Below are 230,686 nucleotides of genomic sequence, written 5' to 3'. Positions count from 1 at the left end.
GGAATGGGATCACACCAGGAAGGCTAGAGCAGCTTCAAGCTGTATTATCCCATTCAGATGAAAATACAAAATCGTTTGGACTACGGAGCATTCATGAACGGCTTAAGCTGTTATACGGTGAACCTTATGGTCTGGAGCTTTACAGCGAGCTTGGTCTTGGAACAAAGGTGATTGTACGTTTTCCTGACCTTGGAGAGGAGCAGCCAATAGATGTATAAAGTATTTATTGTGGATGATGAACCTTTTATTATTGATGGATTATACGATATCGTGGATTGGGCACAAATAGGCTTAGAAATTGTAGGTCATGCGGGGGATGGGCAAGAAGCGCTAGAGATGCTGCAATCGCAACCTGTTCCTGTTGATCTATTAATTACGGACATTTCTATGCCTCGTATGAATGGTTTGGAATTAATTACAGCGATGCGAAAAAGTCATCCCCAAATGAAGGTTATTATTTTAAGTGGTTATGATGAATTTGATTATTTAAAGCAAGGCATGGCGTTAGGAATTGAAAATTATTTGCTTAAGCCTATTAATCTAGAAGAATTTAAATCCACATTAATAACGATCGTAGAGAAGCTAGACTCCTCGCAAGCGGAATACAAGTTAAACGAGTTTAGCTTAGCCATTTTACGCGACAATGTAATGAATCGTTGGCTTCGAGGTGGGATTGCCCAACCTGAATTCCAAGAGCGTATCAATATTTTAGGGATTACGATGGATAAACCCTTAATCCTTGTTGCCTTGCTTAGACCCCAGCATTCACGTGCCGAAATGTTCCAGGCTGTTCAGAAGCAGGTTGAAGCTTGTAAGTTTGTTATTCCTTTTCAGGATATAGACGGAGATATTGTACTTTTATATATGCTTAGTGAATATCAGCGGGGCAAGGAGCAGGTGGATGAAATTCATGGCAGTCTAAGGCAACTGTTAAACTCGTATCATCCGTTACGTTTATCCGTGGGAAGTGTAGAGGAGACTTTAGAGGCAACACAGAGCTATAATCATGCCAAAAGGGTCCAGGAATATTTTATGTTGTTCCCTGAACGTGAATGTATTTTGTTCGAAGAAGTGCAGAGCCATACGGAATTAGCCGTACAAGCCTTGCCCATCTCATGGGAGGACGATCTTAAGCTCGTTGTTGCTAGAGACAAAGAAGGGTTAATCCAACGTATTAACCAGACCTTTGAACAGCTACGCCATTTAGATGGAGTCACTCCTGAGTTATTGCAGGATATTGCGATGGAATGGATGATTCGTCTCAAGATGCAGTTAAAAGAAATTCGTCATGTGGAGGAGCCGATTTTGTTTCAAGAGGCGTTTGGGATTATTCGTTCGATTACTTCAATTAATGAATTAGTTGCTGTTATTCAGGAGGCTGCCGCGATGACGGTGGATGCGTTAACGAAGGATGTGAAAAGTCCTGTCGTACAGCAGGTATTAAGTTATGTTACAGAACATTATAGTAGTGATCTCTCTCTTAAAACGTTAGGGGCAAAATATAAAATTCATCCTGTCTATTTAGGGCAATTATTTCATAAAGAGGTGGGGGAGTCGTTTACGGAATATATTAATCGTTATCGGATCGAACGTGCCAAGGAGGAGCTGCGTACCTCTCCACTTAAGGTGTATGAAATTGCACGTAATGTTGGCTACTGGGAGACAGGTTATTTTTATAAGCAATTCAAAAAGTATGTGGGTGTGTCACCCACTGATTATAAAGGGCTAGTCTAGCGGTTTTATGTCTAGGAGTTAGCCCCCTGAACTAAGGTGTGTCCGAAAATTCGTCAATATCCACTCCTTTTGACTTTTCAGACACACCCTAGGTTTAGGTTTCTTTATTTTTTGCAGTATATATTTAGTTCCTCACCTTTTTGAAAACGCTATCATGAATTAAAGTTGAATTAGACCTTGAAGCACATTTGAGGAAACTATGGGGGAGGTTAGACAGATATGAGCAAAAAAAGAAGTCGTTTTTCTCTATTGTTAGCATCTATGATGGCGTTTGTTTTATTGCTTAGCGCTTGTGGGGGAGACAAAGCAGCACCAAATGGGGGCACAAAGGGAGAAAATAAAGCGTCCTCAAGCTCTGAAAAACCAGTTGAGCTAATTTGGTACACAATTGGGACGCCTCAAAAGGATTTAGACCGAGTTACAGAGGAAATAAACAAGTATACACTAGAAAAAATTAATGCGACCGTTAAAATCAACATGATTGATTTTGGGGATTACACGCAAAAGATGCAAGTAAAAGTAGTTTCTGGAGAGCCAATGGATATTCTCTTTACTAGCTCATGGGCACTAGATTATGTGCAAAATGCGCGTAAGGGCGCGTTTATGGAGCTAGACAGCTTGCTTGATAAACAGGGTAAAGGGATTAAAGAAATGATTGATCCTGCATTCCTTGAGGGCTCTAAGGTAGATGGTCATAATTATGCGATTCCTGCTAACAAGGAGCTTCCTGCTCAGGAGGTATGGCGCTTTAACAAGGAGTTTCTAGATAAATATAAGCTAGATATTAGTAACGTAAGATCATTAGAAAGCATTGAGCCTTTGTTAAAAACGATCAAAGAAAATGAACCAAATATTACGCCATATGCGATGGTAAAGGATTTCATGCCAGTATTACCATTTGACTATGTGATTGAAAAAATGCCGATGGCTGTTTATTTAGATACGAAAGACTATAAGGTTGTTAACATTCTTGAATCACCTGAATTGAAAGACACTTTGAAAACCATTCGCAAATACTACAAAGCAGGGTATGTTTCACCTGAAGTAGATACAACCACCTCTGTTGATGATTTGTTCAAATCAGGAAAATGGTTTATGGACCGTGCTGCAACTCAGCCGATGGCAGACAATTTATGGACAGCAAGTTATGGCTACCCTGTAGTGTCTACGCCTGCAAGTGATGCGTACATTTATAACTGGTCTGTTATGGGTTCGATGCAAGCAATTTCAGCTAACTCTGAATATCCAGAAAAGGCGATGGAATTTTTAAATCTACTCAATACGGATGCTTACCTTCGTAATCTTGTGGATTCTGGTATTGAAGGGGTTCACTATGAAAAAGTTGGCGATAACAAAATGAAAAACCTAGAAGCATCAAAAAGCTATGATATGCCAACCTTCTCCCTTGGTAACATTATGATTACTTACTTAAATGAAAGTGACCCAGATAACAAATGGGAAGAGTTCAAAAGCTTTAATGCTGCTGGGGTAAACGCACCGTTGTTAGGCTTTAACTTTGACACCTCAAAGATTACACAGGAAATTGCAGCGATTCAAAACGTTAGAGAAGAGTTCTGGTCTTCACTCATGACAGGAACCGTAGATCCGGAGCAATATTTACCTAAAGCAAATGAAAAGTTTAAGGCCGCGGGCTTAGACAAGGTAATTGCAGAAGCACAAGCCCAAATTGATGCTTGGAGAGCCGCAAATAATAAATAAGCAAATAATAAGTAACTCATAGCTAAAAAGAGAGAGTTTATGTAAAGGCTCGGGCAGGATGTAAAGTCCGTCCGAGCTTTTTAATAGCTAAGCTTTACGTTTAATTTGGATACAGATGAGACGCAGATGAATTATAGATGGTTTGCAGATGGGGAGGGATACAAGGTGAAAATGGTTTCTGGATTTTTAAAAAATGTTATGAAAAATAAAATCATGTTATTTATGGTGTTACCCGGCGCATTGTGGTTTTTATTTTTTTCCTATCTCCCAATGATTGGGACGGTCATTGCTTTTAAAGAATACCGATTTAGCCGTCATGGCTTTTGGGCAAGTGTAATCAACAGTAAATGGGTTGGCCTCGATAATTTTAAATTTTTATTTACGACAAATGATGCCTATATCATTACGCGCAACACCTTACTATACAATGGGGCATTTATTATCCTCGGACTAATCTTGTCTGTAGGGATGGCGATTGTTTTATCTGAAATAGTGAATAAGAAGCTCGCAAAAATTTATCAGACAGGCATGTTTTTGCCTTACTTTTTATCATGGGTTGTCGTTGGGTATTTTGCATTTAGCTTTCTTAGCTCAGAGCGCGGTATGCTGAACCAAATCCTTGGTTATTTTGGAGTCGATTCAATTCAATGGTATGGAGAAAAAGCATATTGGCCATTTATTCTGATCTTCGTGTATTTATGGAAAGCGGTTGGTTATAACAGTGTTGTTTATTTAGCGGCAATTATGGGGATCGACAAATCACTATATGAAGCTGCCATGATTGATGGCGCAAGTAAATTCCAACAAATTCGCAACATCACATTGCCACTACTCAATCCGATCATTACGATCATGACCTTGCTCGCAATAGGAAAAATTTTCTATGCGGACTTTGGACTGTTTTATCAAGTACCAAGAAACTCTGGAACGCTCTACAGTGTCACCAACGTGATTGATACTTACGTTTACCAAGGCCTGAAGTCAATGGGAGAAATCGGGATGAGTACGGCAGCAGGGCTATACCAGTCTGTCGTTGGTTTCGTACTCGTTATGACGTCCAACTATATTGTACGTAAATACAATAAGGACAGCGCCTTGTTCTAAGCATACGTGAAGGAGTGATTGGAATGGCAACACTTGCAGTTCCTCGTAAAAAACGAGATTTCCACAATTTATCTAAACCATGGAATGTAGTGTTTAATTTTATTGCAGGAATATTTTCCTTTTTATGTGTATTTCCGTTTTTATTTGTCGTTATTATTTCATTTACGGATGAAAATGCTCTAGCACGGGATGGGTATCGACTTATTCCAGCAAAATGGAGCTTGGGTGCTTATCGTTATGTGTTTGAGTCAGGAGACCTTCTCCTACGCTCGTATGGTGTTACTATTTTCGTAACAGTTATAGGTACATTAATAAGTTTATTGTTTATTGCACTTTATGCTTATGCGATTTCTCGAAAAAGCTTCCGCTACCGCAATTTCTTTGCATTCTTTGCCTTTTTTACAATGCTGTTTAATGGAGGCTTAGTGCCAACCTATATTATCGTTACTCAGCTTCTAGGGCTTAAAGATACGATCTGGGCATTAATTATGCCGCTTGCGATGAATGCTTTTTACGTCATGATTTTACGTACCTTTTATAGCACAAGTGTCCCTGATGCCATTATCGAATCAGGCAAAATAGATGGTGCTGGTGAGTTTCGGATATTTTTAAAGCTTGTCTTGCCACTTTCCTTGCCAGGCTTAGCAACTATTGCGTTGTTTAGTACACTTGGCTACTGGAATGACTGGTTTAACGCCTTGTTGTACATTGATACGCCTAGTCTTGTTCCACTCCAATCGATGCTGATGCGTATTGAAACTAGTATGCAGTTTATTTTGCAAAACTCTCAAAACAGCTCTTTAAGTTTAGAAGCACTTAGATCGATGCCACAGGATACATCACGTATGGCGATGGTCGTATTGGCAACAGGCCCAATCGTATTTGCTTATCCATTTTTCCAACGTTACTTTATTCAGGGACTTACAGTAGGTGCGGTGAAGGAATAGGCAGTGTAAGAAAAGTATAATCTTCACGGAGGGAGCGGATAGAGGACATGACTGAAATGTTGTATAAAGATGCAGGTAAACCTGCCACAGAACGAGCGGAGCATTTGCTTAGCTTAATGACCTTGGAAGAAAAGGTGGGTCAATTAATTCAGTTATTTGGTTGGCAAACCTATCAATATAAAGAGGGTACTTTTACGATCACCGAAGAATTTAAGGAAAAGGTGAAGCAAAGCGGAATCGGCTCCTTATATGGAATGCTACGAGCTGATCCATGGACAGGAGTGACATTAGAAAATGGACTATCTCCTGAGGCAGGTGCAGAAGCAGTTAACGCCATTCAGCGTTATGTGCTAGAGCACTCGCGTTTAGGAATTCCACTCTTGATTGGCGAAGAATGCTCACACGGTCATATGGCGATTGGTGCAACGGTATTTCCGGTTCCATTATCGCTGGGTAGCTCTTGGAATGTAGACCTGTACCGTGAAGTGTGTGAAGCGGTTGCCTTAGAAACACGAAGCCAAGGTGGGGCAGTGACGTATTCACCTGTGCTCGATGTAGTGCGTGACCCTCGGTGGGGGCGAACAGAGGAATGCTTTGGCGAGGACGCCTATTTAATTAGCCAATTTGCCGTTGCGGCAGTGGAAGGCTTGCAAGGCAATGATTTGAGCAATCAGCGCAGTGTTGGCGTTACCTTGAAGCATTTTGCAGGTTATGGTGCATCAGAGGGAGGGCGGAATGCTGCTCCTGTTCATATGGGGAAACGTGAACTGCTAGAGGTAGATTTATTGCCATTCCGCAAGGCCGTAGAGGCAGGTGCAGTGTCTATCATGCCTGCTTATCATGAAATCGATGGCATTCCTTGTACAGTTCATCATGAATTGCTAGAAGATATTTTACGTAAAGATTGGGGCTTTGACGGGCTTGTCATTACAGATTGTGGTGCAATCGAAATGGTAGCCAGTGGTCACGATGTTGCCGAGGATGGATTATCCGCAGCAGTTCAAGCTATAAATGCAGGGATTGATATGGAAATGTCAGGTGAAATGTTTGGCAAACATTTAGTGCAAGCCGTTCAGCATCATAAATTAGAGATGGCGGTACTGGATCAGGCTGTTTTGCGAGTGCTGAACTTAAAATTTAAACTAGGCCTATTTGAAAATCCTTTTGCTGATCCTGCTTTGGCTAAAGAAGTTATCGGCTCTAAGCCACATACTGAATTAGCTCAAAAAATCGCGGCGGAGAGCATTGTTTTGCTTAAAAATGAAAATCATATTTTACCTTTAGAACCGTCTAATTTTGGCAAAATTGCAGTGATTGGTCCCAACGCGGCTACAGGCTACAACCAGCTAGGTGACTATACCTCTCCTCAGCCTGTTGGTAAAGTTGTCACTGTGCTAGATGGCATCACGAACAAGCTTGGCGCAGAGCGGGTGTTATATGCACCAGGTTGTCGGATACGTGGAGATTCGCGTGAAGGCTTTAATACTGCCATTGAGTATGCTAGGGAAGCAGACATTATTGTAATGGCGGTCGGTGGCTCAAGTGCAAGAGATTTTGGTGAAGGTAGCATTGATTTAAAAACGGGCGCTTCGGTGGTAACGGGTCATGCATGGAGCGATATGGATTGTGGGGAAGGTATTGATCGTCTTTCCCTTCATTTGTCAGGTGTTCAGCTAGAATTGATGCAGGAGCTACACAAGCTTGGTAAGCCAATGGTCGTTGTTTATATTAATGGTCGTCCTGTGGCAGAGCCATGGGTGGATGAACATGCCCATGCTATTTTAGAGACATGGTATCCTGGGCAGGAAGGTGGCAATGCGATTGCTGATATTTTATTTGGTGAAGTGAACCCATCTGGCAAGCTAACCGTATCCATTCCGAAGCATGTTGGACAGTTGCCCGTCTATTACAATGGTAAGCGTTCACGAGGCAAACGTTATTTAGAGGATGATGTTCAGCCAAGATATCCTTTTGGTTTTGGGCTTAGCTATACTAGCTTTGAATATTCTCACTTACGACTAGAGCCTGCCGTGATTGAACCGCATGAAACAGCAACAGTGAGTGTTGAGGTACAAAATACAGGTGACGTAACTGGGGCAGAGGTTGTACAAATGTACATTTCAGATGTGGCGAGTTCAGTGACTAGGCCACTCAAAGAATTGAAAGGGTTTATAAAAATCAAGCTAGAGCCAGGTGAAAAAAGAACGGTTCAATTCGAAATAGGGCAAGAGGAGCTTCAGTACATTGGACCTCATTATAAATATGTGGTGGAGCCAGGGATTTTTAAAGTGATGGTAGGCACAAATGTCAACGATACGTTAAGTACCGAATTGACGGTTAAAAGTACAGAATCGAAAATTATGAAGATGGAATCAAAGCCTGATCGAAAAAAACTTACTGATTAGCTGGAACGGGAACGGGGAAACGGAAGGGGGAAATTAGATGGAACGATTAAAGCGATTCATTACTGAGCTTGAAGAGAAGCAGTGGCTAGCACGGCAGGAATTACGAGATTGGAATATTACCCATACCGTATACCATCTACCAGGGCAATATGACGATGAAGCTCCTTATATAGATGGGGATAACTATGATTTATTTCCTAGTGTGCAAGGCACGACCTATTTTTTCCGTAATACAGTTGAGCTGCCAAAGGCATGGGAAGGAGGGCATATCGGCTTAATTTTTAAGTCTGGTGGGGAAGGATTATTACGGATCAATGGACAATCGAAGCAAGGGCTTGATCGTAACCATACCTTTGCAACGTTGGCACAAGGAAAATCCAAAGCTTCTGAACAAGTCTTTGATCAACCGCTGGAATTAGAAATTGAATTATATGATCCCATCCCAGAGCCAGTTGATCCTCTTAATCATCAAGCTGTGATTCAGCCTCCTATTCGCCGTATTCATAGCGAGCTTGTATTGGTGAATAAGGCGGTGCAAAGCCTACTGTACACCGTCATTGTTGTTCGTGATTCTGCGGTGCTGTTAACTCAGCATGATATGCGTCGTACACGCATGCTTGAGGCGTTGTATCAGGCTATGGATAGCTGGATCGGCTTAAGTGATGCAGAGATTGAAGCAGGAAGCTCAGTTAGGCTCATAGAAGATCAGCTACGTAGCTTAATTCAAGCTATTGGAAGTAGTGCCGAGGGCTTCATTCATATGATTGGGCAGTCGCATATCGATATTGCTTGGTTATGGCCAATGAGAGAAACGGTGCGGAAAACAAGTCGTACGTTTTCGTCCATGCATACGTTGATGGAGGAATATCCAGATTTTAATTATGCGCAAAGCCAACCGTTATTGTTTGAATTTTTAAAAAATAATGATCCCGTTCTCTATGAAAAGGTGCGTTCACGCATAGCAGAAGGTCGTTGGGAATTAGTGGGTGGGATGTGGGTCGAACCCGATCTCAACATTCCAAGTGGGGAGTCATTAATGAGGCAAATGTTGTACGGACAACATTTTTATCGTGAGGAGTTCCAGCGTACCTCAGAGATTGAATGGCTACCAGATACATTTGGGTATTGTGCTTCCTTACCACAAATTTTAAAGCATGGTGGGATAAAGTACTTTATGACCACGAAGTTAGGGTGGAATGATACGAATCGTTTTCCATATGACTTGTTCCATTGGGTAGGCATCGATGGGACAGCGATGTTGTCTTATTTGAATCATGGAGTTAATGAGAATACAACGCCTGAAGACGTAGACACGCATTGGCAGTCCTATCGTGAAAAGAACGTCCACAATGAGCAAATGCTGTTATATGGACATGGAGATGGCGGAGGTGGAGTTACCCGCGAAATGCTGGAGTATATTGAACGCTCTGAGTTGATGGTTGGCCAACCTGCGAGTACTTATAGTACAGCGTCAGCCTTTTTCCATGGCATTACAGAAGCTAAGCCACAGCTTCCAATATGGCAAGGCGATTTATATTTAGAGCTTCATCGTGGGACGTATACGACCCATAGTCGCAATAAACGTAGCAATCGCCAAGCAGAGGTGCTGTATCGGGAGGCAGAAATGTGGCAGGTGATGGCATCGGTCCACATGGAGGAGGAGCTAGCTCGGCAACAACAGCAAAATCTCCAGCAAGGCTGGAAGCTGATTTTACAAAATCAGTTCCATGACATTATTCCAGGTTCAGCAATTACAGAGTCCTATGAAACCTCAACGCAGGAATATAAGCAGGTAATGGAAATTGGTGAATCTGTGTTGAATGCGGCAATGGAGCAGGTAGCAGTAGAGGTAGTCGAACAGGCTTCTAATTCGGTATTTTTAATGCAGTCAGGAGAAGAGCTACAATCTTATCTCATTTTTAATAGCTTAGGTTGGGGACGTGACTTGGTTGTAGATATCCCGCTATCACACTTAATTGAGCATAAAGAGCAACAACAAATAGTTGTTTATGACGAGCAAGGCAAGCTTTCAGACGGCTATATTCAGACTATAAGTACAAAAGGAAGTGCTGTAGCAAAAGTTTATGTTCAGAATGTTCCTGCATTTGGGTACAAGACGATTTGGATTGGAACGGCTGGACTTGATCGTATTCCGTCTAAACAAGACACTTTAACCTTAGGCGATTGTTGGGAAACGGAATACTATCACATTACCTTTAACAATCTTGGTGAGATTACAAGTTTATATGACAAAGTAGCTCAACGTGAAATTGTAGTACGTGGTGAACGTGCTAATCGTTTTTACTTTTTCCATGATCGACCTACGCTTTGGGACGCATGGGATATCGATGACCGTTACGAGAAGCAGCCTGCCGGAGAAGTTATTTTACTAGATAAACAAGTGATTACAACAGGTAGTATTCAAGACGTATTACGTTTTCATTGGCGCATTGGAGACTCTGAAATCATACAGGACATGATCCTATATCACCACGATTCAAAAATAGATTTTAAAACACATGTGAAATGGAATGAAGCCCACAAGCTACTTAAAGTAGGCTTTCCGATTGATGTAGTGACTACAAAAGCTACTTATGAAATTCCGTTTGGCGCGCTAGAGCGTCCAACTCATCGCAATACATCTTGGGAGCAAGCCCAATATGAGGTGTGTGGGCATCGTTTTGTGGATGTGTCTGAGCATGATTATGGTGTGAGTTTACTAAATGACTGTAAATATGGTTATGACGTTCAAGGTAGCACGATCCGTCTTTCCTTGCTTCGTGCGCCCAAATGGCCAGATGCTACCGCTGATTTAGGAGAGCATGAATTTACTTACTCCTTGTATCCTCATAAGGGAGACTGGCGAACTGCCCATACATTACGAAAAGCGATGGAGCTAAACCAGCAAAGCTTTGTAAGTGCGGCGTATAGAATTGGAAATGAAGAAGGAACTACTGTTAAAGCTAACGACGTATTTGGTAGTGGATCACTTATAGACTTTAATAGTAACTATGTCATCGTAGATACAATAAAGCCCACAGAGGATGGAAAAGGTTGTGTGATAAGACTTTATGAGTCTGCGGGTGGCAGGGAGAAGATAAGTCTTATGTGGAAGCAACAAACATATGCAAGTGCGTGGCTGTCTAACGCACTGGAGGATGAGCTTGAAGAGCTTGAATCAGATAATAATCGGACACTTCATTTACAGTTTGCACCTTATGAGATAAAAAGTATTCGACTGAACTGGGGAGGAGGAAAAAGCAGTGGAGAAATTTAGATTGCCTAAAATTACAATGCCTGTGTTGCCGTTGCCCCCTTCTGTCCAAAAGGTTTTAACAGAAGCAGAAAGCAAGCTGGCACACCGCCCGAAGCTATTGCAATTGTTCAAAAATTGCTTTCCGAACACGCTCGAGACGACAACAAAATGTCTAGATGATGGGACTACGTTTGTAATTACAGGGGATATTCCTGCTTTATGGCTACGTGATTCCGTGGAGCAGGTCATTCATTATGTCCCGCTAGCGAAATATGATCCAGAGCTACAGGCAATTATTAGTGGTCTTATCAAACGGCATATTTTTTATGTACTAATAGATCCGTATGCAAATGCATTTAATGAAACCGCAAATGATTGGCATTGGAACGCCAATGATGTGACATACATGTCCCCATGGGTATGGGAAAGGAAGTTTGAGCTTGATTCGCTTTGCTTTGTCATCCGATTAGCCCATATGTATTGGAAGGAAACAGGACTCACTGATTTCTTAGATGCGGGCTTCAAATCAGCGATACGTAGCATTGTGGATTTATTTAAAACAGAGCAACGTCACCAAGAGTTATCTCCTTATCGTTTCCAGCGTAATAGTGGGGTAGCAGGGGACTCTTTACGTAATGAAGGACTTGGTATGCCGGTCAATTATACGGGGATGATCTGGTCTGGCTTTCGTTCAAGTGATGATGCCTGTGATTTTCATTACAACGTGCCTGCCAATATGTTTGCGGTGGTTACGCTTAGACAGATGCAGGATTTTGCGGAGTGGGTATTCCGCGACTTGGATTTATTAGCCGAGTTAAAGGAGCTAGAGCAAGAAGTTCAGCGTGGAATTGAGTTATATGGGATTTATCGTCATCCGGAGTTTGGACCGATTTATGCTTATGAAACAGATGGATTTGGTAACTATTGCTTGATGGATGATGCAGGTACACCAGGGCTAATGTCAATTCCTTACCTTGGATATACATCGATAGATGATGAAATCTATCAAAATACACGCCGCTTTGCATTAAGTAAACAAAATCCATTTTATTATGAAGGTGCTGTGGCTAAAGGGATTGGCAGTCCCCATACACCGGAGCAATATATTTGGCACATGGCATTGTCAATGCAAGGACTAACTGCACAAAGTAAGGAAGAAAAGCTAGAAATGATCTCACTTTTAGAGCAAACTGATGGAGGAACAGGGTATATGCACGAAGGTTTTCATGCCGATGACCCTAAAATTTTTACTCGAAACTGGTTTGCTTGGTCTAATAGTTTATTTTCGCAGCTTGTGTATAAGGCAATGGAGGAAGAGATTTTATAGTGGAGTGCCCCTGTCCTACACTTATCGTATCCTTAATAAAATCGTTGATTTAAAAAAGAAGATGAGAAGAAGAAGAGGAGATAAAACTATGAGCAAAATTATTGGAGAAACGTTAGCACATATTCCTTGGCAGGAAAAACCAGAAGGCTTAAATGCCCCAGTATGGCGTTATGATCAGAACCCCATTATTCAAAGAGATGCGACTCCTAATTCTAATAGTATATTTAACTCTGCTGTTATTCCTTTTGGAGAAGGTTTTGCTGGTGTATTCCGTTGTGATTCTAGATCGGTAAGCATGGATATTTTTGCTGGTTTTAGTGAGGATGGGATAAACTGGTCTATTAATGAGGAACCAATCGTATTCCAAGGCGATGAGGAGATCATTAAGCGGGAATATCGCTATGACCCTCGTGTATGCAAGATTGATGATAAATATTATATTACATGGTGTAACGGCTATCATGGCCCAACGATCGGCATCGCATATACGTATGATTTTCAAACCTTTCATCAGCTAGAAAATGCCTTTTTACCATACAATCGTAATGGGGTGTTATTCCCAAGAAAAATTGGTAACCATTATGCGATGCTAAGCCGTCCAAGTGATACAGGACATACTCCTTTTGGCGACATTTTTTATAGTGAAAGTCCTGATCTTACGTTCTGGGGCAAACACCGTTATGTTATGGGAACCATTAATAGTGATGCCTCTGCATGGCAGTCTAAAAAAATCGGTCCTGGCCCAGTTCCCATTGAAACGGATCAAGGCTGGTTATTGATCTACCATGGTGTCATTAATACATGTAATGGCTTTGTATATCGGATTGGCTGTGCGCTTCTTGATTTAGAACAGCCTTGGAAGGTAAAGGCGCGCTCTAGAAACTACATTTTGGGTCCACAAACGTTATATGAATGTGTGGGCGATGTACCAAACGTGACCTTCCCTTGTGCAACATTAACTGACGCAGCAACAGGCAGAATCGCCATTTATTATGGCTGTGCAGACACAGTGACAGGACTCGCCTTCACGACAGTAGATGAGCTATTAAGTTATATGGAGAAATACCCGCTTGAGGTATAGGTAATAAAAAGAAACCGTTCTTTCATTAAGAAAGGGGACAGTCCCACTTTCTCATACGAGAACGGTTTCTTTATGTAGCCTACATCTATAGTGTTTTAATTGGCACGTTGTTGTACAGAAGCAACGGGTACAGTTGCTTCGATGCTTATTGTAGACAAGCTAGTTAGCTCTAGTAAATCAATCACATTTTCAACGCAATGCTGAGGTTTGTAGTCGATTTTGCTTTTATGTTTACTTAAACATTGCTTAAACGTAGTATCTTCCCTTGCAACCTGTTCAAACCATTTATCTAGCTCATCGGAGTTTAAATCTTTAGCTAGTCCATGTTTAATGAAATAATCTCTATTTTTCTCTTCCATTCCGGGAATGGATTCATAAAATAACATCGGGATGCCTTTGGCTAAACCTTCTGTACACGTCATGCCTCCTGGCTTCGTAATAAGCAGGTCTGAGGCGTCCATCCATTTACTAACTTCCTTTGTATAACCCATGACTACAATGTTCTCATGATTAAACAGTGGATGTTGACTTAGCTTTTCTGCCAGCTTTTCGTTACTACCTACACAGCAAACAAGTTGGATTTTATCCTTCCAAGCGCTTAGACGCTCAATAAAATCATCCTTAAACAACAATCCCCAGCCTCCACCCATCACTAAGGCGGTTGGCATATCTTTTAGACCTAATTCTGCACGCACTGCCTGTTTATTCCCTACGGTCCAAAAATCTGGATGAACAGGAATGCCAGTCGCTTGGACTTTACTTGATGGAATGTTGCGACCCACTAATATATCTTTGACCTCAGAGGTGGATACTAAATAACGATCGACCTCAGGAGTAATCCAAGCGCCATGTGCATCATAATCTGTGATTACAGTACACAAAGGAATCATCAACCCAGACTTTTTTAATCGTGAGATGATGGCATTAGGAATGGGATGCGTACAAATAATAAGATGAGGTGCAATTCTTTGGATCACTTCAGCTGCATGTGCATAAAATAGTTTATTTAAGGCAGAAACGGATAGTTTGCCTATCGGTTTTTCATATTTTTGGCGATATAACTTCCCAACAAAGTTAGGGCTCGAATTGACTGTTACTCGGTAAGTACGAAGTATCCAAGGAGCTACAGTAGGATTCAAAAACGAACCAAGCTCAAGCACTCTGCAATGAACTTGTGGGCAAATTCTCTTAAGCCCTGCTGCAATGGCATGTGCAGCCTGGGTATGTCCTGTTCCAAAACCTTCAGACAGGATGAGAATTCTCTTTTTTAACATAATTAACCAACTCCTAAGTCATTCCTAACTATATATACGTACTAGAAAGTAAATAGTTGAACACTTCAGAAAATCTTTAGATTTACAATGATTATACAGTCTATTACATATATGCAAGTAACAAGTTTTTAAATTCTATAAAATGATTATAGCAATTCAACGAACCGAACGGTTAACTATATTGTAGATCATATTTCCATCATGTGTAAGTGGCTTGGGGCGGGTCAAAAACTAGACCAAAGTCGGGTTAAATGTGAGGAATCCGCTTTCATGAAAAAAGTTGAAAATTTATGAAAAAAACTGCTTGCTAAACTGAAAAAGAAGTGCTAAAGTAGTGATTGACCAAATGACCGAAATAGTAAAACAGTCATTTTTGGTGTGAGAGGTACAATTTATAATGAAGGAGGTGCATAACAAATGGCTGTGTTAGATCGCCGTAAACAAGTGGTCGCAGCTGCGGAGAAATCATTTGCATTATTTGGCTACAAAGCAACAACGATGGATCAGGTAGCAAAAATTGCGAATGTAGCCAAAGGGACAATTTACACATTTTTTGAGAACAAGGAGCAATTGTTTGGTGAGATTCTTCGCTCTATTATTGCAGATATGAAAAATATTGCGGAGCAAAAGGTTCGTGAAGAGGACTCCTTCTTCGATAACTTATATCGCAGTATGGATGCCCTACTGGAGTACAGACAGGAACACGGATTACTTATCAAACTGTTCCAAGAAGTCAGCGATTTTGGAACGCCACAAGCTAAAGAAGGTTTACAACGAGTAGAGTCAGCTATTTTAGACTACTTGGAGCGGCAAATTGCACGTGCAATGGATTTAAAGGAAATTCGTTCCTTTAACCCCAAAGTGATTTCATTTGTCATGCTTAAGTTATACGTAGCACTAACTTCAGATTGGAACAAGCACAATGAACCATTGCGTGAGGCTGAGATTAAAGAGTTTGTTAGTTTATTCCTCAAAAATGGATTGTCCCCAATATAAAGAGGTGGGCCTACGGGACCTACTGGAGTAAAACTGGCGGATACAGAGTTTAAGTCATAACGAGGAGAGAAGATTATGAAATCATTAGCGGTTTTTCTTAAGGACATGAGGGATACCTTTAAAAAACCTAAAGTGTTTATTCCAATCATTGTCGTGTTATTTATTCCTGTGCTTTATAGCGGAATGTTTTTGGATGCATTCTGGGACCCTTACGGTAAAATGGATCAGCTTCCTGTAGCCGTAGTGAATGAGGATAAGGGAGCAACCTACAATGACAAAGCACTTACTGTAGGAGAAAACCTTGTTGATGAGCTGAAAAAGGGTAAAGACTTTGATTGGCAATTCGTCTCTCGGGACGAAGCCAAGAAGGGAATGGAAGATAATAAGTATTATATGACGATTATTATTCCAGAGGATTTCTCTTCCAAAGCAACAACACTGACGGATGATGTTCCTCAGCCTGCTCAAATTATTTATGAGCCAAATGAAGGCTACAACTTCCTTGCAGGTCAAATTGGTGGCACTGCAGTGAAGCAAATTAGAGCAAAGGTTTCCGCTAAAGTAACGGAATCTTACGCCGAAGCGATGCTCGATAAGGTTGGCGAAGTTTCTGATGGCTTAGTTAAAGCTGGAGACGGAGCAACAAAGCTTAACGATGGTGCCGTCAAAATTGATGATGGTGTACAGAAGCTTAAAGAAAATCTTGCGAAATTAGAAGATGGAACAAGCAAGCTGGCATCAGGAGTAGCACCTTTGAAGGAAGGCGTTAGCAAGTTAAATAAAGGCGCAGGCGACCTTTCCAATGGCGTAGGTACTTTATCAAATGGTCTAACCCAATTAGCAGGTGCGGGTCAAAAGCTTCAAGCTGGAGCTGTTCAAGCGCAAGATGGTGTGCAAAAGCTTCAAGCAGGATTGCAATCCGCTTCTGAAGGAGCAAGCAAGCTAAATGCAGGTTTAGCAGCTTCTCAGGAAGGTAGCGACAAATTAACATCAGGCTTAGAGGCTTCAGCAGCAGGCAGTGAAAAAGTAACTGCTGGTGCTAAATCCGTTGCCCAAGGACTAGAACAACTAACGAAAGCAAGTCCAGACCTTGCTAAAAACCCTGCGGTACAAAAATTGCTTGCAGCAAGTCAAGCGGTAGCAGCGGGTAGTGAGCAAGTGACACAAGGTCAACAGCAATTGTTGCAAGGAAGCAAAAATTTGCAAGCTGCCCAAGGTCAATTGCATCAAGGTAGTCAGCAGCTTGCTCAAGGTCAACAAGCCTTACTACAAGGGGCTACACAATTGTCTGACGGACAAGGGAAATTGGTTGCGGGTTTAACGCAATTTAATAGTAAATTGTCTGAAGCTGCTGCAGGTAGCAATAAACTTGCTTCTGGTGCAGGTACACTTAGTGGAGCCATTAACAAAATGTCTCAAGGTATGGGTACATTAACAAATGGTGTAACATCGATTGCAGATGGATCAAAACAACTTAATTCTGGAGCTGGAAAACTTAAAGATGCCACTGTGAAATTAACAGATGGAACTGATGAGCTTGCTACTAAATTAAATGATGCAGCAACCAAAACTTCTGAAGTGAAGAAATCAGATGCAATGGTTTCGATGTTTGCAGAACCTGTTAAAGTAGAGGAACAAAAATACAATGAAGTTCCAAACTACGGAACTGGATTTTCTCCTTATTTCTTGTCACTTGGTTTATTTGTCGGAGCGTTAATTGCAACCTTGGTAGTTCCAACACGTAGCTCCACAACCCAAGATGCAACAGCATGGAACCGTTTTGTGAGCAGAACACTGTCCTTCACATTAATGGGTGCCGTTCAAGCTGGTTTAGCTGCATTGTTTGTTGTTTCTATTTTAGGCTTACAAGTAAAAAGCGTACCGATGTTATATCTGTTTAGCTTCATAACGAGTATTACGTTTATGTTTATCATCCAAGCACTTGTTACTTGGCTTGAAAATCCAGGTCGTTTTATTGCGATTCTCATGTTGATTTTCCAATTAACAACAAGTGCTGGTACGTTCCCATTGGAGCTAATCCCAGATTGGTTAAAAGGCTTCAATAAGCTTTTACCAATGACGTACACTGTTACTGGATATAAATCCATTATTTCAAGTGGTCAATTCAGTGTTGCATGGCATCAAGTTGGCGTGTTGCTAATCTTTGCAGCAGTTGGTTTGGCATTAACACTCACTTACTTCATTACGCATCACAAAAATGAAGAAGAAGATATGAGTGGAGAAGTAGTATTAAACGTTTAATCATACAGGGATCAAACGTGCAAATAGGAAATAAGCTTTAAGCAAAAAAGTGAGTAACAAATCAAGTAACGATGGAATTTTAACTTTATAATCGGCTGTAGGGTCGTTTCGTAACAGGTTAGCTTGTTATGAAGCGACCCTTTTTATATATGTTTTTTATGAGGTTGCCAATAATAGAGAGGAGCGTCGCACACTATATGGAGGTGGATTTGTAATTTTCTTGTAAAATTTGCTTTGCAATATAAAATATTTGCCCCATATGCTCGGAATAATGTGCTGCACATTGATGCAGCATGTCCAGATTTGTTCTTTCTCGATTTCTAACTAATTGTGTCTGTTCTAACTTTTCATCGGAGATATTTTTTAACGTATCAACAACTAGCTCAAATCTATAATAAACGATCTTTTCTAGTTCATCCCTTTTGACGTATGTTTGTTTAAGCGCATTGTCACGATTAGTTTGAACATCTTCATGTAAGATGCCTTTCATAATTCTTTCTTGGATATTACCCTCAATATGCCTGATCAACGTGGATATGCTATGACTTATACCGTCAGGTCTCCAGTTCACTTGTTCATCATCTAGTTGCTCTAGTGCGTTAAGTATACGTCTTCTAATCTCCTCAAACTTCTTGATAAGCCAATCCCTGTTAAAATCATAATTCATTTATATTACCTCCAGTTTAAAAGCTTTCTTCTATTTGCTAACTAAGTCATTCCGTTATTTACCACTAACATCATTTATTTATGATAATATGTAATAAATTTATCCTGTTTAGCTAATTTAATCAATTTTAATCAAATAGATTGGAGTCATTTCATTGAAAACGTACATAAGAAATCAAAAGCAAGCAGTCATCCTATTACATGAAATTTATGGAATGAACTTTTTTATGGAGGAACAAGGTCAGCGGTGGCTTGAAGCAGGATATGATGTGTATTGCCCTAATTTACTTCATCGTACACCCTTCGCCTATGAGGAATCTGAGCTAGCTTACTCCTTTTTTGTTAATCAAGTTGGATTTGCAGTGTACCTTGATATAATCCAACTTTTGAAAAGCTTGAAGGAAAAATACGCTGATGTATTTATTGTAGGCTTTAGTGTAGGGGCAACCGTAGCTTGGCGATGTTCTGAAAATGAGCTGTGTAGTGGAGTCATTGCTTGTTATGGGTCACGCATTCGAGATTACATTCATCTAACTCCAGCTTGCCCAACGCTTTTGCTATTTGCAAAAGAGGATTCCTTTGACGTAAAGTCCACAATAAAGCAGCTTCAACATAAAGAGCAGGTAGATGTTTATGATTTTGACGCAAAACATGGCTTTTTAGATCCTTATAATCATCAATACGATGAGGAGCAAACAGAGAAAGTGCAAAATAAAATCGCTCAGTTTATGAGTCAATTTACCCACTTATGAAAAACTTGCCATCACTGTTACAAAAAATGATAGAAAGTTCATTTTAATTGTGCAAAAGAATGAGAAGATAGTGCAAAAACAGCGCAACCTTTTTCCGTTAGAATAAAAGAAAAGCTATAGCGGTCAATTTACGAAGAGAAAGGTTGCGCGAAAATGATGAAACATACTGCGATTCCACAACGACAGGGTTTATACGATCCTGCTTTTGAAAAAGATGCATGTGGCATGGGTTTTGTTGCCCATATTAAAGGTCGTGCATCACACGATATAGTGAGTCAGGCGTTACAGATGCTTAGCAATATGGAGCACCGCGGAGGACAAGGAAGTGAACCAAACTCTGGGGATGGAGCAGGTATTTTACTACAAATCCCACATGCTTTTTTTAGTGAGGTTGTGCAGGAGTATGGCTTCCAGTTGCCAGAGGCAGGGCAATACGGTGTAGGGATGTTATTTTTACCTCATGACGAAAAGCTTCGGGCTCAGCAAGAGGCACTACTATCTTCGATCATTACTGAAGAAGGGCAAGAGGTGCTTGGCTACCGTGATGTGCCTTATGAAGATGATATGCTTGGCAAAACGGCATCAGCTGCAAAACCATTTGTCCGCCAAGTGTTTATTGGACGTAGTCATGATATCAAAAATGATCTTGAATTTGAACGAAAATTGTATGTGATTCGTCGTCGTGCTGAGCTTGCTATTCGTTATGGTGGTGTAGCGGATATCGAGCAAGGTGATCAATTTTATGTGCCAAGTATGTCTAGCAAAAAGATCGTCTATAAAGGGATGCTCACAACGGAGCAGGTCGGTCAATTTTATGTGGATTTACAAGACGAACGTTTGGAATCGGCTATTGCTTTAGTGCATTCCCGTTTTAGTACAAACACTTTCCCAAGCTGGGAACGTGCGCATCCGTACCGTTTTATGATTCACAACGGAGAAATTAATACGCTACGTGGCAATGTGAACTGGATGAACGCCCGTCAATCGTTGTTTAAAAGTGAAGTGTTTGGTGATGATTTAGAAAAAGTAAAACCGATCATTAACCCAGATGGTTCAGATACAGGGATGTTTGATAATACGTTTGAATTTTTATATTTGAGTGGACGTTCACTGCCACATGTGGCAATGATGATGGTTCCTGAGCCTTGGATTAACTTAAACGATATGGATGATGATAAAAAGGCATTTTATGAATACCATAGTACATTGATGGAGCCATGGGATGGTCCTGCTGCAATGGGCTTTACTGACGGTGTGCAGATTGGGGCTACACTAGATCGGAACGGTTTACGCCCATCACGTTATTATGTGACAAAGGACGATATCATTGTATTGTCATCTGAGGTTGGCGTCCTCGATATTCCGGCGGAAAATGTATTGTATAAGGATCGCTTGCGTCCTGGGAAAATGCTACTCGTCGATACGGCGCAAGGACGAATTATTTCAGATGAAGAGGTCAAGGCATCGATTGCCAAGGAAAATCCTTATCGACAGTGGCTTGATGAGCATTTGATTACCCTTGAGGATCTACCTGAGACACCTGCACGTGTTGCTTTACATCACGAGGACATTACGCAAGAGCAGATGGCATTTGGTTATACGTATGAGGATTTACGTAAAGTACTTGAGCCGATGGCATTAACTGGTGGAGAGGGACTTGTATCGATGGGATATGATGCACCATTAGCTGTATTATCCGAACAAACCCAGCGCTTATACAATTACTTTAAGCAAATGTTCGCACAGGTAACCAACCCACCTATCGATGCTATCCGCGAGGAATTAGTCACCTCTACAATGACACTCATTGGCGCAGAACGAGATTTGCTTCATCCTGTCCCTGAGAGCTGTCGACAAATTATGCTGAATTCTCCGATCTTATCTAATGAGGATTTTGCAAAGCTTCGCCATATTCACCGCCCGGGCTTTAAGGCAATGAGTATGCCGATTTTGTTCAACGCTGCGGATGGAGCAAAAGGTTTACGTGATGCACTCGCTGCACTATGTGAATCTGCGGATCGTGTCATTGCCAAAGGTCATAACGTGCTTATTTTAAGTGATCGTGATGTTGATGCGGAAAATGCGGCGATTCCTGCCCTACTTGCAGTTTCGACCTTGCATCATCATTTGGTGAAGCAGGAGACGCGCACAAAGGTAAGTATTTTGCTAGAGTCTGGTGAGCCTAGAGAGGTTCATCACTTTGCCCTATTGTTAGGTTATGGCGTAGATGTAGTTAATCCTTATTTAGCTTTTGAAAGCTTGCATCATATGATTAAGCAAGGGATGCTGACCGGCATAACCCCTGAAAAAGCTATTTATAACTTTATTAAGGCGGCGACCAAAGGGGTAGTGAAGACATTATCGAAAATGGGCATTTCAACGATTCAATCGTATCGTGGTGCGCAAATTTTTGAAGCAGTGGGTTTAAATGAGGACTTTATAAATGAATATTTCGAGTTAACACCTACACGTATTGGTGGGATTGGATTAGACGAGGTAGCGAAGGAAACGTTACAGCATCATCATCGTGCTTATACTACGCAGGATGGTCGAGATAAGGTGCTTGACTCTAGTGGCGATTATCAATGGAGAAGTGGGGGAGAGGAGCATTTATTTAATCCTCAAACGGTGCACTTGCTTCAGCAGGCGGTACGCTCAGGGGATTATGCATTATATAAAAAATTCACATCGTTGGCACAAGGGGAAGATAAAAAACATTTAACTTTGCGCTCTATGCTACAGTTGAAGCCAGTAGGTCCAAAGGTTCCTTTAGAGGAAGTGGAACCGGCGGCATCAATTATGAGACGTTTTAAAACAGGGGCAATGTCCTTTGGCTCCATTAGTAAGGAAGCACATGAAACAATTGCAATTGCGATGAACCGAATCGGCGGAAAAAGTAACTCTGGTGAGGGTGGCGAAGATCCAGCACGTTTTATTCCTGATGCTAATGGGGATTCCCGGCGTAGTGCAATTAAGCAGGTGGCTTCGGGTCGCTTTGGCGTAACCTCAAACTACCTTGTCAATGCCGATGAAATTCAAATTAAAATGGCACAAGGGGCAAAACCAGGGGAAGGCGGACAGCTACCAGGTAAAAAGGTATATCCTTGGGTTGCTGAGGTTCGTGGCTCTACACCAGGGGTAGGCTTAATTTCGCCACCTCCACATCATGATATTTATTCGATTGAGGATTTGGCTGAGCTAATTTATGATCTAAAAAATGCAAACCGGCATGCTCGCATTAATGTGAAGCTTGTATCCGAAGCAGGAGTGGGGACGATTGCCGCTGGGGTAGCAAAAGGTCGTGCGGATGTCATTTTAGTCAGTGGTTATGATGGAGGAACAGGGGCATCTCCTCAAAGCTCCATTCGTCATGCTGGGTTACCATGGGAGCTGGGTCTAGCTGAAACACATCAGACTTTATTAATGAACCATCTTCGTAATCGGGTTGTATTAGAGACAGATGGGAAAATGTTAACAGGGCGTGACCTTGCGGTAGCTGCATTGCTTGGTGCAGAGGAATATGGCTTCTCGACGGCGCCACTTGTTGCTGTTGGATGTATCATGATGCGGGTATGTCAATTGGATACGTGCCCAGTTGGTGTAGCTACTCAAAACCCTGAACTACGTAAAAACTTTACAGGTGACCCACAGCATGTCGTTAATTTTATGAGCTTTGTTGCCGAGGATTTGCGTGAATGGATGTCAGAGCTTGGCTTCCATACAATAAATGAAATGATTGGGCGTACAGATTGTCTGGATTCACTTGAGGCTGTGGATCATTGGAAAAAGCGTGGTATTGATTTATCGCCATTACTTCATGTGCCAGATTTATCTAATGAGACGACGAATACAGCTAGATATTGCACACAGCAGCAAAATCATAACTTGGAAGAAACGTTGGATATGCGTAAGTTATTGTCGCTGGCAGCACCTGCTTTAGAGCGTGGTGAGGCGGTAAAAGTGGATAATATCGCAATCTGTAATGTCGACCGTGCAACGGGAACGTTGTTAGGCAGTGAAGTGACACGTAAATATGGCGCCGCTGGCTTGCCTGAGGATACGATTCAGTTTTCCTTTGAAGGTTCCGCAGGTCAAAGCTTTGGTGCATTTACACCTGCTGGCATGACGATGACAGTGATCGGGGATGCTAATGACTACACAGGAAAAGGCTTATCTGGGGGTAAGGTGATTGTGAAGCCCTCACCTGAAGCAACCTTTATTGCAGAGGAAAATATTATTTTAGGAAACACCTCCTTCTACGGGGCAACCTCTGGTGAAGCTTATATTCGAGGCATTGCGGGTGAACGGTTTGCGGTTCGTAACTCGGGTGCACAGATTGTTGTCGAAGGTGTTGGTGACCATGGCTGTGAATATATGACAGGTGGAGTTGTAGCAGTCCTTGGGGGTACAGGACGTAACTTTGGTGCAGGGATGTCAGGTGGCATAGCTTTTGTTCTGGATGAGCAAGGCGATTTGGAGCAACGCTGCAACAAGGAAATGATCTTACTAGAGGATGTTGTGGAGGAAGCTGATCGCCAGCTTCTACACAGCTTGATTACACGTCATACGCAGTATACAAGTAGTACTGTAGGTCAACGTATTTTGAATGATTGGAATGAATATGTAAGCAAATTTGTAAAAATCATTCCTAGTGATTACAAAGATATGCTAGCGCGAATTAAGCAAATTGAAAGCGAAGGCTTGCAGGGTAAGGATGCGGTGTTGGCTGCATTTGAGGCAAGTACGAAGGCGTTGGTGAAGGCTTAAGAAACGGAAATTCTAGAAAAGGAATACTTTCTGCCTTGGGCAGTGAAGTGTTCCTTTTCTTTGAATTTCAATTTTATGATGATGATGTATCATTTCTTCTTGTTCCCTTGCTTTTTTTCTGCTAAATCAATTAATTCTTTAATTTGACTGGAGATATAAACAAGACAACCTATAATAATGAATAAAACTAAGTATAAAGCAAAACACTCTCCTTCAAAGAACTGAAGACTAGTGATATACCCTAGAAATATTAAAACAAAATACACGATAACAGCGACAAACATATAAGCAAAAATCAAAGTACATCCCCCTTTCTATAAATACAGGGATAATATACCATTAAATACAGAAAGCAAAAGGTTAAAAAAGTAATTAATACAATATAAACCAATTAAGTTAAATTAAATAAGAGTTATCTTCAACCTTAATCGATTATCATCCTTTTTCATCCCCAAATCTTTCCGCCAACCTAACCAACCGCCCCACTCCCTCACGCAACACTGTCTCATTCGTAAACGAGTAACTGAGCCGCACCCATGATTCAAACTTCCCTAACGGATCAAATAGAGGGCCAGGCATAAACGAAATAGACTGTCCAATCGCTGCTTGAAGCAGGTCTTGAGTCTTTATCCCGTCAGGTAGCTTTGCCCACAGATTAAGCCCACCTTGCGGTGATGTCCATTGCCAACCTGCGGCGGCGAGTTGTTCTTCCGCAATCTCCTTGTGAATTTGCAAGGCAATGCGGAGCTTACCTAAATGCTGTTGTAGGCGAGGAGAGGTGTAATAATGAAGAAAGATTTTTTGGTTCAAAAGGGGTGTCCCGTTATCTACTAATGACTTGGCAGAGACCAGAGAATCTATTAACGGTTTGCGACAGGCCACAGCACAAATGCGCAGACCTGGGGCAACATATTTGCTAAAGCTTCTAATATAGACCACCTTACCAAACGTATCATAAGCAAATAACGGCAAAGGGGGTTCCTCAGCAAAATATATATCACGAAAAGCATCGTCCTCAATCAACAGACAGTTGTAACGTTCAGCTAGCTCTACCAGTTGCTTGCGTTGCCATGACGGAACGGTATACCCAGTTGGATTTTGATGTGTTGGATTCATATAAAACAAGCGGGGCTTGTATTTGTGCATGAGTGATTCCACTTGTTCAAGATCGTAACCCTCTTCGGTGATGTCAACGGGGAGTAAACGAGCACCACGGCTTCGAAAAACATCCATTGCAATGCTATAGGTAGGCCGTTCGATTAATACCGCGTCCATCGGTCCAACCAGCATTTCGGCAAGTAGATGTATGGCTTGCTGTGCACCAGATGTAATGAGCATTTCCTCTGCAGTTAACTGTATTCCCATTTGCTCGTGGAAATGTTGACTCAGCATTTCTCTTAATTCTTCATCCCCCTGTACGGTTGCATATGTCCCCATGAGCTTAGGGTAGAGATCAAACACTTTTTTCACGTAGTCTGATAGATACAGGTTAGGCAGTAAGCTAGGATCAATTAATGCTTGAGAAAATTGAAAATGCGCTGGAATGCGCTGTATATCAGCGAAGCTACTAGAGTTACTAGAGTTACTAGAGCTACTAGAGTTACTAGAGTTACTAGAGCTACTTGAGGTACTAGAAGATAAGTTAGTCACTGTAAGTTGTAGTTCATCCTTTAATGGGGAAACATAGTAACCCGATTTATCTTTGACATACACTTTACCTGTCTCGCACAGCATTTTATACGCCCGAAATACCGTTAAACGGTGAACTTCAAGCTCTAGAGCTAAGTGACGGATGGATGGAAGCTTGTCATGTGCCTGCCATTCTCCTTGCTCCAAACGTTTTAACATGTGTTCAAATATAAGTTGATACAAGGGTGGATTGTGCTCAGTTCGTGACGGTGGCTCCATGACATTTCAGCTCCTTATTAAAATAGAATATCTCGAGACTCGTCTGCTAATGTTTTTTAATGGATTCTTCTGATCATTCAAGCTTCAACTTAACTTCTAACGTATGTCCATTTAATGTATTTCCATAATGTATCAATTTCTAATACATTTACCTTAACGTATCTTTTTAAGTATTATACAGTAATATTAGCTAAACTGTTCTACCTCACTCCATCTGTTCTATTCATACTCCTTTATAATGGTTGAAATATAGATTTCACAGGGTTACATTATGGATTTCAAAGGGGAAATGAATATGATTATGCTGGCTTATAGTCTCGTCTGTCTCATCTTTGGTACGACCTTTTTAGCGATTAAAATTGGGGTAGATGCAGGCGCGCCGCCTTTCTTTTCAGCAGGATTACGTTTTTTTATAGCAGGGATGCTTTTGTTTTTGTGGATGGTTTGGAAGAGGAAAGCTGATTTTAAACTACTGCTACGAAAGGAAATGTTGCTCACAGGTGCGACGTTGACCTTCGGCACATTTGCTGCGCTTTATTGGGGGGAGCAATATGTTTCCTCAGGCTTAGCCGCTGTTTTGTCGGCAACTGGCCCGGTGATGATTTTGTTGCTTCAAACCTTTATCTTACGTCAAAAAGCATCTGCGATCTCGTTGTTTGGATGTATTTTGGGGCTTACTGGTGTGCTACTGCTTGTTTTGCCTAATTTAGCACTAAAGGTTTCATCCCTTTGGTTTATAGGCTGCATCGTTATTCTTATAGGAGAAATGAGTTACTCCGTAGGCGCAGTTCTTTCTAAAAAGGTAAGTAACGGGCTAGCAGAAGTGTCTCCGATTGCACTAAATGCGGCGCAAATGATGTACGGTGGTCTATTTCTTTTGATGTTATCTCTAGCAACGGAAAAGCTAGACTTGGCAACTCAATTTTCACTCCCATTTTCATTATCTTTATTATACTTAACTGTGATTGGTTCGATGGTGGGTCACAGCTTGTTTTATTGGCTTGTTGCCAAAACAGATCCTGTTTTTCCTTCAACATGGCTGTATGTCGCGCCACCAATTGCTGTTGCTGTAGGGGTGTTATTTTACAATGAGGCGGTAAATGGATTGACCTTAATCGGAATTATCACAATTCTTGTAGGGACGATGCTTGTTAACGCAGCGGCACTCAAGGGATTTCTATTAAAGCTAAGGAAAAACAATAATTTGCGAACAAAACCTATAAAGAGATCTATAGTGGAGAAAGTAGATTGAAAGTAAATTGAAAGTAGATTCACTGATTAATGAAGCCTATGGGAAAAATGATAATAAAAATAAAGGAAAATGCATTAGCGTATACAAATTGGTATAATTTTAATTGACTCTAAATAAAAATTAGTGGTTGTCAACAATGGAGATGGAGGGCTCGAAACAGAGGGTTCTTCCGATCGTTGTTAAAACCAGATTTCATAGTTATTGATCATTTGATTGTAAATAGCTAGTTTTAAGAGACGAACATTCTATTTCTCCAAAATCCCTTTGTCCCTTCGCTAGCTTGGGGTAGTTGTCAACCACAATTTAAATAAAGAGCCTTTTAATTATTGAAATTGTAATTGATGGGAGGAGCCATGACTTTTTTTATTCTTTCTACAGGAGGCAAAGGGACACGAACGTGTACTTGAGCTTGCTTGTGGCACAGGATTAACGACATTATATCTGGCTGAAAAAGGCGTAAATATAGATGGGACAGATATTTTGCCAAATATGATCCAATATGCCAAGCAAAAAAATAAGGTTGACAATGCACGCTTTTTTGTTGGTGATGCACTAACCTTTACCTCGCCCATCCTATACGATTTTGTATATTTGACAGGCAATGCTTTTCAAGCCTTTTTAAATGAAAAGGATCAAAACCTATTACTGCAAAATGTGAATAAGCTGCTTAGAGCAGGTGGGAAATTTGTTTTTGAGACTCGTAATCCTGATGGAAATGATTTGACAGATTGTGAATATGAGTATTGGCATACGTTTCAGGATGTGGAGGGCACCCCCGTTGAGGTTGGGGGAGAACAACGATTTGATCCACACAGTAATATTATGAAGTGGACAACGGTTCGAAAATTTAAAAACTATGAAACCTCTGCTAATATTTTATGTTTATTTACAAAGCCAGAACAAATCACTGAATTATTAGTTAATCATGGGTTTGAAATTCACGCTGAATATAGTCAGTGGAATCGCTCAGCATTTACAGATAAGGATGCTATGATTATATTTGTGGCGGTAAAAAAGGAATAAGGCTAACACCTAAGTACATTGTTTAATTAAAAATCAAAGTCTAGAACAGTAACTTTCTTGTGGGCTCATCATTAGGCTGGGATCAAGAGTGAAGAGGAGTTGAAATAGATTGAAGGTTGATTTCCATTTTCATCTAGAAGAAGGGCCATATTCATTACAATGGTTATCTCGTACTTTACAGGCATTAGCAACAACAGAACCTAAACCGCATGAAGAACTAGGACAACATTATGCGAAAGCGATGACACAACAGCTTTCTGAACGTATAGCGCAAGGCTGCTTTAGCGAGAAGTGGTTAGATCGTTATTTAATCAAAGGACGGGAGCGAGGAATTAAGCAATTTGGCATTGTTGATCATTTATATCGCTTTCGGGAATGTCGTCCCTATTATGAAAAGCACATGCTGCTTGATGATGGTCGTATAGGTAAGCTACAACAGCAATGGTTAGACCAAGTTTGTGTGGCCTCATTACCTGACTTTGTAAACTTTATTAAAAAGGCTCAGCGTACACGTCCAGACTTAGCGCTTGGCATCGAGGCTGACTTTTTCCAAGGTGGAGAGGCGGAATTAGGTGAGATATTATCAGCTTATGACTGGGATTATGTGATTGGCTCAGTCCATTTTATGGATGGATGGGGTTTTGATAATCGCAAAACACAAGATGAATTTATTGGCAGAGATGCTGTTCAGATGTATGGGGAGTATTATGAATTGCTTAGACAAGCGTGTGAATCAGGACTATTTCATATTATTGCCCACCCAGACAATCTCAAAGTGTTTGGCTTCCGTCCTGATGATGAGAGAGAGCTTTTGTTTTACTATCACAGCATTGCAGAAGTAATGAAACAATGTGATGTAATTACTGAGATTAATACAGGATTAGCTTACCGTTATCCTATTGCAGAGATCTGCCCAAGCCCACTTTTCTTATCTGTACTTGCAGAGCATAATGTTCCATTAACCTTGTCCTCTGATTCTCATTTTCCTGACGATATCGGGATGCTGCTTGATGAAGCTCTTACAGCTGCCATACAGGTGGGATATAAGGAACTTGCAATCTTTCGAGATGGTAAACGGAAAATGCTGCCGATTCATGATTAATATTTGTAAATGAAAATACATTCTAAATGACATGCATATATAGATTTAACATATCTAATACAGCTTATTTTTACTTCCCTAAGGATAAAAATTAAGCTGTATTTTTTGTGCAAATAATTATGTAGTTTTAGCAGGAATTATACGATTTTAAATGAATATAAACTTTACTTAATTACTGTTATTTTTATTGAATTATTCAAAATGAGGGAGGAGCAATGCCCATCATGTATGAACATACCAAAGAAGACATAATCAGAGGAAAAACCTCACTTGGTATTGAATTTGGCTCGACACGGATTAAGGCTGTACTCATCGATCAAAATTTTGAAACTATCGCTTCTAGTAGCTATCAGTGGGAAAATCAATTAATTGATGGTTATTGGACTTACAATCTAGATGAAGCCATTATCGGATTACAGACAACCTATCAACAACTAAAGCTAGAGGTTGAAAAAAATTATGGTCTGCCATTGCAAAAGATTGGCTCGATCGGATGCTCTGCCATGATGCAGGGTTATATTGCACTTGATCAAGCTGGTGAACTGCTGGTTCCATTCCGTACATGGCGCAATACGACCACATATACTGCTACATCACAATTAACGGAAAAATTTCAGTTTAAAATTCCTCAACGTTGGAGTATTGCTCATTTATATCAAGCGATTTTAAACGAGGAGGAGCATGTCGCCAACATCACATATATTACAACCTTATCGGGTTACATCCATTGGTTGTTGACTGACAATAAGGCTCTGGGTGTAGGAGATGCCTCAGGCATGTTCCCAATCGATCAATCTACTAAGCAATTTAATAAAAAGATGATAGCGCAATTTGAAGATTTGATTGCTGATAAAGGCTACCCATGGGAGCTTAAAAATATTTTGCCTAAAGTATATACTGCGGGTGAAAATGCCGGTTATCTCAGTGAAGCTGGTGCTTGCCTGTTAGATCCTTCAGGCACCCTACAAGCAGGAATTCCATTGTGCCCTCCAGAAGGTGATGCGGGAACAGGGATGGTGGCTACGAATAGTGTGGAGAAGCGTACAGGTAACATTTCTGTAGGTACTTCGATTTTTGCGATGTTTGTATTGGAGAAAGATTTGTCTACAGTGTACCCTGAGATTGATATTGTGACCACACCCGAAGGCAACCCTGTTAGCATGGTTCTAGCTAATAATTGCTCCAGTGATATTAATGCTTGGATAGGCTTGTTCCGAGATTTTTATGAAGCAATGGGACTCAAACCGGATATGGATCAGCTATTCAGTGTATTATTCAACAAAGCGTTAGAAGGGGACGCAGATGCAGGTGGGTTGCTTAGCTATGGCTATTATTCAGGCGAGAATATTACAGGGTTTTCACAGGGGCGTCCAATCTTTGTAAGGTCTCCACAAAGCCACTTCAATCTGGCTAACTTTATGAGAGTACATCTGTTTAGCGCATTTGCTGCACTAAGACTTGGTATGGATATTTTGACCCAGAAGGAGCAGGTAACCATTGATCGTATTTTGGCGCATGGCGGATTGTTCAAAACACCCCTAGTAGGTCAAAAAATATGTGCTGCTGCACTAAATGTTCCTGTATCGGTGATGGCTACGGCTAGTGAGGGTGGCGCATGGGGAATAGCAATTTTGGCCTCCTTTATGGTTGATAGGGAAAAGCATAAGGGCTTAGCGTATTACCTTACCAATAAGGTATTTAAGCATGGAGAAGGACAAGAGGTTTGTCCTAATCCGATTGATGTAGAAGGTTTTGCTTTATTTATGGAGCGTTATACGAAAGGACTACCTATTGAGCAGGCTGCGATAGCTAATTTTGTAGAGAATTGGAAGGAATAGTTTCCTCAATCTTAAAGCAAATTCCTGATTGTTCTATAAAAAACAAACCTGCTCAGCTAAAGCCAAGCAGGTTTAACTATTATTATTTTTTTACAACGGGAATCCAGACCTCACTATAATATTGCTTATTCTCCCCACGGCCGTAAATCTCAATGTCTGGTCCCTCTAGCTTCTCGTAGCCTGATGAGGGGAGCCATTCAGAATATACTCTTCTCCATAAGCTACTTGTCATGATGCCCATTTGATCTTCTCCGTGTAACTCTGATGTGAAAATGGCCCATTTTTGAGCTGGAATTGTTACGCTAGTATATCCTTGTGTCTGACTGTGACTAGAAGCAAATGCGAATAACATGTACGGGAATGTTTCTTTTCCAGTATTTCGATAATTTAGTGCAGCATGGATGGAGCACATGCCGGTATAGTCCTCTCCACGCTTACGAAAGTTTGCAGCATCAAAAAGCTTCTCATAAGCGCCTGTTGCATGACACGATTTCCAGAAGCCTGATACACTGTTATTGTCTTGATCAGTTACAGTAGAAAACACCTCTTCAATCCCAAAAATTTCAAAATCTTCCTTATCCACAATCGTATAACGCATGTCTTGATCCCCCTTAATTGATATGTGAAAAGAGATACGAGGGTAGGATCGGAGCATAACCCCTTGCTGTCTAGCTCGTGAAGGTGTGACGCCATGAATTTTTTGAAAGGCACGAGTGAAGGCATCATGGGATTCATATCCGTATTTCATCGCAAGGTCAATAATTTTGATGTCACTGTTTTGAAGCTCTAGTGCAGCTAGCGTTAATCGTCTTCGTCTTACGTATTCTGATGGCGAGATGTCCAAAATATAGGAGAACATTCTTTGAAAATTATAAATAGAGCAGCATGCTATTTTGGCAACCTCTTCGTAATCAATAGTGTCTGCAAGATGACTTTCTAAATATTCAATCGCATTGTTGAAGCGTTTTAAAAGATCCATTCCCTGACCTCCTTTCTAACTCAACAATACAATAACTACATAGAGGAAACTCGACAATTGATGCCGTCTTTTATCTAACTTTATTTTAACACAGTATATTGGGACAGCAGGGTCTGATCCATAACGAGAATAACACGAATTAAATTTAATTAATTAAAATGTTGAGAAAATGTTGTATGCTCTTCTGCTACGTTAGAACTAATATACTAATATTCACATCATGGAGGTTGTGACCGTTGCAGAAGAAGCTTGGTTTTAAAATGATAGTATTGTTTTTGAGTGTATTGATTGTATTACCTTTAAATGCTGGACTGGTAGGAGCAATAGAACCAGGCCCAGGACAAGAGTCATCTGGAAGTGGGGAAAATTACACTTGGAATCAACGTTTTCCTCAAAATTCTCCAGTTCAGCGAACAGCACCCTTAATGGCTTATGACCAAAAGGAAGGAAAAACGCTATTGTTTGGTGGCTATGTGGGTGGAAGTCAGGTTCGTTTAAATGATACCTGGATTTGGGATGGTAATAATTGGAGCGCTGTGGATACTCTTCATTTACCAGCTCCTCGTAGTGGTGGAGGAATGGCGTATGACCAAGCTACTCAGCGTATAGTTATGTTTGGTGGAGATGGTGTAAATTCTTCGCTTGGAGATACTTGGTTATGGAATTGGGATACGATGGATTGGGAGGAACAAGATCCAGTAGTTAGCCCAACACCACGTGGTGTACCCTTTATGTCTTATGATTATAACAATAATAATGTAGTTCTTTTTGGCGGTGGCGTATTTAATGACACATGGGTATGGGATGGAGCTAATCATACTTGGATTAAAAAAAATCCAGCGCATTCTCCTTCAGCACGTGCATTTGGTCAAATGTCCTATGATCCAATAAATCATAACGTCGTATTATTTGGTGGAAATGGCGGAAGCCAAATCTTAAGTGATACATGGACTTGGGATGGAACCGATTGGACACAACACGTGACTGCAAATACACCACCTGCTCGTTTTGGGTATGGTCTATCGTATGATGGAGCACACATTATTCTCTTTGGTGGAGATGGTGTAGGTAATGTGCAGCTCAGAGATACTTGGTTTTGGGATGGAAGTAATTGGACTCAGCAAAATATTGTAACGAATAATCGTGGACATATCGGAATGGTTTACGATGAGAGAAACGATCAGGTTGTATCATTTGGTGGTTATGGTGGCTCCTCAGGAAATCCAATCATTAATGAAACGTGGACACTACAATCGTCCCCGATTGTGACAACAGGATCTGTAGAATCTGTAGGTTCGACATATGCTCAACTTAATGGTGAGCTGGTTATAGCAGGTAAAAAACCAGTACTTGAGCAAGGGATTGAAGTTAAAAATCTTACTAACAATGAGACTGTAAAATATGCAAGTCAAAATAGTGGCATTGGCACATTTGCAATAAAAGCTAGCAACTTAATGCCAAACACCTCATATACGTACAGAGCGTATGCTACTGATTTCTACGGTGTGACCTATGCTCCAAATGAAGGCAGTTTTAATACTTTAGAGCACCCTCCAATTTATTTGGATAGTACAAACTATAGCCTAAGAGTAGGCGGAACACATCAAACAGTAGTAGAAGCTTTAAATGAGGAAGATAATTCTCGATATGTTGTGACAGAAGATTTAACTTTTAGTTCAGCAGATTCCGAAATTGCTTCAGTGGATGAGAATGGACTAGTGACCGCGCATAGTGAGGGAGAGACAGTGATCACTGTTTTATATAAAACGGTTCCTGTTCAAATCACGGTGAAGGTGAGCTATGTTGCACCTGTACTTGTTAATATAGCTTCAGAAAGCAATAAGTACACGCTTGAAAAAGGAAAGACACAACAAACAGTAATTAAAGCTGTATACGATGATGACACATATTTGCCATTAACTGACGACTTGGTATTTACTTCTTTAGATGAAAGTATAGCAACCGTTGATCATAATGGGCTTATTACAGCTAAATCAGCGGGAACAGTACAAATTAAAGTTAGCTATAGCGATATCACTATCGTAATTGAGGTTACTGTAAAAGATAATGCCAATTCTGGTGGTGGTAATGGAGAAAGTCCTGGAGGATCATCAGGTGGTAATAATGGTGGTAATGGTTTCGGTGGATCAGGTGGTGGTTCAGGTAGCAACCAAGGAACAAACCAAGGAACACCTCAGCCTGCGAATAAAGGTGATAACTTGAAGGACCCTGTTAGTGGTGAACCAATAGGGACGGTTGTGAAGCAAGAAAAAGACGGTAAGAAAGAAACAACGATCAAATTAGATGCAGATAAGGCGAAGGACACACTTAACAAATCAAATCGTACGTCGCTAGACATCGATTCTAATGAAGATGTTGATCACACTGTGACTGAAATCCCAGGTCCCCTTGCAAAATGGTTAGATGATAAAGAGGGATCAGTAGAACTTAAAACGAAGCTTGGACGTTATATTTTACCTGCAAAACAGCTTGGCGTTGACCAATTCACAACCGGAAATAATGATGAGCAAAGCTTAAAAGAGCTTCAATATAAGGTAACGGTATCCAAAGCTTCAGACAGTGTAATGCAAAATGTGAAGAGTATCGCTTCTAAAGAAGGTTATAGCGTAATTGGTTCAGCAGTAAACTTTGGGGTGTCTTCCAGTACGAATGGTGTAGAGAAGAAGGTCCCTAACTTTGATCAGTATGCAGTACGTTTAATTGCATTGCCTGAAGGATATGATCCAAACAAAATTACGACAGGGATTATTTATGATCAATCACAAAAATCCTTTATGCATGTTCCTACACAGGTTGTAAAATTGGATGGACAATACTTTGCGAAAATTAATAGCTTAGTTAGCGAGGGTACGTTTGCATTAATATGGAATGAAGAGACCTTTGCAGATACAACAAACCATTGGGGTAAAGACATTATAGATGAAATGGCTTCTCGATTAGTTGTAGAGGGTGTAACGGAGAATACCTTCGATCCAAACCGTGAGATTACGCGTGCGGAGTTTGCGGCGATCGCTGTTCGTGCATTTGGATTGCAGGATGAGACTGCAAAAGGACAAGGCTTTGAAGATGTAGCGAGTGATGCTTGGTATTCTGAATATGTAAATACGGCATCTGCTTACGGTTTGTTAAAGGGCTACAATGATGGCTCATTTAAACCATCTCAGCACATTAGCCGTCAGGAAGCAACTGCAATTTTAGCTCGTGCGATTAAATTGGCTAGGATTGATGCAACTGTAACAGATATCAATACACTAACTGCATATAAAGATGGTAATCAGGTTTCTGAATGGGCGCAAATCAATGTAAGTTATTTAGTGGAAAAAGGGATAATGGCTGGTGATACTACAGGTAGACTTCACGCGCGTAATGCGGTAACTCGTGCAGAAACAGCGGCACTTATGCAACGCATTCTGAAATTCGCTGAACTGATCTAATTATTCAGCCTCACTTTTGGCTTAAATCAAAAGTGAGGCTTTTAATTATTTTGCTACTACTATGGCTCAACATAGAAATTAGGGGTTGGGAGGAAGTTAGCAACCACTAATTTGTGTTTGAGCTAATATTAAAATTTTAAATGTTAAACTTTTAATATTGACGCTTAAAGATAAAACTGTTCTAATTGTATAGACCATTGTATAGCCGCTGGCATAGATAAAAAATGATGGTTTCTATAATTATCCAAAAGACAGAGACATAGAGAGTAACTATTTAGGAGGATGGGATTTTGGAGAAGACGAGGCAAGCTGGTTCTGCAACGAACCAGAAAGAAACAACGAAATATAAAGCAGTACCGATATTGTTTGCAATGCTGTTAAGTGGTTTTATCGGTTTATTTGGGGAAACAGCATTAAATGTAGCATTAACACCGTTAATGGAAATTCTTCAGGTAGGCGAAACAACAATACAGTGGTTAACCACAGGATATTTGCTTGTATTAGGCATTCTTGTTCCAGTGTCAGGATTTTTATTACAGTGGTTTACAACAAGACAGCTATTTACGACATCCTTGATTTTTTCGATCGCAGGTACAATTGTAGCGGCACTTGCCCCTACCTTTGAGTTTTTGCTTGTAGCACGTGTTTTACAGGCGGTAGGAACGGCATTGCTGCTACCACTGATGTTTAATACGATTCTTATTATTTTTCCAGTTGAAAAACGTGGTTCAGCGATGGGCTTAATTGGGCTTGTTATTATGTTTGCTCCAGCAAGTGGGCCTAGTATTTCCGGTTTAATTTTAGCGAATCTAAGCTGGCATTGGATTTTCTGGATTTCATTGCCGTTTTTTATTATTTCACTTGTATTTGGGTTATTGTTCCTTCCGAATATTTCAAAATTGACCAAGCCTAAGATCGATATTTTCTCGATCGTGTTATCCACGCTTGGCTTTGGAGGAATTGTATATGGCTTTAGTAGTGCAGGAGGACATGGTGAAGGAGCGGGAGGTTGGTCTAGTCCAACTGTGATGATTTCGCTAGCTGTTGGTATTGTCTCTTTGTTATTGTTCAGTATCAGACAGCTAAAAATGAAGCAACCGATGATGGATTTGCGTGTATTTAAATATCCGATGTTTACGATTGGTTTAATCCTTATTTTTATTTGTATGATGATGATGTTATCCTCCATGCTAATATTACCAATGTATCTCCAACGTGGTATGGCGGTTTCGGCATTAACGGCAGGCTTAGTGTTGTTGCCAGGAAGTTTACTTAATGGATTATTGTCTCCAATCATGGGACGACTCTTTGATAAGTTTGGACCCAAATGGCTAGTTAAAATCGGACTACTCGTTGTAGCCCTTGTTTTATATATGTACACAGGGATAACACCAACAACCTCATTAGGTACTATTATTACGATGCACCTTTTCATGATGGTTGGCATTTCGATGATCATGATGCCTGCTCAAACGAATGGACTAAATCAACTGCCACCTGAGTATTATCCACATGGAACGGCAATTATGAACACGTTACAACAGGTATCGGGGGCAATTGGGACGGCGGTTGCTGTAAGTATTCTTGCGGCAAGTCAACTTAGCTTCCTAAAAGATGTAAGTGATCCAGAAAGCTTAGCGAATAAACTGAGTAGCTTTACGTATGGCGTGCAAAATGCGTTTATTTTTGCGCTTGTGCTCTGTATCATTGGCCTTGTAATTTCGTTATTTATAAAACGTGTTGTAGTAGGAAATAAGCAAGCTCAGCAGGGGAATATGCATTAAGCTGTATTTAGGCAATTCATATAAAAGTTAATGGACCGTCCTGATTGTATAATCTGGACGGTTTTTGCTGTAGTAGATAGCAGAGAGAGGGAGGATTTTGATATAATAAAATAAAACGATGGGGCGATGAATACCACAATGTGTTTCATCTTCGAGAAGATCGAACTTTGATACCTTTAGTTGATGATATTGAAGTGCATTTTTTAGAACTAAGCAAGCTAGATGATGTAATTCCAACTCAAAGTGGTTTGAAAAATTGGCTTCTATTTCTTAAAAGTGTTGATACTACTTATTGGGAGGTGCTGAAGATGAATGAACCTGGACTTACTAAGGCAATGGATACACTACAGTATTTAAGTCAAGATACGGAGGCTAGACGTTTATATGAAGCACGTCAAAAGTATCTTCATGATGAAGCCTCGATGCTAGAGGGCGCAAAACAGGTTGGTATGCGTGAAGGCATGAAGGAAGGTATGAAGGAAGGTTTAAAGAAAGGGGTTATAGAAGTTGCCAAGAATATGCTTGAATTGAAAATGGATATAACCACTATAGCTAATGTAACTGGATTATCTGAGGATGAAATCTCGAAATTGAAAAATTAAAGAGATAAACCCATCAGTCATTTTGATATTATAAGATCCAAATCTAGCTACTTCATTTGTATCTTTGCAAATATTAAATCCGAACTATTACAGAATTCAATTTTTCTGTATAATAGTTCGGATTTTTATTTGGTTATTTACAGCACTCCTGCTTCGTAAACTGAATATAATAGCAGCAATGAGTAAATAAGGAGGAACCAGCATGAAGGCAATTGCAACGACATTACCTGGCTTGATCGTCACTGAGGGAAAGGTGTTCAAGGATGATCGAGGTTTTTTTATGGAAACGTATAATCAGGCACAATTTGAAGCATTAGGCTTAAATTATCAATTTGTACAGGATAATCATTCATATTCTCGTGAGACAGGCACGATTAGAGGGTTACATTATCAGCTTGCACCAAAGGCGCAAAGTAAGCTTGTACGTGTCTTAAAAGGAGCGATTTATGATGTTGCAGTAGATTTACGCCAGGATTCGCCCACGTTTAAGCAGTGGTACGGTATTATTTTGACCGATCATAACTCACGTCAGCTTCTGATTCCCAAAGGATTTGCCCATGGCTTTTGTACTTTAGTTCCAGATACAGAGGTTGCCTACAAGGTGGATAGCTTGTATTCGAGTAAGCACGATCGAGGAATTGCATGGGATGACCCTGAGCTTGATATTGATTGGCCTGAAAAGGAGGTCACATTATCCGATAAGGATCGAAGTCACCCTTACTTACGTGATGCGGAGTTCCGTTTTCGGTTATAGGGATAGGCTTTACTTCTATAGAAAGGATTTTTTAACCTGCCACTTTAGTATGGGGATTCGAGATATACTTTTGCAGGCTTTTAAATATTAAGGGGGGAAATCAGTGGAACATGGTTCTAAGCAACGAGTGATGGTAACGGGAGGCAAGGGGCAATTAGGCAAGGACGTAGTAGAGCTGCTTAAGCGTGCAGGGTATGAGGTTTTTCCCGTAGATCGGGAAGAAATGGATATTACAAATTTTGATCGGTGTCATGAGGTGATGCACTGTATAAAGCCACATATTGTTATTCATACTGCTGCGTATACCGAGGTAGATGCCGCAGAACGTGATCGTGAGGCCGCTTTTCTTATCAATGCGTATGGAACACGTAATGTAGCGGTGGTCGCAGAGCAGCTTCGCGCTAAGCTTATCTATATTAGTACTGATTATGTGTTTAGTGGGCAAGGGAAGCAACCGAGAAATGAGTTTCATACCGTGTCACCTATTAATGTGTATGGGGCCTCTAAGCTTGCAGGAGAATCCTTTGTAAAGGAACTTCATTCCCAATATTTTATTGTTCGGACATCATGGGTTTATGGACAACATGGCAAAAACTTTGTAAAAACGATGTTATCTTTAGCTGAAAAGCATGAAGAAGTTTCAGTCGTAGATGATCAGATTGGTTGTCCTACCTATACAATGGATCTAGCAGCAACCATAATTGATTTAATAAAAACTTCTAAATACGGAATTTATCATGTTTCTAATTCTGGATCTTGTTCATGGCATGAGTTTGCTTCCGCTATTTTTGAGTTAACAAAGAGTGGTACATTGGCAAATCCAGTGTCTACAGAGCAATTTCCACGCCCAGCTGCAAGGCCATCCTATTCGGTATTTGATCATATGTCATTACGTTTAAATGGGTTCAATACACCTCGACCATGGAAGGAAGCGTTAGCTGAGTTTTTATCACTTTTATCTTCTCGTTAAATTGACCACTGTATTAAACACGAGCAGGTAATGGTAATTATAATAGCGGTTATTTATGCTGTGTAAAAGGATTTAGTGCTTGATTAACTATGATTGAAATTATAAATATACGAAGAAATGTATGAATAATAATCAAGCACTATTATAATTTAATAAAAATTACATAAAAATACTGTAGCAATTCCGAGTAAACCAATGTATAATTACGGAAAGAAAAAAAGGAAGGTTGAGCAGCATGATTTCGTTATCAAATATTAATGTTACATTTCAGAGTAAAGCTCAGTCTGTTGTCGCGGTACGGAACGTTGACTTACAGGTTGAGGCCGGCGATATATTTGGTATTGTAGGCTATAGTGGGGCTGGGAAAAGCACGCTAGTCCGCATTATTAATTTGTTGCAACGACCTTCTTCGGGACAAGTGATTGTGAATGGGCAAGATTTGTTATCGTTAAATGCAAAGCAGCTTCGGACAGCTAGAAAAAAAATCGGAATGATTTTTCAGCATTTTAATTTGATGGCGTCACGCACGATTTATGATAACGTGGATTATCCGCTTAAAAGCTCAAAGCTTTCAAAGAAGGAAAGGGATGCTAAGGTTAGGGAGCTACTAGAGCTAGTAGGCTTGTCAGATAAACTGGCGGCATATCCTTCACAGCTATCTGGTGGACAAAAGCAACGTGTGGCGATCGCAAGAGCGTTAGCTAATGATCCTGAAATTTTACTGTGTGACGAGGCAACAAGTGCCCTTGACCCCAAAACAACACAATCAATTTTGGAGCTACTCAAAGCTTTAAATAAAAAGCTAGGTTTAACAATTGTCATCATTACCCATGAAATGCAGGTGGTTAAGGAGATTTGTAACCGAGTTGCGGTAATGGAGGCAGGAGAGGTTGTAGAGCAAGGCGATATCGTATCGATCTTTAGTAATCCACAAAACAGCTTAACGAAGGACTTTATTAATACTGCGACACATATTGATCAAATGATCGACAAAATTAAGGCGCATCCTTCACTTACGAAGCTAGGAACAGATGATATATTGTGCAAAATCTCATTTGTTGGTGATAACACAAGTCAACCTATCATTTCAGAAATTTCTGCAAAGTATGGCGTTTCTACAAATATTTTATTTGGAAATGTAGAGGTACTCCAGCAGACAGCAATTGGCCAGCTTATCGTTGTGTTTTCAGGTGACGGAGCTAAACTAGAGGAAGCCATTCACTATTTAAATGTAAACCAAGTATCCATTGAATATATTAATATTCCCGGTTTGCAGGAGCAAAGCAAGGTAGGTGCGTTAGTATGATAGAGTTTTTCCAGCAATACTTCCCAAATGTCATTGACTTAAAGGATGACATCATAAGCAGTACGTATGAAACATTGTATATGGTTGCTGCAACCTCATTGTTTTCTGCAATCTTTGGCATTTTGCTAGGTGTGATTATGGTCGTGATTGATGAAGGCGGGATACTTGAAAACAAATGGTTATACAGCATTTTAGGTAAAATTATTAATTTGTTTAGATCCATTCCTTTTATCATTTTAATTGCGGCAGTTGTTCCATTAACAAGGCTTATTACTGGAACCTCTATTGGAATGAACGCAGCCATTGTCCCACTAGTCATTGGGATCGTTCCCTTTTACGCCAGACAAATTCAAAATGCATTACTTGAGGTTGATCCTGGTATTATTGAGGCGGCACAATCGATGGGCTCAGGGCCAATAGAAATTATTTTTAGAGTGTACCTAAAAGAAGGACTAACGGGTATTATTCGCGCCTCCTCTGTCACTGTCATTAACTTAATTGGTTTAACAACTATGGCAGGTGCAATTGGTTCGGGTGGACTTGGTAGCCTAGCGATTAACAAAGGCTATAACCGATTCCAAAGCGATATTACAATCGTCGCTACGATCTTAATCCTAATTCTCGTGTTTATATGCCAATTTATTGGCGACTACTTCACCAAAAAATCTACGCATTAAGATTCTAGCTAAATTGGTAATAAGAAAGCTTTAATGAGTACAAAACGCACTCTATTAAAAGGCGTTTTGCATAAATCTATGCTTCACCTTACAATAAGCAGTATAATTAAGGGTCAAGCTTAAAATCAATAGTAGAACGGAAGAGTGGTAGTTAGCGTAAGGACAAAGGGATTGTGGAGAAATGGAATGTTCGCCTCATTAAAGTCTAATTTCTACCTAATAAAAGTTCAATCGGAAAATTAGACTTTAATAGCGATCGAAGCAACCCTTTGGAGTGAAGCGGCACCTCTGCCCAAACATCATTGATTTTCTTGAGCCCTAATCTATATCAAAAAAACTATTGAAAAGAGGACATCAATCATGGCAAAAGTAGAAAGCTTTCAATTAGATCACAATATCGTAAAGGCACCTTATGTAAGAGCAGCAGGTGTGGAGCATGATGAAAAAGGAAGCACCGTTCAAAAATACGATTTGAGATTTTTACAACCCAATAAAGATGCAATTCCAACAGCTGCACTTCATACCTTAGAACACTTACTAGCAACATATTTAAGAGATGAGCTTCAAGGCATTATTGATATTTCTCCAATGGGCTGTAGAACTGGCTTTTATATGATTTTGTGGAATGAGCATTCTCCAGAAGAGGTTGCGACAGCATTAGAGAAAACATTACGTAAAGTATTAGAAACTACTGATGTTCCAGCGGTTTCTGCACTTGAGTGTGGTAATTATAAAGATCATTCCTTATTTTCTGCAAAAGAATATGCAAAGCTTGTACTTGAAGCAGGAATTAGCAGAGATCCATTTGAGCGAGTGCTATAAGAGCTTATGATTACGATCGATTTATCGGGACAGACGGTTGTTGTTACTGGCGGAAAATCAGGGATTGGCGCAGGCATTGTTGAGTTGTTTCTTACGAGCGGGGCAACCGTGATTTCTGCTGATATAGCTTATCCAGACGTATATCATAGCGTTCATGCTCATTTGATTGAAGCACATTTAAACATCGCTAGCTCAGAGGATATCAATCGCTTTTTTGAAGCTGTACAGCAAAATGCCGGTATTCCTGATGTGATCGTGAACTGTGCTGGAATTTCCACGATGGATTATGTGATTGATAGTAAACTAGAGGATTGGAATAAGGTGTTTGCAATCAATTCTACAGGTCTATATTGGATTTCTAAGTTATTTGCAGAAGCGATGGTAAGGGGTAACAAAGCAGGGCGTATTATTCAAATTGCGTCCCAAGCAGGTAAAAATGGATACAGAGCAATGGGAGGTTATTGTGCCTCTAAGCATGCGGTGTTAGGACTCACCAAAGTAATGGGTGTAGAACTAGCTAAGCATAACGTATTGGTGAATGCAGTGTGTCCAGGCATCGTCGAGACACCAATGAAGCACCGTGAGCGTGTGGAGGGTGGCGTAATTCGCGGGATGACGGCACAAGAAATATATGAAGAGGATTGCTCACAAATTCCTCTTGGTCGAACTGCAGAAGTGAGTGATGTAGCCAATGTTGTTTTATTTTTAGCGAGTCCGTTAGCTTCTTATATGACTGGGCAAGCGATTAATGTAACAGGCGGCATGACGATGAATTAACATTTTAGGGGGCAAAAAGATGAAGAAGAAATTAATTGGAATTTTAGCGTTAAGTGTACTATTAATTGTAGCAGGATGCAGCAGCAAAGACGCTAGCAGCAACAAAACTTCATCTGGAGCCCAAAAAATCGTCATTGGCTCTATGGGGTCTGATGCACAGATTTGGAAGCACATCGCGGCGTCTCAAGGGGCAAAGGATGCGAACCTGCAAATCGAGGTTAAGGAAATTGAAGGCGGTGTAGAAACAAACAACGCAACAAAAGAAGGCGAAGTAGATGTAAATGCCTTTCAATCCTGGGCGTATCTTGTTAGCTACAACAAAGATAGTAAAGCGAATCTTACCGCTGTAGCTACAACTTATTTGGAGCCAATGGGAATTTACTCTCAAAAGGTGAAGGATATTAAAGATGTTCCTGATGGTGCATTAGTTGCACTGGCGGATAATCCTGCAAACACTGCAAGAGGACTTAATCTATTACAAGCATCAGGTCTTATTAAGCTAAAGTCTGACTTTAACGCTGCGACTGGAACTGTCAATGATATTACAGAAAATCCTAAAAATCTAAAATTTGAGCTTATCGATGATACAACTGGACCACGTGTCATTCAAGACGTTGATTTAGTATTAATCGGTAATACAATCGCGCTTGAGGGTGGGCTTAATGTATTAAAGGACTCCTTGTTTCATGAGCAAATTTCCGAGGATACGCGTAATAACATCAATGTATTAGTAACAACTGAGGATAAGAAAAATGATCCTGGTATTTTAAAGCTAGGGGAGCTTTACCACAGTGAGGATACGCAAAAATATATTGAAGCTGAGTTTGGTGGAACAAAGGTCGCTGTGAATAAACCCATCTCTTACTTAGAGCAATAGGAGGAAGGTTTCTTATGAGAATCGCCCTCATTTGTGCAATGGAAGAGGAAATCGCGTCTTTGCGTAAAAAAGCTACAATTTTGAAAAAAACGGTGATTGGGAAAACGATCATTGAGGAGGCACAACTGGAGGGGCTTGATCAGCATGAGCTCATCCTTGTTGAAAGTGGGATTGGCAAGGTAAATGCCGCGGTTGCCGCTACCATCGTCATTGAACGTTATCAGCCAGACTTGCTCATCAATAGTGGTTCAGCAGGGGCGTTTGATACACAGCTTCAGGTCGGAGATGTTGTCATTCCAACCTCCTATACGTATGGGGATGTGGATGCTACCTGCTTTGGTTATGAACGTGGGCAGGTTCCGCAAATGCCATCAGGATATGTGATTGATGCTGATAGACTAAAAGAGGTACGTTTCATTTATGAACAGTCTAAAGCGGAGATTAACTACGCTGTAGATTTTGGTCTTACATTAACGTTAGATTCCTTTATGAGTGATGATGAGAAGGTCGCTGATATTTATCGCAACTTCCCAGCTACGAAAGTATCTGACATGGAGGGGCTTGCGATTATTCAAGCGGCAGATCAATATGGCATACCGGTTATTGCAGTGAAGGCTGTGTCAGATATCGTTGGTCATGGTCAGGAGTCAGCGGATAGCTTTGACAACAATCTATGGTTTGCGGCAGAGCGCTCCATTCATTTTACAGAGCTACTGTTACACAAGCTTAGCTCATAGGCTTCATATTATTTAAATGAATATAATGAAATTACTAAAGATTCATCGTTAATCTCTCTTTCAGGGATTAGCGGTGAATTTTTTGTTGCTAGTGTAATATGGTAAACTGTAGGTATACATTTTACTCAAGTGAAGTGTAAAGCGTTAGTTAACTACACATGTTCAAAAAAGGGAGTGTATGCACTAATGACAGGGGAACCCGTCGTTCAACTTAAGGGCGTCACGAAGCAAATTGGCAAGAAAAAGATTATTGATAATTTAACCTTAGACATTCCAGCAGGACAAGTCTTTGGTTTCCTTGGACCTAATGGTTCAGGGAAAACGACAACGATTCGGATGATGGTTGGGCTGATGTCGTTAACCCAAGGGGATATTTTGATTCAAGGTCAAAGTATTAAAACGCATTATGAGCAAGCAATCGCTCATGTAGGGGCAATTGTTGAAAATCCAGAAATGTATAAATTTTTGACTGGATATCAAAATTTAATTCATTATGCACGGATGTCTTCTGGTGTTACTGAGGAACGCATTGAAGAAGCTATCGCACTAGTAGGCTTGGGAGCAAGAATTCACGATAAGGTTAAGACATATTCTCTGGGGATGAGACAACGGCTTGGTGTTGCACAAGCCATATTACACCGTCCACGCCTTTTAATTTTGGACGAGCCTACCAATGGATTAGATCCACAAGGGATTCGTGAATTAAGAGACTATTTACGACTGCTTGCTCGAGAAGAAGGGATTACAGTATTCGTATCTAGCCATTTGTTGTCTGAGATGGAATTGATGTGTGATTCCGTAGCGGTGATTCAGAGTGGGCGTTTAGTCGATGTGAGAACGTTAAAGGACAATGATTCTGGGCTTACTGCACATCAGGTTGTTTTTGAAGTTAATGATGCGAAGCGGGCGGTAGAGATCGTTGGCGAAGGTCGCGATGAGGGCAATATCTTCATAGTTTCTGCGGATCGAGAGCAAATTGCGGCTATTAATGCGAAGCTTGTAATGGCAGGTCTTTTGGTATATAGCATTTATACGAAGGTAACCTCACTTGAGGATCAATTCCTTGAGTTGACGGGAGGTGGGCATATTGAATAGCTTTGTAAGATTAGTTCAAAACGAAAATATGAAAATGTATCGTCGTCCACGTACGTGGATTATGATTGGCTTAACGATTGCTTTAGTTTTTATTTTTGGTATCGTAAGTAAGCTTGAGCCCTCAACCGCAGATATGACTGCTGTGGTAATGATGAATAACCTGCTTACCATGTTTTTCCTAGTTAATATTTTTTCGATTGTTATTATTGCAGAAATTGTAGCAAGTGAATTTACATGGGGAACGATCAAGCTGTTATTAATTCGTCCGTCCTCACGCTATAAAATATTAGCTTCCAAGCTAGTTGCAGCGTTATTATTTACAATAGGCTTTACGTTAGTTTTTCTTCTGGCAGCAGGATTGATCTCCTTTACCTTGTTTAAGACAACAGGTATGGCGCAGACAGATCTTATGTTTGCTAATATGACTAAGGAATTTGGTTATGGGTTGATTACATTATTTGTAATTTTAACTTTTGCTTTTATGTTGTCCACCGTATTCCGCTCGAGTGGGATTGCGATTGGCTTGGCAATGTTTCTGTATATGACGTCGAACATATGGATGTTGTTATTTAACCCTGAAAAGTATGCGTGGGCGAAATATTTAATTTTTGTGAATCTAAATTTAACGCAATATTTAGGTGGGGGTTCGAGGTTTGAAGGGATGTCACTTTCCTTCTCGTTAGCTGTCTTAGCTGTTCATGTTCTTTTGTTTTTGGGGATCTCCTTTTGGGTATTTAAGAAACGCGATGTTGCAGCTTAAAATTTAATAAAAAAAAGAAGCAGGGTGATTAGCTTACCCTGCTTCGGGTTGTTGTGCTAATTTTCTGTTTTTTTCCTTCACGGGTGCAGAGGAGGGACGTCCCATTTTACTAGTGCCATTTAGCATGCCACCTTCTACAATGATAAGTTGAGTCACATGGACATTCCCATCAATTTGTCCATTTTTTAAAATCGTTAATCGATCCTGAGCTTGAATATCACCCGTGACCTTGCCTGCAACGATAACCTCATTTGCGATAATATTCGAATTAATATCTCCTTGCTCCCCGATAATGACTGTAGCCCCGCAATGAATTTCACCATTAAAATGACCATCGATTCTCAGGTCTGTTTCACAATTTATTTTCCCTTCACTTTTACACCCCTCTCCTAAAATGGTTGGAATGGCTTTATTTTTTCGCATATAACATCCTCCCTAGCATAGTTTTGTATTCCCACATCTAGTTTTCTACATTGAGTTATATAAATAGTTACTGTTCGCTGGAAACATAATTTAAGGGATCTACAAGTTGATTATTTTTCATAATTTCAAAATGCAGGTGTGCACCTGTGCTACGTCCTGTATTGCCAAGTTTGCCGATGTTCTGACCTTTTGTCACTTGCTCTCCTTTAGCTACGACTGATTTTTGCAGATGTAAATACCAGCTTTGTATTCCATTGGGATGCTGAATCACTATATAATTGCCACGCGAAGAGCTAGCTTCGCTTGTAATGACTGTACCCGCTGCTGCTGCATACACAGGATCCCCAATTTTCCCACCGATATCGATACCAGCATGAAAGGCGGCTTTACCTGAAAAAGGGTCAGTACGATAACCAAAGTTGGAGGTCAGTCGTGTCGATAACGTAGGCCAACCTGAGGGTGTACCAGATAAGCTATATTGCGTCTGTCTAGCACGCTTCAATGTAATTGGTAAATTTTTTTCCATTTCATTTAACATTTTGTTAATCATCTCATAGTCTTGGTGTGTCTCAATAGCAAGCTGATCTATTTCATTGTCATGCACTGCGATAAACTCACCTCCTAATCCATTAAAGTCATCACTATCCTTAGACGCCGAAGCAGGAACCTTGCTGCCTGTGTGGTATTTATTAATAAAGCGTTGTAGCTCATCCTCAAGAGCAGAGACACGTTCTAATTTTCCTACCATATTTTTGGCTTCGGCTGACAGTTGAATCACTTCATTTTGGAGCCGTGTGATCGCCTGTTCTTTATTTGTGACGACGACATCAAATTGGTATTGCTGGGCGTAGACCTGCTGTTGTAGTTGTGCGATTTGTTGATTGGATTGCAGCTTCATATGAACAATTAAGCCTGAGATGGAAAGTAGGGCGACCATTGGAACGACGATGATGAGTGGCTTGGACAATTGAATTTGTCTAACAGGCTGATGAGCTTCTCTTACAACCAGTATGGTCATTTGTCGACTAAGATTAGTATTTTTCATCGCATCCCCTTCCTTTCTATAAAATATCACTTTACCATTATCTATTCGTCTAACTTTCGAAACATGTCTATTATTATTTTAATAAAGATGAATAAATAGGAACGTAGCTGGTTAATGCTGATTGAGGAAGAGGTGAGTATATGGAGTGGCTCTTATTACTATTAATTGCATTTATATTTCAAATTGCTACCATATTGATTGTAGAGTTTCGTAATCCGGGAAAGGCAATGGCTTGGATGTTCATCCTATTCCTCATCCCCATCATCGGTTTTGTTTTATACTATTTTATTGCTCAGGAATATAAGAAAAGAAGAACAATCCGTCTGAGAGGAACGAGTATTTTTCAAATGCTCAAATCAACGGTATTTCGTCAGTCGAAAATCATTCACCATATTTCTGAGATGAGATATCCCGCATTTAGCGATCAGACACGTTTATTTGGACTATTAACAAAAATTTCTGAAAATCCAATTACAGGCCATAACGAAGTGAAGGTCATGAGTGAATCTGAAAAAATATTTGCCGCCATGCTAAATGCGATGGAACAGGCAACATACCATATTCATATGGAATTTTATATTTTCCGTCATGATGGAATTGGAACTAGATTTCAAGAAGTGCTGATTCGTAAAGCGATGCAGGGCGTGGAGGTACGTGTTATTTATGATGGGTTAGGCAGTTATAAGCTGAAGACCTCCTTTATTGCAGAAATGCGTCGTGCTGGGATTGAGGTTAGAGCTTTTTTACCACCATGGATTGCTACGCTTGATCGAAGAGTGAATTATCGGAATCATCGAAAAATATTAATTGTGGACGGTAAGATTGGATTTATGGGTGGGATTAATGTTGGGGATGAATATTTAGGATTATCTCCAAAGCTTGGTTTTTGGCGAGATACACACCTTGAATTAAGGGGAGATGCCGTCTATTTTTTGCAAAATACGTTTTTGGATGATTGGTCACTTGTTTCGGAGCAAGTCGTAGTAAGTGAGGATTTGTATCCTGCGCATAACTGCAATGTGGATAAACAGGTGCAAATTTTAACTAGTGGGCCTGATCAGCATTGGGATACGGTGCAGGAGCTATATTTTGGTGCTATTTCCGCGGCAAAGGAACGAATCTGGATTACTTCGCCTTACTTTATTCCAGATGAAGCGTTAAGAACAGCCCTAAAAACGGCGGCGGTGAGTGGGGTAGAGGTGAAGGTGCTTATTCCTTATCAAGGGGATAGTCGTATTGTGCAGCTCGCTTCATTATCATATGTAGAGGAGCTTATGCTTGCAGGGGTCGAGTTTTATCAATATACAAAAGGCTTTGTCCACGCCAAAATTATTATTATTGATGTTCTGCTTGGATCGGTGGGTACAGCCAATATGGATATGCGTAGCTTTTTTTATAATTTTGAAATGATTGCTTTGTTGTTTGATGAAAATTCAGTTTCCGAGCTAATTACAGATTTCAAACAAGATTTGGAACATAGTAAAAGAATAGAGTTGCGGGAATTCCAGCTTCGCCCGAGGTTACAAAAAGGAGCGGAGCTATTAGCCCGTCTTGTTTCCCCTTTATTGTAGCAAAACTTTAGCCTTTGATTTTACCTAGCTGGGCAATAATTGATTTTAAATCTTGAGGTGCTACTGTGGCAATTAGATCGCCTTTTTGCTGTAATCGTTCCTCTATATTAAGTAGATGATAGTCTGAGGGACGTGGATTTTGTGCGACCTCCTCCCACGTTAATGGCGTAGATACACAAGCAGCTTCATTCGCTCTAGGCGTATAAGCAGAAGCTAACGTTTTGCCCTTGTAGTGCTGGAGGTAGTCAAAATAAATTAGATCACCGCGATGCTTTTTTAACCGCTCGATTGTAAATAGCTGTGGATACTTTTGAACCGTATATTGCGCGATAAAATGACCAAGTGATCTTAATTCATCAAAGGTGATGCCATATTGAATTGGGACAATGATTTGGACGCCAGTTGCCCCTGACGTTTTTGGAATCGACTGAATGCCTAATGAGTTTAATACCTGCCCAACATTCCATGCTGCTTCCATAATGCGTGGTTCCTCTGGCAGAGACGGATCAAGGTCAATAATCCATTCGCAAGGTAAATGCTCCCCTACAAAATGGAGCGACGGATGAAATTCAATGCAGGCTAAATTTCCTAACCATAACAGCGTAGCTAGCTGATCAAGCACGACATAATGTATACTTTCCTCCCAAGCGGTAGTGACAAAGGAGGGGAGTGGTTCTGGTGCATTTTTTTGATAAAAAAATTTGCTATGTACGCCGTGTGGATAACGGATCGTAGTTAGTAAACGGTTGTTACAGCGTGCCAATAAATAAGGGAAAAGTACCGTTAGCTTTTCTAAATACATCGATTTAGTGATGCCCATTTCTTGCCATAATAGCTTATTTGGATTTGTAATTTTGATGTCATGCTGATCTACTTTGATGATCAAATGAGATGAAACGGCCATGCTTTAACCCTCCCTTCTTCGACCTAGGATAGCATTCCCAAAGTGTGGGGAAACTATGAGCTAACGATTTCACTGAGAGGAAAGGAGAATTAACTATGCAGTTGCCTGTCATTGTCCCGTTCGAACCGATCTCTGCTAAGGATATTCCGAGTGGGGATGGATGGTTGTCCCAAATTAAATGGGACGGGGTTAGAATATTGACCTATTACGATGGGACAGAGGTAAAGCTCATTAATCGCAAAGGAAACGAACGCACACAGCAATATCCTGAATTTAGGGATATCCATTCCTATTGTAAGGCCAAGTCGGTTATTTTAGATGGCGAAATGATCGTGTTGGAGCAAGGTAAGCCTTCCTTTCATGGCATTATGAAGCGAGATAGCTTAAGGAAGGACATGCAAATCGCTTCAGCTATCCGAAGTATTCATCCTGTGTATATGGTATTTGACCTGGTGTATTTAAATGGCGAATGGATCAATGATTTGCCTCTAATCACTAGACAGCAAAAGCTAAAGGAAATTCTTATGCCGTCCGAGCGTGTTCAGTTAGTTCCCAGTGTATCCTCTGAGCAAAGCTTACCCTTATTAAACATAATGAAAGAAAAAGAGTGGGAGGGCATTGTTTGCAAGGAAATAAATAGTACATATGCTTGTGGGGGGAAAGATGGCAGATGGCGTAAAATTAAGCTTGGTTTTGATTTGTATGCAGTGATTGGCGGTTTGAGTATGAAGGATGGCAGATATAATGCTGTATTATTAGGTTTATTTAATGAGCAGGGACAATTTATTTATGTTGGACATGTTGGACCTGGAATGTTAAATCAGAGTGCATGGTCAGCGTTAGTGCAACAGCTTCAAAACCATAAGATAAGCAAGATGCCTTTTATCAATAAGCCTGACCGCACAAAGGAGGCTCTATGGGTGGAGCCTCTTGTGAGTGTAAAGGTAAATTATATGCAATGGACGCCACATTATACGTTAAGACATCCGGTGTTGCAGGGGATCGCACATAAGCCAGCTTATGAATGTATAACATCTCAATAATTGATGCAGTTTTTACTTTTCTGTCTTTTCTGCTCAAGCCTTTTTCTTCCCTTTTGGCGTGGCAGTAGTTTTACTTTTGGTTGTTTTTGCCTTACCTCGGGTGGATGCTTTTGTTGCCTCACCTGTATCTGTAATCATTGGCGCTGGTTTGGCCGCCTCGATGCTTGCTTGGAGCGCTGCCATTAAATCGATCACGTTATTTTCCTGCTTCGCTGGTGCAAGTGTAACCTCTTCGCCTGCGACCTTTTGCGAAATTAAGGTTTGCAGGTTTTCTCGGTAATCATCCTTATATTTTATTGGCTCAAATGGTGTTGAAAGCTGTTCAATCAATAGCTTCGCCATCGTTAGCTCTTTATCATTAACCACTGCAGCTTCTGGTAGGTTAGGCACCTGTGCAATTGGGCGGATTTCATCAGGGAAAAACATCGTTTCGATAGCCAGACACCCATCCATCACACGTATGGCCGCCAAGCTGCTTTTGGAACGAATCGCAACCTTTGCGATCCCAATTTTTCCAGACTGAAGCATGGCTTCCATTAACAATTTGTAGGCATTGGAGCCAGTTTGATCGGGAGATAAGTAATATGTTTTTTGAAAGTAAATTGGATCGATTTCATGTAGGTCAACAAAATCTAAAATAATAATGTTTCTCTCTGCTTGTGCGGAAAGCTGCTCCAGCTCTTGTTTTTCAAATAGCACATATTTTCCTTTTTCGTATTCGTAGCCCTTCGTAATATCCTCCCAAGCAACATCTTCTTCACATACAGGGCAACGCCGAACATAAGAAAGAGAACTGCCACATTTTTTATGAATATATTTCATGGAAATGTCTTTATCTTCTGTTGCAGAAAACATTTTAACGGGGACGTGAACTAAGCCAAAGCTTATTGCCCCTTTCCATACCGTATGCATGTAAAAGTGCTCCTTTCACTGTGATTGTTACTTTAGTTTACCCGAGGGATACGGCTTTAATCCTTGGTTGCTGTATATGGCTATTACACTTGCGGGTGTTGACTATGGTCGATATAATGGGAAAATACAGGTTGATAAAGTAGAGCATAAAGGTGGTTTCACGATTGGATATAAAAGCTTCGGCACAGTTTGTATATGAAGCAAAAGATTATAATGCAACCGCCACATTAGCGGCTTATTTAGCAAGGCAAGCCTTGCCAGGTACTGTCATTGGGTTAGATGGTGATTTAGGCGCAGGAAAAACAGCGTTTTCCAAGGCATTTGCGAAGGGGCTTGAAGTGCAGGAGTTAGTGAATAGTCCTACATTTACAATTATTAAGGAATATGAAGGAAGACTTCCTTTTTATCATATGGATGTTTATCGATTGTCGATAGATGAGGCTGATGAATTAGGGCTGGATGAATATTTTTATGGGACAGGCGTCACACTCGTGGAGTGGGCAAGTGTCATTGAAGAGCTACTTCCTACGGAGCTATTGCGCATTGAGATTGAGACGGTTTCGGAGTTTGAACGGCGCTTTTTTATTTATGGAACAGGCTTGATGTATGAAAAATGGGTTGCAACTATGCAGGAAAATGGGGTTTTATAGGTGGAAAATAATAAACAGACTAAAAAGGTATTAGCGATAGATACGTCTACAGCTACACTCGCCGTCGCAGTCCAAAATGCAGTGGGACAAGTCTTTGAAAGTAACACTCAAGCAGAGCGTAATCATTCCATTCATATGATGAAAGGAATTGAAGATACATTAAATCAAGCAGGCTTGAACATTAAAGATATGGATTTGATTGCAGTAGGTGTAGGACCGGGTTCTTATACAGGTATCCGTATCGCGGTTACAACAGCAAAAACATTGGCTTGGAGTCTAAATATTCCGATCGTTGGGGTATCTAGTCTTGCAGCAACAGCATTAGGTGGTTTGGCTACCGCTCTATCCTTAAAACAGGCGGAGTGTGAGGGAATTTCCGAATTAGTGGATAACAAGTCTTCCCATTGGGTAATTCCATTAGTAGATGCTCGGCGTGGGCAAGTATATACAGGATTGTATCAGCTAGAGCAAGGTGATTTCTCCGGAAAGATCCCTCTGAAATTAGAGTCTGATCGGATTACCCTTATGTCACTATGGTGTGAAAATCTAGCTAATAAATGGGATGCTTTAAAGGAAGAGGATAAACCTTCAGGGATCTGGTTTGTTGGTGAAACTACAGAAATGCATACAAAAACAATAATGGATACGCTTGGGGATAAGCTGGGTGACGCATTACATATTTTTGCCTATGAGTTAAGTGCAAAATGGATTGGACAATGTGGTGAACATGCATTTGAACAAGGTCAACATGATGAAGCACATACGTTAGTACCCAATTATACGCAACTTGCTGAAGCTGAAGCGGCTTTACTTGCTAGGAAGTAAAGGAGAGAGCATATGGCAGCATTAAACCTATTTAATTCTAATCAAGTTACATTTCGTGAGATGACCTTGGATGATATTGATGCCATTATGATCATTGAACACGAAGCTTTTACATTACCTTGGAGTGCGGAAGCGTTCCGCAATGAAATTATACAAAATCATTTTGCACATTATTTAATTATGGAGCTGAATGAAGAAGTGATCGGATATGCTGGCATGTGGACAGTCATGGATGAAGCTCATATTACAAATATTGCAGTGCGAACCTCATATCGAGGTGCTCATTTAGGAGAAACATTACTACGTAGACTAATGATGTGGGCACGTGAATTGGGAATGGAAAGAATGACACTGGAGGTACGTGTGTCTAATCATATTGCCCAAGCGTTGTATCGTAAATTAGGCTTTTATTCGCAAGGGGTAAGGCCAAAATATTATTCAGATAACAATGAAGATGCCATGATCATGTGGTGCGAGCTAGATCAAATTTCAGATATTGTTCACTAGATCACTAGGTAATTGCTATTGAACATTGGGATAAAGGGAAGGAAGCGACGTAATTTGTCAAATCAAGAGGATTGCTACATTTTGGCGATTGAAACTAGCTGTGATGAGACATCTGCGGCAGTCGTTAAAAATGGAAATGATGTATTATCTAATTTAATTGTAAGTCAGATTGAAATCCATAAAGCTTTTGGGGGAGTTGTACCTGAGGTCGCCTCTCGTAAGCATGTGGAAAGCATCACACTAATGATAGAACAGGCGCTTGAAGAAGCAAACGTAACGCCTGAGCGGTTATCTGCTATTGCAGTAACGGAGGGACCTGGGTTAGTAGGAGCGCTACTAGTAGGGATTATGGCAGCTAAAAGTGTAGCCTTTGCTTGGAATAAGCCCCTTATTGGGACTCATCATATTGCAGGGCATATTTATGCCAATCAACTCGTAGAGGAAATCGTGTATCCAGCTGTTGCTCTCGTTGTATCAGGTGGACATACTGAACTTGTTCTTATGGAGCAAGAAGGGAAGTTTAGCTGGTTAGGTCGAACACGTGATGATGCTGTGGGAGAAGCTTATGATAAGGTCGCACGAGCATTAAGTTTTCCGTACCCAGGTGGGCCTTATGTGGATGCATTGGCAAAGGAATCGAAGGAAGCAGAGAAATTGCCACGTGCATGGCTGGAGCCAGATAGCTATGATTTTAGCTTTAGTGGTTTAAAATCGGCTGTACTAAACCTAGTGAATCAGCATAAAATGCGTGGAGAAACTGGCTACGAAGCTGCGATTGCGCGTGGATTTCAGGAGTCGGTCGTTGAGGTTTTAGTTGAAAAAGCGATTAGAGCAGTCAAAGAGACAGGTGCGAAGCAATTGCTATTGTGTGGTGGCGTAGCTGCTAATCGTGGACTAAGAGAGGAACTTACAAAACGAACAGAAACAGAAGGCATTGCACTTGTGATTCCGCCATTTAAATATTGTACAGATAATGCCGCGATGATTGGTGCGGCTGCATATTTGAAATGGAAAAGGGGGCAATTCTCTTCCTTGGATCTTAAAGGAGAGCCTTCGTTTTCGTTAGAGGCTTGGTCGGTGTAAATCAGAAGTAGGAGGGCTCAGAATAAAATGAGTGATTGTGATTGTGATTGTCAACCACTCATTTATTCAGAGCCCTTTTTATTGAAGCAAACAAACAATCTTCAGAATCTCTCTCTTCGCTAGTTAATCATTTCCTTTAGGTGTAGACTTAGAAGAAGAGGCTTCGCTTGTTGATTTAGCGTTAGCATTCATATTGCTATTGCCATTGGACTCAGTGACGTTTTCCATCTTGCTTGTCCCTTCAAAAATACTACCCTCTTCAATACATAAAGTATGAGTTACAATATCCCCATATAGCTTCCCTTTGGCGTTAATGGACAATTTGTTTGTCGCATGAACGTTCCCATGCACAGTACCTGCAATAATAATATTACGTGCGCTAATATTGGAATGGACAAGCCCTTTTTCACCGATAGTCACATCACCTTGGCACTCAATGTCCCCTTTAATTTGTCCTTCTACCCTTAGACCAGCATCAGATTTAATATTTCCTTCAAAGCTGCTGCCTTCCCCGATAATTGTATCTGTCGTATTAGGATCTACCTTTGTTGCTTTTACTTTGCTTTTAAACATTTAGTTCGAAACTTCCTCTCTATTAGGGATTATGTAATCAGCAGGGTCAACGAGTACCCCATCCTTAACAATTTCAAAATGCAGATGTGGGCCTGTGCTCCGACCTGTGTTTCCAAGCTCTCCAATTACTTCACCTTGCTTTACAGTTGCGCCCGTTGTTGTTGAAACAGCATTTAAATGCATGTAGTGACTTTGCAAGCCAGAGGGGTGAGAGATAACAATATAGTTTCCTCTAGAAGTACTTACCCCAGCATCAGTCACCTTGCCATCTGCTGCGGCATAGATTGGGTCGCCCACTTCTCCACCAACATCCAAACCTCCATGATATTTAACTCTACCTGTAAACGGATCTTTACGACTCCCAAAATGGGAGGTGATCCGTGTTGATACTGTTGGCCAATATGTAGGTGTTGTTGCTAGCAACGTCTGATATTGCTTCACAGAATGTTTAGTTTTCTCTAAGCTAGATTGTAAGGCTGGTGCAGTTTGCAATGTATTTTCGATACTTTGCTTTGTTTGCTCAATGAGTGCAGCAATGTTTTGTGGTGTCATTTCAATATCTTCACCACCCACCCCATCTAAAGCTGAAGGAGGGGTTAAATCTTTTTGTTTAGTAGAGAAGCTAGTAATGGCTGCATCCTTGCCATCATTTTTATTCGTCATTTGTTTTAATTCTGCTTCTAGGATTTGAAGCTCGGCCATTTTAGACTCTACATTTTTAGATTGCTCTGATAGCTCTAGCAGCTGAGAAAGTAACTCATCCATTGCTTGATCTTTATTTACCATCGTTGTTTTAAGTTCATCTGAAGACGAGTCTAGCTTAGCTTGTAAAGTAGTTATTTTCTGAGAGTGAGCTTGATTCATATAAAAAAGAACCAACATCGTCAAAATCATGATGACTGCGGCCACACTACCAGCAATAACATAAAAAGAAGTAAGCTTAAAGCGCATAACAGGTTGGCTGCCCTCAGGAACGATCATAATGGAATATCGTTTGTTTTTAGGACGGCCTAATTTAAATTTAAAATTTATCATCACAAAACCTCATTACCTAATATTTTCCTTCGCCAAATGATACATTTCGACATACTACTCCAAAATCCTGTTTTGTTCAGCAAAAAAAGTAACGAATTTGACATTTTTGTGAAAGGAGTTTGTAGTAAATCGATTTTGTGCAACATTGAAATGAAAAAAGGTAGGACAAAAGAGGAGGTCAAGATGAAAAGGTGAGAAGCAAAAAAAGAGTGAAGTAAAAATTGAAGTAAAGAGGAGTGAAGTGGGAGAAGGATTTTGGAATCAGCGTTCAATCCCTTAACGAAGTACTGATCCCAAAGAAAAACCATGTCTGCTTAAAGATTAGGGTTTTAGACGTTCAAGACTTGTATGCTCATTTAGTCCTGTAATAACATGCTCTAGCCCTGACTTCGTCTCATACATCCAGCCAAGCATACCACCATCTAAATTATGAACATGCTGAAAGCCTAATTGCTGTAAATAGTTGGCAACTTCAAAGCTTCTTTGACCACTGCGACATACAAAGACATATTCTCGCTCTTTATCAAGCTGATCTGCATATTGTGGAAAATTGCCCATCGGAATTAAAGGAATGCCGGGAATATGAGCTTGCTCATATTCATGGGGCTCACGAACATCGATAATAAGATGTGAATTGGTAGTTTCTTGTAATAATTCATACAATTCCTCGCTATCGATATGGGAAATACCTTGGTAATCATAACTCATATTTAGATCTCCTTTGAATGAATGCTGATTATTTTATTTTATGGATTGTTATCTCAGTATTCATTTTATATTGTAGTCATTACATAACTAACTTTCAAGAATTTAAAAATTTATATAAAGGAAGTGTTGAGGTTTGCATAAAACATATAAGATTACTATCGGACGTAGGGGTGCTTTTGGATTTATATTGTTAGCTTTATTCATAATATCAGGTTGTACGTTTAACAGTACTAAGGTAGTTCAAGAGGAGGTTTACAATAACGATGATCGTTTAGTCCAGCAATCTAATACGTATACCTATACCAATACCGCAAAAAAAAGTATAACAGATAAAAAATTATCTGTAGAGTTTAGTACGTTCACAGGTGTTGATACGTTCTGGATTATAAGCTCCGATATAGAGCAGGAGCTGAAAATTAATATAGACCAACAAATTAAAGGCGGTAAATTTAAAACGATTATAGTTAGCGCTGATAATAAGACTACTGAAATCAATGTGCTGAGTGAAGGTAGTCAAGCAAAAACAACTTCAATTACTCTAAAGCCAACAACAGAATACCGAATAAAAATTGTAGGTAGTAAGGCAAAAGGAAATATAAAAATGGAATTAAGCTCCGAGCATGATATTCATTTGACAACTTTCGAGTAATGGAAGATCAGTAGATCATAGGTTTAGAAAGTTAGATGGTCAGAAGGTAGAATGTGGAGTGTAGAATGTGAATTGTAGGAGCTCTTGCTAGAGGTGAATGACTCCTTGTGAATAATTTTGTTCACAGATAGTGAGTAACATTTTCTGAAAAAGCTGAAAGCATTGATCCAACAGCTTGAATTAATTGTTTTGCAAATAAATCAAGTTATTTTCAATAAATTGTGGATAATGTGCATAACTAAGTGGATAAAGTGAACATTTTATGTCTAAAAAATTTTGAGTATAGAAAAAGCGGCTTTTTCAGCCGCTTAAGTGTTTGTTGTAAACCTTTGAATTTCTGTGGATAACACTGTATATAATTATTGAGACAATAAAGACTCCCATTCTTCATATACGTTGGTGAGTTCATTTTTATGGTTATCAATCGCAACCTGTCGTTCTTGAACAGCAACGTAGTCCTGATAAACCTCTGGTAAAGTTAATTCGGCTTCCAACGCTTCAATTTTACCCTCTAACTCTGCTATTTGTTCCTCAAGTTGTTCAATTCGTCTTGCTCTAGCTCGTTCCTCTCGTTTTGCCTGCTTATCTGCTTCAAAAGCAATCGCACCACTTTTAGGAGAGGTAGCATTGGTGGAGGAGGTAAGTTCTTCGACTTTTTTGTTTTTAACTGTTTCTTCGTTTGCTAATTCGGCAGCTAACTCCGCTAGTTCTTCTTTTTTCGCAATATAATCGTCATAATTACCCAGGAAATGCTCTGCGCCATTTGGATGTAATTCAACGATTCGTTCTGCCATTTTGTTAAGAAAATACCGGTCATGTGAAATGAATAGTAATGTACCATCATAATCAAGCAAAGCAGACTCTAATACTTCCTTACTAAATAAATCTAAATGGTTTGTAGGCTCATCCAAAATCAGAACATTAGCACGTAATAACATTAGCTTAGCCAAAGCGACACGTGCCTTTTCGCCACCACTTAACGCAGATACCTTCTTCAGTACATCGTCGCCACTAAACAAGAAGTTACCAAGTACACTGCGAATACGAACCTCCTCAAGATGAGGATAGGCGCTCCATACTTCCTCTAAAATCGTATTACTTGGATTTAAATGACTTTGCTCCTGATCATAATAGCCGATTTTAACTTTAGTTCCCCAATTGATATTACCTGATGAAGGTTTAAACTCATTGGTTAGCATTTTTAGTAAGGTAGATTTTCCAATCCCGTTTGGCCCAATTAGTGCAATCATTTCACCACGACGCATTTCAAAGGAAACATGTTTGAATAACGGGGTTTCTCCCGGCTTAAAAGCAAAGCTAATATCCTTTACCTGTAAAACATCCTTACCACTCATAATTTCAGCTTCAAATGAGAAGTTAGCCCGCTTTAAATCGCCAAGTGGACGATCCATCACATCCATCTTTTCAAGCGCTTTACGACGACTTTGTGCTCGTTTTGTAGTAGATGCACGAACAATATTTTTGCGAATAAAATCTTCCATTTTTTCGATTTCGTCTTGTTGCTTTTCGTACATTTTGAGTTGGCTTTCGTATTCAGCTGCCTTTAATTCAATATATTTGCTATAGTTGCCCGTATATTTACGTGACTGGTGCCGCTCAATTTCGACAATGGCTGTAACAAGTCGATCAAGAAAATAACGGTCATGAGAAACAACTAATAGTGCACCAGAGTAATTGCGAAGGTAGTCCTCTAACCACGTTAATGTCTCGATATCAAGATGGTTTGTAGGCTCATCCAGCATAAGTAAATCTGGAGCTAGCAGCAAAATACGTGCTAATGCAAGGCGCGTTTTTTGTCCACCACTTAAAGTAGAAATAAGTGTATCAGGTGGGAATTGTCCAAAACCCATCCCGTGAAGCACACTACGAATACGCGTTTCAATTTCGTAACCACCATGATCCTTAAACCAATCAGATTTAAGTGCGTAGCGTTCTAACAAGGCTTCATATGCCTTTTCATTTACAGCTTGAGATGGATTGGCAATTTCAACTTCCATCTGTCTTAATTCACGCTCTGCTTGAAGCACAGGCTCGAATACCGTCAGCATCTCATCCCAAATCGTCAGGTTGGACTGTAGACCACTATTTTGTGGGAGGTAACCAATCGTTGTTTCCTTTGATTTAAAAATTTGTCCCCCATCATGAGATAATTCACCAGCTAAAATTTGTAATAACGTAGATTTACCTGCACCATTGACTCCAACCAGTCCAATTCGATCTCGTTCAAGGACTTGCAGGTTAATCCCACTTAATATCGGTGTAATTCCAAATAATTTACTTATATTACTAGCTTGAAGCAGCATCTTTGTATTAATCCTCCTAATCAACAAAACACTATAGTATTAGTTTACATGAAATGAAGAAGGTTTGCATTGAGGAGTTATGGCAAGATGATTTATTTTCATAAAGCAGCAACGTTATTAAAATTTAAAAATTTAGCTATTTATATACCACATGTAGTTTTTTGGGATTAACATTAAACTAGATATGGCAATTTGAACAAAATGGGGTCATTTGTAAAATGATTTGCTTTGCTTTGTTTTCATTTTGGAGTAACAATGATACACTAAGATGAGAATGGACTAAGAATTGGAAGGACGTCAAAAGGGAAAATGGAGCTTACAGATAAGAAAAAACAGCTTCGACATAACATGAGGGAACTGCTTTCCAGTAAGTCTATACACACTCGCGTCACAGAGAGTGAGCTTGCGAACAGGCTTTTAATTGAGCGGGTTATGTTACCTTTGCGTTGTAATTTAGATCGACCGCTTACTGTATTTAGTTATCTCTCATTTGGACACGAGCTAGATACCTCTTATTTAATCCAGCATTGTTTGCAGGCTGGGGATACTCTTGTTGTCCCACGCGTAGCTTCTAAAACATTGCTTCAATTGCATGAGCTACATTCTAATCAAACGCTCGTTGTCAATAAAATGGGGATTTCTGAACCCGAACCCAATAGTCCAGTTTTGCCCCCAGCACGATATCATGAAATTGACCTCGTCATCGTCCCAGGCTTAGCTTATGATGTCTCAGGTGGACGTATTGGATATGGTGGTGGTTATTATGATAGATTTATCGCCCAGTTGAACAAGGATGCTAAGGGTGAAGATGCAGGTGTAGATGACAAACATCCGTTGTTAGTCTCCTTATTATTTAAGGAACAGCTTATCAACGAGGTACCTATAGCCCCACATGATTTTAAAGTAAATATGTTAATTACAAGTGAAAAAGTGTACAAGTGTTAACAAATACTAGCTAGGTTTAACCATAAATTTTTAATATATAAATGGAAATAATAACTAACTTTAAAATGTGATTTGTAGTTCTAAGTGGATGGGAGGAGTGGCTTCATGATTTGGAAGACAGCAATTCTGACGGCAAGTGATAAAGGATCAAGAGGTGAACGTGAAGATACGAGTGCTCAGGTTATCCGAGAGCTTGTCGAAGAGGAATTAGGGGGCGAAATAGTTGAATACCGTATCGTTCCTGACGAACCAGATGAAATTATTGCAGCATTAATTGAAATGACGGATTATTTCCATGCTGACCTAGTATTTACTACAGGGGGTACAGAGTTGGCGATTCGTGATGTCACCCCAGAGGCGACTCGTCGTGTAATTGAGCGAGAGGTGCCAGGAATGGCAGAAGCAATGCGTTATTCAGCAATGCAAAAAAATCCAGGTGCGATGCTTTTTCGTGGAATTGTAGGTATACGTGGACGTACCTTAATTGTGAACTTGCCAGGAACACCAAAAGGTGTGCATGAGAACCTAGCCGCGATTATGGAACAACTACCCGAAGCATTGCTTATGGTCACAGGGCAATTTAGATTATAGAGGTTAGTAATTAGAAGTTAAAAACCTTGTATTAGTATGGTTTTTTGTATAATTATACAAGATTACTAAGGCTTAGAATTCCCTTATTTTTCCCTATAAAATTGAATTGCAAGTGCTTTCAAAATATGATATATTCCTCTTACAGATAGGGATGTAACCTTACTTTGGGCATAACCTAGACTGATACAACAGCGTTTGTATTGGTTTGGGTTTTTTTGCGTCTATCTGTATTTTCTTTCAAAAATAAAGGGGGGGGACATGGGTACATTCATTTTGGATTCATGGCAACTTAAGAGAATACGTACAGGGAGGGTTTCAACATGAAGAAAAAGAATAAAATCATTGCATTGCTACTAAGTGCAGTCATGCTAACTTCAATGACTAGCTTCTACACTGCACCACAGCAAGTAAGTGCAAACCAGCAAATCAATACACAGGTTACTGCTGTTTATAAGCCAGGCATTGTACAGGAAACGAAATTTGGTAAGGTTAAAGGGGTTAAGGATGAACTAAACCAAGCTTTAGTGTGGAAAGGGGTCCCTTATGGTGGGGCAACCACAGGTGAACAGAGATGGAAAAAGCCTGTAGATCCTATTAAATGGTCTGGCGAATTAGATGCGACTAAACCAGGGGATGTTGCGATTCAACTTAGCGGTAAAAATATTATCGGTTCTGAAAGCGCTTTAAACTTAGATATTTATCGTCCCGACAATGCAAACAGCAAGCTTCCGGTATTTGTATATATTCATGGTGGAAATAACCAGACAGGAATCTCTGGCGAAATTACAGGGAATTCTTTTGTGAAGGATATGAATGCGATCTTTATTTCTGTTAATTATCGTCTTGGACCTTTAGGTTTTAACCCACTGCCAGCTCTAAATACAGGCGATAAGCTAGAGGATTCTGGCAACTATGCACTTTTGGATATTGCTAAATCTTTAGACTGGATCAAAGAAAATATTGCTCACTTTGGTGGAGATGCAAACAATATCACATTATCAGGTTTTTCGGCTGGTGGTCGTGATGTGATGGCAATTTTAGCGTCACCTGTGTTTAAAGGAAAGTTTCATAAAGCGATTTCCTTTAGTGGTGGCATGAGCATTGCGAATAAAGAAGATAGTGCTAAAGTATTTGCAAAAGCGATCGCACCTTTGGTTGTAGAAGATAAGGTTAAAGCTACAGAAGCTGAAGCTTATCAATGGTTACTTACGACGGGTAGTGATGTGAAGGACTACTTATATTCTGTTCCAGCAGAAAAGCTGGCTAAATTGATGGGGAACGCAGGAATTAGAATGAGTGTATTCCCACATCTGTATAACGATGGTTATGTATTGCCAAAAGAGGGCTTTAACACAACAACCTACAATTCTGTTCCATTACTAATGTTAACTGGTGCTAATGAATTTTCATTATTCGGAAGATTTGATGCTTATTTTGCAAAAGATGTGGCGAGCAACGAAATCAATACAAATCCAAGTAAAGTTGCAGAATATGATTTTGTGAACAAATACGGCGGAGAGCTCTATAGCTTATTTAATGTGAAGGAATCAGCTCAAAAAATGGCTCCATTTTATAAGTCTGATATTTATGGGCTAGAAATTAACTTTGGTAAGGACGCTTATGTTGCAGGGAAAGAGCTTGCTACATTTGGTGCGTATCATGGTGTCTTTGTCCCACTCCTACAGCCAGACAATCAGAACTATGCTACACTAGTTGGTGATGGCTACAAAACCGAAGGAGCTAAAGATTTAAGCCGCGTATTTAGAGGTTATATTTCTAATTTCTTGAAGACGGGAAATCCAAATGGACAAGGTTTAACAAACTGGAATCCATGGTCAAACAGTAATGAAATGGATGGCCAATCGTTAATGATTTTAGATGCAAACCGTTTTAAAGCATTAGCTTACATGTCAAACAAGCCATATACGTATGAGAGCGTATTAAATGCGATGGACCAAGATCATAGTATTTCTGCAGAAACTAAGCAGGATATTATTTCCAAGGTTTTAAATGGTAGATGGTTTAGTAAGCGTTTGGATCAGAAATATAACAATCCGTCCTTATGGGTAAAATAAAACTAAATGGAGAATGAAATTTTAATGCTTAGTGCCTAAAATAGTGCTTAAAATTTATTTTGGCTCAATATAGAAAATCGTGCTAGATGGATTAGCGATGGATACTCTCGAAGTGCCTTCGCTATACATTAATTGTGTTAGCACGAGGTTCCGTATTGAGTCTTTTTGTATGCTGTTTTAGTTAGTTTTGATCATCTTAGCAAAATTTCTTTTAAAAAATTAACAAAGAAACTTGAAATTTTGGCTCAAGTTGAGTATCATAAAAATTGGTTGTTAGCACTAAAGCATATCGAGTGCTAACAGAGTGTAAAATGCTTATAAAATTAACACAACATATTTAAAGGAGGACATTATTCATGATCAAACCTTTAGGTGAACGCGTTTTGGTGGAAGCGATCGAACAAGTACAAACAACTGCATCTGGACTAGTACTTCCTGATACAGCAAAGGAAAAGCCACAAGAAGGTAAAGTAATTGCTGTAGGTAGCGGTGTATTAAAAGATGGCGTTAGAGTTCCTCTTGAAGTTAAAGAAGGAGACCGTGTTTTGTTCTCTAAATATGCAGGAACTGAAGTGAAATACGAAGGTAAAGAATACTTAATCATGAAAGAAAGCGACATCCACGCAGTAATTGAATAATTACGCTAAGATGCTCTTCGTTTTTTAACTGTAGATACTGACTTACAATTTATTTAGGGAGGTAATTTTACAATGGCAAAAGATATTAAATTCAGTGAAGACGCTCGTCGTTCAATGCTTAATGGTGTAGATGCGTTGGCAAACGCAGTAAAAGTTACGTTAGGACCAAAAGGTCGCAACGTGGTTCTGGAGAAAAAATTCGGTAGCCCGTTAATTACTAACGATGGTGTAACGATTGCAAAAGAAATCGAGCTTGAAGATGCATTTGAAAACATGGGTGCACAATTAGTTAAAGAAGTTGCAACTAAAACCAACGATGTAGCTGGTGATGGTACAACGACTGCAACTGTACTTGCGCAAGCTTTGATTCGTGAAGGCTTGAAAAACGTAACTGCAGGCGCTAGCCCAATTGGTCTTCGTAAAGGGATCGACAAAGCGGTTAAAGCTGCTGTAGCTGAACTACAAAAGATATCCAAAACAATCGAAGATAAACAATCTATCGCACAAGTTGCAGCAATCTCTGCTGGGGATGATGAAGTTGGCGAATTGATTGCAGAAGCAATGGAAAAAGTAGGTAAAGACGGTGTAATCACTGTTGAAGAATCCCGTGGATTCGCTACTGAATTGGAAGTTGTAGAAGGTATGCAATTTGACCGTGGATACATTTCTCCATACATGATTACAGATACAGACAAAATGGAAGCTGTCCTAGACAACCCTTACATTTTGATCACAGATAAAAAAATCAGCAGTACACAAGAAATCTTGCCTCTACTTGAAAAAGTAGTACAACAAGGTCGTCCGCTTGTAATCATCGCTGAAGATATCGAAGGCGAAGCACTTGCGATGCTCGTTGTGAACAAATTGCGTGGTACATTTAACGCGGTTGCGGTTAAAGCTCCTGGCTTTGGTGACCGTCGTGAAGCAATGCTGCAAGATATCGCTGCATTAACTGGTGGTCAAGTGATTACTGAAAAATTAGGTCTTGACCTGAAGAGCACAGAAATCACTCAGCTTGGTACTACTCGTCAAGTGCGTGTAACTAAGGAAAACACAACAATTGTAGATGGTAACGGCGACAAAGCTGATATTACAGCTCGTGTAAACCAAATCCGTGCTCAATTAGAAGAAACAACTTCTGAATTTGACAAGGAAAAACTACAAGAACGTCTTGCTAAATTAGCAGGTGGCGTTGCGGTAGTTAAAGTTGGTGCGGCTACTGAAACTGAATTAAAAGAACGTAAATTGCGTATCGAAGATGCATTAAACGCAACTCGTGCTGCAGTTGAAGAAGGTATCGTATCTGGTGGTGGTGTTGCACTAGTTAACGTATATGGTGCAGTTGCTGGATTAAACGTAGAAGGCGACGAAAAAACAGGCGTAAACATCGTGCTTCGTGCACTTGAAGAACCAATCCGCACTATCGCAGCTAATGCTGGTGAAGAAGGTTCCGTCATCGTTGACCGCTTGAAGAAAGAACAACCAGGCATCGGCTTCAACGCTGCAACTGGCGAGTGGGTAAACATGATCGAAGCAGGTATCGTTGACCCTGCGAAAGTAACTCGTTCCGCATTGCAACATGCTGCATCCGTAGCAGGCTTGTTCCTAACTACAGAAGCAGTCATTGCTGACAAACCAGAACCAGAAAAGCCAGGAATGCCTGACATGGGCGGTATGGGTGGAATGGGCGGCATGATGTAATATAGCCAAAAACCCTTTTTACATCAAGGGTTTAGGCGTGTTATTAGTTCCGCTGTTAACATTTTGTTAACTTTAATCTGATTTTTTAGAGGCTTTCATTAGTTCGCTGAACTTTTGAGAAGCCTCTTTTCTTTGTGGTTTTGTCATGTGTAGGTATATTTTCTTGGTTACTTTATCATCTGAATATCCTAGACGTTGCATTATTTGCTCCAAGCTAACTCCAGCTTCTGCTAGAAGAGAAGTATGAGTGTGTCGAAGACTGTGAGGTGTTAAATCTGATTCAATCCTGATAATCTCAAGAGCCTCTTTATTCTAGTTCAACCATTTTTATGACTTCTGGAAAACCAGCAAACTCGCCAGTTTTTGCGAAGACAAATCCTTTATCGTGAAAAGTATCAGGACGTTTTTCTTTCTCGATTTTTTGTATAGTCAATAGGTTTTTTATGTGATCAAAATCTCTTCCTCAATTGCGATATCTCTTATTGAAGATGGTGAGAGCGTAAAATATTATGTGTAAATAGAAACCAATGAAAAAAGGAAGAACTTTTCTTGTAGAATTGAAGTTACCAGACTAACAATTCAAAGAGAGGTCTTCCCTATGAATCATTTTAAAATAGAATTGGTCGAAGCACTAGTCAGTAAACAGGATGTGACGGAGGTGTTCCGTTCACATCTGGAATCCGCCATGAGTCACTTGCTGGAAACAGAACTGACAGGCTTCTTTGACTATGAAAAATACGACCGAGCAGGCATAAACTCTGGCAATTCCAGAAATGGAGCCTATGTGCGTACACTTCACACGGAGTGTGGGGACTTAAAGCTAAACATGCCCCGAGACCGCAACGGAGAATTCAAGCAGCAGGCGGTGGTTCCTTACAAACGTTCCAATGACGCACTGGAATCCTTTGTGATCCACATGTTCCAAGTGGGTGTCACCATGACCGAGATTGCAGATTTAATTGAAAAAATGTACGGTCATCACTACACTCCACAAACCGTATCCAATATGACGCGTGTCATGACAGAGCATGTGGATGCCTTCATGAAAAGACCGCTGTCTCCCCGTTACGTTTGTGTATATATGGATGCCATCTATGTGCCTGTGAAACGAGAAACGGTAGCCAAAGAAGCCGTGTATGTTGCTGTGGGCATTCGTGAAGATGGTTCGAAGGAAGTCATTAACTATGGCATTACACCCAATGAATCCGCCTATGTGTGGAATGAAATTCTTCAAGATATGAAAGCTCGAGGAACCCAAGAGGTGCTGCTCTTTATTTCAGATGGTTTACAGGGGATGGCTTCTGCCATCCACAAAGTGTATCCAAATTAGAAATACCAAGCTTGTTTCGTACAAGTAGCACGTCATCTTGCACATAAAGTGAGGGTGAGTGACCGAGCTGACATTTGTGAAGATTTTAAGGCTGTCTAACGCGCAGAATACGAAGCACAAGGCAGAAAAGCGCTCGAAGAATAGTACCAAATGGAAAGCAAGCTATCCAAAAGTAGTGAAATCCTTACAAGAGAATCCCTATCTTTTTACCTTTTATGGTTTTCCTAAATTCGATCGGGCTCGAGCTGAACTTGCAGCTATGTTCACTACCACCACCTAGCAACATCTTCTACAAGTTAAGGTTATTTTCATTTACACATAATTCTTGACGCTGCCTCTAGACCGTTTTTTTTTGTTAAAACTAATATTTCATTAACTCTACTTTTAATAGAGTTATTAAAATTTGTTTTCCAAAAGTCTTCTAGATTCAAATGAACTTGTCATCTTAAATTAATCTTCCGAAAATAAATTTTCGTAACATTCATAAAAAATACTATAAAGGTATTTATTTCTATTAAAATTGTGTTATCCTATTAATAGGAATAAATACCTTTTTTTTAAAAGGTGGTGATATATAAATAAATATAAATATCAAAATGATTCGTATTCACTCTAAAAATTAAAAGGAGCTGTTAACTATGAAAAAATTCCAAAAATCTGTACTTGCTACACTTACTTCAATGGCACTGCTTTTAATGCCTACTCAAGCAATATTTGCGAAGGAAGTAATTAACAATACATCTGTAGTAAATGAAATACAAGAAATCAATAAAGATTTTTCACTACTAGGCGCACACTCTGAAAAAATTAACAACCAAACTGAGGATATATATTGTAATGGTAACGTTACAATTAAAGTGAATGCTGATGATGAGAACGCTAGTTTTGATATTAGTTATATAAAAGGTAAGGAACACACAAAAATAGGCACAGTAAAAGGTTCAAAAAGTAAATCAGTTAAATTATACGGTTATCATAAATTTGTAGTAGTATCTTCTACATCATCAGGAACATTTAGCGTTGAATATTAATATATGACTTATATCAAAAGAAGCATCCAACCTACAATTGTAGGCTAGATGCTTCTTCTAGTGCGCCCAGTATGGGCGCTATCTCCTAGGGTTCAGGTCCCGAATGGTGAAGGCAGTTGTAGCCATAGTCTAAGGCAAGGGTGTCCATCGCGAGGTGGAATCTGGGATCGATGCTGTTCCAATTGAGGATTTTATATACAAAAAGCCTTTATTAATTGATTGTCCACTTGGTCCAAACGGTTTTATTACTGTTTATAAACTGCTGGAATATACAGATCTACATGAAGCTGATTTGTTGATATTCAATACCGGTTATTGGAAATATCGAGAGAGTGATTTTGAAAAATATTCTAATCATTTTCCAGCTGTATCACCAGAGGCTGCAGAATTCATCCGTAAAAACTTCCAAAATGCAAAGCAGTAGCGATCGATACGTTATGCATTGAAAATTTGACTGAAGCCAAAAGCAACGGATATTTTGTCCATCATGCATTTTTGGATCATGAAAAATACGAAGAACCAACCATGCTAATATACGAGGATATCAATCCAGCTCCCTTGATTGGGAAAAAGCTTATATCTGCCTTCACTGCGCCACTTCGCATCAAAAATCACGATGCATCCATCGTTAATATCATCGTTGAAATAGATGAATAGGTCTTGAATTGGATATGGGTTGATATGAGTCTACATGCGCAAAAAACAGCAGCCACCTTCCGACATATTATCGGAGGACCGCTGCTGTTTACATTTATAGAAGTGCTTCGATACCTGACTGGATATCATCCATGGAAGCGATTGGCTCAAAGCGCTGGACAACGTGCCCTTCTGTATCAATAAGGAATTTGGTGAAGTTCCATTTAATCGCATTGCCATGCAGCCATTCTGGCGTGTTTTCGGAAATCATCAGCTTGAGCAGCTTGGCTTGTACATCGGATTCATCAAAACCGGAAAAGGGACCAGTCTGCTTCAGAAAATCAAATAACGGATGTGCTTCATTACCGTTTACATCGAGTTTGGCAAACATCGGGAATTTGACGCCGTAATTGAGTTGGCAAAAGGCTGCCGCTTCTTCACTGCTTCCAGGTTCCTGCTTTGCAAACTGGTTGCAAGGAAATCCGATAACTTGGAGCCCTTGATCTTTGTAACGATCATATAGCTTTTGTAGGTCGTCAAACTGATGGGTATATTTGCATTTGCTTGCCGTGTTGACGATGAGGACAGGTTTGCCTTCCAATTGAAAAAGTGGAAAACGCTCCCCGCTGGGTTTTGTCACTGTAAAATCGTAGATGGTTGCCATAATAATGTGTGCACCTCGCATGTGAAAGTTAGTTGGGCAAGCTTTGTATTATAGTATCTATTATATACGAACCAGGGTGTCTCTTAAAGCTTGGCAAGGAGTAAAATCCCTAAGACTTTGGATGGCTAGAACGTAATTTAAGGAGATATTTAGCGAGAGGATAAAATCTCTTGTTCTAATCTTTAAAATGACAGAAAAAAGTGGAATCAAAATGGGACTGACCCCATAACGTGAGACAAATCAAAACACCTTCAAAAGATTCCAAAACATCGTAAGATGTAGAGGACAACTTTCGAGGTGTTTTTGTAATGGCAACAAGAGTAAGCTACCCACTTGAAATTAAATTGAAAGCAGTTGAATTAAGATTGGCTGAAACGTTCTACCTTGAATCGTTGTACAAATGGTAAAAGAGTACATCTATTACTATAACGCAATCTGTATTAAGCGAAACTAAATAACCAGTCACCGATTGAATATCGACAACTGGCTTTTTAATTTAATAAGGTGTTTTAATCCCTGTATCAAAAACGGGGGTCAGTCCCGTAAATGTACATCGGTTTTTTTAAACAAAAAAATCACACCTTATGCAAAATAACTGCCCCTCTTCATTCTCTCCAAAGTTAAAATTCAGCAAATTACCAAAGAGAAGTTGTACTGTTTCATTTGCACTTTTTATCATACTCTCTGTAATGTGTATTATTATCACTTACCCCCTTAAAAGAGCATATTATACAATCGTATCTTAATATCGTTCCCAAAAATACGTTAAGGAGGTGCAATAAAGAAAATTGAATAATCATGATGAGAAAAAGTGTAGAAAAAGAAGGAGAAATAAGAAAAGAAGTTCAGGTCATTGTCTAAAGAAAAATAAAAAGCGTTGCTTAGTTATTCGTAAAATTATCCGTGTTAAGTATCGAACGCCTAAATATAATATTGGTCCACAAGGTGTAACAGGTGACACGGGACCGACAGTTTTTGCTAGAACGCTTGGAATAACGGGTACCACAGGGGTCACTGGGCCAGCTGGAAGTGCAGGAGCAGTTGGAGCCATAGGGGCGACGGGACCAACGGGACCAGCTGGAAATGCTGGAGCAGTCGGAGCCACAGGAGCGACAGGAGCAACGGGAGCAACAGGAAATGCAGGAGCAGTCGGAGCGACAGGAGCGACGGGGGCAACAGGAGCAACAGGAAATGCAGGAGCGGTCGGAGCCACAGGAGCAACGGGAGCAACTGTCGGAGCGACAGGAGCGACGGGGCCAACAGGAGATGCTGGAGCAATCGGAGCGACAGGAGCCACAGGGGCAACGGGAGATGCTGGAGCAGTCGGAGCCACGGGGCCAACAGGAGATGCTGGAGCAGTCGGAGCGACAGGAGCCACGGGGGCAACAGGGGATGCTGGAGCAGTCGGAGCGACAGGAGCGACGGGGGCAACAGGAGATGCTGAGCAGTCGGAGCGACAGGAGCGACGGGGGCAACAGGAGATGCTGGAGCAGTCGGAGCGACAGGAGTCACGGGGCCAACAGGAGATGCTGGGGCAGTCGGAGCGACAGGAGCGACGGGGGCAACGGGAGATGCTGGGGCAGTTGGAGCGACAGGAGCGACGGGGGCAACGGGAGATGCTGGGGCAGTCGGAGCGACAGGAGCCACGGGGGCAACTGGAGCAACGCCAACAACATCAACTAAAGTAATTTTGTTTGGTGGAACCAATGCGGGATTCCAACGTATTGCTGGTTCTCCTGGAGCAGTATCTAATGTTATACCCTATGTAGTGGCTGGAACAGTCGGGACAGTTGCAGGTTTATCAGGTTCTATTAATGTAAATAATTTGGTCGCAGGCACATATTTATATCAAATATGCAAAAATGTGTTTAATAATGCGGTTTCTCCAGCTGCTGGTGATGTTATTGCAACAATAACAATTGTAACAACAGCTTCGATAACGGGGACGATTGTGTTCTCAAGCAAACCTAGTGATGGAGAAGGAGTATTCACAACCAATGTGCTAGTTTCAAATAATGCTGCCTATACGTTGGCTCCCGCTACCATTGCATGGACCAGTAATATTCCTGGTCTTCCTTTAACCCGTGATGATGCACTTTCATTATTTGCGAATCCTAATATTACGCAAAGCGCAGTTTATTCAGTCTATGTAAATACTCAAATCTAAGCAGTTATCAGTCCCATCTTGAATAGAAAGATATTTTCCTTTCTATTCAAGATGGAATCCTGTAATTGAAAACAACGTATTTATTTAATGAACAATTAGTTACTAAGTTTAAAAACGTTTAAAAAGGCTCAATCTTGAAATTAGTTCTTGACCGCTAACCCAAGTTAGCGAAGAGACAGAGAGATTCTGAAGAGTGTCTCCCTCCTTATATTTCATTTTTCTTACGCTAGCTCGCTCATTCGCAGAATATCATTTGTTAGATTCGCAAATGAAGGAGAAACACCGACCCGAAAAGTTTAACATGGTCGGGGTGAAATAAAGGAAATAAGATATTTCCCAATCTATTCCTTTATTTGCATGCTCCAAGATCATCCTTGAGGTTTGCTCTCTCATGTCTCTACGGGTCTATGCCCTTACATTCCTTCGTCACACCTATCAAGGAGTTGGAGTTCGACTCTGCTCTTAAAATGGGTCTACGCCCTTTAGACGATCTTTGTCGTTTCTTCATGCTTCTTGTTATTCTGCAAATGAGCCAACTGGGAAGAAAAAAGCGTTTAAAAATTAAGCTATCATCCTTAGTTTATCGCTCAGGTATTCACACTCGTTCTTAGCCATACTTTAGAAACATAAGCTTAATTCCTATTTCGAAGGTTCCAGAAAGTCAACTAAAAGTAGTTCTAGAGGTTTCTGAACAATTACAATTAAGTATTGATAGTGATCTTTCTGAAAATACAAATGGTCAGTGGACATCCTCGAATTCAGAGGTTGCAGGTGTAGATGTAAATGGATTAGTGAATGCTATCACAAAGGCTGATGCAAGGATTAGTGTTACTTATGCAGATGGTACAACAGAATATATTGATGTGTTAGTTGTAGAGGATGCAAGTGACTATAGACTGGCAATCGATTGAGAATAGGTCAAACCAGCAGACTTACCATAGATAATTATACATTTACAAAAGTTGTAGAGTGGACATCATTGGATCAAAATGTAGCAACAATATCGAATAAGGGGAAAGTCAAAGCAATTAGTGAAGGATTAACAATTATAAACGCTAAAGATGAGCAAGGAAGTGTAGTGGGTCAAATATATGTAAGAGTGCGAGAATAGAGAAATGTACTGCAACATATAAAATAGTGTATTGGCTGTCGATGCTTATTCGACAGCCTCTTTAATTTTGTTAAGGCTAATTAGTTAATTCCACCCCAACTATTATGCCCCGACAAATATTTTTCAGTTAAAACAGATAGCAACTCAATCCCAACCTCATTATGCCCGCCTTCAGGAATAATGACATCAGCGAATTTTTTAGAAGGCTCAATAAAAGCTTCATGCATTGGCTTAACAGTGGATAAATATTGATTATAAACAGATTGAATTGTACGTTCTCGTTCTTCGATATCGCGCAAAACGCGGCGAAGAATTCGAACATCAGGGTCTGTGTCTACAAAAACCTTAATATCCAGTAAATTGCGAAGATTTTCATCTGCAAGAACAAGTAAACCTTCAAGGATGATAATATTGTTGGGCAATAATTCCTCGGTTTTTGTAGTAGAACGTGCATGGTGTGAGAAATCATAACAAGGCCCCTGAACAGCTTGTCCTTCTTTGAGCATAGTTAGGTGTTGAATGAGTAAGTCATTGTCGAAAGCAAATGGATGATCATAATTAATTAAGCCTCGTTCTTCAAAACTAAGATGACTGTGATCTTTATAGTAGTTATCTTGCGATATAAATGTAACTTTATCGGACCCAAGACGATCGATGACCGTTCGTGCTACGGTTGTTTTACCAGAGCCAGTGCCCCCAGCGATGCCAATAATGAGCATATTACGTTCTCCCCCTAAAACTTGTACAATTTTAGTATTGTAGCATAAAATGAGCTAAATTTCTTTATTATATATGGCTAAAAATCAAAATTTAATTTACAACGTAATAAATTATATTAAAAGTGCCATGAGAAAGCGCAAAAGCCCCCTACGGGAGCTTTTATTCAGTGGCATGTTACATTTAAAACAACAGCTCAAACGAGATGTTTGTTGTGTTCGTTAATTTCTGAAGGCTTTAAGTACAATAACTGCATTGTGGCCCCCAAACCCAAAGGAATTAGATAGTCCCACATTTAATGTGGCTTCACGTGCTTTATTTGGGACGTAGTCCAAATCGCATTCAGGGTCCGTGTGCTCCTGATTTATTGTAGGCGGAACAATATTTTGCTGAAGGGTTTTAACCAAAGCGATAGCTTCTACTGCACTAGATGCTCCTAATAAATGCCCAGTCATAGACTTATTTGCGGTAACTGGGATTTCATAGGCATATTTACCAAACAACCTTTTAATAGCTAAAGTTTCTGATTTATCCCCAATTTCTGTGCTAGTAGCGTGCGCACTAATAACATCGACTTCATGAAGACCTATGTTGGCTTCTTGAATTGCCAATTTCATCGCTGTGTATGCACCTTTCCCTTCAGGATGTGTTGCGACAATATGATAGGCATCTGAACTTGCCCCATAGCCAATAACTTCAGCGTAAATTTTAGCATTTCTGTGCAATGCATGTGTAAGTGATTCTAGAATTAAGATCCCCGCACCTTCAGCCATAACGAATCCATCTCTTATAGCATCAAACGGACGGCTAGCTTGGGTAGGATGATCGTTTCTGGTTGACAAAGCTGTTGCATTTCCAAAACTCGCTAAGGATATTTCAGTAATCGCAGCCTCAGTCCCTCCTGTAAAAATGATGTCATTCAGTCCTAAGGAGATGTTTCGAAAAGCTTCGCCTATCGATGTATTTCCGATTGAACATGCTGTTACAGGAGATAACGTTGGCCCTGTTACGCCATATTTGATACTAATGAGAGATGCTGCCATATTAGAAATCATCATAGGAACTAAAGTGGGGCTTACCCGCTGAGGACCACGCTCTCGAATAATTGTTGTCTGATCAACAAGCGTCTGAATCCCTCCAGTACCAGAACCTACATACACACCCATTCGTTCGTGATTAACCTTCTCCAGAGAAAGACCTGAGTCTTCCCAAGCCTGATCGGCAGCCGCCAAAGCGAATTGACAAAAGCGATCCATGCGTCTCGCTTCCTTACGCCCAAATAGCTCATCTGCATCAAAATCTCGAACCAAACCCGCTATTTTTGTTTTATGACCTGAAACATCAAATGTATCTATCTGGGAAATGCCTGATTCCCCTCGTATTAATGAATTCCAAAAGCTTGTGACGGTATTTCCAAGCGGGGAAATCACACCCATACCCGTAATAACAACTCTTTCCATTCCAATTCTCCTCCTTTATACGAAGTAAAGTTAAAGCAATTTTGTCCTATTTTTTATCCTATTACAAGTGAGAGTTTATCATAGTATAATTTGTACTATACTAATGTAATAAAAGGGTGAATAATAAGATGGATCATGATGACACTAGACTTCAGACGTTGTCTGCCTTTTTAAAGTCTAAAAGGGCAAAAATTTCTCCAGAATCTATTGGAATTACACCCGGCAGTCGTAGAAGGACGCCGGGCCTACGAAGAGAAGAGGTTGCTCAATTGGCGGGTGTAAGTACGACTTGGTACACATGGCTTGAACAAGGAAGAGATATTAGAATGTCTGCGTCCGTATTGGAGTGTATCTCAAATGCGCTACAGCTAACTGCCGATGAACGTAAATATGTATATGCATTAGCACTTGAATCAGGTTTAGGCGCCTTATCGTTAAAGGAAGAACAAAGTGAAATTAGCCCCTCTTTAAAAGTAATTATGGATGAGCTGCGATTTTGCCCAACGATCATCACAGATAGACGTTATTATATTGTTGGCTGGAATGAGGCAGCAGCACATGTATTTTTGGATTTTGAACAAGTTCCTATAGAGGAACGTAATATGATTTCTTTGTTATTTACACGCAAAGAGCTTCAACGGTTAGCGGTCAACTGGGATCATTTTATAAAAGGATTCCTTGCTATCTTTCGTGCTTATTATGGTCAATATATGGAGGATAAATGGTACGATCAATTTATTGCAGAAATGAAGCTAGCTCATCCTGATTTTGATCATCTTTGGCAGCAAAGTGAAGTAAAATCAGCACCAGAGGTGGTGATAGAATTTCGCCATGCAAAAGCAGGTAAGATGTTATTTAATTTAACCTCATTACAGGTTCAAGGAGATTCGGATTTACGTTGTAGTATTTATACTCCTGCCGCTGATTCAACTACCAAAAATAAGCTACAAAAATTGATGGGTTATAAATAATTGTTAAGAACAGCACAAATTCGAATTAAATTAAAAGGGGATCAGCTTGTCCCTAATCCCGTCAAAGTAACAGCTGTGTATCCAGGCATGATTAATACGGCACTGCAAGCAGAAATTCGTTCCACCAATAAAGACCAATTTGCTTATGTGGATCAATTTATTAAGCTGGAGCAGGATGGATTACTACAAACTCCTGAATATACTGCTACAAAACTGATAGAGTTACTACTTAGTGAACAGTTTGGCGAAGTTGCTTTAGTTGAACAAATTTAAACAAGTATAATACTCAATTCCCAACGTCCAACTCCCAAATCTCTTAAAATAGTTGTTTCCCTTCGATAATCTATCCATGACCTCTATGAATTAGTTTTCATATATTAATGGTATGGAACTAAAATTAATAGTTTCCTAGAAAATGTAACAAACCTAACTCCGATCAAAAACAGATTGGGTTATATTGGTATAGGAATTACTTTTTAAGAAGGAGTGTTCAATATGGATGAAAAGGCAGCGATGATTGCAGCCAATGAGACACCAGAGGGGACTCAGCTACTTTACGGTGACTTTCCTGAGGGAGGCGCTTATTATTCCTGTTCCTTTAGGCCAAACGTAGTTTATGCTAAATATGGTGATTTGGAAAGAAGACTACAAATTATAGTTCCACAGCGGTTTGGATATAAATTTCCTCTCGTTGTTTTTATTCAGGGCTCCGCTTGGAGAAAACAAGATCTGAATGCAAGCATCCCAAATCTTTGTCAGATTGCGGCAAAAGGTTATGTTGTGGCTAGCGTTGAAATTAGAGATACGGATATTGCGCGTTTCCCTGCTCCACTAGAGGATGTAAAATGTGCAATCCGTTATATGCGTAAACATGCGGCCCAATATGGAGTTGATCCAAATCGTGTTGCAGTTTGGGGTGATTCCTCAGGTGGACATCTCTCTCTGATGACAGGACTCACGATAGGGCAATACAATAACGGAATTCATGGCGAACAAAGTGATGAGGTTAGTGCAGTTATTGATTATTATGGGGTTACTGATTTGCTCACATTAGGCAAGTATAACAATATTCTTGATCATGACGCGCCTGATTCACCAGAAGGATTGTTGATTGGTGGGCGAGTAAAGGACAATATTGAATTAGCGAAGCAAGCTAGCCCAATTCATCAAAACTTAGATAAGCTGCTCCCGCCATTTCTCATTATTCATGGTGATAGCGATTCGATTGTTCATGTTAACCAAAGCATTGAGATGTATAAGGCACTGAAAGAACATGGTCAAAAGGCTTTATTTTACAAGGTAATTGGGGCAGATCATGGAACAGGGGTGTGGAACCCTCAGGTGCTTGAAATTACTGAGCGGTTTTTATCTGCACATCTACATCGTCCTAACTTTAATAGACCACCGTTTCAGCATGAACAAGCATAGTAGAAGTGTTAAAGAAGTATAAGAAGATTAGAAAACAAGTATAGATTTACGAATTTATCGTATTTGTATAATGACATGCTATCTGAAAAGTTAGTTAGATGGAATCTTTAACCCATGCTGCGAGTTGGGTTGAAGGTTCTTTTTTTATATTGAGTCTAATTAGCTCCCCGATATATCCCAAAATGTCTCGAAAATATGTCCCAGATTAATATTTGTAGCTAACGAAAAAACGCCTTGCATTTTTCGCTATAATGTCTTTTAATATAAATGTAATCATTAATTCAATCTTATAGAATTAACAATATTATTAATTCAGGGAGTTGGACATTATGGTAGCAAAAGCAAAAATGACTGTAGATAAACATTTTACAATTGGCGAAGTAGATAAACGTTTATATGGCTCCTTTATTGAGCATTTGGGACGTGCGGTGTATGGTGGTATTTATGAACCAGGACATCCTGAGGCAAATGAAGCCGGTTTTCGTAAGGATGTGTTGGAGCTTGTAAAAGAACTCCAAGTGCCAATTGTGCGTTATCCAGGGGGAAATTTTGTATCCGGTTACAATTGGGAGGATTCAGTAGGCCCAGTCGCTGAGCGTAAACGTCGGTTGGAATTAGCATGGCGTACCATTGAGACCAACGAATTTGGTTTTAATGAGTTCGTGGACTGGAGTAAGCAAGCGAATTCCGAAGTGATGATGGCAGTAAACTTAGGAACGCGTGGGGTTGATGCTGCTCGCAATATCGTGGAGTATAGCAATCATCCAAGTGGTTCTTATTATAGTGATTTACGTGTGAAGCATGGTTATAAAGAGCCACATAATATAAAAACATGGTGTCTTGGGAATGAAATGGATGGACCGTGGCAAATTGGACATAAAAATGCAGTAGAGTATGGAAGAGTTGCTTTAGAAGCCGCTAAAGTTATGAAGTGGACGGATCCAAGTATTGAGCTAGTTGCTTGCGGAAGCTCGAACATTGGTATGCCTTCTTTCCCTGAATGGGAAGCAACGGTCTTAGATCATACGTATGACCATGTGGATTACTTATCCTTACATCAATATTACGGCAATCATGATCAGGATACCCCTACTTTCTTAGCTCGCTCTATTGAAATGGATCGTTTTATTGATACTGTAAATGCGACTTGTGATTATATTAAAGCAAAAAAACGTAGCAAAAAGACGATGTTCCTTTCCTTTGATGAATGGAATGTATGGTTCCACTCTAACGAAAATGATCAAAAGCTAGATCCATGGCAAATCGCTCCACCACAACTAGAAGACGTATATAACCATGAGGATGCTTTAGTGGTAGGGTGTATGTTAATTAGCTTGTTGAAGCATGCGAACCGTGTGAAGGTGGCTTGCTTAGCACAGCTTGTCAATGTTATTGCTCCAATTATGACCGAAAATGGTGGTGCAGCTTGGCGACAAACTATTTTTTATCCGTTTATGCATGCCTCCATTTATGGACGTGGTACTGCACTAGTGCCGCTTATTCAATCACCAAAATACGATACAAAGGAAATTACAGACGTTCCTTATTTAGAAAGTATTGCTGTGCATAACGAGGAAAAAGGCGAAGTGACTGTATTTGCAGTAAACCGTCATTTGGAGGAAGCTTTACCACTAGAGGTTGATCTTCGTAGCTTTGAAGGCTTTACGTTGCTGGAGCATATTGTATTAGAAAGTGATGATTTAAAGGCTTATAATACCTCTGCTACACCAAACAGAGTAGCTCCACATCGCAACGGCAATGCGACAGTTTCCGATAGCATCGTGAATGCAAATCTTGCAAAAGCATCTTGGAACGTCATTCGTTTGAAACTAAAATAAGATAATGGGTTCAAAGGCTAGGTGTGGTCTAACACATCTAGCTTTTTTGTTGCTACTTGAATGCTGTAGAGATAACATTTTATTTCATTGCTTAACTAAAACGTAGGTGCTACGATATATCCAAATTAAAATAAATAGTCCCATTTAAAAAACGAGGAGACTCTTTTATGGAAAAAATCGGGTTAGTATTAGGGGGCGGAGCTGTTCGTGGCCTTGCTCACCTAGGTGTGCTTAAAACTTTTGATCAGCATCAAATTAAAATAGATTATATTGTAGGAACAAGTATGGGAGGCGCAATCGGCGGGCTTTATGCTGCAGGTATTCCAGCGGCGGAAATTGAATTTTTTTTGCAAAATACATCTAAGTTTCGTCTAGTCGATTTGGGAATTTGGCAACGAGGTTTATTTGCAGGCAATGGCATTTATAATACAGTAAATAAACTACTAAAGGAGCATGGAAAGGAATCATTACTAATTGAAGAATTTCCGATTCATTTTAAGACGGTAGCAGTGGATTTGCTAGAAGGGAAGCAAGTTATCTTGGATCAAGGAGATTTAGGCACTGTGCTACGGGCGACAACTGCATTTCCAGGTGTTTTTGCGCCAATGATGCTGGATGGAAAGATGTTAGTTGATGGTGGAGTGTTAAATAATTTACCCGTTCAGGAAATAATGGGTCATAATCTTGACTTAGTCATTGCTGTAGATGTGGCTAGAGAGCATGAGAAAAAACCGCCACGCAATATGATCGAGGTTGTTTATCGCTCTTATAGCCTGATGGCAGCGGAGAGAAAGCACACAAGCTTACATTTAGCTGATGTCGTTATTCGACCTGAGGTGGGACATATCGCTGCCTTTGATTTTACAAAAATACAGGAAAGCATTAAAGCGGGAGAGGAAGCTGCAAATTTGATAATCCCTGAGCTTCTTAGCCGACTTAAAAATAAACAATAAGCAGGAGGTATAACTCAATGATTACATATCCCATTTTACAACCCGGAGCAACAATTGGTGTTTAAGCTTATAGCTAATTTATCAAAGCTTCCTTTTCTGATTTCTATACTCCGATGGCGTAATTTGATTTTGCCGTTTGAATTGTCGCATAAAATGAATTTCATTACTATAGCCGCATTTCTCCGCAATTTTCTTTACTGAAATATCTGTTGTGGATAAAAGATATTTGGCATGCTCTAGCCTGCTAGTAATGACATCTGCCATCGGACTTACACCAAAAAAGTCCTTGTACATATGTTGAAATGATGATCTACTCATCGCAAGCTCATGGGATAACCAATCGATACTCCAATTTAAAAAAGGTTGGTTGTAAATTTTAGTACGAATGATGGACATTTTATTAAAATGAGAATTGTTCGTTTCATTATTTACAGAGTAAATTCGGTTGCTTAGCTTAATAAAAAATAGCTGTAAATATAAATTAATCGTTTCGTGTTTAAGCCGATTAGAGGAATAGGTTTCATAACACAAATTGTTAATAATGATCGATAATTCATTTAAGTCCCCAATATGAATGACCTTGTCTCTTGGAATGGCTAAACGTGTAAGCATGGCTTCATCATCTGGACTATCCATTTGGAAATGGAACCAATCATTTGCAAATTGAGCGCCATAAGCTCGATAAAGCTGTGGGGAATGCTTATTAAATAAAATAAAGGAGTCAGGCTGTGTAAATAGATCCAGCTGGTTGAAAGTAAAAATAGCAGGTGATTTCAGCAGTAACAGTAAATAATCACCAGAGCCATTAGGTCGATCAATCATAAAATCAGCATCATGGATATGGTTGTAGCCGATATTTGTGATATTCATATAAACCTCCCTAGTAAGGTCATAGTTTCTTTCATTAATGCCTCTATTTCAGTGATGCATCTATTTTAAATCTGATCCCTTTTTTTGTAAACGTATTCTTGCACAATGAGTAAGTATATGTGCAGAAAATATAACGGTAGACTATAGAAAATTTATTTTATTGCAATTGCACAATAGGTAAGTATATATGCACAATATGTAATTGATGACATAGATAAATCTATTTATGCTAAAAATAGGAAAGTTGAAAAGCTAGTTTTAGTTTCTTGTGAAAGCGCTTTGATTAATGAAGCAACCTTCATCGACTAAACATGAAAGGATAGTTAAAGGGGGATTGATATTTAAGTAAAGTATTGCTATTTTCCGATTAATATTATTATTAAAGGAGCGAGCCTGAATGAAGAAGCAATTAATGTGTTACAGTATAATTCTTTGTATGTTACTTGCTTGCATTCCAGCATCTGCGGCATCTGCTAATACTACAAATGACCCAGTCCTTCAAAATAATTTAACTGCAATAAGTGCGCAAAGCATGATTCAAAGAATGGGAAATGGCATTAATATGGGAAATACGCTAGAACCACCGTATGAGGGAGAATGGGCTACCGCAGCTAGGGAATATTATTTTGATGATTACAAAGCAGCGGGCTTCAAGCATGTGCGTATTCCAATTCGTTGGGACAACCATACGAGTAAGCAATATCCTTATACGATTGATCCTGCTTTTTTAAATCGTGTGGAGCAAGTGGTAGATTGGTCGCTTTCCCGTGGGCTAGTCACTGTAATTAATACCCATCATGATGAATGGGTAATGGATGACTATAGTGGGAATATTCAGCGCTTAGAAATGATTTGGAAGCAAGTTGCTGAACGTTTTAAAAATAAATCCGAAAATTTAGTGTTTGAAGTGTTAAATGAACCACATGGCAACATTTTAGATGAAGAAATTAATGATATGAATAAAAGAATTATTTCGATCATTCGTCCAACAAATCCAACGCGGCAAATCATTATCGGGGCAGGGCATTGGAATAGCTGGCGTGCTACAATTTACAATTTAGAAATTCCTAACGATCCTAATTTGATTGCAACATTCCATTATTATGATCCTTATGATTTTACGCATAATTCCATTGGTACTTGGGGTACGGAAGCAGATAAGACTACAATTTTCAGAGCCTTTGAAAAGGTGAAGAAGTGGTCTCAAAAAAACAATAATATTCCTGTTTATTTAGGTGAGTATGGTGCAAAGGTAGAAAATGACTATAATTCTCGTATAAAATGGTATGATTATGTTTCTGATGTAGCGATTCATAACGGTTTTGCATTAGCCGTATGGGATGATGAGGGTTGGTTTAAGCTATATGATCGCAACCAGCGAACATTTAATCATCAGGTTTTACAAGCAATAATGCAACAAAGCACTTATAATTGGCCTGCACCGTTACCAGACAATCCGAATCCTAACCCAGAAACACCTGTGTATTCAGTAGGAACAAAATTAGTAGATAATTTTGAAGGGGGCCTACTGTGGAGTAAATATGAAGGTGGTGGGGCGACAGTTTCACATTCGATTGTGAACGGAAGAAACGGTAAAGGGATGGAAGTTCAGTTTCAAGGTAAAGACGGCGGATATTGGGGTGTCGTGAAGGATATTAATGAAGATTGGTCATCATGGATTGGTTTATCTATTGATGTGAAGTCTGAGCAAAGAAGTATTTTTAATCTTGTTTTGACTGAAAAAGCAGCGAATTCAGAAGACGGGGAAAACTGGAAATATACAATTCGTCCAAACTCAAGTGAATGGACAACAATTGTAATTCCTTTTAACAAATTTACGAAGCGCGTAGATCACCAGCCTTCAACTGAAGATGGAAATGATATTTTAAACTTAAACAAGCTAAAAAATTTGCAAATCTTACAAAACGGCTCTAACGGTGGTAAAATCATCATTGATAATGTTAAATTGGTTGGTTTGCCTCAATAAGCTAGTAAGATAATGCGGATCTACAATCTATAAATTTACGAATCTAGTAACAAGAAGGCTCGCTTAAGTCCTATGTCTTAAGCGAGCTTTTTTAAGTTGTTTAGAAAAATTTATGACTCAAATTTAAAATCAGTGCTTGACAATAGGCAAACGAAGCGGAGGAGCAGAGAGATGGTGGAAAAGGAGTGAAATCATTGATTACAATTATCCACGTTAGTTTAAAAGTAAATGTAAGAATGATTCATAATTTATAATACATAGTATGAACTGGAGGAATAAAGATGGAGTGGCTACAGGAAGATATCGCGGAAAAGTGGCGAACAGAAGGAAAACGTTACGCCAGTGAGATTAATGTATATGTTAACAAAGGAATGACGGAAGGCTGGGATAGTGTAGGGGAAGAGCCTGCTGAGGATAATCGCTCACCTCTAGCCAATAAAATTTTTAAGATGATTAAAGGAGCTAATGAACAAAATGATATTGCAGCACTCCGTGCTTTAATTCCTGCGGCGACATGGCCGTTAGCCAAGCACTTCGAGAAGGACATGCAAGCCATTCGTAGTATTCATTTTTTAGGTCAAGATGAGGTTGTATTTAGTACAGGAACTTCTTGGGAAGAAAATAAAGTAATCACTGCAAAAAATGATGACATCTCCGTGTTTAATGAATATAGCTTTGTTGGGGCGTCACCTGATAAGCAATTTTATACACTTTTTAGTAAAAAAGGGATTAAGATTATAAAATCAATGGATTATCAGTTGCAGGGGGAACTTATAGCCCAGTTTTCATGGGCAGAGCTGAACACACAAATTCAAGCGTTAAGCTCTGAGATTTCAATTTTAGGAGAAATTGAACTACATGGTGAGTTACCTTTGGAAGAAGCAATTCCATTTCAAGAAGGAAAAGCTTTATTATTAGTTACGGGTCAGGGGATTTTTTATGTTCAATTAGAACAGCAGTTGAAAGTAACGATGCTTCATCCTGATCTCGCAGAGCTTAAACAATATGATTTAGACCAAACTGATATCGATATGGCACATGGTGCAGTTTCTAGTGATGGCAGGTGGATTGCATTTGGAAGTCAGAGCAGTGATCATCTATTGTATGATGTTGTAACAGAGCAAACTTATAACTTCTATCCTAATTCAAGTTACCCTCATTATAGTATTTTTACAAAGGATCAACAGCAAGTATGGTATAATGCCTGCCATTTTTACAATGGAGATACGATTGCCGTATCTATGGAACAAGTAGTAGCAGGCGAGATGGAAAAGGATCAGGAGTGGCCAAGCATGAATGAAGATGCAAGAGTGTATGCAGCGGTTGCACTTGAGCAAGGTATTGTGATTGGAGATGCTTATGGCTATTTGAAGCTGATCGATACACAAGGGCAGGAAATTTGGCGTCTTTTTGTTGGCAGTACCATTTCAGCATTAGCTGTTGATAACGAAGAGAAGACATTAGCCGTAGGTACGTATGGAGGAATGCTTCATTTTATAGCGCTTTATGCTCCCGAGCGAAGTGAATATGAAATCGGTACAGGTGCTGTTCGTGAGATTAAGCGGATCCTTGCTTGGAAAAATCAAAATCAACCACTATGGTGGTAAACTAAGGGTAATGAAATATGCCACCTAAGGTAAAAATATGTAAACGCGAACGCTCACTTGTTACTAAGCGGTTGACTTAGTGAAGTGGGCGTTATTTAATTCCTTTGATACATATCCATTTTTGATTGGGACTAAGCGCATAATTTACAGTAGTAAACCCGATATCATGAAATAGCTGCTCCATTTCTTCCTTTGTCTTATAAGTAGTCATATGGTAATTCACCTTATAGCGCTCTGCAACGAGAAGAAAGCAGCCTTGTGATGATAAGACGCGGTAGACCTCTGCAATACTCTCCTCTATATCTGACCAAAAGTAATGGGTTTGAAAGGCAGTTATAACATCAAAGGTACCGGTTGAAAAAGGCATTTTTGTGACACATGCTTGCTGAACAAACATTTTCCCCATCTCAATGTCCAATTTATTAGCTTGAATAGAATCCTTCACTGCTTGCTCAGCATAATCAATTCCATATATTTTTCCGTATGTATTTAAATTCGAAAGTAATTGTAGTGTTTTTCCTCCGCCACAACCAACATCTAACATGACAGCAGACTCTGGTATGTTAATTTTCGCTAATGCCCATTTGTTCATTTCGTAGTGAGCGGTATTCATTATTTTTAACATTAGCGATCCTACAAAGCCGCTTGGGTTTTTAGCTTGAGCTATTAATCTATGAAGTAAACTCAAAGCATAACCTCCTCCTTCGATTTATTTACCTATTTACTACGATAATAATGATGATAGGTTCCAGTTTATTAGCAGAAGGCTAACGATATTAGTTGGATTAAGTGCAGAAATATTGGTATTTTCCCCTTTAAGCAAAGTAGGAAACGATTAAAATATGAACTAAATCGTGAACCGATATATGATTTATTACAATAACCTCTATTACTTCTATATAAAGCGAGATGAAAACAATGTCGTATCGAACAAACCTATTTTCTAAAATGATGATTTTAATTTTAATCATGCTTATTCCAGTATTAATTTTGTATTGGTATTCCAATTACAAAACAACGGCTGTACTTCAGGCAGAGTTAAATCGCTCTAATAGTACACAACTTGAGTTTTTTCAAAATCAAGTCAATACAAACATTGAATTGTTATCTTCATGGCCTAATTTACTTATCCATGATCCTGATATTGCTAGCTTCAGACGTATTTATATGGATAGCAAATATTTTAATTTAGATACCATTAACTTAGTCAAACGAATTCAAAATAAATTAAGCATTCAAGAAAGCTCTTCGCATTGGACCACAAAGCTATATTTATATTCTCCATCATTAGGTCGAAGTGTCACAGAACGAGGAGCTAATTTTTATGATCCTGCTTCATTACGTGGAGAGATGAAACGAGGATGGAATGTACATAAACAGAAAGAGACGGGAGCATCTGGGGAAATAACTGAAGAAGTGAATGGAAAAAATGAAAGCTTTATATTTAGCTGGATGACCTCCTTTCCATATTGGATTAATGACCCAGCCACAAACGCAGATACATTAATTAAGCTGGAGTTTAGTAGTAGCAATATATCAGATATGTTAGATAAGTTTAAGGATGATGGAAGACATGATCCTTTTTATTTCCTTGAAGGGACAGGCATTATTTATAATCGAAGCTCGAATCAAGAACTTATAAAGCAAATCATGAAGCAGTTAGATGAGTCTAAGCTAGGTGAGGGGGATCATCATACTGTGGTGGTCGATGGCGAGCCCTATATGGTAAATACAGTGAAATCAAAAACGCTTGGTTGGTATCTGATTGATTATATGCCTTTGAGTAGCATTTTACAGCCCATTCATCAATCTAATCTATTTTTTTATTGCTCCATGATTTTTGTATTGCTGACAAGCTCACTCGTTGCATATTGGCTATATGTGCAGGTACAGGTTCCAATGAAGCAGTTAATTTGGGGGTTTCAACGTTTAAAGAAAGGAGATTATGCTGTTCGTATTCAGGTAAAAGGAAAAAATGAATTTAGCTTTCTTGCGGCTAGATTTAATATGATGGTGGAGCAAATTCAGCAATTGTTTGAGCATGTGTACTTGGAGCAAATTCATGTGCGTGAGGCAAAATTAAAGCAGCTTCAGTCTCAAATTAACCCTCACTTTTTTTATAATTGCTTCTCCTTTATTACAAGCATGGCAAAGTTAGGACGCAGTGATGCGGTTGTGGCAATGTCTCATAATTTATCTCGGTATTATCGCTATACAACTAGGCAGGAGCGAGATCAGGTTCCACTTCAAGAGGAAATTGAATTTGTGACCTGCTATTTAGAAATTCAGCAAATGAGGATGCAACGTATTTGTTTTACGATTGATTTGTCAGAGGAAATGAAACGACAACATGTTCCTCCATTAATCGTCCAGCCATTAGTTGAAAATGCTGTGATCCATGGCATTGAACAGGATGGAGAGGCTGGTGAGATTAAAATAACTGGAGTAGAGCGTGATGGCTGGATGTATTTAAGTGTAGAGGACGATGGAGAAGGGATGGATCAACAGGCGATCGTAAATTTAATGAGTAAGCTCAAAGGAACGATGGATGGAGAAATGGGGTGTGGACTATGGAATGTGAATCAGCGCCTCCAGCTTAAATATAATGAACAGGCGGGAATTAGTATATATTCTTCTTCGCTTGGGGGATTGTCTGTTACGTTGTGCTGGCCTGTTGGTCTTGATGTTATTGAGGATTCCAATATGAACAAGGATGTGAATGGTTTTGATTGATATTTTATTAGTTGATGATGAAACGTATGTGACGGAAAGTTTACAAGTAACGATTCCTTGGGCAGAGCTGGGGATAACGTCTGTGTTTCGGGCAGCCTCGGGTAAGGAGGCCTTACATATTCTTGAAAATAATGCTATTGATATTGTTGTAACAGATATACGTATGCCTGGGATGAGTGGTCTTGAGCTTATTGATGAAATCAATCAACGCTGGGCACACATTCGCTGTATTTTACTTACAGGTCATAGTGATTTTGAATACACCAAAAAAGCGATTCAGCTCAAAGCAATTGACTACATACTTAAGCCAGTGAATGATGAAGAATTTATGACCGCATTATCATCGGCGATTGGCGTTATCCGTACACAGTGGGATGAATTTGATCAATACCATCGTTTATTATATAGCCGAAAATCAGACTATAAAATTTTGCGTGAAAATGTAATGCATGATTTGTTATTAGGACGAGAAATGACGGTAAAAGCATTAGCAGAGCAGCTTGAAGCCTACGAGATTGAGATTGATCCTCGTCAGTCGATGATGATGTTACTTATACGCCTTAGCGGCAGACCTGCCAGCTTGGATCAGCAGTCATTAGATTTGATGGATTTTGCTGTTGGGAATATCGCCGAAGAAGTATTTGGTACGTCATACCATGTATGGTTTGGTAGGGGACCCCATGAATGCTTAGTGATGTTTCTACAGGAGAGACAAGAGCTATACAAGCTACACGAGCCATACGAACCATACGAGCTTTACGAGCTACATAAGCGGTCTAGGACACAGCACATGAATATGAATATAGTAACGCAAATTGAATTATTTCAAATGCATGTCCAGCGCTTTTTACAAGGGGTGATGTCCATTGTTGTATCTTCCTCCTTTTCATTTGCTGATTTACCACAGGTGTATTGGCGTAGCTTGGGTTCGCTTGTGTTGTCTGGTCCTGAGGATCATGCCATTATTTTTATGGATCAAAAAAGAGACAAGTGGGCGGAACAATCTGCCTCACAGGTGCTAGATGAGTTGTATAAGCCACCAATGCTGACACAACTTTTAGAAACAAGACAATGGGAGGCGGCAGAGTCAAAGCTAAACTTTGTTTTTGATGCTATAGAGCAGGTGCCCTTATCGCGTAACCACATGTATGAGCTTTATTTATGTGTTACAAACGCCTTTATGTATATCGCACACAAACAAGGGAACCTGATTCACGAAATGGATCCAACAGGCTTTGATTTTTTGTTTGCAAATCAGCTTATTCAAGCACCAAGCAAGCTAAAGACGTGGGCTATTAAAATGTTAAGTAAGCTCCAGGTTGAACTAAGTGACCAAGATGGCATACAAAATCGTAGACATATTATTGCCCAGGTACAGGATATAGTGACCGCAAGTCATGGACAAGCATTATCAGTCAAGGCAATCGCAGATCAAGTCTATATGCACCCTGTATATTTATCTAAAATTTATAAGGCTGAAACAGGCGAAGGCTTGGGTGATTATATGATTCGGATGAGAATGGAGCGTGCACTATATTTACTTAAGCATACGAATAAAAAGATATATGAAATCACAAATGAGCTTGGGTACCAAAACCCGCAATATTTTAGCAAAATGTTTAAAAAGCATTATGGAATGACCCCAAATGAATTTAGAGATTAGTGTATAAGTTTATAGATTTGACATGAAGGATGAAATAGTTTCTAAAGGTGCAGAAATCTTGATTTTATGACATAGTCTGGATTCCCTTGCCACACCTATAATGAAGAGGTAACCAATATAATAAAGGGGGAACCTAGATATGAAAGGAAGCCAAGCTTCAAAAAGATGGCTAACGCTCCTTGCTGTAACTACGTCTTTAGCACTGATGCTTACAGGCTGTGGTGGCGGTAAAAGTAATAGTAATGATGGAAAATCAGAGGCAAGTAAACCCACAGTTGAAAATCAATACAAAGAAAAATATGAACCAGAGGTTACGATTACAACAGCATGGGGGATTGATCCAGAGCTTAGATTCAAAAATGGGGAGTCAATGGAAAACAATGTTGCGACCAAATGGGCGAAGGAAAAATTCGGAATTAACATTAAATCGTTATGGTCGGTTACAGATACCAATAATGCATTTGCAACAAAGCTAAGATTAGCGATGTCCTCAGGGCAAGAAATGCCGGAAATTGTAACGGTGGGAGATAATTTGTTAGCACAAGATTTGATCGACTCTGGAATGTATCAGGAGGTTGGTCCGCTGTTTGATAAATACGCATCAGAGACTTGGAAAAAAGCAATGGAGCAAGACCCTAACATTTGGAATCAATATAGCCGTGATGGCAAAAGAATGGGGATTCCAGTGCTGGATTATGCCTATAACAATGACTATCTGTTATGGATTCGTCAGGATTGGTTAGATAAATTGAAGCTAGAGGCGCCTAAAAGTATAGATGAGCTCGAAAAGGTAATGGAAGCCTTTAAAAATCAAAATCCAGATGGATTAGCACCAGACAAGGTAATACCGCTTAGCCTTGGCTTTAAAACCTCCATGAATACGTGGATGGGTGATCCATCGTGGGTATTTGGGGCATATGGCACATTACCACAGCAATGGAATTTAAGTAGTGATGGCAAGCTAGAATATGGCTCGATTCATCCTGGTATGAAGCAAGGCTTAGCGAAGCTAAGCGAATGGCTGAAAAAGGGCTATATTCCGCAGGAGGCTGCTTTATGGGATGAAAACAAAACAGCGGAGCCTGCCGTTGCGGGTACAGCGGGAATCATACCTGGTCCGTACTGGATGAGTGGATGGCCACTAAAGGATACAGTAAAAAATGCCAAGGATGCAGTCTGGAAGCCGATTCCGATCCCTTATGGCCCTGAAGGAAAAGCGATGCGTCATGGCACGCAATTTGTAAATGGGGTTGTTTTAATTAAAAAGGATATGGCACATCCAGAAGCGTTTTTTACGTATCAAAACTATTTGTTTGATAATTATGCAAACCCAGCACCAGGAAGTCCTTATGACAATGGACTATTTGAAGGTTATGACTATCAGCTAGATGCCAATGGTAAGCAGATGCCGATCGAAGAAATTGAAGGTGGTTATGTCAATGTTGTTCGTTATTTGTTAGTTCGAGATGGCGCACGTATTCCAGATGCTCAGATGAAGGCATTGCTTAATTTGGCAGAAGGAAAGGCGCCAGAAAGTAAATTAGAAAAGGATGTTGCAGTTAATTATGGAGCGGAGACTCCTGCGGCGGCAAAAGTATTGCTTTCACAAGAGGAGATTTCCTTTAAAAATATGTTTACTGGCCCAACAACACAAACGATGAAATCTAATTTGGATTACTTAAATAAAATGGAAAATCAAGCGTTCAACGAAATTATATATAGCAAAAGTCCTGTGGATTCCTTTGATAAATTTGTGGAGACGTGGAAGGCAGGCGGTGGTGACCAAATTACAGAAGAGGTTAACACTTGGTATCGTGATGTGAACAAATAACTAAAACAAAGCATATGGAAGTCGATTCCGTATGCTTTTTGTTTGTTTATTTTTGGTTGGATTTTGGTGTGGAAAAGTGGTTGCTTTTGTACCATTTATATTGCTTTTCTGTACTGTTTGAGTAAGAAGAGGCCTTGATATAATCGCAATATAAAACGCTTTAGCATGTGATTTTTATGCAAATAAAATGCAGTTTTAAGAGAGGGGGAAAAAGGGTGAAAACTTTAAAAAAGACATGGCCATTTCATGTCATGCTGCTACCTGCGGTGATCTTCTTAATTGTTTTTAGCTACATACCGATGGGCGGGATCGTCATGGCTTTTCAAAACTTTAAGCCGTGGCTGGGGATCAGTGGCTCAGAGTGGGTTGGCTTAGATAACTTTCGCTTTTTGTTTGAACGTAAGGATAGCTTGCAGGTAATTTGGAACACATTAGTGATTGCTGTGCTCAAGCTTATATTTAATTTATTTATCCCATTTGTGTTTGCAATTTTGTTAAATGAAATACGAAAGGTGGCACTCCAGCGAACGATTCAGACCCTTGTTTATTTACCACACTTTTTATCTTGGGTTATTTTAGGTGGTATTTTGATTGACCTATTATCTACTACTGGACTTGTTAACCGTGTATTGGGCACCTTTGGCTTAGGCCCTTATTTCTTTCTTGGGGATAACGCTTGGTTTCGCTCTACAGTCATTGTGACTGATGTTTGGAAGGAATTTGGCTATAACACGATTGTGTTTCTAGCGGCACTTGCAGGCATTAACCCAGCGCTGTATGAGGCGGCAGAAATAGATGGTGCAGGGAGATGGAAGCAGACCTTAAACATTACAGTTCCTTCGCTTGTTCCGATGCTAATGGTAGTAGGAACGTTAGCGCTAGGCAACGTCTTGAATGCTGGCTTTGATCAAATCTTCAATTTATATAATGCACTTGTCTACCAGACTGGGGATATTATTGATACCTTTGTATATCGTTCAGCCTTGGAGCATGGCGAAATGGGCTTTGCGACCGCCGTTGGATTATTTAAATCGGTGATTAGTATGGTTTTAATTATGGTCTCTTATAAGCTAGCTAAGAAGTATGGAGGTTATCGTATTTTTTAGGACAGATCAATAGAAAGAAGGAACGCGCCATGTATTACAAATCACGACCGTATCGCATTTTTAATATCGTTAATACGTGTTTTTTATGCTTTATCGCTATTTTATGTATTATCCCCATGATCCATGTGTTAGCCGTCTCGTTTAGTACAAAGGCCGCCGCCGATGCTAATCTTGTGAGCTTATGGCCCGTTGGTTTTTCCTTTGAAGCGTATAAGAAAACAATGAATAATCCCATATTTGTCAGCTCTTTATGGACATCTGTATTACGAACAGTCATTGGAACCTCAATTATATTATTGGTGACCTTTTTGGCGGCGTATCCGTTGTCTAAGGAAAATAGTGAATTTAAAGGACGTAACATTTATTCGTGGTTATTTGTGTTTAGCATGATTTTTAATGGAGGACTTGTTCCGTTTTATATGGTGATTCAAAAAATAGGATTAATGAATAACTTTTGGGTGCTTGTGCTTCCAGGCGTGGTGAATACGTTTCTCATTATATTAATGCTTAACTTTTTTAGAGGAATACCAAAAGAGTTAGAGGAAGCGGCAATGATTGATGGTGCAAATCATTTTAAAACGTTATTTCGCATTTTTCTCCCGATTTCTATGCCTTCGATCGCTACGATTGCCTTGTTCAGCATGGTGTTCCACTGGAATTCTTGGTTTGATGGCTTGTTGTATTTAAATGAAGCAAAGGATTATCCACTCGCGACCTTTATGCAGACGGTCATTATTAAACGAGATATGAGCACGATGAGCATGAATCCAAAGGAAATGGAAATGATCTCGCAAACGACGGTGAGAGCGGCACAGATTTTTATCGGAAGTGCCCCCATTTTAATTGTCTATCCATTCCTACAGAAGTATTTTGTTAAAGGAATGACCTTAGGTTCTGTGAAGGGTTAATCAAAATAAATTTTAAAAAGGAGTTGCTCATTTATGGCACATAAATACCAACCGATTAGTAACAAACTACCACACATGCTTCATGGTGCAGACTACAATCCAGAGCAGTGGCTGAAGTATCCTGAAATTTTGCAGGAGGACATTCGCTTAATGAAGCTAGCAAAATGTAACGTGATGTCTATCGGTATATTTTCATGGGTTTCGTTAGAGCCAGAGGAAGGCAAATATACGTTTGAGTGGTTAGATGGGATTTTGAATACATTTGCGGAAAATGGGATTTATGCTTTTTTAGCGACGCCAAGTGGTGCTAGACCTGCATGGATGTCAGCTAAATACCCTGAAGTGCTACGGGTGGAAGCCAATCGAATTCGCAATTTACATGGCTTTCGTCATAACCATTGCTATAGCTCACCGATTTATCGGGAAAAGGTGTTAGCTATAAATACGAGGTTAGCAGAGCGTTATGCCAAGCATCCCGCAGTTATTGGTTGGCATATTTCCAATGAATTTGGTGGAGAATGCCATTGTGACTACTGTCAGGCGGCTTTTCGTAACTGGGTAAAAAATAAATATGGTACATTGGATGAGCTTAATGAGGCTTGGTGGACAACATTTTGGAGCCATACAATTACGGACTGGAGTCAAGTTGAATCACCTGCTCCACATGGCGAAACACAGGTGCATGGTATGAATTTGGATTGGCGTCGTTTTGTTACGGATCAGACCGCTGACTTTATTAAGCATGAGATTAAGCCTTTAAAGCAATATAATGCTGATTTACCTGTGACAACTAATTTTATGGGTTTTTATGAAGGGTTAAATTACCACAAAATTGCGCCTCTGTTAGATGTGTTGTCATGGGACAGCTATCCAACTTGGCATGATGCAGAGCATGATGTTGTGCAAGCAAGACATACTGCAATGATGCACGATATCATGCGTGCAATGAAGGGAGGACAACCTTTTTTACTTATGGAAAGCTCTCCAAGTGCTACAAATTGGCAAGATGTAAGTAAGCTTAAACGTCCAGGTATGCACCTATTATCTTCGTTGCAGGCTGTTGCACATGGATCAGATAGTGTTCAATATTTCCAATGGAGAAAAAGCCGTGGCTCTAGTGAAAAGCTACATGGTGCAGTTGTCGACCATGTTGGGCATGAGTTTACACGCGTCTTTGAAGAGGTAACTGACGTAGGCAACGCTTTATCCAAGATGGGACAAATTGTGGGGACAACTGTACCTGTGGAAGTTGCCATTATATTTGACTGGGAAAACCGTTGGGCAGTGAAGGATGCTCAAGGCCCACGTAATATAGGGATTAAATATGAAGAAACAGTAGAACAACATTACGAAGTATTTTGGAAGCAAGGGATAGCTGTAGATGTGATCGACATGAATGCAGACTTATCTAAATACAAGCTTGTGATTGCGCCGATGCTCTATTTAGTAGGGGAAGGTGTTGGAGAACGCATACAGCAATTTGTTGAGCAGGGAGGGACATTTGTAACTACCTATTGGTCGGGGATTGTAAATGAAAATGATTTGTGCTTTTTGGGTGGCTTCCCAGGACCACTTCGTCAAACGTTAGGAATATGGTCAGAGGAAATTGATGGCTTACATGATGATCAATATAATGGCTTAATACCACTAGCTAATAATGAGCTTGGACTGACTTCCCATTATGATGCTGTTCAATTGTGTGACTTAATTCATTTAGAGGGTGCTGAGGCACTTGGCACCTATGCGTCTGATTTTTACGCAGGGAGACCTGCTTTAACGATTAATCATCTAGGTCAAGGTGAGGCGTATTATATGGCAGCGCGATTTGAAGCCCCATTTTATGACGATTTTTATAGCGTATTGATAAATAAGCTCAATCTGACACGTGCAATAGATACCCACCTTCCAAAAGGGGTTACTGCTCATGTCCGTAGGGATGGTGAACAGGATTATGTATTTATCCAAAACTATACCGCTGAACAGAAGCTACTTCAACTAGATAAAGCAAAATATACGTATGTGTTCTCTGATGAAGAAGCGGAGAAAGAGTTAAATGAGCTAAAACTATCACCTTATAGTATCACTCTATTAAAAAGAGCAACAAAATTTAAATTTTAATGCTATTTTCAGGTTACGGTAAGGTGATTTTAAGGAAGTAGCTTTATATTAATAGTACTCCCTCTTCTTAATTTATATATGAAGAAACCATCCCGCCCCGGGATGGTTTCTTAGTGTTTATATATTTTTTTCCCCTACAGTCCTACCAGCGTAGGAACGAGGGATTGTGGAACAATGAAATGTTTGCCTATTTACTTGTTTAAATCCTCAATCGAATCAATATCTACATAAACAGGAACTACAAGTCCTGTTCGTACACCAGTCATGTTTGCGCCAATGTCGTCAAGCTGGTCTTTAAATTTATCCCAATAGTCACCATGGGTAAGTGGTAGCCATGCTGCAATGCTGGCATCAACGTCACCGTTAGCGACTCCTGTCCACATTGGTCCAGCCTCAACCTGTAGTGCAGTAACTTTAAAGCCTAATTCATGTTCTAAAATATATGAGATTAAATGTGTACTTGCGATTTCAGAGTCCCAAGCAACATAACTAAGCTTTAAGCTTTTACCTTGTACAGGTTTTATGCCTTTGATCCATTCCTGTACACGTTCAGGATGCGCTTTTGCCCAATCTTCTGCCGCATCTGCTGCATTTTTACCATCTTGAATATCAATCATAATTTCGCCCATTTCGTCAGAGGTCCATTTGAAGTTTTGCAGGAATTGATAAGCTTCTGGTTGATCCTCCTTTAGTCCAAGACGAGCGATGGTATGGATTTCTTCCGCTTCACCAAATGTTTTCTTAGGATCATCTAAATATTTCAAATCATATTTAGTGAACATCCAGTGCGGTGTCCAGCCAGTAATAATAACTGGATCTTGGTTACGAATCGCTTTATCTAAAGTGGCAGTCATCGCTGCACTAGAGCTTTCTACTAGTTTCCAGCCTTTTAGATCATAATCCGTCAAAGCTTTGTTTGCTGATTTCATAATCCCTGAACCTGGATCAATCCCAATAATCTGATAATTATATTTGGAACCTACCTCGCCAGTGCCTTGAATCTGAGCATTGACATTAGCTGACCCACCACTTTGTGCTACAGCTTGGATAATACCACCAACTAAGATAACAGCGAAGCAAGTAGCAGTTAGGATAGCTTTACGAGAAAATTTATTCTTTTTAGCCCCCGCAGAAGCTGGAGCAGTAGACTTTTTATGACCTGCTTTAAATAAGTTTTGTGTAAAACGATCTAATACAATCGCAAGGACAACAACAGCTAAACCAGCCTCAAAGCCTTGACCTATTTTAAGCTGTGTAACTGCACGATAAACTTCAGCACCAACACCCTCAGCACCAATCATTGAGGAAATAACAACCATCGATAAGGATAACATAATCGTCTGGTTAACCCCAGCCATCATGGTGGATTTCGCAAGTGGTAGCTCTACTTTAATAAGCTTTTGCCATGAGGTGGATCCAAATGCATCAGCCGCTTCTTCAAGCTCTTCGGAAACCTGCTTAATACCTAGGTACGTTAAACGAATCGTAGGTGGAATTGCAAAAATTACTGATGCAATAACCCCTGGAACGACACCAATGCTGAAAAAGGAAACAGCAGGTAAGAGGTATACGAATGCTGGCATTGTCTGCATAAAGTCAAGGATTGGTGAAACAATCCGATGAAGTGTTTTACTATACGCACATAAAATCCCGATCGGAATACCGATAATGACGGATAACAATGCGGACGTAACAACGAGTCCTAACGTGTTCATTGTATGTGTCCAGTAACCTAAATTATCAACGAGTAAAAAACCGATAACTGTAAATAGTGTTAATGGTATACGTCCAATCCCGTATGCAATAATCCCTAAAATAGCAATAAACAATAATGGATGTGGCAACATAAAAATCCAAGTGAAGCAAGATACTATAAATTCAATGACAGAAGAGATTCCGCCAAATAGTGAACCTAAATGATCTTCCATCCAGCGGATGAGTATATCAATCCAATTAGCGAGTGGAATTTTCGGTGTCATTGGCATTTCCCTCCTTCATATTAACATCGCCTGCTAAGGCACCAAGTAAAGCGCCGCGAATAATAACGCCAAGCAATTTACCATTTTCGTCTACGACGGAAACAGGCACTTTGGCAGAGCTAGTAAGCTCAAACATATCGCCTAATAACGTGTCAGGTGAAACAGTTGGAATGTCCGTAATTAAAATTTGGGACAATGTTTCTCCTTGTTTTGCTGCACGAGAGGCATCTTCTGCTGTAATAACACCTAGCAACTTTTTAGCTCGATCAATAACAAATAGATTAGAAATTTTTAATTTGCGCATTAATTCAAGTGCAACACGTGGTCCACGATCCAGCGTTATTGTCTCAGGACGATTCATCACATGAGAAGCTGTTAGTACTTTAGATAAATCCACATCCTCAATAAAGCGTTCAACATAGCTATTCGCTGGTTGAGTTAGCATTTCTTCTGGGGTACCTACCTGTACAAGCACACCATCCTTCATTAAAGCGATGCGATCCCCTATCCGAAGGGCTTCATCCAAATCATGCGTAATGAATATAATCGTTTTGCGCATTTTGTCTTGTAATTCTAATAACTCATCCTGCATATCTCTACGCATAAGTGGGTCAAGCGCACTAAATGCTTCGTCCATGAGCAGTACTTCTGGATCGTTAGCAAGCGCTCTTGCAAGTCCAACACGCTGCTGCATCCCACCACTTAGCTCATCTGGCATTTTATCTCCCCAGCCTTTTAGGCCAACGAGCTCTAAAGATTGTAACGCCTTTTGTCGTGCTTCTTCCTTATTTATGTTTTGGACCTCTAGTCCATATTCCACGTTTTGCAGTACGGTACGGTGTGGAAATAATCCAAACTTCTGAAATACCATACTAATACTCTTACGTCTAACTTCACGCAATTGAGCTTTGTTCATTTTGCGTAAATCCTTACCATGAATCAAAATTTTACCTGATGTAGGCTCAATAAGACGATTAAACATCCGAACCAAAGTGGATTTTCCACTTCCGGATAACCCCATAATGACAAAGATCTCGCCTTCTTTAATGTCGAAGCTAACCTTGTTCACGCCAACAGTAATCCCTCTGCTAGCTAGACTTTCCTTGGTATGCCCTTGTTCCAAAAGTTGAAGACCCGTTTCAAGATTGGGACCAAACAATTTGGTGACGTTTTGGACTTCTAAAATAGAATTCTTCAAACTATTCACCCCTCTTAAATCTAATTTCTGTTGTTCTCGTGCCTACTAGTGTAACAAAAAGCTTTTTTGAACACAACCGTAATAACTGTTCGTAAAGTACGTACAGAAAAAACTGTACGAATAGAATTTAAGGAATGCTCCCGTATGCTCCCAAATGCTACCCGAATGAGTCCTTTACAATTTACAGGTACTTTTTTAATATAGAATAGACATTATGAAGGAGGCTCGGTAATATGAGCTTAGATCAACTTACACCAGAACAACATTCTACATTATTAAAAATAAGAAAGCGTGTTATAGAAGTTATCGGAAGAAACATGGACTTGTATGGTGTTCCTCATTCGACGGGTCATTTGTATGGTTTATTATTTTTTGCAAATAAGCCAATGACATTGGACGAGATGGGTCAAGAGATGAGTATGAGCAAAACGAGCATGAGTACTGGCGTACGGACTTTGCTTGATCTTAAAATGGTAAATAAGGTATGGGAAAAGGGATCACGCAAGGATCTCTATGAAGTGGAAAGTGACTGGTATCAGACATTTACAGACTTTTTTGCGATTAAATGGAGAAAAGCTGTGGAAAGTAATATGCTTGTGTTAAGAAGATCCATTGCCGAGATGGATAAGCAGCTTCAGAGTGAAGCAGATCTCAGCGATGCCGTTCGTGAAGTTTTAGTACAAGATCAACAAAAAATGAAAGAAGCCATCCAATATTACGAATGGCTTGATAAACTGATTGATGCAATGGAAAGCGGAGAGATCTATAATCTTGTTCCTAAGCCATAATGTAAAATCAAATCTTAAATTAAGACTCAATCTTAAAATCGGTACTTGACAATAAGCTAACTAAGCGAAGGAGCAGGGAGATGGTGGAGAAGCGAGAGCGCGACAATCTTTCTGCAAGAAAGATACTTCGAGAGCATAAACACTTTAAGGACACAATTTCATCCATTCAACACAGGTTATAAAGAAATTGGGGCCTTAACAGCGGTTGAAGCCACTCCCTGCTACGTAGCCTCTTACTTCATTGATTGTCAAGAACCAATTTCTGTGTTGAGCCTAAATTAATATACACCAATATCGTCTAACATTATTAATCCTGAGCTACTCTTCATATGGAAGGTGATGCCTCCTAATGAAGTTACATCGAGCTTAGGATTATTTTGTGTGTACGCCTGTAGTGGCAAAATGAAGGTTTGCATAATCGCCTCGGTATCCTCTTCATATTTTCCATCATTAATGTAATCATCCATCCATTTGTACCATGTAAAAGTGCTTTCAGGTGGTTCAAGAATATTTTGAAACTGAGATAAGGGAAGAATTGCTTTATTCCCATGTACATCATAAACTTCAACATCTATCTCCATTGCTCCGCTTGTGTTTTCTAGCAAATAGTTAAGGTTAGCAAGTGAAAAGGAAATACGGGTTATGTTTTTTGTAGCTGGAGTAGGTGTGCCTTGCTTCCAGTTCAAGCTTAAACTAGCCACTTCATTAGGTGAAGATAAATTAGAGTTTCCCCATTCCACCTTTAGCCCTTTCGAATTTTTGCTAGATTGGCTCCGGTTTTTATAAGCTTCCTTGTGTGTTGTGACTCCACTAGCTATGATGCTTCCATTGGATGGTAATGCCGTTTGGCTCATATTTTCCTCGAATGTAGACCATACTACGAAGGTGCTATCCTCATAGCGATTAAAATAAGTGCTTGCTGGCAGCCAAGCTTCACCGTTTCGGTAATCTTGAAATAAAGGGACATACGCCTGTTTGTTTTTTAATGTTGCTTCTAAAAATGCAGTCACATATACTTTCGCGATTTCTTGCTGACTAGCTGTGTCAATAATATCTGAATGGCGAAGAAATAGCCCTTGAGGTAAGCTAATATCTCTTGAGCCCCATTCACTATTAAATTGACTATGATTTGCCGCCTCTACATAAAGTGTGGATTTCATCCACGGGTTTTCCGTTGATTTCTCCTTTTCGTTATTAAAGGTTGTTCGAGCGTATTGACGTTCTCCATCAAAATCACTGACATCTCCATCCATAGCCCCTTGGATCGTTAAATAATTTATGTTTTTTAGGTCTGTATATTTTTTATCCACCTGTTTGTCTGTAGGTGCAATTGCAATTACAGTTTTAATTGGATATTGCTGAGTAAATTGTTGTAGTTGCTCATCCTTAAACCAGCTAGCTCCGTCTGCTGCCATTGCGGCTGCCTGTCCACCGCGAGAATGTCCCATAATGGCTATGTTTTGCATATCGATTTTATTGTATAAAGGTACTTCCTTAGCTTGATTAAACTGTTCAATTTGCATTAGATGTTGTAGCAAAATCCATGCACGAACCTTCATATCATTTGTTGGAATACCTGAATAATTAGAATAATTAAGAAAGTTCTCATCAATCGAAACCGCCACAAAACCACGACTTGCAAGTAATTGTCCTAAATAATTATAGCCCTCATCTGAAAATTCCTCCATAATATGATTGCCATGCACAAGGAGTACAAGTGGGTATTTTCCATCCTCCTCGGGCATCCATACCCGTCCATTTAAGGGCAAGGTGGTTTCATCAAATCCCCAAAAAAATGTCCGATACCAAGACCAATTCGAAATAAATTGTGACGCATCTACTGGATTGGAATTTACATCTACATTTGCCCCAAACTCATCAAGACGTCGATTACTGCCACTTCCATAAGTAAAATAACTGACAGCATGAATGCCAGTTAGAGCTGGATTTGTTAAAGCTGAATCGGCTACTCCTTCTGCTGGATTTACATCAAAATGAGAGACTGATGTTAAGTCTGAAACCGAATCTAAATCAAAATCTGAAGCTGAGTCTGTGGCTCCATCTGCAACTGGATTTGAAGCCCTATCCGCTGTCTGATTGCTAGCAGATTGCGTTGTGATTGAGATCAAGTCAGGAATGAAATTCGCGGTTAAAATAATAAGAAAGCATGTTAATATAGTAAACTTCCAAAAGCTTGAAACATTTTTACATAATAAGGTAGCCCAGAGTAAGCCAATAATCATTCCACCTATACTTAATAGAGAGGCAAATAATATGGAAATCAACAGTGAGCTATCATCCTCATAAAATATAAAAAAAATGCTGACCACGTTACATATTAAGGTAGCTACATATAATCGGGGTACCTTTATACCAGTAAGGGCGATGATAACAGCAAGTAAATGCGACACAATCCAAAAAATCGCCGTACCTAGGATAGAAAATAGCATTAAATCAAGGGTAACGCCAAAGCCAGTTGGTAGACTCAAGGCTAAAAAAAGACAGGTTAGTATCGTAACACTCCATGAACCGATCATAGCAGTACGCCAAAAGAGGGTGTCAAATTGAAAGGTTCGCTTTATACGCCCCAATAATATCGAAGTTAAGGAACGCTTTACTTTCGTATTTTTTGATTGTAAGTGATTTGGTTCCAGTGTGGCGGACATCGCTTCCTCCAGATTTTTTATATTTATATTTGATTATAAAAATGTAATTTATATTATATTGTAGCATGGTCAATGAACAGGGGGAACGAAAGGAGAGGATAAAAAAACGGATAGGCTGAGTTTTATTTCCATTCAGTCTATCCGCTTAAAGGTCAAGCCTACTTTACTATTTTGTTAGTTCAGCTGCTACTTGTTGCCACGAACAGGTCTGAATTTCACAAAAGACCAGATGACGAGTAAGATCATTACAAGTATACAGATGCCGATACTAATTCGTTTACTGCTATCTAATAAGAATAGAACCCCAATGACTGAAAGTGAAACAATGGTGAAAATCGTTAACCAAGGGAATCCCCATATTTTAAAGCTAGGCTCAACAGGATAATTTTTACGTAACTTCAGTTGGGTGATACAAATGACAAGCCACACGGTGGATACGACAAACCCCGGAACAGCCATAAGCAAAGGAAATAGCTGATCTTGAACAAAGTACGCAATCACACTACCTGATAATAAAATAATGGCACATAATTTAAGGCTATTTACAGGAACCCCTTTTTTTGAAAGTTTGCCTAATGCAGGTGGAGCTTCTCCATCCTTAGCAAGAGAGTGCAGCATCCGAGTTGCGCCATAAATGCCAGAATTGCCTGCAGACAATACAGCGGTAATAAGAATAAAGTTCATAATATGTGTAGCACCTTGTAAGCCCGAGGTGGATAATACCTGAACAAATGGACTCGATTGCTCACTGATCTGATTCCACGGAATTAATCCGCAAATAATAAGAATAGGCAAGGTGTAAAATAAAATAACACGTAAAATAAAGCTTTTAACGACACGAGGAACCACCTTTTCAGCGTTTTCTGCTTCAGTCAGTGTTAATCCAATCAGTTCAGAACCTCCGTACGAGAACATAACAACAATGAGTGCTGGAATGAGGGCTGTCCATCCATTTGGGAAAAAGCCACCATACTCTGTAAAGTTATAGGAAAAGGAATGGTCAAATCCAGGCAAAATTCCAAAGAGAATGCTTGCGCCTAAGATGATAAAAATAATAATCATCGCGATTTTAATACCTGCTAACCAAAACTCAAATTCCCCATAACTCTTAACACTAAACGAATTCATCAAAATAATGATGACAGCACAAGCTAGGCTTAACACCCATAAAGGGACATTAGGTAACCAAAATTGTAGGAAGCTACCTGCCGCTATCACTTCAATGATGCAAACCGTTAACCATAGAAAGCAGTAAAGCCAACCGACAATAAAAGACACACGTTGGCCAAAAGCCTTACTAATAAAATCCTTCATATTCATATTAGGATATACGGTTGCCATTTCAGCGATAGCCCCCATAACAACAAGCAGCAATAAACCAGCGACAATATACGATACCACAACACCAGGTCCTGCAATGCCAACTGTTTCTGCGCTACCTTTAAAAATTCCTGTTCCGATAACCCCACCCATTGCCATAAAGGTAATATGTCTAGGACGAAGCTTTTTTTGTAATGGAGCTTGATTTGATTCCAAAATAAATCCCCCTAATATGAAATACAACAACTACATATAATTTTTCATTATAACGGATTTCACCTCAAGTCGGACAAAAATAAAATCACCCTCTTTTGTATTTTTGTGACAAATGTGTGAAGGATCAAAGTAAAAATACGTTTGAATTCCGTTTCAAATAGGTTAAAGATAGTTTGAATAAGCTTATCTGACAAAGCGTTTTCATAAAATCTGACAACTGGACTTGTCTGTGATAAGCTACTAAAATGACAGAGATTGAGAGGATGGGGGAGTTTTAACTTGAGTAGTATTTTGTGGTCGATTCCTTTCTTATTTGAATTTAAATTATTTGGGATTGACTTTATTCCAGATCTCTTGGGGATCATCTTGTTATGTCGTGGCCTATTGAGCTTGAAAAAACAGTCTTATCAATTTAATGAATTTAATCGATTGATGCTTATCGTAAAAATTATGGTAGGCTGGGTTACATTTAAATATGTTGTGAGTGTGACATGGCTATTAACAAATGAAGGTGCTCTATTATCTAGTGAGCTGTGGATTGCGCCGATTGTAGACATCTTTACACTTGTATTGCTTGCAATGATTGTATTTGAGGGCCAGAGAGCATTGCTGAAGCTTGAGCAACTTCCTATAGAGCTAAAGAGTAAACTGACTACATTAGCTAATGTCTATGCTGTGTATACGATCGGAGCTATAGCGATTCGAGGTATGAGTTTATTTTATGGTGAATATTTTGATCAATTTCAATGGATCGCATTTGCGTTCTCTGTTTTATTAATCGTTCGCTTCATTATTATAGTGAGCCAAGTATTTAAGGCTAACAATTCTAAAAAGATTGTAGATGCAGTACAAGCTGAACCTGTTGCTGATTCACCAACAATTATCGGATTTTTTCTTGCGATTATTTCAGCTTTACCGATCGCAGGATATGCATTGTTTTTCTGGTATATGGATTCTACAATAGATAAAAGTGATCCGTCTGCGGGTGCAGGACTTGGTTTTGCCTTCGCCTATTTATTTATTCTAGGTGGGATTATTTCGCTGATTGTGGGAATCGTTGCATTACTTGTGACGAGTTTAGCTAGGGTAAAAACAACACTTTCCCGCTCAGCTTCCTTGATTGCACTTTTTGCTATGGCCCATCCATTTGTTATCTTGTTTGCGATGTCAATTCCAGGCAGATTCCTCTTGTGGGCAGGGATATAAAACTTTACCCTTTAATTATCGTAATAAGCGCTTTCAATATATCTGACAACAAGGGAATTGTGTGATAAGCTACTAAAATGAAGTGAAATGAGAGGAAGGGTGAGTTTTAGTTTGAGCAGTATTTTATGGTCAATTCCCTTTTTGTTTGAATTCAAGTTATTTGGTAGCGATTTTTTTCCTGATTTAATAGGGATTGCGTTGTTGTGTCATGGTTTATCTGATTTAAAGAAAGAATATATTCATTTCAAAAAAGCTTCGTTAATCGCAAATATTATGCTCCTCTGGGTATTTGCCAAATATGTATTAAGTGTCGCATGGTTTCTCAAACGTGGCATATCAATCTCTAATGAGCTATGGATTGCTCCAGTCTTAGATAGTGTTACTTTAATTTTATTGCTGGTCACTGTTGGTGTAGTCTTTAAAGCATTAACACAGTTTAATGAGGTAACAGAGGAGTTAGCTAGTAAGCTGTCTCGACTTGGCAAAGCCTATGGAGTTTATACCATAATAGCAATACTTGTGCGCGTCATTAATTTTGGCTTCGGAGATTACTTTAGCCATACGCAATGGATTTTGTTTTCTGTCTCCATTTACTTTATCGTTCGGATGATTATATTAGTGAGAGAAGTTTACAAAGCAGTGAAGCCTGATCATTTTCAAGAAGCTGTACAGGTGTATCAGTCCATGCGTATTCGGTTTTTATCGCCAAAGGCAACGGGGATGTTGACCTTAGTAACAGGGATTGTAGCCAATCTTCCCTTTGTAGTTTACTTATTATTTTTCTGGTATACGGACTCGATCAAGGGGTCATTAGATTTAACCACGGGCTCACCACTAGGGAATACATTTTCGTATTTATTTATTATGGGGTCATTAACATCTGTGACACTAGGGATGTTTGCACTTGTCATCTCTTATTTTACAAGAGGAAAATCAACATTATATCGTCCATCTATTTTGTGCGCTATATTTGGTTTTGCACAGCCATTTATTATTATGCTTATGGTTTTCGGCAGAATTATGCTTTGGCCAGGTATCTAAATGTAAATGGATACACAACTTTATAGATATTAGCCTATACACCTTCGTTAAATAAAGCATATATTGCTATATTCAACGGAGGTGATTTTTTTATGAACAAAAAAAATTGGCAATATCAAAAAGCAAAACGTTATCTTCACAAACAAGTAAAAATTAAAACAAAAACAGGTGCAACGTTATACGGCACGATTGAGAAGGTAACAGATGGGAAGCTTTATTTGAAGGTCAGTGGGGTTCATAACAAAGGAAGCAAGGCTCATGCCACATTGGTACCGTTCATATTACCACTTGTTTTGTTTGACCTATTAGCGATTCTTTTGATCGAGAGACGTAGACGCTTCATTTTCTAATATTTTTTTCTCTTTGAACAACTGTACAAATCGTAGTAAAACTAATAGTATTTTTGATGCAATCTGACGAATCGAAATTCCCTCTTGCTATGCTAGGATAATAATTGAGAGACACACAAGGCATAGAAAGAGGGAAAACGATGAAAAGTTTTAAAAGAACGATGGCTTGTATTTTAAGTTTATTGTTAGTCGTTAGCATTGTAGGCTGTACTTCTGATTCAGCAAATAAGTCTAATCAAGCGGCTAATAAAGTGAAAAAAATCACAAACGGAGAAAAAGCGCCAGATAACGTAATAAACTTTAAGGCAGGGAAATATACCGCAACTGCAAAAGGTCATAATGGAGAAATAAAAGTAGAGACAGAGTTTAGTGAACATGCAATTGTGGCTGTAAAAGTACTTGAGAACTCAGAAACAGGTGGTGTTGGTGAGGCTGCAATTGATAAAATGCCAGGACTCATTGTAGAGTCACAAAGTCTTGCAGTAGATGCAGTTTCAGGTGCAACGATGGCAAGTAATGCGATTTTGGAAGCTGTAACGGATTGTGTGAAGCAAGCAGGTGCTGATCCAAAACAATTAGCTGTGAAATCTACAAATACGGGTAAGGAAGTTAAAACGGTAAACCTAACTACAGATGTGGTTGTTGTTGGTGCTGGTGCTTCTGGAACAGCAGCAGCTCTCGCAGCAGTGGATGCAGGAGGTAAAGTTATTTTACTTGAAAAAACTTCAATTCCAGCAGGAGCAGGAACGATGGCAGGCGGACTATTTGCTACTGGAAGTAAGCTTCAGAAGGAGGCTAAGGTTCCTGATGCATCGCAGTGGCTATACCATGAATATATGACAGCAAGTAACAATACAGCTAATGCAAGACTTGTTCGTAATGTTATTGAAAAATCAGGCTCAACAGTGGATTGGCTTATGGAAAATGGTGCTCGTTTTAAATTAATTGATCCAGGTGTAGGTGGACAACCTGATCATGTCAATGATCCTCATGCCTTTTTAGGTTATGCAGATGGTGGGTTTAAAGCCATTACTGCCCTGCATGATTCGATTAAGAAAAAGGGTGGAGAGATTTATTTCGATACGGCTGGTAAATCATTGATCACGAATGAAAAGGGCGAAGTAATTGGCATAAATGCAGAGAAGAAGGATGGCACTAAATATGTAATTAAGGCTAAATCCGTTATTCTTGCAACAGGGGGTTATGCAGCCAATGCAGAAATGATGGCTGAGCACTTTGGCAAGAAGGCACCGCTAGGCTCAATTTCCTCTGCTACAGGTGATGGCTTGAAAATGGCATGGGATAGTGGTGCAGCGCATTATGGTGAAGATGTAGGTCAATTTTTTTATCTTAATGGTACTAAGGAAAGTGTAGGCATGAAAACAGCGGGGGACATTTGGACCATCGGTAGCTTGCCTTTATTATGGGTAAATAAAAATGGGGAACGTTTTACAAATGAGGAAGTTGTGTTTGAATTTGCTGCAATGGGAAATGCGATTTATGAACAACCTGATGCGATGACTTGGATTGTCTTTGATCAAGATACTGTAAATACAATTAAACAAAAAGGAACGATTGGCATTGTAGATCTGTATAGTCGTTGGAAAAACAAACCTCAAAGCTTTATGGAATTTAACGAGCCTGTAGATACCGTTGCTTTAAATAAACAACAGGAAACACCGTATGATCTAGCTCCTTTCCTAAAAGAAGGAGAGCAGACAGGCGTTGTAGTCAGCGCATCCAGCTTAGCTGAGCTTGGTGAAAAAGCAGGGATGGACAAGCAAAGCTTTGAAGCTACTGCTAAACGTTATGCAGATATGGCAGGACAAAAGAAGGATACTGATTTCTTTAAGGATAGCAAGTATTTGAGTAAACTAAATCAAGGACCATTTTATGCAGTTAAAGTAGTCACAAGAACATTAACGACACTTGGTGGTGTAAAAGTAAATCAACATACGCAAGCTGTAGATGACAATGAAAAGGTCATCCCAGGTTTATGGGCAGTAGGTAGTGATGCAGGAGGAATGTATGGCAACAGCTATGTCATGTTCGAAGGTGGTACATTAGGATTCGCCTATAATTCTGGACGTATCGCTGGTGAAAGTGCCGCAGCTTATGCGGCTCTAAATAAAAATTAGTAGTTAACGACGACATATGAAGGAAAAGGCAACGGAATAGAGAGTGGCTTCAACCGCTGTTAAAGGCGGCCCTCCACCATTTCCCTGCCTTTTCGCTTTTTTAAATAAAGATCCACTTATGCTGGCCATAAATAAGGTCAATCTTGAAATTCTCCAATAAATTTCAAAATTTTAAATGACATATTCAGTTGTAGCAGAGCCTCCGCTTCCTCTAACAATACACCCATAATATCCTCAATTTTTTTCAGACGATAAAGTAAGGTGCTGCGCTGGATATGGAGCTTACTTGCTGTTTTAGATTGATTGTAGTTGTGGGTCAAATATTGATATAAAGTCACCATAAATACAGTTTTATAGGTGTTATCGTAGTGCATTAGCTTTATTAAACCTGGGTGGCAAAAATGCTTGAGTTGAGTAGGACTTGAATATATATTTAGCAAATCATAAAGTACATAATTTTCATATAAAAATAATCGTTTTTTTTCCTCGTGAAGCTGTATTGCTAGCTCAATACTTTTAGCGGCTTGTAAATAATGCTGCTTTAATTCCTTTATTTGCTCAAAGGGCTGACTAATCCCACATAATAATGCATTTTGTTTTAAAAAATGAAGTAGCTTTTCCTCGATCTCTTCTTTAAATCTCTGCTCATGATGAATAGGCAGTAAGACGGTAATATGATTGTTATATAGCAATGTAATTGTATGACCAAAGCTTATTGTTATATTTTTTTGAATAAAAGGCAGCATTGTATTCTGCTTTGCATGCTTTTCAATTTCAATTGCCAGTATACAAAACTTATTTGTATAACCAGTGGCCTGTAAAAAAGACTTGCTTTGCTCCATTAAATCCGGCAAAGGATGCTCCTCTAATAAATGATACATCCAATACTCATTTTGAGATTGCTTAATATGGTGGGTGTAACCACTTTTTTGCATTTCTAAGGCTACGACCTTACTTAATACAGCTAGCAACTCAACATCGTAGTCATCAAAAGGATGATTATACTCCAGTACAGATATGAAAGCCGCTGGTTTTTGCTGGACGTTCACGTGACTAATGAGATAGGTAAGATCATCTACATCAGCATCCTTCACAATCATAGGCCCTCGCTGCAATGAAACCTTTTCAAAAAAACCTTTATCTCGATATATATTATAAAATTTATTAAAATCACTTGCTGTATTGTAGGTGTCAATGTAATCTGCTACGATAGCATCTTTACTCAATTGCTTTGGTGCAGCAATTAATACGAAGGATAAGTCACATAATGCAATTGGGTTGTTTAACATCGTATAAGCAGAGTTAATGATTTCCTGTAAGCCAGCATCATCTAATAAAAGATTGTATAACTTTTCACAATCCAAGGAGAGCCTTTGGGTTGTTTTTAGCATGAACTGGATTTGATTATAAATGAGGGGAAGAGTACTATTTAAAATTTGTATAATGTTCCCCTGAAAGGTGGTTGGGACTGGAATATAAGAACTATTCACATAAACAATATGTGGACATTGCTTGTTTAGCAGAAATTCAAGCTGCCTCGGACAGTCTGTTAAATATATCGTATTTGTATCAGATGTTATCTCCATATCAAAAGTCTCATCATCCCATGTACTTGGTTTGGTAGATTTTTGAGTAACATATATGCATTGGTAAAGTGGTAGCTGGTCCAAGTGGTTTAAATGTACCTGTGACTGGAAAGATTGAAGCTTGGCAACAACTGTAGCAAAGTCTATATTCATGTAAGGTTATCCCCTTGCTAATGGAATGTAGGAGTATTTTAGCATAGGTCAAATTAAAGTGATGTGATGTATCCGTTACTTTCTGCCGTTATAGATTGCAGAATACAAACTGTTCTTATTAAACGCTTACTTGTAGTATGGACTTGTGGCCAGCATGTTGTTGTACGTGATACTAGTATCAAAAAATGAGGGAATGTAATGAGGGAACTTAGAGTGATTAATATCCTATTATCCGCCCATCCTTATCCTGTGAAGATGAGTGAGTTAACGGTGGAATTAGGACTATCGGAAAGAACGGTTCGTGATGTTATCCGATCTCTTGAAAAAAGCGGAACGCAGCATGGGTTCTGCATTAAAATGATTCGGGGTCAAGGCTATATGCTGCAAATTGAAGATGAACCTAGCTTTGAACGGTATCGGGAGCAGGGACATTTTAAGTCTAGCTTGATTGACCTAGATAATAAAGAGGATCGTCAGCGTTACCTATTGTTTTACCTTCTTCAAAACAATAGCTTTACCTCCATGGAGAAGTTAGCGGATGAAATGGGAATTAGTCGATCAACGGTTGTTTCTGATCTCAAAGAAGTGGAGCAGCGCTTAGCGCATTTTTCATTAACCTTAAATCGTCGTGCCCATTATGGAATGAGAATAGAGGGGGACGAACAGAACTATAGGAAAGCCTTTTCACATTTTGTTCTAAATAATAGTGAGTTTATTAAGCCAGCAGAGGAATTTGAACAATTTCAGCGGGAGTTTAATGGCGATGAGCTTAGGTCCTATCTTTTGCAGGTACTAAGACAAAAAGAACTGAAAATTTCTGATGTCTTCCTGAATAATATTGTGACGCATATCTTTATTTTGCTTTTTCGTGTAACGAAAAATAACTTGATCGTCGCTGGTCAAACGATGCCGAAAACACCAGAGCCCTTATATCGAGACATAGCACAAAAGATTGCAGCATGGATTTATAAGTTTTATGAAATTTCGCTCCCAAGTGATGAAATTGATTATTTGGCACTGCATATTTCAGGTAAAACGATCATAGAGCATATTAGTGCAGATAAGAAAAAACAGCTTAGAGAAGGGATTAGCTCTATTTTACAGCGGCTTGATGAAGAATTTCTTACGAGCTTTAACGAGGATGAGCATCTAAGAGAAGCATTGTTACTACACATGTTCCCGTTGCTTAATCGACTTTATTACAACCTACAGCTCAACAACCCGTTGGTAGAGGATGTGTATAGTCAATACGCAAATGTGTTTGTGATTTCGTTTCGCTTCGCAGAGATTATTGAGGAAGAATACGGATTTTGGATGTCGAGGGATGAGGCAGGGTATGTTGCACTTCATTTTGCAACCCATTTGGAACGGATGAAGCAGCGTAAGCTGGAGCAATTCAAACGTATTGCCGTCATTTGCTCTACTGGTGGGGGGAGCGCACAGCTTATTAGACTTAAGCTCGAATCAGTGTTCCCTAATGCTTCGGTGATTACCGCGTCAGAAAACGAGATGGATGAAATCGCAAAGAAGCCGATAGATCTAATTCTAACAACAGTTCCGCTTGAAACACACATTACAGATAAACCCGTGATTCATATTAAGCACCTATTAGATGACTCAGAAGTCCACCGTATTAAAGAGATTATTGCGATTCAAATCAATCATACACAGCCTTCCTATAAATTTATTGATTTTAAGGAGCTGTTTAGACCAGAATTGTTTCATTTAGATGGACCCGATCAATACATGGATTTGCTTACTGTACGTTGTGAGGAAATTGTTCAGCATGGATTTGCAGAGGCTGAGTTCGTGGAGCAGGTATTAGTACGTGAAGAGAAGTTTACGACGATTTATACCCATGGTGTGGCTGGTCCACATCCGATGCGAATGAGTGCAATTAAAGATTGTATTAACGTCACAATTTTACCAAAGCCCATTGTAAGTGAAGGGAAATCTGCACAATTTATTTTTGTTATTAATTTGCGTGCGGGACAACTATTTTTGCATAAAGAAATTAGCAAGCTCTTGCTATTGATGATGGAGAAGGAAGAAATTCGTAAAGCTTTAGCTCAGGTAACGAGCTTCGAGCAGTTTATGAAAGAGATAGAAAACCTACTGTAGGAGTGAAAAATATGAATTACGAACAAATTATAATGCAAATTATTGCTAATAGTGGTGAAGCGAGAAGTAAAAGTCTCAAGGCAGCTCGTATCGCGCGTGAAGGGGAATTCGAGCAAGCCGCTGATTTTTTAAAGCAAGCAAAAGATAATTTAACAGCAGCACATAAAGTGCAAACCCAATTGATTCAAGCTGAAGGCCGTGGAGAAAAGACGGAAATCTCAATATTAATGATCCATGCACAAGACCATTTGATGAATGCGTTAACGGTTCGTGAATTAGTGGTGGAGTTAGTTGAAGAAGCAAAGGCGCGTAAGCAATTAGAAGAAAAAATGAAAGGTTTGGTGAACTAATATGAAAAAGATTTTATTAGCGTGTGCAGGTGGATTTTCAACAAGTATGTTAGTAGAAAGAATGAAAGAGGCAGCTAGAAGTAAAGGCATTGAAGTGGTAATTGATGCGGCAGCAGAAAGTGATATTGAAAGCCAAAAGCCATTTGACATCATTATGTTAGGGCCACAAATGGGACATGCAGAAGGGGAGCTTGCAGCAGCGTATCCAAAAATTCCAGTAACGACGATTGACATGATGGATTATGGCATGATGAACGGTGAAAAAGTGTTAAGTACAGCAATAGAACTGCTTGAGAAGGGGGTTTAGTCCATGGCGGCGAGTGGGGCGGAGTGGAGAAGTAAAATACAGAAGGTAAGTACAAAAATCCAAAAAAATACTTATATCAGTGCAATCTCCAATGGACTTATGGCATTGATGCCTATTTTGATTTTGGGTGCAATTTTCTCCTTAATTAATGCTTTAAAATTAGAGCCTTATCAAAATTTCTTAATTAACACAGGCTTAAAGGATTATACGTCAATTCCAGCAACGGTAACCACCGATCTTATTGCCCTTTATGCTGTATTTTCTATCGCTTATAATTTTGCAACACAACATAAACAGCAAGGTTTTTCTGCGGGGATTATTGCGCTAATGAGTTTTTTGCTGGTCACTCCTAAAGGGCTGCTTGAGGATGGAGCAACCAAAGCAATTGGCTACTCATGGTTAGGTGCAAAAGGGTTATTCGTTGCGATTATCGTAGCTCTAATTGTTGGGACAATCTATACACTAGTGCTAGAGAAAAAGTTTTACATTAAAATGCCTAAAGGTGTGCCGCCAACTGTTGAGAAATCATTTGCAGCATTAACACCAGGTTTTATTACCGCTATTATTATGTTAATTTTAACTGCAATCTTTAGTGCAACCTCTTATGGCAATATGCATGAATTCGTATTTTCAATCATTCAGGTTCCTCTAACTAGTCTTGGTGGTACTTGGTGGGCAATGTTAATTTGTGTGTTCATTATTCACTTGTTATGGTTTTTTGGGGTACATGGTACGTTGGTTGTTTATTCCGTTGTAGGTCCAATTTGGGTAGCGCTTGGTTTAGAAAACTTGGAAGCGTATCAAAAAGGGCTGGAAGGTACAAATATTATCGGTTCTCCATTTTTCCCTGTGTATGTGTTAGTTGGGGGAGCCGGCGCTACATTAGGACTTATTATTGCTATGTTATCTGCAAGATCGGCTAGATATAAAACGTTAGGGAAGCTAGCTATTGTTCCAAGCTTAATTGGTGTAAATGAGCCTGTTATTTTTGGGATGCCGCTAGTATTAAATATTCGTCTTATGATTCCGTTTATCGTCACTCCGATTATTACAAGTGGGTTAGCGATTTTGTTTACAAGTATGGGAATTTTACCGGTATTAAATGGTGTACAGGTGCCACTTGGGATTCCAATTTTGTTTAACGGTTGGATGACTGGGGGCTGGCGTGTGGCGTTATTCCAAGTTGTACTTATCGTCATAAGCTTCTTAATGTACTATCCATTTTTCAAAAAAGCAGATGCAGAGGCTTACGAGCAGGAGCATGCTGCGGAGATGGCAGAAGCAGCCAAAGCTTAATGTGAATAACAGCGAGGGGAGACTTGAAGCAAGATGACTAGCAATAACAATAGTAATATCAATAACAATAGCAACTTCAGTAATGAAATGAGTAGTGATACAAGTCGTTATACCAGAGACAATAATGGTGGCTTTCCTGAAGGCTTTATGTGGGGTGGCGCGGTTGCGGCTAATCAGGTTGAGGGTGCTTATAATGTTGGTGGCAAAGGCTTGTCAACGGCTGATGTTGTTAAGTATTGCCCACCAGAGCAGCGTGGTAGCTTAGAGCAGTTGCTTTCCATTACCCATGGGGAGCTCACGCAAGCGCTTCAAGATGAGGAAGGTAATTACCCCAAGCGTAGAGGGATCGATTTTTATCATCGTTACAAAGAGGACATCGCTTTGTTTGCAGAGATGGGCTTTAAGGTGTTCCGGTTCTCCATTTCGTGGCCAAGGATATTTCCTAACGGCGATGAGCTCACGCCAAATGAAGAAGGTCTGCGTTTTTACGATGCGGTGATCGATGAATTATTAAGTCACAATATTGAGCCATTAGTGACGATCTCTCATTATGAAATGCCAGTTCAGCTTGTGCAGAAATATAATGGATGGGAATCACGTGAGCTAGTGTCGATGTTCGTAAGGTATGCTGAGGTACTATTTAATAGATATAAAGGGAAGGTAAAGTATTGGTTAACCTTTAACGAAATTAATTGTACCTTAAAGGCACCATTTCTAGGGGCAGGCATTATCACTGAGGGCAGAGACAACGTCAAGCAAATTGCTTTCCAAGCGTTGCACCATCAGTTTGTAGCCAGTAGTCTAGCGATTAAAGCAGCTAGAGAAATAGATTCAGAGGCAAAAATCGGCTGTATGCTAGCAAGAAGACTTGTATATCCATATTCGTGTAGACCAGAGGATGTACTACAAGCCCAAACTGAAAACCAGATGGCACAGTTTTGCACAGACGTTCAAGTGAGAGGGTATTATCCTAGCTTTATTCAGCGTCAATGGCGGGACCAGCAGGTTACGCTTGTGATGGAGCCAGAGGATGAGACCCTCCTGCGTGAAAATGTTGTAGACTTTTTATCCTTTAGCTACTATATGTCAATGACAACAAGCACCGATCCAGCACATACAAGCAAAGCTGAGGGAAATCTGTCTACAGGCTTAAAGAATCCTCATTTAGAGGCTTCTGAATGGGGTTGGCAGATTGATCCGATTGGTTTACGCGTGGCACTTAGAGAGATGTATGATCGTTATCAAATTCCATTATTTGTGGTCGAAAATGGTCTTGGTGCGGCAGATGTGCTGGAAGAGGATGAAGCAATTCACGATCACTATCGCATTCAATATTTAGCTAAGCATATCGAGCAGATGCGTGAAGCGATTGCGGATGGCGTTGAGCTAATGGGTTATACAAGCTGGGGTTGTATTGATCTTATCTCTGCTTCTACCTCTGAAATGCGTAAACGCTATGGCTTTATTTATGTGGATCAAGATGATCATGGTCAGGGAACATTGGCTCGTTATCGCAAGGATAGCTTCCATTGGTACAAAAAAGTGATTGAAACGAATGGAGCAGATTTAGCAGAGAAGATCTAAGACAATATTAGAATAATTAGGCGTTTACCTTTATGGTGACGCCTTTTTGTCAAGATCGTTTGTTATTGTCCTTCTTTCCATCGTGTGAGATTCCCACTTTTTCATATAATACAGTAGTTGTGTGGAAACTCGTTATCTTGCTTCGTTAGAAACCTAATTCATTTCCTATATTGATTCGATAACTCCTGCAGCAGTCTTTCTATTTGTTCACGTAAAGCCACAGGCTGGCGTACATGTGCTTCCAACCCGAATCCTAGAAAAAAATGAGCTGCCCAGTTCAGATAAGATTCACTTATGTGCGTATGTATAACGCCTGCCCCATCCTCATGCACTTCAATTGATTGAGATAGCCATATCTCAGATTGGCAGCGCCTAACTCCTTCAGGTGTCAGCTCCACTACGAGCTCCACCAGATCTCTATCCTCCATCTGCATCACTGAGTTACGAATATTACCCTCTTCGTAGGTTGGATTGTAGGTTAGATTGGTATTTGCCGAAGCTACACACGCTTTCACCCGATCTACACGGAAGATTCGCAGATCGTTGGCTACCCCGCAATAAGCTCTGCAATACCATAATCCGTTCACTGTGTACACACCAAGAGGTAGTATGTCTCGCTCGCTCCGTTCCTTGCCTTCATATACGATATGGACAGTTTGTTGCTCCAAAGCCGCTTCCAGTAAATCTTTTAGACAAGGAAGGTCCAGATCATGGGAAGGTATCCAGAACACCAAGCGCTCTTGCATCCGCTGGATCGCTGCTTTCCTATCTGCTGTCATGTAATGCATGAACTTTTGCAACGCGGTGTTCACCTCGTCATCGAACGGGAGAGATTTATAGTTTTGAAGCGACTGGCATGCAAAAAACAAAGCCATCGCCTCATGCTCTGTGAAGCTGATTGGCGGAAGTACCTTTTCACGTAGAACACTATATCCCCCATGAGCCCCCACTTGGGAATATAGAGGAACGCCCAACTCACTAAGCTCCGTCAGATCGCGGATCATAGTCCGTCGTGATACACCACACTCGTCCGCTAACTCCTGTATTGTGAATTTCCTGCGTTCATTTACCAGCATAATTAATTGAATGAGACGTTGTGCTTTGTTCACTTTTATACTCCCTTGGGAATTAAAATTTTGAATAGTGCCATAGTTTGACACTATTCCTCTTTATACTAAACCATATTAGTGAAGTCAAGCCTACGACACAGCTAACAATAACATTAAAGGAGCAACGAATATGACACAAGCAACAACCCCTTATGTACTAGAATTGGTTGTATTTCATTTAAAGGAAGACACAAACGAGGCTAGTTTCCTCGAAGCTGCACGGAGTCTAACTGAACTTCTGCACACTCAGATTCCCGGCTTCCAGTCACGAAATCTGATGCATACCGCAGACCATACCCAATGGACCGATATGATCTATTGGTCAACAATGGAGATGGCGCTGGCAGCGATGGAACAACTTCACTCAGCATCGGAGTTTCGGGATTTTGCTGGTATGATCGACTCACAGAGTATTCAAATGATGCATCTCACTGTGGCACAATCGGCTTCGGGGAAGTCTAAGGAGGGCTCGACTCATGTATAAAGTTACTGTGATTGGCCTGGGAGCTATGGGAGCAGCTATCGCCGCAGTACTGGTAGAGCAGAATTATGAGGTGACGGTATGGAACCGCACCCCTGCAAGAGCAGATTCACTTATCCGTAAAGGGGCCGTTCTCGCTTCTAGTGTAGCTTCAGCTATAGCTGCCAGTCCGATCACGATCGTCTGTGTAGCTGATTACCAGGTATCCACAAGCCTCTTAGATCAAGAGCCTGTGAAGTCCGCTCTGGCTGGACGTGTGCTCATTCAGCTTAGTACCGGGAGTCCGCAGCAAGCCCGTGACCTTGAAGCGTGGGCCGTTGGACTGGGAGCCACATATCTTGATGGAGCTATTGTGGCTTCCCCATCTCAGATGGGTAGCGTAGGAGCTACAGTCTTTGCCTCGGGTAGCATGAACGCTTGGGGTAAAAGTGAGTCGCTTTTACAAAAGCTAGCTGGAAATGTATCTTATCATGGTGAGCAAGTCAGCGCAGCGGCTTCAGTCGACTTGGCATTCTTAGCCTATCTGTTCGCCTCTTACCTGGGTTTTTTCCACGCGGCACGTATCCTTGAGAGTGATGATTTATCAGTAGAGGATTTTGGCACAATGATTGCCCAAGTATCCCCGGTAATCGGTGAGGTGATGAAGTATCAGGGTGCGGTTATCCAGAACAACAGTTACAGTCAGCCATTAAGCTCGCTTCAGATGTCCATGACAAGCATTGAGCTACTTACGCTACAAGCCCGTGAATCCGGCATCAATAACGAATTCCCCCGATTCGCTGAAAATCTGTTCCAAAGGGCCCTAAATGCTGGCTATGGGGGCGAGGAGGTCGCGGCTTTGGTTAAGGTACTACGCTAAGAATAGTTGTGTATTTGCTAGGTTTCTTTACTGCTCTTCTCGCCACAAGCCTGCATGTTGCTTTACGATATCTACAAATAGCTCCATCGCATGAGATTGCCATTTTTTCGTATGATACAGCAATTGTGTTGCAACTCGTTGTCCTTCATCGTTCCAATGTAGTTGCGACACAGTGCCGTCTTGAAGCTCCTTCTTAACTGTAATATAAGGCAAAAAAGAGATACCAAGGCCACTTGCCACACATTGCTTAATCGCTTCAATGCTCCAAAACTCAAGCTCTGGGTCAGGGATAACACCAGATTGATGTAAATGCTTTTCAAATAAAGATCGGTAGGAGCAACCTGCTTCTGTAAACAAAATATTTTCATTTTTAAGCTGGATCGGCTCAACTTGTTTAAAAGATAAAAGTGGGTGATCACTTGCGGCAATTAGTGCCATTTTTTCTTCGATTAGCGTTTCAATATATATATCCTGCTCACTTACTTCAGGCTGTAAAATAAATGCGATGTCTAATTCCCCGGATCGAATGAGGGATATCATCTCCCAGCATAATCCGGGCTTAAGGATAATACGCACCTCTGGGTATTTCTCCCGATATTCTCGAATAATGGACGGTAAACGAAATGCGGCTAACGATTCAGGCGCGCCAATCCGGATTGTTCCTCCCACTCTCATGTCAGAGCGAAGTGCATTTTCTGCCATTAAATGCATCCTAGATATTTCCTGAGCATAAGGAAGTAGCTTTTCTCCTGCAGCTGTTAACTGGATTTTACGACCAATCCGATCAAATAAAGGTTTATCAAGCTCCTGCTCTAATGCTTGAATTTGTGCGGTAATGCTAGATTGAGCATAGTCTAGTTTTAATGCTGCCTTGGTAAAGCTCCCTGTCTCTACGACAACGAGAAAAGTAAATAAATGACGTGACTCGATAGTAGACCCTCCTTCTATCGGTTTTTTGAATAGATAATATCTTAAACTTCTGTTTTTCAGATAGCTGAATTATCTGATAAGCTGATTAAAAAATCAAGAGGGGAAAGAAATTCATGAAATCAGAACTGACACAATTATCTCAAGCGTCTAAAAAATCTCAAGCTCGTGTCCTCCGTAAAACGATAGGAATGCCACAGGCGGTGGCTTTATATATTAGTGCTGTCCTTGGATCGGGTATATTGCTTGTGCCAGGACTTGCAGCTGAGATAGCAGGACCAGCCTCGTTAGTGGCATGGGCGATCATGATCTTGTTAATTACACCGATGGCGTTAAGCATGGGGTTACTATCTGCAAAATATCCAAATGCAGGTGGGGTCTCTCATTTTGTTACTCTTGCTTTTGGAGAACGTGCTGGAGCAGTCATTGGCTGGTTGTTTCTTATGTCTGTTCCTATTGGTGCGCCAATGGCGGCATTAACTGGATCGGGTTATTTAACGAGTGCCCTTGGATTAGGCGAAACGGCTCGAATCTTCATAGCTGTAGGCGCAATAGTAGCTTCTTTACTCATTAATTTGATAGGGATGAAGCTTGCAGGACGGATTCAGGTGATTGTCGTTTTATCCATTAGTTCGGTTTTGATTTTTACATTTTTTGCTGCTCTTCCTGACATGTCCTTTGACCACTTAACTCCACTTGCCCCACATGGTTACTTAAGTATAGGGAAAGCAGGAGCATTATTATTTTGGTGTTTTATTGGTTGGGAGGCGATCTCACATTTATCGGAGGAATTTAAGGATTCTAAGCGGTCGGCAACTTCAGGTGTTATCATTGCGGCATTGATTGTTGGAATTTTATATTTTATGACGGCATTAGCTACAGTAGCTACGAATAGCTATAAGATTGCAGGTCCAGAAGCGTCGTTAATCTGGATAGTAAGTAGACAATTAGGAATGTATGGAGCGGTATTGACTGGGGTCACAGCACTTTTGATTTGTATAGCAACAAGCATTGCCTATATAGGTGCGGCATCAAGAGTAGGTTATGCTTTAGCAAGACAAGGGGCAGCTCCACAATGGATGAGCACGTTATCAACAAGATATGGGACACCAACAGGAGCATTTGTTTTTTTAATGGTTTGTTTTAGTATTGTTTTTTTTCTATATGGTAGCGGTACATTTTCGCTTACAACCTTGATTCAATTACCAAATGCTACATTTATTTTGACTTATTTAGGGGGGTGCGCAGCAGGAATACGATTGTTAAAGGGAAATCGCTTTGGTCAATGGATCAGTGGGATTTCATTAATTGCTACATCGATCATTTTTCCCTTTACGGGCTGGGCGATGTTGTATCCAGCAGTATTGATCATTTTGTTTGTAGCTGTGTCTATATTTGTAAAAGAAAAAAACAAATGACTTCTTCTTCATATTTTTATTTATTAGCTTGTCATGCCTGTCTGCATATTTGGACTTGTTCCCTCATACACATGTAACAGTTTAGGAAATTAAATGTAGAGGGGATGGAGAATAAATGCGCCGAGGTTTAACATGGACATTATGCATTTTATTAGTTTTTAGCGTTGTACTAGCTGGTTGTGGCAAAAAAGATGCTGCGGGCGTAGTGAAGGAGCTAGACAAAACTGTAACTAAACTTACGAGTTACAAAGGGACAGGAACAATGACGCTATATACTAGCGATAATCCGCAAGAGTATAAGGTGGAAGTATGGTATCAAAACCCAAGTTACTACCGGATCTCACTAACTAACGCTCAAAAAGATGTGACTCAAATTGTGTTACGTAATGATCAAGGGGTATATGTATTAACGCCAAGTCTCAATAAAAGTTTCCGTTTCCAAAGTGACTGGCCAGAAAATCAAGGACAAGTTTACTTATATCAAACGTTAGCACGTAGTATTTTGAGTGATAATAGTCGTCAATTTGTAAACGACAAAGACAGTTATGTGTTTGAGGTTGCGGCAAATTATAATACAAGCGCATTAGTTCGTCAAAAAATTTGGCTCTCTAAAGATAATTATGCACCAAAGCAAGTTCAAGTTAGCGATTCGAGTGCAAAGGTTGTAGTGGAGGTCAAATTTGATTCCTTTACCTTTAATGATGATTTTGGCAAAGATGCATTTGATATGCAACGCAATTTGGATGCAGGTAAAGAGCAGTCAAAGGGTACGTTGCTTGAAGTAGATGAAAATGGAATGCTCGTTGAGAAGAAGCAAGAGGAAACACCAGCAAGTGGAAATATTGAAAATGAACCTGCTGCGCCTGCATTATCTGAATCGTTTGGGGTTCTTATTCCGACCTATATGCCTGAAGGTGTAGAGTATGTAGATGATAAAGTTGTGGATGGCACTGATCGTAGTACCGCTTTACTTAAATATGGTGGTACATACCAGTATACGATTACTGAGTCACGTTCACCAGATCGCACGGCATCTTTAGCGCAGGGCACAGCTATTGATTTAGGTTTTACGGTAGGCTTTTTGAGTGGAGATCAGCTTCGTACATTAACATGGACAGCGGATGGGTTAGAGTTCGCAATTATTAGTGAAGATTTACCTACACATGAAATGGTAAATATTGCTACTTCAATGCAGGATCAGTCAGGTAAATAAACAAAAGCGGCGGATTGGAAATACAGTCCGTCTTTTTTTTTACTTATTCAGGTCACATTTTTCTTAATTCTTTAATTTGACAGCCTGCTCTCATAACATTACGATAGTTGTATCATAATAGAAAAGACTCTCAATGATTTAAAGAAGGTGACCTAAGAAGTGCAAGTGAAGTATAGATCAACACATGCGGAAATCAATTTAGATTCGCTTGGGGCAAACTACAATGCGTTACGGAGAAACTTGCCTGCTGGCATGAAGTTTTTGGCTTGTGTAAAGGCAAATGCATATGGACATGGTGCTGTACATATAGCTAAAGAGATGGAGTCTTTAGGTGCAGATTATTTAAGTGTGGCATTTTTAGAGGAGGCTCTAGAATTGCGTCATGCTGGTATAACTTTGCCAATTCTCGTATTAGGCTATACGCCTCCCCATGGTGTTAAACCCGCTTGGGAGCATGATGTTACATTAAATGTGTTTACCTATGATGTATTAGAGGCGATTGCTGCACTTGATCACACCCAATTTGCACGCAAGTTAAAAATTCATATTAAAATTGATTCAGGAATGGGCAGACTTGGTTTATTAAGTGAAGAAGAAGCTGTTGATTTTCTTAAGGCAGCTAGCAGTATTCCGCAGCTTGAGGTGGAAGGTCTATTTACTCACTTTGCGACCGCAGATGAAGAAGACAAAGAGTATACAATGGAGCAATACCAACGGTTTCAGGGAGTAGTACATGCGCTGAAGAAACATGGAATCTCAATTCCAATAATACATACTGGCAACAGCGCCATTGCAATTGACCTATCGGAATTTTCTTGTCAAATGGTTCGAGTTGGCATCGCGATGTATGGTTTATATCCGTCAAATGAAGTGTGTAAGGATAAAGTGAAATTAACACCTATTTTATCTTTAAAGACAGAAATTTCACGTGTACGGAAATTACCAGCAGGATCTGTAGTAAGTTACGGAGCAAAATATGTAACAGAACAAGATGAATATATCGCAACATTGCCGATAGGATATGCCGATGGGTACTCACGTATGCTTGGTGGCAAAGCTCAAGCTTTAGTAAGAGGCCATCTAGTTCCTGTCGTTGGGACGATTTGTATGGACCAATGTATGATATCACTGAAAAACTTGGCTGAGGAAGCCAAAGAAATTAAAGTTGGCGAAGAGGTTGTACTCATTGGCCAGCAATCTGGCGGCGAGATTACCGCAGATGAACTGGCATCCGCACTTGGAACCATTCATTATGAGTTGACCTGTATGCTTGCTCATCGTGTACCCAGACTATACAAACGTACTGGCGTACCCGACCTTTTAGTAAATCCTTTGTTGTAATTATACAAAAAAATTACAATACCAGACAAAAATCAACAAAATTTTTCCCTGCTGGAAGGAATTCGAGGGGCTACTATCGAACTGTAAACACATATGGAAATCTTCGGATATATACGAGTGTGTTTACTTTGCTTATAATATTATGTAGCATACTTGATATACTGACGACATATACTTCTCTTAGTATAAATTGGCTTGATTCATGATATACTGGAGACAAGGGGCAGGGTTCGACAAGGTTTTGGGGGTGGGAGTAAGGATGGCTAATATGCATAACACTAAAAGGATTATGATTAGTTTGCCAGATCAACTTTTGCAAGAAGTGGATGGAATTGTAGAAAAGGAAAACTCTAACCGTAGTGAGTTAATCAGGCAAGCCATGAAGCTCTATTTAAATGAGCGCAAGAAGCGTTTCATTCGTGATTCTATGCAACGCGGTTACATGGAGATGGCAAAGATTAACTTAACGATGGCATCTGAGGCATTCCATGCGGAGGAAGATGCAGACATCACTCTGGACCGCTTAGTGAGCGGGGTGTAAATATTGATTGTAAAACGCGGCGATGTATTTTTTGCAGACCTATCACCTGTTGTTGGTTCTGAGCAGGGTGGGGTAAGACCAGTGCTTGTCATCCAGAATGACATTGGGAATCGATTTAGCCCAACGGTAATTGTTGCTGCCATTACAGCTCAGATTCAGAAGGCAAAGCTTCCTACGCATGTTGAGATTGATGCAGCAACACATGGTTTTGACCGAGATTCGGTTATCTTGTTGGAACAGATTCGCACCATTGACAAACAGAGACTTATTGATAAAATTACACACTTGGATGATGAGACGATGAAAAAAGTAAATGACTCGCTGCTGATCAGTCTTGGTTTGATTGATTTTTAATATAGCTGTAAAAAAACCATTGCGACCTATTAAGTATAGGTTTCAATGGTTTTTTTGCATGTTTAAAAATAGCCATGCGTTGATGGAAAGCTTGAAGAGGGGCAGTACGGGGAATTATAGTAAATTGGAACTATAAGAAGGTAGGAGTTGTTGTGGCTTGAATTGTCGTGAAGTTCTGTGAATTAAAAAAGAAAATAGAGCAATACTAGCTCGATCTTTCATCCCAAATTAGTACTTATCCATCTAAGGAACAGCGGAGAGACAGAGGGATTCTGAAGAGCGTCTTTAAAATTCAATTCCCACAAATAGCATTATTCAAAAGAAGGAATTCAATTTTAACAACGGTCGTAAGAACCCTCTGGAGCGCAGCAACCCCCTCTCTGCCCGATAAGTATTAATTTAAATTTACTCCATGGAGATTCACAACTTTCTCCACAACAGCGCCCACTAGTCTAATTTTCCCCATTCCCCGACCCTCTTTGTCTTTTCTAAAACGTCACTAAACTCACTTCCACTGGAATTACTGAGCAAAGTTTGTGATAATAGGAATATTGAAGATAAGGTATTGAAGCTAATCATATTGAAGTTACTGAAAATTATTGAAGCTGTTGAAATCATTAAAATTAAACAGCAAAAGGTGTTGTTTATCCAGAATGAGGAAAGAGGGATATCTTTGTCGCAGGATACTATAGATCAAACTCAAGAAAATCAACAAAATCAACAAAATCAACAAAACAAGGAAAAAATCATTATTACAGCTTCTAAGGAATTAGGCATTTCTCCTAAGCAAGTTAGGACAACAGTGAATTTATTGGATGAAGGCAACACGATTCCTTTTATTGCCCGTTACCGTAAAGAAATGACGGGAGAGCTCGATGAAAATCAACTTCGCAATATTGAGGAACGTGTACAATATTTAAGAAATTTAGAAGAGCGTAAACGTGAAGTGATTCGCATTATTGCTGAGCAAGAAAAGCTGACTCCTGAGCTTCAGCAAGCGATTGAAGCGGCTGTAAAGCTACAGGTAGTAGAAGATTTGTATCGTCCTTATCGTCAAAAACGGAAAACAAGAGCAAGTGTAGCGAAAGAAAAAGGACTAGAGCCACTTGCTCAGTGGCTAATGTCACACCCCCAGCAAGGCGATGTCAACGAAGAGTCTGCAAAATATATTAATGTAGAGCTTAAAGTAGAAACGGAAGAAGAAGCACTTGCGGGTGCGATGGACATTGTGGCTGAACAGATTGCTGACGATGCAAAAGTTCGTGCTTGGGTACGTCAATTTACAATGGACCATGGGCTAATGGTTTCTGAGGCGAAGACACCAGAAGAGGAATCGGTCTATGAAATGTACTACAGCTATCAGGAAGCAGCCAAAAAGATGCCATCTCATCGTATTCTTGCAATGAATCGCGGTGAACGTGAAAATATTTTAAAGGTATCACTTCAAGTAGAGACAGAGCGTATTCATCAATATATTGAGAAAATGTATATAAAAGGACAATCTTGTACAACAGAGATTTTGCGTCTTGTCGTAGAGGATGCATATAAAAGATTGATTGCGCCTTCAATCGAACGCGAGGTTCGTGGGGAATTAACGGAAAAAGCGGAGCAAGGTGCGATTACCATTTTTGCAGAAAACCTAAGAAGCTTGTTGCTACAGCCTCCTGTAAAAGGAAAAAATGTACTTGGTGTTGACCCTGCTTATCGGACAGGCTGTAAGCTAGCGGTGGTAGACGATACTGGCAAGCTATTAGAGGTTGCTGTTACATACCCAACCCCACCTAACAATAAAATTGAAGAAGCCACTACAAAAATAAACGCTTTAATCGAAAAATATGATGTGCAATTGATTGTAATTGGAAATGGTACAGCTTCTCGTGAAACTGAGCAGTTTATTGCTGAAATCATAAACAACAGACGAGATAAAGACCTAGCGTATCTGATCGTAAATGAGGCTGGTGCAAGTGTATATTCTGCTTCCAAGCTAGCGCAGGAGGAGTTTCCCGATTTAGATGTTGCGGAGCGTAGTGCAGTCTCCATTGCTCGTCGATTACAAGACCCACTTGCAGAGCTTGTAAAAATTGAACCTAAAGCAATTGGTGTAGGTCAATACCAACATGATGTATCCCAAAAGCATTTGGATGAAAGCTTGAAAACGGTCGTAGAATCAGCCGTAAACCATGTAGGCGTAGATGTAAATACAGCTTCACCTTCGTTACTTTCCTATGTATCAGGTGTAAATGCAACGATTGCCAAAAATATAGTGAAATATCGCGAAGAAAATGGAAAATTTCTAAACCGCAAGCAGCTTGCTAAGGTTCCAAGATTAGGGGCAAAAACGTACGAGCAATGTATCGGCTTTTTACGAATTCAGGAGGGCGAAAACCCATTAGATCGTACACCGATTCACCCTGAGTCTTATTCATCCGTTCATTCCTTGTTTGAGCAGCTACAATTTGAATTATCAAGTATTGGCTCAAAGGAGCTAGTAAGTTCACTTGCAACCGTAGAGCTAGAGCCACTTGCGGCTGAATTAAATGTAGGTGTACCTACGTTGCGCGATATTGTAGACAGCTTACAGCGTCCAGGACGTGATCCACGTGAGGAGCTACCGTTGCCAATTTTTAGAACGGATGTATTGAAAATTGAAGACCTAGTACCTGGGATGGAGCTTCAAGGAACAGTACGTAACGTGATTGACTTTGGGGCATTTGTAGATATCGGTATTAAAAATGATGGTTTAGTCCACATTTCTCAGCTTAGTGATCGTTTTGTAAAACATCCAATGGATGTGGTCTCTGTCGGAGATAACGTGACGGTGTGGGTATTAAATGTTGACCTGAAAAAGGGTAGAGTGGGTCTAACAATGCGTAAGCCAGAGATGAACAGCTAGATAATAATTCATATAAAAAAGCTACACAAAAGACCAAGCAGATGGGACAAGACTAGCAGGCTAGCACAACTAGCCAGAACTAGTGATGTATCTCATGTAGGCTTGGTTTTTTGGTTTAAGGACGACGATTGCCATTACAATAAAAAAACCAACAATCATTCAGAAGTCTTACTTTTTTAAGGTCTCTTTTCTGAAAAGCGTTCATGATTTGTTTACTGAACCAAGATGGCACTGTACGGTTCCCCCTCTAGAAAGTAATTAATTTAACTTATGGGCGCAGAAGGGGAAGCGTGCAAGTCCTTTTTAAACATATTTAAACGGTTAGGAAATCGCTTCTTCCTCATAGTATTGCTCTAATTGTGCTTGTAAAGCTCGAATTTCCGTTAATAAAGAAATCAAGGGGTAGTTTTCTTCTTTTATTGCGGAAAAGGAAGACTCTAATTCGTTAATATAGTGGAGTGAGCTTATGGAACTTAACTCTTTATTTAAAATCTCAAGGTCATTACATTCTGCAATTGCCTGGGGCAAGACAGGGATGTTGTCCGCTGTTAATTTACTGATTTCTTTCCCCAAACGAAGATGAAGTGCACTTAATTGATAGGCATATTCTGTAGGGATTTCAACGAATAGGACGTCTGCTTTTTTTTGTAACACGACATATCTCATTTTAGACATTGTTTTTCTCCTTTAGCAATTGGGCTAGAGTACTTTACTTGACAGTGTAGCCTACCAGCAAGTTACAATGCAATAGAATAGTATAGATGATGAAAGAAAAATAAGCAGTGAATATAGATACAATTGAAAAACATTTATAAGAAGATGATCACAAGAAGATCATGATCATAGATGCGAAAGAACGATGAAGGGGAAGATTAAAAGAAGGACGAGGAGAAAGATCAAGAGAAAGATGAAAAGAATGATGAAAAGAATGATGGAAGGTCATGGTGGTGATGAGATTTGAATAATGAGCAGCTACAGCAGTGGGTAGAGGAACTTTCTTTAAGTTTTTTTGGTCTACCATTTAAACATCAAGCTACATTTAATTCCCGTTTAAGATCTACAGGTGGGCGGTATTTTTTAAAAAGTCATCATATTGAAATTAATCCCCATCAGCTTACTAACTTTGGTCTTGAAGAGGTTGAAAAAATTATTAAGCATGAATTATGTCACTACCATTTGCATTTAGCGGGAAAAGGATATCAGCACAGAGATGCAGAATTTAAGTCACTGTTAGAACGTGTACAAGGAAGCCGTTATTGCAAAGCTTTGCCACTAGCAAAACGTAAGCAATCGCTACCTTTTCGATATAAATTAAGATGTAAGTCTTGTGGGATGACATATTTGCGCAAACGACGTGTCGATATTACCCGCTATCGCTGTGGTAAATGTAGAGGGGAATTAGTAGAAGAGAGTACATTTGAGAAATAAGAGAATAATAGTGCAGATACGATGGAGGCGGATTCTAATGGAAAGTGAGCAATTGATGCAAATCTTAGAGCAAGTGAGTACCTTGAGTACTCAGGATTCGTTGTTTCCAGGTGGAGATCCAGAGCAGTCTAGACAACGTGTTTTAGCGTCTGAGGCTCTTGAGCCAATGAGGAAGGACATGCAGACACAAGCAGAATACTTTTGCACAAATCAGTCCATTCCAGAGCTTACGTATTCCTTAATTACTTTATTTGCTGAAACGGGTGACAGGCAAAGCTATGACAAGATTTATTTTGAACGTAGAAAAAGATTGATGACATTAGCGATTGCAACTTGGCTATTTCCAGAACAAGAGGGTTATAAAACTAGGTTATGTGATATTATTTTTTCTATTTGTAATGAGTATACATGGTGTTTACCTGCGCATTTGACTAACCAAACTGAGAAGCCAATGCCAACGATTGATTTGTTTGCGGCGGAGACAGCGTTTGCGTTAGCAGAGATTCTACGCTTACATGAAGAGTGGTTGCCTAGCTTAATTTGTAAGCGGATACAGGATGAGGTGTTCACTCGTGTGCTAAATAGCTTTATAGATGGAAGCCGTTATTTTGATTGGGAGCAGGCTACGCATAATTGGTCTAGTGTATGTGGGGGATCCGTTGGGATTGCAGCTTTATACTTGTTAGAAAATGAACCGGCTAAGCTTACGGTAGTATTGGAAAGAGTATTACCAGCACTAGAATACTTTTTGTCAGGGTATCATGATGATGGGGTTTGCATGGAAGGGTATGGGTATTGGGAATATGGCTTTGGTTATTATGTGTATTTCGCTGACTTGTTAAAGCAACGTACATTAGGAAAAATTGATTTATTAAAATGTGACAAGGTGAAGCAAATCGCAACTTTTCAGCAAAAGGCTTTTTTGGATGGCAGAAATGTGGTGAACTTTTCTGATGCATTAGCAAATAGTGGAGTATTTATGGGCCTAGGACATTATTTGCATTCCAATGTGGATGGAGTAGATTTACCGCCATTAGAGCTAATGAAGTCTTTTACAGAAGATCATTGCGGGAGATGGGGGCCTGCTATTCGTAATTTAGTCTGGTTTGAGGAGAATTTGTATACTACTACTCTGCAGTCTCAAGATCAGAATAAGGTTAAGGGGAGCACATGGGCGGCAGGCGACTATTGGCTTCCAGATGCACAGTGGCTCATTTCAAGGCACGTAAACTCCCAAGAAAGCTATGTTTTTGCGGCAAAAGGAGGACATAATGACGAACCCCACAACCATAATGATGTTGGGCATTTTATCCTTTATGGAGAGGGGCAGACTTGGCTGGCGGATTTAGGAAGTGGCTTGTATAGTGCAGATTACTTTGGTGAGCAGCGATATCAAATTCCTTGCAATGCAAGCTTTGGCCACTCGGTTCCGATTATAAATGGTCGTTATCAATCAGCAGGAGCCAAGCACGGCGCAACCGTTACGAATCTACAGCTAGGAGAGAGAACTAATGAATTAGAATTGGAGCTGGCTTCTGCTTATGAAGGTGTTCATCTACAAAGCTTGCGACGTTGCTTCAAGTGGTATAAAACGCCAAAATCAGAAAAACCATACTTAGAGCTAACAGATAAATATTGCTTTACTGATATGCCCGAGCAAGTAACAGAACGATTTATTTGTGCTGTTAAGCCGGAATTGGTTGATGGGAATGTGGAGATGAAGACAGAAGATTTAACTATTCGAGTCACTTATGCAAAGGATACCCTTAAACCCGTTATAAATGAGCTTGAGCATATTGACCATTTTGGTGAAAAGCAAATCTTTTATACGCTTGATTTTAAGTCAATATCAATTGATTTATGTATGGAGACGAAGCTAGTGTTTGCGTTTGCTCCATTAAGATAAAGTTCATTTCACCTTATTACCCCCAGTTGTTTAAAGAGGTTGCTAATAATTGGGGGATGAGGCTTGCACATACGATGAGAAAATTTGATATAATAAAGCTGTAGTCTGATTTATATAATATTAAAGGAGTTGTTCCTATGGCGATGTCCAAAGCCAAAAAGCAACGGCAAAAACGAGAGCGAGAAGGATATCGAAATCCTGAGCTAAGCCGTAGCCCGTTTGCGTTTGTAGATTTAAGAAGTAAGATGACTAAAACAAAGCAACAGCAATTAAATAAAAATAAACATAAGAACCAAAATCACTTTTACAAGGATGATGGTTCTTTTTGTTTGGGAACAATTAATTTTAAATATCTACGTTTAAGGGTACACGGATTTGATAATAAACTGCCCTTTTTTGATTTATAGTAGTTTCGATAATCGTTTCTATATAGATTGGACCATTAACCTCAATCCCCATTTTAGTTAATAAATTTAGAGGTTTTTCTAGTAATCTCTCAATATAATTTTGTCCGTATAGTTCAAATGAGGTGCAGGTAAGAGGATAAATTAAAGATTTTCCTCCATTTAAAGTAATCGGTTTCGGATGCTCTATATTTAGCTCTAATTGATGAGCAATCTGCTGTTCAATCGCTAGTCCATATTGGTAGTCATGGGTTTTGTGATTAACCATTGCAGCTTGTTTTGTTAAAGGAAAATGCTCCATCCAATTTTTTAGCTGTTCACTTTCATGATCATTTAAATCTACAAAATCCAGTGAATTTGAATGTGGCAAAAAAAACATGCTTGGTGTTTGCGCTATGGTCCAATTTCCCTCATATTGCTCTTGGCAAATTTGCAATAAGGAGGCTTGTAGCTGTGTGGCTTCTTTTAGTGCAAGTTGCTTTTTTAATATTTCTGAATGAATATCCTCGATTTTTTGCTCTAATTTTTCATTCATTTCCTTTGGTGTGCAGTTATGAAGTGTTTCTGCTATTTCACGAAGTGTAAAGCCTAATTTTTGTAGCTGCTTAATACGCAATATCGTTGGGGTTTGTGTAAAGCAATAATAACGATACCCGTTTAAATTATTTTTTTTACTGTTAATTAAGTGATATTTTTCATAATGCTTTAGCAAGCTGGAGGTTACACCTAAGTTTCTAGCAAATGTACCTATTTTGTACTCTGCCATTGTTTTATTCCTCCTTAATTGTGTCTGAATTAGTGAAATTGTAACATTAAGAGCATATTTTATCTGTATTTTTCATCATAAACATCATGCCTAGTGTAGTTGGGGGTATTTACTTGCTTCCACCATTCAGGTTTAAGATTGTCTTGTGAAAAAAAATACAAGGGGGATTACATTGTGAAGTTTAGCAAACTATTTTTAAGTCTTATTCTTACTGTAGTTATGATTTCTGGATGTACACAAAATGCGGAGAACTCCACCAATAAGGGGGATAAGCTATACACTGCAGGAACGTATACAGGAACAGCAGAAGGCCATAATGGGCCTGTAAAGGTGAAGGTTACATTTTCTGATTCAAAAATTACAAATGTTGAAGTGTCAGAGCAAAATGAAACAGCAGAAATTGCTGAAAATGCGATAAAAAAGATTCCATCTCAAATTGTTGATCATCAATCGCTTGCGGTAGATGCTGTAGCTGGAGCTTCTCAGGTTAGTAGTGCAATTCTAACCGCAGTCGAAGATGCCGTTAAGCAAGCAGGAGGAAATGTTGAAAAGCTAAAAGCAAACAAGATAGAAAAGAACGGGATGGATGAGGAGACTACTACCAAAATTGTGATTGTAGGTGGTGGTGCATCTGGAACAGCTGCGGCATTAAAGGCAATCGAATTTAATAGTGATGTTATTGTGGTAGAAACAACACCAAGCCCAATGGGGCAAGGGACAATGGCAGGAGGATTGTTTGCAACTAATTCTTCTCAGCAGATTAAGCAAAATAAGACCGTAGATCCTAAATGGTATTACGAGCAATATGTGAAAACAGGCAACTATATGGTTAATATGGGTTTATTGTCGAAGGTCATAAATAATTCAGGACACATTGTAGACTGGCTGGAACAAAATGGAGGAAAGTTTACGCTTGCCCACCCAGGTACAGGTTCTTATTATGAGCATCGTTTGACTCACCCTAATTCTACATTGCATGGTTATACCGAAGGTGGAGCAAAAACAATTAGCGCTCTTCATGAAACAATTACGTCAAAGGGCGGAAAAATTTTATACAATACGAAAGCAACAAACATGATCACAGATAACGGAAAAGTAGTTGGAATTAAGGCTGAAAAGGAAGATGGCGGTACGTTAACAATTAAAGCGGATAAAGTAATTTTAGCTACAGGTGGTTTTGGTGGTAACGAGAAATTAGTTAAAGAAACTTTTGGTGATGGGTATGGTCAAAGCCGAGTGGCTACCAATATTGGTACAGGCATTGCAATGGCAAAGGAAGCTGGTGGAGATGCAGATTATAGTAAGGCAATCATGATGCATTATGGTGTATCTCGTGGGGGAACACAGTGGGGAACGGTTCTTAATTCAGCATTGCTAAATCCATATTTGCATGTTGATGTGGATGGAAATCGTTTTATAAATGAAGAAGAATTTATTTTTGAGCCTATTAAGTCTTCTAATGTCATTAAGTCATTGCCTCAACATACTGCTTACGAAATTTTCGATCAAAGTATGATTGATGTTGTAAAGCAAAAAGGATTTGCTGGAATTACTGATATTTATGATGGTGATTTAGCAGAAAAGGCAACTAAATTTGTAGAGGTTGGTCATGAAATTGATACAGCTAAAAATTATAAGCTAAGCCATACACCAACAGATCTAACTAAAGAGATCGATCAACTCGTGTCGGAAGGCAAAATTATAAAAGCAGCCTCTGTGGATGAATTGGCTGAAAAATTAAACATGTCTAATCTTGCAAATACAGTGAACAGATATAATGAATTATGTGCAGCAGGTAAAGATAGTGATCATTTCAAATCAGCAAAATATTTAGATAATGTAGAAGGAACGGTATACGCTGTGAAAATTACTTCTTCTGTGTTCCTAGGTACATTAGGTGGGATTACCGTAAATGATAACCTACAGGTATTAAATAAAGAAGGTAAGCCTGTAGATGGCTTATACGCTGTTGGTGCTGAAACAAGTGGAGTATATAATGACAGTTATGTGTATTTTGAGGGTGGAACATTAGGTTACGCATATGGTTCTGGTTATATAGCTGGTGAACATGCAGCAAAGGCATTAGCGGGCGAAAAATAAGTTAAATAAAGAAGAAATTATAGTCAAACGAATCCCAAACCTAAGGTTGCTTTTTAACAAGTAAGAAAGGGTAGCTCACAAGATTTGGGACTTCTTTTGACTGTTTTTTAAAGGAAAAATAAATAACAATATTCCAAGAAACATATTCCATTAAACTATCTTGACTTTAGTGCGCAATCGTGATAAATTAATATTCAACTTGATATTATTTTAATGTTCCCTGATAGCTCAGTTGGTAGAGCACTCGACTGTTAATCGAGTTGTCACAGGTTCGAGTCCTGTTCGGGGAGCCATTTCTTTTGGAGAGATACCCAAGTGGCTATAAGGGGACCCTCTGCTAAGGGGTTAGACTGCGTGAGCGGTGCGAGGGTTCGAATCCCTCTCTCTCCGTTGAATACATCGTTATTATAAACTGTTATGTTATCTGTTGATAATGTAGCAGTTTTTATTTATGTGAAGATGTGGTATACATGTAATAACAAGTCATCTATGAAGTGGGGTATACCGATGCTAATTACCGGAATCGAAGTGCAAGATGCTCCTGCCCTGCTTAATCTCCAATTACAGCTAGACAAAGAAAATAGCTTTATGATGTATGAGTATGGGGAAAGACCTAAGCAAATATCCCTCGTGAAAGAAATGATTGAGCGTTTTCATGATACAGGTTCTTTGTTATTAGCAGCACGCACACGTAAGGAGTTAGCCGGTTATATTAGTGCAGAACGTGGGAACGCAAATCGTATAAACCATACTGCTTATGTGGTGATCGGGGTGTTGGAAAAACATCAAAAACAAGGGGTTGCCACTGGCTTAATGGAGTATTTGGTGAAATGGGCAAAAAGCAGTAAAATTACGAGACTTGAATTAACGGTGATGACACACAATACAGCTGCAATTACCCTTTATAAGAAATTTGGTTTTAAGCAAGAGGGGATTAGAGAAAAGGCAATGCTCGTAGATCGAAAATATGTGGACGAGTATTATATGGCGAAGCTTTTATAAAATAAAAAAAGGTATTGCTACTATTTTATTATTTTGATATAATCAATTTTGTTGTCGGCTCAAAAAGACGACAAGGTTGTGGCCCGTTGGTCAAGCGGTTAAGACACCTCCCTTTCACGGAGGTAACAGGGGTTCGATTCCCCTACGGGTCATCTTATATATGCGGTCGTGGTGGAATGGCAGACACGCTATCTTGAGGGGGTAGTGGGTGTATACCCGTGGAGGTTCGAGTCCTCTCGACCGCATAAGAATACGATATTAAAGCAAAGAACTTGATTACTTAAGTTCTTTGCTTTTTTTGGTGTTTTTCTATTTTCCCCCGATAGAACTTTATGGTGCTAAAGAAGTTAAGTAAGATGTGAAAGTATTGCTTTAACGCATATCGTTTTAAAATATTGCTATTCTTTCCAGACACTCATAGGGTCCCATGGCTTGATTTGATTACCATATTTTCCGGTCAAAAAAGCTTTCATATCTTCCAACTTAGCAGGCACCTCGTTCCAAATAGGAAGCGGTGGCAAGCCTCGTTTACTTTTTAATAGGATGTCTACTGTAACATACAAGCGTTCTGGCTGAATCCAATGAAGGAAGCGAGAAATATCAATTTGCTTGGTCAGGGATAGGGCATCAATTTCGTCATTGTAATGCTTGTTGAACTCGCTGATCAGGTTCAGGAGGTAGTCTCTCTGCTCCTTCACGAAGTCCAGGCCGCAGATGGCACCATGTCCTGGAACAACGACGTCGGGTTTAATTTCATCAATAATACGATCAAGTACTTTAATCCAATTGAGGGTTCCCTCTTCGCTGTATGCCGTACAACCATTAAACACAACATCGCCGGCGAATAGCACTTTTTCTTTGGGCATCCACAGCAGTAAGTCACTGTCAGAGTGGGCGGGAGCTACGTTGTAAATCATTACTTCCGTATCGCCAAGACGGATATTAATGTCGTCCTTTATTTCAATATTCGGGAACACCCACTCTACGCCTTCTAGGTTAAATCCTTCAAATTCTGCAGCAAAAAAACGCTCGCCCGAAGTTGATTCTGTAGAATCCTTCCCTCTTCTGATAACACTGTCCATCCATGCGATATTTTCGGTGAGACGCTCTCGATCTGCTTCCTTATGCATAATAATGCAAGCATCTTCAAACACTTTATTCCCCCAGGCATGGTCGCTGTTATAGTGCGAGTTCACGACATAAGCTGGGGAGCTGCCGTTGCTTACTTCCTGAAAAGCTTCCCGCATTTCCCGTGCATGGAACAAATCGAAGAACGTGTCATAGACAAGCCCTTCACCCTTGTTAATGAACCCAGCATTGGCCCAACTGATCCCTCGATACGGCGAAATACCAGCAAAGACGTCATCTGCGACTTCAAAAAATTTAACGCGAGGTTTTTGAATAATACGTCCATACTTCATAAAAATTCTCCTTTGCGTGTCTGTTATTTTGAGTAAGTCATACTGACTATGTCTTTATTATAGAGAATAAAAACAGAAATGCAAGCATGTACTTGCATGCAATAATTATATGCTATATACGCAATCGAGACCGAACCATGGCTATTGCCCTCTGACCGAGTCCAGATTACATTCGATAAAACTTGTAGTAGAATAGGATTAACATATTCAAAAGGAGAAATACAATGCAGACTTCAGACAGAATCATTGAAGCCGCAACAAGGCTGATCAAAGAGAAGGGATATCGGGGAGTGAGCACCAAAGCCATTGCAACGGAAGCGAAAGTGAATGAATCTACGATTTTCCGGCAATTTGGAAGCAAGCAAGGCATTTTGGAAGCCATCATTGAGAGACATTCTGATATTCCGCAATTTGAAAAGCTGCTAAAAGAGGACGCGACTGATAATCCCGAAGTCGATCTACTGAATGTAAGTCATCAATACCGTTTGTTTTTTCACAAACATGCAGACATTATTTTGATTGGTATCCGTGACAAAGGAATGTTTCCCGAATTGGATAGAGTATTAGCTGATCCGCCGGTAAAGCTGCACGCCTTGCTGGCTGAATATTTTAAACGCTTGCAGGAAAAAAAAGTTATAGCCATACAGGATGAGCGTCTTGTCGCTATGTCTTTTCTGTCGATGTGCTACGGATTTCAGATGAGCGAGCTGATTCACCAGCAATATCAATCCCAGCTCGTCACCGAGGAAGAGTTCTATAAGCATAGTGTCTCATTGTTTGTAAAAGGAATTTTGTTGAAGTCTTAACAATTTTATTTGGCACTCGTATAGGGTGCTTTCTTTATGGTCTCTCACATGTAACACTTCTAATTTATGTATATAAAGTAACTCCCCAAGTCACATTATGTTATAATTCTCAGTATATACATAGGTATAATCAAAAGAACAAGGGAATGGATGAGTTTAACGGTGTCTAATTTTTGGATCGTAATTGTGATTGGAATCGGAACCTATCTGATGAGAGCAGGTTCTATTTTACTTGGCAGTCAGATGCAGTGGTCAGCCAAAACAAAGGAATGGTTATATTATGTTACTCCTGCGGTGCTGGGTGCTTTGTTAGGGCCATTATTGTTTATGAATGGAACAGAATTTATACCCATTACGCATAATGCAATTTTATGGGGAGCTATTCCCACAATTGTTGTGGCATGGTATTTTCGTAACTTATGGCTGACAATCCTTGCGGGAATCATTAGCTATAGCTGTGTGCAGTATTTGTTTAATTGGTTAGGATGGTGAGTGATTTGAAGGATTCAAAAGCTGTAGAAGGTTTAACAGGCTTAGCAGGTTTGAAAGATGCGATTCCAGTCATTATTGCTTACTTTCCACTAGCGATGACCTTTGGTGTGCTTGCTGTTGCAAGTGGCTTGTCATCTATTTTGACCATTTTCAGTAGCATCTGGATTTACTCAGGTGGGGGCCAATTTATGCTGGTGAGTATGGCGAGTGCACTTGTAGCTCCAATTACGATGATCGTGACGATTTTATTAGTTAATTTACGTCATGTATTATACGGTACGACATTAGGTCCTTATATGAAGGAATGGAGTGTAAAGCGTAAGCTTATTGCGGCGTTGGGCTTGACAGATGAGGTTTTTGCTTTAATTGCAAGTAAGGTCAGAGTAGAAGGCAAGCTACATTTTTCGTATTATATTGTTTTTGCCATGTCATGTTATGGCTCATGGATTTTAGGTACGATGGCTGGTGTATTGATTGGAAGCTTTGTACCCGCTGAGCTAACCAACATACTTAGCTTTACTTTGCCTGCTTTATTTTTAGCTTTATTATTTATGGGTGAAAAAACGATTGCGTATTTGCTGTCCGCAGGTGTTGGTGCTGTAGTAGCAATTTTAATGAACAAAATTGGGTTGGGCAGTATTGGCTTAATTTTAGGGGCTGTGATTGGTGCAACCAGTGGTTTTATTTATAATCAAAAGAGAAGGCAAACAATAAACAGCAGTCGCAGTTAACAGGTTATCCGCCTAAATTATTGATTGATATTATGGGCCGATGTCACGCTGTACAAGCTACTGAATGCTTATCTTTACTTTTGCTGAACACACATATATAATGTGATTGTTAGTTAAGTTTATAAGCTGCGGTCGTGGTGGAATGGCAGACACGCTATCTTGAGGGGGTAGTGGGTGTATACCCGTGGAGGTTCGAGTCCTCTCGACCGCATAAGTGCAAAGTCCTTGTATATCAAGGGCTTTTTTGTTTTTATATAGGGACAAAACTGACTTTAATTATTAGTTCATAATCTACTTATACTGTGATATATTGGAACAAATCAGAAAACATAGGTAGATTACTTCCTTGGCTAATGTCAGTGAGGATCATTTCATTTAGTATAAGAGGTGTATCATGTTAAAAAGTTTGTTCAAAGACATGCCACTTTGGTTTTGTATCATTTGGGTTGTTGCTCTTGTTACAGTTCTTTCTGGCTTCTTTTATATGAATTTGATGCTTAATATGCTTGCTTTGGGAATTTTTAATATTGCTAATGGAATTAGGACATGGGGAGATAAACGGTTTTCTGCGATTGCAGCTATAATTTTAGGTATTGTATGTACGTTAATTTTTGTTTTGAATTATTTTAAACAATTTAACTAAATTAGGCTTAAATAAGCACGTTAGGGAGGAAACACATGGGGGACATCTTAATAAGACCTTATAAGGAGCAAGATTGGAATAGGATTGAAGAAATCCACGATGAGGCTAGAAAAATTGAACTTAATTTGGCAGGACTAGATGATGCATTTATACCACTTGTAGAGGCAGCTGAGAGTGAGGGGCTGTTTGATTATGACATATGTGTTGCACTTGCTGATAATCATGTTGTTGGTTTTGCAGCTTATTCTGAGGACGAGTTGGCATGGCTTTATGTGGACCCAAGTTGTATGCGTCAAGGTATCGGTAAAAGCTTGATTAAGTATGCTATTCAGCATATTGCTCATCGTCCTATTGAATTGGAAGTTTTAGTTGGAAATGAACCAGCTGTTAGATTATATGAATCATTAGGTTTTAAGCTTATAAAGACAATATCAGGCGTAATGCCTGGAAATGAATCTTTTGCGGTAAATGTTTATTGTATGGAATTAAATTAAGTGCCTGCGAGTTTTAGGGGGATTATTATGGAAATTAAAATGATTGATTGTGAATTCTCAATATGCAAAGTTGAAGACTTATCACAGATCACGCTAAGTGATCCGTTTTACTTTATTGCTATAACAGATGAGGAGTTGTCTTTAGTTTGTAAAAGCTCCTCTGTACCCCAAAATTGTATTGAGTGTGATCATGATTGGAGAGCTTTTCGAATTGAAGGGCAATTAGATTTTTCGCTTGTTGGAATATTGTCAAAAATATCAGCCCTTTTAGCAGAGAATGAAATAAGTATTTTTGCAATCTCAACATTTAACACGGATTATATTTTAGTGAAAAAGCATAATTTTGAGAAGGCGATTGTATGTCTTGAAGCAGAGGGTTACGACATTTCCAAGCCTTAGATTTTCTTGCTTTTTAAAGGAAGGGGTCATGTTCATGGATGTAAATGTGCTTTTATTTGATGATTTTGAAACACTTGATGCCTTTGGACCTGTTGAAATTTTAGGTTGTGTTGCTGATTATCATTTACGTTATGTCTCGAAGAGTGGTGGTTTAATTTCTAGCAAGCAAGGCTTTAAAATTGAAACGGAAAAAATAGCGAGTGAGGATTTATCTGGAATTTTGCTAATTCCAGGTGGGAGTGGGACAAGAACGTTAGTGAATGATGAATTATTTATTGAATTCCTTCGAAAGCTTGTGTTAAATTCACAATATTGCCTTACTGTATGTACAGGTTCCGCACTATTAGCTAAGACAGGCTTGTTGGACACCAAAAAGGCAACGTCTAATAAAAAAGCTTTTGCATGGGTGAAGTCAGTGAATAACGATGTTAAATGGGTGGAAAAGGCAAGATGGGTAGTGGACGGGAACTATTATACCTCTTCTGGTGTTTCTGCTGGGATGGATATGGTGTTAGGCTTTATTCGTGATCAGTTGGGTGTGAAGACAGCGATGCAGATAAGTGATTACATTGAGTATATTTGGAATGATGATCCTGATTTTGATCCTTTTGCAAATACTTTGCATTAAATATAGACCCCTGCTTGGCAGATTCTCGATGTTCAAAGCTTGAAAAACAGATGAAAAATGAGAATGGTCAGGCAGGGAATCTTTGTTTACCTTAAATTTGCACACCTTTCTTTGTTTGCATGGTTGCTAGTCACTTCCATGATATCAAACGAAGAAGGTGTTTTTTATCACTTCAAGAAAGAGACTTTATGCAATAGGCCCCTCAATTTCTAATTTCAATTGTTCAAACCACTCTAAGTTAACCAAGTGATGGGAACGGGAATTTTCGTTCATCCGGCGGTAGTAATCAATTGTACCGGGAAGTTTTTGTGTGTTGGACAGGTACTCATCAAGGAGGGCAATTCGGGCTTTAGTCTGGTCTATTTGCGATTGAATCAGCTCCAGCAATTTGTTTTTGTCGTATTCATTGGCAAAGAGCAGTGCCCCATAAAATTGCAGATTAACATATTCCGATTTGGTGCCGTATTTGACCATCAATTTTTCGAATTCAGCCATTCCTGATTCGGTAATTTTAAAATTCCGAATTTCGCGCCCACTGGTTGTTGAAGGGTTCTGCTCAAGCTGTTCAATCCAACCTTTTTCTTCAAGCTGCTGCAAGTTGTAATAAAACGAGCCTTTCGTGAAGTTTATAATGTATTTGTAATGGCGTTTTTCCATTAAGGCCAATAGTTCATAGCCGTGAGCACCAGGGTTTTGGATAAGTAAGCCAAGGATGAGTAAGGGGATCATGGCTGCATCACCTTCGCCATCTCCGCCTCAAATTCCGCATAAGTGATTTTACCTAAAGCCAAATCCATGCTATGAAGGTAAATTTGTTCTGTTTTCGAATAGTCGCGTTTTACATTAAGCGACTGCTTTTCCCCCGGGATAGGCTCAAGGACATGGCACTTTTTCGAGAAAGCCTCGAAATAGCGGTAGCCAAATTTACGTTGCGAAACTGCGTCTAAATGAATACCATCAGGATTCGCGGTCAAATCCATCGCCGTTACAAAATAACAATTTTGCTGTTCGTTAGCGAAGCGCTGCAATTGTTCATTAACCTGTCGATACTCTGTTGCGTGTTGCCCAAAACCACTCTTCCCAAGGAAATCACCAAGTCCACCAATGATCAATGGTGTCTCATCAAGATTTAATTTCTTTCTCAGGGTCTCGATGATAAGAGTTAACTTCTTGTAATAAGCTTTATGTAGCGATTGATAACTGTCGCTCTCACCCTGATGCCATAGGATTCCACAGATTTGACTCGACTGCATGGCGAAACGGGCTTCGGATAAAGCATGCTGAAAAAGTATACCTTCTGGATGCCAGTCATTCAATGAACTACCACCTTCTGCACAAGGAATTAACCCAATTTCTTCATCAGGATTGGCTTTCGACCAAGCATCGGCAAAAGACGCCGCAAGGCTTATTCCAGAAACTGGACGATCATAATTAATCGGCTCAGTCATCATCTGCCACTGTCCATTGCGAAGCATTTTTATTTTTTCATTATAGATAGGATCGACTTCATGCAAGAACCCACGGCCCGCCATATTAGATTGACCCAACATTAAAAAAGATTTTATCATTTAATCTTCACTCCGTTACATCTCAAATGTGGTCTGATTAGAATAAAAACATTCTATAGTCTAATTAGACTATTGTCAATTGAGTTAATGATTCATCAAGAGGTTTCAGCAATAGACAGTGCTGCTCCATGACAAAGTGATGGTGTAAGTTGCCCAGAGGGAGAGGAGGAATCTCCTTTTAATACGACTTGTGTAATCCCGTCCCGTTTTCCTTCAACTAATATTATGGAGGTAGCATCTACTTGAAAGTTGCAGGACATTCCACCATCTTGTTTCTCAACGTGGGGATGCTGCCTGTAAATGTTACAATAGGTTTGCAAAGTTTCTTGCCAGCTAGTAGTTGAAACTTTAATTTCTAGAAAACCATGTGACCCATTATGATGTGTTACTTTTTCTTCATCTATTTTTACTACAGGGTGGTAGGGACTCATAAAGAAGGGAAGTTTCCAATCGATGGGACAATAAAGTGACCATTGAAGATTAATGCCATCCAAATTTGTCCGCTTCATTTTTTTTGGCCCCACTACATGTAAACCTGTCTCCAATAGACTTTGTATATTCACTTCAAAGAGACTACTCGGAAAGCTGTCTAATGCGTAATCTGAAAAGCCCTCCTGTGAATGAATATAGTTGTTATACCTGTCCGCAGATGGATTTCGGAAAAATTTCATACCTTTAACTACACATTTGAGAACACTATTTATCGGTTGACCAAAGTTCATACAGAATAGCTCCAAAAAGAAGCCATCTTTAAAATAAATTATTGCGTTTTTTGCTTTTTTAGGTGTGCTACCATAGGTAACCGTAAATCCTAGCTGTTCAAAATCATGAACTGCTTTTTTTAGGTCTGTCACTTTTATTAATACATGCCCTAAACGAAATGAGGATGTCGGATTCAAATCGTCATCTCCTTTTTTAATCAGCTACATTATATAATTGGAAAGCTAAGTAGATAGCTTGAATTTGAAAAATTCCTTTTATATGATTAAACCTAAAGATTAATGTTAAATATATACAATAAATGGTGAATTGATCCAAGTTGACATGCGTACAAAAATTATTTAATATGTCTAAGTACTAAAAGGAACGAAATTTGATGATATGGGTGATGAGATGTCTTACAGACCGAGTGTTGAGAATGTAACCATGGCCGGAAGCAACGAAAAAGACGGATTGTACGAATTTATTGTAAAAATGGTGGATGGTACAGAGTGCCGTATGTTTTATGATCGTTATCCGAATTGGAAAATTACTAGTATCAGCCGCTTGCAAAAGAAACCTTGTCCGGTCTGCCGCAAAGATTTTATCTGCCAATGTATGGACAGTTTTGCTAGCGTCATTCACAACCAGCTCGAAGAAAATCAATGGTTTGACAAAGCGCTTAGCTAAGCGTATTAACTATAAAGAGGCCTTCAAACTAACTTTAGTTTGGATGTCTCTTTTTCTTTGAAAACATACGATTTCATATGTGGTAGAATATGTGTTTAGAAAGGAGGAGAAAAGTAATGCTGCCTTTAAATTTTACATTGAATGAAGCTAAAATATTTTCTGAAGCAGGTTGTATTGAAGAATGGGTACATTTATTTTTGAAAACGAATGGAAATAATGTGCCTTTTTCTGATGGTTTGAAGCTACAAAAAAGGTATTGGCGTGGCCCAATCCAGTTGCCTTTAGATGAACTACAAAGATGTTGTGGTCCTGAGGATGGTATGACGTACCATAACCCTTTAGAAGAGTGGGAATTACGTGTGGGGAAGCTGTATGAACTGCTACAGGAGGGATGGCAATACCCGCCGTTAATTGCTCAGCATACTGAAGGGAAGCTTATTATTAATGATGGAAATGGCAGACATGAGGCATTAAAAAGACTTCAGCACACAAGCTGCTGGGTTATTTTATGGGATAGTGACGATCTAAACAATTTAAATAAGTATTACATATCTTAAATCTACGGCTCAAAGCATTCTAAATTTAAAGATAAAATGTAGGAACAACTATGTAGAAATAATTAAGGAAGGGTGAAGATGATGGGAAATAAAATTGTTTTATTTGATGGGGTTTGTCATTTGTGTCAATGGTCTATACAATTTATTATTTCCCATGATCCACAAGGGTATTTTCACTTTGCTTCCCTTCAATCAGAGATTGGTAAGGAATTGCTAAAAAGTAATGGTCTGAGTGAACACTATGTTAGCAGTGTTGTACTTGTCGAAAATGGACGTATTTACACAGGTTCTACAGCTGCCTTGCGTATCGCTAAGCAGTTAACTTTTCCATGGCGATTACTGTATGGATTTATGATTGTGCCCAGGTTTATACGAGAACCGATATATAAATATATTGCAAAAAACCGTTATCGTTGGTTTGGTAAGGATGAGGTATGCTTTATGCCAACCCAAGAGCTAAGATCTCGATTTTTAGATTGAAGATAGCTCATTATCTGTTTTTTGGACTACGATATATCTCAAAATATACTCTTTAAATTGTTTATCGTTATAATTTAAAACCTCTGTAGTACTTCCAAGCTCAATCACTTTAATTTTAAATTGACTAAAATGAGACAATAGATCCTCCTCAGTAAAAAAATGCGCGTATTTCCCCACTACATACTCATATGTACCCTCTTCAATTTTTTTTCCAACCTCATTGTGCTGATCTTCATCAGAAAAGCAAGTGAAATACATTATTCCAGAAGCGTTTAGATGGTTATTGCAATTTTGAATTAATTTAGCTCTATCTTGCTCTAGAAATAAATGCAGCACATCAAAGCAAAAGATCGCATCATATTTTTTATTTTGAATAAGTGCTTCATCTAATACTGAACCTTGGATAAAGGTACTTTTAGGGTCCCATTGAGCAGCTAAATCAATTGCACTTTGTGAAATTTCAAGTCCCTCCACTGAGAAAAAGGAGGACAAAGCTTTTGTATTCCGCCCATAACCAGAACCAGGCACAAACACTTGCTTAACGTTGTTTTTTTTGAAAATTTCAATCGCATGGTAAACGGTGTTACTTGGGTTTTCTCCCCAGATCATCCCTTCATTTGTGAATCTATTCTCCCAATATGAACTCATAGACAGGCTCCCTTTTATTTAATTATTATCCATTAATATACATAACATCTAAAATGAAGATAAATATAATGTGACAATAGTGAAAACAATTCAATATTCGACATAATCATACATTTAATTACAAAGTATCCCTCTTTCCTTTTTTATATATGCTGATAGTATGGAAACATTATGTAGAAAGGGTGATTATTATGCAATCATTTAATAAGAGATTGATATTTTTAATGATTTTAGTATTAACCTTGTTTCAAACGACTGCATCAACAGCAACATTTGCAAAGCCTGATGAAAACAGTACTAAGAAAGAAGAACCACAAACCGTTATTAAAACGCAGACTAACGAAGAAGAGATTTCTTTAACTGGGAACAATCAAGATCAAGGATCAAATCAAGTTGTTCTGCTAGCTGCCCCCTCAGGATTTCATTTAACAGAGTACACTAGTTCTACAGTTCAATTGGGATGGACAACACCAACTGATTATGTTGCTACTTCTTATGAAATTTACATGAATGATTCAATACATGCAACTATTGAAGGAGACAAGGATTCGTTTATTGCCAATTCGTTAGATGCAGAAGCAACATACCATTTTAAAATTAGAGCACAGGGATTGGATGGTACCTACTCTAGTTTTAGTGAAGTTTTAACAGTGACCACAAAATTGGATAAGTCATTTGATACTTCACAAGCTATTTTTAAAATTAAGCCTGAAACTACTTCCAACAGCACTGCTACAATTTCATGGTCCCATCCTGATAAGTCTTCTGATATCAAACTAAAGGTTTACGAAATTTATGTAAACGATATCATCATCGATACTGTTCCAACCACAAACACATCTTATACTTTAACTAACTTATCTCCAGCGACTACATATTCTCTTAAAGTTAGAGCTGTGTATGAGGATGACTCCTCAGATAACAGTAATACGATCCAAATGACAACCGCATCTGAGGTAAAGGTAATTGAATTTACTAACTCTGGAAATGAAACTCACTCTGGTAAAAAGATTGAAATAATTGAAAATCCAACTTCAAGTGCTGGCTCATATATTAAATACAACGGGGTTGAAGTAGGGGATTGGTATGAGATTCCTTTTGACGTTGAACAAGGAAACTATCTTATTGATTTGCAAGTGTTGAAAGGGCCCGATATGGGGATTGTCCAAGTTTTAATTGATGATCATCCCGTGGAAAGCACTATAGATCTTTATAGCAACAATGAAGAGTTAACAAAAATTTCTTTAGGACAATTTACTTTAGATGAGCGGGTAAACCATACGATTCGTATAAACGTAATTGATAAAAACGCTGAAAGTAGTGCGTATGCACTTGTTTTAGATGCACTTTATTTAACTCATTCGCAAAAAACTTCGTTACCTGCTGTTCCTATGAACTTTAATTCTGCAATTCAATCGGATACAGCTATTAATTTGGAATGGGATAAGGCACAGGAGAATGGACAGGTAGAATCATACGAGATTTATGTTGATGAAAAATTATTAGTAAGTGTTTCTGGGGATAAGAACTTTTATCTTGTAAAGGATCTTACTCCAGGAACAGATTATACTTTTAAAATTCGTGCTTTGAATAAAGAAGGACTAGCCTCTGAGTTTAGCGATGCAATTGTTATTTCTACGTTATCTGGAAAACAGATTATTGAATTTGAAAGCTTATCTGAGGAAACTGTGAATTCTGGAAAAATCATGAATCTGGTTGAAGATCACAAGGCTAGTGCTGGACAAAGATTAGATTATGAAGCGCTTGAAGTTGGTGATTTTATAGAGTTCCCGTTAGTAACTGAAAAGGGAATCTATGAGACTACATTAAGAATAAAGGGTACGGGGAATAGCGCTATCGTTGCAGTGAGTGTAGATGGGGCATCTGTTAATGATAAATTGGATCTGTTTCAAACAGACTCTAATTGTATAGACATCTCCCTCGGAGCGCTAAATCTTAGTAAGAAAAAGCATGTCCTTCGCTTTGAAGTAATCGGTAAAAATCAGAATAGTACTGGTTATGGAGTTTCTGTCGATGCATTGTATTTAACAACTCCAACTGTGAAGGATACCTTTGAGCCAAACGATACGATAGAACAAGCTGCCTTGTTAGAAAGTGGAAAATTGTATGAGTCATATATCTCTTCCGCAACAGATGTTGATTATTACAAATTTGTAGCGCCTAAAGAGGATACGTATTTTTTCACTCTTCATTCACCTGAGGATAGCCTATTTAAACAGGAATTTCTAAAACCCGATGCAAGTCCAATTTCAGTGAAACAGTTGATTGACGGGTTAGATGCGGATACTGGAATCTATTTAGCTGCCAATACGACAATTATTATTAAAATAAGCTCAGAGAAAAATGAATTTAGTGTAAATCCATATCAAATTCGTATTACGGAGTCCTCTAGTAAACAATACACATATGATGATGCTAACCGGTTGACACGTATTGAATATGAACAGGGATTATACCACTATGAAATGCAATTTGAATACGATAACAACGGAAACCTACTTAAGAAGAAGACGATAAAAACCGCTCAATCTAATAATGAGTAGTTGCCAAAAACCATATTAAATTAATGGAGATGTTTTTAGTGAAAAATAAAAGAAAAGATAAATTTCAATTGTCTAAAAGATGGATTCAATCTCTCTGTGCTTAGGTTTAGTTGGTTCTCTTATTACTCCTGGGGTGTTTAGCTTTGCAGAGGAAGTTGTAAGCAATGTTAATGAAGCTCTTTCAAAAGGCCCTTCTAGTGAAAATGTAATTCAAGTCCCAAATGAAAAACCAAATCTATCTGTAAATTTGAATCAGGAGTTGGATAAGTTTAAAGGGTTGGATTCAAGTGAACAAGTTGTACATGAAAGTGAAGAAATTGTCCCTAAAATTAATCAAGCCGCTTCAAAATCATTACAAGTAGATGTACAACCTAAGGATGTATTTCAATTATCACAAGAGCAGTTAGAAGAATTAATGAGCAAAGGCTATTCAGTGGAAGATTTGTACAAATTAGATGAGCTTGCTAATTCACTTTATGTAGAACCACTTACATTAATAGAGCAAAAAGAGAAAGAAAAGTTGTCATGGGAGGAGCTTGAGCAAAAAGTTGCTTCGGACATTGAGGCAACTCAATTAGCTCAGTTATCCCAGACGTATCCTAAGCCTTATGAACAATTGAAGAGAGAGACATCATTAACTGACAGAGAACGTCTTTCTCTTCTAGTTGCTTTTGATATGGGAAAAGGAACAATGTCTGAACTGATCAAAGCTTTTAAAACTGGGGGAGAAAAAGAAGTAGTGAATTATGATTCAAAGCTAAAGCTTAAAAATAAAACAAATCGTAATTCTATTTCCTCCTTCTCTGCTAAATCTTCTTCTACTAGTCAAGAAACTGTGGATACAGAAGTACTAGAAAAAATACGTGATATTTCTAAAAAATCAGGTATTTCAGAAGAGGAACTAGTCCAGCAGTTTAAAGACCCTAAAGAAGCTAGCAAACAAGTGCTGAGCGGGAAGGAGTAAGCATAGATGAGAAAATTTAAAAGCTTTTTTCATAATCTAATATTTTCTATCTTAGTATTTATGATTGGTGTGACGGCAGGTGCTCCTAACGCTCACGGACAAATTGATAATAAACAGCTAGAAAAGGTGTTAAATGGTTTAATCACTCCGAAACTTGTAAATGAATCAAATAAACCTTCATTTTCAGACCGAAGTCAAGTTTCAGAAACCGTTGATCCTGCATCAGGGACATTAACTTTATCTGAGACTGACCTTGCACTTCCAGGTAAAGACGGGCTTGATTTGGTTTTAGGAAGACTTTATAACTCCAGCCAAGCTGAGATTGGAAGTAAGCGTGTCACTGTAACAACGGGCTCATCTTATCAAGTAGGTTCAGGTGCAGCCTATTACCTTACCTTGATGTATTGGGATAAAAAGAGCAATACGTGGGGGACCTATTTCCCAGGGAAGTATAACGATCAGGTATCGGCATATAATGCTGCACAGCATTATATCAACAATCAACCAGATACAAATCGTAATTATATTGACTACAATATAGAATACAAATCTGTCCAATATGTCCAAGACTACTATACGACAACAACAAAGATTTTCCCCGACGAGAACTCTTATGCTCGTTCTAGATATGATCTAGGTAGTGGTTGGTCAATGGCTTTCCCATCATTAGAGATTGATAGTGGCTATATTCATTATCATGATGGTGCAGGAGCAGCCTATGTAGTGAAATTTAATTCAAGCAACAAAGGGCAGCTAGAAGACTATCCACGTAATGATGTTGAACTTCTTAGGGATTTAACTTATTCTAATGGACAAATGACTTCAGCTTATGTATTTGTAGACCAAAGCAAAAAGAAAACGTATTTTGGAAATGATGGTCGCCTACTTGGTATAAAGGATCGCTATGGCAATGAGATCAAGTTCACACATGTAAATCGTTTGATGAATGGAAAAACGTATCCAGTCATTTCTAAGATTGTAGATTCCATTGGGCGTAATGTTGACTTCGCTTATGAAACTAATTTAAGCAATCCTAATTTTGATGCTCAAAATATGACTGAAAAAATTACAATTACAGTTAGCCATCCTTCCACATCGGAAAAGAAGAAAATTGTATATGCAAAAAAACGTGAGCAAGTCAGTATTTTTGAAAATGGAAATTTGAGTGGTAAAAGATATGAGCCTTACCTTTTTAGTATTACAGACTTAAAAGGTTATAGTACTTTTTATGAGTATTATCTTGCCTCTGAAAAGTTTGATGCTCAAGGGAAGGGGTTAACGAATTCAGCTGGAACAGCAGTTTATTTGTTACAATACGCGATGTATCCTCACTCTTCTTCATTTTATGAATATAAAGTAATTACGAGAAACTGGGGTGGGCAAGGCGCTTATCAGGCCTTCCAGGTGATGAAGCGTTTTGATGCGCTCAATAAGTATAAATATGATACGGCTAATCCAAGTATTTATGCAGAAGGACCTAATCATCAAATGGAATATACCTATTTTGGTGACATTAGTGGTTACCCTACTTATTATGCTGAGGAATCCATTCCAGAAGGCTATCGTTTTGGTTCAGAATCAACAAATTTAGATGGATTAAAGACGAAGTATACCTTTGATGGAAAGAAAAGGATGATCTCGACAGAGCAGACGGCAACGAATGGGGAGAAGGTTACTGAAACCATTCAGTCCTACGATACTACCTATAAATACAAGCCAACTAAAGTGGAATCTAAAGTTACAAGTGGCAGTCGGGAAAACAAGCTTTATCAAACCTTTACTTATTATCCGTGGGGAGACCTAAAGAGTCAGACTAATCCTCTAACTGCAGCACAATTGGCTAACTCAGAGCAGGTAAAGCAACATACAACAACGTATGAATATGAGCCAAACTTTAAACTTCTGTCAAAGCAACAATATTATCAATCGGCGTCTGTGCCATTAACAGAGCAATATACGTATGACGCACAAGGTAGACTTAAAACATCTCAAAATGCTAATGGTGAAATAATTACTCGCAACTTTACTCAAGCCTCAGATGGACGAACAGAGGAGGTTCTTGTTCAGCTTGAAAATGGGAAGACAGCTAAAACAGTGTCACATTATAGCCAAGCTGGGTCATATCAGCTACTTCCAACTGAAGTTAAAACGTATTATACAGATAACTGGGGTAAATTGACTGAAACTTCAGTAAAACGTACTTATGACGTTTTGCTAGGAACGATGTCTAGTGAGACCAATGCTGACAATAAAACAACACAATATCAATATGATGTATATGGTCGGTTGTTAAAAACGATTTATCCTGTAATTAACAATCAGAATGGTGAACGATATCAACGTGAGGATGTAAATCAATATTTTGATCAAATTGTAGAGAATAGCGCGGATTATTTTGATAATGTAAATAAATATTTAATCACTTCACGTATTGACTCCTATACGAAAACTACAAGAGTCAGTGATGGTGGAGCTAACTATGATAATATCAAGCATGAATTTTATGATGGCTTTGGTAATGCAGTTCTATTAGGACAATTAAATAATGTTAAAAATGAGGAGCTAATCCTACAGCAATATCATTACGATCTTGATGGGCGTCCAACTTATGTTGTGGATACGGGTGGTAATGCATCAACTGCAAGTTATGATGCTTGGGGAAGAAATATAGAGTCTGTTGACCCTTATGGAAACATATATCGTAATGAAGAGGATATTATTGATCGAAAAAACACTTCATACATGGTAGCTGCAAAGGACGTTTCTGCTTTCCGCAATAGTGCCCAAGATAGCTTGAAGCGTAAGGTGGTAGAATCCTTCTCAGATCAATGGGGAAGACAAACTATGCTTAGGGCTTATCCAAATTGGCCTAATCGTTCTGGCGGTACGATTCAGGAAGAATTTACGTATGATGGTCTAGGTAATGTGCTCACCTATACTAACCCAAATCGAGATGTGACTAAATACCAATACGATAAATTAAATCGACTAGTTGCAGTTACAGATGCCTTAAATCAGACAACCTCTTATGGTTATGATAAGTTAGGCAACATGTTGACAACAACCCAAAGCGAGGATGCAAAAAGCTGGACAAAATCTAAAGGTTATGATGAATCTGGTTTTCTAACGAGTAGTACAGATACAGGTGGCAATCAAGAAAAGCTTTCCCGCAACCAATTAGGTCAAGTAGCTGCCAAAACCGATCCAAATAATAACATAAGTAATTATATATATGATGAACTAGGGCGAGGTATTTTTAAAGTATCAGTGACAGGCTCTACAGTTCTAAAAAATGTTTATCAATTTAAAGGATTTGGTCCTTCACGTAAAGAAGAACTGCGTAATGGGTCAAACTATATGACCGTTTACAATGACTACAATATTTATGGGGCACAAACATATAAAGCCACATTATACGATGGTACAGTAACTGTAGTTCGCCATGAATATAATGATCAAAATCAGATTAAAAATGTAGCAGATGCTTTTGATTACTTTACAAACTATAGCTATGACAAGACACGTATTAATAAAGTTCAAACAAATGGCTCACATGTTGTTACGACAGAGGACAATGCAAATGCACAATATAGCTTTGAGCCAAATGGCAAGCTTCAGCGAATCACCTATCCAAAATTGTCAGATGGTAGCTATCTGACAAGTGATTATAATTATGATGGAATCGGTAGATTAATTAAGGTAAGCAATAAAAAAGGAACAGTAATAGTTTCTGAGTTTTCCTATGTCTATGACAATAACGGTAATATAACAAGCATCAAGGATAGTGTAGGGACTACTAATTATCAGTATGATAAGCTAAACCGTTTGATTCAAGTGAAACGCCCTTCTGGAGAGACAATCGTCTACACCTATGATGCTAGAGGAAATCGGAAAACCCTCAAGGGTGCTAGTCAAGTTGTAGATACGAAGGAACAGACGTACACCTTTAACTTGTGGGATCAAGTGAGTAAGGTGGTTAAGGAAAATACGACCACTGAGTTTGAGTATGAAATGCAAGGTTTACGATTAGCTAAAACGACGACAACAGTCCAATCTACAAGTAGCGATCAGAATAATAATAGTCAAAACCCTACATCCTCAGTTGAAAAGGTGCGTTACGCATACAATAATGCAGGTAAAGTAATTTCTGAGGCAGATGCTAACAATAAAGCTATTGCAAACTATACATGGGGACCTGATCGACTCCTTGCTAAACGGGATGTCAGCACAAATAAAAAGTATTTTTACTTGTATAATGGTCATGGAGATGTTGTGCAGTTAATGGATGATTCTGGGCAAATTGTTAATCATTATAAATACGATGAATGGGGTAACATTGTTGAACAGGAAGAAGCAGTTCGTAACGATTTCAAATATGCAGGTGAAATTTTTGATAATGAGACCGGATTATATTACTTACGAGCAAGATATTATGATCCTGCAATAGGGAGATTTGTAAGTAAGGACACACACGAAGGCGATCTAACGAATCCATTAAGTTTGAACTTGTATTCTTATGTTGAGAACAATCCACTAACTTATATCGACCCAAGTGGACATATTCCAACTGTTCTGCAAGCTGCTAAAATGGCAGATGATGTATATAGTGTTACTGCTGAAAAGATAGAGGAAAAAAAGGAACTTGATGGTGGATGGATCATTAAAGAGATTAAGGAAAATGATGATGGGTTAAAAATAGGTGTTTATTACCGTAAGAAATGGGATGGAAAACTTGAGTATGCCTTTGTAAATAAAGGTACTGGTGGCAGTGGTTTTTCTAAAACATATTCAGATTGGTTAAATAATATTGAACAAGTGGCCGGAGTTTCGTTAGATATGGTAGATTCAATTGAGTTTGCAAAAGAATTTGATAAAGCTCATCTAAAAGAAGAAGTGACCATGATTGGACATTCAAAAGGGGGGGCAGAAGCCGCTGCAAATGCTGTAGCGACAAATAGAAATGCAATATTATTTAATCCTGCATCAGTTTCTTTGGAGCTATATGATCTAAATAAGAAATCATATTATGCAAAGATGACCTCTTACATTGTCAAAGGAGAAGCTTTAAATCAAGTTTTCGATTCTACATCAGAACCTATTGGTAAAAAGAAAGTCTTACCAACCCAATATCCAGTTAATACAAAAAAACGTTATACAAATATTATAAATGCAATAAAAAACCATTCTATGGGTGCAGTGATTAATGCTCTAAAACAGATGGGTTACAAATATTGAAACAAGTTTAGTAAAAAATCTGTTGATACAAAAACTGTTAAAAATATTATATATTTAAAAAAATGAATTCTATGATGGAAGTAAAGGTAGGTTATAAATGAAAAAGTTTTTTGCATGGATTCCACTGATACTTTTTGCGATTCTAATTTCATATGTGACCTTGCCATGGCTACTCATAGGTTTAGGTGGTTTATTAGAGGACGATCCTCCCGTCCCCGAAATCACCTATGCGGAATTTCCAGTTCGTTTGGAATATGAAGTTAATGGTCAGAAAAAAGTAGTTACAGATACAGTAATTTGTGAATATGATGGTGTAGGTTGGAATGAAGGTCAAGGGAAGCATCGTAAATGGAAGCGGCGATTAGCAAGTGGGCATGAACGAATATTTTTAGAGAAGATAGATGAGTCAACAGGAATATATTATGCCCCTAGAACTGCTGAATACTATATGAATGACTTAAAAGACTATGTTGTAGGTGGAGGATTGTTCCCAGATGCATTATTGTATAAAAAGGGAGGGGAGCCACGTGAATTTAGCATAATATCTGCTGATGAATTACTTGAAAAATACAAAATTAAACTCATTAAATGGGAGGATAGCCCACCGATTAAGAATAGCTTTGTAGAGAAGAAATAGTTTATAAATATATCTTCAAGGGCGGGCAGTAAAATGTCGCCCTTGAATCTTATATTCATTAAGGGTTGAGCCAGTAAGAATATTAGATTACATAAATGTATTGTAGCATTATACCTATCAATTTATCTCTCGATTATTCTGATTAGAAGGTTAGATAAAAGAAAAACATATAACGAGATTCACTTCATAACGTGATTTTTTAGGTAGAAATCCTTGATTAAAATTGAATAAATGAGAGGATGGTTGTAATTAGAAAAAAGTTGCTTGTTTATGTTCTCTTACTTGTTGTAGTTTACTATTCTATAGAATTTGTTACTCATGGAACTCCATGGGGGAAATATTACTATAAAAAACAAACAGAGGAATACTTTAAGGAAAATTATGCAAATGAACAAGTTATAGATATAGACGTTGGGTATAGTTTTATTAGTGGAAATTATAATGCAACATTTTATATTAAATCTGGGAAAAGTATATTTATTTCTGTAAGAGACAACAAGCAATTGCAAGGATTTACTAACAATTAAAGATTATTAAAGTATTAAATTAGGTAGTGCAAGGTGCTTCAATCTTATTGGGCGTTTACTTTTTAAGGTGATAATATGATGAATAAATTTTTTGATTCAATTTTATCAAAAAAATCAGAGTGGATTATACTTTTATTTACCTGTTTTTTAGTAGTATTCATTGCTTGCTTGATATATTTTACTTTTAATGGTACACCGTGGGGAAGAATTCAATTTAAAAAACAAGCAGAGGAATACTTAAAGGAAAATTATGCAAATGAACAAGTTATAGATATAGAGGTTGGATATAGTTTTATTAGTGGAAATTATAATGCAACATTTTATATTAAATCTGGGAAAAGTATATTTATTTCTGTAAGAGACGACAAGCAATTGCAAGGTTTTAATAACGATTAAAGATTATTAAAGTATTAAATTAGGTGCATTAATCCTTTATTCTAACTCTATTAAAAAAGAAGGCGTCCTTATTAAGAGATTAAAGGTATTTTGGAAGATTATGTTTATTGCTATAATTTTATGCTCAATATATTTTATGATTGATGGCATACCATGGAAGAAATATTCATTTGGTAAAAGAGCTGAAATATATATTAGGGATGCTTATCCAAATGAGGAAAATTATAAAGATTAAAAGTTGGTACAACTTTGTAGAAATGGATTATCATTCTTCGTTTTATATAAAAACTGGTCGAGAAATAGTCGTTTCTTTAGATAAAAATAAACAACTGCAAAGTTACATGAATGAAAAAGTGAATCCGTAGGGGCTAAACAGGAAAAATTTTAAGAAATTTAAATAAATTAAAAGCTCATTGATGGTAGGTAACTGAAATATGAAAAAAATAAGAGGAATTGTACCAGTAATTTATTTGTTAATATTTTTGGCCGTAGGTGGCTATATCTACTTCATGTTAAATGGAACACCATGGGGGAAATATTACTTTAGAAAACAAGCCGAAGAATATTTGACAAAGGTTTTTCCAAATGAGGTAATTATAAAAGTAGAGGATCGGTATAGTTTTAAAGAAATGGATTATCGAACTAGGTTCTATACTAAGTCAGGAAATATAATATCGATTTATTTGGGGAATGATGGTGAAATAAAAGATTATATTAGCAAATAAAGGATTTTATCATCTTGTACCTAGTGGTGATTTACTTTTCCATAGATTTTGTGTTGAAGCATTTTATGGTGAAATAACACTTTGGAAATTATAAAAATAAACGACTACATTCCGCAGAACGTAGCCGCTTATCTCAGTCAATTCGAAAGAAAATCGTTTTAACTGCTCCTATTTATTAATCTCATCAAAAATAAAGAAACTATCAACAATACTAGACAAAATAACGGATATACAAGTATTGAACCTGTATGAAGGAAACTAATCAAAAACGTGCAAATACTAACAATGATATAGTAGCCTAAACTTAAAAATGCACCAGCTGTTCCTGCTGCTTCCCGAAACTTAACTAAGGCTAAGCTTAAACAGTTGGGTAAAGCAATACCTATACCAGCAAGGATTATGAAAATACCAGCAATATATAGTATTACTTGAATAGCTTGAGGTAATGGCAGAAGCGCAGTTGAACTGAGAAATACAGTACCTACTATAGATAACCTGATTCCATTTTTAATAGTTGTATTTGGCGATTGATTTTTTAATGCTCGACTAGATAACCAAGCCCCTAAAATGGTTGCTGTAGCAACCACACAGCCCATAAAACCATATTGACTTTGACTAAAATGAAACTTCTCGATGAATATACCAGGAGCTTCGGAATGATAACTAAACAAAATGCCATTAAATATACCGATTAGTATACCAAAGGTTAATGTATAGGGATCGACTAAAATCCGTTTACCAATTGCAAGGATTTTCTTAGTATCAAAGCTTGTATGATTAAGATGCACTGTTTCTGGTAAACTTTTTAAGCTCCAAAAGAGTAAAGCCATTCCCATTAACACCAAAGATAAAAATACAGTACGAAAACCGTAATATTGCCCAATGAAACCGCCAATTAATGGTCCGATGGCTGGTGAAAATGCTAAGACAGCTGAAATTTTTGCAAAAAGCTGGTGTCGCTCATTACCATGGTAGTTGTCTCGTAAAATCGTTTGAGTTGTAACAGAGCCAGTGCTTGCGCCAAAGGCTTGAATTAAGCGTCCAATGAAGAGCATAACAATATTGCTTGATACTAGGCAAAATAAGCACCCAAGGACATAAATAGCTACACCAAAGTTCATAGCTTTGCGGCGACCTATATAGTCTGAAATGATTCCCCAAAAGAATACACCAAGTGCAAAACCAAGAAAATAAATACTTAAGGTTGTTTGAGCTAGGTTTAACGTTACTTGATAGCTTTGAGCAATATCTGTTAAAGATGGTGTGTAAATTGTTTCGCTAATTTGTGGGAAACCAACAAGGCAGACGAGTAAAGCCAAGCTGATTTTCTTAGTTTCTATTGTTCGGATGTTTTTTTCCATAAATATTCTCCTAATGAATTATTTATATGGGGAAAAAACATCCTTTGAAGGGAAACGGTGGGATCATAATTTTTATTCTGTCATAATAAATCATGAACATCACCCCTTTCTATAAACATTAAATAAAATGGTAATGTATTTTTTGAAATAAGTCTATTAAATAGAAACAAGTCTATTAAATTAAGTGAACTTAGGAGACTAGGTGAAACAAGGAGAATATCATGAAAAGAAACTGGAAGAACATCACTACATTTCTGCTATTGATGTTGCCAAGTGTATTCATGCAATACATATTAATTAAACTTTTCCCGTATACAGGACTTGCAAGAGTTATGACTGTACCAGCAACATTTGTTATTAATTCATTATTAATTTTTGTTTGTATTACTATAACTATACGGGTATAGAATTTTAAGTATAACAGTTACATTAGTATTAAGTATTGGAATGACTATAGGTATACATCCACAGGAATCTTATCCTTCAGTTTATACTCAGAGTATTGAAGCTATAAAAGCTATTTCAGATTTTCATCAAATTACACTAGAGGATTTAGAGGTAAATGGTTATAAGGAACCTAGATATGTTGTTGCCTTATATAAATTTAAAGATCAATTACTCTCGATGGGGACATATCAACTTTATCAAAAGGAAAATGTTTATTTTTATAATTACAGTATTAATGATTTGGAAGAAATTCCATTGAAGTTAATTGGATATCATAAAGTGATATGGTGGTATCTTGGGATTGCAAATAAAGGTGGTAATTAAGATAATGCAAAGGAAAGCATCAATTATTGCATGGATTCCAATTATACTTTTCACTATTGTGATCGCATTTTTCACCTTACCCTGGTTGTTAATAGGATTAGGCGGTTTATTAGAAGACGATCCTCCAGTCCCACAAGTTACATATGCTGAATTTCCAGTACGTTTAGAATATGAAGTTAATGGGCAGAAAAAAGTAGCTACAGATACGGTTATTTGTGAGTATGATGGTGTTGGTTGGAATGAGGGTCAAGGGAAGCATCGTAAATGGAAGGATCAATTAAAGAGTGGGAACGAGTATATATTACTGGAACATATAAACGAGACAACAGCGATCTTTTTCGCTCCCGAAAGTGCAAAATATTATATGAATGACATACAAGAATATGATGGTGTTAGTACTTTGTTTCCAGATGCCTTATTATATCAGAAACAAGGTGAACCACGTGAATTTAGTATAATTAATGCCGATGAATTATTTGAAAAATACAAAATTAAGCTAATTAAACTAGAAGATAGCCCACCAATAAAAAATAGTTTTGTGGAGGAGAAATAATGGATATTCGTCAACTGCTTCCAAAAGATAAACATGACTTTGACAGTGTGAATAAGTTAAAAGAATATGATAAGGATGCCTTAAGAGAGGTTATTCCAGAATTACTTATTTGGTTACAGGATACCAATTGGCCGATTTCATTAGCAGTGAGGGATATTTTAATTCAATTTGATAAAGAATTAATTCCACATTTTAAGCAGATACTGAATTCCAACGACGGAATGTGGAAATATTGGATTTTAACCGAGTTAGTAAATAGATTGACTCCAGATGTAAGAGTCGAGTTAACACAAGAGCTTATTAGGTTATCTAACGAACCTCAACCCTATGATGTAATTGAGGAGGTTGATACGGCTGCAAAGGAATTATTATAAAAAACTGCTTGCCACGCCCTACATAATATGGTATTCTAATTGTAAATTTCAGGAATGTATAGTAACGGAAGCACCGTTCAAATATCGATCTTAATAGGTCGGTCGTTGAACGGTGCTTTTTTGCGTTCTGAGAAAGGGGAAGTGATTACGTAGCTATGATCAAAATGATACTTGCGTGTCATGACGAGCAATACATTGAGCCTTTTTTACATTACGTGCGCTTTAGTGAATATCAACTGCAAATGAGTGTAACTGCTTTTAGCCAAAAGGAGGCTTTTATGCAGTATATGGACGAGCTTAGCACAAATAGTTATGTTTTACTGGCTGAACCTGCATTTGTTGATGGACTCACTGAGCTTATAAATGTAGTTCATATTTTTTATTTAGTAGACGAGCTTATTCAGGATGAGCTTGATCGTGAGGATGCCATTCAAAGCATTTATAAATATCAGCCTTTACCCAAATTGTTAACTTCGATTATAAAAAGTGTGCCTGCAAGTAAAACCATACAAGCCAGAGGGCGAAAAATAAATTCTAATGCTACTTTATTGACCATATGTTCAGCCCAAGGAGGGGCGGGAAAAACAACAGTTGCTCTTAATTTGTGTAAGCAATTTAGTATGCAAGGGATTCGTGCCTTCTATTTAAATCTTGAAAATATATATTCAAGCCCATTACTGGAGCATGTTACTCATACAACTCATGATACTAAAGCAGCGACACAAGGATTAGGGTTATCTCGTTTACTATACGATTTAAAACGCCACGAAAAAGAACCGAATTTAGGAAAAGGTCAAACACAAGGACAAGCTGACAAAATACCATTATTAGCTTATGTGGAGCGTTCCGAGTGGATACAAGCAGATACCTTTAGTCCAGTACAAAATCGTGATGAAGTATTGCAAATGGAAGCTTACGATGTTAACGCAGTCATTGATTTTATAATGGCTAGTGGACTATATGACATCGTGCTTGCGGATGTAGAGTTTGGGGAAAATACGAGGACAACAACCTTGCTAGAACGATGTGATCAACTACTTTGGCTTATAACAGAGGATTGGAGTGGGTTTCAAAAGGCGAAATATAGTTGGTCGATATTAGACGAAGCTATAAAAGAAAAGACGTTATTAGTGCTTAACAAACATACAGGGGAAGCTACATCTGATGATTTATTAGACGAACTCACGCCTAGTTTGAAGCTGCCTTTAATCGCTGGTTGGAACGAAAAAGCTCAAGCCAAAGGAGTGTTGAACTCCCCTGATTTTCAACGAGATATTTTACGACTCTGCCAAAAGGTTTATAAGCAGGAGAACTTAGCATGAATGAAGAGCTATTTATAACGCTACGCTCTGAAATTAGATTTAGTCTTGATGTGACAGCATCGTTAGATGATGAGGGGCTTTTAAGGCACATTGAAGACCGTGTATTAGCAGATGATAGGCTCAAAAATGTCACCTCTACCGAAAAATGGCAGTGGGTTCGCCGTTTATATGATTCCTTTCGTGGTTTGGATATTTTACAGCCCTTAGTAGATGATCACAGCATTACAGAAATCATGATCAATAGCTATGATGAGATTTTTGTAGAACAGCAAGGACAAGTTATCCAATTACCGCTTAGGTTTGAGTCACAAGGAAGGCTAGAGGATATTATTCAAAGCATTGTAGCTAAAGTAAATAGAGTTGTAAATGAATCCTCACCCATCGTAGATGCAAGACTAAAAAATGGATCACGTGTCAACATCGTGTTGCCTCCAATCGCATTAAAGGGCCCCACGATGACCATTCGTAAGTTCCCTGAAAATCCAGTAACGTTACAGCAATTAATAGATTGGCAATCTTTAAGTCAAGAGGCAGCTGAGTTTTTAAAATTATTAGTGAAATGTAAATATAACATTTTTGTAAGTGGGGGTACTGGGTCAGGAAAAACGACCTTTCTCAACGCATTATCTCAATACATTCCAGCAGATGAAAGAGTGATTACGATTGAAGATTCAGCGGAATTGCAGATCAAAACAGTACCTAATCTTGTATCAATGGAAACAAGAAATGCAAATACAGAAGGCAAAGGCGAAATTACTATTCGTGAATTGATTCGCTCATCACTGCGGATGCGTCCTAACCGCATTATTGTTGGTGAGGTGCGTGGTGCGGAGGCGCTAGATATGCTACAGGCAATGAATACTGGCCATGATGGTTCGTTTTCCTCAGGGCATAGTAACAGTACTAAAGATATGCTTAGTCGTTTAGAAACGATGGTTCTGAGTGGTGCTGATTTGCCACTCCATGTGGTACGTCAGCAAATTGCATCTGCTGTAGATATTATAGTCCATTTATCTAGACTACGAGATCGTTCTCGTCGCGTTGTTGAGATTGTAGAGGTGGCAGGATTACATGAGGGGGAGGTGATTTTAAATCCACTTTACATATTTCAAGAGGAGGGAGAGCAGGTAGAGAAAATCCAAGGAAGGCTTCTAGCAACAGGTAATAATCTTATTCACCAAAATAAATTACGTATGGCAGGTATTTCAGAACATGATTTTGCTCATCTGCACATACATGGACAAGAATAAAAGAATTGATCAAGGAGAGGGGAGCTAATGCTACAATTTTCAGCTAAAAAAAGACAGTATTTTAGGCATATAAAAACCTCATCTCCATCCTCATCTTCTGCCTCAACAGCTACTGGTTTGCCTGATTATACTGTGCATACGTTAACTACAAAGCAATTTATAGGTGCTGTTTTCGTAGGCGCAATACTACTAGTAGGAGTGGGCTATATATTTTTTCACTCTATTGCGCTTAGCATGATTTTATCTATTGGAGCGTATAAAGCACCCAAGCTAGTTAGCAACTATTTTTTGGAGCGTAGAAAAAATGCGATCAGCCTGCAATTTAAGCAAGCGCTATATTCGATTTCATCGTCACTAGCGGCTGGACGGTCTGTTGAAAATGGGTTTTTGAATGCGATTGAGGATTTGCGTTTGTTATATCCTGGCGGGGACAACGACTTAATTAAAGAGTTATCTATTATATGTACAAAAATGCAATATGGACAACCGATAGAGGAGGCTTTACAGGATTTTAGTAGACGGGCAGGCAATGAGGAAATTACAAACTTTGCGGAGGTATTTACGACCTGTAAGCGCTCAGGTGGTGATCTAGTAGAAATTGTGAGAAGAACATCCACTATTATTACGGAAAAGCTGGAGATTAGTCAGGAAATAGGTGTCATGATTGCCCAAAAGCGTTTTGAGGCTAAAGCTATGATTTGTGCACCTATTGCTTTTTTAATTTTTATGAATGTTAGCTCACCCGATTATATGATACCGATGCATAGTGGAGTTGGGATTTTGATGTCCGCAATTGCCTTAATCATTTTGGGAATATGTAGCTGGTGGATGCTCAAAATAATGGATATTAAGCTGTAATCAATTAGAAGAGAGGTATCGCAGAAGGGTATGAAAGATAGGAATTAAAGAAAGGGATTAAAGATAGGTATGGGCGTTGTAGTCATTATAGTTTCAGTCTTAACGTGGGCTTATTTATACAGCCAATCTGCTAAAAAATTTAAAGAACTGCTTGAGTTAAAGATGGATGGAATTAAACTACAAAAGCTTGCTCAACCCATGCTGTTTATACTAGATAAAATCAAAATTGCTGGGCGTTTTCCACTATTTTTTTACAAGCTGCAACAGAGTATTACGAAGCTAGAGGGGCAACGTTATTCGGTTGATCTAACATTTTTATTTATAGCTGAAATGATGACCTACAGTTGGGGGATCATTACACTTGGGGCTATATTGTCTGCTGTCCAAGATGGTGATATGACCATGCTAATTATAGGCGTATTGCTTGCTATCATGCTTCCAGTTGCTCTTTATAACGACTTGTCCAAAAAAGTGATTAAGCGAGAAAGATTAATATTGCTAGAGTTACCTGAACTTTTAAATAAAATTATATTGCTCGTAGGAGCTGGATCGACGGTTCAACAAGTTATTACTCAATGTCTTATGCGTAGAGAAAATGACAGAAATCACCCACTTTATAAAGAGTTATTCCAAATGCAAAAGGATTGGGAGGCAGGATATTCCTTTCAACAAGCACTAGAGGCGTTCAGCAAGCGATGTGGTGTACAGGAGGTCTCAGTTTTTTCAACCACGCTGTTATTGAACTACCGACGAGGAGGACAAGATTTTGTTCTATCCTTAAAGGAATTATCTCATTCGTTATGGGAAAAACGGAAGGCTGTAAGCAAAACATTAGGAGAGCAAGCCTCATCCAAGCTTGTGTTCCCGATGGTGTTTATTTTTATTGCGCTCATTATTTTAATAGGATCGCCAGCATTTATGATTATGAATTTCTAACTAAATTATTGCTCTTTTATCAATCAGTACTTGACGAGTAGACGCCCGAAGCTACGATCCAGAGAGTTCTTGCGATTGTTGTTAAAATCATATTCCGTTTATTGGATTAAGTTTAGGGGTGGAATTTGATGTTTAAAGACAATCTTCAGAATCTCCCTGTCTCTTCGCTAGTGTGGGTAGATGTAAGCACTGATATCAAAATTGAACCAAATATTTACCTACAAAATTTAAGGAGTGTTTATATGTTAACAATAGCTTTTCGGAAATTAAGAGAATTTGGGTCAAATGAGCAAGGATTAGGCATGTTGGAAATGATTTTAATTATTGCCGTTATTGTTATTTTGGCGGGAATTTTCCGCACTCAACTCAAGGATATTATTAATAGTTTGCTTGGCAAGGCAAAAACAAAATCTGAGAGCTTTATGAATGATAAGTAATGTGGATTAAGGTGAAGCTTTTTCGTAATAAGGGCAATATGCGAGATATAAGAGGGAGCTTTACACTTGAGGCTTCACTTGTGTTGCCAGTTATTTTTATAGCGATTTTGCTGTTATTGTTTTTTTGCTTGTACTTGTATCAAAATGCGTTTTTGGCTCATTCGGCGGCGATTGCTGCCGATCGGGCGAGCTATGTGTGGGACAACAGCTTTCGAGATCCAAAAACAGGCGCAGTTATTTCTTCTAAAGCTGACTCATTATATTGGAGATTAACTAGTGATACGATGCTGCAAAGTATTTTTTTATTGGGGAGTAGTGGGACGAGTGGTGAAGCTGCATCAACATTACAATTACCTTCTACAGAAGCTGAAGTAAGCTCGGACAACTCCTTACCATTACAAAAGCTAAAACGTGTCGCATCACAGCTACCAACTGGTTTTAGAGGTGAGATGAGTTATCAAAATAAGTTACTTGTTCGGAAAATAGATGTTACCTTGCAACGACTAGTTTCCTTAACGCCACTAGATAAAATTATCGGTGATTCAACCCAAATAGGTTATGCAAGCTCGTATATTGTTGAGCCGGTTGAGTTTATTCGCACCGTAGAATTAGGCAGATATTATGGAGCTAAATTTAAAGCAAAGTCAACAAGTCCAATTCATGTTAAGCAAGTGGAGGCAGGGGCAGCATTACGTTTATTTGGCAAATAAAAAGCCATTTTCTTTACAGGAAGAGGGGAGTAAGAGCTATGTTTTCACGATTAAAAGCTATCTTTTCAAAGCGTTATCAAGCTGAACGTGGTGCAGTAACGATATTTTTAATTTTAATGTTTACCTGTATTTTTGCTTTTGTTGCCATCTTTATCGATTTTGCAAGAATATATGCTTTGCAATCAAAAACAGAATGGTTATCTCATGCTGCTGCTCGCTCTCTTCTTTCTGCTTATGATCCACAGCTTGCTGATCAATATGGGTTATTCGCATATGGTGAAACTAATGAAAATGACATTGTATCAAAGGTGCTTGAACAAAGCTACAAGCTTTCTAAGCGCAAAAATAGTCTCCCCCTATTAGGGGATGCTTTAGAATCCTCTACCATCGAGATGACGAGGCCCCTTGCTACATATAGCATTTTTGAAGCTCAAATTAGGGAGCAAATGAAATATAAAGCACCAATCGATTTTACGCTTGATATTATAAATGCTTTTAAACCAATGGCGGAAGTGATGAAGGAGGCTTCCCATACGGTTGATATTTTAGAGCGATTACAGAAGCTTTATGATGAACGTGAAAATCGACTAGATGAGATGATTAAATCACAAAAAAGTGGGGCTAACACGATTTCGCCATTTTCAACTTTAGTATCTGATTCATTACAAAACATTGTTACCACTTATCCTAGTTATCAGGGTTGGTTAGAGCAGGTTGCAAACTGGGAAGATCAATATCCAGCTTCTAACAATGAAAAAGAAAATGCTAGATATATGGAGAAGCTGCGAATCAAATTATCAATATCTAATTATCAAGCCAATGTAAATAGCATCTTTAACAAAATTCAGTCAGCAAAGCAAAAGGCGTTTGAAAAGCATCCTAATTTTTTAAGAGAAGCTGTTGAAAGATTAGAGGAAGCCCAATCATTAAACACACAAATGGAGCAGGTGATTAAAGAATCGGATCAAAGATCTCAGCAAGATGGATACAACACAGTAACACAGTCAGCAAGCACAAGTGGGAACGAAAAGGTTGGTGATGGGGAAGCTATTTCTAAAATTAGAGGAAAGGTTCAGTCATTACTATTACCTGAAAAATTGTTTATCGCTCTTAAGCAAGGAATCGATGAGCAAGCAGCGTTCTTTAATACTTTAAACAGCCAACTAGATATTTTGTTATCTCAACAAGAAGCCATTATTGCAGGTACGGCAGCAGCTAATCATTTTCAAAGCGTTTCTACTAATACTAATGGGCAAGTAGAGCAATATTTACGTTATTTTGTGAAAAGTAATGCAGAAAATAAAATACAACAAACTGTCCAAACACTAAACCAGCATCGTAGTCATGATAACGAAAGGAAATCGGCAGAAAAAACAGCAAAAACAAAATTGAGACAGTTCAATTCTATTCTTAAACAACTCAAATCAATAACGACTAGCTTCAAGGAGAATCAGGACAAGTTTAATGAGCTTGAAAAATACTATAAACACATTCAGGAATTTAACAACAACTTATCTTCTACAAAATCTACTGATCACAATTTAGAAACCGACCCATATCAAGAAGGTAGAAATGCAATGGGTAACATGGACTCGTTTTATGGTTCATTAGCGCAAGTGATGTCTTCTATATCTCAAAACAGCTTTGAAAGTGAGTATATTGCCAGTTATTATTCCCATTTTGATGTCACTGTATTGGAGGGGCTTTTTAAAGGAAATGGGGTGGGTCCATTACAAGCCTATAGTGATAGCTTTGCCCCTAACAAGCAGGAGATGGAATATATTTTATTTGGTTTTAATAATCCAATTGGGAATGTAGCAGCTGCCTTTGGGGAAATTTTTACACTCCGTCTTGCGATACGGACAATGGAGGGGTTAGTTAAAAGTGTAGACAAACAGCACCCATTGTTAATTTTAGCTATGGCGATTTTATATGGAATTGAACATGCATTAATGGATATTTTGACTTTATGTCATGAGGGAGAAGTGGAGGTTAGCGCCTATTTAAAGGCTAAGGTGACCTATCGGGATCATTTAAGAATACTATTGTTTTTGAATGGAAAAAGTGAATCGAGACTAGCACGAATGTTAGCCGCTATAAGAATGAATACAAGCATTGATTTAACACAGAGAGATACCTATGCCATATGTACAATGACAGCATCTATGCCTTTATGGTTTATGCCCGGCGTCATTTCTATGCTGGAATGGTCCGGAGTTATACAGGGATATGTCGAGGGAGGGCGTTATGCGGTGGTTAAACAAGCGGATTTCTACTATTAGAGATATTACAGCTATTAAAGCTATAAGAACTATTAGGAAAAAGGATAACGAACTAAAAATTACTCAGACACGAGGGAGTGTTGTGCTAGAGGCCTCCTTAGTAATGCCGATATTCATTATGTTTATATTTTTCCTAATATATATCGTACAAATGACGATAACGCTTGGGCAAATGCATACCGTATCTGCAAATGCTGCAAAATTAGTAGCTTCACATATTTATCCTATTTCTGTGGTAGTGGAAAACTTTAAGCAAAGCCCAAGCTCTAACTCTAACTTAAATCCTAGTTCAATATCTACCTCTAACATAAATACCACTTGGAGCATTCCTAAATTATCGCTCACAGAGTGGAGTACTCAATATACAAGCAAACTCCCTGAGCCACTATCAAGTTGGATGAAAAGGGCAGTAGATAAAGGAATTACTCCTTTAGAAGAAATAAAAACGCAAGTATCAGAAGCCGTGCTGGATCCGATTATTAAGCCATTATTACGCCCACTGCTAAAACACACAAGCCTATACGAACCTCGGCTACACGTTAGCTCTATTACAATTCCAGACTTAGGCAAGGGAGAACGCCCATACATAGGTATTGAACTTAGCTATGAGCTGCCTATTAAAGTCCCCTTCACCTCAACACCTATTTATTTGCAAACTAAATCAGTAGAAAGAATATGGATTGGGGACACAGGTGAAGGACGGGAGGGTGATGTTGAAGGGAGTTTAGACGATGGCTCGAAGGGCACACCTGCAACAATTTTATTAAAGCCAAAGCCTGCATACATAGGTAGAAAAGCAAAGGTTAAGGCAAAAGTAGAGCCGGGTACAACCGCAACGTTAATCATTTACTACAAAAGTGGGGTAAGTACTGCCAAATATTTAGGTGAAGCAACTGCGGATGAAAATGGTGTTCTTGAATGGGAATGGCTAGTAGGGGGAAATACAACTCCAAGCTCGCAAGGCACGTTAGTTGTTGAAACAGAAACAGGTGCACGTACAGTAGATAATTTTGATGTATCTAATAAAGAGTAAGGGGGAATTGAGGATATAATGCTCTTACAATACTGGGGCTTTTTTATACTGCTTGTTATTTCATTTATAACAGATATCAAATCTATGAAAATTCCTAACAAAATAACTGTTCCGGCAATGTGTCTAGGTGTGATTTTTCATTTTATTGTTGATGGTTTTTCAGGTGTTTGGCATGCTCTTGAAGGTGGTGCCGTTGGTTTTGGAATTATGCTGATCTTGTATTTGTGTGGCGCTGTAGGGGGTGGAGATGTAAAGCTGTTTGGTGCTATCGGAACATGGGTAGGGACATATTTAACTTTGACCACAATGATGTATTCAATATTTGTTGCGGGTCTGATCGGTATTTTAATTTTACTTTGGCGAAGAGAAGCCTTTCAACGTATTAAACGTGTTTTTGAAAGTATATTTGGTGCAATTTTGCTGAAAAGCATCGTGCCAATCCAAGCAAATGCGAAAGGACAGTTGCAGTTTCCGTTTATGTTAGCCGTATTGCCAGGTGCAATTATAGCCTTTTTATATGTATAGTTAATAGTTTGGTTACTAGGGAGGAGATAAAGTTGCCTACATTTAAAGTGGATTTTATCCGAGCAGGTGATACATTGATGGTGCTTAGTACAGAAAACGGAATAATTTCAAGTGATGTGAACCATGTTGAGCGTCAAATGTTAAGCTCTCCTATTTCAGGACTTCTTCCCATACATATTGATGAAATTAATTTTAAAGTTTCATTTCAATATGCCATTACAGGTAAAAAGATGTTATCCCAATGCTTGAAAAGCGATAAATTAAACTTGTCCCATTTTTATAGTTTGTTGCTACAAATTATTACAATATTAGAAGACAGTAAAAACTATATGCTTACACATGACAATTACATATTAGAAGAGGATTATATTTTTGTGGAAGGGTCATTATCCTGTGCCGTCTTATATTTAACCTATGTTCCACTTAACTTTCCTAAAGAAATAAAGAAAACGCAACAAAATATTCAGCAGACTATTCAGCATAAGTTTTTGTCCTTGGTCACCTCGCTACTTTCGCATGTTCAAAATATGGAGGGCAACGGGGTACAGCAATTACTTGCTTTATGCAAAGACGAAATCTTCTCTTTTCAACAATGTAAAAAGCTGTTGTTGTCTTTGTTAACTGATGAAGTGCCTGATGAGCGGCCTTTTAAAGCATATCGACCGGATAAATCAGATAAAGAAAGTCAATCGCATCAGCCCTTACAAGGAGGGTTCATAGATCAGCAGCCGCCCTTTAGATTTAGTAGTAGCGCACCCGCTCAAAATCAGAATGTAGTTGCTCCTGTCGAGTCCCCACTTTTTAATCAACAAGATCAAAGACGGATACAAGTTTCCGCTTCTTTGACTTCAAATGATGAAGAAGATAGCCAATCCCTACGGATAAAGCCGATGTATATTTTGATAGGTATAGTTATTGTAGATGCTTTATGGTGGAGGTTTGTTTATTTAAATCATCAAGGAAAAGTGAATTTATATATTAGTATAGGTGTTACTATCCTACTTGGAGTCGCGTATTGGATATTAACTAGTAAAAATATTTTCACTTCAAAAAAGGAAAATGAATTTGAACAGCAATGGAGATGGAACAACAACTCCAATGGCTCGTCAGAGAATCAAAGCTATTTAGGTTTAGTGAACGAAGCGAAGTTAAATAACAACCCTACAACTTTAAATAATAGGGAAGTTAATGAACTAACCCTAAATGACAAAAAGTTATTAGGTAACAATCCTGCTGAAAATAGCTTTTTGCAAAAAAACAACCAAAGCAATCTTCCTGTACAAAGTCCACCAACTGTTTTGTTACACCATGATAGCAATCCCACTCAGAGATATTTGGAGCGTTATGGAATTGAAGGAGGTACACCTGAAAAAATTGTGTTGGATCGTCGTCATTTCATCATTGGTAGGGACAGTAAGCTAGCGCAATACATTGAACAGGTAAGTGGGGTTTCTCGTGCACATGTAGAATTAAACTTAACTTCTGATCACTGCACACTAAAGGATCTTGGCTCAAAAAATGGCACAAAGTTAAATTCGGAGTGGATAGCGCCATATAAGGAGTACCCCATACAAGTAGGAGAAAGCTTTGTTATTGCTGGTGTCACTTTTAAATATTGTATTTCATAGCAATTTGTTGGATAACCTTGATTTGGTATAGATTTATTACTCTAATAAAGCTAAAATAAGGATTAATTTTAAATTAATTGAGTAGTAGTCGTATTCAAATTTTAGGGAGGCAATAAAATGCTAAAAATTGGTTCTCACGTTTCTTTTTCAGATAAAGGTCTTATTTCAGCGACAGCTGAAGCTACTTCTTACGGATCAAGCTCTTTTATGATCTATACTGGAGCACCCCAAAATACTCGTCGTAAGCCTATCGATTCTATGAATATAGAGCAAGGTAAATTGGACATGCAGGCAGCAAACATTGAAGAAATTGTTGTACATGCACCTTATATTATTAATCTAGGTTCTTATAAGGAAAACACGTATGAGCTTGCTGTTGAATTTTTGCAGGAGGAAATCCGCCGTACACATGCGATAGGCGTTAAAAATATCGTGCTTCACCCTGGGGCATTTACAGATAAAGATGCTGAATATGGCATTAATCGAATTGCAGAAGGTTTAAATGAAGTTTTAAATGGTGTGAAGGAAACAGATGTAAATATTGCATTAGAAACGATGGCGGGAAAAGGAACGGAAATGGGTAGAAGCTTTGAGGAGCTTGCTTCTATTATTGATAAAGTGGAGCGTAATGATCGCTTAACAGTTTGTATGGATACCTGTCATATTCATGATGCAGGTTATGATATTGTTAACGATTTAGATGGCGTGCTACAGAAGTTTGATTCTTTAGTTGGTTTAGATCGAATTGCGGTTGTTCATATTAATGATAGTAAAAACCCGTTAGGCGCAGGGAAAGACCGCCATACTCCAATTGGTTCAGGTTATATCGGTTATGACACGATTCATAATGTAGTTCACCATCCACTCCTTCAAGGTAGACCGTTTATTTTAGAAACACCTTGGATCGGTAAAAATGCAAAAACACAACGTCCGATGTATGAAATTGAAATTGCGTTATTGCGTGGTGACGTTGCTGGTCGCTTTGGCGAAGGCTTTTTAGGTGAGGTTGAGTTATTGGGACAATTTTACAAGAAGCAAGACATTGACCCTAAATCCTATGTGCTAGATGTTTGGAATGTGTTAAAAAATGATGCAAAAGCTAAAAAATTAGATCCACGTGAGCCATTAGAAAGACTTTTTGATCTAATCACAGAAGCTAATCTTTTCACAAATCATTCTGAAGAGGAAATAAATAAGCTAATTATTGCTTGGTTAGCTCAAGCTTGATATAAGAATTTAACGTGCAGAGTTTAAAAATAAGTAATTAATTAGAATCATGTTATGGGGGAAGAGATAATTTCATGAGTATTCATAAAAAAGGGCACAGTACTAAAACAACACATGAAAATCGCGCTAGAATGTTAATTTCATGTCCAGATGGTCCAGGGATCGTAGCTACTATTTCTCAATTTCTACATCAGCATGGTGCTAATATCGTGCAATCAGATCAATATACGATTGATCCTGAGGGCGGAATGTTTTTTATGAGAATAGAGTTTGATTTATTAGGATTAGAGCAAAAAATTGATATGCTTAAACAGGATTTTGCCAGCATTGCTGATTCTTTTCAAATGGAATGGAGCATTCACCAGCTAAGCAATAAGAAGAAAATTGCGATTTTTGTATCAAAAGAGGATCATTGTCTTGTAGAGCTTTTATGGCAATGGCAAGCAGGTGATTTGGATGCGGACATTACAATGGTTGTAAGTAATCATCCCGATATGAAAGAATACGTAGAATCCTTTGGTATCCCTTATCATCACATCCCAGTTACAGCAGATTCAAAGGCAGAAGCTGAGCAAAAGCAACTAGAGGTTGTTAATGGTAAAGTTGATTTAATTGTTTTGGCAAGATATATGCAAATTGTTTCTCCTGCTTTAATTGCGCCTTATCGCAATCGGATTATTAACATCCATCATTCCTTTTTACCGGCATTTGTCGGTGGAAAACCTTACGCTCAGGCTTATGAGCGTGGTGTGAAGATTATTGGTGCGACTGCACACTATGTCACTGAAGAGCTAGATGGCGGTCCAATTATTGAACAAGATATTCAACGTGTAAGCCACCGCGACGATGTTAATGAACTAAAACGTATTGGTAGAACGATTGAACGTGTTGTTTTGGCTCGCGCTGTAAAATGGCATATTGATGATGCAATTCTTGTTCATCAAAATAAAACGGTAGTTTTTAATTAGACTAAATTGGTTCTATTTAGAAATAAGTACTTGACTACGATAGGAGTCCGGAAGCTACGATCCAGAGCGTTCTTGCGATTGTGCAGGGAGTAGATATTGGCGAATTTTCTCTTCATACAAGGCACTTTTTCGCAGGCTTACCGGGGTAAGTCAAGGAAAAGTAACGCAGTAGGAGGCGAAAAGGCGGTAATAGATGACCTTGAGTGAGTTTTCAGACACGCCCTAATAAGAAAACGTTGGCAAACATCAAAATGAAATGGTACAATAGATAAAGTCAAAATGATCTTTTCAAATTGAATGTTTTGAACTTCAATTTTGTATGCTTTTACAATCTAAGGAGGAAATCAAAAATGCCACTTTCAGACAACAATACGATTGATAACTTGTCAATTACTACGATCCGTACACTAGCAATTGATGCGATCGAGAAAGCAAACTCAGGTCACCCAGGAATGCCAATGGGTTCAGCTCCAATGGGATATCAGCTTTTTGCTAAATCAATGGTTCACAATCCAGACGCACCTACTTGGGTTAACCGCGACCGCTTTGTTTTATCTGCAGGTCATGGTTCTATGCTTTTATATAGCTTGCTTCATTTAAGTGGATATGATTTATCATTGGAAGACCTTAAGCAATTCCGTCAATGGGGAAGTAAAACTCCAGGTCACCCAGAGGTTGGACATACTGCTGGTGTAGATGCTACTACAGGTCCACTTGGACAAGGTTTGGCTATGGCTGTAGGTATGGCTCTTGCTGAAACTCAATTAGCTGCTACTTATAACAAAGATGATTTCAAAGTTGTAGATCATTATACTTATGGTATTTGTGGTGATGGAGACTTGATGGAGGGTGTGGCAAGTGAAGCTGCTTCTCTAGCTGGTCATTTGAAATTGGGCAAATTGATTTTCTTATATGATTCTAATGATATTTCTTTGGATGGTAAATTGAACTTAAGTTTCTCTGAAAATGCTCGTCAACGCTTTGAAGCTTATGGCTGGCAAACATTGCTTGTTGAAGACGGCAACGACCTAGCAGCAATCGAAGCTGCAATTGAAGAGGCAAAACGTGATACTGAGCGTCCTACTTTAATTGAAGTTAAAACTGTAATCGGTTATGGTAGCCCTAACAAGCAAGGTAAAGGTGGTCATGGTGGTACTCATGGTTCCCCACTTGGTAAAGACGAAGCTAAATTAACTAAAGAATTTTATAAATGGGTTTATGAAGAAGATTTCCATGTACCAGCAGAAGTACGTGAGCATTTTGCTACAGTCAAAGCTAATGGAATTGCAGCTTATGACGCATGGAACGAAAACTTTAAACAATATAAAGCAAAATATCCTGAATTAGCAGCGCAATTTGAAACTGCAATCGCAAATGAATTACCTGCAGGCTGGGATAAGGATCTTCCTAAATACAATGCTGGAGACAACGCTTTGTCTACACGTGTAGCTTCTGGTAATGCATTAAACGGTCTTGTTGGCAATGTTCCTCAATTGCTTGGTGGTTCTGCTGACCTTGAAAGCTCAACGATGACTCATCTTAAAGGATTGCCTGTGTATACACCAGAATCCCGCGATGGTCGTAACATCTATTTTGGTGTTCGTGAGTTTGGTATGGCAGCTGTTATGAATGGTGTAGCTCTTCACAGCGGACTTAAAATTTTCGGTGGTACATTCTTTGTATTTACTGATTACTTGCGTCCAGCAGTTCGTCTTGCTTCCATCATGAAAACTCCTGTTACTTATGTGTTAACACACGATAGTATCGCAGTTGGTGAAGATGGTCCTACGCATGAGCCAATCGAACAGCTTGCTTCCTTACGTATCATTCCAGGACTTACTGTAATTCGTCCTGCTGATGCTAACGAAACTTCTGCTGCATGGGCTTATAGCGTTGAAAACAAAGAAAATCCTGTGGCATTAGTACTAACTCGTCAAAACTTACCAATTCTTGAGAAAAGTGCAGAGCTAGCACGTGAAGGTATTAAACGTGGTGGTTATGTGATTTCTCCTTCAAAAGGTAAACCAGTTGTTCAATTAATTGCTACTGGTTCTGAAGTGCAATTGGCAGTTAAAGCTCAAGCTGCGCTTGCTGAAGAAGGTATCGATGTTTCTGTAGTAAGCTTACCAAGCTGGGATCTATTTGATAAGCAATCACAAGAATACAAAGATTCTGTTATTCTTCCAGATGTTAAAGCTCGTGTTGCAATCGAAATGGCACATCCATTTGGTTGGGAGCGTTATGTTGGTGAGAAGGGTTCAATTATCGGCATTAACACATTTGGCGCATCTGCACCTGGGGATAAAGTTATGGCTGAATATGGCTTCACTGTTGAAAATGTAGTAAAACATGTGAAAGACCAATTGAAATAATTATTGGCCAAAATAACTTAAAAAAGAAGGCATGTCCGACTATCGGATTTGCCTTCTTTTTAAAAATACAACTTTAGTGGATTAATCCGCTAATAAATTACTGGGTAGCTCCAGTTAATTATTTTGATTGTTCACCGATTTTTTGATGAATCCATGCTTCATATATTTTAGCAACTGCGGAGAGGTCTTCTTCACCAAAGCCTTGTGTTTCCCCAGCTTGGAACAAGCTTTTTGCTACATTAAGCATTGGTGTTGGGATAGATGCTTGATCAGTTAGAGCCGAGGCAAGCTTCAGATCTTTGAGCATAAGGGATAATGAAAATTGATTGGTGAAATCGTGGTCGATTAGCTTTTGACCCTTTAATTCCGCTGCTTTACTACCCGCTGAGCCAAGCTGTACGAGTTCAAGAAAAGACTGTGCAGGAATGCCTGATTTAGCCGCAATCGAAAAACCTTCGATCAAAGCTAAATTATTAATACCAACGATCGTATTATGTGCAAGCTTAGCAACGGAACCGCTACCGTTATCACCCATATGAATAATTTTTTGCCCTAAGGTTTCAAAAATATCACGCTCTGCTTCAAGTACATCATGATTTCCGCCTACCATAAATACTAGAGTACCACCTATGGCAGCAGGAGAGCTGCCTGTGACTGGAGCATCAAGGAAATTAGCACCCGCAGCTACAATCTTTTTAGCTAATGATTGACTTAATGCTGGAGAAATTGTACTGCAATCAATTACGGTTATGCCTGATGAAATTCCTGCAAGTACACCTGCTTCGCCTTCATAAACGGCAGCGATAGATTCATCATTACTTACCATGGTGATAACAGTGTCTGCACCTAAAGCAGCTTCTTTGGGCGTTTGTGCAGCCTTTGCACCTTGTTCAACAAGAGGAAGACATCTTGATTCCGTTCGGTTATATACCGTAACTTCATATCCTTTTTTAAGTAGGTTGGACGCCATGGGGGCGCCCATTGTACCTAAACCAATAAATCCGATTTTTTTCAACTTGGTCACCTTCTTGTAAAATTTGGACGGTTGTCCGTTCTTTTTATTTTACCATGTTACGTGACAGAGTGTGTAATCAGTGTGTAATGTGTACTTGTCTTCAATCTAAATTTACAGTATCCTTATTTTAATAGGATAGAAGGTTCAGAGATTTTTAAAAGTAATCTTTTTTTATAAATAAAACTATTTTGGTGATGGAGGTTTTCTTGGTATGTCTAAAAAGGTAACGTTTGATTACAGTAAAGCTCTACAGTTTGTTGGTCAACATGAGGTAGATTATCTTGCAGAATACATTAAAGTTGCACATGAGCAGCTACATAAAGGCACTGGTGCAGGATCTGACTATCTAGGTTGGATTGACTTACCTTCAAACTACGATAAAGAAGAATTCGCTCGCATCAAAAAGGCAGCAGCCCAAATCCAAAGTGACTCCGATGTTTTAATTGTAATTGGAATCGGCGGTTCTTATCTTGGTGCACGTGCGGCAATTGAAGCCTTGTCTCATTCCTTCTATAACGAGTTACCTAAAGAAAAACGTAAAACACCTGAAATTTATTTCGCAGGAAACAATATCAGCTCAACTTATATGAACCATTTGCTAGACCTTGTTGACGGTAAGGACTTCTCTGTCAATGTCATTTCTAAATCAGGTACAACTACAGAGCCAGCGATTGCTTTCCGTATTTTCCGTGCTGAGCTAGAAAAGAAATATGGTAAAGAAGCAGCTCGTAAACGTATTTATGCAACAACAGATCGTGAAAAGGGTGCGCTTAAAAAGCTCTCTAATGAAGAAGGTTATGAAACCTTTGTTATTCCTGATGACGTAGGTGGACGTTATTCTGTGCTTACAGCAGTAGGTCTTCTTCCAATCGCAACTGCAGGCATTAACATTGATGAAATGATGCAAGGCGCTGCTGAAGCTGCTGTAGAATTTAGCAATCCAAACGTTGCTGAAAATGCAAGCTATCAATATGCTGCTGTGCGTAATGCTTTGTACCGTAAAGGTAAAGCTACTGAAATCCTTGTCAACTATGAGCCATCCCTGCACTATGTTTCTGAATGGTGGAAGCAATTATACGGCGAAAGTGAAGGAAAAGATTATAAAGGTATTTTCCCTGCTGCAGTTGATTTCTCAACAGACCTTCACTCTATGGGACAATTTATTCAAGAAGGAAACCGTAACATCTTTGAAACTGTGATCCAAGTAAAAGAAGTACCAAGTCATATTACAATTGAATCAGATCCTGCTGATCTTGATGGACTTAACTTCCTTGCAGGACAAACAGTTGATTTTGTAAATAAAAAAGCATTCCAAGGCACGTTGCTTGCACATACTGACGGACAAGTGCCTAACTTGGTTGTAAATGTAGAAGACCTTACTCCACATTCCTTTGGGTATTTAGTGTATTTCTTCGAAAAAGCTTGTGGTATTAGTGGATACCTATTAGGGGTTAATCCATTTGACCAACCGGGTGTGGAGGCATACAAGAAAAATATGTTTGCACTTCTGGGCAAACCAGGTTATGAGAAAGAAAAAGCGGAATTGGAATCCCGTCTTTCTGAATAAGTTTACATTCTCTTTTTGAAAAAGAAGAGATTACAAACGCCAGAGGAGCAGTTCGCCGGTTTAACGGTTGAACTGCTTCTTGGTACATTAGTAAGGATGAGGAAGATGTTGGAATCATATAAAAGTGTACGGCAAGCAGGCAATAAAGAAATTGTGATCAAAAAATCAAGATTCATTGGTTATATCAAGCCAGTGGAAACTGAAGAAGAAGCGGTTTCTTTTATTGATGAAATAAAAAAGAAGCACTGGAATGCAACGCATAACTGCTCCGCGTATATGATTGGTGAGCGGGATGAAATACAGAAGCAATCTGATGACGGAGAGCCTAGCGGTACTGCGGGTAAGCCGATTTTAGAAGTGATAAAAGCTCAAGGCTTAAAAAATGTAGCTATTGTTGTTACGAGATATTTTGGTGGAATTATGCTTGGTGCTGGTGGATTAATTCGTGCTTATACAGATGGTGCGGTTGCAGCCATTGAGGCAGGAGAGGTTGTTCATTGGGGCTTACATCGTCAAATTTTTGCCGAATTGGATTATACTTGGTTAGGGAAAATGGAAAATGAACTACGTAATCGTGGAACAAAAAGTGGTGAAACCCAGTTTTCAGACAAAGTCACATTGTTATGTTTGCCTAGAGAAGAAGAGGCAGAGGAGTTTAAGGCTTGGCTTGTAGATATTACGCAAGGACAAGTTATTTTGACGGAAGGTGAGAAGCTTTACTTTGAAATATAAGTAAGGACGGCAATGCCGTTTATGCTTGTTGAAGGGGAATAAAGCCTATGGCTAGAAGAGCAGTAGAACAGGAATTGTCGCGTGAACGGATTATGGATGCTGCAAGACATTTGTTTATTACGAAGGGATATCGTGGAATTTCCATGCGAAGTATTGGACAGCATTTAGGATACAGTCATGGATCACTATATTATCACTTTAAAGAAAAAGCAGAATTGTTTTATGCTATTGTCGTGCAGGATTTTAATCATTTATCAGATATGTTTCAAAAGGTGCTTACATCACCTACAAAAGAAGGCTTATCTAAGCTAGAGCAACTCATGCTGGAGTTTATTAAGTTTGGTGTTCAAAATCCCTATCAGTATGAAATAATGTTCATGCTTCGTGATGAAGAAATTTTAACTTATTGTCGAAGTGAGCAGGCAAAATGTTTAAATCGATTTGACATCATTGTGCGCCAGTTTTTGCATGAGGAAGGGCATTCTTTGGAGCATCATCCTTCATTTCCACTAAGTATTTTTCTAAGCCTTCATGGCTTTATATCCTATTATATTCAAGATCGTTTAACCTTTGATGAAATAAAACCAGCAGCGATTGCTCACGTCCAAATGCTAAGTTATAGATTAAAAAATGTATAATATTATTTTAGTTAATGACTTTAATACACTGCATTATTACTACTTCTCATTAGTACATTGTTTTTGAAAAATATGTAACTAAAAGTGAATGGAAGCGTATTTCTATTAGATGATAGAAGTGCGCTTTTTCCTTTTATTTGGTGCTGGGTGGGTGTAGAGTAGTAATAAAAATTAGTGGAGGGACAAATGATGATGTTTTTAAAGAAAAACTCTATTTATGACTCACTAAGTTCGGTACATACTTATACTAGTTTATCTGCGCAAGAAATTTATGAGCGGCATTTTGATGCAAGATTTAATGAAGTTGAGGAACAGATTCAAGCCTTCGTTCACGATAAAGATGAAAGTGAGTTAGAAACACTTTTGTTAACAAAAATAGACAATTCAAGGCATCTAGCACTTAATGGAGAGAACGCTTTACCTTTACTAGGTATACCCGTAGCTGTGAAGGACCTTTTTCACGTAGATGGATTTGCTACATATGGGGGCTCAAAGCTTCCTGCTGAAGTGCTAACAGGTAATGAGGGATGGGTTGTTAAAAGATTGCAGGAGCTAGGGGCTTGGATGATGGGGAAGACAGTGACAGAAGAATTTGCTTATGCTAGTGTTATCCCTACCAAAAATCCACATCATCTTGCACATACATCTGGAGGTTCAAGTGCGGGATCAGCCGCTGCTGTAGCATCAGGTATGATTCCACTTGCTATCGGTACACAAACGTTACGTTCTGTTATGGCGCCAGCTTCATTTTGTGGTGTTGTAGGGTTTAAAGTAAGCTATGGTCGTGTACCACTTGATGGTTGTCTTTTAATGTCTCCTTCCTTTGATACATTTGGAATGTTTACACAGGATTTAGAAAGTATGAAATATGCTGCAGCATGCTTAGTTCCAAAATGGCAAACAGTAGAGCCAAGTAGAAAGCCAGTCTTAGGAATTCCTAACGGGGTATTCATGGAATTGCTTGAAAAAGGGGTATATGAAATTTTTATGGATAAAGTAGAACAACTCACCCAAGCTGGGTTTACTGTAAAACAGGTTGACATGCCGTGGAGTAATGACTTATTACTTGGCTATGACATGTTAAATTTAGCCCGGGGTGAATTGGCGCTTGGTCATAGGGATTGGTTTGCTAGTTATGAAGCAAGTTATGGGGAAGCAGTCCATCAAGCGATTGTAGCGGGTAAAGATATAGATGAACAGCAGTTAAAGCAATACCGCAAGGACCAATTAGAGCTTAGACAACAATTACAGGCTTCTGCAGATGCTGAAGGCATTGATTTATGGATTTCCCCAGCACAAGCTGGGCCGGCTCCTCTCATTGGTGGACCTACGGGCTGGGCAGGAATGACATCGATTTGGACATATGCGGGTTGTCCGACATTAAGCTTACCCCTGATGGAAATGAATCATTTGCCACTTGGCTTTCAATGCATTGCTCCTTATGGTAGAGATGAGCAATTGTTAGCGTATTCTGGTTTAATTGAGGAAATATTAAAGACAGATATTATGGTAAAATTATGATAAAAACATAAAGGGACTTAATTGAAATGAATAAGGAATTAGATACTTTAACCTTTTGGGGTACAGGGGATGCGATGGGTGTTCCCCGTGTTTATTGTGATTGCGATGTTTGTCAGGAGGCTAGAAACACAGGGATTAATCGCCGTTATCGCTCACTTGCTGAGGTATCGGGGCAGGACGGACAATTTCTGATTGATTGTGGTCCTGACTGGAACACCCAAATGGAGGTCAATAAACAACGTTTCGTGGAAAATATTGTGGTTACTCATGCGCATTTTGATCATATTGGTGGCTTACCGCAGTGGGCTGATGCCTGCCGATGGCTTGGGCGCAAAGGTAATTTATACGCTCCTAGGGAAGTATTAGATGTTATTACAGTTCAATTTCCTTGGCTTCCTAGGCAGCTAAACCTATTTCCGATTGATGAGGGACTAAAGCTAGCGGGTTGGTTAATTACAGGGTGGAAGGTCAATCATGGTAAAAACGGATATTCATATGCCTATCGCTTTGAAAAACAAGATTATCGCTGGGTGTACTGTTCCGATGCTATTGATCTAACTCAGGAGCAAAAAGTATTATTGCAAGGGCTTGATTTGCTTGTGTTAGGAACTAGCTTTTATAAGGAAAATGCAGTGTTTGAGACTAGATCGGTTTATGATGTGGAGGAAGCGTTACAATTATTATCTGAGGTCAAGCCTAAGTATGCAATTTTTACTCACCAATCTCATGATATTGATTTACGACGTCATCCTGGTTTACTGCCTAAACATGTTCAATTTGCATACACAAATATGGAGGTTAAATTAATTAGTGGCTGAAAGGTGTAACGTTTCGATACCATCACCCGTTTACGAAGTGTATCAAGGGAAATGAAAGGGGGCCCCAATTCCATGACCTTTGTAGCTACCGCCAAGCCTGCGGTAATGAACTCTATTCAAAACGAGCTAGAGCAGGCTCTACCTGCACTTCGGCGCTATTGCCTATCGCTTACATGTAATGTTTGGGACAGCGAGGATTTGTTCCAGCAAACGCTGATGAAGGCGTGGCCCAAATTACAAAGCAAAACATCTACGCTTCATATCGAAGCTTATTTGATTACGATTGCTAAAAACTGTTGGATTGATGAAATGAGAAAGCAAACCAATGCACGTAGCTTTATTTCCCAATTGTCATCGCACGAGTCAAGCTTCATTGCGGATTGGGAGGTAGAGTGGAAGGTAGAGGAAGCATTGGAGCTGCTTATTACTTCCCTGCCTCCTTTACAGCGAACTGTGTTGTTATTGCGGGATGTATTTGGGTATTCAGGTCCGGAGGTAGCAGATTTGCTATCAACGACAGAAGGGGCAGTGCGTGTTGCACTACACCGAGCAAGAAAGACACTTTCTCGAATACAATCACGGGAGCTAGAGAAAGGACAGGATGAACAAGCAACTTCTTTATTGGATTCATCGTCTTTAGCTCCAAAACAGCAATGTGAGCGTAGTCAAAATAAATCAGACCAATTGCTTAAATCGTATTTGCTTGCATTTAGAAGTGGCGATATGGCTTCAATTGTAGAGCTAGGGCTACAGGATATTGTTGAGCCTGCGGTTGCTTTGGCATCTGTAGTTGCAAATAATACATCCACCGTTTTGAAAGAGTCTCTTGAAGCAGGCTGGCAGCCAAATACAAATGCTTCGTTAAGGAGATGGGAAAATGATGAACGCAATTCCTTATGTAGTAGAACAAACAAGCCTTGGAGAGCGAAGCTACGACATCTACTCACGGCTGCTTAAGGATCGAATTATAATGGTATGCGGTGAAATCGGGGATCAAATGGCCACAGCCATTGTTGCACAGCTACTTTTCTTATCTGCGGAAGATCCAACGAAGGATATTCATATGTATATCAATAGTCCAGGTGGTGTAATGACGGCAGGGTATTCGATATATGATACGATGCAGTTAATTAAGCCAGATGTGACTACAACCTGTATCGGGATGTGTGCTAGCTTTGGTGCGATTTTGTTAATGGGTGGCGCAAAAGGGAAAAGGTACATTTTGCCCCATGGTGAAGTGATGTTACACCAGCCATTAGGAGGTGCTAGAGGGCAAGCCTCGGATATTCATATTCATGCAGAATGGATTATGCGGACACGTCAAAAGGTGAACGAACTCATTGCAGAACGCACAGGTCAACCGATCGAGACGGTAATTAGGGATACGGATCGAGATCATTTTTACAGCGCAGAAGAGGCTGTGGAGTATGGGCTTGTGGATCAAGTGATTACACAGGTATAGAACACGTATAACAAGTTTATAACAAACGATCAAGACGGATCTCGCACAAACAAAAAGGGAGATGTATTGGAATTGTCCTCCGGTTACATTTCCCTTTTTGATATTGTATCTCTGCTTGACGGCTAACTAACAACAATCGCAAGAACGCTCTGGATCGTAGCTACCAAACTCCTATCGTTGTCAAGTACTAATTACTAAATAGAGCCTAAGCTTGTAGCACAAATTTATCAATGACATGCTTTACACCATCATCATTGTTGCTTGCGGTAATATAATCTGCTACTTTCTTAAGGGCAGGGATCGCATTTTCCATCGCTACTCCTAATCCTGCGGCTTCAAGCATTTCATGGTCGTTCCAGGAGTCGCCAATTGCAATCGTTTCTTCTAATTTACAGCCAAAATGATCTGCTAGGAATCTAAGTGCATGTCCTTTTGTTCCTTCGTAATGCATAATCTCTAAGAAATTAGGCTTGGATTTAGTGATGTGCACTTCATTGCCAAGTAATTCACGTAAGACTGGTGCAAGTTCATCTAAATATTCTGGCTCATCAATGATAAGCATTTTGGGCGTTGGTAGAGGGATCAGCTTAGCAAAATCAGGCTCGACATAATATTTGGTTTTATTTAGCCCGACATAATCGATGAGCTTCTGGTTTTCTTCCCGTGCATAGAGCTTATCATCGATATAGGTTTGTAAATGAAGATCGTGCTCTAGGCAATATTGGAACAATTTTTCCGCAGCAGCTTGTGGTACATAACGTTCGTATAACACAGCCTCGTCTAACAGATTTTTAATTAAAGCACCTTGATACGTAATAATCGGTACATTAAGTCCGATTTGTCTTGCGATCGCTTGAGCAGAAGCATAAGCTCTACCTGTTGCTAGCGTAACAACGACATTCGCTTCAATCGCTTGCTCCAAAGCCTTTTTTGTTGCAGGTGTAACTTCCTTTTTATCATTAATTAACGTATCGTCGATGTCGATTGAAATCAATTTGTACATGTTGTTCTCCTATCCAATTAGTCATTTGTTAATTCTCTATATTATTATCAATCTTATTCCTCTAGAAAAATAAGACCAATAAAGTCCTCTTTTGGAAGATTGCCAAAATAATGTTTGATATCAACATCAGCTAACGCTTTTGTGACGTCCTCTTCTGTGTAGCGAACCCCTCTAAGCTTATCTTCAATATTAGTAACATCACCAACACCAAAGAAGTCACCATAAATTTTAATTTCATCAATATTCCCGTCTTTAATATTCATGCGAAGGTCGATGATCCCGACAGGGAATTTTTTAGAGTGCTTTACATTTGACTCAGGAGATAAACCATAATTCCAATCCCAATTTTGATAACGCTCTGCCGAAATTTCATGGATTTTAATCCAATCCGCTTCGGTTAATTCATATTTAGGTACATCCGCTACATCCAAACCAAAAATATGCTGTAGTAAATGAGCTCTGAACTCTTCAATGGTCATCTTTTGCTCTAAAAAATCAATAATATTAGCAACACGACTGCGAACAGATTTTGTGCTTTTAGATTTAAATTTCTCTGGATTAGCATGGAGTGAAGCTCCTACGTGCTCCAGATTGAGGTTAAACATCAAGGTTCCATGGCTAAACATACGTCCACGTGTTGAAAATTGTGCGTTACCTGAAATTTTTTGTTCGCCAACCTGAAGGTCATTACGTCCAGTTAGCTCAGCTTTTACACCAAGCGCATGTAAGGCCTCTACAACAGGCTCCGTAAATTTGCGAAAGTTGTGGAAGGATTGTCCATCGTCTTTAGTAATAAAACTAAAGTTTAAATTACCCAGATCGTGATATACTGCGCCACCACCAGAAAGACGACGAACGACTTTGATATCGTTTTCCTTTACATATTCGTTATTGATCTCTTCAATTGTATTTTGGTGCTTCCCAATAATGACAGAGGGCGCATTAATATAAAATAACAAATAGCTATCCTCATCCATCGGTAGGTGCTTAAGCGCAAATTCCTCAATTGCTAAGTTAATCGCAGGATCTGTGATCCCTTGGTTGTCGATAAAACGCATGATTTCCACTCCTTTATCTTATATGTAACAAGCTAGTACGAAAATAAAAACTCAACATTATATATTGTAAACTAATTTAGGGCTTTAAACCAAAGAAAAGTTATAAAAGGATGTAGTAAAAAAGTCTCTAGAACAAAAAATGGATCGTTAATTTATATTAATAAAATTGTGATGAAAATTGAATTAATATGTAAATTAGGTATTCTATCACAAAAAATAGAGTAAAAATTCATTGAGTTAGTAAAAATGTAATAAATTGTATTGATATAAAACGAAAGTATTGGTAATATCATACTGATAATAGTTATATTTTACTAGTTTAGGAGGAGTTTAAGTGGCTAAAATTTTAGTTACACCAGAAGAAATGGATCGTATTGCAGGACAATTTAAATCAGGTGCTCAACAGAGTCAAGAGATTGCATCAAGACTTAACACAGCGATCCAATCCATGCAAGGACAATGGGAAGGGATGACACAAAATAAGTTCTTCCAACGTTATGATGCAGATAAGAAGAGTATGGATCAATATATCGAAATGCTAAATGCTGTTGGAGAAGAGTTAACTGAAATTGCAAAACGCTTCAGATTGGCAGATCAACAAAGCTAATTTTTTGCTACATAATTTTTACTTGCTACAATTTAAAAAGATTAAATAGGTCAGACCAAGTGATGGTTTGGCCTATTTGATCATTAGAGCAGGACACAGTAACTAGATAAGATATAAAATTTAGTAAAATATGATTAAGGGGTTAGAAATCGTGAGTTACGAAATTCGAGCTACCGCAGATACACCTGCCTTATTAATTTACCTCATAGATATTAGTGGGTCGATGACATTGGAGTTTGAAGGGCGACGCAGGGTGGACATTATTAATGAGGCGCTGCAATCGATTATGCGTCAAATTGTTTATCGCTCTACGAAAGGAAATCATTTATCTCCTCGTTATCGGATTGCGATTTTGGCGTATAGTGATGAGGTATATGATTTGTTAAATGGTGTAAAGTCTATTGACCGTATTGCAAATCGTGGTCAGCTTCCACAGTTATATCCAAAGCGTTTTACGGATACTGCTAAAGCCTTTAGACAAGCACTAAAAATATTACAAACGGAAATGCCAACGATGGGCCAATGTCCTGCTCCAATTATTTGTCATCTAACCGATGGTGTATACACAGGTGAAGATCCAGAGCCAATTGCGAAGGAAATTATGGAGTTGTCTTTGCCAGATGGCCCCGTTTTAATAGAAAATATTTTTTTAACAGAAGAAGCAACACAGGGGAAGGTAAGAGATGCTAAGGCTTGGCGGGGGATTGTACCTAATCAGTTTATGCCAGATCCTTATACAGAAAAGCTAATGCGAATGTCTTCCATCATACCAGATACTTACCGAGATATGATGCGGGAATCTGCATATTCCATTCAAAAGGATGCACTGATGATGTTGCCTGCAACGAGTAAGGATTTAATCGCCTTGGGCTTTCAAATGTCAGCGGCAACGCCAATTCGATAGGGGGCTTTTTAATTGAATCAAACATGGATTACATTAAGTATGGATGGGGTTAGTGAAAGTAAAGATATGGCGCTCCCTAACAATATTCCGCTCCATGATTTGCTTGACCTCATTTTTTCATTAGCTACAGGCTGGTTGCCGATGGGAATCAAAAAAGAAGAGTTTAATCCCTTCATTAGTTCAGGTGATGGTAATTGGCAGCCGATTTCCTTAGATGCTACCTTAGAAGAATTGGGGATATTGGATGGGTATTGTTTAAATTTAGAACGTTCTCATACATATTCAACCTTATCTGAATAATCTATTTGAATTTAAGCTACAAATCTATCGTTATAAAGGAGATAACAAAGGTGTTTGCAGATGATATCGAACAAGAGATATGTATCCGTAACCGTACCTATAAGCTAGCAGAGCATCCTTCATTTTCTGGCGTCCCCTTTGGGCAAGAGGGTAGACAAGGAACCGTGTATAAGCTCATTGATGTGGAAGATGGAACTGCGGTTGCGTTAAAAATATTTCGACCTGCTTTTAGACAGCCTACCTTTCGTAAATCGTTAGAGGCGCTACACACCCTCTCTTCTATACCAGGCTTAGCTGTAACTAAACGTGAAGTGCTTAATCCTGAAGAGGATACCCCATTATTAGAGCAAAACTCTGATCTGCTATACAGCGTGGTGATGCCGTGGGTGGAAGGAAAGACATGGAGTGAATGTAAGCTTGATGAGACAGTACTGTTACAAGAAAATGGCTTTGAAATTGCGTTTGCTTCTGCAAAAGTATTAATGAATTTGGAGCAGGAGGGTATCTCTCATCCTGATTTATCAGGCGCTAACATATTTGTAATACCTGATAAAGGTGAAGGTGGCTCCATTATGATTGAACTCGTAGATATTGAGGATATTTTTGCACAAGGAATGGTAGAGCCGGAATATGAAATACATGGAGAATCAGGTTATACGCCTAAGTTTCTACAGGAGGATTTCCTTTGGGATAAGGATAGTAGCCGTTTTGCAGGTGCAATTTTATTAAGCGAAATGTTAGCTTGGCATTCTAGCCAAGTACGTGAAATTTCAGCAAGTGACAGTTACTTTGAACCGCATGAGCTTCAGGAGCAATGTGAACGGTATCAGATTTTACATATGACGCTAGAGCAAAGCTATGGTATTGAGATAGCAGGCTTATTTGCGAGGACTTGGAATGCCGAATCTATGGCAGAATGCCCTGCTTTTGGTGAATGGATGATCGCCTTATCTTCGTATCAAGCCCAATTGATTTCCCGTCAAGAAGAAGTGTTATTCCAGAAAAAGGCTAAAGATAGGGAATCGGAAGAAATTGATGAAGTCATCGATGAAGTAACTGATGAAAATTTCTTTCCATTTGTTGTTGAACAACAGGGACAGGATGAAGAAGTAAATTTGCTTACGGAAGAGGAACCACGGGAAATAAAGCCTTTTTTAGCACCAGAGGTTTACGCTACTTTGGCAGAAGCACGTTTATTAGAGCAAAAAGGGAAGCTGCCCTCTGCACTGTGGGAGTATGGAAGGTTAATCGAAAAAACGTCACTTTATCCAGAAATATATAAAGAGATCGAATTAGTGATGGGTATGGTTCAGGAAGCAATAGATGAGTCTTTGTCTGCGAAACAGGAACAGAATGGTGTGTTTAATAAATTTGGTAATGAACAAGGAACAGCTCGACCAGATGTAATGTATAAAAATATTTGGATCATTGTATGGGTTGCCTCAGGTTTATTGGTTGTAATTGCATGGATAATTTATTTACTAAAATAAGGAGTGAAGAAATATGACAACAGAAAGCTACACATATGAGATGACGACTAAGGAATTTTTCTTTTTAACGCAAATGTTAGGGTTGAAAAATATAGCAGGCTATAGTGACCCATATAAGGGTTATTTAATGGAAGAACTTGAGGAGGAATATAGTGAACTTCAAGCGGGCTTGGTGAACAAGGGCTGGCTTAAGATGGAGCAAGGGCAAGAAAATGAAGAGGATCAAGAGAAAACGGAGAGAAAGGCAACCTACACCGACATGAATGAAGCTTTAGCCTTGTGCTTAGCGATTACTGGAAGCTCACAGGTAATGCAATTGAGTAAACAGGTTGTAAATGGTGAGGATTACCAAGGGTTTTTGTATTTCCATCCCAAACTAGTTGTAGAGGTGGTATATAGCGAATCAGGTGAAGTGGCGGTAACGCCGGTATCTGATCCACTTGGGACGATGGATGCGTTGCGCGGATTTTTCCCTTTAACCTTACGTTCTAATCGTACCTTTAAACAAACGTTAACCGAGTGTAACTGGGCGAAGTGGACAGAGTTAGGGAAGGAAGATCAATTGGAATTGCTGAAAACGCAAGGTGGAGCTAGTTTAGATCAAGCAGAAGCCGAAGCTGTGGTGGAAGCTTTTGCAGGGATAGATCGTATAGGCAGTATGATTTTCTGGAATGCCCATAGTGAAGCATGGGAGTTGGAGGGCTACCATTATGTGCAAAGTGGCGATGAATTGTACCTAGGTAGAGAAAACAAGCTTGATATAGACAAGCAAACCAAGTTGGAGCTTTCAGCGTACAATCCTGATGTGGTATGGGACAGATTACTGAAGTTTGCAGCGCAATTTGGCTTAGTGGAAGAGGAGGCATAAAAAATGAGCAAACGAATTAAAATTGATCCAGAGCATTTAAATGATATTGGGAAAAAGTTTATAGCTTGCAGTGAGCAAAACATAGCAATGGCAAATGAATTAAAGGGACTTATTGACGGACTTGATGGGCAATGGGAAGGGAATACGAAGGAGCGTTTTCATAAAGCCTACCAAGATGCGGATCAGCAATTAGCAGGCGTATCAGCAATTTTGCAACAGGTTGGAGAAGAGCTTAATGCGATTGCTGAACGATTTAGAGTCGTGGATGAAACCACATATTCGGGATAATAGTGTTAAGAATCATAGCTTAAGAGCAAGTAGAATCATAGTTTGATCGAGGTAGGGAGTGAACATAATGCCAATTCAAGCAGATGTAGGTCAATTGGAAAGATTAGCAAGAAAGGTGCGCAATCACAGTCAAACGGTAGCTAGGGAAACTAGAAAAATAAACGATAGTATCGCGGGGATCGTATGGAAAGGGAAGGCGCATGATCGATTTCAAACGGAATTCAGACCTACCCAGCAAAAAATGACGCAGGCGGCACGTGATTTAGATGAGTTTGCAGCCCGTTTAGAACGAATTGCAGAGGCGTTCCGTCAGGCAGATATGGCAGAGGATCGTCGGAGAGAAGCAGAGGCGCGGGCAAGACGAGAGCAAGAACGAGCGGCAAGAGAAGCTTCACGAAGTAAAAAATGATGAGAAAGTTGTAGAGCATTGCTTTACAGAAGCAGATGTAACCACAGCAGATGGGGAGGAGTCCCACAATGAAAATTGAAGTGGATGTCTCCGATGTCAAACAACTAGGAAAACAGCTCAGAAGGTCGGGGAATGAACTTGAACATATATTATCTCAGTTAAATCGTGAGATGGGTCAACTTAGCTTGCGAAGTCAAGGGCGAGCGGAGGTGGACCAGTCTTATAGCCTAATCAAGCGTAGCCTACAAGAAATAGAGCAAAGTCTTGGAATATACGGAGTTGCGCTTGACAAAAAGGCTGATGATTTTAAAGAAGCAGATGGAAAAGCACCACCACGTGATTGGAGCAAGGTTTGGGCGGCTATAAAGATGGCTACAAGCGTTGCTTTAGACTTTCTACCTGTCATTGGTAATGTGAAGGGTTTCATTGAAGCCTTGGTGGGGCGGGATTTGATTACTGGTGCGGAGTTAAGTTGGTACGAACGTGTCTTATCCGCGTTAGGACCTATGGGTAAAGGTGCAAGCAAAGGCGCAAAACTACTTAAATTCACTGATGAAGCGGTTAATGGGGTTTCAAAGTTTGTTAAGACGACAAATTCTGTAGTTCATACCGTTGATAAAGGTAAATCAGTTGTTGAGGGCCTTATTGGTCGAGATTTAGTAACAGGTGAAAAGTTATCCGATGCTCAACGAGCCATGGCCTTTCTACAGGGTGGAAAATTGCTGAGCGAAGGGAAGAAGAGAAATACTTTAGGTTTTGCAAGTGAATCAGCAGATGCGAACAGACGCTTTAAGCATGCAGATGATGTGAGTGAAGCTTTTACTGAAGGCAGTCATAAAAAAGGAAATATAGCCGATGCAGGTGATGCTATTGGAGATCGGAAGCTTCATGCTGAGGAGGCTGTGTTAGGTGGGACGGCTGGGGCTACAACCGCAGCTGCAATGAGTCAAGGTAATCGGAAAAAGGGTGACATTAATACTTCTAATCAAAGCAATAAGGGCAAGGAGATAAATACAGCCGAGACTCCATCTGGAGATAGAAATAATTCTTCAAATATGGTTGGCGACAATGAGAAGAAATCTCAAAAAACGGATGTAGATAAGGTGAAGGAGAAGGATATAACAGCGGATCCTATTCATACTGGAACAGGTCATCAGTTTATGACACATCCTGCCTTGAAGCTGTATGGTGCTGCAACATGGTCATGGGAGTTAAGCTATAATTCTGGTCTGCTCCAAAAAAGCGAGCTAGGTTTAGCATGGAGCCATAACTATGCAATGAGGTTAGAATTTAGTAGTCGTAATGATAGTAACATTACTGATACTGATATGGATACCAATACGGATGCAGGTACAGATATAGGTACTGATGCAGGTGCAGGTGCAGATGTTAGCGCGAATCAACATGAGCAAATCAAAGAAATTACCCTTTTTTGGAATGCAGGAAGACGTAATACGTTCCAGTTACATAGGGATGGAAATTACTATAGTAAGGATACGGATGTGCTCCAAGATCGGTTATGTCCGATCTCAAATGGATACGTGCTTATTGAAGCTGACCGTCGTGAACGTTATTTCTTTAATAAAAATGGAGTGTTAGAACGGCATGTGAATCGTGAAGGACTTGCTCTAAACGTTAAGCATAACGAGCACAATCAATTAATTTGCTTGCAGGATGAGCTTAGCAAACGACAGCTTCATTTTACATATGATAGTAAAGGGTTATTATCTGTAGTCCGTGACGACCATCGTAGTGTGAATTTTACTTATGATTCAGCAGGTTGGTTGGCAAAATATCAAGATGCTGAAAACTATGTTACCCTTTTTAATTGTGATGAGCAGGGACGTATTTTAACTATTCATAATGAGGATTATCTTGAGTTAAGAAATGTGTATGACCCTGACAATCACCGTGTTGTAGAACAATATGATGCTAAAGGGAATGTAACAAAGCTATCCTACGATTTTGATAGTCGCCCAGGTTATCTCATTACTACAATTACGAATCGTGTTGGGGATGTTTTGCAAAATGTGTACGATGAAAATTATTTGCTACTAGAGGTAATTGGTAGTGAAGGGATTTTAGATCGTTATACGTATAATGAACAGGGACAAGAGCTTACTCACGAAAATGCATTAGGTGAAATAAACACTAATACTTATGATGAACGTGGTAATTTGATCGCTACGCAGGATGCCTTAGGCAACCAGACAAGCTACAGATATGATGATAAAGATTTATTAATTGCCCAAGAGGATGCATTAGGTGGAATTACAGCCTATAACTATGATGAGCAAGACCGTTTAATCGGGGTTAAACGTTCAGACGGAGCTTCCTGTCATTGGGAATATGATCAGCAAGGCAAGCTGATCGCTTATCAAGATTATGCTGGCCATATTAATAAATATGAATATAACGATGATGGTGTAATTACAGCCATTGAGGATGCGGAAGGTCGTCGTACCTTTGCTTTGATTGATGAGGTTGGTCGAATTACTTGTGTTAAAGATGCTGTTGGTGGTTTTACTGAACGGACTTACAATGCAAACGATCAATTAATGCAGGTTCAGGATGCTTTAGGTCGCTGTTGGCAGCACACATATGATAAATACGGACAGTTGGTTGCAATCACTAATCCACTTGGCGCACGGACAGTATACACCTATACCCCTGCTGGTCAGATTAGCACCGTGACTCATCCTTTAGGTGGCGTAACCACATATCATTATGATGCAGAAGATCGATTGATTGCGGATATTGATCCAAATGGGGGTAAAACATCCCTACATTATAACGAGTTGGGTTATGTAACGAAGGTAGTTGATCCACTTGAAAGAGCAATAAGCTATCATTACGATGCCACAGGACGATTAGAAGCAGTTAAGGATCATGAGGGACAAGTTGTCCAGAAACTAACCTACAATGCAAATGGTCAGCCCATTGCGATCACGAATGCTTTAGGTCATACGACACAAAAGAGATTTAATGCACTATACCAACAGGTAGAGCAAATAGAGGCGGATGGAGTAAAAACGACCTATCACTATGATGCGGCTGCTCGTTTGCAGGAGGTTGTTCAGGGGTTATTACCACAGACTTTATTGGGTGTAGACAAGAAAGACACATCGGCAGAACAGGGAAAAGTTCACGGTAATGCTGTACCACTTGGTGAAGAACAACAGGACATTAATGAAGATAAAATTCACACAAAAGATCTAGACTTAGATACTGCTGTCAAAGCAGAAGATGCTAGAGTTGTCCAGCATTATGATGCGGAACATCGGGTTACCATGTATAGGGATGCCAATGGTAATGAAACCTATCTGAACTATGACCGTACTGGTAAAATATTAGAAGAAACAAATAGTTCAGGATTTTCGCATAAGTATACTTATGATGAACGAGGTTGGTTAACCTCCAAGCAAAATGCGCGTGGTCAGCAGCAGGACTATAGCTATGATCTAGCAGGTCAGCTTACTCATGTCGAGGATGAGGTTGGACAAGTAGAGCTTGAGTACGATGAAGCTGGTCGCTGGGTTGTTGGCAAAGAAGGCGAGCAGGAAATCCGTCGTAGCTATGATTTAGCAGGCAGATTGATTGAACAATTTGATGTATGGAGTAATCGGATTGGTTATCAATATGATAAATTAGGTAACCTTACGAAATTAACCTATCCAGATGGAAAAATAGTAGAGTATAGATACAATCTAGCAGGGGAATTAACTGAAGTTAAGGACTGGGCAGGACGATTAACTCGGTATCGCTATGATACCAAAGGTAGATTAATTGAAACGAAGCGTCCAAATGGAACGAGAGAGCAGCGTAGCTATGATTTACTTGGACAACTGTTACGTCAGCAGGATGCTAACGCTCAGGGGATTATGCTCCAAGATTTAAAATATGAGTATAACGAAGTTGGGCAAATTGTCCGAGAGCAAAATAAGCAATATACGTATGATCAGCTTCGCCGTTTTGTTAGTGGAGCGAACCAAGGAACAATCACGTACTATCGTTATGATCTTGGTGGGAATTTAACGAAGCAAGAGCAACAGAAACAACGGGTGCAACAAGTTGGACAGCTACAATTTACTACAGAGAAAGATCACTCCTTTAGCTATAGTGCTGACAACCGGCTAAAGTCAATAGGTATCTACCCCACAGAGCTAGATGCAGATGGCAATCTGCTGTATATTACAGATGGTGAAAAGATGGCAGCCTACACCTACGATTCCCGTAACCGCCTCATCCAAAGTGGACGCATGAAATATCGCTACAACTGGCGCAATGAACGTATTGAGACAGTCTGGAAAGGCAAAGTAACCCGGTATGTAGTGGATGATTCAAGCGAATTAAGCAAAGTGCTGATGGAGCAAGATGGTGAAGGTAAAGTCATCGCGTATTATGTGTATGGTCTAGGCCTGATTGGACGAGAAGATGGTGCAACAGGACAATATCAGAGCTACCATAGTGACATACGTGGAAGCACGACCTTCCTGACAGATGAGCAAGGCAAAATAAGTGATCGGTATAGTTATGGCTATTATGGCGAAGTATTATCGCATGAAGGAAGCACCCACCAACCATTTCAATACAATGGGCGAGACGGTGTCATGCATGATGCGAATGGTTTATACTATATGCGAGCAAGGTATTACCATCCAGAACTCAAACGTTTCCTAAACCGAGATGTGCTAAAAGGATACATTTTGGAAGGGCAAACGCTTAACCGCTATGCTTATGTCAATGGCGATCCAGTGTCGTATGTGGATCCGTTGGGGCTGGAGAAGCAGATGGTTAAGAGTAATAGTGTGGGGGCGGGGAAAGTTGATGACTTTGCTAAAGTACCATTTTTACCTGATGAAGCATATGGTAAGAATCTTCCTAAATTTGTTGAGCCAGGAACAAAAAGCTTAAATAAATATGGCGAGTTCGGTAATCTTAAACAAACTAAGTACTATGATGATTATGGAAGAGAAAAGGGCTGGATTGATTATTCTAATCATGGCTATCCTGAGAATCATAGTGTTCCACATTGGCATGAGGTACAATGGAATGAGAAATATCCAACAGGAGGATTTAAAATTGACCATCGTATGGATACAAATCCACCTTTCAAGTGAGGCGTGAAAAAGTATGTTGAAATTAAAATATATTGATGCCAATAATAACCGTGATTTTATTATTAATTTATTGGAGGTAATCAATAAAAAATGGAGTTACATTTATTGGGGAATAGGTGATGTTGAATTAATACCTAAATATCATGGAGATTATCCTGGTACTGGACAGAAAAGTTTTAATGAAGTAGCTTTTAATTTTGAAAAAAAAGTTGAAAGGGAAAGAATTTCTTATTTGACACTTTCGGAATTATTAGAAGTATTGGAAGATACTCAAACAATACGGAACGCAGTTCTTATTTGCTTTCCAAATGAAGTTCCATTTGATTATAATCTTCGTCCAAGGGTTGAGGTAAAGGAACTTAATAAAATCCAGCATGAGTTGGCACAATTAGAAATTAGAATTCTTGATGGTGATTTATTTTTTATTTTGTCTAGAGAGAGAGAGATTGCTTTGTTAGTAAAAGAACAGATGCATGAATTTGTTCTGACTTAATCATTAATGAATAAATTAGAACCTTGACTGGCTCCATGCCTTCAAGGTTTCTTTTTTAGCGATGGTTTGGTAGTTCCTCCTACTAACCCATTAAAAGCATTACTCAGCATTCGTCGTTATCAAATAAAAATTGCATCAGGGAAGCATTTACCAACCATTTCAATACAATGGTCGAGACGGTGTCATGCATGATGCCATTGGTTTATACTATATGTCAGCAAGGTATTACCATCCCACGGGTCAAATATCTAATCAGACATTACATGAAGTTTCGTCACCATCGTCCTTTAAAATAAGATGTTACTTGCTAGATGGTACTAAAATAAAACTTGATATAGCTAGAGTGATAGTTAAAGCTGATTAAAGGATTAGGAGTAAGACTGCTTTTCCATATGCAATGGTCATCCACTGGAGTTTCAAAACAATAAAAAGGAGCAGTGTTCATGAAGAATGTACCCCCAAAGTATGTTACTAAAAGTGCTATTGCAGGTCTAGTGCAGAAAATCAAATTACCTCCTCCTGATCAATTTTCACAAGATTCGGAATATGAAGTGTCTGATCCTTCAAGAATTAATGAGTTTTTATATGCTTATAAACATACCCAATTAAACCATGATGAGAAATTTGCTAATGATTATTATTATTTCATCATTCAATGATGCAATAGCAGAGGGAAAGACAGAGAACAAATGGAATAGCTCGATCAATTCTCTTCTTCTTCAGGATCTTAATATACATATAAACACTTACATTATTGGGCAATGTGGGACGAGGAAGATAGTGAGAACTGTTATGCTGTGACATCATTTATGAGAGAGGTAGCAAGGAGTACAGCCATTTATGGAGAATATATAAAAGATTAAATACTCAATACTTAATTAACAACGTAGGAGAATAAGAAACTCAGGAGAATAAGAAATGAATCAACTTAAGAAAATTCTTATTATTGAAGATGAACAAGATATTGCTCGAATTATTAGAGATTATATTAATAAAAACGGATATGACGCAACGATAACTACAAATGGAAAAGAAGCTTTGGGTTTGATTAATTTGCTACATCCAGATTTTGTTATTCTTGATATTATGCTCCCTGATGTTGATGGAATAGATTTATGTCGTCAAATTCGCGAGAACAATAATGTGCCCATTCTAATTTTAAGTGCTCGTGGTAGCGATACGGACAAAGTGCTTGGACTTGGATTTGGTGCGGATGACTATATGACGAAGCCATTTTCATTAAGTGAATTGTTAGCAAGAATTAAATCCAATTTGCGTAGAGTTGAGAGCATGCTAGGTCCAAAGTCAAAACAAAATGAACACGAAGACATTGTAAACTTTGGGGACTTGTCTATCGATAAAAAGGGATATAAGGTAACGAAAAATGGTATTGAAATCTCGTTATCTGCAAAAGAACTAGAGTTGCTATTTTTTCTGTCCAAACATAGAAATCAAGTATTTTCTAAAAGTCAGCTTTTGGATGCGGTTTGGGGCTATACCACATATGGTGATGAAAGTACGATAACCGTTTATGTTCGAAGAATACGAGAAAAGTTAGAGGTTGATCCATCCAATCCTAAGTATATTAAAACGGTTTGGGGTATTGGTTATAAATTTAGCTTCGAGGAATAACAAGAAGGATTGGAGAGCTCTATGTATTTAAATGATTGGCTAAGAAAATGGTATATTGTCACTTTTATTTGCCTATTCATCATGATTGGATGTGGGGCAGCCTTACTGTGGGACAACTATAGAAGCGGGAGCGAGTCTAGCTCTCAACATGTAGTTAATAAGGTAAGGATCCAAGTGAGTGAGATTATGCTTTTTCTAGAGAAATTTAATCACGAGCTTGATAAGGATCCTAAATTACAAGAGGACCTTCAAGTCATGACTCAAGATTTCCAAGTAGGTTTAGTTTATGCGGCACTGGATGGCCAAATTATATTCAATTCCTCACCCACCAACTCCACCCATCAAATCGATTTAAAGTCGTCAGTTCATTATGACTTATATCATGCAAAAATAAATAAGGATACGTATAGCATCGCTTTTCCTGTGGTAGACCAGGCGACTCAAAATCAAGTTGGCAATGCTATTTTTGTGTTGCCTACAAGTCGTGTCTTAGTTGAGAAATCCCATGCTACAGCTCTTTTTTTATTTATAATGATGACTTCAGTACTGTTCATTTTTTGCGGACTTCTGTTTCTTCTTAGGAAAAAATTTAAGAGGGATATTATTCAGCCCATTCGTCATTTAAAAGACTACTCCGAAGGTATCATTAAAGGGAACTACGAGCAAAAGATCACATATCATTCTATGGATGAAATTGGTGAAGTTTATGCGATGTTTGATCAAATGAGAATGGAAATTTTGCATCATAGTTTTCAAAGAGATGAACAGCAGCAGCTCCAGAAGGAACTAATTTCGAATATTTCACATGAAATAAAGACACCGCTAACTACGCTGAAGGCATACATTGAAGCCCTACGTGAAGGGGTTTGCTCTGACATGTCAGAGGTTATGGAATATGTTGAGGTTATGCATACTAATACAGATAAAATGACGAGATTGACAGAGGATTTACTCTTGCATGCATTAAAAGAATTAGGACAGATTTCAGTGACCCTTACGGAGCAGTATAGTGGAGAGCTTTTGAATAAGATTTTACAGCCGATTGGCCATTATGTTGGTACGTTAGGCGTTTCTTTCCTGGGGCCATCTGACATTCCCGATGTGCTGATCCTTGCAGATGCTAATCGATTAGAACAGGTGATTTCTAATCTTGTTGCTAATGCGTTGAAGCATACATCAGTGGGGGATTCTATTCGCGTTGATATAGTGGTAGGACAGGGACATCTGAAAATAATGATAGCGGATACAGGTAAAGGGATGTTGCCTCAAGACATGCCATTCGTTTTTGATCGTTATTTTAAGGGGAAATTGAATACTGATTCACGAAATGAAGGGTCTGGATTAGGACTCTCGATTTGTAAACATATTGTTGAAGCACACCACGGTACCATTTCTTTCAAAAGTATTCAGGGCGAAGGCACGGTATTTCATTTTACGATTCCATTATGTTAGCTATCGCTGTAATACTTTATTAATATTTCAATTATTTTTTATACATAAGTGCCCTTTACAATGACAATACGACTTAATTTCAGGAGGGTTCACATTTGTTAAAAAAAGTTATTATTCAAGCGAAAAACCTTTGCAAAACCTATTCTACTGGAAGTGAACAATTTCATGCCATCAGAAATCTCGATTTGGAGATCTATGAAGGTGATTTTACTGTTATTATGGGAAACTCGGGATCAGGTAAGTCCACGCTGTTATATATGTTAAGTGGACTTGATTCAGTCACAGTTGGAGAAGTTCATTTTAAAGGGCAACGTATCGACAGCTACACAGAGCAACAATTAGCAGATTTCAGGACGACTAGAATCGGATATATTTATCAAAGCATCAATCTAGTACCTGACCTTACTTTATTTGAAAATATCGCATTACCTGGATATATCGCAGGGCAGTCCAAAAATGAAGTGAAGCGTAGTGTACTTTCCTTAATGAAAGCGATGGAAATTGATGGTCAGCAGGATCGTTTACCCTCTCAGACCTCTGGAGGCCAACAACAAAGAGCGGCAATTGCCAGAGCGTTAATCAATTCTCCTGACGTTATTTTTGCTGATGAGCCGACAGGCAGCTTGAATTATGATCAAGGCGTTGCTGTCCTAGATATTTTAACGAATATGAATCGTGAGGGGCAGTCTGTTGTAATGGTAACTCATGATATTAAAGCGGCTTGCCGAGCTGATCGCCTTATCATAATAAAAGATGGGAAAATAGCGGATGTGCTAGAGTTTGATAAGTTTGATAGAACTGATGTTCAAGATAGAGAAGCAATCATATTTTCTTACGTTTCAGGAAAGGAGTAGGTGCTTATGTATGCAGTTTACTCTCTTTGCTTAGCGAATTTTAGAAAAAAGAAGATACATAATGGCTTGATAGGTTTACTCATCTTTCTATCAACATTACTTCTTGCTACATCAGTAACGGTTATATTAAATACAAACAATTTATTTAGCGATATGCATAATCGAACACGTGGCTCCCATGAGATGTTGACTTTAGGAGGACAGCTACACAATCCGCAAAAGGTGTTGGGGTGGTGGGATAACCAAGAAGGCGTTACAACATCACAATTGATCCCTTTTAGAGCTTTATCAGGAATGACTGTTAAGGGCAGCAAATTGACTTCAGAAGGGCTTTCGAGCCTGACTGTATATATGATGGATACCCCTACACGTCCTTATACTGTGGATGAGCTTGTATTTGCACAAGGACATGAAAGTGTAAACCCTGAGAAGGGCTCGATATGGCTTCCCACATCTATTGCCTATTTATATGATATTTCAGTAGGAGATACACTTGGGTTTACAATAGGTGAGAAAAAAATTGAATTGCAAGTATCTGCTGTTGTTGTAGATATGCCCTTCGGAGCTCCCTTTCCTACATCTGTACGTATATGGATGAATCAGCAGGATTATATTGAACAATTTCATAATACACAGGGTAAAGATGAGTACATGTTAGGTCTTAGATTTGATGATTATACCCTTAGTGTGAGCTATTGGGAAAAATTTGAGCAAGACATGGGTGTTCCTTACCTTGAGTCAAAAATGAATTTTGAAAGTATGTCCTCTTTTTATCTGATTATGAATAAAGTGATTGGATTTATAATGATTTTTTTAGGTATCGTCATGATGCTTGTAGCATTATTTACGATTGGATTTACGATTTCAGACGATATTTTATCTAACTATAAAAAGATTGGTGTACTTAAAGCAATAGGGTTATCTTCAAGGAGGTTAATGGCAGTCTATTTGTCCCAATATGCATGGATTGCAATCATCGCGATTATACCTGGAATAGTGGTAAGTCAATGGATATCAAAAATAATCATAGAAAGTACACTTTCATCTCTTAAGACGGGAGCTATGGTAACCACTCTAGAAGGGAATCTTATAGCAGTAGCTGTCGGGATGGTTGTACTTACCCTTGTATTATTTTGTGTGCTCTTTTATGCGAACAAGGCCAGGCTTGTACAACCTATGCAGGCCATTCGATATGGTATGTCTGAAAGTGACAATAGTGCTTTGACAAAACGGTTAGCTGGTAAAAAGAATAAAATCATTTCTTTCCAAAGGGCGCCACTTATCCTAGTTATCGGGCTAAGAAACATATTGAAGAATAGAAAAGCCTCCATTTTAATGGTCATTTTAGCCACAATTGTGTCTGCAGTGCTCGTGTTAGGATTTGTTTTATTGCATAGTATTAGTGCGATTAAGCAAACATCCCCATTATGGGGATATGACTCATCTGACATTGTACTGCAAATTACTGATAAAGGAGCCTTCTCTCGTACTGAGTTTGATCAAGCGTTATTTTCTGATTCTAGGATAAAAAGTATAGGTTGGGCTGGGTATGTTAACGGTGTTGTTTCTCGAGAAAGGAAGTTGGACTCCGAGCCTCTACATGGCCAAAGTATGAATTTTCAAATAGATATATTGGATGGAAGTTATGAAGATGCTGGATTTACCACAATAAAAGGGAAGAACCCCCGTAACAGAAACGAAATTGCCATTGGATTTAATGTAGCTAAACAATTGAACAAAGATGTGGGGGATGTTATAGAAGTTTATATTGAAGGCTACAAGCAAACACTTACGGTCACCGGAATTTATCAGTCCATATCAAATATGTCATATTCAGCAAGAATTGCAGTGGATGTAATCAAAGTCATTCATCCTGATTATAATCGTTTTATTTTAGCTTATATTCGTTTACAAGATCATCAAGACATTGAAAATGTTATAAATGAAATCAATACGAAATATAAGGGTTCAGCTTCAGCAGTTCCACAGCAAACATTACTAGAAGCAGCATATAAACAGGCGTTTGCTGCTTTAATCCTACCAATGAGTATCATGGGACTGTTATTTACTGGAGTTATTATTATCATTGTGTTTAGTATTAGTCGTATTAATATCAGAAAAGAGAGTAAAACCTATGGCATTTATAAATCTTTAGGACTAACTTCAACTAAAATCAGATTGTCAGTCACTCTAGGTATTGTAGGCCTATCAACAATCGGAGCAGTTGTAGGGATTATTGTAGGTGTTTATCTGCTACCTATTATTCTTGGAAGTATACTCAACTATTATGGTATTGCAGAAATTCCTTTAATTCTGAATTGGCTAGGAATTATTGCCTTTGCTAGTGTGACTTTAATTTCAGCGGGACTTGGCTCATGGGCTTCCTCTAGAGTGGTAGCGAAAGCTTCCCCACAGATTCTGGTGATAGAGTAATAGTTATATATAAAACAAGTCGGAGGCGCGAATAGTTATGCGTCCTGACTTGTTTTTAATTACAAAATAATAGTAATATTTTGGGTGATTATAAAAATTCATAGAAATTACAAAAAATTATCCCTCCATCTACATAATTCGACAAAATCCGCAAAGAATTAGTGTTATAATTTTCCTACTTATATGATTCTTAGGTCTTATCCCGATTTTCTGAGAGTTTCATAACTTAAACCAATTTACTAAAATAGGTCAAAAGGGTTACATACCACATCTAAATTGAGCAGTCATCTTAGATTCGACATCACTGATTTTGCATAAAATTAACGCAGGAATAGTGAGTGACACTTGCTATTCCTGCCTTTTTAAGTTGTTTTCTAAAATGTATTACACATAATTTAATTTTAATAGAAGGTGGAAAAAATCATGATGGATGTAACATGGTTGCTTTATGGTGCCACATTGTCAGTTGCACTAGTGCTATTAGGTATGTGTGGAATGATGTACATGCGGTGGAAAACACAACTTTATAGTGGTTTAGCTGCAGGAGTAGGTTTAACGACATTAGCTGTACTTGGTCAAGTCCTTATTCCAGATAAATTTAGTTCGTTTTATTTGTTTTTCTTATCACTAAATACATGTGGCTTTATAGTCATCCAAATTGCATTATTCCGTTTATTACATACAAAAAGAAATGATAAGTTATACGTTTATTTGGCTGGAACGGGATGCACGTTAGTTGTGGCAGCAGTTTCCTTGTTTCTACCTCCATCGATGCCTGCTTTGCTGTTGCTGCTTATTGTAAGTGGAGTGACTTTATATTCAAAATTCAAGCTGCTTGCTGATGAAGGCTTATCACATAAACATTCACTATCACTATTATTCTACATAATTAGTTTGGGTGCTTATACAGCAGCTACGATGGTAAATTTGAATTTATTGTTAATGCTGAGCCTATTGTTTATGGGAATGGCATTTTACATGATCTGCATGCAACTATTTGAGAGAATCATTCATATTATGCAGGCAGCAGCTTATACCTCAACGCGTGACGATGTAACGGGATTATACACACGTAAACATTTCTTTCAGCAGTCACAACAGCTTTTGCAACGTGGACATGCCTATGGCGTCATTTATCTTTTAATTGATTTTTCACAAGAAAAAAATACAGGTATGCCTATAGATGATCGATTCGGGGTCGTTGGACCGGTGGTGCTTAAATATTGTGATCGCTATGGTATCGCCTGCCGTTATGAGCAGGAGGGAGTTGCTTTATTAGTAACCAAGGCTGCGATGGAGCTACCTAATTTATGTGATTCCTTGAAATTAAATATTGAAGCTGAAATTCATAATCAGATTGCAACTGGCTACATGGAAATTGAAAACGGAGCACCACTTGATGATCTTTTACAAAGAGCTAGAGAGGGTGCTAGGAGAATGAAAGAAAATGGATTGGATAAAATTTTTGATATTGATCATAGTCGAATTTTAAATTGATGAGGTGCAGGCATGAACGCAATTATTGTTACTAACAGGTCGGTTCAAGAGGTACGTAAAGCGATCGGGAGTGCGGATATTAGCTATGAGAAGACAGGGAGATTTGAAGGTGGAGAGTTTCTTGAGCATTGCTTATCTGTCGCTAAAATCCATGTGGAGGCATTCATATTAGATTTGGATTGTGCGGAAACTGCATTTATTTTAGAAGGAATCCGCCAATATCGACTGCTTCGTTATGATACACCTATTATTGTTATAGCATTAGATCGACATAACGAAGATGGCTTTGTCCGCCAATTAGGAGAGCAAGGCATTAAAGTTATTAGTACAGAGCCAGGTACTTCAATTAAAGCGGTATCTAAAGCATTAAAAACGCTATTGCCACAAAACACACAGCAAGATCAGCCTTTACCTGAAAAGACGAAAGATCCAGATGAATTTAACATAGAAATGGATCGCATTCAAGATAAGATTTATCGCTATACCTCTAAAATTCAAGGAAATAGTCACAATGATTCAACAGACGTAATGAACCTGGAGCTGCCGGATCTTCCTTTTCAGGAAAAAATTTTAGTACAGGAGCGTATTATTGGCACGATTGTAGTGGCTGTGATGGGGGTCGAAACGAAGCTTGGCTGTACACATTTTAGTATTATGATTGCTAATTATTTAAACCGTAAAGGTTATACAGTTGCTTTAGTAGAGGCAAATGGCTCTAATGACTTCGCACAGGTTGAAAATGCTTATGAAGGAATCAAGGACTATAACAATCCTACAACCCAATTTAGCATAAATGGAGTTACTTATTATAAAAGCAATCATGACAAGGATATGAGTGCATTAATTGCTAAGGGGTATGATTACTTGATTTTAGATATCGGAGGCTGTGAAGAAAGCGATTGGAGCGAGGAGTTTTTTAGAGCAAATGCTCAGTTTATTTTAGGTGGAGGAAGTGAATGGAGGCAAAAAAAGATTAGGAGTTTTCGAGAAAAATATCAAAAGCTTGATCAATCTAACTGGTTTTATTGCATTCCATTCATTGGAAGTCAGAGCGTGAATGATATTCGTAAATTGTTGCCAGGTAATTTAGTGTTTTCGATTCCAGCCCATGCGGATCCTTATCGAACACAAGGGGATAGTGATTCAATGCTTTCCAAAATCATGAAGCCTTATTTAGGTGTCAAAAAAAGATCGCATCAAAGTAAAGGTTGGATTTACGGAATTATTGGTGGTTGCGTTATTGTAATTATTATTTTAACTATATTGCTAGTTTTAAAGTAATAAGAATCTGATTCAAAAGTAACATTCTAACTAAGGTAATCAGATCTCTTTTACAGTTTAATATAAATTACTTTTCTAGTTAAGAGTCATTTTTTGATAAAAACTTTCAAAATTAATCTAAAAAAGAACTAAAAATACAAAAAAATATACAAATGTATATTTTTCAATATTATTCTATGTTATAATTTTCCTAAATATAGAAATCAATAGGTAATTAGTAGTTTTTTTGAGTGAGGGGAGATTTATTCATGTCAAAAATACGGCTGCGGCAAAAGCAATTGCTGTTAGCGGGGGCAATCGGCGGGACTATTGTTCTACTTTTAACTTTAGGAGGAGGGTATTTATACGTTAGTAAATTACAAAGTAAATATGAAATGAATATTGTTGAATTAGAAAATAAGTTATCTATTGCCGAGAAGCAATTAAATCAGGAAAAAGAGACTGTTACAGTCTTGAATGCAGATTATCGGGCGGGAGAAATTTTAAAGGAACAGGATTTAGTTACTGTATCACTACCTAAGGTAGCTGTCCCAAAAAACTTTGCAAACCTGCAAGATGCAGTTGGTAAATATATGAAAATTGATCTAGATAAAAATGCTTTGGTTACAAAAAACATGTTATATGAAGAGGGAATTACCCCTGATGATTTGCGGAATCAGGAGTTTAGACTCATCCAGCTTCCGATGAAGCTATTTAAAAATGATTTTGTTGATGTTCGGATTAAGTTTCCTACAGGACAAGACTTTATCGTATTATCCAAGAAAAAGGTTGAGGATTTGAATAATCAAACGATTTGGTATCACATGAATGAAAAAGAAATATTGACTATGTCAAGTGCTATTGTTGATGCTTATCTTCAAGATGCAACTATTTATGCATTAAGTTATGTTGAACCTTATCTACAAACACAAGCTATCATCACATATCCACCTAATCTGAAGGTGCAGGAGCTTATCTCTAGTGATCCTAATATAGTCAATGTTGCAACAATGTATTTAGAGAAAAAAGCGAGAGAAAAGCTTGAGAGTGACATGAAATCGATGACAGATGAAGAAAGACAAAAGTATTTAAGTGGTAAAACTGCAGAAGAACAAAATAATGCCGGGGTAAGTAATTATAACGGGGAGCAGCAAAATAATACTTCTGAGCAAAACTCGTTATTTAATTCAAATCAAAATGAAGTAAAACCAAACCCTGATAACATTTTTAAAGATCATAAATAAAATAGATAAAGAAATAAAGGTGAAACTAGGAAGGTGCAGTATGAAACAGATTTTATTTATAGGTATGACTGATAAAACAGATTTATTGTTTTATATTTCTAACCTTGTAGCCTTGAAATTTAAGGTTTTACTAGTAGATGCTACTAAGCATCATAACTATGAATATACCTATCCCAAATTAGAGATGGAAGCAAGTATTATTCAACATGATTTGTTTGATATTACTGAGCGTGTAGCGGATAAAAATCAATTAGAAGCAATAGTTGCAAATACAGATGAGAGTTACGATTACATTTTTATTGATCTTGATGATTTTAAGTCTATCCATGAATGGTATGGTGCAGATCATTATGTGTTAGTGACGACCTATGATAATAGGGAAATTCAAAGAAATCTAGTATTACTTGAAGCCTTATTTGATGGGGAAACAATAGAGGATGAAATTCCATTTACTAGACTGATTTGTGAGGCAGGACAAACATTTCATGAAGATTATTTAGATACTGTTTATGAAAAGCTTCCGATTATATGGTCAGATACATTGGTTTATTATCCAGATGAACGTGATATTACAGCTAGAATCAACAATCAAGGAAGAGCAAAACTCGATGTATCTAGATTATCTAAGGAATACAAGAAAGTATTGATCCAATTAGCTGCTTCAATTGTAGATTTAAACTTCAATGATGTTCGCCAGTGGTGGAGACAGCTAGAAAGGAGATAATTTTATGGCTAAGGTATCTTTTTGGGGCGTACAGCATGGCTTAGGTACAACGAGTACTACTGCGGCGATAGCAGCGTGGCTTGGGTTTGAGTATCAAATGAGAATTTTATTGTCACAACCTCAAATGGCGGATACTACGTTAGAACAATGCTTTTTTAAAGCAATCAATCCGTATAATAGACAAATTCATGAGTTTTCTGGAACAGGTATTGATGCATTAGAAAGAGCAGTTCGAAGTAATAAGCTGGAACGTGACACGATAAAAAACCATGCATTAATTTTAGATCAAGGTTTTGATCTCTTAGAAGGAACAAAAAGATTAGATAAGCTTCAATTTGAAAATTCAAACGATGCTCTTAATATTATTTTTGATACAGCACAACAATATTATGAGATGGTATTACTGGATGTCCATAGTGGACTTGGCAGTAAGCTTGCGTTAGAAACGATTGAAACCTCAGATTTAGTCGTTGTTTGCTTGAATCAAAATATAAACATATTGGATAAATACTTTAAACAGCAATTCAAGCCAGAGTCGTTATCCCGTATTCCACACATTGTTTTACTGGGACAATATGATGAGGAGTCGAAATATAAACTAAGAAATATTGCTTCTAAATATAAATTCAAAGGGAAATTATTAGCTCTTCCATATAATACTGGCTACAGAGATGCTATGAATGATGGTGATCTTAAAAACTTCTTTATCAAACACCGACACATTCAGAAAGGAAATCTTAATTTTAAGTTTTTTAGTCAGGTTCAAAAAATTTCTAATGTAATCTTGGAAGAGGTTGGACTTAATCCGAAGCAATATGAAGAAAGAAGGCTACAATAATGAGGGTACCGTATAGCATTAATATTCTCATTATTATGTTGCTTTTAGTAGGACTTTTAGTATTTTTATTTGTAACACTAAGGCGTAAACCACATGTCAATAAACCTAAAAATAATGATAATTTAGAGAGATATGATTTGGATCAAATCTTACAGTATGTCAAAACTACAATAAATGAATTCGTAAATAATTCTCTATTAGATATGGGTTTTTCAGGCGAGGAATTTTTAAGACGTCAAGCTGTAGTTGCTGATTTACGGAATGCAATGAAAAACGCAACCAACGGTGACATTAAGGAAAAGATATTTTTAAAGCAATATATTTATGATTTGCTGGAGCGTAAATATGAGTTAAATGCAAAAAATATCGATTATATTATCCCATTTCATGATGCTGATCGATTAACTTCCAGAGACAAATTTGATATTTTACTACATTACTACAAACAGCAGCATGGTTTTCAAGCCCTAACAAAGTTAATTGATAAATATAATCTTGATGTGACTAAAACATATATTGAAGACGGTACAACAAACTCTTATGTCATTACTGCTGATGAAATTGATAAAATTTACAACAAAGAAATACATAACACGCTTGAATTTAGAGATAAGCTTATGATTATCGTTCAGCGTATTTATTCGAAGTATAAGGGTTTTGGTGTGATTGATGAGATTCGAGATATGGCAATTGATGGTGTATCGGGTGGAGTATCAGGCATTCCTGCTTCAATGCAAATTGTTGAAGATGAAATGGAATTAATGCAGGGCATGAAGCAATCGAGGTTTGCTGGACACCAAAGCATATGGATATTTTTTCGAGGAAAATCCATTCATCTGTCCTTCCTTAGTTTTGAAACAGAACTTGAGTTAAAGCGGGTATGTCAAAACATTTATAAATACAACAATCCTGGACAATTAACTGAAAGTAATGGATTTATCGTTAACGAAATGAAGGATGGTTCTCGTGTCGTTGTTGTGAGACCCCCATTTTCAGAAAGCTGGGCCTTTTTTGTTCGTAAGTTTGATTTGCCTAATATGACATTGGAGAAGTTAATATCTCCTTCAAGTGGTGAAAACGCTGAAATTCCGCGCGAAATGATTAAGTATCTAATGAAAGGTGCTCAAGTTGTTGCCTTTACAGGCCCGCAGGGTTCAGGGAAAACCTCCCTTATTATGGCGGCGGTAAAATATATCTACGCCACATTGACATTACGTATCCAAGAAATGACCTTTGAGCTTCATCTAAGGCGTTTATATCCAGAAAGAAACTCGTTAGCATTTCGAGAAACGGATACGATTTCGGGTCAAGCTGGTCTAGATTTACAGAAAAAGACAGATGGTGCAGTGAATATTTTAGGTGAGGTTGCAACAGATCCTGTTGCGGCTTGGATGATCCAAATGTCTCAGGTAGCAAGCTTATTTACGATTTTTACACACCATGCAACATCAGTACGAGAATTAATATGGTCATTACGTAACTCCTTGCTAAAAACAGGTGTATTCCAAAATGAACGTATCGCAGAAGAGCAGGTTGTGAATGCAGTAAAATGGGATATTCATATGCGTAAAGAGCAGGATGGTAGACGGTATATTGAAAGAATAACGGAAATCATTCCTGTTACTTATGAGTCGGCATTGCTTGAAGGTGATGCAGATATTGAAGCAGGAGATAGGTTGGAGCATAAGCTAGATGCATTGATTCACCTACAAAGGGAAGCCTACCGGCGAAGTAATGGTAGAGTTTGGGTCGCACACAATATTATTGAATATCGTGAAGGCAAATATGTTGTTGCTAAGCCAATTTCCAAGCAAAAGGTTGAGGCCATGCTTTTTAATATGAATGAAGAAGATCGAATTCAATTTAAAGGCTTTTTGGAGCAGTATTGGGGTGAACGCCATGGATAAGTGGTTATGGGTATTGCTATTATGTGGTTCAGCAATCCTGCTCTCTGGTTCTTTTTTAATCTACATGATTGCAAAAGAGCGAAAGCGACGTAGGAATTTTGGTAGTGTGTGGACGATTGGAAGCACTAAACGAAAAGTCCCTGCTGCGATAATGGTTTTTTATCAAAAATGTTACATTCAGCTTATCAAGGTCCCTATCTTTAAAAAACAAATTTTAACAATTCGCAAACGCTTAATTGCCGTTAATACGTATGATGAATTTACACTTCGCAAAGAAACAATTCGGATAACACTATGGTCATTAGGTCTTGCTGGTGGATCAATCATTTTATTAGGTATATTAAGCCAAAGCTGGATGGCAGTATTTTTTGGGATTTTGGCTGCTTTAGTTTTAAATGAATTAATTATCGATATTTTCGTAAACCGAATCGAAGATAAGCTCTTAAAACAATTTGCTCAGTTTTTAGAGGATCACCGGCATTGTTATCAAGAGCTAAAAATGGTAGATGAGGCCGTTTATCAAGCTGCGGAAGCTTCACCACATGAAATTAAACTACAGGTTGAGCGTATTCACGAAATATTAATCTCACATGAACCTGAAAAGGAACTAGAAAGCTATTATGCAGTAGCTCCCAATCGATATTTAAAGGTTTTTTCGGGTATCGCGCATCTAATTCTTGAGTATGGTGATAGAACGATTAATAAAGGATCGATTTACCTGAATTCTATTAACAAGCTTGTGCAAGAGATTAGGTATGACTTAATGCGCAGACAAAAGTTACGTTATCGCTTAGGTGGGATGACGATGATCGCTTTATCACCGATATTAATCTCTTTTCCATTGGTTCGCTGGGCTGAAAATTATTTTCCGATTACGAAAGAGTTTTACCAAAGTAAGCTTGGTTTTCTAATCAGACTTGGCATATATGCTATTTCCGTCATTAGTTACGTATTGATTCGTAAGCTAGCTGAAAATGATGAAGCTAAATATGTTCCAAAAGCTCCAAAGCGGCAATGGGAAAAAAAAGTGTATACGTGGCGGCCAGTCAAATGGATTATTGATCAGATCGTACCTGCTGTACAAACGAGTAAGCATTATCGGATGAATTTGCTACTTAAGGAGGCGAATTCACCGTTACGTATAGAGTGGTTTTACATTCATCGTATTTTTGTATGTATAGCTGGATTTATAGCGGTTATTGTGCTCTCAGTATTTCTTCATTTTCAGGCAGTATATAACGTTTATCATAATCCAACGAAGGAACAGGTTAGCATTCTTGGTTATATGAATGAGGCAGAACTTAAGGAAGCAAACAAGTTAACTGAGTTTGATAACAAGGTGATGGAGGAGGTAAAGAAGGAGGGGGATACAAGCTGGGATGCTATTAGTAAGTATGTTCGACAACATGCTGAGGTTCCATTAACCGATGTGGCCCACATTGCTACAGTTAATCGGATTGATGCGAAAATCAAACAGATTAATGGCGAATATTTTAACTGGTATGAATTAGCTTTCGCCATTGCACTAGCTGTTACTGGCTATTATTTGCCGCTATGGATTTTGCAATTTCAGCGACGTATGCGTGCATTGGAAATGCAAAATGAAGTTGATCAATTCCATGTTCTAATTTCAATTTTATCAGAATTTGAACGAATTTCAGTAGAGACGATTTTAGAATGGATGGAGCGTTACGGCATCATTTTCAAACCAGCCTTACAACGTTGCTTGCTAAACTTTGATAGTGGGTCTGAAGAAGCACTAAGTAACTTAATGGTTGAAGCGCCTTTTGATTCTTTTGTGCGAATCGTTAGAAGACTTGGACAAGCAGTGGACAAAATTACGATTCATGAAGCGTTTGATGATTTAGAAATGGAACGTGAATATTTTAGCGAGCAAAAGAAGGAACGCTTAGAGCGACTTATTCGCAAAAAGGTTTCTTGGGGGAAACTGATAGGCTGGACACCAGCTGCATTGTTAATTGGTTTATATTTAGTATTTCCATTTTTATATATGTCATTTAATCAGCTTGGTCAGCTATCAATTCAAATGCAAAGCATATAAAGTTGCATCACTTACGCTATAGGGACGAGGTTAAAAATTAAATTATAAAATATGAACATTTAAGGGAGATGAATAAGTATGGAAGAAAATACTGGCGTTGGTATTCGAGTCGCAGCAGGTATCTTTTTAACCATCATGTTAATCACGATTGTGGTCATTATTACAATATCCTCACAGGATGCAGCCAAGCAAGGACAAACAAAGATGGCATCCATTACAACACAGCTTTCAGATACAGAATTTAATACGTATAACAACACGACCTTATCTGGAAGTCAGGTATTGAATGCGATTAGACAGTATATGAATTTGGAGCAGTTTGGGATAAGGGTGACAACAGGAAAAGGCGTGCAGGAATATTATGGAAATGAAGTTTCGGATACTGGAGAAGTTACTCAAAATTCAGGGAAAAAATTAGATTTGAAAAATGCAGAAAATCAATCTTTACCAGAATATATTAACCCTAGCGGAAAATTTAAATCTACAATTATCAGAGACCAGAACAGTATGATTAGGGGCATAGTTTTTATCCAACAAAATTCGTAATTCTACTAAATAGGAGCACATTATGAACGAAAATTTAGAAAATATGTGGTTCCTCACAGCGGAAATTTTTATTTTCGTAGTAGCTAGCATTTTTGCGTTACAAAGTATAACAAGTCAAGAAAAGACGTTGGAAGTTTATTATAAAGCTTCTCAGTTAGAAGAACGTCGTATATATACTAGTCTTGAGGTAAATCAAGAAGAGTATTATACAGGGGCTGAGGTATTACAGAGCATTTATCAAATTAACAGCTTAAACGTAGATATTAAGGTAGATGCTCAGGTTTTTAATCGATATTTAGATATTGATACTATAGATGTAACAGGCATTGATTTAAAGAGAATGTATAAAGTTTCTTATTTACGTGATCAAAAAGGTGTTTTGCAAACTATTGTTTTTTCCTAGAAGGTGGACAAATGGAATTTTCCTTATCCAAAGTCATCGCAGTGCTAATTGCCGTTGTTTTATTGTTTGGTTACCCTCTGTATCAACAGGCACAGCGTCAGGATGAATTAACAGAATTAGTCGTTCATGGCGCTGTGACTGAGTTTGTTGATGCAGTTCGCACTAAAGGCTACATTACGCCACAAATGTACAATGAATTTAATCGTAAGCTTGGCGCAACAGGAAATCAATATGATGTGCAAATGGAGCATATGCATAAAAGATATAATCCCCTCTATGCAGATCCAAGCAATCCAAGTTCAACATTTGATAATAAATTTGATATTTATTTTAACGGACATTATACGGAAGAGATTATGAATGCTTTATTTCCTAGTGACAAGAATTCAGCAGGCAGATACCCAACAATAGGCACAAATTATTCAGGCATACAAGCAGACCCGATGTCAGTAGGTGACTTTTTTACAGTAAAGGTTAAAAATATTAATCGAACCATGGCAACAATTTTACGAGACTTTTTTACAGGTGGCAATACAGGGAGCAATACAACACTGTATATCCCTTACGGGGGAATGATTATTAATGAGGATGACTAATTGGGCAATTTTATTTGTATGTATTTTTATACCGTTTTTTTTGATTTTAGATTTCCATACTTCTCAGGCTAAGGTTGCTGAGACACTGAATCGGGAATATACATTTGCTCTTCGCACAGCAGTACAGGATGCAGGAATTGCACTAAGCTCAAATGAGATGCAGCAATATGAATCAAGCTATGAATCTTTTAAATATGTTAAAGCCAATAAAGACATGGCGATTGATGCCTTCTTTAGAACGTTATATTTGAGCTTTGATGTTACCCATAATCGTGTAGGGCAAGGAGCTTTAGCGAGTTATGTACCTGCTATTTTAGTGCTTGATTATGATGGATACTATATTTATGCTGTAACGGAATATAGAGATGCACAAGGACAATTGAATTATAAGCATATGTGGGGACCTAAGAAACCTTATGCCTTTGCGGATGAACAAGGCAATAGTATTAACTTTACATTAGATGACTATTTATTTGCTTATGATGCTACCAGTAAAAAGTGGGTAAAGGGACTTTTAAAAGATATTAAAGATACAACCAATATTGCATTACTAAAAAATTCAAACAATTTTGAGACACAGCGGAGAAGCACCATTGTAAAAAGTATTCAGAAAGATTTAGCCTACTATATTAATAAACATAATGAGTACAACACCCACTATGGGATACATTATAACTTTAAAATGCCGCTCATTCCTGAAGAGGAGTGGGTTAATACTATCAATGATGTTGGTATATTTGCTTTTATACAAGGTATTCCGGTAGGCGACCAGATTTATAACAATTATGCATTTGGTGGGGGGAGGCTTGTTAAGAAATCATCGATCCATGGAGGAGTCGATCCTGCAACAGGTTATAAGTATTATTATCAATCACGGTGTACTGTTCCGTATCAACCTGTAGAAATTTTTGATCATAAAAAGGACGCAGCGAGGTCTGGTTATTTTCCTGCGGAATGCGTAAAACAATGATAATTCTATGATAGTTTAAAGATAGTTCAAATGATAGTTTAATGTACTTTGGAAGTGAGTGATGGATGTGTCATTTTTTTATTACAAAAGATCACCAAGAATTTTAGAGGACCCTGCTCATGAAACAGTAGAATTGATTCGTCCTCCTTCTGTGCCGGAACCCCCTGCATTAAATTTAATATCTATTATGGTACCAATTATGGTTACCGTTGCAGGCTCAGTAGCAATGATGTCCTTTTATAATAGTACTGGAAATAATCGTTATGCAACGGTGCAAATTATTTCATTGTGCACAATGGTTGCGTCGTATTTTATTCCAGTATTGGTGCATTTTCAACAAAAAAATAAACACCGAGCTAAGCTTAAAAAAAGAGCAAGACAATATGAGGAGCATCTGGATGAAAAACGTACCCAAATGCAAGCTTGGAAAAATGAGCAGGTTCTAAACTGGCATCGAAGCCATATGGAGCCTCAATTTTGTATTCAAATGCTGAAGGATCGTGCCGCCTCTATATGGGAGCGCATTCCTCAAGATGATGACTTTTTAGCTGTTCGTACAGGGATTGGAACGGTTCCAAGTGGTTTTGATATTAAGGCACCTAAGCAAGAGGGATTAGATAAGGACCCTTTAGTTGCAAAGGCAATTGAATTAGCTGATCGTTTTTCAACAATTGCTAACGTTCCTGCATTGATGGATTTGGATCGTTATCGTGTTGTTGGCATCGTGGGTGAAGAAGAGGAAATACAAAGCTTCTGTAGGAGTGTAATTACACAAATTTGTACAGGGCATTCTCCAGATGAGGTTAAGCTTGCTGTATTTTTAAATCGGATGCAGCATCCGATGTGGGATTGGGTAAGATGGCTTCCTCACATTTGGGATGAGGGTAGGAAGCGTAGAAGTATTTTTACAGAGGGCTCTGATCATGCCGCAATGCTTGAACAATTGTTTACAATTCTCCAGCGCAGAATGTGGCGGACAGAAAATAAGCGGGAACGTAGTTTGCCTTTTTATGTTAATTTCCTTCCCCATGCTGAAATGCTAGAATACGAGCCAATTTTACCGTTGTTACTTAAGCAAGCACATTTGGTAGATACTTGTACGTTTGTAATGGCTCAAAGTCGAGACGAGTTACCTAAGGAATGTCAGCTTGTTGTGGAGTTAAAAGATGGTGAAGGCATTATGCGTTCTACGAGTGTGACTGGTTTATCACAGGAAGATAGCAAAAAGAAAACAAACTATGTTCAACGTTTTCAAAGCGATGTGATGAGCTTAACCCAAGCACAGCATTTTGCTAGAAGCATGGCACCTTATCGAGTAAAATCACACGCGGCTGATGAAATTATTAATGTACTGACTTTATTCCAACTTTTTAATATTGAAACCACGAATGAGCTTAAAATAACAGAGCTCTGGCAAGAACATCGTTACCCTAACACCCTCCCATTCCCAGTAGGTGTACGTGGGGGGAGCAAGCCAGTATATTTAAACCTTCATGACAAAATTGAGCGAAAAGGTCATGGACCCCATGGTTTGATGGCAGGTACGACGGGTTCGGGTAAAAGTGAAGTAATTCAATCGATGATTGCCTCGCTTGCAGTGCAATATCACCCACATGATTTAGCGCTTATGTTAATTGACTATAAGGGTGGTGGGATGTCCAATACGTTTGCGGATTTACCCCATGTCATTGCTACTATTACGAATCTAGAAGAAGAAGGCTTAATTGAGCGTTCTAAAGTGTCCTTAAAAGCAGAACTAAAACGCCGTCAAAAATTATTTGTTGCAGCGGGTAATGTCCAGCATATTGATGAGTATTACAAAACAGCATGGCGCGATAAGGAACCACTTCCTCATTTATTTATCGTCATTGACGAGTTTGCGCAGCTTAAAAAGGATCAGCCAGAATTTATGAGTGAGCTAGTTAGTATTGCTGCTATTGGCCGTACTTTAGGAGTTCACTTATTACTTGCTACACAAAAGCCAGGTGGAGTCGTGGATGATAAAATTTGGAGTAACTCCAGATATCGTGTCTGTCTACGTGTACAGGATGAAGCAGATAGTAGAGAAATGTTAAAAATTCCTGATGCTGCTTATATTACTAATCCTGGACGAGGTTATTTACAGGTGGGGAGTAATGAATTATTTGAAGCTGTGCAGTTTGCATGGAGTGGTGCGCCATACCGTCCTGGACAGGCTCAAATCAGTGATGATATTAATTTATTCACCATTGAACTGGATGGCTCACAGGTGAAATTAAAAGATCCACTTGCCCCTCAACTTGTGAAGAAAAGTAATGATGATGGGTTAGAAGAAAAGCAGTTAGGTGTCCTCATTAAGCATATTGCTCAGCAAGCTCAAATGAGAGGAATACACAGATTACCTGGTCCTTGGTTAGAGCCATTACCTCGTGAGCTTATTTTGGATCAATTTGGAGATGGTGATTTTAGTCCGACATCTTCTACACCTTCAAAAGTCCTTTATCCGAAAGTGGGACTTGTGGATGATGTTGCTAATCAAAGTCAATTCCCATTGTATATAGATATTGAATCAGGGCATTGGATCGTATTTGGTATGCCAGGCACGGGAAAAACTACCTTTATTCAAACCTTGTTATATTCCTTAACTCATTCTACAACACCGGATGATGTACACATTTATGCATTAGACTTTGGACGGATGCTAAGAGATTATGCTTTACTTCCACATGTTGGAGATGTCATTCAAGATGACCAAGAAGAAAAGGTTGGTAGATTGTTCCACTTCCTAGAAGAGCAACTCCGTTATCGCAAAGGTTTATTTGCTGATATTGGGGTTAAGTCAAGACTTTCTTATTGTGAGGAAACAAAAACAAAGCTTCCTGCGATTGTGATTATTATTGATGGCTACTTAAGCTTTAAAAATCAATATGAACTTGCACATGAAAAAGCAGAAATTTTGATGCGCGAAGGCGCAAGTATGGGCATCTATTTTATTCTAACCGTTAATAGAGTATCCGATATTATGGATAAGATAAAAAGTAATTTCCCCAATGCGATATCATATCAGCTAGCTGATAATGGAGATTACCATTATGCTGTTGGTCGTTTAGGTGCTGTGCCTGGACAACTACCAGAGGGAAGAGGGTATGTAAAAGGCAATCTTCCTCCGTTTGAGTTCCATACAGCTCTACCGATTGCAGCCGAAAGTGAATCTGCACGTGCACGTCAGCTACGCATTGATTTTCAAAGTATGGATGAACGTTGGCATGGAAATAAGCCAAAAGAAATTCGTATTTTGCCTGATGTTGTTCCTTTACAGGAAATGTGGGACTTGGAGTTGGCCGAGCATGTTGACGAGACGAGCATTCCTGTCGGTCTTACTGTAGATGAATTAGCTGTATTTAACTGGAATTATGAGGATGGTCCGTATTTCATGATCGGAGGTAGAATGGAATCCGGTAAAACCTCCTTGTTAATGACGATAGCTTTAATGTCTGCAAAAAATTATTCGCCGGATCAACTAGAAATTTATATGTGTGACTATCGTCGCTCAACACCAGGTTTAGGTTTACTTAGTGAGGTGCCTCATGTTAAAGGGTATGCGACTGATGATACATCACTAGAAAATATGCTTCAACAGTTGCGAAATGAAGTGCAACGAAGAACACAGGAACGTATTACTGGAGATGAAGCCTCGACTCTGCTGCTGTTAATTGATGATACGGATGTGATGGCTAAACGGATATCAGGTGCTTATACTTTAACAGAGCATCTTGAGTATATCACCCGTTATGGACAAGAATGTGGTGTTGTTATCGTTGCTGCTGGTGGTGCAAATGAACTAAATCAAAACTGGGATGCATGGATGAAGGAAATTAAAGCTGCTCAAATTGGTTGGTTGCTAGGAACAACTGATTTAAATGAGGCACAGTTATTTAATATTAAAATTCCATATGATCAAAGTGGGAAGGTGTTACCTTCAGGACAAGGATTTTATATTAAGCGTAAATTAACTAAGGTGAAGGTTGCCCATGCCTTTGCGCATGGTGTTGATCAATTATCATTACAAATTAGTGATATAGAAAATATTCAAGATGCTACAAAAGTTTCAATTTAGATTTGAGGATTTTAAAAATAGTGTAAAAAGTTACAAAAAAGTTCAAATATGGACATTGATTTGAAACTATATGTCTATTACTATAAGACTATAAAAGTTATTTTTTTCTAATTTAGGAGGTTATTATTATGGCTAAAATTTTAATTACTCCAGAAGAAATGGACAGAATAGCAGGGCAATTTACATCAGGTGCACAGCAAAGTCAAGAAATTTCAAATAGTCTTACTAACGCAATTAATAATATGCAAGGGCAATGGGAAGGGATGACTCAACAAAGCTTTTTCCAACGTTATGAAGAAGATAAGAAAAAAATAGAGCAATATATTGAGATGCTAAAGACAGTTGGAGAAGATTTGAAGAAAATTGCTGAACGCTTTAGAATGGCAGACCAACAAAGCTAATTTTATATTTTCATCGATAAAGACTGGACCAGAAGAGTGGTTTAGTCTTTTTTTTTACTTAACTATACAAGTAATACCCTAATGTCGTGATATAGATGACTACATTATAAGGAGTGAAGGAAAATGGAAACAGAAAGTTTTACGTTTGAGATGACAAATAAGGAATTTTTCTTTTTAACACAAATGTTAGGATTATCAAAGATCGCAGGGTATAGCGATCCTTATAAAGGCTACTTAATGGAAGAGCTTGAGGGGGAATATAGTGAAATTCAAGCCGAGTTGGTGAACAAGGGTTGGCTGAAGATGAAGCAAGGTCAAGAGAATAAAGAGAACCAAGAAAACCATGAGAAACAAGAGAAAAAAGCTAACTACACCGATATGAATGAAGCGTTAGCGTTATGCCTAGCGATTACTGGGAGCTCTCAGGTAGTGCAATTGAGCAAGCAGGTTGTAGATGGAGAGGACTATACAGGTTTCCTGTATTTTCATCCCAAATTAGTCGTGGAAGTAATTTATGGCGAATCAGGTGAAGTACAGATAACGCCAGTAGCAGATCCACTTGGGACGATGGATGCGTTACGCGGCTTTTTTCCTTTAACCTTACGTTCTAATCGTACATTTAAACAAACATTAACTGAGTGTAACTGGGCGCACTGGAAAGGGTTAGGGAAAGAAAAGCAATTGGCTTTACTGCAATCTCAAGGTGGATCGAATTTAGATCATACAGAAGCAGAACGCGTGGTGCAAGCCTTTGCAGAGAGAGAACGTATAGGAAGTATGATCTTCTGGAATGCACGTGGTGAAGCATGGGAGCATGAGGGGTACCACTATGTTCAACATGGCGAGGAGTTGTACTTAGCTAGAGAAACCAAGCTTGACGTAGACACGGAAACAAAGATGGAGCTAGCTGCTTACAATCCTGATTTAATATGGGATAGATTAGTGAAGTTTGCAGCTCAATTTGACTTAGTTGTAGAGGGGGCGTAGAAATGAGCAAACGAATCAAAATTGATCCTGATCATTTAAATGATATTGGGAAAAAGTTTATAGCTTGCAGTGAGAAAAACATAGCAATGGCGCAAGAATTAAAAGGACTTATTGAAGGACTAAATGGTCAGTGGGAAGGGAACACGAAGGAGCGGTTTCATCAAGCTTATCAGGACGCGGATCAGCAATTAACTAGTGTATCAACAGTGTTACAGCAGGTTGGTGAAGAGCTTAATGCGATTGCAGAGCGATTCAAGATTGTAGACGAGAGCACATATTCAGGATAAATGATATAAGTTTGGATGATAGTTGTTCGTTTACTACAATGGATAAACTCAAACATACACAGTAAGGTCATAGCTTATTAGAAGTTTAGTATTGTGAGGGGGGAGAAAATAATGCCGATTCAAGCGGATGTATATGAGCTAAAAAACTTAGCAAGAAGAGTCCGTTCAGATAGTCAATCCATTGCACGGGAGTCTCGAAAAATTCAAAGTACGATGGAAGGCATTGTATGGAAGGGTAGAGCTTGTGATCGATTTAAGCTGGAGTTTAGGCCAACAGAGCAAAAGATGACAAAAGCGGTACAGGAATTGGTGAAATTTGCGGAGCAATTAGAACGAATTGCAGAAGCATTTCGTCAAGCGGATATGGAGGAAGATCGTCGTAGAGCAAGAGAGGAGCAAGAAAGAAGAGATCAGGAGCGAGCGGCACGAGAAGCAGAGCGAAATAGAAAATGATTGGAAAGGAATAGGTATCTGATGGTTCAAAAGTAGTAAGCGCGAATAGGGGAGGAAGCCGTAAATGAAAATTGAGGTAGATATCTCCGATGTTAAGCAGCTAGGAAAACAACTAAGTAAATCGGGGAATGAGATCGAAGATATTCGTTCACAATTACACCGTGAGATGGGGCGACTTAGTTTAAGAAGTAAAGGACGAGCTGAGGTCGATCAGGCCTATAGCTTGATTCAGCGAGCATTGCAGGAGTTAGAGCAAGGCCTCCAAAGATATGGAGTCGCGCTTGATAAAAAAGCTGAGGACTTTAAGGAAGCGGATGGAAAAGCCCCGTCAAGAGATTGGAGCAAGGCCTGGGATGTCTTTAAGTTCGGATTAAGCATTGGTTTAGATTTTGTTCCTGTTGTTGGGAATGTGAAGGGTGTTATTGAAGCATTGGTAGGCAGAGACTTAATCACTGGTGCGAAATTAACCTGGTATGAGCGTGTCTTGTCTGCTGTAGGTCCACTAGGAAAAGGTGCAAGCAAAGGTGCTAAATTGCTCAAATTTGCAGATGAAACGGTTGGAGGCATTTCGAAGTTTGTCAAAGCAACGAATACTGCCGTAACTGTCATTAATGATGGAAAAGGCATTGTTGAAGGATTGGTTGGACGAGATTTAATTACAGGTGAAGAATTGTCAACATCTCAACGGGTTATGTCCATGCTAGGGGTTGGAGGTTTTGCAATAGGAGCAAAAAAAGGAATTGGATTTGCAAGCGAAGTGGTTGATAGCAACAAACGTCTTAAGCATGTTGATAAAGTTAGTACTGTGTTAAGCGAAGGTACGCATAAAAAAAATAAAATGGTTGCTGAAGCAGTTGCAGTAGGAAGTGCTGGAGGTGCTACTGCAACAAGTATGTTAAGTAATAAAAAAGGTAGTAAAGCAATAGATGAAGTTGCGGCCACTGCAACAATCGGGAAGAAAGAGCTAGGGACAAGAAAAGGAAATGAAGTAATTGGTAGGAGTGCTGCAAGTTCAAAAATAGATACAAAGCAGGCTAAAGATAAAAGTGGTATTCTTGATCCGATTCATGCTGGAACAGGTCATCAATTTATGAATCATGATGTGATCAAGCTATACGGGGCAACCACATGGAAATTTGAACTTCAATATAATTCAGGACTTACGCAGCGCAGTGAGCTCGGATTAGCATGGAGTCATAACTATGCAATAAAGTTAACATTTGAGGAAAGTCAACAGGAAGGACAAGAGGAAAGACAATTTAGTGGCAATCCTAAAATTATTCATCTATGGTGGAATGCTGGACGATGCAATTCCTTTGCTCCTGAGTCTGATGGTGTATATCGTAGCACAGATAGCTGGGTTATTGGAGATGAGTTAACAGAAGTCCAGGATGGTTATGTGCTAAAGCTACGTAACACTAGAGAACGTTATTTTTTTAGTAAAGAAGGAAAGCTTCAACGTCATGTAACTGCAAGTGGTCTTTCATTAGCAGCTAGCTACAATAACGATGGATATTTAACTGAATTAACGGATAGTGAAAGTGGACGAGCACTTCATTTTCATTATGAAAAAGTAAATAACCTTTTAAAAAGGATCAGTACAGATAAACGAAGCATTTCATTTGAATATGATCCTGAAGGTTGGATGTCCACCTATTATGATGCAAATGGACATGTTACTACTTTTACATGCGATAAATTAGGACATATTTTAACAATGTCTACAGAAGGAAAGATGGATTTTAGTAATACGTATGATGATGAATATCGAATAGTAGAGCAACGAGATGCCAAGGGTCTAGCAACATGCTTGGCTTACGATACCTTAAGTCGCCCTGGCTACACCATTACAACCATTAGAAATCGAATGGGAGAGACAAGTCAGTATATACACAATGAACAATTACTTTTGGTTGAGAAGCGTAATGGTGAAGGACAAATAGAAACCTATCGTTATAATGAACATGGACAGGAAATTGAGCATCAACGAGCAGGAAGCAACGTTCAGCGACGTTATTATGATAAGCGTGGTAGACTCATTCAGCTTGAGGATGCTTTGGGTCACTCTACATGGTATGCATATAATGAACGAGATTTACTTATTGAGGAAAGAAACGCCCAAGGTGGCGTAACTACCTATGATTATGATGACGCAGATCGTTTACTAAGCATCACACGCCCAGACGGGGCTAGCTGCTTAATGACCTATCATTTAACAGGACAGCTAGCTACTTATACTGATTATGCTGGTGGTATAACAGTTTATCAGTATGGATCTGATGGGGTGGTATGTGAAGTTAAGGATGCCGAAGGACGAAGTACACTGTTGATTCAAGATGAAGCAGGTAGAATTGTGGGGGTTCAAGACTGTCTAGGCGGCTGTACCAAACGGAAATATGATAATTTGGATCAGCTTGTGCAAATGGTTGACCAAGCAGGTCGAACATGGAATTATCAATATGACGCATATGGACAAATGATTAGTATGGAAGCCCCAGATGGTGGTATAACGAAGTATTCATATACTGAAATGGGGCAATTAGCAAGTGTTTGTTATCCACTAGGACAAAAGGTTAAGTATCAATATGATGCAGAAGATAGACTCATTAATCATGAAAATGCGTATGGTGGTGTTACCAAGCTAGATTATGACCTGGCTGGTAGAGTCATTCAAGTCAGTGACCCGCTGAATCGTAGAAAAAGCTACAAATATGATGAACAAGGCCGAATTCTATCTATGATTGATGGACTAGGGCAATTGATTGAAAGCTTGCAATATGACTCAGCAGGCAGAGTATTGGCAGTTACAAATGGTCTAGGTCATACAGTTAAACGGAAATGGAATGAAATAAACCAAATTATTGCCCAAACTGAGGCTGATGGGGTACAGACTACATATCATTATGATAGTTTGGCTCGTTTACAAAGAGTTGTCCAAGGTGAAGGAAGTTCATTTGCTCTGTCACCTAGCAGCGTAAATGATGTATTTGCTAAACTAACTATGCCTACACCTAAATTACCAAATAATATCAACAATCAACAATCTGATGCGGCTTGCTATGAGCAGCTTTATGATCCTGAGCATAGAGTGATTGCTTACCGAGATGGCAATGGATATGAAACCAAACTTAGCTATGATCTGAGTGGTCTATTGCTTCAAGAAGAAAATTCAAGTGGTGGCTTGCTAGGGTATCAATATGATGAAAGAGGTTGGTTAATACAGAGAGAAAATGCAAGGGGGCAAGCACAACAATTTTTATATGATGCAAGTGGACTAGTCACAGAGCTTCAAGATGAAGCTGGTGAGTTGCAATTGACCTATGATGATGCTGGTCGTTGGATTCATAGTAGGGAAGGCACTCAGGAAATGAAGCGAGCTTACGATGTGATGGGCAGAGTTACGATGCAGCAAGAAGTATGGGGACATCATATTTATTATCGTTATGACGATATGGGAAATCTGACTCATTTAACCTATCCTGATGGCAAGGTTGTAGAATATCGTTATAACATAGCTGGTGAATTAACGGAGGTTAAGGATTGGGCAGGTCGTTTAACAAAATATCGTTATGATGAAAATGGTCGCTTAATTGAACAGCATCGTCCAAATGGAACTAAGGAAAGTCGAAAATATGATGCAGTTGGCCAGTTAATTGCTCAAATAGATACAACAAAACAAGGGATTTCGCTACAGCAGTTTAAGTATCAATATAATGAAGTAGGTCAATTAATTAAAGAGCAGGATAAGCAATACACATATGACCGTTTCCGTCGATTAATTAGTGGTAAGGATCAGGGGACAATAACCTATTTTGGTTATGATCAAGGTGGCAATCTAACAGGACAGCTAATAGAAGATAGTTTTAAGCAAACAAATGATAACAAAACTCTTGAAAAATGGAGTTATAGTACTGATAATCGGGTTAAAGCATGGAACAATTATCCTACAGAGTTAGATGCGGATGGAAATCTCTTATATGTGACAAATGGCGAGCGAATGGGTGATTACGAATATGATAGTCGTAATCGTCTCATTAAAAGTGGCAGAATGAAGTATACCTACAACTGGAAAAACGAGCGAGTTGAATGCAAATGGAAAGGAAAAGTGACTCGCTATATCGTAGATGATGTAGGCTCCTTAAGCCATGTTCTTATGGAAGTGGATGAAGCAGGAGAGACAATTGCCACCTATGTGTATGGTTTAGGTTTAATTGGCCGAGAGGATGGGCGAAATGGTGCCTATGTTAGTTACCATTATGACCTACGAGGAAGTACGACACTTCTTACAAACGAGCATGGACAAGTAACGGATCGTTATGCATATGGTGTATATGGGGAATTAGTGCAGCATGAGGGTGATACAATTCAGCCGTTTCAATATAACGGACAAGATGGTGTCATGCATGATACTAATGGTTTATACTATATGCGAGCCAGATATTACCACACAGGTTTAAAACGGTTTTTAAACCGAGATGTGATCAAAGGGACATTGGTAGAGGGGCAAACGTTAAATCGATACGCTTATGTGAATGGAGATCCTGTGAATTATGTGGATCCATTGGGGTTATCTCGTGATAGTAAGGGAAAAAGTGACCCTAATGTTAATGCATTAAATGACTTAATTAATGAGCTTAATACACATGATGGAGCAAAAACTATTGCAGATGTCAATATATTAAAAGAATGGTCCAATGAATATGGCGTAGGGAAGAAATTTAATTATGTTGAAACACCCTATGGTTATGCATTACAAAGCCTTTCAGATGATGCTATTAGCATGAGAGATTATGTTACAAATAGCGGGGATTTATTTCGTGGAGGAACAGTTGGACGAAGTAAAACAATTGATGGGCAATTTTGGGCTACTGAAAGTCCATTAACAAAAGGATATGCTGATAAATATGGAGTGGACTTTACTAGTATGGATTTTGTTCAATCAGGGAAATTAAAAACTGGTACAAACTTTATTACTAGACCAGCTCCAGCTTTAAATGGAAATAAAGGAGGAGGAATTGAAGTAGTTACTCCACCCAAAACAGTTAAACTGAATTCATTTAATATACTTGATTGAAAATATATACCAAAAATTAATGTGTAAGTTAGTAATATTTTAATTTAATATTTAAGGAGAATGAAATGGAATTTAAAGATCTAAGAGATGCAAAAACTTTAATGTCAAATTTAGCTCATTTAGTTGGGGAAACTAACAAATATTATGAAGATTTTGTTTGGTTTAGTAGTATTAATTACACAACTATTTCTGAATATCAGGGCGAACTAAAATTATTTTTAAATGAAATGATAGTTCAAAATGATATTCCTGCAATGAATGAGGAAGTTACTAGTTTGTATGAATGGTTAAATAGATAAACTTATGATTGCTGTTAAAGCTCCCTAGCTATTATTTTTATATTAGTTTTGGGAGCCTTTATTTTTAGTTTAGTGCTTACTAGAAAAATGAATGATTTTGATTTATAGATTAGTTTTATTTAAACAATTTAAGGTAGTATGAAAGAAAGAGTCATCAATTTTTTGGGGGGAGGCAATTTTGGTAAATATTCAAACTATTCATGTCCAAACAAATGAAATTGTTCAGTTTGTCAGCCTAGAAGGTTATGGACAAATGGTTGAGGATTTGAGCCATTTTAACCAAATCTTTTTTGCGGGTAAAAGTTATGGAATTATTGGCGAATGTGGTGAAGGAGGCTGGCTGCTATCCAACTTGTTATGTGGAAGGTGTGCTACAACTGATAGTGCCATTAAGATAAATCAAAATGTCGCGGATCGTCAATTACTTCAGAGTATCGGATGGTATATTGGTGATGTTGATGTCTCTAAAACATGGTATGGTAAGTCACTAACTGTTTCCAGGCTTATACAAAAAGGCTTAGAACAAAGTAATCGTAATACAGATATAAAAGAAGTTATAGAATTATTTGGTTTATCGGATTCTCGGATAAATATGACACTTCATGAACTAAGCTGGGAAAAATGGCGGGCATCTATTGCAATTGGTTATGCATTTAATAAAAAAGTTTTTTGCTTTCCTTGGGGAGATACAGCTTTTATTAATGATTTAATCTTAAATGTTGGTGTGCATCGATGCCTTGATATTTTAACTAAAGATGGGGCTATGGTCATTCTCCCAACTCAGAGAGAAGATAGTATTAACTTCATGGTAAATGAGATAATTTATATTAATAATACTAGACATACTCCTTCTCCAAGAGCAAAAGAAATTGTACTTGAATACAAGAGCAGTAGCAAACACATCTAACTCAGTAGTAGAATATTTTTTCATAATTAACTTGAAAAGGTCGAATGTATAGTGCAAAGTACTAGCGTTCGATCTTTTTTGTACATTTTTAAAACAATTGTATAAAAACAATAATTACTTACATAAATCGACAAAATAAACATTTGAAATATGATAATATTTTCCTATATATGGTTCTTCAGTATGATAAAGAGAATAGAACAGGAGTGTATAAAATGAATAAACGTAGTATATCAGCCATCATGATAGCTTCTTTATTGCTAAGCGGTTCAGGGATACCGATGGCATTGGCTGAATCAGTTACAGATCAACAAGTGACCACTGAAGCAAGTGATAGTGTTGAAACGCTAGAATCTAAAACTCTAGAATCCCCCTTTACAGATATTCAAGGTCATTGGGCGGAAACAAATATTAAGCAAGCTTTTACACAAGGATACATAAGTGCATCGGCAAATGGGAAATTCAATCCCAATCAGTTTGTGACACGCGCCGAATTTTTGAAAATGTTGATTGTAGCACAGAACATAACGGTGGAGTCCGCTAATCAAGGTGAAGCCTGGTATAAGCCTTATGTTGTGGCAGGTGAAACGAAAGGGATTTATAAAACAGACGAATTTACAACAGCACAATGGACAGGAGACATTACGCGACAAGAAATGGCTAGAATGGCAGTTAGAGCGATTGGTGCAGAGGATAAGGATAATGATGAGATGTATGTTGCAGTACAAAAAGGGTTAATTAGTGGAACTGGAGATGGAAAGTTAAGTCCAGAAGGAAAAACAACTCGTGCACAAGCCATCACAATTATAGAGCGGGTATTGAAAATTAGCGAAGGCGAAAAACTTCCCGTTGATGATCAAGCATTATCAGCAGCAGAGCAAGTAAAAAACGCACCAAAAGACCCATGGGGCAGAGCGATTAGAACAACAAATTTGCCAAAAAACTATAAGGATTTTCCTTATATTTTAGCGGATGCACCTAATGAGTTGTATGATTTGAAGCATGAATATGCTGAATACAATACAACGATGACTCCTGCTGAATATGTGAAAGTAAAAGGATATAACAAAAAACATATTGATAAATGGGCAGAGTATGTAGAGAAATATGTATATCAACTTCTTAATGTAGACTATACAACGCTTGATCAATCATGGGTGAGTAGTCTGACTGAAGTTATGAATCATTCAACTGCCTTAAGTAAAAAAGCTACTGAATATGTTAAAGAAGCTAAAGCAAATAAAGTTAGAATTGAAGGTACTGTTAAAGCAGAAACATCGATTGTTTTTTTGGATGGATATGATTATATGAGAGTTTATTTCACTTTTAAGGTAACAAGCTATCAGGATATTAAGGAATCTATCTTTTTCGATAGTTGGGTGGACAATAAAAAAATCAAAAAAAATGTAGAGTATGAGGGTTATTCTAATATCCCTTTAGCTAATCCAGTTTTTGGTGGTGAAAATAATTTTTCCTTTACAAAGGTTGCAGTTTTGGCAACTTTATTTAAAGAAGCTAGCTTTAAGGTGAAAAATTAACTTGTTTTAATATTAATAAGTTAAGTATAGAGGAGTTAGGGCTATTTTATGGTTAAAAAACAAATAAAGAAAAAAAGCCTATTTTGTTTACTTATTACTATAATAGTCTGTCTGTTAATCAATGTAACAGCTAGTGCATCTTCAGGAGCAGTAGCCGATATTAGTTTTGTTAGAGGAATAGGCGATCTCAAGATAAGTGTGGAATCGCATAGTGCTACGTCTGGAATTCGCTTTAGAACGGTAGGCTGGATGGTTACAACAAATAAATCCTGTTATGTAGATAAAAAAGGGATTGATCAATGTTACCCCAAAGATCAAAATAATGTAATTATTGACTATAATACAGTGAAAAAAAAGGTGTACACGGATCCTCCAAATCCACAACCCGGTGAAAATTTTTGGTCAATATTTATTATTGATAATAAAGATGTAAAGAGATCATTTTCAACTCTTAAGAATAGAAGCGATAAACTTTATTTTCATAGTATTTTAGAGTCATATGATGCGGATACTGGAAAAGCTAGAGGCCCACGCTACTATTCTTTAGATGGAATTAGAAGTGCTGAGTCATGGCAACATCCTGATGATTTAAGAAATTATTATGATATTGATATTCCAGATGATCCATATCCACTTCGTTTTATTTCGAGAGTCGTTGATGAAAATGGAGAGGAAGTTTTTACAAATACAACGGTAGATGAGAAACAGCATAAGTTATTTGAAGATATCACATATACAGTACCGGAAACCTATGATTACAATGGAAAACCGGTAAAATTACTTCAATCGTTTATACGTCCAATATACCCGCCAGAAGAGGATAATGAAGATGGTTCAATAGAAACTAAAAAAGCAGATGATAGAAATTGGACATTCAGTATTCACCCTGGTGGTACAGACTTAGTCATGACATATTTTTTAGGAGAAGGGCCACCACCTGCTAAACCTCCAGGAAAATGTACAATCAATATTAACACACCAACTAAAGCTCAAACTATGCCAGATAAGGTAATGGACCCCTCTGCTTCAGGGGTACTTAAGGGAGATATGCGAGGTAGTGAGCAGTTTAATGTCCTTATGGGGATACCAACCTCGGAGAATCTGTATGGTAATGTACTGGCTAATGAATACTTATTTCGACAGAACTGGGCAAATATGAAGGGAGACGTCTCTTATAATGTAGATGTACTAAAAACCTTTATTAAGACATGGACTATAAAAGGCAAGCCACCAACAAAAACTAGTAATGGAACTCCAGACATTCCTAGAACCAAAACAGAACATAAAAAAGAAACGATTGAAGTAAAAAGAGATTATCGCTATTGGCAAATTGATAATTTAGAAGTTTATGAGATAAATAATGCAATCCTATCAAATTATGCCTTAGGTGGGATGGGTGGAAGTGTTACACTGAATCCCAATGGGTATGATCCTCCAAGAGTAGCCTCACTGCATAGTAAACAAGTAGAAGACCATGTTATTCCTTCACCATGTGATCAAATTGATTTAGGTGAACAAGGTGTAGCAGGTGGAGATAAAGAACCTCCATTACCTGACTATATGCCTGAATTTAAAGCTGAAGCGGAGAAATCCATTGAAGAAAACAAAGTAAAAAATGACTATGTTAATTTTAATGGCGATACCATTATGGACGATCAGGAAGCCACAACTACAGCCCCTACACCAAGTTTTATCCCCAAACCGTCTATCATTCATCAAGACGTACTTTATCAAAAACAACTCACAATTAGCAAATCACTTACTAATAAAGCGAATCAACCTACAACGGGTACCATAAGCTACAACTTGTTACCGGATAATATTGGGGGAGGGAAAAATGAATCTTTTCCTATTCCGAATATAAATCCTGTGACAGTGCATACGCCTGTTGTCAATTATTCTGCCGTTTCGGATGATCAACGTCATAACCAGAAAACTAGTCCAAATTTAAAGCGCTCAGCATTAATTTTGGAGAGGCCCTTTGTGGTGAGAATCCCAACTTCAGGACAGCATTTACCCGAAAGTAGTTATCCTGGTTATGGGAATCGAGATTATGCTAAATATTTCAGAACGAAGCAGGTTAGGTTTCCATTTGATGTGTATGATGCAACCCAAACAACCTTTTATCCTAAAAACACATGGATTGATATTCCAGTGGAGCAGCTAGAGACCACCTTTTTCTTACCTGTATGGGTAGACGAAGGAGATTATCAGGTTTACTTCCGCAATATTGCTGAAAATGCACCAGATGATTTACCTTATCAATATGATGCCAACCTTGATTTAGTCAATCATGTTGCAGCAGATGAGGTGGCGGTGGAGGTGATTGGGCGACTCTATGATTTCCATATTACAGATGTTGCTGATTATAATTGGGAGCGTGTATTCCGAATCGCGGAGGGAAGCAGTCAACCGACAGGGGTATCCTATTGGATTGGCGACAAAAATATAGATGGTGCACCTAGAGGGAATAGTAGCCCTTACATGTTGTCCATTTACCCTGGGAGTCATCCACTACAAGGGTATAAAAATGCGGTCATTAAAACAGGGTATCACTTTAAATTTGATCTGAAAACAAAAGGAAATATGTTTGGACAACAGGATGGAATTCGGATCACACCACAATTTCGCTATGTGAGCAA

196 protein-coding genes, 5 tRNA genes and 5 pseudogenes (1 of these 206 cut by a window edge) are annotated in these 230,686 nt (G+C 38.8%); 168 read left to right on the top strand and 38 right to left on the bottom strand.

Annotated features, from left to right (window positions below; all coding sequences use genetic code 11):
- From J2Z32_RS01010 to J2Z32_RS00970, 9 genes are all read left to right on the top strand, one after another.
- On the top strand, nucleotides 1–218 hold the 3' end of the coding sequence (locus J2Z32_RS01010; RefSeq protein ID WP_210087275.1) for a sensor histidine kinase. The gene continues 1,603 nt to the left of window position 1, outside the view; the window shows 218 of its 1,821 coding nt (coding positions 1,604–1,821); its start codon lies beyond the left edge, outside the window; its stop codon occupies nucleotides 216–218.
- The gene (locus J2Z32_RS01005) at nucleotides 211–1,734 is read left to right on the top strand and encodes a response regulator transcription factor (protein WP_210087274.1); all 1,524 of its coding nucleotides are present in this window, start codon (nucleotides 211–213) and stop codon (nucleotides 1,732–1,734) included. The genes J2Z32_RS01010 and J2Z32_RS01005 overlap by 8 nt, the downstream gene beginning before the upstream one ends.
- Nucleotides 1,735–1,953: 219 nt before the next feature.
- Nucleotides 1,954–3,453, top strand: coding sequence for an ABC transporter substrate-binding protein (locus J2Z32_RS01000; RefSeq protein ID WP_210087273.1), 1,500 nt, complete (start codon nucleotides 1,954–1,956; stop codon nucleotides 3,451–3,453).
- Nucleotides 3,454–3,624: 171 nt separating this feature from the next.
- Nucleotides 3,625–4,557, top strand: coding sequence for an ABC transporter permease (locus J2Z32_RS00995; RefSeq protein ID WP_210087539.1), 933 nt, complete (start codon nucleotides 3,625–3,627; stop codon nucleotides 4,555–4,557).
- A 23-nt stretch (nucleotides 4,558–4,580) separates the two neighbouring features.
- A complete protein-coding gene (locus J2Z32_RS00990; RefSeq protein ID WP_210087272.1) occupies nucleotides 4,581–5,504 on the top strand; it encodes a carbohydrate ABC transporter permease in 924 nt (307 codons plus the stop codon).
- 56 nt (nucleotides 5,505–5,560) lie between these two features.
- Nucleotides 5,561–7,909: a glycoside hydrolase family 3 N-terminal domain-containing protein gene (locus tag J2Z32_RS00985; protein WP_210087538.1), complete on the top strand. Its 2,349-nt coding sequence runs from the start codon at nucleotides 5,561–5,563 to the stop codon at nucleotides 7,907–7,909.
- A 37-nt stretch (nucleotides 7,910–7,946) separates the two neighbouring features.
- Entirely contained in the window at nucleotides 7,947–11,186 is a 3,240-nt protein-coding gene (locus tag J2Z32_RS00980; protein WP_210087271.1) for an alpha-mannosidase, read from the top strand.
- Nucleotides 11,173–12,492, top strand: a complete 1,320-nt coding sequence (locus tag J2Z32_RS00975; RefSeq protein WP_210087270.1) for a glycoside hydrolase family 125 protein — start codon at nucleotides 11,173–11,175, stop codon at nucleotides 12,490–12,492. Before J2Z32_RS00980 ends, J2Z32_RS00975 begins: the two co-directional genes overlap by 14 nt.
- Nucleotides 12,493–12,580: 88 nt before the next feature.
- A complete protein-coding gene (locus J2Z32_RS00970) occupies nucleotides 12,581–13,573 on the top strand; it encodes a glycoside hydrolase family 130 protein (protein WP_210087269.1) in 993 nt (330 codons plus the stop codon).
- A gap of 95 nt (nucleotides 13,574–13,668) precedes the next feature.
- Here J2Z32_RS00970 and J2Z32_RS00965 read toward each other — a convergent pair whose 3' ends face one another.
- The gene (locus J2Z32_RS00965) at nucleotides 13,669–14,847 is read right to left on the bottom strand and encodes an MGDG synthase family glycosyltransferase (RefSeq protein ID WP_210087268.1); all 1,179 of its coding nucleotides are present in this window, start codon (nucleotides 14,845–14,847) and stop codon (nucleotides 13,669–13,671) included.
- A 417-nt stretch (nucleotides 14,848–15,264) separates the two neighbouring features.
- Here J2Z32_RS00965 and J2Z32_RS00960 point away from each other — a divergent pair, with 417 nt between their 5' ends.
- Together J2Z32_RS00960 and J2Z32_RS00955 are read left to right on the top strand one after the other, a co-directional pair.
- Complete coding sequence (locus J2Z32_RS00960) at nucleotides 15,265–15,843, top strand: TetR/AcrR family transcriptional regulator (RefSeq protein WP_210087267.1); 579 nt, start codon at nucleotides 15,265–15,267, stop codon at nucleotides 15,841–15,843.
- A gap of 75 nt (nucleotides 15,844–15,918) precedes the next feature.
- On the top strand, nucleotides 15,919–18,105 hold the full coding sequence (locus J2Z32_RS00955) for a YhgE/Pip domain-containing protein (RefSeq protein ID WP_210087266.1): 2,187 nt from the start codon (nucleotides 15,919–15,921) through the stop codon (nucleotides 18,103–18,105).
- Between the two features lie 193 nt (nucleotides 18,106–18,298).
- On the opposite strand, the gene J2Z32_RS00950 is transcribed toward J2Z32_RS00955, so the two are convergent.
- Nucleotides 18,299–18,772 carry a DinB family protein gene (locus J2Z32_RS00950; RefSeq protein ID WP_210087265.1) on the bottom strand — a complete coding sequence of 158 codons (474 nt, stop codon included), beginning with the start codon at nucleotides 18,770–18,772 and terminating at the stop codon, nucleotides 18,299–18,301.
- Between the two features lie 154 nt (nucleotides 18,773–18,926).
- Here J2Z32_RS00950 and J2Z32_RS00945 point away from each other — a divergent pair, with 154 nt between their 5' ends.
- Nucleotides 18,927–19,523, top strand: a complete 597-nt coding sequence (locus J2Z32_RS00945; protein WP_245251018.1) for a dienelactone hydrolase family protein — start codon at nucleotides 18,927–18,929, stop codon at nucleotides 19,521–19,523.
- A gap of 156 nt (nucleotides 19,524–19,679) precedes the next feature.
- On the top strand, nucleotides 19,680–24,290 hold the full coding sequence (gene gltB / locus J2Z32_RS00940; protein WP_210087536.1) for a glutamate synthase large subunit: 4,611 nt from the start codon (nucleotides 19,680–19,682) through the stop codon (nucleotides 24,288–24,290).
- A 435-nt stretch (nucleotides 24,291–24,725) separates the two neighbouring features.
- Here the strand turns inward: gltB and J2Z32_RS00935 are convergent, their stop codons facing one another.
- Complete coding sequence (locus tag J2Z32_RS00935; RefSeq protein WP_210087264.1) at nucleotides 24,726–26,198, bottom strand: aminotransferase-like domain-containing protein; 1,473 nt, start codon at nucleotides 26,196–26,198, stop codon at nucleotides 24,726–24,728.
- Nucleotides 26,199–26,493: 295 nt separating this feature from the next.
- Here J2Z32_RS00935 and J2Z32_RS00930 point away from each other — a divergent pair, with 295 nt between their 5' ends.
- The 4 genes and pseudogenes from J2Z32_RS00930 to J2Z32_RS00915 all read left to right on the top strand — a co-directional run bounded on the left by J2Z32_RS00930 (nucleotide 26,494) and on the right by J2Z32_RS00915 (nucleotide 31,413).
- A complete protein-coding gene (locus J2Z32_RS00930; RefSeq protein ID WP_210087263.1) occupies nucleotides 26,494–27,450 on the top strand; it encodes a DMT family transporter in 957 nt (318 codons plus the stop codon).
- A 375-nt stretch (nucleotides 27,451–27,825) separates the two neighbouring features.
- Nucleotides 27,826–28,473, top strand: a pseudogene (locus tag J2Z32_RS00925) (class I SAM-dependent methyltransferase); the annotation flags it as partial.
- A gap of 109 nt (nucleotides 28,474–28,582) precedes the next feature.
- Nucleotides 28,583–29,575: a PHP domain-containing protein gene (locus J2Z32_RS00920; protein WP_210087262.1), complete on the top strand. Its 993-nt coding sequence runs from the start codon at nucleotides 28,583–28,585 to the stop codon at nucleotides 29,573–29,575.
- Between the two features lie 224 nt (nucleotides 29,576–29,799).
- Complete coding sequence (locus J2Z32_RS00915) at nucleotides 29,800–31,413, top strand: xylulokinase (RefSeq protein ID WP_210087261.1); 1,614 nt, start codon at nucleotides 29,800–29,802, stop codon at nucleotides 31,411–31,413.
- A gap of 82 nt (nucleotides 31,414–31,495) precedes the next feature.
- Here the strand turns inward: J2Z32_RS00915 and J2Z32_RS00910 are convergent, their stop codons facing one another.
- On the bottom strand, nucleotides 31,496–32,392 hold the full coding sequence (locus tag J2Z32_RS00910) for an AraC family transcriptional regulator (protein WP_210087260.1): 897 nt from the start codon (nucleotides 32,390–32,392) through the stop codon (nucleotides 31,496–31,498).
- A 236-nt stretch (nucleotides 32,393–32,628) separates the two neighbouring features.
- Here J2Z32_RS00910 and J2Z32_RS00905 point away from each other — a divergent pair, with 236 nt between their 5' ends.
- The 13 genes and pseudogenes from J2Z32_RS00905 (at nucleotide 32,629) to J2Z32_RS00845 (ending at nucleotide 47,008) form a co-directional block, all read left to right on the top strand.
- Nucleotides 32,629–35,847, top strand: a complete 3,219-nt coding sequence (locus J2Z32_RS00905) for an S-layer homology domain-containing protein (protein ID WP_245251016.1) — start codon at nucleotides 32,629–32,631, stop codon at nucleotides 35,845–35,847.
- Nucleotides 35,848–36,218: 371 nt separating this feature from the next.
- Nucleotides 36,219–37,631, top strand: coding sequence for a DHA2 family efflux MFS transporter permease subunit (locus J2Z32_RS00900; protein ID WP_210087534.1), 1,413 nt, complete (start codon nucleotides 36,219–36,221; stop codon nucleotides 37,629–37,631).
- 125 nt (nucleotides 37,632–37,756) lie between these two features.
- Nucleotides 37,757–38,233: pseudogene (locus tag J2Z32_RS00895) on the top strand (Rpn family recombination-promoting nuclease/putative transposase); the annotation flags it as partial.
- Nucleotides 38,234–38,435: 202 nt separating this feature from the next.
- Nucleotides 38,436–38,987: a dTDP-4-dehydrorhamnose 3,5-epimerase gene (rfbC, locus tag J2Z32_RS00890; RefSeq protein WP_210087259.1), complete on the top strand. Its 552-nt coding sequence runs from the start codon at nucleotides 38,436–38,438 to the stop codon at nucleotides 38,985–38,987.
- Nucleotides 38,988–39,117: 130 nt separating this feature from the next.
- A complete protein-coding gene (rfbD, locus tag J2Z32_RS00885) occupies nucleotides 39,118–39,957 on the top strand; it encodes a dTDP-4-dehydrorhamnose reductase (protein ID WP_210087532.1) in 840 nt (279 codons plus the stop codon).
- A 235-nt stretch (nucleotides 39,958–40,192) separates the two neighbouring features.
- The gene (locus tag J2Z32_RS00880; RefSeq protein WP_210087258.1) at nucleotides 40,193–41,263 is read left to right on the top strand and encodes a methionine ABC transporter ATP-binding protein; all 1,071 of its coding nucleotides are present in this window, start codon (nucleotides 40,193–40,195) and stop codon (nucleotides 41,261–41,263) included.
- Entirely contained in the window at nucleotides 41,260–41,940 is a 681-nt protein-coding gene (locus J2Z32_RS00875) for a methionine ABC transporter permease (protein WP_210087257.1), read from the top strand. The genes J2Z32_RS00880 and J2Z32_RS00875 overlap by 4 nt, the downstream gene beginning before the upstream one ends.
- A gap of 360 nt (nucleotides 41,941–42,300) precedes the next feature.
- Nucleotides 42,301–42,762, top strand: a complete 462-nt coding sequence (locus J2Z32_RS00870) for an S-ribosylhomocysteine lyase (protein WP_210087256.1) — start codon at nucleotides 42,301–42,303, stop codon at nucleotides 42,760–42,762.
- 6 nt (nucleotides 42,763–42,768) lie between these two features.
- Nucleotides 42,769–43,539 (top strand): SDR family NAD(P)-dependent oxidoreductase, encoded by a 771-nt coding sequence (locus J2Z32_RS00865; protein ID WP_210087255.1) that lies wholly within the window; start codon nucleotides 42,769–42,771, stop codon nucleotides 43,537–43,539.
- Between the two features lie 19 nt (nucleotides 43,540–43,558).
- On the top strand, nucleotides 43,559–44,416 hold the full coding sequence (locus tag J2Z32_RS00860) for a MetQ/NlpA family ABC transporter substrate-binding protein (protein ID WP_210087254.1): 858 nt from the start codon (nucleotides 43,559–43,561) through the stop codon (nucleotides 44,414–44,416).
- A gap of 14 nt (nucleotides 44,417–44,430) precedes the next feature.
- On the top strand, nucleotides 44,431–45,153 hold the full coding sequence (gene mtnN / locus J2Z32_RS00855; RefSeq protein WP_210087253.1) for a 5'-methylthioadenosine/S-adenosylhomocysteine nucleosidase: 723 nt from the start codon (nucleotides 44,431–44,433) through the stop codon (nucleotides 45,151–45,153).
- A 186-nt stretch (nucleotides 45,154–45,339) separates the two neighbouring features.
- On the top strand, nucleotides 45,340–46,248 hold the full coding sequence (locus J2Z32_RS00850; RefSeq protein WP_210087252.1) for an ABC transporter ATP-binding protein: 909 nt from the start codon (nucleotides 45,340–45,342) through the stop codon (nucleotides 46,246–46,248).
- Nucleotides 46,241–47,008 (top strand): ABC transporter permease, encoded by a 768-nt coding sequence (locus J2Z32_RS00845; RefSeq protein ID WP_210087251.1) that lies wholly within the window; start codon nucleotides 46,241–46,243, stop codon nucleotides 47,006–47,008. The genes J2Z32_RS00850 and J2Z32_RS00845 overlap by 8 nt, the downstream gene beginning before the upstream one ends.
- 33 nt (nucleotides 47,009–47,041) lie before the next feature.
- On the opposite strand, the gene J2Z32_RS00840 is transcribed toward J2Z32_RS00845, so the two are convergent.
- Both J2Z32_RS00840 and J2Z32_RS00835 read right to left on the bottom strand, forming a co-directional pair.
- Nucleotides 47,042–47,431, bottom strand: coding sequence for a bactofilin family protein (locus tag J2Z32_RS00840; RefSeq protein WP_210087250.1), 390 nt, complete (start codon nucleotides 47,429–47,431; stop codon nucleotides 47,042–47,044).
- Nucleotides 47,432–47,498: 67 nt separating this feature from the next.
- Nucleotides 47,499–48,476 carry a M23 family metallopeptidase gene (locus J2Z32_RS00835; protein ID WP_210087249.1) on the bottom strand — a complete coding sequence of 326 codons (978 nt, stop codon included), beginning with the start codon at nucleotides 48,474–48,476 and terminating at the stop codon, nucleotides 47,499–47,501.
- Between the two features lie 140 nt (nucleotides 48,477–48,616).
- Between J2Z32_RS00835 and cls the strand changes: the two genes are divergently transcribed.
- The gene (cls, locus tag J2Z32_RS00830) at nucleotides 48,617–50,047 is read left to right on the top strand and encodes a cardiolipin synthase (protein WP_210087248.1); all 1,431 of its coding nucleotides are present in this window, start codon (nucleotides 48,617–48,619) and stop codon (nucleotides 50,045–50,047) included.
- A gap of 7 nt (nucleotides 50,048–50,054) precedes the next feature.
- On the opposite strand, the gene J2Z32_RS00825 is transcribed toward cls, so the two are convergent.
- Nucleotides 50,055–50,951, bottom strand: coding sequence for a DNA polymerase domain-containing protein (locus J2Z32_RS00825; RefSeq protein ID WP_210087247.1), 897 nt, complete (start codon nucleotides 50,949–50,951; stop codon nucleotides 50,055–50,057).
- 95 nt (nucleotides 50,952–51,046) lie between these two features.
- Between J2Z32_RS00825 and J2Z32_RS00820 the strand changes: the two genes are divergently transcribed.
- A complete protein-coding gene (locus tag J2Z32_RS00820; protein ID WP_210087246.1) occupies nucleotides 51,047–51,994 on the top strand; it encodes an ATP-dependent DNA ligase in 948 nt (315 codons plus the stop codon).
- A gap of 33 nt (nucleotides 51,995–52,027) precedes the next feature.
- Here J2Z32_RS00820 and ku read toward each other — a convergent pair whose 3' ends face one another.
- Entirely contained in the window at nucleotides 52,028–52,906 is an 879-nt protein-coding gene (gene ku / locus J2Z32_RS00815; protein WP_210087245.1) for a non-homologous end joining protein Ku, read from the bottom strand.
- 76 nt (nucleotides 52,907–52,982) lie between these two features.
- Here ku and J2Z32_RS22465 point away from each other — a divergent pair, with 76 nt between their 5' ends.
- From J2Z32_RS22465 to tsaD, 5 genes are read left to right on the top strand one after another with little or no spacing between them, the layout of a single operon-like run.
- Nucleotides 52,983–53,105, top strand: coding sequence for a hypothetical protein (locus tag J2Z32_RS22465; protein WP_280921095.1), 123 nt, complete (start codon nucleotides 52,983–52,985; stop codon nucleotides 53,103–53,105).
- Nucleotides 53,077–53,556 (top strand): tRNA (adenosine(37)-N6)-threonylcarbamoyltransferase complex ATPase subunit type 1 TsaE, encoded by a 480-nt coding sequence (gene tsaE / locus J2Z32_RS00810; RefSeq protein WP_342453901.1) that lies wholly within the window; start codon nucleotides 53,077–53,079, stop codon nucleotides 53,554–53,556. Before J2Z32_RS22465 ends, tsaE begins: the two co-directional genes overlap by 29 nt.
- Entirely contained in the window at nucleotides 53,557–54,381 is an 825-nt protein-coding gene (gene tsaB / locus J2Z32_RS00805; RefSeq protein ID WP_210087243.1) for a tRNA (adenosine(37)-N6)-threonylcarbamoyltransferase complex dimerization subunit type 1 TsaB, read from the top strand.
- Between the two features lie 12 nt (nucleotides 54,382–54,393).
- Nucleotides 54,394–54,888 carry a ribosomal protein S18-alanine N-acetyltransferase gene (rimI, locus tag J2Z32_RS00800; protein WP_245251015.1) on the top strand — a complete coding sequence of 165 codons (495 nt, stop codon included), beginning with the start codon at nucleotides 54,394–54,396 and terminating at the stop codon, nucleotides 54,886–54,888.
- A 54-nt stretch (nucleotides 54,889–54,942) separates the two neighbouring features.
- Nucleotides 54,943–55,971 (top strand): tRNA (adenosine(37)-N6)-threonylcarbamoyltransferase complex transferase subunit TsaD, encoded by a 1,029-nt coding sequence (tsaD, locus tag J2Z32_RS00795; RefSeq protein WP_210087242.1) that lies wholly within the window; start codon nucleotides 54,943–54,945, stop codon nucleotides 55,969–55,971.
- A 123-nt stretch (nucleotides 55,972–56,094) separates the two neighbouring features.
- Here the strand turns inward: tsaD and J2Z32_RS00790 are convergent, their stop codons facing one another.
- The 3 genes from J2Z32_RS00790 to J2Z32_RS00780 all read right to left on the bottom strand — a co-directional run bounded on the left by J2Z32_RS00790 (nucleotide 56,095) and on the right by J2Z32_RS00780 (nucleotide 58,287).
- Nucleotides 56,095–56,544 (bottom strand): bactofilin family protein, encoded by a 450-nt coding sequence (locus J2Z32_RS00790; RefSeq protein WP_210087241.1) that lies wholly within the window; start codon nucleotides 56,542–56,544, stop codon nucleotides 56,095–56,097.
- Nucleotides 56,545–57,579 carry a M23 family metallopeptidase gene (locus tag J2Z32_RS00785; RefSeq protein WP_210087240.1) on the bottom strand — a complete coding sequence of 345 codons (1,035 nt, stop codon included), beginning with the start codon at nucleotides 57,577–57,579 and terminating at the stop codon, nucleotides 56,545–56,547. It abuts the gene before it with no gap.
- Between the two features lie 321 nt (nucleotides 57,580–57,900).
- Complete coding sequence (locus J2Z32_RS00780; protein WP_210087239.1) at nucleotides 57,901–58,287, bottom strand: rhodanese-like domain-containing protein; 387 nt, start codon at nucleotides 58,285–58,287, stop codon at nucleotides 57,901–57,903.
- A 133-nt stretch (nucleotides 58,288–58,420) separates the two neighbouring features.
- On the opposite strand from J2Z32_RS00780, the gene J2Z32_RS00775 reads away from it, so the two are divergent.
- Nucleotides 58,421–58,936: a hypothetical protein gene (locus J2Z32_RS00775; protein WP_210087238.1), complete on the top strand. Its 516-nt coding sequence runs from the start codon at nucleotides 58,421–58,423 to the stop codon at nucleotides 58,934–58,936.
- Between the two features lie 359 nt (nucleotides 58,937–59,295).
- On the opposite strand, the gene J2Z32_RS00770 is transcribed toward J2Z32_RS00775, so the two are convergent.
- Nucleotides 59,296–61,260: an ABC-F family ATP-binding cassette domain-containing protein gene (locus J2Z32_RS00770; protein ID WP_210087237.1), complete on the bottom strand. Its 1,965-nt coding sequence runs from the start codon at nucleotides 61,258–61,260 to the stop codon at nucleotides 59,296–59,298.
- A gap of 309 nt (nucleotides 61,261–61,569) precedes the next feature.
- On the opposite strand from J2Z32_RS00770, the gene J2Z32_RS00765 reads away from it, so the two are divergent.
- The 5 genes from J2Z32_RS00765 to groL all read left to right on the top strand — a co-directional run bounded on the left by J2Z32_RS00765 (nucleotide 61,570) and on the right by groL (nucleotide 67,210).
- The gene (locus J2Z32_RS00765) at nucleotides 61,570–62,205 is read left to right on the top strand and encodes a 5-formyltetrahydrofolate cyclo-ligase (protein WP_210087236.1); all 636 of its coding nucleotides are present in this window, start codon (nucleotides 61,570–61,572) and stop codon (nucleotides 62,203–62,205) included.
- A gap of 105 nt (nucleotides 62,206–62,310) precedes the next feature.
- The gene (locus J2Z32_RS00760) at nucleotides 62,311–62,796 is read left to right on the top strand and encodes a MogA/MoaB family molybdenum cofactor biosynthesis protein (protein WP_210087235.1); all 486 of its coding nucleotides are present in this window, start codon (nucleotides 62,311–62,313) and stop codon (nucleotides 62,794–62,796) included.
- Nucleotides 62,797–63,116: 320 nt separating this feature from the next.
- Nucleotides 63,117–64,871, top strand: a complete 1,755-nt coding sequence (locus tag J2Z32_RS00755; RefSeq protein ID WP_210087234.1) for a carboxylesterase family protein — start codon at nucleotides 63,117–63,119, stop codon at nucleotides 64,869–64,871.
- A gap of 356 nt (nucleotides 64,872–65,227) precedes the next feature.
- Entirely contained in the window at nucleotides 65,228–65,509 is a 282-nt protein-coding gene (groES, locus tag J2Z32_RS00750; protein ID WP_210087233.1) for a co-chaperone GroES, read from the top strand.
- Nucleotides 65,510–65,581: 72 nt separating this feature from the next.
- Complete coding sequence (gene groL, locus J2Z32_RS00745) at nucleotides 65,582–67,210, top strand: chaperonin GroEL (protein WP_210087232.1); 1,629 nt, start codon at nucleotides 65,582–65,584, stop codon at nucleotides 67,208–67,210.
- Nucleotides 67,211–67,282: 72 nt separating this feature from the next.
- Here groL and J2Z32_RS00740 read toward each other — a convergent pair whose 3' ends face one another.
- A complete protein-coding gene (locus J2Z32_RS00740) occupies nucleotides 67,283–67,495 on the bottom strand; it encodes a tyrosine-type recombinase/integrase (RefSeq protein WP_342453900.1) in 213 nt (70 codons plus the stop codon).
- A gap of 313 nt (nucleotides 67,496–67,808) precedes the next feature.
- On the opposite strand from J2Z32_RS00740, the pseudogene J2Z32_RS00735 reads away from it, so the two are divergent.
- The 4 genes and pseudogenes from J2Z32_RS00735 to J2Z32_RS22220 form a co-directional block, all read left to right on the top strand.
- Nucleotides 67,809–68,769: pseudogene (locus J2Z32_RS00735) on the top strand (IS256 family transposase); the annotation flags it as partial.
- Between the two features lie 409 nt (nucleotides 68,770–69,178).
- A complete protein-coding gene (locus J2Z32_RS00730) occupies nucleotides 69,179–69,571 on the top strand; it encodes a hypothetical protein (RefSeq protein WP_210087231.1) in 393 nt (130 codons plus the stop codon).
- A gap of 154 nt (nucleotides 69,572–69,725) precedes the next feature.
- The gene (locus J2Z32_RS22225; RefSeq protein ID WP_342453893.1) at nucleotides 69,726–69,995 is read left to right on the top strand and encodes a cyclase family protein; all 270 of its coding nucleotides are present in this window, start codon (nucleotides 69,726–69,728) and stop codon (nucleotides 69,993–69,995) included.
- Between the two features lie 26 nt (nucleotides 69,996–70,021).
- Entirely contained in the window at nucleotides 70,022–70,228 is a 207-nt protein-coding gene (locus J2Z32_RS22220) for a hypothetical protein (RefSeq protein ID WP_245251014.1), read from the top strand.
- Between the two features lie 94 nt (nucleotides 70,229–70,322).
- Here J2Z32_RS22220 and J2Z32_RS00720 read toward each other — a convergent pair whose 3' ends face one another.
- Nucleotides 70,323–70,871: a glutathione peroxidase gene (locus J2Z32_RS00720; protein WP_210087230.1), complete on the bottom strand. Its 549-nt coding sequence runs from the start codon at nucleotides 70,869–70,871 to the stop codon at nucleotides 70,323–70,325.
- 992 nt (nucleotides 70,872–71,863) lie between these two features.
- On the opposite strand from J2Z32_RS00720, the pseudogene J2Z32_RS22620 reads away from it, so the two are divergent.
- The 4 genes and pseudogenes from J2Z32_RS22620 to J2Z32_RS22670 all read left to right on the top strand — a co-directional run.
- Nucleotides 71,864–72,519 (top strand): annotated as a pseudogene (locus J2Z32_RS22620) (hypothetical protein); the annotation flags it as partial.
- Between the two features lie 120 nt (nucleotides 72,520–72,639).
- Nucleotides 72,640–73,038, top strand: coding sequence for a hypothetical protein (locus J2Z32_RS22615; protein WP_342453905.1), 399 nt, complete (start codon nucleotides 72,640–72,642; stop codon nucleotides 73,036–73,038).
- A 626-nt stretch (nucleotides 73,039–73,664) separates the two neighbouring features.
- The gene (locus J2Z32_RS22460) at nucleotides 73,665–73,949 is read left to right on the top strand and encodes an Ig-like domain-containing protein (protein ID WP_210087530.1); all 285 of its coding nucleotides are present in this window, start codon (nucleotides 73,665–73,667) and stop codon (nucleotides 73,947–73,949) included.
- Nucleotides 73,946–74,149, top strand: coding sequence for an Ig-like domain-containing protein (locus J2Z32_RS22670; RefSeq protein ID WP_210087229.1), 204 nt, complete (start codon nucleotides 73,946–73,948; stop codon nucleotides 74,147–74,149). The genes J2Z32_RS22460 and J2Z32_RS22670 overlap by 4 nt, the downstream gene beginning before the upstream one ends.
- An 80-nt stretch (nucleotides 74,150–74,229) precedes the next feature.
- On the opposite strand, the gene udk is transcribed toward J2Z32_RS22670, so the two are convergent.
- A complete protein-coding gene (gene udk / locus J2Z32_RS00700; protein WP_210087228.1) occupies nucleotides 74,230–74,868 on the bottom strand; it encodes a uridine kinase in 639 nt (212 codons plus the stop codon).
- A gap of 219 nt (nucleotides 74,869–75,087) precedes the next feature.
- Nucleotides 75,088–76,326: a beta-ketoacyl-ACP synthase II gene (fabF, locus tag J2Z32_RS00695; RefSeq protein WP_210087227.1), complete on the bottom strand. Its 1,239-nt coding sequence runs from the start codon at nucleotides 76,324–76,326 to the stop codon at nucleotides 75,088–75,090.
- 128 nt (nucleotides 76,327–76,454) lie between these two features.
- Between fabF and J2Z32_RS00690 the strand changes: the two genes are divergently transcribed.
- The 5 genes from J2Z32_RS00690 to J2Z32_RS00670 all read left to right on the top strand — a co-directional run bounded on the left by J2Z32_RS00690 (nucleotide 76,455) and on the right by J2Z32_RS00670 (nucleotide 81,516).
- Nucleotides 76,455–77,297 carry a helix-turn-helix transcriptional regulator gene (locus tag J2Z32_RS00690; RefSeq protein WP_210087226.1) on the top strand — a complete coding sequence of 281 codons (843 nt, stop codon included), beginning with the start codon at nucleotides 76,455–76,457 and terminating at the stop codon, nucleotides 77,295–77,297.
- Nucleotides 77,298–77,570: a Rossmann-fold NAD(P)-binding domain-containing protein gene (locus J2Z32_RS00685; protein ID WP_210087225.1), complete on the top strand. Its 273-nt coding sequence runs from the start codon at nucleotides 77,298–77,300 to the stop codon at nucleotides 77,568–77,570.
- A 222-nt stretch (nucleotides 77,571–77,792) separates the two neighbouring features.
- Nucleotides 77,793–78,725: an alpha/beta hydrolase gene (locus J2Z32_RS00680; protein ID WP_210087224.1), complete on the top strand. Its 933-nt coding sequence runs from the start codon at nucleotides 77,793–77,795 to the stop codon at nucleotides 78,723–78,725.
- Nucleotides 78,726–79,054: 329 nt separating this feature from the next.
- Entirely contained in the window at nucleotides 79,055–80,563 is a 1,509-nt protein-coding gene (gene arfA, locus J2Z32_RS00675) for an arabinosylfuranosidase ArfA (RefSeq protein WP_210087223.1), read from the top strand.
- A 167-nt stretch (nucleotides 80,564–80,730) separates the two neighbouring features.
- Nucleotides 80,731–81,516, top strand: coding sequence for a patatin-like phospholipase family protein (locus tag J2Z32_RS00670; protein WP_210087222.1), 786 nt, complete (start codon nucleotides 80,731–80,733; stop codon nucleotides 81,514–81,516).
- Nucleotides 81,517–81,597: 81 nt separating this feature from the next.
- On the opposite strand, the gene J2Z32_RS00665 is transcribed toward J2Z32_RS00670, so the two are convergent.
- On the bottom strand, nucleotides 81,598–82,386 hold the full coding sequence (locus tag J2Z32_RS00665; protein WP_210087221.1) for an AraC family transcriptional regulator: 789 nt from the start codon (nucleotides 82,384–82,386) through the stop codon (nucleotides 81,598–81,600).
- A gap of 397 nt (nucleotides 82,387–82,783) precedes the next feature.
- On the opposite strand from J2Z32_RS00665, the gene J2Z32_RS00660 reads away from it, so the two are divergent.
- Entirely contained in the window at nucleotides 82,784–84,373 is a 1,590-nt protein-coding gene (locus J2Z32_RS00660) for a CIA30 family protein (RefSeq protein ID WP_210087220.1), read from the top strand.
- A gap of 281 nt (nucleotides 84,374–84,654) precedes the next feature.
- Entirely contained in the window at nucleotides 84,655–85,980 is a 1,326-nt protein-coding gene (locus J2Z32_RS00655) for a hypothetical protein (protein ID WP_210087219.1), read from the top strand.
- 91 nt (nucleotides 85,981–86,071) lie between these two features.
- Here the strand turns inward: J2Z32_RS00655 and J2Z32_RS00650 are convergent, their stop codons facing one another.
- Nucleotides 86,072–86,668, bottom strand: coding sequence for a class I SAM-dependent methyltransferase (locus J2Z32_RS00650; protein WP_210087218.1), 597 nt, complete (start codon nucleotides 86,666–86,668; stop codon nucleotides 86,072–86,074).
- A gap of 230 nt (nucleotides 86,669–86,898) precedes the next feature.
- Here J2Z32_RS00650 and J2Z32_RS00645 point away from each other — a divergent pair, with 230 nt between their 5' ends.
- From J2Z32_RS00645 to J2Z32_RS00620, 6 genes are all read left to right on the top strand, one after another.
- Nucleotides 86,899–88,713, top strand: a complete 1,815-nt coding sequence (locus J2Z32_RS00645; RefSeq protein ID WP_210087217.1) for a sensor histidine kinase — start codon at nucleotides 86,899–86,901, stop codon at nucleotides 88,711–88,713.
- On the top strand, nucleotides 88,706–90,376 hold the full coding sequence (locus J2Z32_RS00640) for a response regulator transcription factor (RefSeq protein ID WP_210087216.1): 1,671 nt from the start codon (nucleotides 88,706–88,708) through the stop codon (nucleotides 90,374–90,376). Before J2Z32_RS00645 ends, J2Z32_RS00640 begins: the two co-directional genes overlap by 8 nt.
- Nucleotides 90,377–90,515: 139 nt before the next feature.
- On the top strand, nucleotides 90,516–92,207 hold the full coding sequence (locus J2Z32_RS00635; RefSeq protein WP_210087215.1) for a type 2 periplasmic-binding domain-containing protein: 1,692 nt from the start codon (nucleotides 90,516–90,518) through the stop codon (nucleotides 92,205–92,207).
- Nucleotides 92,208–92,422: 215 nt separating this feature from the next.
- Complete coding sequence (locus J2Z32_RS00630; RefSeq protein WP_210087214.1) at nucleotides 92,423–93,313, top strand: ABC transporter permease; 891 nt, start codon at nucleotides 92,423–92,425, stop codon at nucleotides 93,311–93,313.
- 29 nt (nucleotides 93,314–93,342) lie between these two features.
- Nucleotides 93,343–94,221 (top strand): carbohydrate ABC transporter permease, encoded by an 879-nt coding sequence (locus tag J2Z32_RS00625; RefSeq protein ID WP_210087213.1) that lies wholly within the window; start codon nucleotides 93,343–93,345, stop codon nucleotides 94,219–94,221.
- A gap of 33 nt (nucleotides 94,222–94,254) precedes the next feature.
- Complete coding sequence (locus J2Z32_RS00620; RefSeq protein ID WP_210087212.1) at nucleotides 94,255–96,339, top strand: beta-galactosidase; 2,085 nt, start codon at nucleotides 94,255–94,257, stop codon at nucleotides 96,337–96,339.
- 191 nt (nucleotides 96,340–96,530) lie between these two features.
- On the opposite strand, the gene J2Z32_RS00615 is transcribed toward J2Z32_RS00620, so the two are convergent.
- Both J2Z32_RS00615 and J2Z32_RS00610 read right to left on the bottom strand, forming a co-directional pair.
- On the bottom strand, nucleotides 96,531–98,318 hold the full coding sequence (locus J2Z32_RS00615; protein ID WP_245251013.1) for a glycine betaine ABC transporter substrate-binding protein: 1,788 nt from the start codon (nucleotides 98,316–98,318) through the stop codon (nucleotides 96,531–96,533).
- Nucleotides 98,293–99,516: a quaternary amine ABC transporter ATP-binding protein gene (locus J2Z32_RS00610; RefSeq protein ID WP_210087210.1), complete on the bottom strand. Its 1,224-nt coding sequence runs from the start codon at nucleotides 99,514–99,516 to the stop codon at nucleotides 98,293–98,295. Before J2Z32_RS00610 ends, J2Z32_RS00615 begins: the two co-directional genes overlap by 26 nt.
- A 233-nt stretch (nucleotides 99,517–99,749) precedes the next feature.
- Between J2Z32_RS00610 and J2Z32_RS00605 the strand changes: the two genes are divergently transcribed.
- Nucleotides 99,750–100,304 carry a GbsR/MarR family transcriptional regulator gene (locus J2Z32_RS00605; protein WP_210087209.1) on the top strand — a complete coding sequence of 185 codons (555 nt, stop codon included), beginning with the start codon at nucleotides 99,750–99,752 and terminating at the stop codon, nucleotides 100,302–100,304.
- 278 nt (nucleotides 100,305–100,582) lie between these two features.
- Here the strand turns inward: J2Z32_RS00605 and J2Z32_RS00600 are convergent, their stop codons facing one another.
- On the bottom strand, nucleotides 100,583–102,970 hold the full coding sequence (locus J2Z32_RS00600) for an alpha/beta hydrolase family protein (RefSeq protein WP_210087208.1): 2,388 nt from the start codon (nucleotides 102,968–102,970) through the stop codon (nucleotides 100,583–100,585).
- Nucleotides 102,971–103,156: 186 nt separating this feature from the next.
- Nucleotides 103,157–104,506 carry an amino acid permease gene (locus J2Z32_RS00595; RefSeq protein WP_210087207.1) on the bottom strand — a complete coding sequence of 450 codons (1,350 nt, stop codon included), beginning with the start codon at nucleotides 104,504–104,506 and terminating at the stop codon, nucleotides 103,157–103,159.
- Nucleotides 104,507–104,785: 279 nt separating this feature from the next.
- Here J2Z32_RS00595 and J2Z32_RS00590 point away from each other — a divergent pair, with 279 nt between their 5' ends.
- The 4 genes from J2Z32_RS00590 to J2Z32_RS00575 all read left to right on the top strand — a co-directional run bounded on the left by J2Z32_RS00590 (nucleotide 104,786) and on the right by J2Z32_RS00575 (nucleotide 109,241).
- Nucleotides 104,786–105,712, top strand: coding sequence for a hypothetical protein (locus J2Z32_RS00590; protein ID WP_210087206.1), 927 nt, complete (start codon nucleotides 104,786–104,788; stop codon nucleotides 105,710–105,712).
- A gap of 111 nt (nucleotides 105,713–105,823) precedes the next feature.
- Nucleotides 105,824–106,753 carry a hypothetical protein gene (locus tag J2Z32_RS00585; RefSeq protein WP_210087205.1) on the top strand — a complete coding sequence of 310 codons (930 nt, stop codon included), beginning with the start codon at nucleotides 105,824–105,826 and terminating at the stop codon, nucleotides 106,751–106,753.
- A 92-nt stretch (nucleotides 106,754–106,845) separates the two neighbouring features.
- A complete protein-coding gene (locus tag J2Z32_RS00580; RefSeq protein WP_210087204.1) occupies nucleotides 106,846–107,103 on the top strand; it encodes a hypothetical protein in 258 nt (85 codons plus the stop codon).
- Nucleotides 107,104–107,243: 140 nt separating this feature from the next.
- The gene (locus tag J2Z32_RS00575) at nucleotides 107,244–109,241 is read left to right on the top strand and encodes an FAD-dependent oxidoreductase (protein ID WP_210087203.1); all 1,998 of its coding nucleotides are present in this window, start codon (nucleotides 107,244–107,246) and stop codon (nucleotides 109,239–109,241) included.
- Between the two features lie 137 nt (nucleotides 109,242–109,378).
- On the opposite strand, the gene J2Z32_RS00570 is transcribed toward J2Z32_RS00575, so the two are convergent.
- Nucleotides 109,379–110,980 carry a PucR family transcriptional regulator gene (locus J2Z32_RS00570; RefSeq protein WP_210087202.1) on the bottom strand — a complete coding sequence of 534 codons (1,602 nt, stop codon included), beginning with the start codon at nucleotides 110,978–110,980 and terminating at the stop codon, nucleotides 109,379–109,381.
- 198 nt (nucleotides 110,981–111,178) lie between these two features.
- Between J2Z32_RS00570 and J2Z32_RS00565 the strand changes: the two genes are divergently transcribed.
- From J2Z32_RS00565 to J2Z32_RS00545, 5 genes are all read left to right on the top strand, one after another.
- Nucleotides 111,179–113,101, top strand: coding sequence for a BglG family transcription antiterminator (locus J2Z32_RS00565; protein ID WP_210087201.1), 1,923 nt, complete (start codon nucleotides 111,179–111,181; stop codon nucleotides 113,099–113,101).
- A gap of 11 nt (nucleotides 113,102–113,112) precedes the next feature.
- The gene (locus J2Z32_RS00560; protein ID WP_210087200.1) at nucleotides 113,113–113,451 is read left to right on the top strand and encodes a PTS lactose/cellobiose transporter subunit IIA; all 339 of its coding nucleotides are present in this window, start codon (nucleotides 113,113–113,115) and stop codon (nucleotides 113,449–113,451) included.
- A 1-nt stretch (nucleotide 113,452) separates the two neighbouring features.
- On the top strand, nucleotides 113,453–113,758 hold the full coding sequence (locus tag J2Z32_RS00555) for a PTS sugar transporter subunit IIB (protein WP_210087199.1): 306 nt from the start codon (nucleotides 113,453–113,455) through the stop codon (nucleotides 113,756–113,758).
- Between the two features lie 3 nt (nucleotides 113,759–113,761).
- Entirely contained in the window at nucleotides 113,762–115,054 is a 1,293-nt protein-coding gene (locus J2Z32_RS00550) for a PTS sugar transporter subunit IIC (RefSeq protein WP_210087198.1), read from the top strand.
- Between the two features lie 87 nt (nucleotides 115,055–115,141).
- A complete protein-coding gene (locus tag J2Z32_RS00545; RefSeq protein ID WP_210087529.1) occupies nucleotides 115,142–116,638 on the top strand; it encodes a glycoside hydrolase family 1 protein in 1,497 nt (498 codons plus the stop codon).
- Between the two features lie 158 nt (nucleotides 116,639–116,796).
- On the opposite strand, the gene J2Z32_RS00540 is transcribed toward J2Z32_RS00545, so the two are convergent.
- Together J2Z32_RS00540 and J2Z32_RS22455 are read right to left on the bottom strand one after the other, a co-directional pair.
- Nucleotides 116,797–117,417 (bottom strand): WYL domain-containing protein, encoded by a 621-nt coding sequence (locus J2Z32_RS00540; protein ID WP_245251062.1) that lies wholly within the window; start codon nucleotides 117,415–117,417, stop codon nucleotides 116,797–116,799.
- 159 nt (nucleotides 117,418–117,576) lie between these two features.
- Nucleotides 117,577–117,747: pseudogene (locus tag J2Z32_RS22455) on the bottom strand (helix-turn-helix transcriptional regulator); the annotation flags it as partial.
- Between the two features lie 130 nt (nucleotides 117,748–117,877).
- Between J2Z32_RS22455 and J2Z32_RS00535 the strand changes: the two are divergent.
- Together J2Z32_RS00535 and J2Z32_RS00530 are read left to right on the top strand one after the other, a co-directional pair.
- Entirely contained in the window at nucleotides 117,878–118,231 is a 354-nt protein-coding gene (locus J2Z32_RS00535; RefSeq protein WP_210087196.1) for a hypothetical protein, read from the top strand.
- Nucleotides 118,224–119,087: an NAD(P)-dependent oxidoreductase gene (locus J2Z32_RS00530; RefSeq protein WP_210087195.1), complete on the top strand. Its 864-nt coding sequence runs from the start codon at nucleotides 118,224–118,226 to the stop codon at nucleotides 119,085–119,087. The genes J2Z32_RS00535 and J2Z32_RS00530 overlap by 8 nt, the downstream gene beginning before the upstream one ends.
- Before the next feature lie 27 nt (nucleotides 119,088–119,114).
- Here J2Z32_RS00530 and J2Z32_RS00525 read toward each other — a convergent pair whose 3' ends face one another.
- Nucleotides 119,115–120,017, bottom strand: coding sequence for a LysR family transcriptional regulator (locus J2Z32_RS00525; RefSeq protein ID WP_210087528.1), 903 nt, complete (start codon nucleotides 120,015–120,017; stop codon nucleotides 119,115–119,117).
- Between the two features lie 113 nt (nucleotides 120,018–120,130).
- Between J2Z32_RS00525 and J2Z32_RS00520 the strand changes: the two genes are divergently transcribed.
- The 6 genes from J2Z32_RS00520 to J2Z32_RS00495 all read left to right on the top strand — a co-directional run bounded on the left by J2Z32_RS00520 (nucleotide 120,131) and on the right by J2Z32_RS00495 (nucleotide 127,774).
- Nucleotides 120,131–121,432 carry an amino acid permease gene (locus J2Z32_RS00520; RefSeq protein ID WP_210087194.1) on the top strand — a complete coding sequence of 434 codons (1,302 nt, stop codon included), beginning with the start codon at nucleotides 120,131–120,133 and terminating at the stop codon, nucleotides 121,430–121,432.
- 115 nt (nucleotides 121,433–121,547) lie between these two features.
- A complete protein-coding gene (locus J2Z32_RS00515) occupies nucleotides 121,548–122,645 on the top strand; it encodes a LolA family protein (RefSeq protein WP_210087193.1) in 1,098 nt (365 codons plus the stop codon).
- A gap of 159 nt (nucleotides 122,646–122,804) precedes the next feature.
- Nucleotides 122,805–123,986, top strand: coding sequence for an alanine racemase (gene alr, locus J2Z32_RS00510; protein ID WP_210087192.1), 1,182 nt, complete (start codon nucleotides 122,805–122,807; stop codon nucleotides 123,984–123,986).
- A 259-nt stretch (nucleotides 123,987–124,245) separates the two neighbouring features.
- Nucleotides 124,246–124,527: a CopG family ribbon-helix-helix protein gene (locus J2Z32_RS00505; RefSeq protein WP_210087191.1), complete on the top strand. Its 282-nt coding sequence runs from the start codon at nucleotides 124,246–124,248 to the stop codon at nucleotides 124,525–124,527.
- Between the two features lie 3 nt (nucleotides 124,528–124,530).
- Entirely contained in the window at nucleotides 124,531–124,881 is a 351-nt protein-coding gene (locus tag J2Z32_RS00500; RefSeq protein WP_210087190.1) for a type II toxin-antitoxin system PemK/MazF family toxin, read from the top strand.
- A 745-nt stretch (nucleotides 124,882–125,626) separates the two neighbouring features.
- The gene (locus tag J2Z32_RS00495; protein WP_342453899.1) at nucleotides 125,627–127,774 is read left to right on the top strand and encodes a Tex family protein; all 2,148 of its coding nucleotides are present in this window, start codon (nucleotides 125,627–125,629) and stop codon (nucleotides 127,772–127,774) included.
- A gap of 115 nt (nucleotides 127,775–127,889) precedes the next feature.
- Here J2Z32_RS00495 and cmpA read toward each other — a convergent pair whose 3' ends face one another.
- Nucleotides 127,890–128,006 carry a cortex morphogenetic protein CmpA gene (cmpA, locus tag J2Z32_RS00490; RefSeq protein WP_210087189.1) on the bottom strand — a complete coding sequence of 39 codons (117 nt, stop codon included), beginning with the start codon at nucleotides 128,004–128,006 and terminating at the stop codon, nucleotides 127,890–127,892.
- Nucleotides 128,007–128,095: 89 nt separating this feature from the next.
- Nucleotides 128,096–128,449 (bottom strand): hydrolase/acyltransferase, encoded by a 354-nt coding sequence (locus J2Z32_RS00485; protein WP_210087188.1) that lies wholly within the window; start codon nucleotides 128,447–128,449, stop codon nucleotides 128,096–128,098.
- A 282-nt stretch (nucleotides 128,450–128,731) separates the two neighbouring features.
- Between J2Z32_RS00485 and J2Z32_RS00480 the strand changes: the two genes are divergently transcribed.
- The 3 genes from J2Z32_RS00480 to J2Z32_RS00470 all read left to right on the top strand — a co-directional run bounded on the left by J2Z32_RS00480 (nucleotide 128,732) and on the right by J2Z32_RS00470 (nucleotide 131,515).
- Nucleotides 128,732–129,202: a SprT family protein gene (locus tag J2Z32_RS00480; RefSeq protein WP_210087187.1), complete on the top strand. Its 471-nt coding sequence runs from the start codon at nucleotides 128,732–128,734 to the stop codon at nucleotides 129,200–129,202.
- 37 nt (nucleotides 129,203–129,239) lie between these two features.
- Nucleotides 129,240–131,108: a heparinase II/III family protein gene (locus tag J2Z32_RS00475; RefSeq protein WP_210087186.1), complete on the top strand. Its 1,869-nt coding sequence runs from the start codon at nucleotides 129,240–129,242 to the stop codon at nucleotides 131,106–131,108.
- A 137-nt stretch (nucleotides 131,109–131,245) separates the two neighbouring features.
- Complete coding sequence (locus J2Z32_RS00470; protein WP_210087185.1) at nucleotides 131,246–131,515, top strand: hypothetical protein; 270 nt, start codon at nucleotides 131,246–131,248, stop codon at nucleotides 131,513–131,515.
- On the opposite strand, the gene J2Z32_RS00465 is transcribed toward J2Z32_RS00470, so the two are convergent.
- A complete protein-coding gene (locus J2Z32_RS00465; RefSeq protein ID WP_210087184.1) occupies nucleotides 131,454–132,278 on the bottom strand; it encodes a MerR family transcriptional regulator in 825 nt (274 codons plus the stop codon). The two genes, J2Z32_RS00470 and J2Z32_RS00465, sit on opposite strands and share 62 nt — an antisense overlap.
- A 174-nt stretch (nucleotides 132,279–132,452) precedes the next feature.
- On the opposite strand from J2Z32_RS00465, the gene J2Z32_RS00460 reads away from it, so the two are divergent.
- From J2Z32_RS00460 to J2Z32_RS00435, 6 genes are all read left to right on the top strand, one after another.
- Nucleotides 132,453–134,378 (top strand): FAD-dependent oxidoreductase, encoded by a 1,926-nt coding sequence (locus J2Z32_RS00460; protein ID WP_210087183.1) that lies wholly within the window; start codon nucleotides 132,453–132,455, stop codon nucleotides 134,376–134,378.
- A gap of 217 nt (nucleotides 134,379–134,595) precedes the next feature.
- Nucleotides 134,596–134,671 (top strand) — tRNA-Asn (locus J2Z32_RS00455).
- Nucleotides 134,672–134,679: 8 nt separating this feature from the next.
- Nucleotides 134,680–134,768: transfer RNA gene (locus J2Z32_RS00450), tRNA-Ser, on the top strand.
- A 27-nt stretch (nucleotides 134,769–134,795) separates the two neighbouring features.
- Nucleotides 134,796–135,380, top strand: coding sequence for a GNAT family N-acetyltransferase (locus tag J2Z32_RS00445; protein WP_210087182.1), 585 nt, complete (start codon nucleotides 134,796–134,798; stop codon nucleotides 135,378–135,380).
- A gap of 80 nt (nucleotides 135,381–135,460) precedes the next feature.
- Nucleotides 135,461–135,532: transfer RNA gene (locus J2Z32_RS00440), tRNA-Glu, on the top strand.
- A 10-nt stretch (nucleotides 135,533–135,542) separates the two neighbouring features.
- A tRNA-Leu gene (locus J2Z32_RS00435) sits at nucleotides 135,543–135,625 on the top strand.
- Nucleotides 135,626–135,778: 153 nt separating this feature from the next.
- On the opposite strand, the gene J2Z32_RS00430 is transcribed toward J2Z32_RS00435, so the two are convergent.
- Nucleotides 135,779–136,801 (bottom strand): MBL fold metallo-hydrolase, encoded by a 1,023-nt coding sequence (locus J2Z32_RS00430; protein ID WP_210087181.1) that lies wholly within the window; start codon nucleotides 136,799–136,801, stop codon nucleotides 135,779–135,781.
- Between the two features lie 224 nt (nucleotides 136,802–137,025).
- Here J2Z32_RS00430 and J2Z32_RS00425 point away from each other — a divergent pair, with 224 nt between their 5' ends.
- The 8 genes from J2Z32_RS00425 to J2Z32_RS00390 all read left to right on the top strand — a co-directional run bounded on the left by J2Z32_RS00425 (nucleotide 137,026) and on the right by J2Z32_RS00390 (nucleotide 140,994).
- Complete coding sequence (locus J2Z32_RS00425) at nucleotides 137,026–137,607, top strand: TetR/AcrR family transcriptional regulator (RefSeq protein WP_210087180.1); 582 nt, start codon at nucleotides 137,026–137,028, stop codon at nucleotides 137,605–137,607.
- Between the two features lie 162 nt (nucleotides 137,608–137,769).
- A complete protein-coding gene (locus tag J2Z32_RS00420) occupies nucleotides 137,770–138,099 on the top strand; it encodes an AzlD domain-containing protein (RefSeq protein ID WP_342453892.1) in 330 nt (109 codons plus the stop codon).
- A 5-nt stretch (nucleotides 138,100–138,104) separates the two neighbouring features.
- Complete coding sequence (locus J2Z32_RS00415) at nucleotides 138,105–138,830, top strand: AzlC family ABC transporter permease (RefSeq protein ID WP_245251012.1); 726 nt, start codon at nucleotides 138,105–138,107, stop codon at nucleotides 138,828–138,830.
- A gap of 128 nt (nucleotides 138,831–138,958) precedes the next feature.
- Nucleotides 138,959–139,041 (top strand) — tRNA-Leu (locus J2Z32_RS00410).
- A gap of 183 nt (nucleotides 139,042–139,224) precedes the next feature.
- Nucleotides 139,225–139,473, top strand: a complete 249-nt coding sequence (locus tag J2Z32_RS00405) for a hypothetical protein (protein WP_210087178.1) — start codon at nucleotides 139,225–139,227, stop codon at nucleotides 139,471–139,473.
- Between the two features lie 35 nt (nucleotides 139,474–139,508).
- A complete protein-coding gene (locus tag J2Z32_RS00400; protein WP_210087177.1) occupies nucleotides 139,509–139,967 on the top strand; it encodes a GNAT family N-acetyltransferase in 459 nt (152 codons plus the stop codon).
- Nucleotides 139,968–139,994: 27 nt separating this feature from the next.
- On the top strand, nucleotides 139,995–140,366 hold the full coding sequence (locus J2Z32_RS00395; RefSeq protein WP_210087176.1) for an ACT domain-containing protein: 372 nt from the start codon (nucleotides 139,995–139,997) through the stop codon (nucleotides 140,364–140,366).
- Between the two features lie 34 nt (nucleotides 140,367–140,400).
- Nucleotides 140,401–140,994, top strand: coding sequence for a DJ-1/PfpI family protein (locus tag J2Z32_RS00390; protein ID WP_210087175.1), 594 nt, complete (start codon nucleotides 140,401–140,403; stop codon nucleotides 140,992–140,994).
- Between the two features lie 186 nt (nucleotides 140,995–141,180).
- Here J2Z32_RS00390 and J2Z32_RS00385 read toward each other — a convergent pair whose 3' ends face one another.
- The 3 genes from J2Z32_RS00385 to J2Z32_RS00375 all read right to left on the bottom strand — a co-directional run bounded on the left by J2Z32_RS00385 (nucleotide 141,181) and on the right by J2Z32_RS00375 (nucleotide 143,461).
- Nucleotides 141,181–141,723 carry a PadR family transcriptional regulator gene (locus J2Z32_RS00385; RefSeq protein WP_210087174.1) on the bottom strand — a complete coding sequence of 181 codons (543 nt, stop codon included), beginning with the start codon at nucleotides 141,721–141,723 and terminating at the stop codon, nucleotides 141,181–141,183.
- On the bottom strand, nucleotides 141,720–142,562 hold the full coding sequence (locus tag J2Z32_RS00380; protein WP_210087173.1) for a sialate O-acetylesterase: 843 nt from the start codon (nucleotides 142,560–142,562) through the stop codon (nucleotides 141,720–141,722). Before J2Z32_RS00380 ends, J2Z32_RS00385 begins: the two co-directional genes overlap by 4 nt.
- A gap of 95 nt (nucleotides 142,563–142,657) precedes the next feature.
- Nucleotides 142,658–143,461 (bottom strand): VOC family protein, encoded by an 804-nt coding sequence (locus J2Z32_RS00375; RefSeq protein ID WP_210087172.1) that lies wholly within the window; start codon nucleotides 143,459–143,461, stop codon nucleotides 142,658–142,660.
- 214 nt (nucleotides 143,462–143,675) lie between these two features.
- Here J2Z32_RS00375 and J2Z32_RS00370 point away from each other — a divergent pair, with 214 nt between their 5' ends.
- The 3 genes from J2Z32_RS00370 (at nucleotide 143,676) to J2Z32_RS00360 (ending at nucleotide 144,988) form a co-directional block, all read left to right on the top strand.
- Nucleotides 143,676–143,951 carry a hypothetical protein gene (locus J2Z32_RS00370; RefSeq protein ID WP_210087525.1) on the top strand — a complete coding sequence of 92 codons (276 nt, stop codon included), beginning with the start codon at nucleotides 143,676–143,678 and terminating at the stop codon, nucleotides 143,949–143,951.
- A gap of 116 nt (nucleotides 143,952–144,067) precedes the next feature.
- Nucleotides 144,068–144,508 carry a ParB N-terminal domain-containing protein gene (locus J2Z32_RS00365; protein ID WP_210087171.1) on the top strand — a complete coding sequence of 147 codons (441 nt, stop codon included), beginning with the start codon at nucleotides 144,068–144,070 and terminating at the stop codon, nucleotides 144,506–144,508.
- 78 nt (nucleotides 144,509–144,586) lie between these two features.
- Nucleotides 144,587–144,988 carry a thiol-disulfide oxidoreductase DCC family protein gene (locus J2Z32_RS00360; RefSeq protein ID WP_210087170.1) on the top strand — a complete coding sequence of 134 codons (402 nt, stop codon included), beginning with the start codon at nucleotides 144,587–144,589 and terminating at the stop codon, nucleotides 144,986–144,988.
- On the opposite strand, the gene J2Z32_RS00355 is transcribed toward J2Z32_RS00360, so the two are convergent.
- Nucleotides 144,980–145,636, bottom strand: a complete 657-nt coding sequence (locus J2Z32_RS00355) for a class I SAM-dependent methyltransferase (RefSeq protein ID WP_210087169.1) — start codon at nucleotides 145,634–145,636, stop codon at nucleotides 144,980–144,982. The two genes, J2Z32_RS00360 and J2Z32_RS00355, sit on opposite strands and share 9 nt — an antisense overlap.
- Before the next feature lie 191 nt (nucleotides 145,637–145,827).
- Between J2Z32_RS00355 and J2Z32_RS00350 the strand changes: the two genes are divergently transcribed.
- From J2Z32_RS00350 to J2Z32_RS00315, 8 genes are all read left to right on the top strand, one after another.
- The gene (locus J2Z32_RS00350) at nucleotides 145,828–148,200 is read left to right on the top strand and encodes a fibronectin type III domain-containing protein (RefSeq protein ID WP_210087168.1); all 2,373 of its coding nucleotides are present in this window, start codon (nucleotides 145,828–145,830) and stop codon (nucleotides 148,198–148,200) included.
- A 79-nt stretch (nucleotides 148,201–148,279) separates the two neighbouring features.
- Nucleotides 148,280–149,164, top strand: coding sequence for a hypothetical protein (locus J2Z32_RS00345; RefSeq protein WP_210087167.1), 885 nt, complete (start codon nucleotides 148,280–148,282; stop codon nucleotides 149,162–149,164).
- A gap of 6 nt (nucleotides 149,165–149,170) precedes the next feature.
- Complete coding sequence (locus J2Z32_RS00340; protein WP_210087166.1) at nucleotides 149,171–154,399, top strand: RHS repeat-associated core domain-containing protein; 5,229 nt, start codon at nucleotides 149,171–149,173, stop codon at nucleotides 154,397–154,399.
- Nucleotides 154,400–154,496: 97 nt separating this feature from the next.
- Nucleotides 154,497–155,036, top strand: coding sequence for a hypothetical protein (locus J2Z32_RS00335; RefSeq protein WP_210087165.1), 540 nt, complete (start codon nucleotides 154,497–154,499; stop codon nucleotides 155,034–155,036).
- A gap of 239 nt (nucleotides 155,037–155,275) precedes the next feature.
- Nucleotides 155,276–155,563, top strand: a complete 288-nt coding sequence (locus tag J2Z32_RS00330) for a hypothetical protein (RefSeq protein WP_210087164.1) — start codon at nucleotides 155,276–155,278, stop codon at nucleotides 155,561–155,563.
- A gap of 78 nt (nucleotides 155,564–155,641) precedes the next feature.
- The gene (locus J2Z32_RS00325) at nucleotides 155,642–155,959 is read left to right on the top strand and encodes a YfjL-like protein (protein WP_210087163.1); all 318 of its coding nucleotides are present in this window, start codon (nucleotides 155,642–155,644) and stop codon (nucleotides 155,957–155,959) included.
- Nucleotides 155,960–156,129: 170 nt separating this feature from the next.
- The gene (locus J2Z32_RS00320) at nucleotides 156,130–156,324 is read left to right on the top strand and encodes a hypothetical protein (RefSeq protein ID WP_210087162.1); all 195 of its coding nucleotides are present in this window, start codon (nucleotides 156,130–156,132) and stop codon (nucleotides 156,322–156,324) included.
- Nucleotides 156,325–156,393: 69 nt separating this feature from the next.
- A complete protein-coding gene (locus J2Z32_RS00315) occupies nucleotides 156,394–156,684 on the top strand; it encodes a YfjL-like protein (protein ID WP_210087161.1) in 291 nt (96 codons plus the stop codon).
- Between the two features lie 158 nt (nucleotides 156,685–156,842).
- Here J2Z32_RS00315 and J2Z32_RS00310 read toward each other — a convergent pair whose 3' ends face one another.
- Entirely contained in the window at nucleotides 156,843–158,045 is a 1,203-nt protein-coding gene (locus J2Z32_RS00310) for a multidrug effflux MFS transporter (protein WP_210087160.1), read from the bottom strand.
- A gap of 447 nt (nucleotides 158,046–158,492) precedes the next feature.
- On the opposite strand from J2Z32_RS00310, the gene J2Z32_RS00305 reads away from it, so the two are divergent.
- The 16 genes from J2Z32_RS00305 to tkt all read left to right on the top strand — a co-directional run bounded on the left by J2Z32_RS00305 (nucleotide 158,493) and on the right by tkt (nucleotide 175,291).
- Nucleotides 158,493–158,816, top strand: coding sequence for a hypothetical protein (locus tag J2Z32_RS00305; protein ID WP_210087159.1), 324 nt, complete (start codon nucleotides 158,493–158,495; stop codon nucleotides 158,814–158,816).
- Nucleotides 158,817–158,820: 4 nt separating this feature from the next.
- On the top strand, nucleotides 158,821–159,369 hold the full coding sequence (locus tag J2Z32_RS00300; protein ID WP_245251011.1) for a hypothetical protein: 549 nt from the start codon (nucleotides 158,821–158,823) through the stop codon (nucleotides 159,367–159,369).
- Nucleotides 159,369–159,743: a DUF5071 domain-containing protein gene (locus tag J2Z32_RS00295; protein ID WP_210087158.1), complete on the top strand. Its 375-nt coding sequence runs from the start codon at nucleotides 159,369–159,371 to the stop codon at nucleotides 159,741–159,743. The genes J2Z32_RS00300 and J2Z32_RS00295 overlap by 1 nt, the downstream gene beginning before the upstream one ends.
- A gap of 155 nt (nucleotides 159,744–159,898) precedes the next feature.
- Nucleotides 159,899–161,065 (top strand): P-loop NTPase family protein, encoded by a 1,167-nt coding sequence (locus J2Z32_RS00290; protein ID WP_210087157.1) that lies wholly within the window; start codon nucleotides 159,899–159,901, stop codon nucleotides 161,063–161,065.
- Nucleotides 161,062–162,315 carry a TadA family conjugal transfer-associated ATPase gene (locus tag J2Z32_RS00285; protein WP_210087156.1) on the top strand — a complete coding sequence of 418 codons (1,254 nt, stop codon included), beginning with the start codon at nucleotides 161,062–161,064 and terminating at the stop codon, nucleotides 162,313–162,315. The genes J2Z32_RS00290 and J2Z32_RS00285 overlap by 4 nt, the downstream gene beginning before the upstream one ends.
- Before the next feature lie 27 nt (nucleotides 162,316–162,342).
- On the top strand, nucleotides 162,343–163,173 hold the full coding sequence (locus J2Z32_RS00280) for a type II secretion system F family protein (RefSeq protein WP_210087155.1): 831 nt from the start codon (nucleotides 162,343–162,345) through the stop codon (nucleotides 163,171–163,173).
- Nucleotides 163,174–163,242: 69 nt separating this feature from the next.
- Nucleotides 163,243–164,109, top strand: a complete 867-nt coding sequence (locus J2Z32_RS00275) for a type II secretion system F family protein (protein ID WP_210087154.1) — start codon at nucleotides 163,243–163,245, stop codon at nucleotides 164,107–164,109.
- A 128-nt stretch (nucleotides 164,110–164,237) separates the two neighbouring features.
- Nucleotides 164,238–164,546: a Flp1 family type IVb pilin gene (locus J2Z32_RS22610; protein ID WP_342453891.1), complete on the top strand. Its 309-nt coding sequence runs from the start codon at nucleotides 164,238–164,240 to the stop codon at nucleotides 164,544–164,546.
- A 38-nt stretch (nucleotides 164,547–164,584) separates the two neighbouring features.
- Nucleotides 164,585–165,256 carry a TadE/TadG family type IV pilus assembly protein gene (locus tag J2Z32_RS00265; protein WP_210087153.1) on the top strand — a complete coding sequence of 224 codons (672 nt, stop codon included), beginning with the start codon at nucleotides 164,585–164,587 and terminating at the stop codon, nucleotides 165,254–165,256.
- Nucleotides 165,257–165,294: 38 nt separating this feature from the next.
- Nucleotides 165,295–167,538, top strand: coding sequence for a hypothetical protein (locus tag J2Z32_RS00260; protein WP_210087152.1), 2,244 nt, complete (start codon nucleotides 165,295–165,297; stop codon nucleotides 167,536–167,538).
- Complete coding sequence (locus tag J2Z32_RS00255; protein WP_245251010.1) at nucleotides 167,504–168,571, top strand: pilus assembly protein; 1,068 nt, start codon at nucleotides 167,504–167,506, stop codon at nucleotides 168,569–168,571. The genes J2Z32_RS00260 and J2Z32_RS00255 overlap by 35 nt, the downstream gene beginning before the upstream one ends.
- Before the next feature lie 18 nt (nucleotides 168,572–168,589).
- Complete coding sequence (locus J2Z32_RS00250) at nucleotides 168,590–169,096, top strand: A24 family peptidase (RefSeq protein ID WP_210087151.1); 507 nt, start codon at nucleotides 168,590–168,592, stop codon at nucleotides 169,094–169,096.
- A 32-nt stretch (nucleotides 169,097–169,128) separates the two neighbouring features.
- A complete protein-coding gene (locus J2Z32_RS00245) occupies nucleotides 169,129–170,724 on the top strand; it encodes a DUF6382 and FHA domain-containing protein (protein WP_210087150.1) in 1,596 nt (531 codons plus the stop codon).
- Nucleotides 170,725–170,841: 117 nt separating this feature from the next.
- The gene (locus J2Z32_RS00240; protein WP_210087149.1) at nucleotides 170,842–171,951 is read left to right on the top strand and encodes a deoxyribonuclease IV; all 1,110 of its coding nucleotides are present in this window, start codon (nucleotides 170,842–170,844) and stop codon (nucleotides 171,949–171,951) included.
- A 74-nt stretch (nucleotides 171,952–172,025) separates the two neighbouring features.
- Nucleotides 172,026–172,919, top strand: coding sequence for a formyltetrahydrofolate deformylase (gene purU, locus J2Z32_RS00235; RefSeq protein ID WP_210087148.1), 894 nt, complete (start codon nucleotides 172,026–172,028; stop codon nucleotides 172,917–172,919).
- A 350-nt stretch (nucleotides 172,920–173,269) separates the two neighbouring features.
- Nucleotides 173,270–175,291 (top strand): transketolase, encoded by a 2,022-nt coding sequence (gene tkt, locus J2Z32_RS00230; RefSeq protein ID WP_210087147.1) that lies wholly within the window; start codon nucleotides 173,270–173,272, stop codon nucleotides 175,289–175,291.
- 118 nt (nucleotides 175,292–175,409) lie between these two features.
- Here the strand turns inward: tkt and J2Z32_RS00225 are convergent, their stop codons facing one another.
- Nucleotides 175,410–176,306, bottom strand: a complete 897-nt coding sequence (locus tag J2Z32_RS00225; protein ID WP_210087146.1) for an NAD(P)-dependent oxidoreductase — start codon at nucleotides 176,304–176,306, stop codon at nucleotides 175,410–175,412.
- Between the two features lie 211 nt (nucleotides 176,307–176,517).
- Here J2Z32_RS00225 and J2Z32_RS00220 point away from each other — a divergent pair, with 211 nt between their 5' ends.
- The 7 genes from J2Z32_RS00220 (at nucleotide 176,518) to J2Z32_RS00190 (ending at nucleotide 183,044) form a co-directional block, all read left to right on the top strand.
- Nucleotides 176,518–177,873 carry a glucose-6-phosphate isomerase gene (locus tag J2Z32_RS00220; RefSeq protein ID WP_210087145.1) on the top strand — a complete coding sequence of 452 codons (1,356 nt, stop codon included), beginning with the start codon at nucleotides 176,518–176,520 and terminating at the stop codon, nucleotides 177,871–177,873.
- A gap of 105 nt (nucleotides 177,874–177,978) precedes the next feature.
- Nucleotides 177,979–178,605, top strand: a complete 627-nt coding sequence (locus J2Z32_RS00215; RefSeq protein ID WP_210087521.1) for a YigZ family protein — start codon at nucleotides 177,979–177,981, stop codon at nucleotides 178,603–178,605.
- Nucleotides 178,606–178,652: 47 nt separating this feature from the next.
- Nucleotides 178,653–179,243, top strand: coding sequence for a TetR/AcrR family transcriptional regulator (locus J2Z32_RS00210; RefSeq protein WP_210087144.1), 591 nt, complete (start codon nucleotides 178,653–178,655; stop codon nucleotides 179,241–179,243).
- A 186-nt stretch (nucleotides 179,244–179,429) separates the two neighbouring features.
- Nucleotides 179,430–180,764 carry an amidase gene (locus J2Z32_RS00205; protein WP_210087143.1) on the top strand — a complete coding sequence of 445 codons (1,335 nt, stop codon included), beginning with the start codon at nucleotides 179,430–179,432 and terminating at the stop codon, nucleotides 180,762–180,764.
- Between the two features lie 26 nt (nucleotides 180,765–180,790).
- Nucleotides 180,791–181,582, top strand: coding sequence for an MBL fold metallo-hydrolase (locus J2Z32_RS00200; RefSeq protein ID WP_210087142.1), 792 nt, complete (start codon nucleotides 180,791–180,793; stop codon nucleotides 181,580–181,582).
- 72 nt (nucleotides 181,583–181,654) lie between these two features.
- A complete protein-coding gene (locus J2Z32_RS00195; protein ID WP_210087141.1) occupies nucleotides 181,655–182,539 on the top strand; it encodes an RNA polymerase sigma factor in 885 nt (294 codons plus the stop codon).
- Complete coding sequence (locus J2Z32_RS00190) at nucleotides 182,463–183,044, top strand: ATP-dependent Clp protease proteolytic subunit (RefSeq protein ID WP_210087520.1); 582 nt, start codon at nucleotides 182,463–182,465, stop codon at nucleotides 183,042–183,044. The genes J2Z32_RS00195 and J2Z32_RS00190 overlap by 77 nt, the downstream gene beginning before the upstream one ends.
- Before the next feature lie 205 nt (nucleotides 183,045–183,249).
- Here J2Z32_RS00190 and J2Z32_RS00185 read toward each other — a convergent pair whose 3' ends face one another.
- On the bottom strand, nucleotides 183,250–184,047 hold the full coding sequence (locus J2Z32_RS00185; RefSeq protein WP_210087140.1) for a Cof-type HAD-IIB family hydrolase: 798 nt from the start codon (nucleotides 184,045–184,047) through the stop codon (nucleotides 183,250–183,252).
- Nucleotides 184,048–184,100: 53 nt separating this feature from the next.
- Complete coding sequence (gene lplA, locus J2Z32_RS00180; protein ID WP_210087139.1) at nucleotides 184,101–185,105, bottom strand: lipoate--protein ligase; 1,005 nt, start codon at nucleotides 185,103–185,105, stop codon at nucleotides 184,101–184,103.
- 334 nt (nucleotides 185,106–185,439) lie between these two features.
- Between lplA and J2Z32_RS00175 the strand changes: the two genes are divergently transcribed.
- From J2Z32_RS00175 to J2Z32_RS00005, 35 genes are all read left to right on the top strand, one after another.
- Nucleotides 185,440–185,712 (top strand): WXG100 family type VII secretion target, encoded by a 273-nt coding sequence (locus J2Z32_RS00175; RefSeq protein WP_342453890.1) that lies wholly within the window; start codon nucleotides 185,440–185,442, stop codon nucleotides 185,710–185,712.
- A gap of 151 nt (nucleotides 185,713–185,863) precedes the next feature.
- Nucleotides 185,864–186,616 (top strand): vWA domain-containing protein, encoded by a 753-nt coding sequence (locus tag J2Z32_RS00170; protein WP_210087138.1) that lies wholly within the window; start codon nucleotides 185,864–185,866, stop codon nucleotides 186,614–186,616.
- 12 nt (nucleotides 186,617–186,628) lie between these two features.
- On the top strand, nucleotides 186,629–186,916 hold the full coding sequence (locus J2Z32_RS00165) for a ubiquitin family protein (protein ID WP_210087137.1): 288 nt from the start codon (nucleotides 186,629–186,631) through the stop codon (nucleotides 186,914–186,916).
- A 50-nt stretch (nucleotides 186,917–186,966) separates the two neighbouring features.
- Nucleotides 186,967–188,406, top strand: a complete 1,440-nt coding sequence (locus J2Z32_RS00160) for a serine/threonine-protein kinase (RefSeq protein WP_210087136.1) — start codon at nucleotides 186,967–186,969, stop codon at nucleotides 188,404–188,406.
- A gap of 13 nt (nucleotides 188,407–188,419) precedes the next feature.
- A complete protein-coding gene (locus J2Z32_RS00155) occupies nucleotides 188,420–189,274 on the top strand; it encodes a hypothetical protein (protein ID WP_210087135.1) in 855 nt (284 codons plus the stop codon).
- Nucleotides 189,275–189,277: 3 nt separating this feature from the next.
- Nucleotides 189,278–189,562, top strand: coding sequence for a WXG100 family type VII secretion target (locus tag J2Z32_RS00150; protein ID WP_210087134.1), 285 nt, complete (start codon nucleotides 189,278–189,280; stop codon nucleotides 189,560–189,562).
- A gap of 67 nt (nucleotides 189,563–189,629) precedes the next feature.
- A complete protein-coding gene (locus tag J2Z32_RS00145; RefSeq protein ID WP_210087133.1) occupies nucleotides 189,630–189,971 on the top strand; it encodes a WXG100 family type VII secretion target in 342 nt (113 codons plus the stop codon).
- A 68-nt stretch (nucleotides 189,972–190,039) separates the two neighbouring features.
- Nucleotides 190,040–195,091, top strand: a complete 5,052-nt coding sequence (locus J2Z32_RS00140) for a pre-toxin TG domain-containing protein (RefSeq protein WP_210087132.1) — start codon at nucleotides 190,040–190,042, stop codon at nucleotides 195,089–195,091.
- 13 nt (nucleotides 195,092–195,104) lie between these two features.
- Nucleotides 195,105–195,584 carry a hypothetical protein gene (locus tag J2Z32_RS00135; protein WP_210087131.1) on the top strand — a complete coding sequence of 160 codons (480 nt, stop codon included), beginning with the start codon at nucleotides 195,105–195,107 and terminating at the stop codon, nucleotides 195,582–195,584.
- A gap of 443 nt (nucleotides 195,585–196,027) precedes the next feature.
- Nucleotides 196,028–196,243: a hypothetical protein gene (locus tag J2Z32_RS22210; RefSeq protein WP_245251002.1), complete on the top strand. Its 216-nt coding sequence runs from the start codon at nucleotides 196,028–196,030 to the stop codon at nucleotides 196,241–196,243.
- A 259-nt stretch (nucleotides 196,244–196,502) separates the two neighbouring features.
- Complete coding sequence (locus J2Z32_RS00125) at nucleotides 196,503–197,216, top strand: response regulator transcription factor (protein ID WP_210087130.1); 714 nt, start codon at nucleotides 196,503–196,505, stop codon at nucleotides 197,214–197,216.
- A 186-nt stretch (nucleotides 197,217–197,402) separates the two neighbouring features.
- The gene (locus J2Z32_RS00120) at nucleotides 197,403–198,668 is read left to right on the top strand and encodes a sensor histidine kinase (RefSeq protein ID WP_210087129.1); all 1,266 of its coding nucleotides are present in this window, start codon (nucleotides 197,403–197,405) and stop codon (nucleotides 198,666–198,668) included.
- 95 nt (nucleotides 198,669–198,763) lie between these two features.
- Entirely contained in the window at nucleotides 198,764–199,522 is a 759-nt protein-coding gene (locus J2Z32_RS00115) for an ABC transporter ATP-binding protein (RefSeq protein ID WP_210087128.1), read from the top strand.
- 6 nt (nucleotides 199,523–199,528) lie between these two features.
- Nucleotides 199,529–201,955, top strand: a complete 2,427-nt coding sequence (locus tag J2Z32_RS00110; RefSeq protein WP_210087127.1) for an ABC transporter permease — start codon at nucleotides 199,529–199,531, stop codon at nucleotides 201,953–201,955.
- A 423-nt stretch (nucleotides 201,956–202,378) separates the two neighbouring features.
- Nucleotides 202,379–203,452 carry a nucleotidyl cyclase domain-containing protein gene (locus J2Z32_RS00105; protein WP_210087126.1) on the top strand — a complete coding sequence of 358 codons (1,074 nt, stop codon included), beginning with the start codon at nucleotides 202,379–202,381 and terminating at the stop codon, nucleotides 203,450–203,452.
- A gap of 12 nt (nucleotides 203,453–203,464) precedes the next feature.
- Nucleotides 203,465–204,733 carry a hypothetical protein gene (locus J2Z32_RS00100; protein ID WP_210087125.1) on the top strand — a complete coding sequence of 423 codons (1,269 nt, stop codon included), beginning with the start codon at nucleotides 203,465–203,467 and terminating at the stop codon, nucleotides 204,731–204,733.
- Between the two features lie 248 nt (nucleotides 204,734–204,981).
- Nucleotides 204,982–205,956, top strand: coding sequence for an SAF domain-containing protein (locus tag J2Z32_RS00095; protein ID WP_210087124.1), 975 nt, complete (start codon nucleotides 204,982–204,984; stop codon nucleotides 205,954–205,956).
- A gap of 40 nt (nucleotides 205,957–205,996) precedes the next feature.
- On the top strand, nucleotides 205,997–206,680 hold the full coding sequence (locus J2Z32_RS00090) for a hypothetical protein (protein WP_210087123.1): 684 nt from the start codon (nucleotides 205,997–205,999) through the stop codon (nucleotides 206,678–206,680).
- A 4-nt stretch (nucleotides 206,681–206,684) separates the two neighbouring features.
- Complete coding sequence (locus tag J2Z32_RS00085) at nucleotides 206,685–207,518, top strand: AAA family ATPase (protein ID WP_210087122.1); 834 nt, start codon at nucleotides 206,685–206,687, stop codon at nucleotides 207,516–207,518.
- Nucleotides 207,518–209,425, top strand: a complete 1,908-nt coding sequence (locus tag J2Z32_RS00080) for a P-loop NTPase family protein (protein ID WP_210087121.1) — start codon at nucleotides 207,518–207,520, stop codon at nucleotides 209,423–209,425. The genes J2Z32_RS00085 and J2Z32_RS00080 overlap by 1 nt, the downstream gene beginning before the upstream one ends.
- The gene (locus J2Z32_RS00075; RefSeq protein WP_210087120.1) at nucleotides 209,418–211,487 is read left to right on the top strand and encodes a hypothetical protein; all 2,070 of its coding nucleotides are present in this window, start codon (nucleotides 209,418–209,420) and stop codon (nucleotides 211,485–211,487) included. The genes J2Z32_RS00080 and J2Z32_RS00075 overlap by 8 nt, the downstream gene beginning before the upstream one ends.
- A 78-nt stretch (nucleotides 211,488–211,565) precedes the next feature.
- Nucleotides 211,566–212,033 (top strand): ABC transporter permease, encoded by a 468-nt coding sequence (locus tag J2Z32_RS00070; protein ID WP_210087119.1) that lies wholly within the window; start codon nucleotides 211,566–211,568, stop codon nucleotides 212,031–212,033.
- A gap of 22 nt (nucleotides 212,034–212,055) precedes the next feature.
- Nucleotides 212,056–212,436 carry a hypothetical protein gene (locus J2Z32_RS00065; protein WP_210087118.1) on the top strand — a complete coding sequence of 127 codons (381 nt, stop codon included), beginning with the start codon at nucleotides 212,056–212,058 and terminating at the stop codon, nucleotides 212,434–212,436.
- An 11-nt stretch (nucleotides 212,437–212,447) separates the two neighbouring features.
- Complete coding sequence (locus J2Z32_RS00060; protein ID WP_210087117.1) at nucleotides 212,448–213,032, top strand: hypothetical protein; 585 nt, start codon at nucleotides 212,448–212,450, stop codon at nucleotides 213,030–213,032.
- On the top strand, nucleotides 213,019–214,002 hold the full coding sequence (locus J2Z32_RS00055; protein ID WP_210087116.1) for a hypothetical protein: 984 nt from the start codon (nucleotides 213,019–213,021) through the stop codon (nucleotides 214,000–214,002). The genes J2Z32_RS00060 and J2Z32_RS00055 overlap by 14 nt, the downstream gene beginning before the upstream one ends.
- A gap of 61 nt (nucleotides 214,003–214,063) precedes the next feature.
- The gene (gene essC, locus J2Z32_RS00050; protein ID WP_210087115.1) at nucleotides 214,064–218,098 is read left to right on the top strand and encodes a type VII secretion protein EssC; all 4,035 of its coding nucleotides are present in this window, start codon (nucleotides 214,064–214,066) and stop codon (nucleotides 218,096–218,098) included.
- 128 nt (nucleotides 218,099–218,226) lie between these two features.
- Nucleotides 218,227–218,499, top strand: coding sequence for a WXG100 family type VII secretion target (locus J2Z32_RS00045; protein ID WP_210087114.1), 273 nt, complete (start codon nucleotides 218,227–218,229; stop codon nucleotides 218,497–218,499).
- A 123-nt stretch (nucleotides 218,500–218,622) separates the two neighbouring features.
- Nucleotides 218,623–219,486 (top strand): hypothetical protein, encoded by an 864-nt coding sequence (locus tag J2Z32_RS00040; protein WP_210087113.1) that lies wholly within the window; start codon nucleotides 218,623–218,625, stop codon nucleotides 219,484–219,486.
- 2 nt (nucleotides 219,487–219,488) lie between these two features.
- Nucleotides 219,489–219,773, top strand: coding sequence for a WXG100 family type VII secretion target (locus J2Z32_RS00035; RefSeq protein ID WP_210087112.1), 285 nt, complete (start codon nucleotides 219,489–219,491; stop codon nucleotides 219,771–219,773).
- A gap of 111 nt (nucleotides 219,774–219,884) precedes the next feature.
- Nucleotides 219,885–220,226: a WXG100 family type VII secretion target gene (locus J2Z32_RS00030; RefSeq protein ID WP_210087111.1), complete on the top strand. Its 342-nt coding sequence runs from the start codon at nucleotides 219,885–219,887 to the stop codon at nucleotides 220,224–220,226.
- Between the two features lie 64 nt (nucleotides 220,227–220,290).
- Nucleotides 220,291–225,300: a pre-toxin TG domain-containing protein gene (locus J2Z32_RS00025; protein ID WP_210087110.1), complete on the top strand. Its 5,010-nt coding sequence runs from the start codon at nucleotides 220,291–220,293 to the stop codon at nucleotides 225,298–225,300.
- A gap of 65 nt (nucleotides 225,301–225,365) precedes the next feature.
- Nucleotides 225,366–225,599, top strand: coding sequence for a hypothetical protein (locus J2Z32_RS00020; RefSeq protein WP_210087109.1), 234 nt, complete (start codon nucleotides 225,366–225,368; stop codon nucleotides 225,597–225,599).
- Nucleotides 225,600–225,777: 178 nt separating this feature from the next.
- Nucleotides 225,778–226,506: a hypothetical protein gene (locus J2Z32_RS00015; RefSeq protein WP_210087108.1), complete on the top strand. Its 729-nt coding sequence runs from the start codon at nucleotides 225,778–225,780 to the stop codon at nucleotides 226,504–226,506.
- Nucleotides 226,507–226,721: 215 nt separating this feature from the next.
- A complete protein-coding gene (locus tag J2Z32_RS00010) occupies nucleotides 226,722–228,044 on the top strand; it encodes an S-layer homology domain-containing protein (protein WP_210087107.1) in 1,323 nt (440 codons plus the stop codon).
- A gap of 48 nt (nucleotides 228,045–228,092) precedes the next feature.
- Nucleotides 228,093–230,686, top strand: a 2,594-nt coding sequence (locus tag J2Z32_RS00005; protein ID WP_210087106.1) for a DUF5704 domain-containing protein, incomplete at its 3' end; no start/stop codon positions are given.

It is taken from the genome of Paenibacillus turicensis, from assembly GCF_017873435.1.
Classification (GTDB): domain Bacteria; phylum Bacillota; class Bacilli; order Paenibacillales; family Paenibacillaceae; genus Fontibacillus; species Fontibacillus turicensis.
This window is presented reverse-complemented; position numbering and strand designations above follow the sequence as displayed.

What these genes read in the sequence shown, in the direction of transcription:
- ku (WP_210087245.1), bottom strand. Translation starts at nt 52,906, where the DNA reads ATGCATACGGTATGGAAAGGGGCAATAAGCTTTGGCTTAGTTCACGTC.
- J2Z32_RS00380 (WP_210087173.1), bottom strand. Translation starts at nt 142,562, where the DNA reads ATGATAAAATCTTTTTTAATGTTGGGTCAATCTAATATGGCGGGCCGT.
- J2Z32_RS00730 (WP_210087231.1), top strand. Translation starts at nt 69,179, where the DNA reads ATGAAAAAATTCCAAAAATCTGTACTTGCTACACTTACTTCAATGGCA.
- J2Z32_RS00780 (WP_210087239.1), bottom strand. Translation starts at nt 58,287, where the DNA reads ATGAGTTATGATTACCAAGGTATTTCCCATATCGATAGCGAGGAATTG.
- J2Z32_RS00125 (WP_210087130.1), top strand. Translation starts at nt 196,503, where the DNA reads ATGAATCAACTTAAGAAAATTCTTATTATTGAAGATGAACAAGATATT.
- J2Z32_RS00360 (WP_210087170.1), top strand. Translation starts at nt 144,587, where the DNA reads ATGATGGGAAATAAAATTGTTTTATTTGATGGGGTTTGTCATTTGTGT.
- J2Z32_RS00915 (WP_210087261.1), top strand. Translation starts at nt 29,800, where the DNA reads ATGTATGAACATACCAAAGAAGACATAATCAGAGGAAAAACCTCACTT.
- J2Z32_RS00430 (WP_210087181.1), bottom strand. Translation starts at nt 136,801, where the DNA reads ATGAAGTATGGACGTATTATTCAAAAACCTCGCGTTAAATTTTTTGAA.
- J2Z32_RS00200 (WP_210087142.1), top strand. Translation starts at nt 180,791, where the DNA reads ATGAATAAGGAATTAGATACTTTAACCTTTTGGGGTACAGGGGATGCG.
- J2Z32_RS00045 (WP_210087114.1), top strand. Translation starts at nt 218,227, where the DNA reads ATGGCTAAAATTTTAATTACTCCAGAAGAAATGGACAGAATAGCAGGG.
- J2Z32_RS00020 (WP_210087109.1), top strand. Translation starts at nt 225,366, where the DNA reads ATGGAATTTAAAGATCTAAGAGATGCAAAAACTTTAATGTCAAATTTA.
- J2Z32_RS00485 (WP_210087188.1), bottom strand. Translation starts at nt 128,449, where the DNA reads ATGTCTAAAATGAGATATGTCGTGTTACAAAAAAAAGCAGACGTCCTA.
- J2Z32_RS00445 (WP_210087182.1), top strand. Translation starts at nt 134,796, where the DNA reads ATGTTATCTGTTGATAATGTAGCAGTTTTTATTTATGTGAAGATGTGG.
- J2Z32_RS00350 (WP_210087168.1), top strand. Translation starts at nt 145,828, where the DNA reads ATGCAATCATTTAATAAGAGATTGATATTTTTAATGATTTTAGTATTA.
- groES (WP_210087233.1), top strand. Translation starts at nt 65,228, where the DNA reads ATGATCAAACCTTTAGGTGAACGCGTTTTGGTGGAAGCGATCGAACAA.
- J2Z32_RS00095 (WP_210087124.1), top strand. Translation starts at nt 204,982, where the DNA reads ATGTCAAAAATACGGCTGCGGCAAAAGCAATTGCTGTTAGCGGGGGCA.
- J2Z32_RS00555 (WP_210087199.1), top strand. Translation starts at nt 113,453, where the DNA reads ATGAAAAAGATTTTATTAGCGTGTGCAGGTGGATTTTCAACAAGTATG.
- essC (WP_210087115.1), top strand. Translation starts at nt 214,064, where the DNA reads ATGGATGTGTCATTTTTTTATTACAAAAGATCACCAAGAATTTTAGAG.
- J2Z32_RS00070 (WP_210087119.1), top strand. Translation starts at nt 211,566, where the DNA reads ATGGAAGAAAATACTGGCGTTGGTATTCGAGTCGCAGCAGGTATCTTT.
- J2Z32_RS00355 (WP_210087169.1), bottom strand. Translation starts at nt 145,636, where the DNA reads ATGAGTTCATATTGGGAGAATAGATTCACAAATGAAGGGATGATCTGG.
- J2Z32_RS00295 (WP_210087158.1), top strand. Translation starts at nt 159,369, where the DNA reads ATGGATATTCGTCAACTGCTTCCAAAAGATAAACATGACTTTGACAGT.
- J2Z32_RS00260 (WP_210087152.1), top strand. Translation starts at nt 165,295, where the DNA reads ATGTTTTCACGATTAAAAGCTATCTTTTCAAAGCGTTATCAAGCTGAA.
- J2Z32_RS00605 (WP_210087209.1), top strand. Translation starts at nt 99,750, where the DNA reads ATGAGCTTAGATCAACTTACACCAGAACAACATTCTACATTATTAAAA.
- J2Z32_RS00875 (WP_210087257.1), top strand. Translation starts at nt 41,260, where the DNA reads ATGATAGAGTTTTTCCAGCAATACTTCCCAAATGTCATTGACTTAAAG.
- J2Z32_RS00080 (WP_210087121.1), top strand. Translation starts at nt 207,518, where the DNA reads ATGAGGGTACCGTATAGCATTAATATTCTCATTATTATGTTGCTTTTA.
- J2Z32_RS00900 (WP_210087534.1), top strand. Translation starts at nt 36,219, where the DNA reads ATGCTGTTAAGTGGTTTTATCGGTTTATTTGGGGAAACAGCATTAAAT.
- J2Z32_RS00195 (WP_210087141.1), top strand. Translation starts at nt 181,655, where the DNA reads ATGACCTTTGTAGCTACCGCCAAGCCTGCGGTAATGAACTCTATTCAA.
- J2Z32_RS00365 (WP_210087171.1), top strand. Translation starts at nt 144,068, where the DNA reads ATGCTGCCTTTAAATTTTACATTGAATGAAGCTAAAATATTTTCTGAA.
- J2Z32_RS00535 (WP_210087196.1), top strand. Translation starts at nt 117,878, where the DNA reads ATGACACAAGCAACAACCCCTTATGTACTAGAATTGGTTGTATTTCAT.
- J2Z32_RS00720 (WP_210087230.1), bottom strand. Translation starts at nt 70,871, where the DNA reads ATGGCAACCATCTACGATTTTACAGTGACAAAACCCAGCGGGGAGCGT.
- J2Z32_RS00825 (WP_210087247.1), bottom strand. Translation starts at nt 50,951, where the DNA reads ATGGCCGTTTCATCTCATTTGATCATCAAAGTAGATCAGCATGACATC.
- J2Z32_RS00250 (WP_210087151.1), top strand. Translation starts at nt 168,590, where the DNA reads ATGCTCTTACAATACTGGGGCTTTTTTATACTGCTTGTTATTTCATTT.
- J2Z32_RS00215 (WP_210087521.1), top strand. Translation starts at nt 177,979, where the DNA reads ATGTTGGAATCATATAAAAGTGTACGGCAAGCAGGCAATAAAGAAATT.
- J2Z32_RS22610 (WP_342453891.1), top strand. Translation starts at nt 164,238, where the DNA reads ATGTTTAAAGACAATCTTCAGAATCTCCCTGTCTCTTCGCTAGTGTGG.
- J2Z32_RS00990 (WP_210087272.1), top strand. Translation starts at nt 4,581, where the DNA reads ATGGCAACACTTGCAGTTCCTCGTAAAAAACGAGATTTCCACAATTTA.
- J2Z32_RS00155 (WP_210087135.1), top strand. Translation starts at nt 188,420, where the DNA reads ATGACAACAGAAAGCTACACATATGAGATGACGACTAAGGAATTTTTC.
- J2Z32_RS00280 (WP_210087155.1), top strand. Translation starts at nt 162,343, where the DNA reads ATGCTACAATTTTCAGCTAAAAAAAGACAGTATTTTAGGCATATAAAA.
- J2Z32_RS00285 (WP_210087156.1), top strand. Translation starts at nt 161,062, where the DNA reads ATGAATGAAGAGCTATTTATAACGCTACGCTCTGAAATTAGATTTAGT.
- J2Z32_RS00470 (WP_210087185.1), top strand. Translation starts at nt 131,246, where the DNA reads ATGGCGATGTCCAAAGCCAAAAAGCAACGGCAAAAACGAGAGCGAGAA.
- J2Z32_RS00765 (WP_210087236.1), top strand. Translation starts at nt 61,570, where the DNA reads ATGGAGCTTACAGATAAGAAAAAACAGCTTCGACATAACATGAGGGAA.
- J2Z32_RS00255 (WP_245251010.1), top strand. Translation starts at nt 167,504, where the DNA reads ATGCGGTGGTTAAACAAGCGGATTTCTACTATTAGAGATATTACAGCT.
- J2Z32_RS00565 (WP_210087201.1), top strand. Translation starts at nt 111,179, where the DNA reads ATGAGGGAACTTAGAGTGATTAATATCCTATTATCCGCCCATCCTTAT.
- rfbC (WP_210087259.1), top strand. Translation starts at nt 38,436, where the DNA reads ATGAAGGCAATTGCAACGACATTACCTGGCTTGATCGTCACTGAGGGA.
- J2Z32_RS00835 (WP_210087249.1), bottom strand. Translation starts at nt 48,476, where the DNA reads ATGAAAAATACTAATCTTAGTCGACAAATGACCATACTGGTTGTAAGA.
- J2Z32_RS00530 (WP_210087195.1), top strand. Translation starts at nt 118,224, where the DNA reads ATGTATAAAGTTACTGTGATTGGCCTGGGAGCTATGGGAGCAGCTATC.
- J2Z32_RS00910 (WP_210087260.1), bottom strand. Translation starts at nt 32,392, where the DNA reads ATGGATCTTTTAAAACGCTTCAACAATGCGATTGAATATTTAGAAAGT.
- J2Z32_RS00620 (WP_210087212.1), top strand. Translation starts at nt 94,255, where the DNA reads ATGGCACATAAATACCAACCGATTAGTAACAAACTACCACACATGCTT.
- J2Z32_RS00955 (WP_210087266.1), top strand. Translation starts at nt 15,919, where the DNA reads ATGAAATCATTAGCGGTTTTTCTTAAGGACATGAGGGATACCTTTAAA.
- J2Z32_RS00645 (WP_210087217.1), top strand. Translation starts at nt 86,899, where the DNA reads ATGTCGTATCGAACAAACCTATTTTCTAAAATGATGATTTTAATTTTA.
- J2Z32_RS00965 (WP_210087268.1), bottom strand. Translation starts at nt 14,847, where the DNA reads ATGTTAAAAAAGAGAATTCTCATCCTGTCTGAAGGTTTTGGAACAGGA.
- J2Z32_RS00220 (WP_210087145.1), top strand. Translation starts at nt 176,518, where the DNA reads ATGTCTAAAAAGGTAACGTTTGATTACAGTAAAGCTCTACAGTTTGTT.
- J2Z32_RS00935 (WP_210087264.1), bottom strand. Translation starts at nt 26,198, where the DNA reads ATGGAGCCACCGTCACGAACTGAGCACAATCCACCCTTGTATCAACTT.
- J2Z32_RS00085 (WP_210087122.1), top strand. Translation starts at nt 206,685, where the DNA reads ATGGCTAAGGTATCTTTTTGGGGCGTACAGCATGGCTTAGGTACAACG.
- J2Z32_RS00140 (WP_210087132.1), top strand. Translation starts at nt 190,040, where the DNA reads ATGAAAATTGAAGTGGATGTCTCCGATGTCAAACAACTAGGAAAACAG.
- J2Z32_RS00210 (WP_210087144.1), top strand. Translation starts at nt 178,653, where the DNA reads ATGGCTAGAAGAGCAGTAGAACAGGAATTGTCGCGTGAACGGATTATG.
- J2Z32_RS00405 (WP_210087178.1), top strand. Translation starts at nt 139,225, where the DNA reads ATGTTAAAAAGTTTGTTCAAAGACATGCCACTTTGGTTTTGTATCATT.
- J2Z32_RS00665 (WP_210087221.1), bottom strand. Translation starts at nt 82,386, where the DNA reads ATGAATATCACAAATATCGGCTACAACCATATCCATGATGCTGATTTT.
- J2Z32_RS00335 (WP_210087165.1), top strand. Translation starts at nt 154,497, where the DNA reads ATGAAAAAGTTTTTTGCATGGATTCCACTGATACTTTTTGCGATTCTA.
- J2Z32_RS00150 (WP_210087134.1), top strand. Translation starts at nt 189,278, where the DNA reads ATGAGCAAACGAATTAAAATTGATCCAGAGCATTTAAATGATATTGGG.
- J2Z32_RS00040 (WP_210087113.1), top strand. Translation starts at nt 218,623, where the DNA reads ATGGAAACAGAAAGTTTTACGTTTGAGATGACAAATAAGGAATTTTTC.
- J2Z32_RS00340 (WP_210087166.1), top strand. Translation starts at nt 149,171, where the DNA reads ATGAGAAAATTTAAAAGCTTTTTTCATAATCTAATATTTTCTATCTTA.
- J2Z32_RS00465 (WP_210087184.1), bottom strand. Translation starts at nt 132,278, where the DNA reads ATGGCAGAGTACAAAATAGGTACATTTGCTAGAAACTTAGGTGTAACC.
- J2Z32_RS00030 (WP_210087111.1), top strand. Translation starts at nt 219,885, where the DNA reads ATGCCGATTCAAGCGGATGTATATGAGCTAAAAAACTTAGCAAGAAGA.
- J2Z32_RS00145 (WP_210087133.1), top strand. Translation starts at nt 189,630, where the DNA reads ATGCCAATTCAAGCAGATGTAGGTCAATTGGAAAGATTAGCAAGAAAG.
- J2Z32_RS00035 (WP_210087112.1), top strand. Translation starts at nt 219,489, where the DNA reads ATGAGCAAACGAATCAAAATTGATCCTGATCATTTAAATGATATTGGG.
- J2Z32_RS00300 (WP_245251011.1), top strand. Translation starts at nt 158,821, where the DNA reads ATGCAAAGGAAAGCATCAATTATTGCATGGATTCCAATTATACTTTTC.
- J2Z32_RS00680 (WP_210087224.1), top strand. Translation starts at nt 77,793, where the DNA reads ATGGATGAAAAGGCAGCGATGATTGCAGCCAATGAGACACCAGAGGGG.
- J2Z32_RS00575 (WP_210087203.1), top strand. Translation starts at nt 107,244, where the DNA reads ATGAAAAGTTTTAAAAGAACGATGGCTTGTATTTTAAGTTTATTGTTA.
- udk (WP_210087228.1), bottom strand. Translation starts at nt 74,868, where the DNA reads ATGCTCATTATTGGCATCGCTGGGGGCACTGGCTCTGGTAAAACAACC.
- J2Z32_RS00135 (WP_210087131.1), top strand. Translation starts at nt 195,105, where the DNA reads ATGTTGAAATTAAAATATATTGATGCCAATAATAACCGTGATTTTATT.
- J2Z32_RS00635 (WP_210087215.1), top strand. Translation starts at nt 90,516, where the DNA reads ATGAAAGGAAGCCAAGCTTCAAAAAGATGGCTAACGCTCCTTGCTGTA.
- J2Z32_RS00310 (WP_210087160.1), bottom strand. Translation starts at nt 158,045, where the DNA reads ATGGAAAAAAACATCCGAACAATAGAAACTAAGAAAATCAGCTTGGCT.
- J2Z32_RS01005 (WP_210087274.1), top strand. Translation starts at nt 211, where the DNA reads ATGTATAAAGTATTTATTGTGGATGATGAACCTTTTATTATTGATGGA.
- J2Z32_RS00690 (WP_210087226.1), top strand. Translation starts at nt 76,455, where the DNA reads ATGGATCATGATGACACTAGACTTCAGACGTTGTCTGCCTTTTTAAAG.
- J2Z32_RS00520 (WP_210087194.1), top strand. Translation starts at nt 120,131, where the DNA reads ATGAAATCAGAACTGACACAATTATCTCAAGCGTCTAAAAAATCTCAA.
- J2Z32_RS00190 (WP_210087520.1), top strand. Translation starts at nt 182,463, where the DNA reads ATGAACGCAATTCCTTATGTAGTAGAACAAACAAGCCTTGGAGAGCGA.
- J2Z32_RS00870 (WP_210087256.1), top strand. Translation starts at nt 42,301, where the DNA reads ATGGCAAAAGTAGAAAGCTTTCAATTAGATCACAATATCGTAAAGGCA.
- J2Z32_RS00785 (WP_210087240.1), bottom strand. Translation starts at nt 57,579, where the DNA reads ATGATAAATTTTAAATTTAAATTAGGCCGTCCTAAAAACAAACGATAT.
- J2Z32_RS00330 (WP_210087164.1), top strand. Translation starts at nt 155,276, where the DNA reads ATGGTTGTAATTAGAAAAAAGTTGCTTGTTTATGTTCTCTTACTTGTT.
- J2Z32_RS00625 (WP_210087213.1), top strand. Translation starts at nt 93,343, where the DNA reads ATGTATTACAAATCACGACCGTATCGCATTTTTAATATCGTTAATACG.
- J2Z32_RS00090 (WP_210087123.1), top strand. Translation starts at nt 205,997, where the DNA reads ATGAAACAGATTTTATTTATAGGTATGACTGATAAAACAGATTTATTG.
- rimI (WP_245251015.1), top strand. Translation starts at nt 54,394, where the DNA reads ATGGCAGCATTAAACCTATTTAATTCTAATCAAGTTACATTTCGTGAG.
- J2Z32_RS00770 (WP_210087237.1), bottom strand. Translation starts at nt 61,260, where the DNA reads ATGCTGCTTCAAGCTAGTAATATAAGTAAATTATTTGGAATTACACCG.
- J2Z32_RS00600 (WP_210087208.1), bottom strand. Translation starts at nt 102,970, where the DNA reads ATGTCCGCCACACTGGAACCAAATCACTTACAATCAAAAAATACGAAA.
- J2Z32_RS00075 (WP_210087120.1), top strand. Translation starts at nt 209,418, where the DNA reads ATGGATAAGTGGTTATGGGTATTGCTATTATGTGGTTCAGCAATCCTG.
- tkt (WP_210087147.1), top strand. Translation starts at nt 173,270, where the DNA reads ATGCCACTTTCAGACAACAATACGATTGATAACTTGTCAATTACTACG.
- J2Z32_RS00325 (WP_210087163.1), top strand. Translation starts at nt 155,642, where the DNA reads ATGAATAAATTTTTTGATTCAATTTTATCAAAAAAATCAGAGTGGATT.
- J2Z32_RS00110 (WP_210087127.1), top strand. Translation starts at nt 199,529, where the DNA reads ATGTATGCAGTTTACTCTCTTTGCTTAGCGAATTTTAGAAAAAAGAAG.
- J2Z32_RS00545 (WP_210087529.1), top strand. Translation starts at nt 115,142, where the DNA reads ATGAGTAGTGATACAAGTCGTTATACCAGAGACAATAATGGTGGCTTT.
- J2Z32_RS00615 (WP_245251013.1), bottom strand. Translation starts at nt 98,318, where the DNA reads ATGACACCGAAAATTCCACTCGCTAATTGGATTGATATACTCATCCGC.
- J2Z32_RS00505 (WP_210087191.1), top strand. Translation starts at nt 124,246, where the DNA reads ATGGCTAATATGCATAACACTAAAAGGATTATGATTAGTTTGCCAGAT.
- J2Z32_RS00560 (WP_210087200.1), top strand. Translation starts at nt 113,113, where the DNA reads ATGAATTACGAACAAATTATAATGCAAATTATTGCTAATAGTGGTGAA.
- J2Z32_RS00185 (WP_210087140.1), bottom strand. Translation starts at nt 184,047, where the DNA reads ATGTACAAATTGATTTCAATCGACATCGACGATACGTTAATTAATGAT.
- J2Z32_RS00120 (WP_210087129.1), top strand. Translation starts at nt 197,403, where the DNA reads ATGCTTTTTCTAGAGAAATTTAATCACGAGCTTGATAAGGATCCTAAA.
- mtnN (WP_210087253.1), top strand. Translation starts at nt 44,431, where the DNA reads ATGAGAATCGCCCTCATTTGTGCAATGGAAGAGGAAATCGCGTCTTTG.
- J2Z32_RS00755 (WP_210087234.1), top strand. Translation starts at nt 63,117, where the DNA reads ATGAAGAAAAAGAATAAAATCATTGCATTGCTACTAAGTGCAGTCATG.
- groL (WP_210087232.1), top strand. Translation starts at nt 65,582, where the DNA reads ATGGCAAAAGATATTAAATTCAGTGAAGACGCTCGTCGTTCAATGCTT.
- J2Z32_RS00985 (WP_210087538.1), top strand. Translation starts at nt 5,561, where the DNA reads ATGTTGTATAAAGATGCAGGTAAACCTGCCACAGAACGAGCGGAGCAT.
- J2Z32_RS00655 (WP_210087219.1), top strand. Translation starts at nt 84,655, where the DNA reads ATGGAGTGGCTACAGGAAGATATCGCGGAAAAGTGGCGAACAGAAGGA.
- J2Z32_RS00055 (WP_210087116.1), top strand. Translation starts at nt 213,019, where the DNA reads ATGAGGATGACTAATTGGGCAATTTTATTTGTATGTATTTTTATACCG.
- J2Z32_RS00400 (WP_210087177.1), top strand. Translation starts at nt 139,509, where the DNA reads ATGGGGGACATCTTAATAAGACCTTATAAGGAGCAAGATTGGAATAGG.
- J2Z32_RS00570 (WP_210087202.1), bottom strand. Translation starts at nt 110,980, where the DNA reads ATGAATATAGACTTTGCTACAGTTGTTGCCAAGCTTCAATCTTTCCAG.
- J2Z32_RS00970 (WP_210087269.1), top strand. Translation starts at nt 12,581, where the DNA reads ATGAGCAAAATTATTGGAGAAACGTTAGCACATATTCCTTGGCAGGAA.
- J2Z32_RS00475 (WP_210087186.1), top strand. Translation starts at nt 129,240, where the DNA reads ATGGAAAGTGAGCAATTGATGCAAATCTTAGAGCAAGTGAGTACCTTG.
- J2Z32_RS00790 (WP_210087241.1), bottom strand. Translation starts at nt 56,544, where the DNA reads ATGTTTAAAAGCAAAGTAAAAGCAACAAAGGTAGATCCTAATACGACA.
- J2Z32_RS00265 (WP_210087153.1), top strand. Translation starts at nt 164,585, where the DNA reads ATGCGAGATATAAGAGGGAGCTTTACACTTGAGGCTTCACTTGTGTTG.
- J2Z32_RS00995 (WP_210087539.1), top strand. Translation starts at nt 3,625, where the DNA reads ATGGTTTCTGGATTTTTAAAAAATGTTATGAAAAATAAAATCATGTTA.
- J2Z32_RS00860 (WP_210087254.1), top strand. Translation starts at nt 43,559, where the DNA reads ATGAAGAAGAAATTAATTGGAATTTTAGCGTTAAGTGTACTATTAATT.
- J2Z32_RS00105 (WP_210087126.1), top strand. Translation starts at nt 202,379, where the DNA reads ATGATGGATGTAACATGGTTGCTTTATGGTGCCACATTGTCAGTTGCA.
- J2Z32_RS00760 (WP_210087235.1), top strand. Translation starts at nt 62,311, where the DNA reads ATGATTTGGAAGACAGCAATTCTGACGGCAAGTGATAAAGGATCAAGA.
- J2Z32_RS00660 (WP_210087220.1), top strand. Translation starts at nt 82,784, where the DNA reads ATGAAGAAGCAATTAATGTGTTACAGTATAATTCTTTGTATGTTACTT.
- J2Z32_RS00850 (WP_210087252.1), top strand. Translation starts at nt 45,340, where the DNA reads ATGACAGGGGAACCCGTCGTTCAACTTAAGGGCGTCACGAAGCAAATT.
- J2Z32_RS00275 (WP_210087154.1), top strand. Translation starts at nt 163,243, where the DNA reads ATGGGCGTTGTAGTCATTATAGTTTCAGTCTTAACGTGGGCTTATTTA.
- J2Z32_RS00025 (WP_210087110.1), top strand. Translation starts at nt 220,291, where the DNA reads ATGAAAATTGAGGTAGATATCTCCGATGTTAAGCAGCTAGGAAAACAA.
- J2Z32_RS00205 (WP_210087143.1), top strand. Translation starts at nt 179,430, where the DNA reads ATGATGATGTTTTTAAAGAAAAACTCTATTTATGACTCACTAAGTTCG.
- purU (WP_210087148.1), top strand. Translation starts at nt 172,026, where the DNA reads ATGAGTATTCATAAAAAAGGGCACAGTACTAAAACAACACATGAAAAT.
- J2Z32_RS00390 (WP_210087175.1), top strand. Translation starts at nt 140,401, where the DNA reads ATGGATGTAAATGTGCTTTTATTTGATGATTTTGAAACACTTGATGCC.
- fabF (WP_210087227.1), bottom strand. Translation starts at nt 76,326, where the DNA reads ATGGAAAGAGTTGTTATTACGGGTATGGGTGTGATTTCCCCGCTTGGA.
- lplA (WP_210087139.1), bottom strand. Translation starts at nt 185,105, where the DNA reads ATGCGTTTTATCGACAACCAAGGGATCACAGATCCTGCGATTAACTTA.
- J2Z32_RS00670 (WP_210087222.1), top strand. Translation starts at nt 80,731, where the DNA reads ATGGAAAAAATCGGGTTAGTATTAGGGGGCGGAGCTGTTCGTGGCCTT.
- J2Z32_RS00345 (WP_210087167.1), top strand. Translation starts at nt 148,280, where the DNA reads ATGGATTCAATCTCTCTGTGCTTAGGTTTAGTTGGTTCTCTTATTACT.
- J2Z32_RS22465 (WP_280921095.1), top strand. Translation starts at nt 52,983, where the DNA reads ATGGCTATTACACTTGCGGGTGTTGACTATGGTCGATATAATGGGAAA.
- J2Z32_RS00950 (WP_210087265.1), bottom strand. Translation starts at nt 18,772, where the DNA reads ATGAATTATGATTTTAACAGGGATTGGCTTATCAAGAAGTTTGAGGAG.
- J2Z32_RS00880 (WP_210087258.1), top strand. Translation starts at nt 40,193, where the DNA reads ATGATTTCGTTATCAAATATTAATGTTACATTTCAGAGTAAAGCTCAG.
- J2Z32_RS00425 (WP_210087180.1), top strand. Translation starts at nt 137,026, where the DNA reads ATGCAGACTTCAGACAGAATCATTGAAGCCGCAACAAGGCTGATCAAA.
- J2Z32_RS00550 (WP_210087198.1), top strand. Translation starts at nt 113,762, where the DNA reads ATGGCGGCGAGTGGGGCGGAGTGGAGAAGTAAAATACAGAAGGTAAGT.
- J2Z32_RS00240 (WP_210087149.1), top strand. Translation starts at nt 170,842, where the DNA reads ATGCTAAAAATTGGTTCTCACGTTTCTTTTTCAGATAAAGGTCTTATT.
- J2Z32_RS00385 (WP_210087174.1), bottom strand. Translation starts at nt 141,723, where the DNA reads ATGATCCCCTTACTCATCCTTGGCTTACTTATCCAAAACCCTGGTGCT.
- J2Z32_RS00820 (WP_210087246.1), top strand. Translation starts at nt 51,047, where the DNA reads ATGCAGTTGCCTGTCATTGTCCCGTTCGAACCGATCTCTGCTAAGGAT.
- J2Z32_RS00515 (WP_210087193.1), top strand. Translation starts at nt 121,548, where the DNA reads ATGCGCCGAGGTTTAACATGGACATTATGCATTTTATTAGTTTTTAGC.
- J2Z32_RS00290 (WP_210087157.1), top strand. Translation starts at nt 159,899, where the DNA reads ATGATCAAAATGATACTTGCGTGTCATGACGAGCAATACATTGAGCCT.
- J2Z32_RS00060 (WP_210087117.1), top strand. Translation starts at nt 212,448, where the DNA reads ATGGAATTTTCCTTATCCAAAGTCATCGCAGTGCTAATTGCCGTTGTT.
- J2Z32_RS22210 (WP_245251002.1), top strand. Translation starts at nt 196,028, where the DNA reads ATGAAGAATGTACCCCCAAAGTATGTTACTAAAAGTGCTATTGCAGGT.
- cls (WP_210087248.1), top strand. Translation starts at nt 48,617, where the DNA reads ATGGAGTGGCTCTTATTACTATTAATTGCATTTATATTTCAAATTGCT.
- J2Z32_RS00395 (WP_210087176.1), top strand. Translation starts at nt 139,995, where the DNA reads ATGGAAATTAAAATGATTGATTGTGAATTCTCAATATGCAAAGTTGAA.
- J2Z32_RS00315 (WP_210087161.1), top strand. Translation starts at nt 156,394, where the DNA reads ATGAAAAAAATAAGAGGAATTGTACCAGTAATTTATTTGTTAATATTT.
- gltB (WP_210087536.1), top strand. Translation starts at nt 19,680, where the DNA reads ATGAAACATACTGCGATTCCACAACGACAGGGTTTATACGATCCTGCT.
- J2Z32_RS00065 (WP_210087118.1), top strand. Translation starts at nt 212,056, where the DNA reads ATGAACGAAAATTTAGAAAATATGTGGTTCCTCACAGCGGAAATTTTT.
- J2Z32_RS00540 (WP_245251062.1), bottom strand. Translation starts at nt 117,417, where the DNA reads ATGACAGCAGATAGGAAAGCAGCGATCCAGCGGATGCAAGAGCGCTTG.
- rfbD (WP_210087532.1), top strand. Translation starts at nt 39,118, where the DNA reads ATGGTAACGGGAGGCAAGGGGCAATTAGGCAAGGACGTAGTAGAGCTG.
- J2Z32_RS00980 (WP_210087271.1), top strand. Translation starts at nt 7,947, where the DNA reads ATGGAACGATTAAAGCGATTCATTACTGAGCTTGAAGAGAAGCAGTGG.
- arfA (WP_210087223.1), top strand. Translation starts at nt 79,055, where the DNA reads ATGGTAGCAAAAGCAAAAATGACTGTAGATAAACATTTTACAATTGGC.
- J2Z32_RS00305 (WP_210087159.1), top strand. Translation starts at nt 158,493, where the DNA reads ATGACTATAGGTATACATCCACAGGAATCTTATCCTTCAGTTTATACT.
- J2Z32_RS01000 (WP_210087273.1), top strand. Translation starts at nt 1,954, where the DNA reads ATGAGCAAAAAAAGAAGTCGTTTTTCTCTATTGTTAGCATCTATGATG.
- J2Z32_RS00930 (WP_210087263.1), top strand. Translation starts at nt 26,494, where the DNA reads ATGATTATGCTGGCTTATAGTCTCGTCTGTCTCATCTTTGGTACGACC.
- J2Z32_RS00865 (WP_210087255.1), top strand. Translation starts at nt 42,769, where the DNA reads ATGATTACGATCGATTTATCGGGACAGACGGTTGTTGTTACTGGCGGA.
- J2Z32_RS00580 (WP_210087204.1), top strand. Translation starts at nt 106,846, where the DNA reads ATGAACAAAAAAAATTGGCAATATCAAAAAGCAAAACGTTATCTTCAC.
- J2Z32_RS00010 (WP_210087107.1), top strand. Translation starts at nt 226,722, where the DNA reads ATGAATAAACGTAGTATATCAGCCATCATGATAGCTTCTTTATTGCTA.
- J2Z32_RS00100 (WP_210087125.1), top strand. Translation starts at nt 203,465, where the DNA reads ATGAACGCAATTATTGTTACTAACAGGTCGGTTCAAGAGGTACGTAAA.
- J2Z32_RS00370 (WP_210087525.1), top strand. Translation starts at nt 143,676, where the DNA reads ATGTCTTACAGACCGAGTGTTGAGAATGTAACCATGGCCGGAAGCAAC.
- J2Z32_RS00960 (WP_210087267.1), top strand. Translation starts at nt 15,265, where the DNA reads ATGGCTGTGTTAGATCGCCGTAAACAAGTGGTCGCAGCTGCGGAGAAA.
- J2Z32_RS00840 (WP_210087250.1), bottom strand. Translation starts at nt 47,431, where the DNA reads ATGCGAAAAAATAAAGCCATTCCAACCATTTTAGGAGAGGGGTGTAAA.